This is a genomic window from Xylophilus rhododendri (assembly GCF_009906855.1).
Lineage (GTDB): Bacteria > Pseudomonadota > Gammaproteobacteria > Burkholderiales > Burkholderiaceae_C > Xylophilus > Xylophilus rhododendri.
On record NZ_CP047650.1, the window covers coordinates 4,551,531 to 4,776,571 of the forward strand.

The 225,041-nt window shown below is 69.0% G+C and carries 211 protein-coding genes and 6 pseudogenes (2 of these 217 cut by a window edge); 104 read left to right on the top strand and 113 right to left on the bottom strand.

Annotated elements, in window-relative coordinates; all coding sequences use genetic code 11:
* A pseudogene (xdhA, locus tag GT347_RS21065) lies at positions 1-1,466 on the bottom strand (xanthine dehydrogenase small subunit); it reaches 63 nt to the left of the window's first position.
* Between the two features lie 239 nt (positions 1,467-1,705).
* Between xdhA and GT347_RS21070 the strand changes: the two are divergent.
* The 8 genes from GT347_RS21070 (at position 1,706) to GT347_RS21105 (ending at position 9,198) form a co-directional block, all read left to right on the top strand.
* Positions 1,706-2,326, top strand: a complete 621-nt coding sequence (locus GT347_RS21070) for a flavin reductase family protein (RefSeq protein ID WP_160554062.1) — start codon at positions 1,706-1,708, stop codon at positions 2,324-2,326.
* A complete protein-coding gene (locus GT347_RS21075) occupies positions 2,323-2,787 on the top strand; it encodes a nucleoside deaminase (RefSeq protein ID WP_160554063.1) in 465 nt (154 codons plus the stop codon). Before GT347_RS21070 ends, GT347_RS21075 begins: the two co-directional genes overlap by 4 nt.
* Positions 2,788-2,888: 101 nt before the next feature.
* A complete protein-coding gene (locus GT347_RS21080) occupies positions 2,889-3,839 on the top strand; it encodes a LysR family transcriptional regulator (protein ID WP_160554064.1) in 951 nt (316 codons plus the stop codon).
* A gap of 30 nt (positions 3,840-3,869) precedes the next feature.
* On the top strand, positions 3,870-5,429 hold the full coding sequence (locus GT347_RS21085; RefSeq protein ID WP_160554065.1) for an ABC transporter ATP-binding protein: 1,560 nt from the start codon (positions 3,870-3,872) through the stop codon (positions 5,427-5,429).
* Positions 5,422-6,513, top strand: coding sequence for an ABC transporter permease (locus GT347_RS21090; RefSeq protein ID WP_160554066.1), 1,092 nt, complete (start codon positions 5,422-5,424; stop codon positions 6,511-6,513). Before GT347_RS21085 ends, GT347_RS21090 begins: the two co-directional genes overlap by 8 nt.
* 3 nt (positions 6,514-6,516) lie before the next feature.
* Entirely contained in the window at positions 6,517-7,437 is a 921-nt protein-coding gene (locus GT347_RS21095) for an ABC transporter permease (protein WP_160554067.1), read from the top strand.
* A gap of 52 nt (positions 7,438-7,489) precedes the next feature.
* On the top strand, positions 7,490-8,653 hold the full coding sequence (locus GT347_RS21100) for a BMP family ABC transporter substrate-binding protein (protein WP_160554068.1): 1,164 nt from the start codon (positions 7,490-7,492) through the stop codon (positions 8,651-8,653).
* Between the two features lie 212 nt (positions 8,654-8,865).
* A complete protein-coding gene (locus GT347_RS21105) occupies positions 8,866-9,198 on the top strand; it encodes a helix-turn-helix domain-containing protein (RefSeq protein WP_195812361.1) in 333 nt (110 codons plus the stop codon).
* Between the two features lie 15 nt (positions 9,199-9,213).
* On the opposite strand, the gene GT347_RS21110 is transcribed toward GT347_RS21105, so the two are convergent.
* Positions 9,214-10,116 (bottom strand): DMT family transporter, encoded by a 903-nt coding sequence (locus tag GT347_RS21110; protein ID WP_160554069.1) that lies wholly within the window; start codon positions 10,114-10,116, stop codon positions 9,214-9,216.
* A gap of 95 nt (positions 10,117-10,211) precedes the next feature.
* Here GT347_RS21110 and GT347_RS21115 point away from each other — a divergent pair, with 95 nt between their 5' ends.
* The gene (locus GT347_RS21115; RefSeq protein WP_160554070.1) at positions 10,212-11,192 is read left to right on the top strand and encodes a quinone oxidoreductase family protein; all 981 of its coding nucleotides are present in this window, start codon (positions 10,212-10,214) and stop codon (positions 11,190-11,192) included.
* Here the strand turns inward: GT347_RS21115 and GT347_RS21120 are convergent.
* Positions 11,189-12,115, bottom strand: a complete 927-nt coding sequence (locus tag GT347_RS21120; RefSeq protein WP_160555464.1) for a LysR family transcriptional regulator — start codon at positions 12,113-12,115, stop codon at positions 11,189-11,191. The two genes, GT347_RS21115 and GT347_RS21120, sit on opposite strands and share 4 nt — an antisense overlap.
* A gap of 73 nt (positions 12,116-12,188) precedes the next feature.
* Between GT347_RS21120 and GT347_RS21125 the strand changes: the two genes are divergently transcribed.
* Together GT347_RS21125 and GT347_RS21130 are read left to right on the top strand one after the other, a co-directional pair.
* The gene (locus tag GT347_RS21125) at positions 12,189-13,202 is read left to right on the top strand and encodes a bile acid:sodium symporter family protein (RefSeq protein ID WP_160554071.1); all 1,014 of its coding nucleotides are present in this window, start codon (positions 12,189-12,191) and stop codon (positions 13,200-13,202) included.
* Between the two features lie 116 nt (positions 13,203-13,318).
* Positions 13,319-13,708 carry a response regulator gene (locus GT347_RS21130; RefSeq protein ID WP_160554072.1) on the top strand — a complete coding sequence of 130 codons (390 nt, stop codon included), beginning with the start codon at positions 13,319-13,321 and terminating at the stop codon, positions 13,706-13,708.
* Positions 13,709-13,717: 9 nt separating this feature from the next.
* Here GT347_RS21130 and GT347_RS21135 read toward each other — a convergent pair whose 3' ends face one another.
* The 4 genes from GT347_RS21135 to GT347_RS21150 all read right to left on the bottom strand — a co-directional run bounded on the left by GT347_RS21135 (position 13,718) and on the right by GT347_RS21150 (position 20,035).
* Positions 13,718-15,388, bottom strand: coding sequence for a Na/Pi cotransporter family protein (locus GT347_RS21135; RefSeq protein ID WP_160554073.1), 1,671 nt, complete (start codon positions 15,386-15,388; stop codon positions 13,718-13,720).
* A 14-nt stretch (positions 15,389-15,402) separates the two neighbouring features.
* Complete coding sequence (lspA, locus tag GT347_RS21140; RefSeq protein ID WP_160554074.1) at positions 15,403-15,921, bottom strand: signal peptidase II; 519 nt, start codon at positions 15,919-15,921, stop codon at positions 15,403-15,405.
* A complete protein-coding gene (ileS, locus tag GT347_RS21145) occupies positions 15,921-18,830 on the bottom strand; it encodes an isoleucine--tRNA ligase (protein ID WP_160554075.1) in 2,910 nt (969 codons plus the stop codon). The genes lspA and ileS overlap by 1 nt, the downstream gene beginning before the upstream one ends.
* A 143-nt stretch (positions 18,831-18,973) precedes the next feature.
* Positions 18,974-20,035 (bottom strand): bifunctional riboflavin kinase/FAD synthetase, encoded by a 1,062-nt coding sequence (locus GT347_RS21150; protein ID WP_160554076.1) that lies wholly within the window; start codon positions 20,033-20,035, stop codon positions 18,974-18,976.
* A 197-nt stretch (positions 20,036-20,232) separates the two neighbouring features.
* On the opposite strand from GT347_RS21150, the gene GT347_RS21155 reads away from it, so the two are divergent.
* Positions 20,233-20,790: an HNH endonuclease gene (locus tag GT347_RS21155; RefSeq protein WP_160554077.1), complete on the top strand. Its 558-nt coding sequence runs from the start codon at positions 20,233-20,235 to the stop codon at positions 20,788-20,790.
* Here GT347_RS21155 and GT347_RS21160 read toward each other — a convergent pair.
* Complete coding sequence (locus tag GT347_RS21160; RefSeq protein ID WP_160554078.1) at positions 20,787-21,449, bottom strand: YceH family protein; 663 nt, start codon at positions 21,447-21,449, stop codon at positions 20,787-20,789. The genes GT347_RS21155 and GT347_RS21160 overlap by 4 nt on opposite strands.
* Before the next feature lie 50 nt (positions 21,450-21,499).
* Between GT347_RS21160 and purN the strand changes: the two genes are divergently transcribed.
* Entirely contained in the window at positions 21,500-22,087 is a 588-nt protein-coding gene (purN, locus tag GT347_RS21165) for a phosphoribosylglycinamide formyltransferase (RefSeq protein ID WP_160554079.1), read from the top strand.
* A 4-nt stretch (positions 22,088-22,091) separates the two neighbouring features.
* On the opposite strand, the gene GT347_RS21170 is transcribed toward purN, so the two are convergent.
* Complete coding sequence (locus GT347_RS21170; protein ID WP_160554080.1) at positions 22,092-22,754, bottom strand: hypothetical protein; 663 nt, start codon at positions 22,752-22,754, stop codon at positions 22,092-22,094.
* A 179-nt stretch (positions 22,755-22,933) separates the two neighbouring features.
* Between GT347_RS21170 and GT347_RS21175 the strand changes: the two genes are divergently transcribed.
* The 5 genes from GT347_RS21175 to infA all read left to right on the top strand — a co-directional run bounded on the left by GT347_RS21175 (position 22,934) and on the right by infA (position 28,007).
* The gene (locus GT347_RS21175; RefSeq protein ID WP_160554081.1) at positions 22,934-23,665 is read left to right on the top strand and encodes a response regulator; all 732 of its coding nucleotides are present in this window, start codon (positions 22,934-22,936) and stop codon (positions 23,663-23,665) included.
* 12 nt (positions 23,666-23,677) lie between these two features.
* Entirely contained in the window at positions 23,678-24,826 is a 1,149-nt protein-coding gene (locus tag GT347_RS21180) for an ATP-binding protein (protein ID WP_160554082.1), read from the top strand.
* A 30-nt stretch (positions 24,827-24,856) separates the two neighbouring features.
* Positions 24,857-26,134, top strand: a complete 1,278-nt coding sequence (locus tag GT347_RS21185) for an RsmB/NOP family class I SAM-dependent RNA methyltransferase (protein WP_160554083.1) — start codon at positions 24,857-24,859, stop codon at positions 26,132-26,134.
* A 152-nt stretch (positions 26,135-26,286) separates the two neighbouring features.
* On the top strand, positions 26,287-27,501 hold the full coding sequence (locus GT347_RS21190; protein ID WP_160554084.1) for a DesA family fatty acid desaturase: 1,215 nt from the start codon (positions 26,287-26,289) through the stop codon (positions 27,499-27,501).
* A gap of 260 nt (positions 27,502-27,761) precedes the next feature.
* Entirely contained in the window at positions 27,762-28,007 is a 246-nt protein-coding gene (gene infA / locus GT347_RS21195) for a translation initiation factor IF-1 (protein ID WP_160555465.1), read from the top strand.
* Positions 28,008-28,145: 138 nt separating this feature from the next.
* Here the strand turns inward: infA and rpmG are convergent, their stop codons facing one another.
* The 3 genes from rpmG to trxB all read right to left on the bottom strand — a co-directional run bounded on the left by rpmG (position 28,146) and on the right by trxB (position 29,703).
* Positions 28,146-28,316, bottom strand: a complete 171-nt coding sequence (rpmG, locus tag GT347_RS21200; protein ID WP_160554085.1) for a 50S ribosomal protein L33 — start codon at positions 28,314-28,316, stop codon at positions 28,146-28,148.
* A gap of 18 nt (positions 28,317-28,334) precedes the next feature.
* Entirely contained in the window at positions 28,335-28,568 is a 234-nt protein-coding gene (gene rpmB / locus GT347_RS21205; RefSeq protein WP_160554086.1) for a 50S ribosomal protein L28, read from the bottom strand.
* Positions 28,569-28,743: 175 nt separating this feature from the next.
* On the bottom strand, positions 28,744-29,703 hold the full coding sequence (gene trxB / locus GT347_RS21210; RefSeq protein ID WP_160554087.1) for a thioredoxin-disulfide reductase: 960 nt from the start codon (positions 29,701-29,703) through the stop codon (positions 28,744-28,746).
* 173 nt (positions 29,704-29,876) lie between these two features.
* Between trxB and GT347_RS21215 the strand changes: the two genes are divergently transcribed.
* The 4 genes from GT347_RS21215 (at position 29,877) to GT347_RS21230 (ending at position 35,541) form a co-directional block, all read left to right on the top strand.
* Positions 29,877-30,590, top strand: a complete 714-nt coding sequence (locus tag GT347_RS21215; protein WP_160554088.1) for a Crp/Fnr family transcriptional regulator — start codon at positions 29,877-29,879, stop codon at positions 30,588-30,590.
* A 31-nt stretch (positions 30,591-30,621) separates the two neighbouring features.
* The gene (locus GT347_RS21220; protein WP_160554089.1) at positions 30,622-32,976 is read left to right on the top strand and encodes a DNA translocase FtsK; all 2,355 of its coding nucleotides are present in this window, start codon (positions 30,622-30,624) and stop codon (positions 32,974-32,976) included.
* Between the two features lie 109 nt (positions 32,977-33,085).
* The gene (gene lolA, locus GT347_RS21225; protein WP_160554090.1) at positions 33,086-33,739 is read left to right on the top strand and encodes an outer membrane lipoprotein chaperone LolA; all 654 of its coding nucleotides are present in this window, start codon (positions 33,086-33,088) and stop codon (positions 33,737-33,739) included.
* Between the two features lie 71 nt (positions 33,740-33,810).
* Positions 33,811-35,541, top strand: coding sequence for a ClcB-like voltage-gated chloride channel protein (locus GT347_RS21230; protein ID WP_407704114.1), 1,731 nt, complete (start codon positions 33,811-33,813; stop codon positions 35,539-35,541).
* Here the strand turns inward: GT347_RS21230 and GT347_RS21235 are convergent.
* Entirely contained in the window at positions 35,520-36,293 is a 774-nt protein-coding gene (locus tag GT347_RS21235; RefSeq protein WP_160554091.1) for an alpha/beta fold hydrolase, read from the bottom strand. The genes GT347_RS21230 and GT347_RS21235 overlap by 22 nt on opposite strands.
* Positions 36,294-36,504: 211 nt before the next feature.
* Between GT347_RS21235 and GT347_RS21240 the strand changes: the two genes are divergently transcribed.
* From GT347_RS21240 to GT347_RS21260, 5 genes are all read left to right on the top strand, one after another.
* Positions 36,505-37,839, top strand: a complete 1,335-nt coding sequence (locus tag GT347_RS21240) for a replication-associated recombination protein A (RefSeq protein ID WP_160554092.1) — start codon at positions 36,505-36,507, stop codon at positions 37,837-37,839.
* A gap of 88 nt (positions 37,840-37,927) precedes the next feature.
* On the top strand, positions 37,928-38,857 hold the full coding sequence (locus GT347_RS21245) for a branched-chain amino acid ABC transporter permease (protein ID WP_160554093.1): 930 nt from the start codon (positions 37,928-37,930) through the stop codon (positions 38,855-38,857).
* A 13-nt stretch (positions 38,858-38,870) separates the two neighbouring features.
* Positions 38,871-39,980 carry an ABC transporter permease subunit gene (locus tag GT347_RS21250; protein ID WP_160554094.1) on the top strand — a complete coding sequence of 370 codons (1,110 nt, stop codon included), beginning with the start codon at positions 38,871-38,873 and terminating at the stop codon, positions 39,978-39,980.
* Entirely contained in the window at positions 39,977-40,753 is a 777-nt protein-coding gene (locus GT347_RS21255) for an ABC transporter ATP-binding protein (RefSeq protein WP_160554095.1), read from the top strand. Before GT347_RS21250 ends, GT347_RS21255 begins: the two co-directional genes overlap by 4 nt.
* Complete coding sequence (locus GT347_RS21260; protein ID WP_160554096.1) at positions 40,754-41,488, top strand: ABC transporter ATP-binding protein; 735 nt, start codon at positions 40,754-40,756, stop codon at positions 41,486-41,488.
* A 7-nt stretch (positions 41,489-41,495) separates the two neighbouring features.
* Here the strand turns inward: GT347_RS21260 and GT347_RS21265 are convergent, their stop codons facing one another.
* Entirely contained in the window at positions 41,496-42,119 is a 624-nt protein-coding gene (locus GT347_RS21265) for an outer membrane beta-barrel protein (RefSeq protein WP_195812362.1), read from the bottom strand.
* 231 nt (positions 42,120-42,350) lie between these two features.
* Here GT347_RS21265 and GT347_RS21270 point away from each other — a divergent pair, with 231 nt between their 5' ends.
* Together GT347_RS21270 and GT347_RS21275 are read left to right on the top strand one after the other, a co-directional pair.
* The gene (locus tag GT347_RS21270; RefSeq protein WP_160554097.1) at positions 42,351-42,998 is read left to right on the top strand and encodes a DUF47 domain-containing protein; all 648 of its coding nucleotides are present in this window, start codon (positions 42,351-42,353) and stop codon (positions 42,996-42,998) included.
* Between the two features lie 19 nt (positions 42,999-43,017).
* Positions 43,018-44,028: an inorganic phosphate transporter gene (locus tag GT347_RS21275; RefSeq protein ID WP_160554098.1), complete on the top strand. Its 1,011-nt coding sequence runs from the start codon at positions 43,018-43,020 to the stop codon at positions 44,026-44,028.
* A gap of 13 nt (positions 44,029-44,041) precedes the next feature.
* Here the strand turns inward: GT347_RS21275 and GT347_RS21280 are convergent, their stop codons facing one another.
* Positions 44,042-44,500: a hypothetical protein gene (locus tag GT347_RS21280; RefSeq protein ID WP_160554099.1), complete on the bottom strand. Its 459-nt coding sequence runs from the start codon at positions 44,498-44,500 to the stop codon at positions 44,042-44,044.
* Entirely contained in the window at positions 44,497-45,021 is a 525-nt protein-coding gene (locus GT347_RS21285) for a GNAT family N-acetyltransferase (RefSeq protein ID WP_160554100.1), read from the bottom strand. Before GT347_RS21285 ends, GT347_RS21280 begins: the two co-directional genes overlap by 4 nt.
* 145 nt (positions 45,022-45,166) lie before the next feature.
* Here GT347_RS21285 and rpsP point away from each other — a divergent pair, with 145 nt between their 5' ends.
* The 7 genes and pseudogenes from rpsP to hisC all read left to right on the top strand — a co-directional run bounded on the left by rpsP (position 45,167) and on the right by hisC (position 50,311).
* Positions 45,167-45,439 (top strand): 30S ribosomal protein S16, encoded by a 273-nt coding sequence (gene rpsP, locus GT347_RS21290; RefSeq protein WP_160554101.1) that lies wholly within the window; start codon positions 45,167-45,169, stop codon positions 45,437-45,439.
* A gap of 85 nt (positions 45,440-45,524) precedes the next feature.
* Positions 45,525-46,088 (top strand): ribosome maturation factor RimM, encoded by a 564-nt coding sequence (rimM, locus tag GT347_RS21295; RefSeq protein ID WP_160554102.1) that lies wholly within the window; start codon positions 45,525-45,527, stop codon positions 46,086-46,088.
* 12 nt (positions 46,089-46,100) lie between these two features.
* Complete coding sequence (trmD, locus tag GT347_RS21300) at positions 46,101-46,808, top strand: tRNA (guanosine(37)-N1)-methyltransferase TrmD (RefSeq protein ID WP_160554103.1); 708 nt, start codon at positions 46,101-46,103, stop codon at positions 46,806-46,808.
* A gap of 119 nt (positions 46,809-46,927) precedes the next feature.
* Complete coding sequence (rplS, locus tag GT347_RS21305) at positions 46,928-47,332, top strand: 50S ribosomal protein L19 (protein WP_160554104.1); 405 nt, start codon at positions 46,928-46,930, stop codon at positions 47,330-47,332.
* Positions 47,333-47,420: 88 nt separating this feature from the next.
* Positions 47,421-48,146: a CoA pyrophosphatase gene (locus tag GT347_RS21310; RefSeq protein ID WP_160554105.1), complete on the top strand. Its 726-nt coding sequence runs from the start codon at positions 47,421-47,423 to the stop codon at positions 48,144-48,146.
* A gap of 35 nt (positions 48,147-48,181) precedes the next feature.
* Positions 48,182-49,168: a CobD/CbiB family protein gene (locus tag GT347_RS21315; protein ID WP_160554106.1), complete on the top strand. Its 987-nt coding sequence runs from the start codon at positions 48,182-48,184 to the stop codon at positions 49,166-49,168.
* A gap of 58 nt (positions 49,169-49,226) precedes the next feature.
* Positions 49,227-50,311, top strand: a pseudogene (hisC, locus tag GT347_RS21320) (histidinol-phosphate transaminase).
* Here hisC and rsgA read toward each other — a convergent pair.
* Genes rsgA through GT347_RS21335 form a run of 3 tightly spaced genes read right to left on the bottom strand, consistent with a single transcriptional unit; the run spans position 50,308 to position 52,906 of the window.
* Positions 50,308-51,255: a ribosome small subunit-dependent GTPase A gene (rsgA, locus tag GT347_RS21325; RefSeq protein ID WP_195812363.1), complete on the bottom strand. Its 948-nt coding sequence runs from the start codon at positions 51,253-51,255 to the stop codon at positions 50,308-50,310. The pseudogene hisC and the gene rsgA sit on opposite strands and share 4 nt — an antisense overlap.
* Complete coding sequence (locus tag GT347_RS21330) at positions 51,252-51,596, bottom strand: 4a-hydroxytetrahydrobiopterin dehydratase (RefSeq protein ID WP_160554107.1); 345 nt, start codon at positions 51,594-51,596, stop codon at positions 51,252-51,254. The genes rsgA and GT347_RS21330 overlap by 4 nt, the downstream gene beginning before the upstream one ends.
* A gap of 2 nt (positions 51,597-51,598) precedes the next feature.
* Positions 51,599-52,906: a M48 family metallopeptidase gene (locus GT347_RS21335; protein WP_160554108.1), complete on the bottom strand. Its 1,308-nt coding sequence runs from the start codon at positions 52,904-52,906 to the stop codon at positions 51,599-51,601.
* A gap of 37 nt (positions 52,907-52,943) precedes the next feature.
* On the opposite strand from GT347_RS21335, the gene orn reads away from it, so the two are divergent.
* The 3 genes from orn (at position 52,944) to GT347_RS21350 (ending at position 57,263) form a co-directional block, all read left to right on the top strand.
* Positions 52,944-53,537 carry an oligoribonuclease gene (gene orn, locus GT347_RS21340; RefSeq protein WP_160554109.1) on the top strand — a complete coding sequence of 198 codons (594 nt, stop codon included), beginning with the start codon at positions 52,944-52,946 and terminating at the stop codon, positions 53,535-53,537.
* Positions 53,538-53,849: 312 nt separating this feature from the next.
* On the top strand, positions 53,850-55,661 hold the full coding sequence (locus GT347_RS21345; protein ID WP_160554110.1) for a DEAD/DEAH box helicase: 1,812 nt from the start codon (positions 53,850-53,852) through the stop codon (positions 55,659-55,661).
* 165 nt (positions 55,662-55,826) lie between these two features.
* Positions 55,827-57,263: a sensor domain-containing diguanylate cyclase gene (locus GT347_RS21350; RefSeq protein ID WP_160555469.1), complete on the top strand. Its 1,437-nt coding sequence runs from the start codon at positions 55,827-55,829 to the stop codon at positions 57,261-57,263.
* A 26-nt stretch (positions 57,264-57,289) separates the two neighbouring features.
* Here GT347_RS21350 and GT347_RS21355 read toward each other — a convergent pair whose 3' ends face one another.
* The 6 genes from GT347_RS21355 to GT347_RS21375 form a co-directional block, all read right to left on the bottom strand.
* Complete coding sequence (locus GT347_RS21355; RefSeq protein WP_160554111.1) at positions 57,290-58,522, bottom strand: multidrug effflux MFS transporter; 1,233 nt, start codon at positions 58,520-58,522, stop codon at positions 57,290-57,292.
* Positions 58,523-58,636: 114 nt separating this feature from the next.
* Positions 58,637-59,227 (bottom strand): chalcone isomerase family protein, encoded by a 591-nt coding sequence (locus GT347_RS21360; RefSeq protein ID WP_160554112.1) that lies wholly within the window; start codon positions 59,225-59,227, stop codon positions 58,637-58,639.
* Positions 59,228-59,258: 31 nt separating this feature from the next.
* Entirely contained in the window at positions 59,259-59,711 is a 453-nt protein-coding gene (locus tag GT347_RS21365; RefSeq protein WP_268236195.1) for a flagellar basal body L-ring protein FlgH, read from the bottom strand.
* Entirely contained in the window at positions 59,615-59,944 is a 330-nt protein-coding gene (locus tag GT347_RS27870) for a flagellar basal body L-ring protein FlgH (RefSeq protein WP_268236184.1), read from the bottom strand. Before GT347_RS27870 ends, GT347_RS21365 begins: the two co-directional genes overlap by 97 nt.
* Before the next feature lie 9 nt (positions 59,945-59,953).
* Positions 59,954-60,550, bottom strand: coding sequence for a cell division protein FtsI (locus tag GT347_RS21370; RefSeq protein ID WP_160554113.1), 597 nt, complete (start codon positions 60,548-60,550; stop codon positions 59,954-59,956).
* Between the two features lie 14 nt (positions 60,551-60,564).
* Entirely contained in the window at positions 60,565-60,993 is a 429-nt protein-coding gene (locus GT347_RS21375; RefSeq protein ID WP_160554114.1) for a phasin family protein, read from the bottom strand.
* A 555-nt stretch (positions 60,994-61,548) separates the two neighbouring features.
* On the opposite strand from GT347_RS21375, the gene GT347_RS21380 reads away from it, so the two are divergent.
* Entirely contained in the window at positions 61,549-63,294 is a 1,746-nt protein-coding gene (locus tag GT347_RS21380) for a methyl-accepting chemotaxis protein (RefSeq protein ID WP_160555470.1), read from the top strand.
* A gap of 1 nt (position 63,295) precedes the next feature.
* On the opposite strand, the gene GT347_RS21385 is transcribed toward GT347_RS21380, so the two are convergent.
* Positions 63,296-63,889, bottom strand: a complete 594-nt coding sequence (locus GT347_RS21385; protein ID WP_160554115.1) for a TetR/AcrR family transcriptional regulator — start codon at positions 63,887-63,889, stop codon at positions 63,296-63,298.
* 86 nt (positions 63,890-63,975) lie between these two features.
* On the opposite strand from GT347_RS21385, the gene GT347_RS21390 reads away from it, so the two are divergent.
* From GT347_RS21390 to GT347_RS21415, 6 genes are all read left to right on the top strand, one after another.
* Complete coding sequence (locus tag GT347_RS21390) at positions 63,976-65,163, top strand: MFS transporter (RefSeq protein ID WP_160554116.1); 1,188 nt, start codon at positions 63,976-63,978, stop codon at positions 65,161-65,163.
* A gap of 79 nt (positions 65,164-65,242) precedes the next feature.
* Positions 65,243-66,292 carry an alpha/beta hydrolase family protein gene (locus GT347_RS21395; RefSeq protein WP_160554117.1) on the top strand — a complete coding sequence of 350 codons (1,050 nt, stop codon included), beginning with the start codon at positions 65,243-65,245 and terminating at the stop codon, positions 66,290-66,292.
* Between the two features lie 62 nt (positions 66,293-66,354).
* Entirely contained in the window at positions 66,355-66,918 is a 564-nt protein-coding gene (locus tag GT347_RS21400; RefSeq protein WP_160554118.1) for an RNA polymerase sigma factor, read from the top strand.
* Positions 66,915-67,802 (top strand): FecR family protein, encoded by an 888-nt coding sequence (locus tag GT347_RS21405; protein ID WP_160554119.1) that lies wholly within the window; start codon positions 66,915-66,917, stop codon positions 67,800-67,802. The genes GT347_RS21400 and GT347_RS21405 overlap by 4 nt, the downstream gene beginning before the upstream one ends.
* Before the next feature lie 104 nt (positions 67,803-67,906).
* Complete coding sequence (locus GT347_RS21410) at positions 67,907-70,306, top strand: TonB-dependent siderophore receptor (RefSeq protein WP_160554120.1); 2,400 nt, start codon at positions 67,907-67,909, stop codon at positions 70,304-70,306.
* A 32-nt stretch (positions 70,307-70,338) separates the two neighbouring features.
* Positions 70,339-71,202: an ion transporter gene (locus GT347_RS21415; RefSeq protein ID WP_160554121.1), complete on the top strand. Its 864-nt coding sequence runs from the start codon at positions 70,339-70,341 to the stop codon at positions 71,200-71,202.
* Positions 71,203-71,241: 39 nt separating this feature from the next.
* On the opposite strand, the pseudogene GT347_RS21420 reads toward GT347_RS21415, so the two are convergent.
* Positions 71,242-71,735, bottom strand: a pseudogene (locus tag GT347_RS21420) (MarR family winged helix-turn-helix transcriptional regulator).
* A gap of 273 nt (positions 71,736-72,008) precedes the next feature.
* Here GT347_RS21420 and GT347_RS21425 point away from each other — a divergent pair.
* The gene (locus GT347_RS21425) at positions 72,009-73,448 is read left to right on the top strand and encodes a diguanylate cyclase domain-containing protein (RefSeq protein ID WP_160554122.1); all 1,440 of its coding nucleotides are present in this window, start codon (positions 72,009-72,011) and stop codon (positions 73,446-73,448) included.
* Positions 73,449-73,496: 48 nt separating this feature from the next.
* Positions 73,497-74,459, top strand: a complete 963-nt coding sequence (locus GT347_RS21430; RefSeq protein WP_160554123.1) for a tRNA dihydrouridine synthase — start codon at positions 73,497-73,499, stop codon at positions 74,457-74,459.
* A gap of 50 nt (positions 74,460-74,509) precedes the next feature.
* Here GT347_RS21430 and GT347_RS21435 read toward each other — a convergent pair whose 3' ends face one another.
* On the bottom strand, positions 74,510-76,039 hold the full coding sequence (locus GT347_RS21435; RefSeq protein ID WP_160554124.1) for a hypothetical protein: 1,530 nt from the start codon (positions 76,037-76,039) through the stop codon (positions 74,510-74,512).
* A gap of 320 nt (positions 76,040-76,359) precedes the next feature.
* Here GT347_RS21435 and ppk2 point away from each other — a divergent pair, with 320 nt between their 5' ends.
* The 4 genes from ppk2 (at position 76,360) to panS (ending at position 80,398) form a co-directional block, all read left to right on the top strand.
* Positions 76,360-77,154 (top strand): polyphosphate kinase 2, encoded by a 795-nt coding sequence (ppk2, locus tag GT347_RS21445; RefSeq protein WP_160554126.1) that lies wholly within the window; start codon positions 76,360-76,362, stop codon positions 77,152-77,154.
* A gap of 49 nt (positions 77,155-77,203) precedes the next feature.
* Positions 77,204-77,860 carry a hypothetical protein gene (locus GT347_RS21450; protein WP_160554127.1) on the top strand — a complete coding sequence of 219 codons (657 nt, stop codon included), beginning with the start codon at positions 77,204-77,206 and terminating at the stop codon, positions 77,858-77,860.
* Between the two features lie 86 nt (positions 77,861-77,946).
* Positions 77,947-79,296 carry an esterase-like activity of phytase family protein gene (locus GT347_RS21455; RefSeq protein WP_160554128.1) on the top strand — a complete coding sequence of 450 codons (1,350 nt, stop codon included), beginning with the start codon at positions 77,947-77,949 and terminating at the stop codon, positions 79,294-79,296.
* 193 nt (positions 79,297-79,489) lie between these two features.
* A complete protein-coding gene (gene panS / locus GT347_RS21460) occupies positions 79,490-80,398 on the top strand; it encodes a ketopantoate/pantoate/pantothenate transporter PanS (RefSeq protein WP_160554129.1) in 909 nt (302 codons plus the stop codon).
* A 6-nt stretch (positions 80,399-80,404) separates the two neighbouring features.
* Here the strand turns inward: panS and GT347_RS21465 are convergent, their stop codons facing one another.
* Positions 80,405-80,902 carry an Lrp/AsnC family transcriptional regulator gene (locus GT347_RS21465; protein ID WP_195812364.1) on the bottom strand — a complete coding sequence of 166 codons (498 nt, stop codon included), beginning with the start codon at positions 80,900-80,902 and terminating at the stop codon, positions 80,405-80,407.
* Positions 80,903-80,964: 62 nt separating this feature from the next.
* On the opposite strand from GT347_RS21465, the gene ilvB reads away from it, so the two are divergent.
* The gene (gene ilvB, locus GT347_RS21470; protein ID WP_160554130.1) at positions 80,965-82,734 is read left to right on the top strand and encodes a biosynthetic-type acetolactate synthase large subunit; all 1,770 of its coding nucleotides are present in this window, start codon (positions 80,965-80,967) and stop codon (positions 82,732-82,734) included.
* Here the strand turns inward: ilvB and GT347_RS21475 are convergent.
* The 8 genes from GT347_RS21475 to GT347_RS21510 form a co-directional block, all read right to left on the bottom strand.
* Positions 82,731-83,717: a nitrate- and nitrite sensing domain-containing protein gene (locus tag GT347_RS21475; protein ID WP_160554131.1), complete on the bottom strand. Its 987-nt coding sequence runs from the start codon at positions 83,715-83,717 to the stop codon at positions 82,731-82,733. The genes ilvB and GT347_RS21475 overlap by 4 nt on opposite strands.
* A gap of 40 nt (positions 83,718-83,757) precedes the next feature.
* Positions 83,758-84,099 carry a nitrite reductase small subunit NirD gene (gene nirD / locus GT347_RS21480; protein ID WP_160554132.1) on the bottom strand — a complete coding sequence of 114 codons (342 nt, stop codon included), beginning with the start codon at positions 84,097-84,099 and terminating at the stop codon, positions 83,758-83,760.
* Position 84,100: 1 nt separating this feature from the next.
* Positions 84,101-86,626 (bottom strand): nitrite reductase large subunit NirB, encoded by a 2,526-nt coding sequence (gene nirB / locus GT347_RS21485; protein ID WP_160554133.1) that lies wholly within the window; start codon positions 86,624-86,626, stop codon positions 84,101-84,103.
* Positions 86,627-86,945: 319 nt separating this feature from the next.
* A complete protein-coding gene (locus GT347_RS21490; protein WP_160554134.1) occupies positions 86,946-87,866 on the bottom strand; it encodes a LysR family transcriptional regulator in 921 nt (306 codons plus the stop codon).
* Positions 87,867-87,889: 23 nt separating this feature from the next.
* Entirely contained in the window at positions 87,890-88,717 is an 828-nt protein-coding gene (locus GT347_RS21495) for an SGNH/GDSL hydrolase family protein (protein WP_229722417.1), read from the bottom strand.
* Between the two features lie 52 nt (positions 88,718-88,769).
* On the bottom strand, positions 88,770-89,735 hold the full coding sequence (locus tag GT347_RS21500) for a Bug family tripartite tricarboxylate transporter substrate binding protein (RefSeq protein ID WP_160554135.1): 966 nt from the start codon (positions 89,733-89,735) through the stop codon (positions 88,770-88,772).
* A gap of 41 nt (positions 89,736-89,776) precedes the next feature.
* Positions 89,777-90,868: a tartrate dehydrogenase gene (locus tag GT347_RS21505; protein WP_160554136.1), complete on the bottom strand. Its 1,092-nt coding sequence runs from the start codon at positions 90,866-90,868 to the stop codon at positions 89,777-89,779.
* A gap of 102 nt (positions 90,869-90,970) precedes the next feature.
* Entirely contained in the window at positions 90,971-93,046 is a 2,076-nt protein-coding gene (locus GT347_RS21510; RefSeq protein ID WP_160554137.1) for a response regulator, read from the bottom strand.
* Between the two features lie 332 nt (positions 93,047-93,378).
* Between GT347_RS21510 and GT347_RS21515 the strand changes: the two genes are divergently transcribed.
* From GT347_RS21515 to GT347_RS21555, 9 genes are all read left to right on the top strand, one after another.
* Entirely contained in the window at positions 93,379-94,098 is a 720-nt protein-coding gene (locus tag GT347_RS21515; protein WP_229722418.1) for a phosphatase PAP2 family protein, read from the top strand.
* 1 nt (position 94,099) lies between these two features.
* Complete coding sequence (locus GT347_RS21520; RefSeq protein WP_160554139.1) at positions 94,100-94,660, top strand: phosphatase PAP2 family protein; 561 nt, start codon at positions 94,100-94,102, stop codon at positions 94,658-94,660.
* On the top strand, positions 94,660-96,300 hold the full coding sequence (locus tag GT347_RS21525) for a glycosyltransferase family 39 protein (RefSeq protein ID WP_160554140.1): 1,641 nt from the start codon (positions 94,660-94,662) through the stop codon (positions 96,298-96,300). The genes GT347_RS21520 and GT347_RS21525 overlap by 1 nt, the downstream gene beginning before the upstream one ends.
* Entirely contained in the window at positions 96,297-96,686 is a 390-nt protein-coding gene (locus GT347_RS21530) for a DMT family transporter (RefSeq protein ID WP_160554141.1), read from the top strand. Before GT347_RS21525 ends, GT347_RS21530 begins: the two co-directional genes overlap by 4 nt.
* A complete protein-coding gene (locus tag GT347_RS21535; protein ID WP_160554142.1) occupies positions 96,686-97,813 on the top strand; it encodes a DegT/DnrJ/EryC1/StrS family aminotransferase in 1,128 nt (375 codons plus the stop codon). The genes GT347_RS21530 and GT347_RS21535 overlap by 1 nt, the downstream gene beginning before the upstream one ends.
* Positions 97,814-97,878: 65 nt before the next feature.
* Positions 97,879-98,817: a glycosyltransferase gene (locus tag GT347_RS21540; RefSeq protein ID WP_160555473.1), complete on the top strand. Its 939-nt coding sequence runs from the start codon at positions 97,879-97,881 to the stop codon at positions 98,815-98,817.
* Positions 98,814-99,767, top strand: a complete 954-nt coding sequence (locus GT347_RS21545; protein ID WP_160554143.1) for a formyltransferase — start codon at positions 98,814-98,816, stop codon at positions 99,765-99,767. Before GT347_RS21540 ends, GT347_RS21545 begins: the two co-directional genes overlap by 4 nt.
* A gap of 9 nt (positions 99,768-99,776) precedes the next feature.
* Positions 99,777-100,820, top strand: coding sequence for a bifunctional UDP-4-keto-pentose/UDP-xylose synthase (locus GT347_RS21550; protein WP_160554144.1), 1,044 nt, complete (start codon positions 99,777-99,779; stop codon positions 100,818-100,820).
* 5 nt (positions 100,821-100,825) lie between these two features.
* Positions 100,826-101,734, top strand: coding sequence for a polysaccharide deacetylase family protein (locus GT347_RS21555; protein WP_160554145.1), 909 nt, complete (start codon positions 100,826-100,828; stop codon positions 101,732-101,734).
* Here the strand turns inward: GT347_RS21555 and GT347_RS21560 are convergent.
* From GT347_RS21560 to GT347_RS21625, 14 genes are all read right to left on the bottom strand, one after another.
* Entirely contained in the window at positions 101,696-102,520 is an 825-nt protein-coding gene (locus tag GT347_RS21560; protein ID WP_160554146.1) for a tetratricopeptide repeat protein, read from the bottom strand. The two genes, GT347_RS21555 and GT347_RS21560, sit on opposite strands and share 39 nt — an antisense overlap.
* Positions 102,521-102,582: 62 nt before the next feature.
* Positions 102,583-103,080 (bottom strand): ABC transporter ATP-binding protein, encoded by a 498-nt coding sequence (locus GT347_RS21565; protein WP_160554147.1) that lies wholly within the window; start codon positions 103,078-103,080, stop codon positions 102,583-102,585.
* A gap of 63 nt (positions 103,081-103,143) precedes the next feature.
* On the bottom strand, positions 103,144-104,166 hold the full coding sequence (locus GT347_RS21570) for a PstS family phosphate ABC transporter substrate-binding protein (protein WP_160554148.1): 1,023 nt from the start codon (positions 104,164-104,166) through the stop codon (positions 103,144-103,146).
* Complete coding sequence (locus GT347_RS21575) at positions 104,163-105,146, bottom strand: PstS family phosphate ABC transporter substrate-binding protein (protein WP_160554149.1); 984 nt, start codon at positions 105,144-105,146, stop codon at positions 104,163-104,165. Before GT347_RS21575 ends, GT347_RS21570 begins: the two co-directional genes overlap by 4 nt.
* Positions 105,147-105,160: 14 nt before the next feature.
* Positions 105,161-107,293: a TonB-dependent siderophore receptor gene (locus GT347_RS21580; protein WP_160554150.1), complete on the bottom strand. Its 2,133-nt coding sequence runs from the start codon at positions 107,291-107,293 to the stop codon at positions 105,161-105,163.
* An 82-nt stretch (positions 107,294-107,375) separates the two neighbouring features.
* On the bottom strand, positions 107,376-109,763 hold the full coding sequence (locus tag GT347_RS21585) for a TonB-dependent siderophore receptor (protein ID WP_160554151.1): 2,388 nt from the start codon (positions 109,761-109,763) through the stop codon (positions 107,376-107,378).
* Complete coding sequence (locus tag GT347_RS21590; RefSeq protein ID WP_160554152.1) at positions 109,739-110,710, bottom strand: FecR domain-containing protein; 972 nt, start codon at positions 110,708-110,710, stop codon at positions 109,739-109,741. The genes GT347_RS21585 and GT347_RS21590 overlap by 25 nt, the downstream gene beginning before the upstream one ends.
* Complete coding sequence (locus tag GT347_RS21595) at positions 110,707-111,213, bottom strand: sigma-70 family RNA polymerase sigma factor (protein WP_229722419.1); 507 nt, start codon at positions 111,211-111,213, stop codon at positions 110,707-110,709. The genes GT347_RS21590 and GT347_RS21595 overlap by 4 nt, the downstream gene beginning before the upstream one ends.
* A 123-nt stretch (positions 111,214-111,336) precedes the next feature.
* Positions 111,337-112,125: an ABC transporter permease gene (locus GT347_RS21600; RefSeq protein ID WP_160554154.1), complete on the bottom strand. Its 789-nt coding sequence runs from the start codon at positions 112,123-112,125 to the stop codon at positions 111,337-111,339.
* Positions 112,122-112,751: an ABC transporter ATP-binding protein gene (locus tag GT347_RS21605; protein WP_160554155.1), complete on the bottom strand. Its 630-nt coding sequence runs from the start codon at positions 112,749-112,751 to the stop codon at positions 112,122-112,124. The genes GT347_RS21600 and GT347_RS21605 overlap by 4 nt, the downstream gene beginning before the upstream one ends.
* The gene (locus GT347_RS21610; RefSeq protein ID WP_160554156.1) at positions 112,732-115,824 is read right to left on the bottom strand and encodes an efflux RND transporter permease subunit; all 3,093 of its coding nucleotides are present in this window, start codon (positions 115,822-115,824) and stop codon (positions 112,732-112,734) included. The genes GT347_RS21605 and GT347_RS21610 overlap by 20 nt, the downstream gene beginning before the upstream one ends.
* Complete coding sequence (locus tag GT347_RS21615) at positions 115,821-116,930, bottom strand: efflux RND transporter periplasmic adaptor subunit (RefSeq protein WP_160554157.1); 1,110 nt, start codon at positions 116,928-116,930, stop codon at positions 115,821-115,823. The genes GT347_RS21610 and GT347_RS21615 overlap by 4 nt, the downstream gene beginning before the upstream one ends.
* Entirely contained in the window at positions 116,927-118,309 is a 1,383-nt protein-coding gene (locus GT347_RS21620; RefSeq protein WP_160554158.1) for a TolC family protein, read from the bottom strand. The genes GT347_RS21615 and GT347_RS21620 overlap by 4 nt, the downstream gene beginning before the upstream one ends.
* 48 nt (positions 118,310-118,357) lie before the next feature.
* On the bottom strand, positions 118,358-119,014 hold the full coding sequence (locus tag GT347_RS21625; protein ID WP_160554159.1) for an MCP four helix bundle domain-containing protein: 657 nt from the start codon (positions 119,012-119,014) through the stop codon (positions 118,358-118,360).
* A 143-nt stretch (positions 119,015-119,157) separates the two neighbouring features.
* Between GT347_RS21625 and GT347_RS21630 the strand changes: the two genes are divergently transcribed.
* From GT347_RS21630 to GT347_RS21645, 4 genes are all read left to right on the top strand, one after another.
* Entirely contained in the window at positions 119,158-120,804 is a 1,647-nt protein-coding gene (locus GT347_RS21630; protein WP_160554160.1) for a histidine kinase famiy protein, read from the top strand.
* A 68-nt stretch (positions 120,805-120,872) separates the two neighbouring features.
* Positions 120,873-121,382 carry a hypothetical protein gene (locus tag GT347_RS21635; protein WP_160554161.1) on the top strand — a complete coding sequence of 170 codons (510 nt, stop codon included), beginning with the start codon at positions 120,873-120,875 and terminating at the stop codon, positions 121,380-121,382.
* Positions 121,383-121,387: 5 nt separating this feature from the next.
* Positions 121,388-122,044, top strand: coding sequence for a response regulator (locus GT347_RS21640; protein WP_160554162.1), 657 nt, complete (start codon positions 121,388-121,390; stop codon positions 122,042-122,044).
* A gap of 9 nt (positions 122,045-122,053) precedes the next feature.
* The gene (locus GT347_RS21645) at positions 122,054-123,400 is read left to right on the top strand and encodes a sensor histidine kinase (protein WP_160554163.1); all 1,347 of its coding nucleotides are present in this window, start codon (positions 122,054-122,056) and stop codon (positions 123,398-123,400) included.
* Here the strand turns inward: GT347_RS21645 and GT347_RS21650 are convergent.
* Positions 123,366-124,847, bottom strand: a complete 1,482-nt coding sequence (locus tag GT347_RS21650; protein WP_160554164.1) for a sensor histidine kinase — start codon at positions 124,845-124,847, stop codon at positions 123,366-123,368. The genes GT347_RS21645 and GT347_RS21650 overlap by 35 nt on opposite strands.
* Positions 124,844-125,560 carry a response regulator transcription factor gene (locus tag GT347_RS21655; protein ID WP_160554165.1) on the bottom strand — a complete coding sequence of 239 codons (717 nt, stop codon included), beginning with the start codon at positions 125,558-125,560 and terminating at the stop codon, positions 124,844-124,846. The genes GT347_RS21650 and GT347_RS21655 overlap by 4 nt, the downstream gene beginning before the upstream one ends.
* A 123-nt stretch (positions 125,561-125,683) precedes the next feature.
* On the opposite strand from GT347_RS21655, the gene msrB reads away from it, so the two are divergent.
* The 3 genes from msrB to msrA are packed head-to-tail and all read left to right on the top strand — an operon-like array spanning position 125,684 to position 128,790.
* Positions 125,684-126,184 carry a peptide-methionine (R)-S-oxide reductase MsrB gene (msrB, locus tag GT347_RS21660; RefSeq protein WP_160554166.1) on the top strand — a complete coding sequence of 167 codons (501 nt, stop codon included), beginning with the start codon at positions 125,684-125,686 and terminating at the stop codon, positions 126,182-126,184.
* A 22-nt stretch (positions 126,185-126,206) separates the two neighbouring features.
* Entirely contained in the window at positions 126,207-128,000 is a 1,794-nt protein-coding gene (locus tag GT347_RS21665; protein WP_160554167.1) for a cytochrome c biogenesis protein DipZ, read from the top strand.
* Between the two features lie 10 nt (positions 128,001-128,010).
* Positions 128,011-128,790 carry a peptide-methionine (S)-S-oxide reductase MsrA gene (gene msrA, locus GT347_RS21670; protein WP_229722420.1) on the top strand — a complete coding sequence of 260 codons (780 nt, stop codon included), beginning with the start codon at positions 128,011-128,013 and terminating at the stop codon, positions 128,788-128,790.
* Between the two features lie 7 nt (positions 128,791-128,797).
* On the opposite strand, the gene GT347_RS21675 is transcribed toward msrA, so the two are convergent.
* The 9 genes from GT347_RS21675 to GT347_RS27975 all read right to left on the bottom strand — a co-directional run bounded on the left by GT347_RS21675 (position 128,798) and on the right by GT347_RS27975 (position 133,925).
* The gene (locus tag GT347_RS21675; protein WP_160554168.1) at positions 128,798-129,175 is read right to left on the bottom strand and encodes a helix-turn-helix domain-containing protein; all 378 of its coding nucleotides are present in this window, start codon (positions 129,173-129,175) and stop codon (positions 128,798-128,800) included.
* 13 nt (positions 129,176-129,188) lie between these two features.
* Positions 129,189-129,281 (bottom strand): type II toxin-antitoxin system HigB family toxin, encoded by a 93-nt coding sequence (locus GT347_RS27965; RefSeq protein WP_326830363.1) that lies wholly within the window; start codon positions 129,279-129,281, stop codon positions 129,189-129,191.
* Complete coding sequence (locus GT347_RS27970; protein WP_326830364.1) at positions 129,278-129,487, bottom strand: hypothetical protein; 210 nt, start codon at positions 129,485-129,487, stop codon at positions 129,278-129,280. Before GT347_RS27970 ends, GT347_RS27965 begins: the two co-directional genes overlap by 4 nt.
* 45 nt (positions 129,488-129,532) lie before the next feature.
* Positions 129,533-130,846 (bottom strand): DUF2325 domain-containing protein, encoded by a 1,314-nt coding sequence (locus GT347_RS21685; protein WP_160554169.1) that lies wholly within the window; start codon positions 130,844-130,846, stop codon positions 129,533-129,535.
* Between the two features lie 83 nt (positions 130,847-130,929).
* Positions 130,930-131,277, bottom strand: a complete 348-nt coding sequence (locus GT347_RS21690; protein ID WP_160554170.1) for a winged helix-turn-helix domain-containing protein — start codon at positions 131,275-131,277, stop codon at positions 130,930-130,932.
* Between the two features lie 57 nt (positions 131,278-131,334).
* Positions 131,335-132,012 (bottom strand): RraA family protein, encoded by a 678-nt coding sequence (locus tag GT347_RS21695; RefSeq protein WP_160554171.1) that lies wholly within the window; start codon positions 132,010-132,012, stop codon positions 131,335-131,337.
* 33 nt (positions 132,013-132,045) lie between these two features.
* On the bottom strand, positions 132,046-133,023 hold the full coding sequence (locus GT347_RS21700) for a Bug family tripartite tricarboxylate transporter substrate binding protein (RefSeq protein WP_160554172.1): 978 nt from the start codon (positions 133,021-133,023) through the stop codon (positions 132,046-132,048).
* Positions 133,024-133,065: 42 nt separating this feature from the next.
* Positions 133,066-133,743: an NAD(P)-dependent oxidoreductase gene (locus GT347_RS21705; RefSeq protein ID WP_326830365.1), complete on the bottom strand. Its 678-nt coding sequence runs from the start codon at positions 133,741-133,743 to the stop codon at positions 133,066-133,068.
* Between the two features lie 14 nt (positions 133,744-133,757).
* Complete coding sequence (locus GT347_RS27975) at positions 133,758-133,925, bottom strand: hypothetical protein (protein WP_326830366.1); 168 nt, start codon at positions 133,923-133,925, stop codon at positions 133,758-133,760.
* A 182-nt stretch (positions 133,926-134,107) separates the two neighbouring features.
* On the opposite strand from GT347_RS27975, the gene GT347_RS21710 reads away from it, so the two are divergent.
* Together GT347_RS21710 and GT347_RS21715 are read left to right on the top strand one after the other, a co-directional pair.
* A complete protein-coding gene (locus GT347_RS21710) occupies positions 134,108-134,785 on the top strand; it encodes a GntR family transcriptional regulator (RefSeq protein WP_160554173.1) in 678 nt (225 codons plus the stop codon).
* Positions 134,786-134,794: 9 nt separating this feature from the next.
* Positions 134,795-135,733 (top strand): rhodanese-like domain-containing protein, encoded by a 939-nt coding sequence (locus GT347_RS21715; RefSeq protein ID WP_160554174.1) that lies wholly within the window; start codon positions 134,795-134,797, stop codon positions 135,731-135,733.
* 22 nt (positions 135,734-135,755) lie between these two features.
* Here the strand turns inward: GT347_RS21715 and GT347_RS21720 are convergent, their stop codons facing one another.
* Genes GT347_RS21720 through GT347_RS21730 form a run of 3 tightly spaced genes read right to left on the bottom strand, consistent with a single transcriptional unit; the run spans position 135,756 to position 137,553 of the window.
* Positions 135,756-136,328: a YceI family protein gene (locus GT347_RS21720; RefSeq protein WP_160554175.1), complete on the bottom strand. Its 573-nt coding sequence runs from the start codon at positions 136,326-136,328 to the stop codon at positions 135,756-135,758.
* Between the two features lie 55 nt (positions 136,329-136,383).
* Entirely contained in the window at positions 136,384-136,950 is a 567-nt protein-coding gene (locus tag GT347_RS21725) for a YceI family protein (protein WP_160554176.1), read from the bottom strand.
* A gap of 42 nt (positions 136,951-136,992) precedes the next feature.
* Entirely contained in the window at positions 136,993-137,553 is a 561-nt protein-coding gene (locus GT347_RS21730) for a cytochrome b (protein ID WP_160554177.1), read from the bottom strand.
* 247 nt (positions 137,554-137,800) lie between these two features.
* Here GT347_RS21730 and GT347_RS21735 point away from each other — a divergent pair, with 247 nt between their 5' ends.
* Positions 137,801-137,998: a hypothetical protein gene (locus GT347_RS21735; RefSeq protein ID WP_160554178.1), complete on the top strand. Its 198-nt coding sequence runs from the start codon at positions 137,801-137,803 to the stop codon at positions 137,996-137,998.
* Positions 137,999-138,021: 23 nt separating this feature from the next.
* Entirely contained in the window at positions 138,022-140,259 is a 2,238-nt protein-coding gene (locus GT347_RS21740; protein WP_160554179.1) for a phosphocholine-specific phospholipase C, read from the top strand.
* A gap of 1 nt (position 140,260) precedes the next feature.
* On the opposite strand, the gene GT347_RS21745 is transcribed toward GT347_RS21740, so the two are convergent.
* The 6 genes from GT347_RS21745 to GT347_RS21770 form a co-directional block, all read right to left on the bottom strand.
* Positions 140,261-140,539: a DUF3325 domain-containing protein gene (locus GT347_RS21745; RefSeq protein WP_160554180.1), complete on the bottom strand. Its 279-nt coding sequence runs from the start codon at positions 140,537-140,539 to the stop codon at positions 140,261-140,263.
* Positions 140,536-142,047 (bottom strand): PepSY-associated TM helix domain-containing protein, encoded by a 1,512-nt coding sequence (locus tag GT347_RS21750; protein WP_160554181.1) that lies wholly within the window; start codon positions 142,045-142,047, stop codon positions 140,536-140,538. The genes GT347_RS21745 and GT347_RS21750 overlap by 4 nt, the downstream gene beginning before the upstream one ends.
* Positions 142,047-142,313: a hypothetical protein gene (locus GT347_RS21755; protein ID WP_160554182.1), complete on the bottom strand. Its 267-nt coding sequence runs from the start codon at positions 142,311-142,313 to the stop codon at positions 142,047-142,049. Before GT347_RS21755 ends, GT347_RS21750 begins: the two co-directional genes overlap by 1 nt.
* An 8-nt stretch (positions 142,314-142,321) precedes the next feature.
* Positions 142,322-144,739, bottom strand: coding sequence for a TonB-dependent receptor domain-containing protein (locus GT347_RS21760; protein WP_229722421.1), 2,418 nt, complete (start codon positions 144,737-144,739; stop codon positions 142,322-142,324).
* A 76-nt stretch (positions 144,740-144,815) separates the two neighbouring features.
* Positions 144,816-145,841, bottom strand: a complete 1,026-nt coding sequence (locus GT347_RS21765) for a FecR family protein (RefSeq protein ID WP_229722422.1) — start codon at positions 145,839-145,841, stop codon at positions 144,816-144,818.
* Position 145,842: 1 nt separating this feature from the next.
* Positions 145,843-146,361: a sigma-70 family RNA polymerase sigma factor gene (locus GT347_RS21770; protein ID WP_160554184.1), complete on the bottom strand. Its 519-nt coding sequence runs from the start codon at positions 146,359-146,361 to the stop codon at positions 145,843-145,845.
* A 121-nt stretch (positions 146,362-146,482) separates the two neighbouring features.
* On the opposite strand from GT347_RS21770, the gene GT347_RS21775 reads away from it, so the two are divergent.
* The gene (locus GT347_RS21775; protein ID WP_160554185.1) at positions 146,483-147,592 is read left to right on the top strand and encodes an alcohol dehydrogenase; all 1,110 of its coding nucleotides are present in this window, start codon (positions 146,483-146,485) and stop codon (positions 147,590-147,592) included.
* Between the two features lie 122 nt (positions 147,593-147,714).
* On the top strand, positions 147,715-148,932 hold the full coding sequence (locus GT347_RS21780; RefSeq protein ID WP_160554186.1) for a YbfB/YjiJ family MFS transporter: 1,218 nt from the start codon (positions 147,715-147,717) through the stop codon (positions 148,930-148,932).
* Positions 148,933-148,934: 2 nt separating this feature from the next.
* Here the strand turns inward: GT347_RS21780 and GT347_RS21785 are convergent, their stop codons facing one another.
* Positions 148,935-149,699: an SDR family NAD(P)-dependent oxidoreductase gene (locus GT347_RS21785; protein WP_160554187.1), complete on the bottom strand. Its 765-nt coding sequence runs from the start codon at positions 149,697-149,699 to the stop codon at positions 148,935-148,937.
* Between the two features lie 108 nt (positions 149,700-149,807).
* Between GT347_RS21785 and GT347_RS21790 the strand changes: the two genes are divergently transcribed.
* Entirely contained in the window at positions 149,808-150,731 is a 924-nt protein-coding gene (locus GT347_RS21790; RefSeq protein ID WP_160554188.1) for a LysR substrate-binding domain-containing protein, read from the top strand.
* Here GT347_RS21790 and GT347_RS21795 read toward each other — a convergent pair.
* Complete coding sequence (locus GT347_RS21795) at positions 150,728-151,636, bottom strand: LysR family transcriptional regulator (RefSeq protein ID WP_160554189.1); 909 nt, start codon at positions 151,634-151,636, stop codon at positions 150,728-150,730. The genes GT347_RS21790 and GT347_RS21795 overlap by 4 nt on opposite strands.
* 111 nt (positions 151,637-151,747) lie before the next feature.
* On the opposite strand from GT347_RS21795, the gene GT347_RS21800 reads away from it, so the two are divergent.
* Entirely contained in the window at positions 151,748-152,917 is a 1,170-nt protein-coding gene (locus GT347_RS21800; RefSeq protein WP_160554190.1) for an MFS transporter, read from the top strand.
* A gap of 23 nt (positions 152,918-152,940) precedes the next feature.
* On the opposite strand, the gene GT347_RS21805 is transcribed toward GT347_RS21800, so the two are convergent.
* The 3 genes from GT347_RS21805 to GT347_RS21815 form a co-directional block, all read right to left on the bottom strand.
* Positions 152,941-154,668 carry an ATP-binding protein gene (locus GT347_RS21805; protein ID WP_160554191.1) on the bottom strand — a complete coding sequence of 576 codons (1,728 nt, stop codon included), beginning with the start codon at positions 154,666-154,668 and terminating at the stop codon, positions 152,941-152,943.
* A 3-nt stretch (positions 154,669-154,671) separates the two neighbouring features.
* Positions 154,672-156,177 carry an ATPase domain-containing protein gene (locus tag GT347_RS21810; RefSeq protein ID WP_160554192.1) on the bottom strand — a complete coding sequence of 502 codons (1,506 nt, stop codon included), beginning with the start codon at positions 156,175-156,177 and terminating at the stop codon, positions 154,672-154,674.
* A gap of 179 nt (positions 156,178-156,356) precedes the next feature.
* Positions 156,357-156,569 carry a hypothetical protein gene (locus tag GT347_RS21815; protein ID WP_160554193.1) on the bottom strand — a complete coding sequence of 71 codons (213 nt, stop codon included), beginning with the start codon at positions 156,567-156,569 and terminating at the stop codon, positions 156,357-156,359.
* 155 nt (positions 156,570-156,724) lie between these two features.
* On the opposite strand from GT347_RS21815, the gene GT347_RS21820 reads away from it, so the two are divergent.
* The gene (locus GT347_RS21820) at positions 156,725-160,585 is read left to right on the top strand and encodes a fatty acyl-AMP ligase (protein ID WP_160554194.1); all 3,861 of its coding nucleotides are present in this window, start codon (positions 156,725-156,727) and stop codon (positions 160,583-160,585) included.
* A 1-nt stretch (position 160,586) separates the two neighbouring features.
* Here the strand turns inward: GT347_RS21820 and GT347_RS21825 are convergent, their stop codons facing one another.
* The 7 genes from GT347_RS21825 to GT347_RS21855 all read right to left on the bottom strand — a co-directional run bounded on the left by GT347_RS21825 (position 160,587) and on the right by GT347_RS21855 (position 171,107).
* Entirely contained in the window at positions 160,587-161,525 is a 939-nt protein-coding gene (locus GT347_RS21825; protein WP_195812365.1) for a polysaccharide deacetylase family protein, read from the bottom strand.
* Positions 161,526-161,538: 13 nt separating this feature from the next.
* On the bottom strand, positions 161,539-162,618 hold the full coding sequence (locus GT347_RS21830) for a hypothetical protein (RefSeq protein WP_160554195.1): 1,080 nt from the start codon (positions 162,616-162,618) through the stop codon (positions 161,539-161,541).
* Positions 162,619-162,739: 121 nt separating this feature from the next.
* Positions 162,740-163,432 carry a CpXC domain-containing protein gene (locus tag GT347_RS21835; RefSeq protein WP_160554196.1) on the bottom strand — a complete coding sequence of 231 codons (693 nt, stop codon included), beginning with the start codon at positions 163,430-163,432 and terminating at the stop codon, positions 162,740-162,742.
* A 14-nt stretch (positions 163,433-163,446) separates the two neighbouring features.
* Entirely contained in the window at positions 163,447-166,572 is a 3,126-nt protein-coding gene (locus GT347_RS21840; protein WP_160554197.1) for a coiled-coil domain-containing protein, read from the bottom strand.
* Between the two features lie 16 nt (positions 166,573-166,588).
* Positions 166,589-168,178 carry a hypothetical protein gene (locus GT347_RS21845; RefSeq protein WP_160554198.1) on the bottom strand — a complete coding sequence of 530 codons (1,590 nt, stop codon included), beginning with the start codon at positions 168,176-168,178 and terminating at the stop codon, positions 166,589-166,591.
* A 145-nt stretch (positions 168,179-168,323) separates the two neighbouring features.
* Positions 168,324-170,444, bottom strand: coding sequence for a response regulator (locus GT347_RS21850; protein ID WP_160554199.1), 2,121 nt, complete (start codon positions 170,442-170,444; stop codon positions 168,324-168,326).
* A 72-nt stretch (positions 170,445-170,516) separates the two neighbouring features.
* Positions 170,517-171,107, bottom strand: a complete 591-nt coding sequence (locus tag GT347_RS21855) for a hypothetical protein (protein WP_160554200.1) — start codon at positions 171,105-171,107, stop codon at positions 170,517-170,519.
* A 195-nt stretch (positions 171,108-171,302) separates the two neighbouring features.
* Between GT347_RS21855 and GT347_RS21860 the strand changes: the two genes are divergently transcribed.
* The 8 genes from GT347_RS21860 (at position 171,303) to GT347_RS21895 (ending at position 176,581) form a co-directional block, all read left to right on the top strand.
* Complete coding sequence (locus GT347_RS21860) at positions 171,303-172,403, top strand: dienelactone hydrolase family protein (protein WP_229722423.1); 1,101 nt, start codon at positions 171,303-171,305, stop codon at positions 172,401-172,403.
* Positions 172,400-172,777 (top strand): DUF2845 domain-containing protein, encoded by a 378-nt coding sequence (locus GT347_RS21865; RefSeq protein WP_229722424.1) that lies wholly within the window; start codon positions 172,400-172,402, stop codon positions 172,775-172,777. The genes GT347_RS21860 and GT347_RS21865 overlap by 4 nt, the downstream gene beginning before the upstream one ends.
* A gap of 40 nt (positions 172,778-172,817) precedes the next feature.
* Positions 172,818-173,438, top strand: a complete 621-nt coding sequence (locus GT347_RS21870; RefSeq protein ID WP_160554202.1) for a LysE family translocator — start codon at positions 172,818-172,820, stop codon at positions 173,436-173,438.
* Between the two features lie 151 nt (positions 173,439-173,589).
* Positions 173,590-174,333 (top strand): class II aldolase and adducin N-terminal domain-containing protein, encoded by a 744-nt coding sequence (locus GT347_RS21875; RefSeq protein WP_160554203.1) that lies wholly within the window; start codon positions 173,590-173,592, stop codon positions 174,331-174,333.
* A 161-nt stretch (positions 174,334-174,494) separates the two neighbouring features.
* Complete coding sequence (locus GT347_RS21880; protein ID WP_160554204.1) at positions 174,495-174,926, top strand: energy transducer TonB; 432 nt, start codon at positions 174,495-174,497, stop codon at positions 174,924-174,926.
* 194 nt (positions 174,927-175,120) lie between these two features.
* Positions 175,121-175,741: a hypothetical protein gene (locus GT347_RS21885; RefSeq protein ID WP_160554205.1), complete on the top strand. Its 621-nt coding sequence runs from the start codon at positions 175,121-175,123 to the stop codon at positions 175,739-175,741.
* Between the two features lie 52 nt (positions 175,742-175,793).
* Complete coding sequence (locus GT347_RS21890) at positions 175,794-176,144, top strand: hypothetical protein (RefSeq protein ID WP_160554206.1); 351 nt, start codon at positions 175,794-175,796, stop codon at positions 176,142-176,144.
* A 101-nt stretch (positions 176,145-176,245) separates the two neighbouring features.
* A complete protein-coding gene (locus tag GT347_RS21895; RefSeq protein ID WP_160554207.1) occupies positions 176,246-176,581 on the top strand; it encodes a hypothetical protein in 336 nt (111 codons plus the stop codon).
* A 1,017-nt stretch (positions 176,582-177,598) separates the two neighbouring features.
* Here GT347_RS21895 and GT347_RS21900 read toward each other — a convergent pair.
* From GT347_RS21900 to GT347_RS21930, 7 genes and pseudogenes are all read right to left on the bottom strand, one after another.
* Positions 177,599-178,768, bottom strand: coding sequence for a hypothetical protein (locus tag GT347_RS21900; protein ID WP_160554208.1), 1,170 nt, complete (start codon positions 178,766-178,768; stop codon positions 177,599-177,601).
* Between the two features lie 254 nt (positions 178,769-179,022).
* Positions 179,023-179,589: a tyrosine-type recombinase/integrase gene (locus tag GT347_RS21905; RefSeq protein WP_407704116.1), complete on the bottom strand. Its 567-nt coding sequence runs from the start codon at positions 179,587-179,589 to the stop codon at positions 179,023-179,025.
* Between the two features lie 102 nt (positions 179,590-179,691).
* Positions 179,692-179,967, bottom strand: a complete 276-nt coding sequence (locus GT347_RS21910; protein WP_160554209.1) for a hypothetical protein — start codon at positions 179,965-179,967, stop codon at positions 179,692-179,694.
* Positions 179,968-180,262: 295 nt separating this feature from the next.
* Positions 180,263-181,192: a dihydrodipicolinate synthase family protein gene (locus GT347_RS21915; RefSeq protein WP_160554210.1), complete on the bottom strand. Its 930-nt coding sequence runs from the start codon at positions 181,190-181,192 to the stop codon at positions 180,263-180,265.
* A gap of 2 nt (positions 181,193-181,194) precedes the next feature.
* Positions 181,195-182,367, bottom strand: a complete 1,173-nt coding sequence (locus GT347_RS21920) for an L-rhamnonate dehydratase (RefSeq protein ID WP_160554211.1) — start codon at positions 182,365-182,367, stop codon at positions 181,195-181,197.
* 20 nt (positions 182,368-182,387) lie between these two features.
* Positions 182,388-183,436 (bottom strand): annotated as a pseudogene (locus GT347_RS21925) (4-hydroxythreonine-4-phosphate dehydrogenase PdxA).
* A 5-nt stretch (positions 183,437-183,441) separates the two neighbouring features.
* Positions 183,442-184,422, bottom strand: a complete 981-nt coding sequence (locus GT347_RS21930; RefSeq protein ID WP_160554212.1) for a Bug family tripartite tricarboxylate transporter substrate binding protein — start codon at positions 184,420-184,422, stop codon at positions 183,442-183,444.
* 112 nt (positions 184,423-184,534) lie between these two features.
* Between GT347_RS21930 and GT347_RS21935 the strand changes: the two genes are divergently transcribed.
* The 6 genes from GT347_RS21935 (at position 184,535) to GT347_RS21960 (ending at position 189,548) form a co-directional block, all read left to right on the top strand.
* Entirely contained in the window at positions 184,535-185,473 is a 939-nt protein-coding gene (locus GT347_RS21935) for a LysR family transcriptional regulator (RefSeq protein ID WP_160554213.1), read from the top strand.
* Between the two features lie 89 nt (positions 185,474-185,562).
* Entirely contained in the window at positions 185,563-186,855 is a 1,293-nt protein-coding gene (locus GT347_RS21940) for a DUF3696 domain-containing protein (RefSeq protein ID WP_160554214.1), read from the top strand.
* Positions 186,848-187,396, top strand: coding sequence for a hypothetical protein (locus GT347_RS21945; protein ID WP_160554215.1), 549 nt, complete (start codon positions 186,848-186,850; stop codon positions 187,394-187,396). The genes GT347_RS21940 and GT347_RS21945 overlap by 8 nt, the downstream gene beginning before the upstream one ends.
* Positions 187,389-188,078, top strand: coding sequence for an RNA ligase family protein (locus GT347_RS21950; protein ID WP_160554216.1), 690 nt, complete (start codon positions 187,389-187,391; stop codon positions 188,076-188,078). The genes GT347_RS21945 and GT347_RS21950 overlap by 8 nt, the downstream gene beginning before the upstream one ends.
* A 57-nt stretch (positions 188,079-188,135) precedes the next feature.
* Positions 188,136-188,741, top strand: coding sequence for a TetR/AcrR family transcriptional regulator (locus GT347_RS21955; RefSeq protein WP_160554217.1), 606 nt, complete (start codon positions 188,136-188,138; stop codon positions 188,739-188,741).
* Positions 188,742-188,858: 117 nt separating this feature from the next.
* On the top strand, positions 188,859-189,548 hold the full coding sequence (locus GT347_RS21960; RefSeq protein WP_160554218.1) for a type 1 glutamine amidotransferase domain-containing protein: 690 nt from the start codon (positions 188,859-188,861) through the stop codon (positions 189,546-189,548).
* 129 nt (positions 189,549-189,677) lie between these two features.
* Here GT347_RS21960 and GT347_RS21965 read toward each other — a convergent pair whose 3' ends face one another.
* The 8 genes and pseudogenes from GT347_RS21965 to GT347_RS22000 form a co-directional block, all read right to left on the bottom strand.
* Positions 189,678-190,244 carry a DUF1439 domain-containing protein gene (locus GT347_RS21965; protein ID WP_160554219.1) on the bottom strand — a complete coding sequence of 189 codons (567 nt, stop codon included), beginning with the start codon at positions 190,242-190,244 and terminating at the stop codon, positions 189,678-189,680.
* Between the two features lie 40 nt (positions 190,245-190,284).
* Positions 190,285-191,237: pseudogene (locus tag GT347_RS21970) on the bottom strand (tripartite tricarboxylate transporter substrate binding protein).
* 171 nt (positions 191,238-191,408) lie between these two features.
* Positions 191,409-192,971 (bottom strand): GMC family oxidoreductase, encoded by a 1,563-nt coding sequence (locus GT347_RS21975; protein ID WP_160554220.1) that lies wholly within the window; start codon positions 192,969-192,971, stop codon positions 191,409-191,411.
* A 32-nt stretch (positions 192,972-193,003) separates the two neighbouring features.
* On the bottom strand, positions 193,004-194,680 hold the full coding sequence (locus GT347_RS21980; protein WP_160554221.1) for an ABC transporter ATP-binding protein: 1,677 nt from the start codon (positions 194,678-194,680) through the stop codon (positions 193,004-193,006).
* Complete coding sequence (locus GT347_RS21985) at positions 194,677-195,507, bottom strand: ABC transporter permease (protein ID WP_160554222.1); 831 nt, start codon at positions 195,505-195,507, stop codon at positions 194,677-194,679. The genes GT347_RS21980 and GT347_RS21985 overlap by 4 nt, the downstream gene beginning before the upstream one ends.
* Before the next feature lie 9 nt (positions 195,508-195,516).
* Positions 195,517-196,503: an ABC transporter permease gene (locus GT347_RS21990; protein ID WP_160554223.1), complete on the bottom strand. Its 987-nt coding sequence runs from the start codon at positions 196,501-196,503 to the stop codon at positions 195,517-195,519.
* A 19-nt stretch (positions 196,504-196,522) separates the two neighbouring features.
* Entirely contained in the window at positions 196,523-198,130 is a 1,608-nt protein-coding gene (locus GT347_RS21995; protein WP_160554224.1) for an ABC transporter substrate-binding protein, read from the bottom strand.
* Between the two features lie 63 nt (positions 198,131-198,193).
* On the bottom strand, positions 198,194-199,384 hold the full coding sequence (locus GT347_RS22000; protein WP_229722425.1) for a M20 family metallopeptidase: 1,191 nt from the start codon (positions 199,382-199,384) through the stop codon (positions 198,194-198,196).
* A 157-nt stretch (positions 199,385-199,541) separates the two neighbouring features.
* On the opposite strand from GT347_RS22000, the gene GT347_RS22005 reads away from it, so the two are divergent.
* Positions 199,542-200,402 carry a MurR/RpiR family transcriptional regulator gene (locus tag GT347_RS22005; protein ID WP_160554225.1) on the top strand — a complete coding sequence of 287 codons (861 nt, stop codon included), beginning with the start codon at positions 199,542-199,544 and terminating at the stop codon, positions 200,400-200,402.
* Positions 200,403-200,415: 13 nt separating this feature from the next.
* Here GT347_RS22005 and GT347_RS22010 read toward each other — a convergent pair whose 3' ends face one another.
* From GT347_RS22010 to GT347_RS22025, 4 genes are all read right to left on the bottom strand, one after another.
* A complete protein-coding gene (locus tag GT347_RS22010; RefSeq protein WP_160554226.1) occupies positions 200,416-201,582 on the bottom strand; it encodes a mandelate racemase/muconate lactonizing enzyme family protein in 1,167 nt (388 codons plus the stop codon).
* Positions 201,583-201,614: 32 nt separating this feature from the next.
* Complete coding sequence (locus GT347_RS22015) at positions 201,615-202,313, bottom strand: SDR family NAD(P)-dependent oxidoreductase (RefSeq protein ID WP_160554227.1); 699 nt, start codon at positions 202,311-202,313, stop codon at positions 201,615-201,617.
* Positions 202,303-203,268 carry a Bug family tripartite tricarboxylate transporter substrate binding protein gene (locus GT347_RS22020; RefSeq protein ID WP_160554228.1) on the bottom strand — a complete coding sequence of 322 codons (966 nt, stop codon included), beginning with the start codon at positions 203,266-203,268 and terminating at the stop codon, positions 202,303-202,305. Before GT347_RS22020 ends, GT347_RS22015 begins: the two co-directional genes overlap by 11 nt.
* 66 nt (positions 203,269-203,334) lie before the next feature.
* Positions 203,335-204,273 (bottom strand): dihydrodipicolinate synthase family protein, encoded by a 939-nt coding sequence (locus GT347_RS22025; protein WP_160554229.1) that lies wholly within the window; start codon positions 204,271-204,273, stop codon positions 203,335-203,337.
* A gap of 102 nt (positions 204,274-204,375) precedes the next feature.
* Here GT347_RS22025 and GT347_RS22030 point away from each other — a divergent pair, with 102 nt between their 5' ends.
* A complete protein-coding gene (locus GT347_RS22030) occupies positions 204,376-205,314 on the top strand; it encodes a LysR family transcriptional regulator (RefSeq protein WP_160554230.1) in 939 nt (312 codons plus the stop codon).
* Here the strand turns inward: GT347_RS22030 and GT347_RS22035 are convergent.
* Together GT347_RS22035 and GT347_RS22040 are read right to left on the bottom strand one after the other, a co-directional pair.
* Entirely contained in the window at positions 205,298-205,585 is a 288-nt protein-coding gene (locus GT347_RS22035; RefSeq protein WP_160554231.1) for a sialidase family protein, read from the bottom strand. The two genes, GT347_RS22030 and GT347_RS22035, sit on opposite strands and share 17 nt — an antisense overlap.
* Before the next feature lie 12 nt (positions 205,586-205,597).
* On the bottom strand, positions 205,598-205,747 hold the full coding sequence (locus tag GT347_RS22040) for a hypothetical protein (protein WP_160554232.1): 150 nt from the start codon (positions 205,745-205,747) through the stop codon (positions 205,598-205,600).
* Between the two features lie 435 nt (positions 205,748-206,182).
* Here GT347_RS22040 and GT347_RS22045 point away from each other — a divergent pair, with 435 nt between their 5' ends.
* Together GT347_RS22045 and GT347_RS22050 are read left to right on the top strand one after the other, a co-directional pair.
* The gene (locus GT347_RS22045) at positions 206,183-206,461 is read left to right on the top strand and encodes a type II toxin-antitoxin system TacA family antitoxin (protein WP_160555480.1); all 279 of its coding nucleotides are present in this window, start codon (positions 206,183-206,185) and stop codon (positions 206,459-206,461) included.
* On the top strand, positions 206,458-206,958 hold the full coding sequence (locus GT347_RS22050; protein ID WP_160554233.1) for a GNAT family N-acetyltransferase: 501 nt from the start codon (positions 206,458-206,460) through the stop codon (positions 206,956-206,958). The genes GT347_RS22045 and GT347_RS22050 overlap by 4 nt, the downstream gene beginning before the upstream one ends.
* Here GT347_RS22050 and GT347_RS22055 read toward each other — a convergent pair.
* Positions 206,955-207,689, bottom strand: coding sequence for a ribonuclease activity regulator RraA (locus tag GT347_RS22055; RefSeq protein ID WP_160554234.1), 735 nt, complete (start codon positions 207,687-207,689; stop codon positions 206,955-206,957). The two genes, GT347_RS22050 and GT347_RS22055, sit on opposite strands and share 4 nt — an antisense overlap.
* 241 nt (positions 207,690-207,930) lie before the next feature.
* Between GT347_RS22055 and GT347_RS22060 the strand changes: the two genes are divergently transcribed.
* The 4 genes and pseudogenes from GT347_RS22060 (at position 207,931) to GT347_RS22075 (ending at position 211,762) form a co-directional block, all read left to right on the top strand.
* Positions 207,931-208,896 carry a Bug family tripartite tricarboxylate transporter substrate binding protein gene (locus tag GT347_RS22060; RefSeq protein WP_160555481.1) on the top strand — a complete coding sequence of 322 codons (966 nt, stop codon included), beginning with the start codon at positions 207,931-207,933 and terminating at the stop codon, positions 208,894-208,896.
* Between the two features lie 7 nt (positions 208,897-208,903).
* Positions 208,904-210,669, top strand: a pseudogene (locus GT347_RS22065) (IlvD/Edd family dehydratase).
* Between the two features lie 140 nt (positions 210,670-210,809).
* Positions 210,810-211,337 carry an ImmA/IrrE family metallo-endopeptidase gene (locus GT347_RS22070; RefSeq protein ID WP_160554235.1) on the top strand — a complete coding sequence of 176 codons (528 nt, stop codon included), beginning with the start codon at positions 210,810-210,812 and terminating at the stop codon, positions 211,335-211,337.
* The gene (locus tag GT347_RS22075; protein WP_160554236.1) at positions 211,334-211,762 is read left to right on the top strand and encodes a hypothetical protein; all 429 of its coding nucleotides are present in this window, start codon (positions 211,334-211,336) and stop codon (positions 211,760-211,762) included. The genes GT347_RS22070 and GT347_RS22075 overlap by 4 nt, the downstream gene beginning before the upstream one ends.
* Here the strand turns inward: GT347_RS22075 and GT347_RS22080 are convergent, their stop codons facing one another.
* The 3 genes from GT347_RS22080 to GT347_RS22090 are packed head-to-tail and all read right to left on the bottom strand — an operon-like array spanning position 211,763 to position 214,864.
* A complete protein-coding gene (locus tag GT347_RS22080) occupies positions 211,763-212,650 on the bottom strand; it encodes a LysR family transcriptional regulator (protein ID WP_160554237.1) in 888 nt (295 codons plus the stop codon).
* Between the two features lie 52 nt (positions 212,651-212,702).
* Positions 212,703-213,599: an amino acid ABC transporter substrate-binding protein gene (locus GT347_RS22085; RefSeq protein ID WP_160554238.1), complete on the bottom strand. Its 897-nt coding sequence runs from the start codon at positions 213,597-213,599 to the stop codon at positions 212,703-212,705.
* A 47-nt stretch (positions 213,600-213,646) separates the two neighbouring features.
* The gene (locus GT347_RS22090) at positions 213,647-214,864 is read right to left on the bottom strand and encodes a pyridoxal phosphate-dependent aminotransferase (RefSeq protein WP_160554239.1); all 1,218 of its coding nucleotides are present in this window, start codon (positions 214,862-214,864) and stop codon (positions 213,647-213,649) included.
* A gap of 111 nt (positions 214,865-214,975) precedes the next feature.
* Between GT347_RS22090 and GT347_RS22095 the strand changes: the two genes are divergently transcribed.
* From GT347_RS22095 to GT347_RS22110, 4 genes are all read left to right on the top strand, one after another.
* On the top strand, positions 214,976-215,920 hold the full coding sequence (locus tag GT347_RS22095) for a LysR family transcriptional regulator (protein ID WP_160554240.1): 945 nt from the start codon (positions 214,976-214,978) through the stop codon (positions 215,918-215,920).
* A 149-nt stretch (positions 215,921-216,069) separates the two neighbouring features.
* Positions 216,070-216,852 carry a COG4705 family protein gene (locus tag GT347_RS22100; protein WP_160554241.1) on the top strand — a complete coding sequence of 261 codons (783 nt, stop codon included), beginning with the start codon at positions 216,070-216,072 and terminating at the stop codon, positions 216,850-216,852.
* A gap of 60 nt (positions 216,853-216,912) precedes the next feature.
* Entirely contained in the window at positions 216,913-217,590 is a 678-nt protein-coding gene (locus GT347_RS22105) for a response regulator (protein WP_160554242.1), read from the top strand.
* A complete protein-coding gene (locus GT347_RS22110) occupies positions 217,587-218,918 on the top strand; it encodes a sensor histidine kinase (RefSeq protein WP_229722426.1) in 1,332 nt (443 codons plus the stop codon). The genes GT347_RS22105 and GT347_RS22110 overlap by 4 nt, the downstream gene beginning before the upstream one ends.
* 5 nt (positions 218,919-218,923) lie before the next feature.
* On the opposite strand, the gene GT347_RS22115 is transcribed toward GT347_RS22110, so the two are convergent.
* From GT347_RS22115 to GT347_RS22135, 5 genes are all read right to left on the bottom strand, one after another.
* Entirely contained in the window at positions 218,924-219,271 is a 348-nt protein-coding gene (locus GT347_RS22115; RefSeq protein WP_160554243.1) for a PepSY domain-containing protein, read from the bottom strand.
* Between the two features lie 93 nt (positions 219,272-219,364).
* Positions 219,365-221,002, bottom strand: a complete 1,638-nt coding sequence (locus tag GT347_RS22120) for a sulfatase-like hydrolase/transferase (protein WP_160554244.1) — start codon at positions 221,000-221,002, stop codon at positions 219,365-219,367.
* On the bottom strand, positions 220,999-222,234 hold the full coding sequence (locus tag GT347_RS22125) for a TolC family protein (protein WP_160554245.1): 1,236 nt from the start codon (positions 222,232-222,234) through the stop codon (positions 220,999-221,001). The genes GT347_RS22120 and GT347_RS22125 overlap by 4 nt, the downstream gene beginning before the upstream one ends.
* Complete coding sequence (locus tag GT347_RS22130) at positions 222,231-222,533, bottom strand: DUF3240 family protein (protein WP_160554246.1); 303 nt, start codon at positions 222,531-222,533, stop codon at positions 222,231-222,233. The genes GT347_RS22125 and GT347_RS22130 overlap by 4 nt, the downstream gene beginning before the upstream one ends.
* Positions 222,526-225,041: the 3' portion of an efflux RND transporter permease subunit gene (locus GT347_RS22135; RefSeq protein ID WP_160554247.1), read on the bottom strand. The gene runs 586 nt beyond the window's last position; only the last 2,516 of its 3,102 coding nucleotides appear in the window; its start codon lies off the right edge, out of view; the stop codon is at positions 222,526-222,528. The genes GT347_RS22130 and GT347_RS22135 overlap by 8 nt, the downstream gene beginning before the upstream one ends.

Here is a 225,041-nt window from a genome sequence, read left to right on the forward strand (position 1 = left end):
GCCCTGGCTGTCGCGCCAGAAGCGCTGCAACAGGTTGGCCAGCAGCACACGGCGGTAGGCGGCGCTGGCGCGCATGTCGGAGATGGGCTGGAACTCGGCCTGCAGGGCGGCGCCTGCGGCCGCGGCGGCCTCGGCGCTCCACGGGCGGCCGAGCAGCGTGGCCTCGGCATCGCGCGCGCGCACCGGCGTGGCGGCCACGCCGCCGACGCCGATGGAGGCATGGGCCACCAGGCCGTCCCGCAGCACCAGGCGGATCGCCAGGCAGACGGCGGAGATGTCGTCGTCCTGCCGCTTGCTGATCTTGTAGGCGCGCTGGAACTCGCCCTCGGCCACGGGGGCACGTCGATGAAGGCGACGATCTCGTCGGCCGCGATCACGTTCTGGCGGTAGCCGAGGTAGAGCGCCTCCAGCGGCAGGCTGCGCTGGCCGCGCACGCTGGCCAGCACCACGCTGGCATCGAGCGAGATCAGCAGCGGCATCGAGTCGCCGATCGGCGAGCCGTTGGCCACGTTGCCGCCCAGGGTGCCGGAGTTGCGCACCGGCAGGCCGGCGAAACGCGCGGCGAATTCCTTCAACTGCGGTCGGCCGGCGCAGAGGGCGGCGTAGGCGTCCTGCAATGTGACGGTGGCGCCTATGCGCAGGATGTCGCCCGGGAGGGTCTCGACGCGGCGCAGCTCGGCGGCGCGGGTCACGTCCAGCAGCTGGGCGAACTGGCGGTGCTGCTTGGTGATCCACAGGCCGACGTCGGTGCAGCCGGCGACCAGCTGGGCATGCGGCCGTTCGGCTCGGGCGCGCAGCAGGGCGGGCAGGGTGGTCGGGGCCTGGTAGCCCTCGGCGGGCTGCGGCGCGGGCGGCAGCTGCTGTAGCAGGGCCAGCAACGCCGGCTCGTCGACGGCCACGCGCGGCAGGCTCTCCATGCGCTGCGCGGCATCGAAGATCGGCCGGTAGCCGGTGCAGCGGCAGAGATTGCCCGAGAGGTCTTCCTGCGCCCGCGCCCGGTCGATGGAGCCGCCGGGCACCACCCGGTTCTGGTACATGCCGAACAGGCTCATCACGAAACCCGGCGTGCAGAAGCCGCACTGGGAGCCGTGGCAGGCGACCATGGCCTCCTGCGCCGGATGCAGGCAGGCGGCGGGCGGGGCGCTGTCTTCCTCGACGGGGGCGATCAGTGGATCGCGGGAGATGTCCTCCACCGTCCACAGGGCCAGGCCCTCGACCGAACGGGCCAGGCGGATGCAGCTGTTGATGGCGCGGTAGGCCACTGTCGGCCGGCCGTCGGCGCCGGGGCAGGCCTCGCCCAGCACCACGGTGCAGGCGCCGCAGTCGCCTTCGCCGCAGCCTTCCTTGGTGCCGGTGTGGTGCAGGTCCTCGCGCAGCAGGTCGAGCAGGGTGCGGTCGGGGGCGACGTCGTGCAGGGTCACCCGCTTGCCGCGGCGGATGAAGTTCAGCGGGGCGGTGGTGCTCATGCGTGGACTCGTGTCGGGTTCGAAAAAGCCATGCGGGAGGTTAAGCGGCTCCGGCCGTCCAGCCATAAGCCGGCCGGTATAGAGGTGATCCGCAAGGGCGATGCCAGGCCTGCGTGCCCCGCCGTGGTGCAGGATGCGCCCGGGCCGCGATCTGTATGCGCCATTGTGGACAATCCGCCGTCCGCCGCGAGTTGGCCGAAAGCTTGCTTGCCCGGGTGGGCCCACACTCAAGCATTTCCATGGACATCGACTTCTCCCAGCTCGACCCCTACCAGCGCTACAAGCTGATGGCCAGCCTGATCGTGCCCCGGCCGATCGCGCTGATCACCACCCTGGGCGAGGACGGCACCATCAACGCCGCGCCCTTCAGCATGTTCAACATGGTGGGCGAGGATCCGCCGGTGGTGATGTTCAGCGCCAACCGCATGGAGCCCGGCCCGCAGAAGGACACGGTGGCCAATGTGCTGCGCACCGGCGAGTTCGTGGTGCACCTGAGCGACGAGGCCATGACCGCCCGCATGGACGCCTGCGGCGACCGCCTGCCGGCGCACGAGAGCGAGCTGATCCACGCCGGCCTCACGCCCGTGCCCTCGCGCAGCGTGGCGCCGCCGCGCATCGCCGAGGCGCCGGTGGCCTTCGAATGCGTGGTGCACGAGACGCTGGAGACGGCCAGCCGCTATGTCTTCATCGGCCGGGTGCAGTTCCTGGCGGTGCGCGAGGGGCTGGTCGACACCGGCAGCTGGCGGGTCAGCCTGGAGGACTACCGGCCGGTCGGCCGCTTCGGCGCCAACCTCTACCTGAAGACCAACGAACGATTCACCGCCGCCGAGGCGGACGACGCGGAGCTGCTGAAGAAATGAGCGATTTCACCGACTTCGACCGCCAGGCCATGCGCCTGGCCATAGACGCCTCGCGTGCCGCGCTCACCGCCGGCAACAACCCCTTCGGCGCCACCCTGGTCTCGCCCAACGGCGAGATCCTGCTGGTCAGCGAGAACAACCAGAACACAGCGGCCGACTTCACCGGCCATGCCGAAATGGTGGTGGTGCGCGAGGCGGCGGCGCGCTTCGGCCCGGCGGCGCTGCGCGGCGCCACGGTCTACGCCAGCGGCGAGCCCTGCCCGATGTGCGCCGGCGCCATGTACTGGGCCGGCATCTCGCGGGTGGTGTATGGCGCCACCAGCGAGGACATCCGCGATGCGCGGGGCTCGGCCGGCCTGCCTTCGTCCTGCGCCTACCTGCTGCGCAAGGCCACGCCGCCGGTTCGGGTGGACCCGGAATTGCTGCGCGAGGAAGCGGCCGCCGCGCTGCGCGGGCAATAGACCGCGCGGGGCCGGTACATTTCCAGGCCCCGCGCACCGCCTATGCCGCGCCGCGCCGCCGCGCATACGTATCGGCATATGAGAGCAATGCAGACCCCGCTATGAGAGACCAGGCCCTTTTCGACAAGATCGACCTCCATCTGATCAGGGTCCTGCACACCGTGTTGATGGAACGAAGCGTATCGAGGGCGGCCGTACGGCTGGGCATGCACCAGCCGGCCGTTTCCGCTGCCTTGAAGCGCCTGCGCGACCTGGCCGACGATCCGCTGCTGGTGCGCTCCGGCACCGGCATGGCGCCCACCGACGCCGGCCTGCGCATGGTGGAGCCGGCCGCGCGCATCCTGCAGGCGGCCGAGATGCTGTTCAGCGACGCCCGCGGCTTCGATCCGCAGACGGCGGTGCTCACCTTCCGCATCGCCGCCAGCGACTACCTCGACCCCTTCTTCCTGCCGCTGCTGATGGCGCAGATCAAGCAGCAGGCGCCGCTGTGCAAGGTGGAGATCCATCCGCTGTCAGCCGACGCCCACTACCACGGCCACCTGGCCCAGGGCGATATCGACGTGGTGGTCGGCAACTGGCTGCGCCCGCCGGAAGACCTGCACATGGGCCGGCTCTTTGGCGACGACGTGGTCTGCCTGGTCGCCAAGGACCATCCGGCCGCGCGGCGCGGCTGGGACGAGGCGGCCTGGCTGCAGGCCGAGCACATCGCGCCCACGCCCACCCATCCGGGCGCGCGCGGCATCATCGACGAGCACCTGCAGGCGATCGGCCTGCAGCGCAACATCACCGCGCGCTGCGCGCATTTCAGCCTGGTGCCGGACATGGTGGCCCGGAGCTTGCTGGTGCTGACCACCGGGCGCCAGTTCTGCCAGCGCTACCTCGACCAGCTGCCGGTGGTGGTGCTGGAGCCGCCGGTGGCCTTTCCGCGGCTGCTGTACTACCAGCTCTGGCATGCCCGCACACACAGCTCGGCCTCGGCCGCCTGGCTGCGCGAGCGGGTGCGCACCGTGGCCGGGTCGCTGCGCAAGGGCAAGGCGTCCGGGGCTGCTTAAGATCGAACGACCAGAAAAAAAGACCAGCGCATGACACCACAAGCCCCTCCGCACGGCATACCGCCCGTGCCGCGCCTGCAGCTCGAAGGCATCACCAAGCGTTATCCGGCGGTGGTGGCCAACAGCGATGTCTCGCTCACCGTGCTGCCCGGCCAGACCCATGCGGTGCTGGGCGAGAACGGCGCCGGCAAGTCCACGCTGATGAAGATCATCTACGGCTCGGTCAAGCCTGACGAAGGCTCGGTGCGCTTCGACGGCAAGCCGGTGCTGGTGAAGAACCCGCAGGAGGCGCGGGCCCTGGGCATCGCCATGGTGTTCCAGCATTTCAGCCTGTTCGACACGATGACCGTGGCCGAGAACGTCTGGCTGGGGCTGGACCGCTCGGTGCCGCTGGCCACCGTCACCCAGCGCATCAGCGCCAAGGCCGCCGAATACGGGCTGGACATCGATCCGCTGCGGCCGGTGCACACGCTCTCGGTGGGCGAGATGCAGCGGGTGGAGATCATCCGCGCGCTGCTGACCGAGCCGCGCCTGCTGATCCTGGACGAGCCCACCTCGGTGCTGACGCCGCAGGCGGTGGAAAAACTCTTCGTGGTGCTGAAGAAGCTGGCCTCGGAAGGCTGCAGCATCCTCTACATCAGCCACAAGCTGCACGAGATCCGCGAGCTGTGCACGGCCTGCACGGTGCTGCGCGGCGGCAAGGTGACGGGGGTGTGCAACCCCACCGAGGAATCGAACGCCTCGCTCTCGCGCCTGATGATCGGCGCCGAGCCGCCGGCCCTGGAGCACCGGGCTTCCAAGGCCGGCGCGGCGGTGCTGACCGTGAAGGGACTGAACCTGCCCAAGGGCTCGGTCTTCGGCGTGGACCTGGAAGACGTGGCGCTGCATGTGCGCTCGGGCGAGGTGGTCGGCATCGCGGGTGTGTCGGGCAACGGCCAGCAGGAGCTGCTCTATGCGCTGTCGGGCGAGGACACCCGCGCCGCGCCGGCGGCGGTCGAGATATCGGGCACGCCGGTCGGCCGCCTGGGTCCGGTGCAGCGCCGCAAGCTCGGCCTGCAGTTCGTGCCGGAAGAACGCCTGGGCCGCGGCGCCGTGCCCACGCTGGGCCTGGCGCACAACCTGCTGCTGACACGCGGCGATGCGGTCGGGGCCGGCGGCTGGCTCAAGCTCGGCCCGCTGCAGGCGCAGGCGGCGGACATCATCCGCCGCTTCAACGTCAAGGCCGGCGGGCCGAACGCGCCGGCCAAGTCGCTGTCGGGCGGCAACCTGCAGAAATTCATCGTGGGCCGCGAGATCGATGCCAGGCCCAAACTGCTCATCGTCTCCCAGCCCACCTGGGGTGTGGACGTGGGCGCGGCCGCGCAGATCCGCGGCGAGATCCTGGCCCTGCGCGACGCCGGCTGCGCGGTGCTGGTGGTCAGCGAGGAACTGGACGAACTTTTCGAATTGAGCGATCGCATGCATGTCATAGCCAAGGGGCGGCTCTCGCCCTCGGTGCCGCGGGCCGAGGCCACGGTGGAGAAGATCGGGCAGTGGATGAGCGGGCTGTGGGAAGAAGCCCCCATCGGCGGAGGTGCGGTCCATGCTTAAGCTCGAAGCCCGTCCGCAGCCTTCGAAGGTGTGGACCTATGCCTCGCCGCTGCTGGCGCTGGCGGTCACGGTGCTGGTCGGGGTGATCCTGTTCTCGTCGCTGGGCAAGGACCCGGTGCGCGGGCTGCAGGTCTTCTTCTGGGAGCCGATCAAGACCCAGTACGCCATCGGCGAGTTGGTGGTGAAGGCCACGCCGCTGCTGCTGATCGCGCTCGGCCTGGCCGTGTGTTTCCGCTCCAACGTCTGGAACATCGGCGCCGAGGGCCAGTTCGTGATCGGCGCGGTGGCTGCGGGCGGCGTGGCGCTGCTGGCCGACAAGAGCACCGGCCCCTGGATCGTGCCGGTGATCCTGCTGGCCGGCGTGGCCGGCGGCATGCTGTGGGCGGCGCTGGTGGCGCTGCTGCGCGACAAGTTCAACGCCAGCGAGATCCTGGTCAGCCTGATGCTGGTCTATGTGGGGGTGCTGGTGCTGGGCTACCTGGTCTACGGTCCGTGGAAGGACCCGATGGGCTACAACTTCCCGCAGACCCGCAACTTCGATGTGGTCACCCAGATCCCCAAGCTGATGAAGGGCTCGCGCATGAACATCGGCGTGATCATCGCGCTGGTGGGCGTGGCCGCCTTGTGGATCTTCCTGTTCCGCACCCGGGCCGGTTTCTCGCTGCAGGTGGGCGGGCTGGCGCCGGCTGCCGCGCGGTACGCGGGCTTCTCTTCGCGCAAGGCGCTGTGGACGGCGCTGCTGGTCTCCGGCGGCGCGGCCGGCCTGGCGGGCGGGCTGGAAGTGGCCGGGCCTATCGGCCAGCTCACGCCCTATGTGCCGGCGGGCTACGGCTTCGCGGCCATCATCGTGGCCTATGTGGGGCGGCTGCATCCGGTGGGCATGGTGTTGTCGGCGGTGCTGATGAGCATGTTCTACATCGGCGGGGAGCTGGCGCAGTCGCGGCTGGGCCTGCCCAAGTCGCTCACCGGCGTGTTCCAGGGCCTGCTGCTGTTCGCGCTGCTGGCCTGCGACACGCTGGTCGCCTACCGCATCCGCCGGGTCAGACACCAGTCGGCGGTCGTGCATACCGTGGCGGGGGCGTAAGACATGGATTCCTACGCATTGCTCCTGGCCGCCACGCTCTCGGCGGGCACGGTGCTGGCCATCGCCGCGCTGGGCCTGCTGATCAACGAGAAGGCCGGCATCGTCAACCTGGGCGCCGAGGGCATGATGCTCTGCGCGGCCATCGCCGGCTTCGCTGCCACGGTGCACAGCGGCAGCCACCTGGTGGGCCTGCTCGCCGGCATGCTGGCCGGCGGCGCGCTGGCGGCGGTGTTCGGTGTGCTGGTGATCTGGCTCAACACCAACCAGTACGCCACCGGGCTGGCGCTGTCGCTCTTCGGCGGCGGCTTCTCGGCCTTCGTCGGCATCGGTTATGTGCAGGCCAAGCTGCCGGAGAGCACCGATTTCTCGATTCCCTTGCTGGGCGACATCCCCTTCATCGGCCCGGCGCTGTTCCGCCAGCATCCCATGGTGTACGTGGCGATGCTGCTGGCCGCCGGCCTGATCTGGTTTCTCTACCGCACCCGGGCCGGGCTGGTGCTGCGGTCGGTGGGCGAGTCGCCGGAGTCGGCCCATGCGCTGGGTTATCCGGTACGGCGCATCCGCCTGGCGGCGGTGGTGGCGGGCGGGGCGCTGTGCGGCTTGTCCGGCGCCTACATCTCCACCGTCTACACCCCGCTGTGGGTGGAGGGCATGGTGGCCGGCCGCGGCTGGATCGCCCTGGCGCTCACCACCTTCGCCACCTGGCGGCCGGCACGTGTGTTGCTTGGTGCCTACCTGTTCGGCGGGGTCACCATGCTGCAGTTCCACCTGCAGGCGATCGGCGTGGAAGTGCCCAGCCAGTTGCTGAGCATGCTGCCGTACGTGGCGACCATCGTGGTGCTGGCGCTGATCTCGCGCAACCCCGCGTGGATCAAGGCCAACATGCCCGCGTCCCTGGGCAAACCCTTCTATCCCGGCTCCTGACGCGCCCGGATATTGCTTCGTTTTTCAGATTCACAACCGAGAGAGAGAAGACATGACCGAGATCACCAAGCGATCGCTGCTGAACGTTGCCGCTGCCGCCGCCATGGCCGCCGCGCTGGTCGGCTGCAGCAAGACCGAAGCGCCCGCGCCGGCCGCACCGGCGCCGGCCCCCGCCGCCGAGGCTGCGGCGCCCGCACCGGCACCCGCCGCGCCGGCTCCGCTGAAGATCGCCTTCGCCTATGTCGGCCCGGTGGGCGACGGCGGCTGGTCGTACGCGCACGACAACGGCCGCAAGGCGCTGGAGAAGGAATACGGCGACAAGATCGTCACCAGCTTCGTCGAGAGCGTGCCCGAATCGGCCGACGCCGAACGCGTGCTGCGCGACATGGCCACTCAGGGCAACAAGATGGTCTTCGGCACCACCTTCGGCTACATGGAGCCGATGCTCAAGGTGGCGGCCGACTTCCCCGACGTGAAGTTCGAGCACGCCACCGGCTACAAGACCGCGCCCAATATGCGCACCTACGACAGCCGCACCTACGAAGGCGCCTACATGGCCGGCGTGATCGCCGGTGCCATGACCAAGACCAACACCCTGGGCATCGTAGGCTCGGTGCCCATCCCCGAGGTGATCCGCAACATCGACAGCTTCACCATGGGCGCGCAGAGCGTGAACCCCAAGGTCAAGACCAAGGTGGTGTGGGTCAACGAATGGTTCAGCCCACCCAAGGAAACCGAGGCCGCCACCTCGCTGATCAACGGCGGTGCCGACATCCTGTTCCAGAACACCGACTCGCCCGCCGTGCTGAAGACCGCGCAGGAAAAGGGCAAGCGCGCCTTCGGCTGGGATTCGGACATGACCGCCTACGGCCCCAAGGCCCACCTGGCGTCGTCGATCATCAACTGGGGCCCGTACTACATCAAGACGGTCAAGGACCAGCTCGACGGCACCTGGACCACCGGCAGCAGCTGGTGGGGCGTGAAGGAAGGCACGATCGACCTGGTGTCCATCGCCGACGACGTGCCCGCCGAGATCAAGACCAAGATCGACACGATCAAGGCCGGCCTGAAGGATGGCAGCTTCAGCATCTGGAAGGGTCCCATCGTGGACAACACCGGCAAGGAAGTGCTGGCCAAGGATGCGGTGGCGGATGACAAGTTCCTCAGCGGCGTGAAGTTCTACGTCAAGGGCGTGGAAGGAAAAGTCCCGAACTGATGGCTCCCCCCAGGCTGCGCTCACTGCGTGAGCTACGCCAACCCCCTGCCGGGGGCGGCGGGCGGCTCGGGAAACCCTCGCAGCCACGCCTGCTTGAGCAAGAAAACCGCCTTTGGGCGGTTTTCTTTTTTGCGAATGACTATAGTAACTGGTGCTACAGTTTGGAGCTGAAGGAGGCGAATCGATCGCATCCTATAAAAGGATGCTTCGCCATGCCAAGCCGGAAAACCAATGAAACCCGCATGCTCCGCGAGCTGCTGGAGACAGCCGAGGACCTGGGCGCCTACGGCGTGGTGTCGAAGGCATCGCTGTCCAAGGTCAAGGCGCTGTGTGTGCAGCCGCCGGTCTACACACCGGAGCGCGTGGTCGCCATCCGCACGACCATCGCGCGGATGAGTCAGGCGGTCTTCGCGTCCTTCCTGAACGTCAGTGTCTCGACGGTGCAGAAGTGGGAGTCTCCCGCCGCCGACAAGCATCCCAGCGGCGCAGCGGCCAAGCTGCTGCAGCTGGTGGAAGCCAGGGGCGTCGAAGCGCTCATCGCCTGACGAGGCCGCTGTCGCTCAGCGCCGCGACGACACCACGATCCCCGCCACGATCAGCACGAAGGCGGCCGCGTGGTACAGGTGCGGCGCCTCGCCCAGGAAGGCGGCCGACAGCAGCGCGGCGAACAGCGGCGTGAGGTTGGTGAAGAAGGAGGCGATGGTCGGTCCGACCCGGCGCACGCCCGCGCTGAAGGTGCCGTAGGCGACCACGGCCGGGAACACACCCACGAAGGCGATGGTGGCCGCCAGCGGCCAGCCCCAGTGGATGACGGGCGTGCCCAGGGTCCATTCGGTCGCGGTGAAGAGGCTCGACCACAGCAGCCCGTAGAAGATCTGCGCGGCCAGCAGGCGGGCCCAGTGGGCGCGGATCGATTCGGTGCCCTCGGCGGGGCGCACCATCATCCAGGAATAGAAGGCCCAGGAGATGCTGGCCAGCAGGATGAAGAAGTCGCCCGGCACCAGGCGCAAGGCGGCCAGGCTGGCGAAGTCGCCGCGTGCCAGCACGGTGAACACGCCGGCCATGGACAGCACCGCGCCCAGGATCTCGCGGCCTTGCACCGGGTGGTGGAAGAACAGCCGCCCCACGATCAGCATCCACACCGGCGCGGCCGAGCCCACCAGCGTCACGTTCAGCGGCTGCGAGGTGCGCAGCGCCAGGTACTGCAGCGAGTTGTAGGCGCCCACGCCCCACAGGCCCAGCAGCAGGTAGTAGCGCCATTGCGTCCACAGCGGCGAGCCGCGCCGGAAGATGCCGTGGGCCAGGGGAAGCAGAATCAGCAGGGCGACGGCCCAGCGCAGCAGGTTGAGTGTCATCGGCGGCACCAGCCCGTGGACCAGGCGGCCGACGACGGCATTCGCGGCCCACAGCAGGGGCGGCAGGGCGAGCAGGAAGACGGTGCTGGGACTCAGGCGGACAGGCATGGCGGTCAAATGTATCTGGCCGCCACGCGCCTTCGGGATCCATGGCAGGATGCGGCGCATTTCCCCGCCATCCAGAACAGAGCAGGAGTCAACGCATGGTTCGCGCAGTCCGTATCGATCGCCACGGCGGTCCCGAAGAGCTTCAGCTGGTCGATCTCGAGGTGGGCGATCCCGGCCCCGGCCAGATCCGCATCCGCCACCGTGCGATCGGCCTGAACTACATCGACGTTTACCAGCGCAGCGGTCTCTATCCCTTCCCCATGCCGCTGACGCTGGGCATGGAGGGCGCGGGTGTGGTCGAGGCGGTGGGCGAGGGCGTGACCCACCTGAAGGAGGGCGACCGCGCCGTGTACTGCGGCTCGCCTCCGGGCAGCTACAGCGAGGCCCGGCTGATCCCCGCCGCCCTGGTCTGCCAGCTGCCCGATGCCATCTCCTTCGAGACCGGCGCGGCCATGATGCTCAAGGGCCTGACGGCGCAGTACCTGCTGAAGAAGACGCTGCCGATGGAAGGCCTGCAGCAGGGCGATTTCGTGCTTTTCCATGCCGCCGCCGGCGGCGTGGGCCTGATCGCCTGCCAGTGGGCGCGGCTGCTCGGCCTGCGGCTGATCGCCACCGCCGGCTCGCCCGAGAAGTGCCAGATGGCGCTGGACCACGGCGCCTCCCATGCCATCGACTACCGCCAGGAGGACTTCGCCGCGCGGGTCGCCGAGATCACCGGCGGCCAGGGCGTGAAGGTGGTGTACGACTCGGTCGGCAAGGACACCTTCGACAAGTCGCTCGAATGCCTGCGCCCCTTCGGCCTGATGGCCAGCTTCGGCAATGCCTCCGGCCCGGTGCCGCCCTTCGCGCCGGCCTCGCTGGCCAAGAAGTCGCTCTACCTCACCCGCCAGACCCTGTTCAACCACTACAACACACGCGAGCGGGCCCAGGCCATGGCCGACGACCTGTTCTCGGTGGTGGCCTCGGGCGAGGTGAAGATCGACATCCACCAGCGCTACCCGCTGGCCGATGTGCAGCAGGCGCACCGCGAGCTGGAAGCGCGCAAGACGACCGGCTGCTCGATCCTGCTGCCTTAAGCGCCCTGGGAGAAGTCCCAGCGGTCGGCGTCCGAGGGTTGCATCCGCGAGGCGATATCGGCCACCAGCGCCCACACCTGCTGGGCCAGCGGCGACAGGCTGCGGTGCTCGCGGTGCACCAGCATGATCTCCCGGTCGATGCGCGGCAGCAGCCTTCGCGCGACCAGCCCGGGTGAATGCCAGGAGGCCAGCGCCAGCGCCGGCAGCACCGCCACGCCGATGCCCGATTCGACCATGCGGAACACGGTGGTTGGATGGCCCAGCTGCTGCACCACCTGCGGCGCCACGCCTTGCCGCGCCAGGGCCTCGTCGATCAGGCGGCGGCTGCCCGAGGCCTGGTCGAGCAGCACCAACGGATGTTCTGCCAGCCGGCTCCAGGCCACGTCGCCGCCCTGTGCCAGGGCATGGTCGGCGGGGCAGACCAGGCAGAAGGGCTCGCGCAGGATGGGCTCGCAGTGCAGGCCGGCGGGGTCGGCCGGGTCCACCACCACGCCGAAATCGACGGTGCCGGAACGCACGCTGTCCAGCGCGTCCTGCTGGATGCGGTCGAGCAGCACGATCTCGGTGCCGTCGGCGGCCGCGGCGGCGATGCAGGCCGGCATCAGCGCGGCGCTCAGCGTGGGGCTGCTGGCGACGCGTACCCGGCCGCGGCGCTGGCGGCCCAGGCCCTGCACATCGAGCAGGGCGGTGTCGAGTTCATCGAGCAGCCGCTCCAGGTGGGCGGCGAGCTGGCGGCCGGCGTCGGTGGGGGCGACTTCGCGGGTGGTGCGATCGAACAGCCGCAGGCCGAGCTGGTTCTCCAGCTCGGTCACGGCGCGGCTGACGGCCGGCTGCGTCAGGCCGATGCGGTCGCCGGCCCGGCTGAAATTGCGCTCGGCGGCCACCGCCTGGAACACGCGGAGTTGCTGCAGGCTGATATTCATCATGCCGAATCATAGATTCATCAGATAAATCCATTTCACACAGGCGGGCGAAAAAAGGATGATCGCCGCCACCATGAGCCGCCCCAAATACCTCCCCGACAACTTCACCTTCGCCCTGCTGGCGACGGTGCTGACCGCCTCGCTGCTGCCCGCCACCGGCGCCGGCACGCATTTCTTCGAGGTGCTGACCACCATCGCGATCGCGCTGCTGTTCTTCCTGCACGGCGCCAAGCTGTCGCGGGCGGCGGTGATCGCCGGCATCTCGCACTGGCGGCTGCACCTGCTGGTGGTGGCCTGCACCTTCGTGCTGTTCCCGCTGCTCGGCTTTGTGCTGAAGCCGGCGCTGAGCTGGCTGGTCACGCCGCAGCTCTATGTGGGCGTGATGTATCTCTGCGTGCTGCCGGCCACGGTGCAGTCGGCGATCGCATTCACCTCGATGGCGCGCGGCAACATCCCGGCGGCGGTGTGCAGCGCCTCGGCCTCCACGCTGCTGGGTGTGTTCATCACGCCGGTGCTGACCAATCTGCTGGTGGTGCCGCACAACAGCGGCTCCGGCTCGGCGCTGGACGGCATCGGCAAGATCGTGCTGCAGCTGGTCGTGCCCTTCATGGCCGGCCACCTGCTGCAGCCGCTGATCGGCGGCTTCGTCAAGCGCAATGCCAAGGTCATCAAGCCGGTGGACCAGGGCTCCATCCTGCTGGTGGTGTACACCGCCTTCAGCGCCGCGGTGGTCGAAGGCCTGTGGCGCCAGCTTCCGCTCAGCGCCTTCATCGGCCTGGTGGTGGTGTGCTGCGTGCTGCTGGCGGTGGTGCTGGTGTCCACGACGATGCTGGCGCGCAAGCTGGGTTTCTCGAAGGAGGACGAGATCACCATCGTCTTCTGCGGCTCCAAGAAGAGCCTGGCCAGCGGCGTGCCCATGGCCAAGGTGCTGTTCCCGGCGGCCATGGTCGGCCCGATGGTGCTGCCGGTGATGCTGTTCCACCAGATCCAGCTGATGACCTGCGCCATCCTGGCCCAGCGTTACGCCCGGCGCCCCGACACGCCGACCGCCATCGCCGCCGACGCGGCCGCGCGCAAGCTCGCCTGAGGGGTCTGTCCTACCCGGCCACGGCCGGGTGGCTTGCAGTAAGCCATGTAACGGCTCTTTAAAGTGGAACCTGGGAAGACTGCCCGGTGTGGGCGGTCTTCTCCTCAGGGATGGCCATGAAACTGCGCACCTACCTCATCGAAGACAACGCCGTCATCCGCGAAAACCTGTTGGCCACCTTGACCGAGCTGGCTGCCGTCGAAGCGATAGGCACCGCCGAAACCGAGCATGAAGCCGCTGCCTGGCTGCGCTCGCACAACGGCAATTGGGACCTGGCCATCGTCGATCTCTTCCTGCGCGAGGGCAACGGCCTGAACGTGCTGGCCGCGCTGGCGCAGCGGGCGCCACACCAGAAGATGGTGGTGCTGAGCAACCATGCCACGCTGGAGATGCGGCGCCGCTGCGAATCGCTGGGGGCGGATGCGGTGTTCGACAAATCCACCGAGATCGACGCGCTGCTCGACTACTGCGCGCTGCAGAAGGCCAGGGCCGAGCGCCCGCACTGAGCGCTGGGCTCAGCCCGGCGGCAGGATGTCGGCCTCGCTCACCACGCTGCGCAGGCGGTTGGGCGCCAGCACGCCGGCCGTCTCCAGGATGGGATAGGCGATCGAGCAGATGTGCGAGTTGATGCGTTTGAGGTCGCTGATCAGGTCGATGTGCAGCGAGCTGGTCTCGATGCTCTGCACCGTGTTCTCGGACAAGCGCTCCAGGTGCTTGCCCGCATAGGTGCGCTCCAGGTCGCGGAAGCGGGCCTTCTCCTCCAGCAGTTTCTGGGCATCGCGCACGCTGCCGTTGAGGAACACGCTCATGGACAGCCGGAGGTTGTCGATCAGCCGGGCATGCAGCTCGCTGATCTCGCCGATGCCGGCATCGGAGAAGTTGCGCGACTTGCGGATCTTGCGTTCCTCGATGTCGATCAGCACCCGCTCCACGATGTCGCCGATCTGCTCCATGTTGATGGTGAAGCTGATGATGTCAGTCCAGCGCCGGCTCTCTTCCTCGCCCAGCGCCTCGCGCGAGATCTTGGTGAGGTAGTACTTGATGGCCGAATACAGCTCGTCGACCGAATCGTCGAGCCGGCGCAGCTGGCCGGCCAGCTGCAGGTCGTTGTGACGGATCACCTTGAGCAGGCCGACCAGCATGGTCTCGACCAGGTCGGCCTGGTGCAGCGCCTCGCGGGCGGCGCAGGAGATGGCCAGCGAGGGGGTGGACAGGGCCGAGGGGTCCAGGTGCTGCACCCGGCCCGGCGTGGCCGGCTCCTGGCGGCGCGGCATCGCACGCTGCACCAGCCGGGCCACGGTGTCGGTCAGGCCGATGAAACCCACGCAGATGATGCCGTTGAAGGCCAGGTGGAAAAGCACCACGCCGTGCGAGGGAACCGCCATCACCGGCTGCACATAACGGATCCACAGCCCGACGAAGGGCGCCACCACCGCTACGCCCAGCAGCTTGAACGCCAGGTTGCCGACGGTCACCTGGCGCACTTCCACCGGCGACTTCGCGGTGGTCAGCACCGCCAGCACGCCGCTGCCGAGATTGGCGCCCAGCACCAGGCCGAGCGCCACGTCCATGGGCACGACGGTGGAGCTGGCCATGGCGGCGATCAGCAGCACGATGGCCAGGCTCGAATAGGCCACCACGGCGAGCGCGGCGCCCAGGGTGATTTCCAGCAGCAGGTCGCTGCCCAGCGAGCCGAGCAGGGCGCGCACGGCCGGCGCCGCCAGCAGCGGCTCGGTGGCCTCCACCACCAGGCGCAGGGCCAGCAGCATCAGGCCCAGGCCTATCATCACCCGGCCCACCCGCCCCGCGGTGCCGGCCTGGCGCGACACGAAAAGCACCACGCCGACGAAGATCAGCAGCGGCGACAGCCAGGAGAGATCGACCGAGAACAGCACCGACATCATGCTGGTGCCCACATCCGCCCCGCGCATCACGGCCAGCGCGGCCGGCAGGGTGATGAGGCCCTGGCCGACGAAGGACGAGGTCATCATCGAGGTGGCGGTGCTCGACTGCACCAGGGCGGTCACGCCGATGCCCGAGAGGGCGGCGCTGAAGCGGTTGCCCAGGCTGCGCGCCAGGATCTTGCGCAGCTTCTCGCCGAACACCCGCAGCACCCCCGTCCGCACCAGGTGCGTACCCCAGACGAGCAGCGCGATGGCCGCGAGCAGGTTCAGCAGGTGCTTCATCCGCCTTTTCTACTTCAGCGTCCGCGCCGCACGCGTATCAGTTCGTCCAGCACCAGGCAGATGGCGCCGACGGTGATGGCGCTGTCGGCCACGTTGAAGGCGGGGAAGTGGCGGCCGGCCAGGTGGAAGTCGAGGAAGTCGACCACGTAGCCGTGCATCAGCCGGTCGATGACATTGCCGATGGCGCCGCCCATGATCAGCGCCAGCGAGAAGGAGAACAGCTTCTGGCCCGCATGTGAGCGCAGCAGCCAGATGATGAAGCCGGCGGCCAGCACGCCGATGGCGGTGAACATCCAGCGCTGCCAGCCCGAGGAGTCGGCCAGGAAGGAGAAGGCCGCGCCGGTGTTGTGCGCCCGCACGATGTTGAAGAAGTTGGTGACGTGGTGCGCGTCGCCGAGCCGGTAGTAGCCCAGGATCAGGGTCTTGGTGAACTGGTCGGCGATGAGCACGATCAGCGCCAGGCCCAGCCAGGGCAGCAGGCCGGATGCGCCGCCGCTGCTGCGGCCGGCCGAAAGGGTCTTGCCGCGGGCCATTATGCGAACACCCGGTTTTCGCCGGCGCCGTAGAGGTTGCTGGTGCAGCGGCCGCAGATGGTGGGGTGGGCCGGGTCGATGCCCACGTCCTCGCGGTAATGCCAGCAGCGCTCGCACTTGGCGGCTTCGCTGGCTCGGGTCTCGATCTGCATCGTGTCGCCGGCGGCCAGTTCCACGGCCGAGGTGATGAAGACGAACTTCAGGTCCTCGCCCAGGCTGGCCAGGGCCTGCCAGAGTTCGCCGTGGGTGGCCATGGGCACGCTCAGGCGCACATTGGCCTGCAGCGAGGAGCCGACCTTGCCGTCGGCGCGCAGGACCTCGATGTCCTTGTTGACCATTTCGCGGGCCACGCGGATGCGCGCCCACTTGTCGAGCAGGGCGTTGCGCTCGGCGGCGTCGCCCTCGAACACGGCGTACTGCTCCAGGAAGATGGTCTCGCTGTTGCCGACGAACTTCCAGGCCTCCTCCGCGGTGAAGCTGAGGAAGGGCGCCATCCAGCGCAGCATGGCCTGGGCGATCTGCCAGAGCGCGGTCTGCGCGCTGCGGCGGGCCAGGGACTTCGGCGCGGTGGTGTAGAGCCGGTCCTTCAGCACGTCCAGGTAGAAGCCGCCCAGGTCTTCCGAGCAGTAGAGCTGCAGCTTGGCGACCACCGGATGGAATTCGTAGACCTCGTAGTGGGCCAGGATCTCTTCCTGGAACTGCGCGGCGCGGGCCAGGGCGTAGCGGTCGATCTCCAGCATCTCGGCCAGCGGCACGGCGTCGGTGGCGATGTCGAAGTCGCTGGTGTTGGCCAGCAGGAAACGCAGGGTGTTGCGGATGCGGCGGTAGGCATCCACCACGCGGGCCAGGATCTTGTCGTCGCCGGCGATGTCGCCGGAGTAGTCGCTGGCGGCCACCCACAGGCGGATGATCTCGGCGCCCAGCTTCTCGCTGGTCTTCTGCGGATCGACGCCGTTGCCCAGCGACTTGCTCATCTTGCGGCCCTGGCTGTCCACCGTGAAGCCATGGGTCAGCAGGCCCTTGTAGGGCGCGCGGTCGTTCATGGCGCAGGCGGTCAGCAGCGAGCTGTGGAACCAGCCGCGGTGCTGGTCGTGGCCTTCGAGGTACAGGTCGGCCTCGGGGCCGCTGGTGTGGTGGCCCTCGTCGCGCGCGCCGCCGCGGCTGATGCCGTCGTCGAAATGCGAGCCGCGCAGCACGTGGAAGTGGGTGGTGCCGGAGTCGAACCACACGTCCAGGATGTCGTTGCTCTTGGCGTAGTCGGCCGCTTCCGCGCCCAGGATGTCCTCGGCCGTGGCCTTGCTCCAGGCCTCGATGCCGCCCTTTGCGACCATGTCGGCCGCCTGGTCCATGATTTCCATGGTGCGCGGATGCAGCTCGCCGCTGGCCTTGTGCAGGAAGAAGGGCAGGGGCACGCCCCAGTTGCGCTGGCGCGAGATGCACCAGTCGGGCCGGCCCGAGATCATGTCGCGCAGGCGGGTCTTGCCGTTCTCGGGATAGAAGCCGGTCTGCTCGATGGCGTCCAGCGCCAGCTGGCGCAGGGTCTTGCCGGCCTTGTCCTTGGTGAAGACGCCTTCGCCCTCGTCCATGCGCACGAACCACTGGGCGGCGGCGCGGTAGATGACGGGCGTCTTGTGGCGCCAGCAGTGCGGATAGCTGTGGGTGATGGTGGCGGTGGCCATCAGGCGGTCGGCGGCGCGCAGGGCCTCGACGATCACCGGCGCGGCCTTCCAGATGAACTGGCCGCCGAACATGGGCAGTTCCTCGACATAGACGCCGGTGGCCTGCACCGGGTTCAGGATGTCGTCGTGCGAGAAGCCGTTGGCGATGCAGGAATTGAAGTCATCCACGCCGTAGGCCGGCGCCGAGTGCACGATGCCGGTGCCGTCGTCGGCCGTGGCGTAGTCGGCCAGGAAGACGGGCGAGAGGCGGCGGTAGCTGTATTCGCCGGTGCCGGGGTCGGCCACGTCGTGCAGCGGATGCTTGAACTGCAGGTTGGCCAGCTTCTCGCCGACGACGCTGGCCAGCACGGTGCCGCCCAGCTGATAACGTTCCAGGGCCTTCTCGACCAGGGCCGAGGCCAGGATCAGCAGGCCGCGTGAGGTGTCGACCAGCGAATACTCCAGCTCGGGATTGAGGTTGAGCGCCTGGTTGGCCGGGATGGTCCAGGCGGTGGTGGTCCAGATGACGGCGAAGGCGGGCTTGGCCAGCGACTCCAGGCCGAAGGCGGCGGCGAGCTTTTGCGGCTCGGCCGCTTCGAAGGCCACGTCGATGGTCTGCGACTGCTTGTCGGCGTATTCGATCTCGAACTCGGCGAGCGAGGAGCGGCAGTCGAAGCACCAGTAGACGGGCTTCAGGCCGCGGTAGACGAAGCCGCGTTCCATGATGCGCTTCAAGGCCCGGATCTCGTCGGCCTCGTTGCCGGGGTTCATGGTGAGGTAGGGGTCTTCCCAGTCGCCCAGCACGCCCAGGCGCTTGAAGTCCTTCTTCTGCAGCGCGACCTGCTCGGTGGCATAGGCGCGGCTCCTGGCCTGCACCTCGTCGCGGCTGAGGTTGCGGCCGTGCAGCTTCTCGATCTGGTTCTCGATCGGCAGGCCGTGGCAGTCCCAGCCCGGCACGTAGAGGGCGTCCATGCCCTTCAGCTGCCGGGCCTTGACGATCATGTCCTTGAGGATCTTGTTGACCGCATGGCCCATGTGGATCTGGCCGTTGGCATACGGCGGGCCGTCGTGCAGCACGAAGCGCGGCGCGCCGCAGCGGGCATCGCGCAGCTTCTTGTAGATGCCCTTCGTTTCCCACTCCTGCACCCAGCCCGGCTCGCGCTTGGGCAGGTCGCCGCGCATGGGGAAGGGGGTGTCGGGCAGGTTGAGCGTGGCGCGGTAGTCGGTCGGGGCGGCTTGGGATTCGGACATGTCGGGGGATCAGGTGATGCTGCAGGCGGGGCCTGCCAGGGCGCTCGGTTGCGCAGGGATTCGGCGAGAGGGATGGTCGGCGCGCACCCGGGGCCAGGACAGGGTGCGGGCGCGGTGCCGCAACCGGCACGGCTGGGCAGGCGTCAAATTCGGTCGCGCGTGGTCTGGCGGTGGGTCTGGCCATGGATGCGCTCGGCCGCGGCCTGGCGCTGGGCGGCGAAGAAGCCGCGCGCGTCTTCGCGGTCACGCGCGATACCGGCGGTCAGGGCGTCGAGGCTGGGGTAGCGCAGCTCGTCGTGCAGTTTGTGCAGCAGTTCCACCCGGATGATTTTACCGTAGGCCCCCTCGGAGCCCAGGGCGGCCGGCCAGTCCAGGCAATGGGTCTCCAGCAGCACCCGGCCGCCGTTGACGTCCGACGGGTCCAGCGAGGGCCGCACGCCCATGTTGGCCACGCCTTCGAGCGCCTGGTCGGCGAGGCCGAAGACCCGTACCGCGAAGATGCCCGCCGCGGCCGGCTTCCAGTGCGAGAAGCGCAGGTTGAGGGTGCGGAAGCCGTCGCCCGCGCCCAGGCTGCTGGCGCCCAGCTCGCGGCCGAGCTTGCGGCCGTGCACCACATGCCCGCTCAGGCTGTAGGGCCGGCCGAGCAGGCGCGCGGCCTGTTCCATCTGCCCGGCGGCCAGGGCCTCGCGCACGGCGGAACTGGACACCCGCAGGCCGCGCACCTCGTAGCTGTTCATGCGCGCCACCTCGAAGCCGGCCTCGGCCGAGGCGGCGTCCAGCAGGGCGTAGTCGCCCGCGCGTTCGGTGCCGAAGCGGAAATCGTCGCCCACCAGCACATAACGCGCGCCCAGGCCCTGCACCAGCACCTCGTCGATGAAGCGCTGGGGCGACTGCGCGGCCAGGGCCGCGTCGAAAGGCAGGACCACGGCCTGATCGATGCCGCAGCGCGACAGCTCGGTGAGCTTGTCGCGCAGGGTGGCGATGCGCGCCGGCGCCAGGCTGGCCTTGCCGGCGAGCTTGGCGAAGTAGTCGCGCGGATGGGGCTCGAACGTCAGCACGCAGCTGGGCACGCCGCGGTGTTCTGCCTCGCTGCGCAGCAGGGCGAGCATGGCCTGGTGGCCGCGGTGCACGCCGTCGAAATTGCCGATGGTCACCGCACTGGCGGGAGCAACCCCCGGGTGGTGGAAACCGCGAAAGACCTTCATGGCTGCCTGTTCTTCTTGTTGACATCAGGCCCGCACACCCGCAGGGGATGGGCCTGGCTAGGACGCGAATCCGTCACGATACCTGTATATTGTGAGCCAGCGTTTGCAGGTGCCTGGCAAGCCCCGCATCCATCCGATCATCCGAGTGATTTGCCGGCGTTCGACCTGCGGGGGCCGGCTTCGAAAGGAGCTGTGTCGTGAAGGTATTGAAGCTGTCGGCCCAGGGACTGCCCCAGTCCTGGATCAGCCTGCAACAGGCGGTGATCCACTATGCGGCCGGCGAGGTGCGCTGGGAGTCCGGTGCCGAGATCGCGGTCTTTCGCGGCGGCACCAACGCGATCACCGGCCTGCAGTCGACGATCGCCATCAACAGCATCATCGGCACCCGGGGCGTGCCGCGCATCAACCCCTTCCAGATGCGCCCGGGGCTGACCAACGCCAAGCTCTTCGCCCGCGACCGCAACATCTGCGCCTACTGCGGCGAGCTGTGCGAGGAGGCCGAACTCACCCGCGAACACATCGTGCCCTTCGCCCAGCGTGGTCCGGACACCTGGATGAACGTGGTCACCGCCTGCCGCGCCTGCAACCACCGAAAGAGCAGCCGCACGCCCGAGCAGGCCGGCATGCCGCTGCTGTACGCGCCCTACGTGCCCAGCCTCTGGGAGGACTTCATCCTGCGCAACCGGCGCATCCTGGCCGACCAGATGGAGTTCCTGATGGCGCATGTGCCGGCTTCTTCCCGATTGGCGATCTAGCCGCCGCCGTGTTCCCGGTTGGTGGGAGTCAGGGCGAAGACCTGGGCCTTGAGCAGCTCCACCGCCTCTTCCAGCGCGGCGACGCGGGCTGCGAGGGCGGCCGATGCGGGCGCGGCCTCGGCCGATTCGCCGGATGCGTAGTCGGCCGGATCGACCGGTCCGCACAGCAGATGCACCCAGCGCGATTCCCGTGAGCCGGGCTGGCGCGGCAGTTGCTGCACCAGCGGGCCGCCGCGTTCCTCGGAGCGTTCGGCCAGTTCGTCCAGGAAGGCCTCCACCGAGGAGATGTCCGCGAAGCGGTGCCAGCGCTCGGTGTGGATGCGCAGCTCGCCCGGGGTGAGCGGGCCGCGCAGCATCAAAACGCCCAGGATGGCAGCGGCCGCGCCCGGCACGCCGATACCGCGTTCGGCGTTGTGTTCCCAGCGGGTGGCGCGGCCGCCGGTGGTGGAAAAGGCCAGGGTGAGGCCGCGCAGCTCGTCCAGGGCTTCCTGGGCCAGACCGTCGGTGATCGGCGGCATGGGTTCGCGGCTGGATTTCTGGTTGCAGCCGGCGACCACGCTGTTGAGCGTCAGCGGATAGCTGTCGGGCACGGTGCGGGCTTTTTCCATCAGCGTGCCGAGCACGCGGGCTTCGATCGGGGTGAGCGGGCGCAGGGGCATGGTTCTCGGATCAAAAAGGCGAAGGGGCCGGACCGCGATAATGCCGCCCGATGAAAAGTGTGGTGATTCTGATCTCTGGCGCGGGCTCCAACATGCAGTCCATCGTGTCGGCTGCCTTGCGCGAGGACTGGGCGGGCCGGCATGGCGCCCGCATCGCGGCGGTGATCAGCAACCGGCCCGATGCCGCCGGCCTGGCCTGGGCGCGGGAACAGGGCATCGCGGCCGAGGCGGTGGACCACCGCGCCTTCGCTCGCCGGGAAGACTTCGACACCGCCCTGGCCGAGGCGATCGACCGGCATGCGCCGACGCTGCTGGTGCTGGCGGGTTTCATGCGCATCCTGGGCTCGGCCTTCGTGGCGCATTACGCGGGGCGCATGGTCAACATCCATCCCTCGCTGCTGCCGGCCTTCACCGGCCTGGATACGCACAAAAGGGCGCTGGAAGCCGGCTGCACCGTGCACGGCGTGACCGTTCATCGGGTCACCGCCGACCTCGATCTGGGGCCCATCCTGGGCCAGGCCGTGGTGCCGGTGTTGCCGGGAGACACGCCGGAGCTGCTCGCCGCGCGTGTGCTGGCGCAGGAGCACCGCCTCTATCCGCGGGTGCTGGCCGGACTGCTGTCCGGGGAAATAAGCTGAGCCTTCAGGCGACCGCGTCCACCGAGCCGCCGGTGCTGCTGCCGGTGGAGCCGCCGCTGCCCACCTGCTGGTACTGGCGCAGGATCTGCTGGGCCATCTGCGTGGAGTCGTAGCTCTGGCTGACGGCCTGCTGGGAGGTGGCCACCGGTGCTGCGGCGGAGCTGCCGCTGCTGCTGCTGCTGCCGGAGGAGAGGGAGGCCGTCGAGTTGTAGTCCTGGGCCATCGCCGGCACGGCATCCAGCGCCGCCTGGGCCATCTGCTGCAGCGCGGCGGTTTCGCTCTGGCCGACGCCATTGCCGTAGATGCCGATCTGGTCAACGCGTTTGGCCTGGGTGCTGGTGTCGCTGGTGTTGTCGCTGGCGTCGCGGGTGAACAGCGCGGGCGGCGGCGGCAGCCGGCTGGGGGCGGCGGTGGTCGAGGCGCTGCCGGTGTCGTACTGGCTCTGGTTGAGCTGCAGGTTGCTGTTGTTGTCCAGCCGCGCCAGGGTGCGGATCGTGTCGTCGCTGCTGTCGGTGGTGCCGGTGACGCTCTTCGAGCGGGACTCGGCCTTGTCCAGCACGGCCTGGAATTCGCTGCCGCCGCTGCTGCCGGTGCCGGCAGTGGACTTGGCGCCGCTCTTGTCGGCCCAGGCGCTGGTGCTGGAAGGAATCCCTTGGATGGTCGTCATGGCGTGTGTTCCTGCGGTCGCCGGATTCTGGGAACGGGCGGTAAGCTGAGTGTGTACGGCCCATGTGCGTTTTGATACAAAACCCCTCGCCGCGAGGGGATGTAGCCGGTATTGCATGGACTTATCCCCGGACCGCGGCCCTGGCGCACAAGTGCCTGGCCGGGGGAAAATACCGTGCTATGAACCAACGCCCCCACATCCTGGTGGTAGACGACGACCAGGAGATCACCACCCTGCTCAGCGACTACCTCGAACGCTTCGGTTTCACCGTACATACCGCTGTCGACGGCAAGACCATGCGCGAGCAGATCGCGCGCCAGGCGATGGACATGGTGGTGCTCGACGTCATGCTGCCCGGCAGCGACGGCCTGATGCTGGCCCGCGAGGTGCGCCAGCATTCGCGTGTGCCCATCATCATGCTGACCGCGCGCACCGGCACGCACGACCGGGTGGTCGGCCTGGAACTCGGCGCGGACGACTACATGGGCAAGCCCTTCGAGCCGCGCGAGCTGGTCGCCCGCATCAACACCGTGCTGCGCCGCATCCCGGCCGGCAGCGGCGTCCAGGGCAGCGACGACGGCGTGGTGCGTTTCGACGGCTGGGAGCTGCGCCGTGACGAGCGCCGGCTGACCTCGCCGGACGGGCTGGTGGTGCCGCTGTCGAATGCGGAATACCGGCTGCTCACCACCTTCCTGTCGATGCCGCGCCGCATCTTCAGCCGCGACCAGCTGATGGAGCGGGCCCGCGGCCGCACCATGGAGAACTTCGAGCGCAGCATCGACCTGCTGGTCTCGCGCCTGCGCCAGAAGCTGAGCGACGATCCGCGCGCGCCTTCCATGATCCGCACCGTGCGCGGGGCGGGTTATGTCTTCGACGTGCGTTCGGTCCAGCCGCAGGTCGGCATGCACTAGGGCCTAGCCGCCATGAAACTCCTGCGGGCCGCCAAGACACGCGTGGCGGCGCTGGCCATGCGTGCATTGCCCTCCAGCCTGTTCGGCCGGCTGGCGCTGCTGCTGTTCGTGGTGGTGCTGGCCAGCCATGCGCTGGTGCTGACGGTCATGGTGGAGTTCCACCCCTGGCCCGGTTTCGACGGACCGCCGCCGTCGTTCGAGGCAGGGCAGGGCGCGGCCTCCGGTACCCGCGCGGATCCCGGCACGCGGCCCCCGCAGCCGCCCGGCACCTTCGCGCACGGCCCGGGCGGCATGCCGATCGATGCCGGCATGCTCTTCGACATCGGCGTGCGCCTGACCGCCCTGCTGTTCGCCGCCTGGATCGGCGCGCGCTGGCTGTCCGAGCCAGTGCAGCGCCTGGCCGATGCGGCACGCGACTTGGGCGGCGACATCAACCGCCTGCCGCTGGCCGAAGCCGGCACCACCGAATGCCGCGAGGCCACACGGGTCTTCAACGGCATGCAGGCGCGCATCCAGCGCCAGATCGCCGACCGCGACCGTTTCGTCGCCGCCGTGTCGCACGACCTGCGCACGCCCCTGACCCGGCTGCGCCTGCGCGCTGAATCCCTGCCCGACGAAGAGGACCGCAGCAGCTTTCGCCGCGACATCGCCGAGATGGACGCCATGATCCGCGACACGCTCGACTACCTGCTGGGCGTGGCCCAGGCCGAGGCCAGCGTGCGCCTGGACGTCGAGGCGCTGGTCTGCAGCTTCGCCGACGACCATGCCGACGCAGGCCTGCCCGGCAGCATCGCCGTGAGCGGCTCGGCCGCGCCCATGTTCGGCCAGCCGGGCGCGCTGCGCCGCTGCATCGGCAACCTGATCGAGAACGCGCTGCGCTACGGCGGCGATGCTGAAATCATGCTCAAAGACACGCCGCAGGCGCTCAGCATCGCCATCGCCGATCGCGGCCCCGGCCTGGCGCCGGAAGAACTCGAGAACGTGACCAAGGCCTTCTACCGGGTGGAGTCCTCGCGCAACCGGCATTCGGGCGGCGTGGGGCTGGGCCTGTCGATCGCGCAGGAAATCGCCCAGCGCCACGGCGGCAAACTGCTGCTTTCCAACCGCGAAGGCGGCGGCCTGATCGCCGAATTGCAGTTCGCGCGTAACGCCGCGGCCTGATTTCCGGCCGGGGTGGGACAATCGGGGGCTATGCATCCCAACGCCCTACTGGACGCCTGCGCCGAACTCGTCGGCCGCGTCCTCGTCTTCGATCACCCGGCCGACGCGGTGGTCTCCAAATTCTTCCGGGAAAACCGTGCCCTGGGCCCGCGCGAGCGCGCCACCCTGGCCGAGACCACCTACAACGTGCTGCGGCGCAAGCTGCTCTTCGAATACCTGGCCCGTTCCGGCGCCGGGCCGAAGGGGCGGCGCCTGGCGATCCTGGGTTTCCATGGCCCGCGCGAATTCCTGCGCAGCGCCCTCAACGACAGCGAGCGCAACTGGCTGGACCAGTGCGATGCGGTCAAGCCCTCCGAGCTGATGGAGCCGCACCGCCACAATCTTCCCGAGTGGATGGCCGCGCCGCTCAAGGCGCAGATCGGCAACACGGCCTTCTGGGCCCTGGCCGAGAAGCTGCAGCAGCCGGCCCCGCTGGACCTGCGGGTGAACGTGCTGCAGGCCAAGCGCGCCGACGTCCAGGCAGAGCTGAAGAAGGCCGGGATCAAGGCCGAGGCCACGCCGTATTCGCCATGGGCGCTGCGCATCGACGGCAAGCCCGCGCTCACCAAGCTCGATGTCTTCACCCGCGGCGCGATCGAGGTGCAGGACGAAGGTTCGCAGCTGCTGGCCCTGCTGCTCGACGCGCACCGCGGCGAGATGGTGGTCGATTTCTGCGCCGGCGCCGGCGGCAAGACGCTGGCCATCGGCGCCACCATGCGCAACACCGGCCGGCTGTATGCCTTCGACGTCTCCGGCCACCGGCTGGACGCGCTCAAGCCGCGGCTGGCGCGCAGCGGCCTGTCGAATGTGCATCCGGCGGCGATCGCGCACGAGCGCGACGAGCGGGTCAAGCGCCTGTCCGGCAAGATCGACCGGGTGCTGGTCGACGCCCCCTGTTCCGGCCTGGGCACCACCCGCCGCAATCCCGACCTGAAATGGCGCCAGTCGGCCGAAGGCATCCAGGAACTGGCGCTCAAGCAGGCCGCCATCCTGGCCAGCGCGGCGCGTCTGGTGAAGCCGGGCGGCCGCCTGGTCTATGCCACCTGCAGCGTGCTGGCCGAGGAGAACGAGGCGATCGCCGAAGCTTTCAGCGCCGCGCACCCCGATTTCGTGCTGCAGCCGGCGGCCGACCTGCTGACCCAGCTCAAGGTCGCCGATGCCGAAAAACTCTGCGCCGGCCCCAACCAGGGCCGCGACTACCTGCGCATGTGGCCCCATCTGCACAACACGGACGGCTTCTTCGCGGCGGTCTGGATGCGCAAAGCTTGATCTCGATCAAGCAGTAAAGACCTGCAAACCCCGGGTCATGCCCCTTTAAACAGGCGGCCGAGCCCTAAAATCAGGGATGCCGAGAGAATCGGCGTACCCGGTCATCTTTTGACCCTCTACCCGACGGCGACCCCGTCCCAAGGCATCCACATATGGTTCTTTCCGACTCGGCTGTTCTCAGTGCCGCTATCGATTGGCTCGGCAACGGTTTGCTGAACTGGTCCTGGTGGGAGATCCTGCTGTACACGCTGGTGACCACCCATTTCACCATCGTCGGCGTCACGGTCTTCCTGCACCGGGCACAGGCGCACCGGGCGCTGGACCTGCACAAGATCCCCTCGCACATCTTCCGCTTCTGGCTGTGGATCGGCACCGGCATGGTGACGCGCGAATGGGTGGCGATCCACCGCAAGCACCACGCCAAGTGCGAGACGGAAGAAGACCCGCACAGCCCGCAGACCCGCGGCATCGACACCGTGATGTGGCGCGGCGCCGAGCTCTACCGTGCGGAAGCCAAGAACAAGGAAACCATCGCCAAGTTCAGCCACGGCGTTCCGAACGACTGGATCGAACGCAACCTCTACAGCCGTTTCGGCTGGCAGGGCGTGGGCCTGATGCTGATCCTGAACATCGCCATGTTCGGCGCCCTGGGCGCCACCGTCTGGGCGGTGCAGATGCTGTGGATCCCTTTCTGGGCCGCCGGCGTCGTCAACGGCCTGGGCCACTACTGGGGCTACCGTAACTTCGAAGCCACCGACGCCAGCACCAACCTGTCGCCCTGGGGCATCATCATCGGCGGCGAAGAGCTGCACAACAACCACCACACCTATCCGACCTCGGCCAAGTTCTCGGTCAAGCCCTACGAGTTCGACATCGGCTGGCTCTACATCTCGCTGCTGCAGAAGGTGGGCTGGGCGACCGTCAAGAAGACCGCTCCCAAGCTGCAGACCGGCGAAATCAAGCCCGTGGCCGATGAGAAAACCCTGGAGGCGCTGATCGCCAACCGCTACGAGGTGATGGCCCGTTACGCCCGCGGCGTGCGCCGTGCCACCCGCGACGAGCTGGCAGTGCTGAAGGCGAAGCAGGCCGACATGACCACGCTGACCACCGCCAAGCGCTGGCTGCACCGCGATGCGGAAAAAGTGCCCGCTACCGTGCTGCCCCACATGGAGCAGGCGCGTGCGGCTCACCCGGTGCTCGACAAGATGCTGACCATGCGCGAAGAGCTGCGCCAGATGTGGCTGAGCACCACCCAGTCGCGCGAGCAGCTGACCACCGAGCTGCAGGCCTGGTGCCGCCGCGCCGAGGAGAGCGGTATCGCCGCGCTGCGCGATTTCTCGATCAGGCTGCGCGCCGCCCACGCTTAAGCGCTGGCCATCCTCCCGAAAAGCCAGGGTCCTGCGGGCCCTGGCTTTTTTTTGCCCTGCGCGCGCGTGTCTGTTGTTTTGAGGTGCCCGGCATGATTCCCATGGCGTTCACGCTGGTGATCCGGCCGCTTATAATTCTGGGTTACTCGCTCCTTTTCCCGTGGGGGCGATATCTGCAAGATTTTCATTGTGCCCGTCGGGCGGAGTTGTCGGTTCGAGCGTCGACACGGGATGGCGCTCCACCCAATGCGAAAGACTACATGGCAAAAGAGGAACTGATCGAGATGCGCGGAAAGGTGGACGAAGTCCTGCCTGACTCCCGTTATCGGGTCACCCTGGAAAACGGCCACCAGCTGGTGGCCTATACCGGCGGCAAGATGCGTCGCCACAACATCCGCGTGATCGCCGGCGATGCGGTTTCGCTGGAGATGTCTCCCTACGACCTGAGCAAGGGCCGGATCGTGTTCCGCCACATTGCCGGCCGCCCGCCGATGGGTCCTCGCTGAGGCTGAGGTCTCCACCCGCCCCATGAAGAAGCTGCCCGAGGGCGGCTTTTTTGTTGGGCCATCCGCTGGCTGAAAACGGCGGGCAATAAAAAAGCCGCCTGCTGTGACGCGGCGGCTTTTTCGAGGAACCAGGCTGAATTACTTCAGCTTGATTTCCTTGTACTCGACATGCTTGCGAGCCTTGGGGTCGAACTTCGAGATCGACATCTTTTCAGGCATCGTTTTCTTGTTCTTGGTGGTGGTGTAGAAGTGGCCGGTTCCAGCAGTGGATTCCAGCTTGATCTTTTCGCGTCCGCCTTTGGTTGCCATGGTGCAGTGCTCCTAGGTTCAGGCTTGGCCGCGTGCGCGCAGGTCTGCGAGCACGGCGTCGATGCCGTTCTTGTCGATCAGGCGCAGTGCGGCGCCGGAAACGCGCAGGCGAACCCAGCGGTTTTCGCTCTCGACCCAGAAACGACGGTATTGCAGGTTCGGGAGGAACCGGCGCTTGGTCTTGTTGTTGGCGTGGGAAACATTGTTCCCCGTCATCGGGCCCTTGCCCGTTACTTCACATACGCGTGCCATTGAAGTCACTCCGATATCTAACGGTCGCCATGGATAAACACGACGACCTCACCTCGCCAGGTATGGGTGGCGGTAACCCCGGATTTACCGGAACGCTGCGGGGCAAAAAGCACCCGCTTGATTCAGCAAAGCCCGCGATTATAGCCTGCGCAGCGAAGCCGGCAAGCCGCAGCCCTCAGACCAGGCTTTCCTGCTCCAGGAAACGCTGGGCATCGAGGGCGGCCATGCAGCCGGTGCCGGCGCTGGTGATGGCCTGGCGGTAGACGCTGTCCTGCACATCGCCGGCGGCAAAAACGCCCGGCACGCTGGTCATGGTGGCGAAGCCCTGCAGGCCCGAGCGGGTGATGAGGTAGCCGTCCTTCATGTCGAGCTGGTTCTGGAACAGCTCGGTATTGGGATGGTGGCCGATGGCGATGAAGCAGCCCTGCAGCTTCAGCTCCTCGGTACTGCCGCTGACCATATGCTTCAGGCGCACGCCGTTGACGCCGGACGGGTCGCCCAGCACCTCGTCGAGCACCGAATGCACCTTCAGCTCGATCTTGCCGGCCGCGACCTTCTCGGCGAGCTTGTCGAGCATGATCGGCTCGGCGCGGAACTTGTCGCGGCGGTGCACCAGATAGACCTTGCTGGCGATGCCGCTGAGGTAGAGCGCCTCCTCGACCGCGGTATTGCCGCCGCCGACCACGCAGACCTCCTGGTCGCGGTAGAAGAAGCCGTCGCAGGTGGCGCAGCCGGAGACGCCGCGGCCCATGAAGGCGGTTTCCGAGGGCAGGCCCAGGTACTTGGCCGATGCGCCGGTGCAGATGATCAGCGTGTCGCAGGTGTATTCGCCGCCGTCGCCGGTGAGCTTGAAGGGCCGCTCGCTGACATCGACCTTGTTGATGTGGTCGAACACCACCTTGGTGTTGAAGCGCTCGGCATGCTCCAGGAAGCGCTGCATCAGCTCGGGGCCTTGCACGCCGTGCACGTCCGCCGGCCAGTTGTCGACCTCGGTGGTGGTCATCAGCTGGCCGCCCTGGGCCATGCCGGTGATCAGCAGGGGCTGCAGGTTGGCGCGGGCCGCGTACACGGCGGCGGTGTAGCCGGCAGGGCCGGAGCCGAGGATGAGGACTTTGGCGTGCTGGGGTGTGGACATAATCGGTGCTGTTGTAGGCCGGAACCCGTCGCGGGCTGAGTGCCGGACGGTACGCGAGGCGCGCAGTATGAACTTCCCAGATGCGCCGGGCGCAGTGAGAATTCAATCGGCCCAATTGTAAGAAACGATCCGAGACACGATCCGACCAAGAGCTGCTGGAGGCTCCACACCCCATGGCCATCGTCACCGAACTTGATTTGCTGCGCAGGGTGCCCTTGTTCGGGCTGCTGACCGCGGAGCAGGCGCAGTTTCTATCCACCTCCGTATCCAAGCGGCGCTTCCGGCGCGGCGAGGCGCTGGTCGAGCGCGGCCAGCGCTCGGATGCTTTTTTTGTGCTGATCTCCGGCCGCGCCCGGGTGATCGTGGCCGACGAGCGCGGCCGGGAAGTCATCTTCGCCAGCCTGCGTCCCGGCGACCCGGTCGGCGAGATGAGCCTGATCGACGGCGAGCCCCATTCGGCCACGGTGCAGGCCGAGACGCAGACCGATGTGCTGGCGCTGGACCGCGAGGCCTTCCTGCGCTGCCTGCCGCCGGAAGGCTCGGTGGGCCATGCGGTGCTGGTGGGGCTGGTCCGGCGTCTTCGCAAGGCCGACCGCTCCATCGAATCCCTGGCCTTGATGGATGTCTACGGCCGCGTCGCACGGGTGCTGATGGATGGCGCCGCGCCCTCGACGGAGGGCGAGGGCATGGTGGTCGAGAAGGTGACGCGCCAGGACATCGCCAAGATGGTCGGCGCCTCCCGCGAAATGGTCAGCCGGGTGATGAAGGACCTGGAGGAGCGCGGTTTCGTCGAGGTGCGCGACGACGGCTCCATGCTGCTGCACGAGGGCCGGCTTTCCAGCATGACGGACCTGTCGGGCCCGGCCCGGACCGAGGACGCGGCGTGAGGGCATGCGGTAAGCTTGCCCACGCTCACCTATGACCTATTCCCTCGATACCCTCAATGCCCGCGGCAGCAAGTCCCGGGCGCCCGAACGCAGCGCGGCGGGCGGCTTCGGCCACGAACTCGCCTTGCTGGTCGGCCTGATCGCCATGGCCTTCTGGCTGATCGCCATGCTGAGTTATTCCGCCCTGGACCCGGCCTGGTCCACCACCGGCGCCCCCGCGGCGAAGGCGGTGAACAACTGGGGCGGCCGCGTCGGCGCGGTGCTGGCCGATGCCAGCTACTTCCTGCTGGGCTTTTCCGTGTGGTGGTGTTTCGCCGCCGCGGTGCGCGCCTGGCTGGCATCGCTGGCCCGCTGGATGCGCGGCGGCGCCGCGCCTGATGTGGAGCGTTCCTGGACCCTGCACCGCGGCGTGTTCTGGGTCGGCCTGGTGCTGCTGATGTGTTCCAGCACCGCGCTGGAATGGACCCGCCTCTACCGTTTCGAAGGCCTGCTGCCCGGCCGGCATGCCGGCGGCGTGCTGGGCTTCGTGACCGGCCCGGCGGCGATGCGCTGGCTGGGCTTCACCGGTTCGGGCCTGCTGTGCATCGTGCTGGCGGTGGTGGGCTCCTCGCTGGTGTTCCGTTTCTCCTGGGGCCATTTCGCCGAGCGCCTGGGTGCGCGCCTGTACTCGGTCGTGCAGACACGGCGTGAACAGCGCGAGGTCGCCGAGGACAAGGCCGTCGGCAAACGCGCCGCCCGCGAGCGCGAGGAAGTCGTGATCGAGGAGCGGGCCGAGATCGATCACCACCCGGTGCGCACCCCGCCGGTGCTGACCGAGCCGGTGATGGCGGCCGAGCCCGTCATCAGCGAACGTGTCGCCAAGGAGCGCCAGAAGCCGCTCTTCACCGAGATGCCCGACAGCAGCCTGCCGCAGATCGACCTGCTCGACGCCGCGCTGCAGCGCCAGGAAACGGTGGCGCCCGAGACGCTGGAAATGACCAGCCGCATGATCGAGAAGAAGCTGAAGGACTTCGGCGTGCAGGTGCATGTGGTGGCCGCCTCGCCCGGCCCCGTCATCACCCGCTACGAGATCGAGCCGGCCACCGGCGTGAAGGGCTCGCAGGTGGTGAACCTGGCCAAGGACCTGGCGCGCTCGCTCTCACTGGTGTCGATCCGGGTGGTGGAGACCATCCCGGGCAAGAACTTCATGGCGCTGGAGCTGCCCAATGCCAAGCGTCAGACCATCCGCCTGTCCGAGATCCTGGGCTCGCAGGTCTACCACGACGCCAAGTCGCTGCTGACCATCGCGCTGGGCAAGGACATCATCGGCAACCCGGTGGTGGCTGACCTGGCCAAGATGCCGCACGTGCTGGTGGCCGGCACCACCGGCTCGGGCAAGTCGGTGGGTATCAACGCCATGATCCTCAGCCTGCTCTACAAGGCCGATGCGCGCGACGTGCGGCTGCTGATGATCGACCCCAAGATGCTGGAAATGTCGGTTTACGAAGGCATTCCGCACCTGCTGGCGCCGGTGGTCACCGACATGCGCCAGGCCGCGCACGGCCTGAACTGGTGCGTGGCCGAGATGGAGCGCCGCTACAAGCTGATGAGCAAGCTGGGCGTGCGCAACCTGGCCGGCTACAACGTCAAGATCGACGAGGCCAAGGCGCGCGAGGAGTTCATCTACAACCCCTTCAGCCTCACACCCGACAGCCCCGAGCCGCTGGAGCGCCTGCCGCACATCGTGGTGGTGATCGACGAACTGGCCGACCTGATGATGGTGGTCGGCAAGAAGATCGAGGAACTCATCGCCCGCCTGGCGCAGAAGGCGCGCGCCGCCGGCATCCACCTGGTGCTGGCCACCCAGCGGCCCAGCGTGGACGTGATCACCGGCCTGATCAAGGCCAACATCCCGACGCGGATCGCGTTCTCGGTCGGCTCCAAGATCGACAGCCGCACCATCCTCGACCAGATGGGCGCCGAGGCGCTGCTGGGCATGGGCGACATGCTCTACATGGCCAGCGGCACCGGCTTTCCGGTGCGGGTGCACGGCGCCTTCGTCAGCGACGAGGAAGTGCACCGCGTGGTGAAGTACCTCAAGGAGCAGGGCGAGCCCAACTACATCGAGGGTGTGCTCGAAGGCGGCACGGTCGACGGCGACAGCACCGACTATCCCGCCAGCGATGCCGACGCCGCCGCCGAGAAGGACCCGATGTACGACCAGGCCGTGGAGGTGGTGCTGAAGAACCGCAAGGCCAGCATCTCCCTGGTGCAGCGCCACCTGAAGATCGGCTACAACCGCGCCGCGCGCCTGGTGGAAGACATGGAGAAGGCCGGCATGGTCAGCCCTATGAACGGCGCCGGCCAGCGCGACATCCTGGTGCCGCAGCGGGCCGCCGAAGACTGAAGCCGGCGCTTCCCGGCCTCAGCGCTGTTACAAACCCTTTGCCCGACCTTCACGGCCGTCCGGCAACATGCCGTCATTGCCGATTTCGCCGGATGACACCGGATTTCCGATGAGCTCTCGTATTTCGTTCCTGTCGCGCCAGGGCCTGGTCCTGGCGGCCGCGCTGGCGCTGTCGCCGGCCTGGGCCGACGGCCTCTCCAGCCTCGAGAACTTCATGCGCACCGCCAAGAGCGGCCGTGCCGATTTCACCCAGGTCGTGAGCGCACCGGCGCGCGAAGGCGAGACGCCGCGCACCAAGAGGTCCGAAGGCACCTTCGAGTTCCAGCGGCCGGGGCGCTTCCGCTTCGTCTACACCAAGCCCTTCGCCCAGACCCTGGTGGCCGACGGCCGCTCGCTGTCGCTCTACGACGTGGACCTGCAGCAGGTGACGGTGCGCGACCAGGCCCAGGCGCTGGGCTCCACGCCGGCCGCCATCGTCGCGTCCAGCTCCGACATCAAGGCCCTGGAGAAGGATTTCACCCTGGCCGCGGAGCCCGACCGCGAAGGCCTGCAGTGGGTGCTGGCGACGCCGCGCAGCAAGGATGTGCAGCTGCAGTCGGTGCGTGTGGGCCTGCGCGGCGACCAGCTGGCCGAACTTGACATCCTCGACAGCTTCGGCCAGCGTTCGGTGCTCAAGTTCAGCAATGTGCAGGCCAATGCCAGCCTGCCGGCATCGACCTTCAACTTCACGCCGCCGGCCGGCGTGAGTGTCGTCAAGCAATAGGCCGCTGCCGCCCGATAATCGACGTTTGATCTTCCGGCGCGTCGGGCCTTGTACCTGACGCGCCTCGTGGCATGAAACGTCTGGTTGTGGTGCTGCTGGCCGTGCGGGCACGGCTGCAGCGGGTGTTCCGCATTTCCGAGTGGCAGATCCTGCTGCTCTGGTCCATCGTGGCCGGGGTGCTGGGCGCGCTGGCGACCGAGCTGTTCCGGCTGGCGCTGCATGCGGTCGATGTCGCGGTGCTGGGCAGCGGCGGCGGGCTGGTCGAGATCGCGCGCAGCCTGCCGGTATGGGCGCGTGTGCTGTCGCCCACCGTGGGCGGCCTCATCGCCGGCCTGTTGCTGGTGTGGGCGCGGCGTACCGCGGCTCAGAAGGCCACCTCCGACTACATGGAAGCCATCGTGCTCGGCGACGGCCGCATCCCCGTCGTGCAGACGCTGGCGCGCAGTGCCTCGTCCCTGGTCAGCATCGCCAGCGGCGGCTCGATCGGCCGCGAAGGCTCGATGGTGCAGCTGGCCGCCCTCTGCGCCTCGCTGCTGGGGCGCTGCTTCCGCTTTCCGGTGGCGCGGCTGCGGCTGATCGTGGCCTGCGGCGCGGCCTCCGGCCTGACCGCCGCCTACAACGCGCCGATCGCCGGCGCCTTCTTCGTCGCCGAGATCGTGCTGGGCTCCATCGCCATGGAAAGCGTCGGTCCGATCATGGTGGCCGCGGTGGTCGGCAATATCGTGATGCGCTGGCTGCCGGGTTATCAGCCGGTGTACGAGATGCCGGTGTTCCCCGAGATCCATGGCGTGGAGGTGCCACTCTTCGTGCTGCTGGGCGTGCTGGCCGGCGGCGGCGCGGCCCTGATGCTGCGTGGCCTGGCTGCCAGTCGCGCGGCGTTCGCGCGCCTGCCGGTGGCGCTGCCCTGGCGGCTGGCCATCGGCGGGCTGATCGTGGGCTGTATCTCGGTCTGGGTGCCCGAGGTCTGGGGCAACGGCTACAGCGTGGTCAACGCGGTGCTGCACTCGCCCTGGCCGTGGACGGCGCTGGTCGCGCTGCTGGTCGCCAAGGCGGCGGCGACGATGGCGACCACCGGCTCGGGCGCCGTCGGCGGCGTCTTCACGCCCGCGCTCTTCTTCGGTTGCCTGCTGGGCGCGCTGTTCGGCACCGGTGCGCACGCCCTGTGGCCGGGGCAGACCTCCGAGCCCTTTGTCTACGCCATCGTCGGCATGGCGGCGCTGCTGGCGGGAGCGGCGCAGGCGCCGATCATGGCGATCCTGATGGTTTTCGAGATGACGCTGAGTTACCAGGTCATGCTGCCCCTGATGGCAGGCAGCGTGGTGGCGTATTTCGTGGCGCGCTCGGCGCGGGTCGGCTCGATGTACGAGATCACGGTGCGAAGGCAGGCCCAGTTCGAAGAGCGGGAACGCCTGCGGGCCCAGCATGTGCGCGATCTTCTGGAGCCGGCGCAGACCGTGGTCGGGCCGGAAACCGGCGTGGAGGAGATGCGGCGGATGTTTCTGGAATATCCGGTGAAATACCTCTATCTGGTCGATGCGGCGGGACATTATCTGGGCGTGGTACCGCTCAAATCGTTGAATGCGGCGGATTTGAATCCTCAGCAGCCCGACATCGCCTTGTCTTTCGTGTCACAGGATATTGAGCCCTTGCACGCGGATATCGATCTGGAACAAGCGCTCGAGCGGCTTTTGCAGCACCGCGGTGAGCGCCTGCCGGTCATCGAAAGCCTGAAGAATCCGGTTTTGCTGGGTGTGGTGTCCAAATCGGCGGTATTGGCCACTTATGTCCGACTCAGCGCGTGAATGCGCTGGTGGTCAGCCGCGTCTTCCTGCTCGAATTTCAGCAACTCGCGGCTGAGTTCACGCGGCTGGTCGATCATGATGGCGTGGCCGCAGGAAAACCGGCGCACCCTCCATTGAGGCGCTCTTTCGAAGCGTTCGGCGAATGCGAGAAAAGGGCTGTCGGCCCAGCTGTCCGCCACGAAATAGGCGCGGCGCCGGGGCCGGGGCGGCCCGGCCAGCACCACCGGCATTTCGAAGGTCAACCAGGGCTGCGGGTGGCTGCGCCGATCCAGGGCGGCCTGGCGCGCGGGTGAAACACCGAAGATGCGGCAGGGCAGCGGCGCCAGCTCGCCCGCGCGCCGGCACGCCGTTCTGTCGCGGGCCATGCGCCTTGCATTGCCGTAGTCGCGCGCGCAGCTGCTGTTTTCGAGGATGCTGATGACCGAATCCCAATGCTGCGGCACGAATGCATCGATATACACCAGGGAGCGGATACGGCCCGGCATGCGGTCTTCCACCGCCGTGATCAGCATGCCGCCATATCCATGTCCGCAGAGAATGACATCTTCCAGTTCTTCGGCCTGCAGCACGCCGAGAATATCGAGTATGTGGGTTTCCAGGCTGATATCCGCCTGATTCAGGTGCGAGCGCTCGCCCAGGCCGGTGAGTGTGGGAGTAAATACTTCATGACCCGCGGCGCGCAGCACCCTGGCGGTATCCCTGAAAACCCAGGCACCCACCCAGGCGCCGTGAACGAGTACGAAGGTGGCCATGAATCACCGAATGTTGGGGAGGATAAATGCGCGGAAATCTGCGGCGAATCATGGCACGCGACGGAGAATTTTCAGCATTCGAATATGTTTCGTTAAACAGGCGATGTAATCAGATGTCCGACCGGCGCGGTTGCGGTCCCCATTCCGGCCGGGGGCGGGGCGGGGCACAAGCCGCAACTCCGCCAACCCCGGGGCACGCTATAACTGCCGGATGGCGAAACCCACCTCCGCCGCCGTTACGGCCGCTCCCAGTTCCACGCTCCATCAACCCCTGGCGGAACGCCTTCGGCCCCGAACGCTTTCCGACGTCATCGGCCAGCAGCACCTGCTGGGCGAGGGCCTGCCCCTGCGCATCGCCTTCGAGTCGGGCCGGCCGCATTCCTGCATCCTGTGGGGCCCGCCGGGCGTGGGCAAGACCACCATCGCCCGGCTCATGGCCGATGCCTTCGATGCGCAGTTCATCGCCATCAGCGCGGTGCTCGGCGGCGTCAAGGACATCCGCGAGGCGGTCGAACGCGCGCTGATCGCCCGCGACGGGCTGATGGCGCAGAGCACCATCGTCTTCGTCGACGAGGTGCACCGCTTCAACAAGAGCCAGCAGGATGCCTTCCTGCCGCATGTGGAGTCGGGCCTGTTCACCTTCATCGGGGCGACGACGGAGAACCCGTCCTTCGAGGTCAACTCCGCGCTGCTGTCGCGCGCCGCGGTCTATGTGCTGAAGCCGCTGACCGAGGACGACCTGCGCCAGATCGTCACCCGCGCCCAGGCCATCCAGGCCGTGCCCGCGATCGAGAAGGCTGCGGAAGACCGTCTGGTCGCCTACGCGGACGGCGATGCCCGCCGCCTGCTCAACACGCTGGAAACCCTGTCCGTCGCCGCCAGTACCGAGAAGCGCCACACCATCGACGACGAATGGCTGCTGCGTGTGCTGGGCGAACGCCTGCGGCGCTACGACAAGGGCGGCGAGCAGTTCTACGACACCATCAGCGCACTGCACAAGTCGGTGCGCGGATCGGATCCGGATGCGGCGCTCTACTGGTTCATGCGCATGCTCGACGGCGGTGCCGACCCGCGCTACATGGCGCGCCGCCTGATCCGCATGGCCAGCGAAGACATCGGCCTGGCCGATCCGCGCGCGCTGCGTATGGCGCTGGACGCGGCCGAGGTCTACGAGCGTCTGGGCTCGCCCGAGGGCGAACTCACCCTGGCGCAATGCGTGATCTACCTGGCCATGGCGCCCAAGTCCAACGCCGCCTACGCCGCCTTCAACGCGGCCAAGGCCTGGATCGCCAAGGATGGCACCCGCCCCGTGCCCATGCACCTGCGCAATGCACCGACCAGGCTGATGAAGGAACTTGATTACGGCAAGGGCTACCGCTACGCCCACGACGAGGCCGACGGCTTCGCGGCCGGCGAACGCTACCTGCCGGACGGCATGGCCGACCCCGGCTTCTACCAGCCGGTGCCGCGCGGGCTGGAGCTGCGCATCGGCGAAAAACTGCGCGAACTGCGCGAACGCAACCGGGCCGCGGAGGAGGGCGGCTAGGCCACAAAACGCCATCTGGCGGGGTTATTGCTTACCTGCAGCATGCATACATCTCTGCACACTCCCTGAACTCTGAAGGAAGCGGCTTATGGACATCCTGCTGCAGCAGGTCATCAACGGTCTGGTACTTGGAAGTGTGTATGCGCTGGTGGCGCTGGGCTACACCATGGTGTACGGCATCATCAACCTGATCAATTTCGCCCATGGCGAGGTGCTGATGGTCGGGGCGCTCACCAGCTGGAGCGTGATCGGGCTGATGCAGGAGGCCCTGCCCTGGGCGCCGGGCTGGCTGGTGCTGCTGCTGTCCATGCTGATCGCCTGCGTGGTGTCGGCGGCGCTCAATTTCGTGATCGAGAAGGTGGCCTACCGGCCTCTGCGCAATGCGCCCAAGCTGGCCACGCTGATCACCGCCATCGGGGTGTCGCTGCTGCTGCAGACGCTGGCCATGATCGTGTGGAAGCCCAACGTCAAGGTCTATCCCACGCTGCTGCCGAGCGAGCCCTATGCCATCGGCGGCGCGGTGATCACGCCGACGCAGCTGCTGATCCTGGCGCTGACGGCGGTCTCGCTCGCCGTGCTGATGTGGCTGGTGCATGCCACCAAGCTCGGCCGGGCGATGCGCGCCACGGCCGAGAACCCGCGGGTGGCGGCGCTGATGGGCGTGAAGCCCGACCTGGTGATCTCGGCCACCTTCGTGATCGGCGCGGTGCTCGCGGCCATCGCCGGTGTGATGTACGCGGCCAACTACGGCACGGCGCAGCACACCATGGGTTTCCTGCCGGGGCTCAAGGCCTTCACCGCGGCGGTGTTCGGCGGCATCGGCAACCTGGGCGGCGCGGTGCTGGGCGGCATCCTGCTGGGGCTGATCGAGTCGATCGGCTCGGGCTATATCGGAACGCTGACCGGCGGCGTGCTGGGCAGCAACTACGCCGACATCTTCGCCTTCGTGGTGCTGATCGTGATCCTCACCCTGCGGCCCTCGGGCCTGCTGGGCGAGCGTGTGGCCGACCGGGCGTGAAGGGGCGATGCGCATGAACAATCCCTTCGCTCCCGACGCGCCGCGCGGCACCCGCATCGCCGCCTGGCTGGTGGCGGCCCTGCTGCTGCTGGCCCTGCCGCACGGCCTGCAGTACTTCGGCAATGCCTGGGTGCGCATCGCCGACCTGGCGCTGCTCTACGTGATGCTGGCCCTGGGCCTGAACATCGTGGTGGGTTATGCCGGGCTGCTCGACCTGGGCTACGTGGCCTTCTACGCCGTGGGCGCCTATCTCTTCGCGCTGCTGGCCTCGCCGCACCTGAGCGAGAACTTCGCCTTCATCGCCGCGCATTTCCCCAATGGCGTGCACCTGTCGCTGTGGCTGGTGATTCCGATCGCCGCGGTGGTGGCGGCCTTCTTCGGTGCGCTGCTGGGCGCGCCCACCCTCAAGCTGCGCGGCGACTACCTGGCCATCGTCACCCTGGGTTTCGGCGAGATCGTGCGTATCTTCATGAACAACCTGGACCGGCCGATCAACCTCACCAACGGCCCCAAGGGCATCGGCGAGATCGACTCGGTGAAGTTCTTCGGGCTGAACCTGGGCAAGCGGCTGTCGATCACCGACGACTACGACATCCCCGCCGTCACCCTCTACTACTACCTGTTCCTGGCGCTGGTGATCGTCAGCATCGTGATCTGCTCGCGGCTGCAGGATTCACGCATCGGCCGGGCCTGGATGGCGATCCGCGAGGACGAGATCGCCGCCAAGGCCATGGGCCTCAACACCCGCAACCTGAAGCTCATGGCGTTTGCGATGGGGGCGAGTTTCGGCGGGGTGTCGGGCGCGATGTTCGGCGCCTTCCAGGGCTTCGTCTCGCCGGAATCGTTCAGCCTGATGGAGTCGGTGATGATCGTCGCCATGGTGGTGCTGGGCGGCATCGGCCACATCCCGGGCGTGGTGCTGGGGGCCGTGCTGCTGTCCTCGCTGCCCGAGGTGCTGCGCTATGTGGCGGGGCCCTTGCAGCAGATGACCGGCGGGCGGCTCGATGCCTCGATCCTGCGCCAGCTGCTGATCGCGCTGGCCATGATCGCGGTGATGCTGATCCGGCCGCGCGGCCTGTGGCCGGCGCCCGACCACGGTCGTGTGCTGGAGGCCAAGACATGAGCGGCGCCGACGCCATCCTGGAAGTGCGCGGCATCGGCAAGCGCTTCGGCGGCCTGCAGGCGCTGGCCGATGTGGACATGACCATCCACCGCGGCCAGGTCTACGGCCTGATCGGGCCCAACGGCGCGGGCAAGACCACCTTCTTCAACGTGATCACCGGGCTGTACATCCCCGACAGCGGCAGCTTCGCCCTGGCCGGCAAGCCCTACAAACCGAGCGCGGTGCACGAGGTGGCGCGGGCCGGCATCGCCCGCACCTTCCAGAACATCCGCCTCTTCGCGGACATGACGGCGCTGGAGAACGTGATGGTGGGTCGGCATATCCGCAGCCGCTCCGGCCTCTGGGGCGCGGTGCTGCGCACGCGGGGCTTCAGGACCGAGGAGGCCGCCATCCGCGAGCGGGCGCGCGAGCTGCTGGAATACGTGGGCATCGCCCGCTATGCCGACGTGCGGGCGCGCACCCTGTCCTATGGCGACCAGCGCCGGCTGGAGATCGCCCGGGCGCTGGCCACCGAGCCGCTGCTGGTGGCGCTGGACGAGCCCGCCGCCGGCATGAACGCCACCGAGAAGGTGCAGCTGCGCGCCCTCATCGACCGCATCCGCCAGGACGGCCGCACCGTGCTTCTCATCGAGCACGACGTGAAGCTGGTGATGGGCCTGTGCGACCGCGTCACCGTGCTCGACTACGGCCGGCTGATCGCCGAGGGCACGCCCGCGGAAGTCCAGCGCAACGACAAAGTGATCGAAGCCTATCTCGGCGCCGGAGCCCATTGAATGCAAGAGACAGCCAGCCATCCAGAAGCTTTGTTGGAAGTGCGTGGCCTGCGTGTCGCCTATGGCGGCATCCAGGCGGTGAAGGGCATCGATTTCACGGTGGGAAAGGGCGAGCTGGTCTCGCTGATCGGCTCCAACGGCGCCGGCAAGACGACGACCATGAAGGCCATCACCGCCATGCTGCCGGTCAGCGGCGGCGAGGTGCTCTACCGGGGCAAGAGCATCGGCGGCCTGGGCGCCTGGGACTTGGTGCGCGAAGGGCTGGCCATGGTGCCGGAAGGGCGGGGCGTGTTCGCCCGCATGACCATCGTGGAGAACCTGCAGATGGGCGCCTACATCCGCGACGACAAGGCCGGCATCGCGGCCGACATCGAACGCATCTTCGCCACCTTCCCGCGCCTGAAAGAGCGCCGCGCCCAGCTCGCCGGCACCATGAGCGGCGGCGAGCAGCAGATGCTGGCCATGGGCCGCGCCCTGATGAGCCAGCCCCAGCTGCTGCTGCTGGACGAACCCTCGATGGGCCTGTCGCCCATCATGGTCGACAAGATCTTCGAGGTGATCGCGCAGGTGGCGGCGCAGGGCACCACGGTTCTGCTGGTGGAGCAGAACGCCAGCCGCGCGCTGCAGATCGCCGACCGGGCCTACGTGATGGAGTCCGGGTTGATCAGCATGCAGGGCGCTGCCGCCGACATGCTGAGCGATCCCAAGGTGCGCGCCGCCTACCTGGGCGAGTGAAGCCCGATCAGTAGTTGTAGCGCAGGCCGACGGTGACCAGCTCGACGCGGTCCTTGCCGGTGCCCGCGAACTTCAGGTCGTGGCTCTCGTACTCCAGCGTGGCGGCGACCTGCGGCGTGAAGTAGTAGCTGGCACCGACGCCGTAGGACACGCCGAAGCCGTTCTCCTTGCCGCCGGGCACGCCGCTGGCCGCGTTCGACGAGGTCTTGGTCCAGCCGTAGGTGGTACCGACCTTGCCGAAGACATCGAAGCGATCGCCCAGCGGCGCCTTGGCCAGCAGGCTCAGGTTCAGGCCCTGTGCCTTGGTGTCGCCGCCGCCGCGGGTGATCTCGCCGAAGTTCACATAGCCCAGTTCCAGGCCGAGGTTCTGGTTGAACATGCCGCCGCCGTAGAGCTTGAAGGCGGTGTCCTTGTTGTCGTAGCCGAAGCTGTTGTTGCCGTTGCCGACCTTGTACTTCGACTGGCCGGCGGCGATGCCGACATAGCCGGCGCTGGTGTAGGGGATGTAGGAGGCGCGGTCGGTGGAGGCGGTGTTGTAGGCCGACTGGGCCATCGCGCTGCCGCAGGCGGCGGCCATCAGGGCGGCGCAGAGGGCGGACTTGCGGGCAAGGGAGAAGCGGTTGCGGGTCATGGGTTTTCCTTGGGATGACGATCGGGAGCGTTTTTTTGCGGCACCTGTCAGTAGGCGCCAACCCATCTTTTGATCGATGGCCGGCCCTGCCATGTCGGACGAGCCGGATGCCCGTGTAGGAGCCTGGCTACTTCACAAGACATGACGGTTTTGTGACCGTTTGTGCCCCGCAGCTACACTCGCGCCCTTCGCCCGGCGTCCGGCCGGCCCCCATTTCCGCTGGAGAAGCCAATGTTGTTTGGCAAGCTGCTGCCCCGTGAAGGCAGTTTTTTCGAGATGTTCAACCTGCATGCGCAAAGGACGGTCGATGCCGCGCATGCCTTCGCCCGCCTGGTCGCCAACTACAACGACCCGGCCCTGCGCGAGAAATACGCCCGCGAGGTCGACGAGGCCGAACGCGCCGCCGACCGGGTCACGCATGACGTCAACCGCGCCCTGCACAAGACCTTCATCACGCCGATCGACCGCGAGCAGATCCACTCGCTGATCAACACCATGGACGACGTGGCCGACCTGATCCAGGACTCGGCCGAGACCATGGCGCTGTACGACGTGCGGGTGATGACCGACGAGATCACCCGCCTGACCGAACTCGGTGTGAAGTGCTGCGAGCGCCTGCAGGAGGCGGTGAAGATGCTGGAGAAGATCGCCGATCCGCGCACGGCCGAGGCCGCGCTCAAGACCTGCGAGGAGATAGACCGGCTCGAATCCGATGCCGACCGCGTCATGCGATCGGCAATGAGCAAGCTCTTCCGCGAGGAGCCCGATGTGCGCGAGGTGATCAAGCTCAAGGCCATCTACGAGCTGCTCGAGACCATCACCGACCGCTGCGAGGACGTGGCCAACCTGATCGAGGGCGTCGTCCTCGAGAACTCCTGAAAAGCCGGAGATAGCAGGCATGGCAAGCGTGCAGGTAGCGCTCTGGGCGATCGTGTTGCTGGTCGCCCTGGCGCTGGTCTTCGACTTCATGAACGGCTTCCACGACGCGGCGAATTCCATCGCCACCGTGGTGTCCACCGGCGTGCTCAAGCCGGGTCAGGCGGTGGTCTTCGCCGCCTTCTTCAACCTGGTGGCGATCGCCGTGTTCCACCTGAGCGTGGCGGCCACCGTGGGCAAGGGCATCGCCCTGCCGGGCGTGGTGGACATCCATGTGGTGTTCGGCGCCCTGGTGGGTGCGATCACCTGGAACGTGATCACCTGGCATTACGGCATCCCGAGCAGTTCCTCGCATGCGCTGATCGGCGGCATCGTGGGCGCGGTGATGGCCAAGGCCGGCACCAGCGCGCTGGTGTTCGAGGGCATCTGGAAGACGGTGCTGTTCATCTTCGTCTCGCCGCTGCTGGGCTTCGTGCTGGGCTCGCTGATGATGGTGGTCGTGGCCTGGATCTTCCGGCGCTCCACGCCCTCGCGGGTGGACCGCTGGTTCCGCCGGCTGCAGCTGGTGTCGGCCGGCGCGTACAGCCTGGGCCATGGCGGCAACGATGCGCAGAAGACCATCGGCATCATCTGGATGCTGCTGATCGCCACCGGGCGCGCATCGGCCACCGATGCCAATCCGCCGGCCTGGACCATCGTCTGCTGCTACACCGCGATCGCGCTGGGCACCATGTTCGGCGGCTGGCGCATCGTCAAGACCATGGGGCAGAAGATCACCAAGCTGAAGCCCGTGGGCGGCTTCTGCGCGGAGACCGGCGGCGCGGTCACGCTGTTCCTGGCGACCCTGCTGGGCATTCCGGTATCGACCACCCACACCATCACCGGCGCCATCGTCGGCGTGGGCTCCACCCAGCGCGCCAGCGCGGTGCGTTGGGGCGTGGCGGGCAATATCGTCTGGGCCTGGGTGCTGACCATTCCGGCTTCCGCCGTGGTGGCCGCGCTGGCCTACGGGCTCAGCACCTGGCTGTTCTGAGGCTCTAGCGGTCTCAGCCGGCCTGGGCCCGGGCCCGGTCGAGCATGAAGGTGAAGTAGTGCTCGAAGCCGAAGGCGAGGCTGGCCATCAGCACGCCGGTGCCGATGAGCAGGGCGGCGCCGACACCCACGATGGTCAGCCAGTTGGTGGATCCTGGCACCGCCTCGGCCTCGCACTGCGGGTTGTGGCGGGCGTTCCATTTCTCGGTCAACGTCAGGCCGTAGACGATGGCGGTGAGCGAGCAGCCGGCGATCACGCAGCCCAGCAGCGGAATCAGCAGCCAGCTCGCCTTGTCGTCCAGCCCGAACTCCTGCGCCCGCCGCACGCCGTAGAGGCCGAGCGCGGTGGGGATCGGCAGCATCCAGGCGAAGGTGTCGCCCAGGCCGCGCAGGTAGAACAGGTGCAGGCCCAGCGGCCCGCCCAGGAAGGCCAGCCAGGTGGCGGTCGTCTTGTTGCGGGGCGCGGCCTTCATTCGGGTGCGCTGCCGTCGCCGTCGCCCAGCGCCTTCTGCATCAGCACCACATCGAGCCAGCGGCCGAACTTCCAGCCGCTGGACTTGAAGATGCCCGCGTCGGCGAAACCGGCGGCGCGGTGCAGACGGATCGAGGCGATGTTGTCCGCGCCGCCGATGACCGCGATCATCTGCCGCACGCCGGCCTCGGTAGCGGCGGTGCACAGCGCATCCAGCAGCGCGCGGCCACGGCCGCCACCCACGGCGGTGGGGGCCAGGTAGATCGAGTTCTCGGCCGAGAAACGGTAGGCCGGCCGTGGCTTGAACCAGTTGCAGTAGGCATAGCCCGCCACGCCGCCTTGTCCGTCTTCCATCATCAGATAGGGCATGTTGCGGGACAGTACCTCGGCGCGCCGGCCGGCCATTTCGGCGACGGTCGGGGCCACCGTCTCGAAAGTGGCCGTGCTGGCGTTCACGTAGTGGGCGTAGATGGCCGTGATGGCGGCGATGTCGCCGTCGTTGGCGGGTCTTATGGTGTGCATGGAATAAAAAGCTATAATCTGCGGCTTTGCAGCGTGTCGCTGGCCGGGTGGCCATGTCGCGTGTCTCAACGCAGCAAGAAACCGGCTGATCCCATTTTCAAGCGGATACCCGTCACGGGATCAGTTCACCACCCAAGGATAAATCATGGTCGTCATTCGACTCTCCCGCGGCGGCTCCAAGGGCCGTCCCTTCTTCAACATCGTCGTTGCCGACAAGCGCGTGCGCCGCGACGGCCGTTTCATCGAGCGCGTGGGTTTCTACAACCCCAGCGCCCGTGACGGCGAAGAAGGCCTGCGTGTCGCACAAGACCGCGTGAGCTACTGGACCGGTGTCGGCGCGCAAGTGTCGCCTACCGTCGAGCGCCTGCTGCGCACCTCGCAGAAGGCCCTGGCCGCCGCGCCTGCAGCTGCTGCCTGAGTCCGACTCGAAAGCCCCGCGGAATCACCTCCGCGGGGCTTTTTCTTTTTGTGCTCCCGAATTCTTCGCCTGAACCCTGAACGCCATGCTGCCTGGACTCGAATCCGCCGAATTGCCCGCCGACGCCATCGAAGTCGGCCGCATCGCCGATGCCTGGGGCATCAAGGGCTGGTTCCGCGTGCTGCCCTACAGCGCGAGTCCGGAGGCGCTGTTCTCATCCAAGCGCTGGTTCATCCAGTCGCCCGCCGTGGCCGGTCCCGGCGCGGGCGCGGTGTTCCGGCTGGTGGTGGTGCAGGCCAAGGACCATTCCGACTCGGTCGTCGCCACCGCCCAGGACGTGCCCGACCGCACCGCCGCCGAGGCGCTCAAGGGCGCGCGGGTGTTCATCGCCCGCTCCAGTTTTCCCTCCACCGCCGAGGACGAGTACTACTGGGTCGACCTGATCGGCCTGAACGTGGTCAATCGCGAAGGCGTGGCGCTGGGCGTGGTGCGCGAGCTGATGGCTACCGGCCCGCAGACCGTGCTGGTCATGGACTACGAGGCCGAAGGCAAGACGGAGGAACGCATGATTCCCTTCGTCTCGGCCTTCATCGACAAGGTCGACCTGCCCGGCAAGCTGATCTCGGTCGACTGGCAACCCGACTACTGAGCGCGCGCGCCCATGCGCTTCGACGTCGTCACCCTGTTCCCCGAACTCTTCGCGCCTTTCCTGGCCAGCGGTGTCACCCGCCGCGCCTACGAAGGGCCGGTGACGGTGCGCCTGTGGAATCCGCGTGACCACGCCGAAGGCAACTACCGCCGCGTGGACGACCGCCCCTTCGGCGGCGGCCCCGGCATGGTGATGATGGCCGAGCCGATGGCGCGTTGCCTGGATGCCATCCGCGCCGACCGGGCAGAGGCGGTGCCCGCACCGGTGGTGTTGTTCTCGCCGCTGGGCGGCAAGCTCGACCATGCCGCCGTCGAGGGCTGGTCGGCCAGTGCCGGCGCGGTGCTGGTCTGCGGCCGCTACGAGGGCCTGGACCAGCGTTTCATCGATGCCTACGTCGACCGCCAGATCAGCCTGGGCGACTTCGTGCTGTCCGGCGGCGAGATCCCGGCCATGGCCCTGATCGACGCGGTGGCCCGCCTGCAGCCGGGCGTGCTCAACGACGAGGGCAGCCATCAGCAGGACAGCTTCAATCCCGCGCTCGACGGCCTGCTCGACTGCCCGCACTACACCCGTCCGGAGACCTGGCGCGAGCAGTCCGTGCCGGCGGCATTGATGTCGGGCGACCATGCCCGCATCGAGCGCTGGCGCCGCGAGCAGCGCCTGGCCCTGACCGCCGCGCTGCGTCCGGACCTGTTGCCGGCGAAGAATTCCGGCATATAATCCGCGGTTCCCCGATCCTCTACCGGCCGCGCCACGCCACCTGCCTCTAGTAGCGCAGGGCTTGCCGAAGCGCCTTTTGTGCAGCCGCGCATGATCCGGGTCAATGTGAAAAGACCATCATGGCCAATCTCATCGAAATCCTCGAGCAGGAAGAAATCGCCCGCCTCAACAAGACGATCCCGGCATTCGCTCCTGGCGACACCGTCATCGTCAGCGTCAACGTCGTCGAAGGCACCCGCAAGCGCGTGCAGGCCTTCGAAGGCGTGGTGATCGCCAAGCGCAACCGGGGCCTCAACAGCGGCTTCATCGTGCGCAAGATCTCCAGCGGCGAAGGCGTGGAACGCAGCTTCCAGACCTACAGCCCGCTGATCGCCGGTATCGAAGTCAAGCGTCGCGGCGATGTCCGCCGCGCCAAGCTCTACTACCTGCGCGACCGCAGCGGCAAGTCGGCACGTATCAAGGAAAAGCTGCCTTCGCGCAGCGCCAAGTCGGCAGCAGCAGCTGCGGCAGCGGCCAAGGCGTAATCGCCCGTTTTCCTCGCCGGCTCCGTGCCGGCGTCCAAGGCCGCTGCCACTTCGTGTGCAGCGGCTTTTTTGTTTCCGCCGCCCGCCCATGATCCAGCCGCCGCCCAACGACCCCGAAGCCCAGATCCCGCTGACCAAGCTACCCGGTTTCGATGCGCGCCAGGTGCCGGTGGCCGGCGTCGACAGCCATCTGCCCGCGGTTCCTGCCGAGCGGCTCGCGCCGGATGCGCTGCGCGAACGCCTGCTGCGCCAGCCCGAGTGGATCCCCGACATGGCGCGCGACCCGATGCGCGCCGGCCGCGAGCCGCGCGCGGCGGCCGTGCTGGTGGGCATCGTGCTGCGGCCCGAAGGCCCGACGGTGCTGCTGACCGAACGCACCGCCCATCTCTCCAGCCATTCCGGCCAGGTCGCGTTTCCCGGCGGGCGTACTGATCCGGAAGACGACGGCCCCATCGGCACCGCCTTGCGCGAGGCGCACGAGGAGGTCGGCCTCGAAGCCCGCTTCGTCGAGGTGCTGGGTCTGTTGCCCACCTACGGAACCGTCTCGGCCTATGTGGTGACGCCGGTGGTCGCCCTGGTCGCACCGGATTTCACACTGACGCCCCATGACTTCGAGGTGGCCGATGTCTTCGAGGCGCCGCTTTCCTTCCTGATGGATCCGGCGAACCATCGCCGCCACCGCATGGACGCACCCGACGGCCGGCGCGAATGGCTGTCCATGCCCTGGACCGATCCGGCCACCGGCAAGCAGCATTTCATCTGGGGGGCGACGGCCGGCATGCTGCGCAATCTCTATCGCCTGCTGGTGACCTGAGCCGGACGGGGCCGGGCGGCCGATATGATCGGCGGATGAGTTTCTTTGCCATCCTGGTCGCGCTGCTGCTGGAGCAGGCTCGGCCCCTGTCCAGCGCCAACCCCATCCACGGCGGCCTGCGGGCCTGGGCGCTGTCGGCCAGCCGCAACTTCGACGCCGGCAAGCCGCACCACGGCTGGGTCGCCTGGACCGTGGCGGTGATCCTGCCCACGGCCCTGGTCTTCGGCGTGCATGCGCTGCTGCTGTGGGGCCTGGGCTGGCCCGTCGCGCTGCTGTGGAACATCGCGGTGCTGTACGTCACCCTGGGTTTTCGTCAGTTCAGCCACCACTTCACCGCGATCCGTGATGCGCTGCTCGACGGCGATGCGGTCAAGGCGCGCGAACTGCTGGCCCGCTGGCAGCAGGTCGATGCCAGCGAGCTGCCGCGCAGCGAGATCGTGCGCCATGTCATCGAATACTCCACCCTGGCCGCGCACCGCCATGTGTTCGGCGTGCTGGCCTGCTATTCCATCCTGGCCGCCTGCGGCCTGGGGCCGGCCGGTGCGGTGCTGTATCGCCTGGCCGAGTTCGCCTCGCGCTACTGGAGCGCGCAGTCGCGCCGCGTGGCCGCCACGCCGGTCAGCCCTTCGCTGCTGCGCGCCGCATCGCTCAGCTGGACGGTGATCGACTGGCTGCCCGCCCGCATGACGGCGCTGAGTTTCGCCGTCGTCGGCAACTTCGAGGAAGCCATCGAAGGCTGGCGCTACCACGCCCAGCGGTTCCCCAACGACAACGACGGCGTGATCCTGGCCGCCACCGCCGGCGCGATCGACGTGCGCCTGGGCGGCACCGCGCTGCGCGCCGCGCCCGACAGTGCCTTCGCCGAAACGCCGGACGAGGGTGCTGCCATCGACAGCTCCAGCACCCCCGGCCGGCCGCCCGAGAACGCCCATCTGGCCCAGGTGGTCGGCCTGGTGTGGCGCTCGGTGGTGGTCTGGGTGGGCCTGCTGGCGCTGCTGAGTTTCGCCCGGCTGCTCGGCTGAGCGCCCGGCCTGCGCGCCCTTGCCGGGCGCTTGTTCTTCCGTTTCAGGAGTCTTCAACGTGTCCCAAACCCCACCGCCGTGGTGGAGCCCGGTGGTCGCCGGGCTCGTGCCCTATGTGCCGGGCGAGCAGCCCAAGATCGAACGGCTGACCAAACTCAACACCAACGAGAACCCCTATCCGCCGTCGCCGGCCGCCGTGCAGGCGATCCGCGCCGCGGCGGGGAGGGCCTGCAGCTTTATCCCGATCCGGATGCGAGCGCGCTGCGCCGTGTCATCGCCTCGCGCCACGGGCTGGCGCTGGACGAGGTCTTCGTCGGCAACGGCTCCGACGAGGTGCTGGCCCATGCCTTCTTCGCCTTCTTCCAGCAGGGCGGCGCGCCGCTGCTGTTCCCGGACATCACCTACAGCTTCTACAAGGTGTACTGCGGCCTTTACGGCATCCCGTATGAAACCGTGGCGCTGGATGCGGCGCTGAAGGTGGATGTGGAGGGCTTCGCGCGTTCGACGCAGCAGCCGGTGGCCGGCGTGGTCATCGCCAGCCCCAATGCGCCGACCGGCGAGGGCATCGCCCTGGCCGCCATCGAACGCCTGCTGCAGCTGCATCCACAGCGCCTGGTGCTGGTCGATGAGGCCTACGTGGATTTCGGTGGCGAGAGCGCACTGCCGCTGGTGGGGCGCTATCCCAACCTGCTGGTGGTGCAGACCCTGTCCAAGTCGCGTTCGCTCGCCGGCTTGCGTGTGGGTTTCGCCTGCGGCCAGCGTCCGCTGGTCGAGGCGCTGGAACGGGTGAAGAACAGCTTCAACTCCTATCCGCTGGACCGTCTGGCGATCGCCGGCGCCACCGCCGCGATGCAGGACGAGGCCCATTTCGACCAGACCCGCAAGGCGGTGATCGACACCCGCGAAGGCCTGGCCCTGCAGCTGGAGGACATGGGTTTCCAGGTGCTGCCCTCGCAGGCCAATTTCGTCTTCGTGCGCCATCCCGGCCACGACGCCAGGGCGATCGCCGCCGGCCTGCGCAGCCGGGGCGTGCTGGTGCGGCATTTCTCGCTGCCGCGCATCGACCAGTACCTGCGCATCAGCATCGGCACGCCAGAGCAGTGCGGCATCCTGGTGGATGCGCTGCGCGAGGTGCTGGGCTAGTACCGCGGGGGTTGGCTGAGTTCGGCGTGCAGCTCGGTGTAGATCTTGTACCGGTGCGCGTCGATTTCCCCGGCGGCCAGCGCGGTCCGCACACCGCAGCCCGGCTCGTGCAGATGGCTGCAGTTGTAGAACTTGCATTCGCCCGCATGGGCGGCGATGTCGGGCATGCAGGCGGCCAGCTGCGGCGGCTGCAGGTGGTAGAGCCCGAATTCCTGGAAGCCCGGTGAATCGATGATGCCGGTCGTGCGCGGCGGCGCCGAGTCGTCGGGCATCCAGTAGAAGCTGGTGCTGGTGGTGGTGTGCTTGCCCGAGTTGAGCGCCTGCGAGATCTCGCCGGTCAGCGCCAGTGCGCCGGGCACCATCAGGTTGATCAGCGTGCTTTTCCCTGCGCCCGAGGGGCCCAGCACCAGCGTGGTCTTGCCGCGCAGCAGCTTGCTCAGCTCCTCGTGGTCGGCATCCGGCGAGGCGGTCAGCGACAGCGGCAGCACGCCGTATTTCATGCGCCGGTAGGGCAGCAGGCGCTCCCAGGCGCGGCCGAAGGGCTCGACCAGGTCGCTCTTGTTCAGGCCGATGATGGGCGTGATGCCGGCCGCCTCGGCCGCGATCAGCGCGCGCGAGAGCTGCATCGCAGAGAACTCCGGCTCGGCCGCGATCAGCATCAGGATCTGGTCCAGGTTGGCCGCGAAGGACTTGGTGCGCAGCTCGTCCTGGCGGTAGAACAGGTTGCGCCGCTCCACCACCTTCTCGACCGTGCCGGTGTCGCCCTGGCCGGGTGTGGGCGGCTGCCACAGCACCCGGTCGCCGACGACGGCCTGGCTCTTCTTGCCGCGCGGCGTGCAGATGCGGCGTTCGCCGTCCGGGCTCTCCACCACGCAATGCCGGCCGTGGGTGGCCACGACCAGGCCCTGGTCCACGTCGGCGGCTTGCTGCAGGCGTGTCGTCATGCGGCGAGCAGGGCGTCGGCGGCCGCGGCGCAGAGGAAATCGCTGGCCGACAGGCCCTTCACGTCATGCGTGTTGAAACGCACCGTGACGCTGCCGTAGCGCACGACCAGGTCGGGATGGTGGTCATGCCGGTGGGCGATCAGCGCCAGGGCGTTCACGAAGGCCAGGGTCTGGTAGTAGTCGCGGAAGGAATAAGTCTTTTCGATGGCGACGTCCGGGCCGTCGCCGGTAAGCGCCCAGCCGCTCAGCTGCGCCAGCTTCGATACCACTTCCACCGGGCCGAGCGCCTTGCGCGCCTCGGTGGCCCAGTCCTTCTGCTTGAGATCGGCGGCGTCTGCCATGTTCAGTGTCCTGCCATCCGCGCCAGTCGTTCGGCAGCGGGTGGATGCGAGTAATAGAAGCGCACGAACCAGGGGTCCGGCGTGAGGGTGGCGGCGTTGTCCTCGTAGAGCTTGAGCAGCGCCTGCGGAAGCGCGGCGTGGCCGGTCTGCGCCACGGCGAAGGCATCGGCCTGGAACTCGTCGCGGCGCGACATGCCGGCCGACAGCGGCGTGAGGAAGAAGGTGAAGGCCGGCAGCGCCAGCATGAAGAGCAGCAGAGCCAGCGCATCGTTCGGACCGACCATATTGGGCGCCACGCCCAGCCCCAGGTAGAACCAGGGCGCGCCCGACAGCCAGCCCAGCAGCGCGAAGCCCAGCAGGGCGATCACGGCCATGGTCAGCACGCGCTTGGGCACATGGCCGTGCTTGAAATGGCCGAGTTCGTGGGCCAGCACCGCATCGACCTCGTCGGGGTTCAGGCGGGCCAGCAGCGTGTCGAAGAACACCACCCGCTTGGCCGCGCCGAAGCCGGTGAAATAGGCGTTGGCATGGGCGCTGCGGCGGCTGCCGTCCATCACGAAGAAGCCCTTGGCGGCGAAGCCGCAGCGCTGCATCAGGGCGGTGGCGCGGGCCTTGAGGGTGTCGTCTTCCAGGGGCTTGAACTTGTTGAAGATCGGCGCGATCAGCGTGGGGTAGATCACCAGCAGCACCAGGTTCAGCACCATCCAGGCGCCCCAGGCCCATAGCCACCACAGGCCGCCGGCCGCGCCCATCAGCCACAGCACCAGCGCGGCGATCGGCAGGCCGAAGAGGGCGCCCAGCAGCGTGGCCTTGGCCAGGTCGGCCAGCCACAGCCCGGGTGTGGTGCGGTTGAAGCCGAAGCGCTGCTCCAGCACGAAGGTGCGGTAGATCGAGAAGGGCAGGTCGATCACGCCGCCGATGACCGCGAAGGCGGCCAGCAGCACCAGCTGCTGCACCATGCCCGGGCCGGTACGTTCGATGACCAGGCGGTTGAGCAGGTCCAGGCCGCCGAAGAGAGTCCAGCCCAGCAGCACCACCGTGCCGAGCGAGAGTTCGGCCAAGCCCAGGCGCAGCTTGGCGATGGTGTAGTCGGCCGCCTTCTGGTGCGCCTCGGCGGTGATGCTGGCAGCAAACGGCGCGGGCACCGCGGCCCGGTGGCGCGCCACATGGCTCATCTGGCGCGAGGCCAGCCAGAACTTCACGCCGAGCGACAGCACGAGCGCGATGCCAAAGACCAGCATCCAGGCCATGGCCGCCTGGATGCTGGCGGCGGAGGGCTGGGCGAGTTCGAGGGGGATGGCAGCAGGCATGGCGGCGCAGTTTAGGCCATGGGCGACAATCGCGGCCATGTCCGAAGCCAACATCCCCGCCTCTCCCGTGGTCCTCGCCAAGTCCGACCAGAACCTCGTCTGGCTCGATTGCGAAATGACCGGTCTCGAGCCCGATACCGACCGCATCATCGAGATCGCCGTCGTGGTCACCGGCCCCAGCCTCGAACCACGCATCGAAGGCCCGGTCTTCGCCATCCACCAGAGCGACGCCACGCTCGCCGGCATGGATGCCTGGAACCAGGGTACCCACGGCCGCAGCGGCCTGACCGAACGCGTCAAGGCCTCCACCGTCACCGAGGCCGATGCCGAACAGCAGCTGATCGACTTCCTGTCGAAGTACGTGCCCAAGCGCACGGCGCCCATGTGCGGCAACAGCATCGGCCAGGACCGGCGTTTCCTGGTGAAGTACATGCCCAGGCTCGAAGCCTTCTTCCACTACCGCAACGTGGACGTCAGCACCCTGAAGGAGCTGGCCAAGCGCTGGAAGCCCGAGGTCTGCAGCTCCTTCAAGAAGGCGCAGAAGCACACGGCCCTGGCCGATGTGCACGAGTCGATCGAGGAGCTGGTGCACTACCGCAAGCACTTCCTGCAGGTGCCGGTTGCGGAATAAAGCCATAAGGGGGCTTGCGGGAAAACCCCAGGCCATGTCATAATCCGCCTCTTGCGCAAAATGGCCTCTTTGGGTTTTGCGCAACATCCTCGCATCTCCCTTCATGCATCGGGTCGCGCAGGTCTTCCACCGGAAACAACCGGAATTAGCCAGGAAGCCCCGCAGCACGAGACCCCCTCGCCAAACCTTCTTCGAAGGTCACGCAGGCTTCGTTTGATGGTTGATGTTTTTTCGCCAACCATCGCGAAGTCGCTGCAGGCAGCCTTTTCATAGGCTTACCGCCCTGCAGCGCTTGCGCTTGAAAGCTCTGAAATGACTGACACGCTTGCCGTGCAGGACGCGTTCGCGCCTGCCGATTCCTTTTCTTCCGTGGACAACTCCATCGAATCCTCCGCCATCGAATCCTCGGCTCCTGAAGCAGCCGTCGAAGCCGAAGCCGAAGTCCGCGCCACCGGCGCCGGTTTCGTCAAGCTGGGCCTGGCCCCGCAACTCGTCCAGGCCGTCGCCGACCTGGGCTACAACGACCCGACCGCGGTGCAGGCCAAGGTCGTGCCCCTGGCCATGGACACCGGCAGCGAAGGCGCCAACCGCTTCGTCGACCTGATGGTCTCCAGCCAGACCGGCTCCGGCAAGACGGCAGCCTTCCTGCTGCCGGTGCTGCATACCCTGCTGATGGCCCAGGAAAAGGCCGAGGCCGACGAACGCGCCGAATACGAACGCGCCGTGGCCGAAGCCGCCGCCCGTGGCGAAGAGCCGCCCAAGCGCGCCCGCCGCAAGGACCCGACCAACCCGCGCAACTTCAAGGCCCCGACCCCCGGCGCCCTGATCCTGTGCCCCACCCGCGAGCTGGCCCAGCAAGTGGCCAACGACGCGATCGACCTGGTGCGCCATTGCCGCGGCCTGCGGATCGCCAACGTCGTCGGCGGCATCCCCTATCAAGTGCAGATCGCACGCCTGCAGAACGCCAATTTGGTGGTCGCCACCCCGGGCCGCCTGCTGGACCTGCAGCGCTCGCAGCAGCTCAAGCTCGACCAGGTCAAGTTCCTGGTCGTCGACGAAGCCGACCGCATGCTCGACCTGGGCTTCTCGGACGACCTCGCCGAAGTCAACCAGCTGACCATCGAACGCAGCCAGACCATGATGTTCAGCGCCACCTTCGCGCCGCGCATCCAGCAGCTGGCCCAGCGCGTGATGCGCGAGCCGCAGCGCATCACCATCGATTCGCCGCAGGAAAAGCACGCCAACATCGAGCAGAAGCTGTACTGGGCCGACAACGCCATGCACAAGCGCAAGATGCTCGACCACTGGCTGCGTGACACCACCATCAACCAGGCCATCGTCTTCGCCAGCACGCAAGTCGAATGCGACGGCCTGGCCAACGACCTGCAGCAAGAGGGCTTCTCGGCCGTCGCGCTGCACGGCGCCCTGAGCCAGGGCCTGCGCAACCGCCGCCTGATGGCCCTGCGCCAGGGCCAGGTGCAGATCCTGGTGGCCACCGACGTCGCCGCCCGCGGCATCGACGTGCCCACCATCACCCACGTCTTCAACTTCGGCCTGCCGATGAAGGCCGAGGACTACACCCACCGCATCGGCCGTACCGGCCGCGCCGGCCGCGACGGCATCGCCGTGACCTTCGCCGAGCACCGCGATCGCCGCAAGATCTTCGACATCGAAGGCTACAGCCGCCAGACCTTCAAGGCCGACGTCATCGTCGGCCTGGAACCCCAGGCGCGTTTCACGCCGGAGCGTCCTCCGCGTGACAACCGCGGCGGCCCGCGCGGCGGCCCGCGTTCGGGTGGCGGCGGCTTCGGCAGCAGCTATGCCCGCAAGCCCGCTTTCGGCGACCAGGGTGGCCGTGGCGGCAACGAAGGCTTCGGCGGCGGCCGTGGCGGCGAGGGCTTCGGTGCCCGTGCGCCCCAGCGTCCCCGTCCGGAAGGCGGCGGCTTCGGCGGCGGCCGTTCCGAAGGCGGCTTCGGCCGTCAGGAAGGCTTCGGCGGCGGTGCTCCGCGCCATGAAGGCTTCGGCGGCCGCGGTTCGGAAGGCCGTACCGCACGTCCGGCCGGCGGCCCTGGCGGCCGTCCGGCACCGGCCGGCCGTCCCTACCAGCCGCGCGGCAACCGCTGAGCGGTGGCGACGGCACTCTGATCCGCGCCCGTCGCGGATCGGCCTGAAGGGCGGCGCGAGCCGCCCTTTTTCATTGGGACGCGAGGACTGACGCACAATGCTCGGTTTTCCTCGTCAGGAGCCCTTGCCTTGAGCACCACGTCCGCCTCAGCCGATTTCGAAGCGATGTTCGATCTGGCGCCGGTATCCCTCTGGCTGGAGGATTTCAGCGGCCTGAAGAAGATCCTGGACGGCTGGCGTGCCGAAGGCGTGGTGGACCTGCGCACCTGGCTGGAAGCCGACCCCGCCCGGCGCCATGCCTGCATGGCCAGCCTGCGGGTGCTGCGGGTCAACCAGCGCACCCTGCAGCTGTTCGGCGCCGCCACCCAGGAGATGCTGCTGGCGCGCCTGGCCGATGTCTTCCGCGGCGACATGGCCGACAGCGTGATCAACGAGCTGTGCCAGCTCTGGCGCGGCGCCCTCGGCTTCGAGAACCAGACCGTCAACTACACCCTGGACGGCCGCCGCCTCGACGTGCTGGTGCGCGCCCGTGTGCTGCCCGGCCACGAATCCGACTGGGACCGGGTGCTGATCTCGCTGGAGGACACCACCTCGCGCCTGGAGGCCCAGCGTGTCATCGGCGACCGCGAGCGTTATGCCCGCAGCCTGTTCGAGCATTCGCCGGTGTCGCTGTGGGTGGAGGACTTCAGCAGCGTCAAACGCCTGATCGACGAAGCGCGCGACCAGGGCATCAGCGACTTCGCCACCTTCATCAAGGTGCATCCCGAGTTCGTCACCCGCTGCATGCAGGAGATCCGGGTGGTGGACGTCAACCACGAGACCCTGCGCATGTTCGGCGCCCGCAGCAAGGACGAGTTGCTGCGCAACACCGGCCGCATCTTCCGCGACGAGATGCACGAGTCCTTCTCCGAGCAGCTGCGCGAGCTGTGGGTGGGCAAGACGCTGCAGCAGCGCGAGGTGGTCAACTATTCGCTGACCGGCGAGCTGGTCAACATCCACATGCAGTTCGCCGTGATGGAGGGCCACCAGGACCGCTGGGACATGGTGCTGGTGTCGCTGGTCGACATCACCGCCCGCAAGAAGGCCGAGGCCTATCTGGAATACCTGGGCAAGCACGATGTGCTGACCCAGCTGCGCAACCGCACCTTCTACACCGAGGAGCTGGCGCGGCTGGCGCGCAAGGGCCCCTGGCCGCTGTCGGTGCTGGCCATCGACATGAACGGCCTGAAGCTGGCCAACGACGAATTCGGTCATGCCGCAGGCGATGGCCTGCTGCGCCGCATCGGCGAGGTGCTGACCAAGGCGGTGGACCTGCCCTCGGTGGCCGCGCGCATCGGCGGCGACGAGTTCGCGGTGATCATGCCCGGCATCGAAGACCGGGGCGCCGAGAACATGAAGGAGCGCATCGAGGCGCTGCTGGAGATGAACAACCAGTTCTACGGCGGCGAACGCGGGCTGCAGCTGAGCCTGTCCATCGGCATCGCCAGCTGCCATTCGGGCGACCAGATCGAATCCATGCTGCTGCGGGCCGACAAGGCCATGTACGTGGAGAAGGCGCGCCACTACAGCAAGCCGGGCGCCCCGGACCGCCGGCGCGGCTAAGGTTTTTTGGGCCAGCCCCCAAAACACTAATGCCGCTGCAACTCCCGCCCCACATCCGGCCAGCGCAGCCGCAACAGCACCCAGGCCACCAGACCCACACCCATCAGCCCGAGCGATCCGGCGGCCAGGCCCGCCGGGGTGTCCATCACCAGCGGCGCCAGCAGGCCAGCCACCAGCCCGTTGGCGACCGAGGTCGCGCTGGCCTGCAGCGACGAGGCCATGCCGCGCCGCAGCGGAAACAGGTCCAGCACCAGCAAGGTGGTGGCCGGCGACACCAGCGCCCAGCCCAGCGAGAACAGGCCGATCGGCGGCAGCGCCCACCAGGCCCGCGGCTCGAAGAAGACATTGGCCAGCAGGTTCAGCACCGCCACCGCCGCCATGATGGAAAAACCCAGCCCTATCTGCGCCGCCGGCGCCACCTTGCCAGCCAGCCAGCCGCTGATCCAGGCTCCGGACATGATGCCGCCGATGATCAGCAGGAACAGCCAGAAGAACTGCGTCGGCGCCAGCCCCAGGTGTCCGCCCAGCCAGGCCGGCGCCGACATCACGTAGAGGAACATGCCGTTGAAGGGCACGCCGCTGGCCAGCACCAGCAGCAGAAAACGCGGGCTGGCGCAGAGCTGCCGGTAGCCGTGCATCAGGTGGCGCACCTGGAAGGGCTGGCGAAAGGATGTGTGCAACGTCTCCGGCAGCAGCCGCCAGCTGGCCAGCCAGAGCAAGGCGCCGACCAGCGCCAGGAACCAGAACACGCTCTGCCAGCCCATCAGCACCAGCAGGCCGCCGCCGATGATGGGCGCGATGGTCGGCGCGATGCCGAAGTAGATGGTGATCTGGCTCATCACCTTCTGCGCCCGCGCCGGCGCGAACATGTCGCGCACCACCGCCCGGGAGACCACGATGCCGGCGCCCGCCGAGATGCCCTGCAGCGCCCGGAACAGCACCAGCTGCTCCACATGGCCGGACAGCGCGCAGCCGGCCGAGGCCAGGCCGAAGGCCGCCATGCCGCACAGCACCACCGGCCGCCGGCCGAAGCTGTCCGACAGCGCACCGTGGAACAGGCTCATGAAGGCGAAGCCGAAGAGATAGGCCGACAGCGTCTGCTGCATCTGCACCGGCGTGGCGTGCAGCGCGCTGGCGATGCCGGAGAAGGCCGGGATGTAGGTGTCGATGGAGAAAGGCCCCACCATCGTCAGCGCCGCCAGCAGCAGGGCGAGCGCCCATTGCGGGCCTTTCCAGAGGGTGGCGGCTTGGGGGTGCATGGCGGGGGGAGGACGGGAGCGCGGCGGCACGGCCATGGGCGGCCGTGCACCAGAAAGGGGAAACGGCGATGTTAGCCGCTCCCCGAAAGCCGTGACCCTAACTCTCCCCGCAGCTCAGGAACTGGCGCTGCCCAGCAGGCCCCGCTTGAGCCGCGAATCCGCCGGCTTCTCGCCCAGCCAGATGTTGAGCAGCGCCTGGTAGAAGGCCGCGTCGCCGATGGGCGCGGCCAGCGGGCGGCGGTTGAGTTCGATCACCGTGCCGGTGCCGGGCACCCAGTCCAGGGTCAGGATGTCGCCGCGCCGCAGGCCCTGCGGCTGGCGGGCGATGACCCGGCCGAGCTGGGTCATCTGCGCGCTGATGCGGGGATCGCAGTCCCGGTCGTCGGCGGCCGAGCTGGTGACGGCGTCATCGAAGTCCTCGCCGCTGACGTCGCGCAGCAGCACGATGCGCAGGCGCCTCGGGCCGTCGATGGACAGCGCGTCGCGCGCGTCGCGGGCGGGGTTCTGCAGGTACAAGCCCATGGCATAGACCTTGAACATGAGCCGCGTGCCGACGCCTGCTCCATTCAAGGTGAGCCTGGTGCCGCCGACCAGGGCCGACTCCTCGAGGATGACGCCCTCGACTTCCGTGCTGGCCGAGGCCGTGGCGCAGAAAGATGCGCAGACGGCGGCAAGCACCGTGGTGATCGCGAGATGGGTTTTCATGTGAATGCTCCCGAATCGACGAAGCCATGGATCACCAGACCGACAGCGAATTGGTCAGCACCCGCTGCAGCCAGTTGCGCGATCCCGCTTCCGACACATCGCCCTTGCCCGCCACTTCCAGCCGCGCGTTGGCCACGTCGGCCGAGGCCACCACATTGCCCTGGGTGAAGTCCTTGGGATCGACCACGCCCGAGAAGCGCAGGGTGTTGGTGCCGTTGCTCATGGCCACGGTGCGTTCGCCCGCCACCACCAGGTTGCCGTTGGGCAGCACGTTGATCACGGTGGCGGCGATGGTGCCGGTGAAGCTGGTGGCGTTGCTGGTGCTGCCGCTGCCGTCGTAGGCGTCGCTGCCCGAGGCGGTGGCGTCGAGGTTGATGATGTTGTTGATCAGCCCCTTGTTGTTGGCCGCCGTGCCCGGCCCTTGGCCGCCAGCGAGTTCTTGCGGCTGGTGGCGGTCTTGACGGTGTTGCTGCCGCTGGAGGATTCGGAGATGTCCACCTTCAGGCTGTCGCCCACGAAGCGCGGTTTCCTGCGCCCGTTGTAGAGCGCGGCCATGTTCATGCTGGCCTGGTAGATCGAGCCGTTGTTCACCCGCTCCATATAGGCCGGCTGGGCGTTGGGCATGGCGGCCAGCGGGCCGTTCATGATGCTGGCGGGGGGCGAGGAGCAGCCGGCCAGCGCGCTGGCGGCGGCCATCAGGCAGAGGGTGCGTTTCATGGCGGATTCCTAGGGTCGGATGGAGGCGGGCTGCTGCGTGAGGCCGCCGGACTCGGTGCCGGTGAGCAGGGCGGTCACCACCGGCGAGATCTTTTCGCGGGTGGTGTTCCATTTGCCGTCGGCCAGGCCTTCGCCGAGCTGGTAGTGGCTGCTGGAGAGCAGCTGGCCGTCGGCCGCGCGCAGCGTCAGGGCCGCGTGGCGCACGAAGGGTTTGTAGGCGCTGCCGAAGGGCGGCGTGTCCCAGTCGATCTGGGCGGCGTATTTCAGCCAGACGGCGCAGGTCTCGGCCGGCATGGGGCTGTCGTAGACCCGGCTGTCCACCTGGTGCCTGCGCAGCTCGGCCTGCAGGGCGGGCACGATGTCGGAGACCTGGGTGTCGGGGTTGTAGCGGATGCAGACGCTGGCCAGGTCGCCCTTGAAGTGGCGGATGGTGTCGCTCGACTTGCTGGGCGCCGCCGACAGCGCCATGCGCGCCACGCCGGCCGTGGCCTTGGTCAGCTCCCACACCGGCTCCGGGCTCACCACCGAGCAGCCGCCGAGCGCCAGCGCGGCCGCGGCGCCCAGGCAGCTGCCGAGCGTGGGAAGGTGCTTGCGATGAAAGGCCATGGCGGTCGGCGCGCTCAGGCGACTTCGCTCAGCATCTGCTTGCCGGCGGCCACGCCCAGCGCGGCGTACTGGCCGACGGTGCTGGCCGCGTCGCTGATGGTGTCGCCCACGCTGCCCACGGCGTCGGCCACGTGGTCGTAGGCGCTTTCGATGGTGTCCACCGTGCCGGTGGCCAGGTCGGAGATGCCGGTGGCCACGCTGTTGACGCCGCTCTTGACCGTGTCGTAGCCCGACTCGATCGCGTCGCCGAGCTTCTGCAGGGCTTCCGAACTGAAGCTCACCACCGAGCTGGCGGCGGAGCCCGCGGCGTCCGCCGCGCCGATGGCGCTGGCCACCACCGGGCCGAAGGCCTTGGAATTGGTTTCGTACGGGCTTTCCACCGCCGTGGTCTGGCGGCTGTATTGGGCGGGATTAATTCCGGATATCGAACTGATGCTGCTCATGATCGCTTCCTTTGCGTCGGGGGTTAATCGATGGATGAATCGTAGGTGGCGTGCCTGAAAACTCAGCAGGTGATTAATCGGCGAAATATCGGCTTATTCGACGCTTATCCTTTCATGTGTCCGAACGGGTACGGAAAACCGTGCTTGCAGGTACATAAACGTCTCGCGACAGATACTTGGCGGTGTTCTTGTACCGCCTGGAGCGTCATTTATTAATAATGCTGGTACGCACGATACAAATCTGAAGCAATGCTGAAGTTTCCTGAAAAATATCGGTGACAAAAGCCGCTGCGCAGGCGCAACATCGCCCCCCGGAAAAACTGCCGGGGATATCCGGGAAAGATCGCCACCTTCATAGGAAAAATAGCCGGCTGGAGGTTTTCCTGCGGCGCCGCGGCGGTATCCGGAATTGATTTACGAACGGCTACAGAAGCGAGACATGATCCGCCGGGGCGGTTAGCATGAACACGCGTTCGTCCAGCGGGCGTGGCTTGGCCGCCATGAAAGCCAGCTTTTCAGTCCGACGGGAGAGAGACAGTGAATGCCTTGCGAAACATGAAGATCGGCCTGCGCCTGGGCCTTGCGCTGGGAACCATCCTGCTGGTTCTCATGCTGAGTTCGGCCGCCGGCGTGTGGCGGCTCAGCGAGCTGGCCGGGCGCATGCACATCCTGGCCACCAGCGACAACGAAAAACAGATCGTCGCGGCCGAGTGGCTGAGCACCATCAGCCTGAACCTGGTGCGCACCCGTGCCGCCTTGCTCGGTCCGCGGGAGCTGGTGCCGGAACTGCAGCGCGAGATGGACACCACCTCCACCGCCACCACCGCCTTGCGCGAGCGGCTGAACCGGCTGGTGACCACACCCGAGGGCAAGGCCATGCTGGTCGACATCGACAAGGCGCGCGACGCCTACCGCACGCCGCGCGCCGATCTGCTCAAGCGGCACACCGCGGGCGAAGACGTGCGGGCGGCGGTGGAGCAGCAGATACGGCCCCTCTCCGAGGCCTACGTCGCGACCATCAAGGTGTTCCAGGCGCGCCAGATCCAGCGCTACCAGGACGCATTGGCCGCCGCCGAGGCCGATGCGGCCGAGGCCCAGCGTTTCCTGATCGGCTGCGGCGTGGTCGCGGTGCTGCTGGGCGCCTTCCTGGCGGTGGTTCTGTCGCGCTCCATCGTCGAGCCGCTGCGCCGGGTCGCGGCCAGCACCCGGCGGCTGGCCGAGGGCGACCTGACCGAGGAGATCGCCGCCCAGGGCCGCGACGAGGCCACCGAAGTGCAGACCGGGCTGCAGGCCTTGCAGGCCAGTCTGACGCGGGTGGTGTCCGGCGTGCGCTCCAACGCCGAGAGCGTGGCCACGGCCAGCGCCGAGATCGCCCAAGGCAACAACGACCTGTCGGGCCGCACCGAGCAGCAGGCCTCGGCCCTGGAGGAAACGGCAGCCTCGATGGAGGAACTCAGCTCCACCGTACGCCAGAACTCCGACAACGCCCAGCAGGCCAACCAGCTGGCGCAGGGCGCCACCGACGTGGCGGTGCAGGGCGGCGAGGTGGTGGCCCGGGTGGTGGACACCATGAAGGGCATCAACGAGAGCTCGCGCAAGATCGAGGACATCATCAGCGTGATCGACGGCATCGCCTTCCAGACTAACATCCTGGCGCTCAATGCCGCGGTGGAGGCGGCGCGCGCCGGCGAGCAGGGCCGCGGCTTCGCGGTGGTGGCCAGCGAGGTGCGCAGCCTGGCCCAGCGCAGCGCCGATGCGGCCAAGCAGATCAAGGGCCTGATCGGCACCAGCGTGGAGCGGGTCGAGCAGGGCAGCAGCCTGGTCGACCAGGCCGGCACCACCATGCAGGAGGTGGTGTCGGCGATCCGGCGGGTCACCGACCTGATGGGCGAGATCAGCTCGGCCAGCATGGAGCAGAGTTCGGGCGTGGCCCAGGTCGGCCAGGCCGTCACCCAGATGGACCAGGTCACGCAGCAGAACGCCGCGCTGGTGGAGCAGAGCGCGGCGGCGGCGGCCAGCCTGAAGACGCAGGCCGAGCAGCTGGTGAGCGCGGTGGCGGTGTTCAAGCTGCCCGGGCAGGCCGGCGGCGGCTTCGCCCGAGCGGCCGGCGTGCCGGTGGCGGCGCCCGTCGTGGTCACGCCGCCCCGGCCGGCGGCGGCGCCGGCAACGGCGCTGAAGCGTCCCCTGCCTTCCGCGCCGGCACCCGCACGGCCGCCTGCCGCACCGGCCAGGCAGATCGCCGCGGCCAAGCCGGCGCCGGCCACGGCCAAGGTTTCCGAGGACGACTGGGAAAGCTTCTAAGTTAGTCCCGGCCGGCCGGGCGGTGCCCGTCCAGGCAGCCGGTCGCCAGCCGCCGGGCATAGGCGGCGTCCACGCCGTCGGACACCCCCATCAGCAGGCGGTAGACCACCGGCGCGGCCACCCGGTCCACCACCTCCTCCACCGGCGGCACGTCTTCCCCACGTGCGCGGGCGCGCTCCACCATCTGCGTGATCTGGCCGGCGGTGAACACCAGGCAGGAGCAGGCGCCGTCGATGCGGTGGCCGCCGCAGATCACGTCGCGCACCAGGGCCAGGCCGGGCTCGGACGCCATCTCCTCGACGAAGAGCTCGGCCCAGGCCAGCAGGTCGTCGCGGAAGGTGCCGGTGTCCGGCGGTTCGTGCTCGGGGCGCAGGCGGGCGGCGGCCACGTCGGCCAGCAGCGCGGACAGGTCGCCCCAGCGGCGGTAGATGGTGGACGGCGTCACCCCGGCACGGGCCGCCACCAGGGGCACGGTCAGCTCGGTGCGGTCCACTTCTTGCGACAGGGCTTGCACCGCCTCGTGCACGGCGGCCTGCACACGGGCACTGCGGCCGCCGGATCGGGTCGCGGGTCGGGACAAGGTGTTGGCGGGCATGCCACGATTTTAAAGCTAAGTATTTGCGTTAGTGATGGTTTTGGCCGCACAATCGCAAAAGCTCATTTTTTGCGTTAAGGCCTCTCATGTCCCGAGCCCCGCTCTCCGCCAACGCCGGCACCGCCTTGCGTGCCGGCCTGCTCTTCACCTTCATGGCGGCGTCCAGCGTGCCGACGCCGCTGTATGCGCTCTACCGGGAGTTGTGGCATTTCTCGCCGGCCACGCTGACCCTGGTGTTCGCGGTGTATGCGGCCAGCCTGCTGGCTTCGCTGCTGACGCTGGGCTCGCTGTCGGACTACCTCGGCCGCCGGCCGGTGATCCTGGGCGCGGTCTTTTTCGAGCTGCTGTCGCTGTTGCTGTTCCTCTTCGCCGGTTCGGTGCCGATGCTGGTCGCCGCCCGGCTGCTGCAGGGCGCGGCCACCGGCGTGGCGCTGAGCGCACTGGGCGCCGCCATCGGCGACTCCGACCGGCAGCATGCGCCCATCATCAACAGCGTGGCGCCGCTGGCGGGCCTGGGCATAGGCGCGTTGTCGAGCAGCGTGCTGGCCGCCGCCGGCCCCTGGCCGACCCACACGGTCTACGCGCTGGTTTTCGTGGCCCTGGCCTGGCAGGGCTGGGCGGCCCGGCAACTGCCGGAGACGGCACGGCCGCGACCCGGCGCGCTGGCCTCGATGCGGCCCCGCGTCGCCGTGCCCGCATCGGTGCGGCGCGCCTTCCTGCTGGCCGCGCCCATCGACGTGGCGGCTTGGGCCCTGGGCGGCTTCCTGCTCTCGCTGGGCCCGACGCTGGCACGCCAGGTGACGGGTGTGCAGAGCCCGGTGATCGGCGGGCTGATGCTGGCCACGCTGACCAGTGCAGGCGCCGTCGCCTCGCTGCTGCTGCGCGAGCGGCCGGCGTCCCTGCTGATGCGCACCGGCGGCATCGGTCTGGTGGCCGGTGTGGCGCTGGTGCTGGAGGCCACCGCCCTGGCTTCCACGCCGCTCTTCTTCATCGGCACGGCGGTGGCGGGCGTGGGTTTCGGCGTGGGTTTCCTGGCGGCCTTGCGAAGCGTGCTGGGCGCGGCCGCGCCCGAGCAGCGGGCCACGGTGATGGCCGCCTTCTTCGTGCTGAGCTACTGCGCCTTCAGCCTGCCGGCGCTGGGCGCGGGTTATGCCGCCGGGCTGATCGGGCTGAAGGCAGCGGCGCAGCTGCTGGGCAGCGCCGTCATGGCGCTGGGCGTGGTCGCGCTGTTGGGCACGCTGCTGCCCGCCACGGCAGCCCGGGCCCCCGGGTAATCACCATGCGCAGGCGGGCCGGAGCGCCCGCCGTGTCGTGCACCATGGGGTTCCAGACGAACATCCAAGGAGACACCGCATGAACAGATTCCTGGCCCTCGCGGGGCCATGGCTCATGGCCTTCATCCTCGCCGGCTGCGCGGCCGGCGCTGTCCGCGCCCCCGACGCCACAGCCGACAACGGCCCGCTGACCATCGCCCGCCAGGGCAGCTTCTTCGTCGGCGGGCGCGACGTGAAGTCGGACGACCTCTCGCTGCTGCCCGCCTATGCGCCCGGCGGCACCATCAGCGTCGAGCAGATGTATGTGCACTACCAGGTGCCGGTGGATGCCAGGCGTGCGCCGCTGGTCTTCATCCACGGCTGCTGCCTCACCGGCAAGACCTGGGAGACCACGCCCGACGGCCGCATGGGCTGGGACGAATTCTTCGTGCGCCGCGGCTTTCCCACCTATGTGATCGACCAGGCCTCGCGCGGCCGCTCGGCGGCCGATCCCTCGGGCATCGTCGCCGTCAAGGGCGGCCGGGCGCCAGCGGACAAGCTGCCGCAGGTCTTCGGCGCGGCGCAGGAGGGCGCCTGGGCCATCTTCCGTTTCGGTCCGCAGTACCCCGAGGTCTTCCCCGGCATGCAGTTCCCGCTGGAGGCGCAGGCCGAGTTCTGGAAGCAGATGGTGCCCGACTGGCTCAATGCCCTGCCCACGCCCAACCCCACCGTGCCGGCGCTCTCGCAGCTGGCGCAGAAGCTGGGGGGCGCGGTGCTGGTCAGCCATTCGCAGTCCGGCATCTATCCCTTCCAGACCGCCAGCCTGGACCGCCGCGGCATCGCCGGCATCGTGGCGGTGGAGCCCGGCGCCTGCCCGGCCGCCGACAGCGACATGAAGCCCTTCGCCGGCCTGCCCATCCTGGTGCTGTGGGGCGACTTCGTGCCGCTGTCGCCGCGCTGGGCGCCGCGCCTGAAGATGTGCTCGGACTTCGTCGCCGCCGCCAACCGGGCTGGCGCCAAGGCCGAGATGGTGATGCTGGCCGATGTCGGCCTGCCCGGCGCCTCGCACATGCTGATGCAGGACAAACACAGCCTGAAGATCGCCGCCTGGCTGGCCGGCTGGATCGACGGGCACGTCGCACGACAATAAGAACCATTCTCACCGCGCGATACACTTGGGGACATCGCAGCTCTTGCCTCGCCCCTGTTCCCGTGACCGCGCGTTTTTCCCCGCTGCCCCTGGTGGCCGCCCTCGTCGGGCATTACGACGAGCTGGTGGACGATGTGCGCCGCTTCATCGGCCTGCGCCGCCATGAGGCCTGCAGCGCGCGCGAGGTGGTGCACGAGGTCTGCCTGCAGCTGATCGAGCAGCCGGCGCAGGGCGAGATCCGTTCGCCGCTGGCCTTCCTGCGCACCATGGCGCGGCGCCGCGCCATCGACCGGCACCGGGTGGAGGCCGGCCGGCGCGCCTGGGTCGAGACCTGGGCCGAGCTGCCCGAGGATGCGCAGGCCGAGGGCTCGGCCCATGCCGATCCGGCCCGCATCGCCAGCGGCCGGCAGCAGCTCGAACTGCTGGTGTCGGCCATCCATGCGATGCCGCTGCGCTGCCGCGAGGTCTTCGTGATGCACAAGATCCACGGCATCGCGCAGCAGGAGGTCGCCGCCCGGCTGGGCATCGGCATCAAGACGGTGGAAAAGCATCTGCGCCTGGGCATGGAGGCCTGCTGGCGCGCCCTGGGCCAGGAACTGGCCGGGCGCCCCGGGCCTTTGCCATGAGCCGCAAGGCCGAGGCCGCCCGCCAGCCGCAGCCCGCGCTGGCCCGTGCGCAGCGCGCCGCGCAGCGCCATGCGCTCGATGCCGCGCTGGCCGAGGAGCGCGAGACCCTGCAGGCGCTGTTCCCGCTCGAATCCCTGCAGCGCCCCGCCCGCAAGCCGCGCCGCGTGGCGCCGGTGCTGGGCCTGCTGCTGGCGGCTGCGGCGGCGGCCGCCGCCTGGTGGGCCGATCCGGCCTACCGCAGCGAGCATCTGGCCAGCGCCATCGGCGCACGCGAGCGTTATCTGCTGGGCGACGGCAGCGAGATCACGCTCGACAGCGACACCGTGGCCGACGTCAGCTGGCACCTTCGCTCCCGCCGCGTGGCCCTGCTGCAGGGCAGGGCGCGCTTCGCGGTGACACCGGCCGTGGTGCGCCCCTTCGAGGTGGATGCCGGGCTGGCGCAGGTGCGGGTGGTCGGCACCCGCTTCGATGTCAGCCGCACGGACAGCGAAGTGCAGGTGCAGGTGCTGGAAGGCCGGGTGCAGCTGCGTGGCTCGGCCGGGCAGCCCTGGAATGCCGCGCCGCCGCTGGCACCGGGCCAGGCCCGGCGGATCCGCGCGGGCGAGGCGCCCGGACCGGTGCGCCAGGTGGATATCGCGCGCGCCGGCGCCTGGGCCGAGGGCCGGCTGGTCTTCGAATCCACGCCCCTGTCCGAAGCCCTGGCCGAGGTGCAGCGCTACCGCCGCGGCGCCATCCGGCTGCAGGGCGACAAGGCCGGGCAGCTGCGCCTGTCGGGCGTGTTCGACACCGCCCGGCCCGACGACATGCTGCGGGCCCTGCCCCACATCCTGCCGGTGGAGCTGCGCTGGGCGGCCGACGGCGGCGCCGAGCTGCGGGCGCGCTGAGAAAAATATTTCGGCTCGCGGGTAGGGTTGGACGGGGGGCAGTTCGACATCCAGGGTAGGCCGCACCGGCTTTCCACCCTCATCTGTCGCCAAGGACCCCCGTGTTGTTCACTTTCCGTCGCCCGCCCCTGCCGCTCTTCGCACTCAGCCCCCTGGTGCTGGCCTGCGCCGTGCATGCGCAGGCCCCCGCCGCCCGCCTGCACCTGGACCTGCCCGCCGCGTCGCTGGACCGCAGCCTGAGCGCCGTCGCCCGCCAGGCCGGCGTGCAGGTGCTCTTCGCCTCGTCCCTCACCGAAGGCCACCGCGCCCCCGCGCTGCGCGGCGAATTCACCGCCCGGGAGGCGCTCGACAAGGTGCTCGCCGGCAGCGGCCTGGTGCTGCGCAGCCGCGGCGCCGGCACCTGGACGGTGGAGCGCGACACCACGATCAAAGGCGCGCTGAGCGAAGTGCGCGTCACCGCCGATGCCGACCGCGAATCCGCCTTCGGCCCGGCCGGCGGCATCGTCGCCCGGCGCGGCTCCAGCGCCACCCGCACCGATAGCGCGCTGCTGGAGACGCCGCAATCCGTCTCGGTCATCACCCGCGAGCAGATCGAGGCGCAGCAGCCCGGCAACCTGGAGGCCGCGCTGCGCTACACGCCCGGCATCACCTCCTTCACCGACGGCGCGCAGTCCAGCTCCGACGTCTACGCCATGCGCGGCTTCGCCCAGACCGTGGGCAGCCTGCTGCGCGACGGCATGCGCATGCAGATGTCCGACTACTACGGCTGGGAGGCCGCCGAGATCTACGGCCTGGAGCGGGTGGAAGTGATCCGCGGCGCCGCCTCGGTGCTCTACGGCCAGACCCAGCCCGGCGGCATGGTCAACCTGGTCACCAAACGCCCCACCGCCACGCCGCACCACGAGGTGGAGCTGCAGGCCGGCAGCTTCGGCCGCAAGCAGATCGCCTTCGACATCGGCGGCCCGCTCGGCGGCAGCGGCGACTGGAGTTATCGCCTGGTGGGCCTGGACCGCGACGCCGAGACCCAGGTCGACTACACCGTGGACCGCCGCCGCTACCTCGCCCCCTCGCTGAGCTGGAAGCCCGATGGCGTCACCAGCCTCACCCTGCTGGCCGAATACCAGCGGCAGACAGGCGACTACACCCGACCGGTGCCCACGGCCGGCACGGTGCTGCCGGCGGCGCAGACGATTCCCGTGTCGCGTTTCGTCGGCGAGCCCGGCTTCGACCGGATGAGCAACGAACGCTACGGCGCCGGCTGGATGTTCGAGCACGCCTTCTCCGGGCAGCTCAAGCTGCGCCAGAACGCGCGCTACACCCACTTCGAACACGAGGGCCAGCGCCTGACCGTGTCCTCCTTCAACGCCGCCACCGGCCTGGCCACCCGCAGCGCCCAGGCCCGGCGCGGCTCGGGCAAGCTCTTCACCGCCGACAGCTCGCTCGAAGCCCGCTTCGACACCGGCGCCTTCTCCCACGTCGCGCTGGCCGGCATCGACTGGTTCCGCGGCGAATACGACCAGAGCATCCTGAACGGCACGGCGCCCTCGCTCAACCTCTATAACCCGGTCTATGGCGCCGCCGTCGCCACCCCCACCGCCGGCAGCCGCTACACCCAGCAGCAGACCCAGGTCGGCGCCTACCTGCAGGACCAGATCCGACACGGCCAGTGGGCCGCCGTGCTCGGCCTGCGCCACGACTGGGTGCGCACCGAGAACGCCACCAACGCCGTGGCCGACCCCATCCAGAAACCCACCGCCACCACCGGCCGCGCCGGCCTGGTCTACCTGGCCGACAACGGCCTGGCGCCCTACATCAGCTATTCGGAGTCCTTCCTGCCGGTGGCCGGCACCGACATCGCCGGCCAGCAGTTCGCTCCGGAAACCGGCAAGCAGTGGGAGGCCGGCGTGAAGTACCAGCCCGCCGGCTTCGACAGCTTCATCACCGCCGCGCTCTTCGACCTGCGCCGCCAGAACGTCACCACGCCCAACCCGAACGACACCAACTACAGCGTGCAGGAAGGCGAGGTGCGCTCGCGCGGCCTGGAGCTCGAAGCCAAGGCCCAGCTCGACCGCGGCCTGGCCCTGCTGGCCAGCTACACCCGCACCGATATCGAGGTGACCCGCGCCAACCCCGCCTCCAACGGCTCCACCCAGCAGGGCAAGGTGCCGGCCCGCGCCGCCAGGGACTCGGCCGCGGCCTGGGCCGACTACACCGTGCAGCAGGGCGCGCTGGCGGGCCTGGGCATGTCGCTCGGCCTGCGCCACGTCGGCCCGAGCTGGGGCGATGCGCTCAACACCTTCCAGGTGCCCGGCTACACCACCACCGACCTCGCGTTGCGCTACGACCTGGGCCGGCTCGACGGCCGCCTGAGCGGCACCACCATTGCGTTGAACGTCTACAACCTGACCGACAAGCAGTACGTGGCCAGCTGTTTCAACAACACCGTCGGCTGCCAGTTCGGCGGTCGGCGCAATGCCGTCGCCACCCTGCGTTACCGCTGGTAGGCCCGCGGGCGCGATTCGCCTAGGATCGCGCCATGCAGATCACCGAGACGCCGCCCCCGCCCAACCAGGACGCCGAACGCTACGGCCGGCCCTCGGGCGGCTGGCGGCTGCGGCTCTACAGCGTCATCTTCGAGTCCGACACGCCCGCGGGCCGGGCCTTCGACCTGCTGCTGATCGGCCTGATCGTGGCCAGCGTGGTGGCGGTGGCGCTCGACAGCGTGGCCTCCATCCACGCCGAACACCGGCCGCTGCTGCGTGGCTGCGAATGGTTCTTCACCCTGGCCTTCACGGTCGAATACTTCTGCCGCCTGGTCTGCGTGGACCGGCCGGCGCGCTACATGCGCAGCGTGTTCGGCGTGATCGACCTGCTGGCCCTGCTGCCCACCTATGTGGCGGTGCTGGTGCCGGGGGTGTATGCGCTGGTCGATGTGCGGGTGCTGCGGCTGCTGCGCATCTTCCGGATCCTCAAGCTCAGCCAGTACGTGGCGGAGTACAGCGCGCTGGGCGAGGCCCTGGCTGCCTCGCGCCGCAAGATCGCGGTGTTCATGTCCTTCGTGCTGCTGGTGGTGGTGGTGATGGGCACGCTGATGTATGTGGTGGAAGGGCCTGCGCATGGCTTCACCAGCATTCCCGTGGGGGTCTACTGGGCCATCACCACCATGACCACCGTGGGCTTCGGCGACATCGCGCCCAAGACGGCCATCGGGCGGGGGATCGCCTCGGCCATGATGCTGCTGGGATGGGGCACTCTGGCCGTGCCGACCGGGATCGTGAGTTCGGAGTTCACTGCACGGCATGCCCGGTGGGCCGTGGGGGCGCGGCGGTGTCCTGCTTGCGGGAGTGAGGAGCACCTGGTTTCGGCGCGGTTTTGTGGGGATTGCGGGGCTTTGCTTTAGTTCTTCTCCTTGGCGAAGGAGATAAAGCCCCTTCATCCCTCACCCCTCCCCACTCATCCGCTGCAACAAAAACAACACAGCCACCCGCTCAGCCGCATTCAACCCCCCGAACGTGGCCTCACTGATCTCCCGAGCAAACGGCACGGTTTTAGAAACCAGTTCCTCCCGGAAGCAGTAGCCCGAATCATCACCTTGCGTTTATCCGCAGGATCATGGGAAACCTCGATCAACCCCCGCGACTTCAGCCGCTCCACCACCCCCCTGGCCGTCCCCTGGTCGATGGCAGTCGCCCGCACCACATCGTTGAGCGAGCAGGCCCCCCGCTCCTGCACCGCGCACAGCACCACGAACTGCGCCGCCGTGAGCTGCGAATCCGGAATCCCCTGCTGGAAGATCGCCACATGCCGCTGATAGGCACGCCGCAGCAGGTGCCCCACCTGCTGCGAGAAGTCGTAGCCCCCCAGCACGGCCGCGCCAGAGTTCGGCGCAGGGCTTTCGGAAGTGGCGGCAATGGATCGTTTTCTCTGGCTCATGAATGGCACATCAGCAGGCCGGCAGCAAGCGCAAAAGACCTCTTGCCTGGATATCCCGCTGCACGTTTTGTGGTTTTATACTGAGCTTTGGCAGGAACACGCGTCCATAACCGCGTGTGCTGACTCGATAAAGCCCTCTATTTTGTCCTCGGAGACACACTTGCTGCTTGAGACACGGGACAACAGGGTAAGCGACAAGCGTCATCCGCGGCCCGCGCAGCACGCATCCGGATCGGCCAGGCACGCATCGCTTGCCGGATGCAGGAGATGGGCATGGATGGCCGGGTAAAGCCGCTGTCTTCCGAACGGCGCCTGATCTATTTCCTGGTGCCCTTTCTGATCGCCTTTCAGATCGGTGCTTTTGTCCTGCTCTGGTTCGCCAACCGGCGCATCGCCACCGACCAGCTCGAAGACGAATTGCGCTCCAGCGCCCAGGTCTTCAAATACGCGGTGGCGCAGCGCAGCGAATACCTGCGCCAGGCCACCGACCTGGTGGCCAAGGACTACGGTTTTCGCGAGGCGGTTTCCAGCAATTCGCGCCTGACCATCGAATCGGCCCTGAAGAACCAGAACGTGCGTATGGGTTCGAGCCTGACCGTGCTGTCCACGCTGGACGACACCGTCACCGGCAAGTCCATGTCGCAGACCAGCGGCTTCCTGGCCGACTATCCCGGCCTCTCGGATTCGGCGCTGGCCGCCCAGGTGCGCGACATCAAGTCCGGCGACAGCAGCCTGAAGGCACTGGCGCTCGACCCGGACACCCATGTGCTCTACCAATGGGTCAAGACCGTGGTGCGCACGCCGGCGCCCACCGCCCACCTGTCCTTCGCCTTCCAGATCGACGACCAGATCGCCGCCCAGTTCCGCAAGATCACCAATTCGGACTTCGTCTTCCTGTCGCGCGACGGCAAGGGCCCCTGGACCATCCAGGCGTCTTCCTACGATCCCGAACTGCAGGGCGCCATGGTCTCCAAGTTCGAGAACCTGCAGGACGGTTTCTGGTCGCTGACCGCCGGCACCAACCACTACCGCATGCTCACGGTGGACCTGGGCGAGAACGGTGCCTCGCGGGTGGTGGCGGTGGTGGGCCAGTCGCTCGAAGAGGCCATGGAGACCTTCGTCAAGCTCGAACGCATCTTCAGCCTGTTGATCGTGTTCAACGTGGTGCTGTCGGTGACCGCTGTCTACCGCGCCACCCACAAGTTCGTGGCGCCGCTGGACAAGGTGGCCTATCAGGACAGCCTGACCCGCCTGGCCAACCGCCGCCTGTTCGAGATGAACCTGCAGCTGGCCGCCGAGAACTACAAGGCCCTGGGCCGCGGCTACAGCCTGATGGTGATGGACCTGAACAAATTCAAGGCGATCAACGACACCCTGGGCCACGCCGCGGGCGACCAGGTGCTGCAGGAGGCGGCACGCCGCATCCAGGGCATCCTGCGCCATTCCGACACCGTGGCCCGCCTGGGCGGCGACGAGTTCGCGGTGCTGCTGATCACCAACGACCGGCACAAGGCAGCCGAGATCGCCGGCATGATCTGCGAGCGGGTCAAGCAGCCGATCACCCTGGCCGACGGCAAGCTGGTGGACGTGGGGGTGAGCATCGGCGTGGCGCGTGTGCCCGAGAACGGCGTGGCCACCGACCAGCTGCTGCACCTGGCCGACGAGGCCATGTACGCGGCCAAGGTGAGGGCCTGCGGTTTCACCTTCGCCTGAACCGCAGGGCGGCGTGATGCCGAGGGGACCGACAATCGCCGGTTGCCCATGCCAAGCCCATCCCCCATCCTGCTCGCCCCCATGGAGGGCCTTCTCGACTTCGTGCTGCGCGATGTGCTGACCCGCATCGGCGGGGTGGACCGCTGCGTGTCGGAATTCATCCGCATCACCGGCACGGTGCTGCCCGACCGGGTCTTCCTGCGCTACGTGCCCGAGCTGCTCAACGGCAGCCGCACGCCCGCCGGCACGCCGGTGCGGCCGCAGCTGCTGGGCTCGGACGCCGCCTGCCTGGCCGACAACGCGGCGGCGCTGGCGCGGCTGCAGCCCGAAGGTGTCGATCTCAACTTCGGCTGCCCGGCCAATATCGTCAACCGCCACGGCGGCGGCGCGGCGCTGCTCGACACGCCCGAGGCCCTGTTCGACATCGTGCGCGCAGTGCGCGCCGCCGTGCCGGCGCATCTGCCGGTGTCGGCCAAGATGCGCCTGGGTGTGCGCGATGCCAGCCTGGCGCTGGAGAACGCCCGGGCGCTGGCCGAGGCCGGTGCCTGCGAGCTGGTGGTGCATGCCCGCACCAAGACCGATGGCTACCGCCCGCCGGCCTATTGGGAGCTGATCGCCGCGATCCGCGAGGCGGTGGCGATCCCGGTGGTGGCCAATGGCGAGATCTGGACGGTGGCCGATGCACAGCGCTGCCGCGAGCTGTCGGGCTGCCAGGCGCTGATGCTGGGCCGCGGCGCCGTGGCCGATCCGGGCCTGGCCTGGGCGATACGCGCGGCCGACGGGCAGGCCGTCTCCGGCGCCGTGGGCTGGACCGAACTGCTGCCGCAGCTCGATGCCTTCTGGCGCATCATCAGCCACCACTTCCCCGGCCGGCAGCGGGTGGGCCGGCTCAAGCAGTGGCTCAACCTGCTGCGGCGGCGCCATCCCGAGGCTGAAGCCGCCTTCATGGAGATCCGCACGCTGACCGATCCGGCGGCGGTGGATGCCTGGATGGCACGGCAGCGGGCATGAAAAAAAAGCGGCCCGTCCGGGGCCGCTCTCGCCAGCGAAAAAAACGCCGTTCAGCGGTCGTCCACGCTCACCCCGAAATAGACCGCGCCGGAGGCACCGGCGTATACCGTCAGGCCGCTGCCCGCCGGCACGAGCTGGACCAGCGAGTTGTAGCTGCGTCCACCAGTCGTCTGTACCGGCCGCACACGCATGCCGTCACGCGGCTTGTTGTAGAGGCGGTACTGGGTGGAGGCGTCCAGCAGGTCGATACGGTCGACCCTGCCGGTCGCGGCATCGACCGAGGTGATGCGGTTGCCGCCGTAGCTGAAGCTGGAGCCTGTCGTCTGCACCTCGGCCGTCCAGTACCGGCCCACGCGGCCCACGTCCGGCAAGGGCAGGGCACTCTGCCTGGACGCCACCATCAGGCCCTGGCCCGGATAGGCGGCCACCAGGAACATGCCACCCGTCGGCGAACGATAGGCATGCAGCGCGACCAATGCCGCGCCATTGGCCGGATTGGTGATGGCGAAGGTCCTGGGCAATGCCGCGCCGGTGGTCGGATTGGGCCGGACGGCGGGGGCGATGCCGGTGGTGGTCACCTCACCCGTGCAGGCATCGGCATTGGCGGCGCACTCACGCACGTCGAGGCGGCCGGCCGCGCTGATCGTCAGGGTGCTGAAGCCGGTCTCGCCCGGACCGTACTCCACCGTGTTCCAGTTGCCGGCCAGGTCGGCCAGCGCGAGGCTCTGCATCGGGAAGGCGAAGCCGACCGGTCCGCTGGAATCGCGCAGGGCGAAGATGCCCTGCTGCGAGGCAGCGGCCTCGTAGGTCTTGCCCTGCAGGCCGGCGAAGCTGAACTGGCAGGCCTGCACGGCCGACATGCGGATCGGTCCGCCCAGACTCGTAAATCCCCCGCTGGTCGTCACCCACTGGCTCGCGCTGGGAACCGGCCCGCTGAACTGGAGGCTCAACACGCCGCTGCTGCCGTCGCTGTAGACCGCCTGGTACTTGCCATCGCGCAACTGCGGGCAGGCCGGCACCGGCGGCGCGGTGAGCTGTCCGGCGGCCAGATCGGCTGCGCCTTCGCGCAGCGCATAGGCCAGGTCGGCCAGGCTGCTGCCGCCGCTGCGCAGGCTGGCGGCCAGCGCATCGAGCTTGGCATCGAGCGCATCGCCGATGCGGAAGCTGTCGCTCAGCGGCGAGTCGCCGCCGATCTGGATGCCCGCGGCCGCCAGCGCCGCGGCCACCGCCGTCCGGGCCTGGGCCAGTTGCGCATCGCCGAAACTGGCGGCATTGAAGGCGGCGAACACGGCGGCCGGATCGGCATGCGCGGCGGTGCCCAGGATGAGATGGGTCAACGGCGTGATGTTGGCCGTGGCGCTGCCCTGGCCCGAACCTGTGGCCAGGCCGTAGAGCACGGTGCTGCCGCTGGTGAGCTGCAGCATGCAGGGCAGGCTGGCGCCCGTCACGGTGACCGAATAGGCGCCGCTGGTGCCGGTGCTTGCGCTGCCGTTGCCGCCATGGCAGCGCACCGCCACACTGGCATTGGCCAGGGCCGCGCCCACCGCGGCCGTGCCGCTGACGGTGACGCCGGCCAGCACCGAAGGCGCTGCTGGCGTGCCACCGCCACCGCCACCGCCGCCGCCGCCGCCGCCGCCTCCGCCTCCGCCTCCGCCTCCGCCTCCGCCTCCGCCTCCGCCTCCGCAAGCCGCCAAGAACAAAGACAGGGCAAGACCTGCCACGATCCGAATATCTCTCATTGCAATGCCGTGTTGAAACGTTGTGAGTCCCGCGGCCGATGCTCGCGTCACCAGATCGTATCAAACATGTGTACATCGGTAACAGGCGCCGGAAGCCCCTGGATACGCGCGAGTCCGGCGGGCTCGACAGAATGGGTCCCGCCGCCACCAACCCGGACGCCATGAAAGAACTCTCGCGCAAGGATTACGACGAACAGCTCGAACCGCTGCAGATCGAACTCGCCCGCATCGCCCGCTGGGTGGCGGCGCGCGAACAGCGCATCCTGATCCTCTTCGAGGGCCGCGACACCGCCGGCAAGGGCGGCGTCATCGCCACCATCAGCGACTACCTCAACCCGCGGCAATGCCGGATCACCGCCCTGCCCAAGCCCACCGAGCGCGAGGCCGCGCAATGGTATTTCCAGCGCCATGTGGCGCACCTGCCGGCCGCCGGCGAAATCGCCCTGTTCGACCGCAGCTGGTACAACCGCGCCGGCGTCGAGAAGGTGATGGGCTACGCCAGCGACAAGCAGGTGGCCAGCTTCCTGAAGCAGGCACCGGTGTTCGAACGCATGCTGGTCGACGACGGCATCCTGCTCTTCAAGTACTGGCTGTGCACCGACCAGGCCGAGCAGGAAAAGCGCTTCGCCGAGCGCCATGCCGATCCGCTCAAGCGCTGGAAACTCTCGCCGGTCGACATCGAGGCCCGCAAGCTCTACGACGACTACACCCAGGCCCGCGAGAAGATGCTCAAGGCCACGCACAAGCGCCATGCACCCTGGACGCTGGTGGACTTCAACGACCAGCGCCTGGGCCGGCTCACCTTGATCCGCGACCTGATCCAGCGCCTGCCCAAGAGCCGCATCGAGGACGTCGCGCCCGCGCTCGAAGCCTTGAAGCGCAAGCCGCACAAGGAGCACTATGGCGTGATCGAGCCGCTCAAGGTGCCCAAGGACCTGCGGCCGACAGCCGGCTGAAGCGTCCTGCCTTCTCCCTTTTCCTCCCTCAGCCAACAACAAAGGCCGTATGCGCTACTTCACCCGATCCACCCTCGTCCTGGCGGCCAGCCTGGCCGCCTTCGCCGCCACCGGCCTCGTCTCGGTCCAGGCACAGTCCGCCGCCGCCCAGGCTGCGGACGAAAAACCGGTGCGCCTGCGCGGCACGCTGGAAAAGGCCGATGCGAACACCATCACTGTCAAGGACCGCGGCGGCGAGACGGTGGTGCTGCAGCGGCCGCCCGGCATGCCGATCGCCGAGGTCTTCCCGGTCTCGCTCTCGGACATCCGCCCCAACAGCTACATCGGCACCGCCGCGCTACCCCAGCCCGACGGCACCCAGCGGGCGCTGGAAGTGGTCATCTTCCCCGAGGCCGCGCGCGGCACCGGCGAAGGCCACCACGCCTGGGATCTGATGCCCGAAAGCACCATGACCAACGCGACCGTCGAAGGCGTCAGCGCCGCGCCTTCGGACGTGCCCGGCGGCCAGAAGCTGGTGCTGAAGTACAAGGGCGGCGAGAAGACCGTCATCGTGCCGCGCGACGTGCCGGTGGTGAGCTTCAAGCCCGGCACGCCGGACCTGCTGGTGCCCGGCGCCAAGGTGCTGGTGAATGCCCAGATGAAGGACGGCAAGCCCACCGCCGTGCGGGTGATGACCGGCCGCGACGGCTTCGCGCCGCCGATGTGATCGCGCGGCGGCAGGCCGCGTCATGAGGCGGTCACGCCGCGCTGGGATGTTCTGCGTCTTTACACGACCGGGACATTCCTTCTCTCATGAAGCGCCTCGCCATCACCCTCGCCGCCGCTCTCGCCTGCGGCGCCGTCTCCGCCCAGCCCACGCAGACCGTCTTCCCCGCCACCCTGGCCGGCCATGCCCTGCTGCCCGCGCAGTCGTACATGCCGGCTCCGAAGGATGCGCCGGCCGACCTGCAGTCCAGCGGCAAGTTCAGCGACGGCAAACGCACCGAGGCCGTCGGCACGGTCGAGGGCCTGTCCGGCGGCCGCGGCACCGGTGTCTTCCTGCCCTTCAAGGGCCAGCCGCTGCAGGGCCATTCGGGCATCAAGCGCATGGAAGACGGCAGCTTCTGGATCCTCACCGACAACGGTGCCGGCGCCAAGGCCAACTCGCCGGACTTCATGCTCTACCTCAACCACTACAAGGTCGATTTCGGGAGCGGCAAGTTCAGGCACCTGGGTGCTGTCTTCCTGCACGACCCGGACAAGAAGGTGCCGTTTCGCATCGTCCATGAAGGCAGCAAGCAGCGTTACCTGACCGGCTCCGATTTCGATCCCGAGAGCTTCCAGTTCGCCGGCGGCGCCCTGTGGATCGGCGAGGAGTTCGGGCCCTACCTGATCAAGGCCGACCTCAAGGGCAAGGTGCTCGCCGTGTACGACGCGCTGGTCGACGGCAAGCCGGTGCGCTCGCCCGACCATCCCTCGGTGACCACGCCCGGCGTGCCCGGCGGCGCGGTGGATTTCCAGGTGAAGCGCTCCAAGGGCTTCGAGGGCATGGCATCGTCCAAAGACGGCAGCAAGCTCTACGCCCTGCTCGAAGGGCCGGTCTGGAAGGCCGATGCCAAGGACTTCGAACGGGTCGACGGCAAGGAGGCGCTGCGGGTGCTGGAGTTCGACGTGGCCGCCGGCAAGTGGACCGGGCGGCACTGGTTCTATCCGCTGGAAGCCAACGGCAATGCGATCGGCGACTTCAACATGATCGACGGCGACACCGGCCTGATCATCGAACGCGACAACGGCGAAGGCACGGCCGACAAGGCTTGCCCCGAAGGGCAGAAGCGCTCGGACTGCTTCCATGACATCGCCAAGTTCAAGCGGGTCTACAAGATCGAGTTCGGCGATGCCAACGTGGGGCAGGCGGTGCGCAAGATCGGGTATGTGGATCTGCTCAACATCGCGGATCCTCAGCGGCTTTCGCGCAAGCCCTTGAACGACGGGGTGCTGAAGTTTCCCTTCTTCACCATCGAGAACGTGGAGGTCGTGGATGCGACCCACATCGTGGTTGGCAATGACAACAACCTGCCGTTTTCCAGCAGCCGGGAGCCTGACAAGGCTGATGACAACGAGTTGATCCTGCTGGATGTCGGGGATTTTCTTCGGGTGAAGTGAGGGGGTTTTGTCTCCTTGGCGGAGGGCGGGGCTGGGGCGCGCAAGCCATCGGCTCCACCGTCCGAAGAAGTGGAAGAAGAGACAGGCCGAAGGCCGCCAAAGAATCCTCGCGACAAGCGACAATCGAAGGCTTTGCCCCGCGCGCAGCGCGCCTTCCCTCCCCGCAGCTGAGCCATAGCGGCCCGCTAAAAACATGTCCCTCTTCACCCGCCTGTTCCCCCTGTGGGCCGCGCTCGCCGCAGCCGCCGCCTATGTCCTGCCCGGCACCTTCGTGCACCTGCTGCCCTGGGTCACCTGGCTGCTGATGCTGGTGATGTTCGGCATGGGCGCCACGCTCTCCTTCGCCGATTTCCGCCGGGTGCTGGTGCAGCCCGGCCCGGTGATCGCCGGCGTGCTCATCCATTACCTGGTGATGCCGCTGGCGGCCTTCCTGCTGGCGCGGGTGTTCGACATGCCGCCGGAACTGGTCGCCGGCATGATCCTGGTGGGCAGCGTGGCCAGCGGCACGGCTTCCACGCTGATGGTCTACATCTCGCGCGGCGACGTGGCCCTGTCGGTGACGATCGGCGCGGTCTCCACCCTGGTGGGCGTGATCGCCACGCCGCTGCTCACCCGGCTCTACATCAACGCCAACGTGGCGGTGGACGTGCTGGGCCTGCTGCTGAGCATCCTGCAGATCGTGGTGGTGCCGGTGCTGCTGGGCCTGCTGCTCAACCATTTCGCCCGCAATGCGGTGCGCGCGGCGGAGAAGGCGCTGCCCTATGTCTCGGTGTTCTCCATCCTGGCCATCATCGCCGCCGTGGTCGCGGCCAGCCACGGCAAGATCGCCACCGTCGGCCCGACGCTGTTCATCGCCGTGATCCTGCACAACGCCCTGGGCCTGCTCGGCGGCTACTGGGGCGGACGCCTGCTGAAGTTCGACGAGTCGGTCTGCCGCACGCTGGCGCTGGAGGTGGGCATGCAGAACTCCGGCCTGGCCGCCGCCCTGGGCAACCTGTACTTCTCGCCGCTGGCCGCGCTGCCGGGGGCGGTGTTCTCGGTGTGGCACAACATCTCGGGCTCACTGCTGGCGGGGCACTGGGCGCGCAAGTCGACGAAGTAATCCGGCTCACACCGGCGCCAGGCTCGCCTCCTTCATCGTGCGCAGCACGAAATGCGACTTGCTGTGCCGGATGCCCGGGATCTTGTAGAGCCGCTCGCGCAGCAGCCGTTCGTAGTCGCGGGTGTCGCGTACCGCCAGGCGGATGTAGTAGTCGTAGTCGCCGGAGACCAGGTAGGCCTCCATCACCTCGGGGATCGTCGCCAGGATGCGGCCGAACTCGTAGAGGGTCTCGTCGGTGTGGCTCTCCAGGGTGAGCTGCACGATGACCGAGTCGCGGTAGCCCAGGCGGGCGGGGTTCACGTCCACCGTGTAGCGGCGGATCACGCCCTCGGACTCCAGGCGCTTGATGCGGGTCCAGCAGGCGGTGGAGGACAGGCCCACTTCCGCGCCGATCTCGTTCAAGGTCTTGCGGCTGTCCTGCATCAGCAGGCGCAGGATGGCCATGTCGAGTTTGTCGAAAGATTTTTCGGTCTGATCGACTGAATCCGGTTTGATCTTCGGCATGAGAGGGTTTGGCGATGGAAATTCCAAAGCCTATTCTGGTGGTTCCACGGAAAAATCACCAGATGGAACAAGCCCTCGCCGAACCCCTTCATGACCTGGCGTCGACGCCGACCCCGATCAACGGCGCCCAGGCGCTGCTGCAGGCGCTGATCGACAGCGGCATCGACACCCTCTTCGGCTACCCCGGCGGCGCCGCCCTGCCGCTGTACGACGCGCTGCATGGCGAGCCCCGGCTGCGCCATGTGCTGGTGCGCCACGAACAGGCGGCGGTGCATGCGGCCGAGGGTTATGCACGCAGCACCGGCAAGGTCGGCGTGGTGCTGGTGACCTCCGGGCCGGGCGTGGCCAACACGATTTCCGGACTGCTGGATGCGATCAGCGATTCGATCCCGCTGCTGTGCATCAGCGGCCAGGTGGCGACCGGGGTGATCGGCACCCAGGCCTTCCAGGAGAGCGATGCGCTGGGCATGTCGCGGCCGGTGACCAAGTGGAACCGGCAACTGCGCTGCGCCGACGACATCCCCGCCACCGTCGCCAAGGCGCTGGCCGTGGCGGCCGGCGGCCGGCCGGGGCCGGTGCTGCTGGACCTGCCCAAGGATGTGCAGCTGGCGACGCTGCGCCGCACGCCGGCCGTTTCAGCGCAGGCGCCGAAGCCGGCGAGCGTGAAGCCTTCGCCCGGCGCCATCCAGCGCGCGGCCGACCTGATCTCCACCGCGCAGCGCCCGGTGTTCTACGGCGGCGGCGGGCTGGTCAATGCCGGGCCGCAGGCCTGCGCGGATTTCACCGAACTGGTCCGGCGCATGGGCGCGCCCTGCACGCTGACGCTGATGGGCCTGGGCGCGTTTCCAGCTTCCGATCCCGCCTTCCTCGGCATGTTGGGCATGCACGGCACGGTGGAGGCCAACCTGGCGATGCACGAGGCCGATCTGGTGGTGTGCATAGGCGCGCGTTTCGACGACCGGGTCACCGGCAAGCTCGGCGAGTTCTGCCCCAAGGCCCGCAAGATCCATGTGGACATAGACCCCGCCAGCATCCACCGCACGGTGAAGGTCGATGTGCCGGTGGTGGCCGATTGCGGCAGCGCCTTGCAGGCCCTGCTGGCCGAGCCGGCGCTGGCCGAGGCCGATCCGCAGCGCCTGGCAGGCTGGTGGCGCCGCATCGAAGGCTGGCGTGCGCGCGACTGCCTGGCCTTCGAGCCCCGGGCCGATTCGATCCTGCCGCAGCAGCTCATGGCCACGTTGCAGCAAAAGCTGCAAGGCCGCGAGGCCATCGTCTCCACCGACGTCGGCCAGCACCAGATGTGGGCCGCCCAGTACCTGCGCTTCGACGCGCCGCGCCGCTGGCTCACCTCGGGCGGCGCCGGCACCATGGGCTACGGTCTGCCGGCGGCCATCGGCGCGCAGATCGCCCATCCGGACAGCACGGTGGTCTGCGTGAGCGGCGACGCCTCCATCCTGATGAACATCCAGGAACTGTCCACCGCGGTGCAGCACGGCGCGCCGGTGAAGGTGGTGCTGTCGAACAACGGCTACATGGGCATGGTGCGGCAGTGGCAGGAGATGAACCACGGCAATCGCCTGAGCCACAGCTGGAACGCCGCGCTGCCCGATTTCGTGGCTCTGGCGCGCGCCTTCGGCTGGGGTGCGCGGCGGGTGGCCGATCCGGCGGAGCTGGCGCAGGCGCTCGATGAATGCCTGGCCTGGGACGGGCCCTTCTTCCTGGACGTGCAGGTGGCGCCGCAGGAGAACTGCTACCCGATGATCCCGGCCGGCCGGGGCCATCACGAGATCCTGCTGTCGGCCGGTGCGTGGATGCCGCGCGAGGCGGCTTAGGCTTTCGGGTCGCCGCAGGCGAAGAAGCGGTCCACCGCCTGCGCCCGCGCCGGCGGGTTCTCGCGCAGATGGCGCAGCAGGCCGCGGGTGTCGCGCAGCTCCACCCGGGCCTGGCGGATGCTGGCGGCGCAGTCGCCGCGCAGCTGCTGCAGCAGGGCGGTCTGCAAAGCCCACAGCCCGTCGATGCGGCCGGAACAGGCATCGAACCAGGGTTTGCTCAGGCCGGTGTCCAGCACGCTGCCGGGCCGTGCGCCCAGCAGGATGCTGCGCAGCGCCTGAAGTTCGGCCAGGCCGGCGCGCACCTGCTCGCGCCACAAACCCAGCAGTTCCGCATCGGCCGCTTCGGCGAAGGCCGCCAGGCAGGCCTGCTGCGTGTCGATCAGCCGGGCCACCCGGCGCTGCTGGGTTTCGTTGTTCCAGCCGGAGGCAAAGAGCAGGGCGCCGAGCGCCCGCTCCTGTCCGGCCGCCTCCTTGGCCTGCACCAGGTGGACCAGGGCGCGCAGCAGGCCTTGCAGGCCGGGCACGGCGGCGGTCTCGGCGATCTGCACCATCAGCTCGATCAGGCCGGCGATCAGGTGGCTGTAGCCGGCCACCATGGCGTGCGCGTCCATGCCCTGGCGTTCGATCTGGCCGCGCATGCCTTCCAGGGCATCGAGGCCGAGCAGCACCCAGGCCATCAGCGACAGCGCGCCCGCCGTAGCACCGCGCTCCGGCTCGGCATGGCGGGAGAAAGCCGAGGCCAGTGCCTTCTGGGCGGCGCGGCTGTCCTCCTCCATGGCCAGCCGCTCCTGCGAGAAACGCAGGCCGCGCGATGCCAGGTAGATGCTGGATGCGCCGCGTTCGCGCTGCAGGCAGCGGATCGCCCGGCCGATCACTTCGAGCAGGTCGGCGCGGCTGGCCAGGCCATGCATCGCATCGACTTCCAGTTGGCGGGCACGGTGCACCAGGGCGGATGCAGACAGCTGCACGACCGGATCGATCATTGGAGGGACTCCCGCGGTTTTACACGCGCGGGCGCGGCCCTCAACCGCCGAGCGCCACCAGCACCCGCTGCCCCTCGATTCTCACGCCATGCGTGGCCACCGACAGTTCCGGCATCTCCAGGCATTCCCCGGTGCGCAGGTCGAAGTGGTTCTTGTAGAGGGGCGAGGCCACGACCAGCCGATCGCCCAGGTTGCCCACCAGCCCGCGCGAGAGCACGCTGGCGCCGGACTTGGGGTCGACGTTGTCGATGGCGTGGAAGTCGCTCTGGCCGACGCGGAAGACGGCCACATGCCGGCCCTCCACCAGGGCGCAGACGCCGGTGCCGGGCAGGATGTCGTCGATCTCGCAGACGGCGGTGTAGTTCGCGGTGGCGGTGTTCATCTCAGATCCCCTCGGCCATGGCGGGCACACGTTCTTCCGGGCGCGCCGGGCGGATCTGGCCGCGCTCCTCCACGAACACCACATGTTCGTCGGCCTTGTCGCTGTTGACGAAGGAGCGGAAGCGGCGCCGCACGGCGGGGTCGGTGACGGCGGTCTTCCACTCGCACTGGTAGGTGTCGGCCACATGCTGCATCTGGGCTTCGAGTTCGGCGTTCAGGCCCAGCGAGTCGTGCAGCAGCACGTCCTTCAGGTAATCGAGCCCGCCTTCGAGGTTCTCGCGCCAGGTGCTGGTGCGCTGCAGCCGGTCGGCGGTGCGCACGTAGAACATCAGCACCCGGTCGATCAGCTGGATCAGCTGCGCCTTGTCGAGGTCGGTGGCGAAGAGTTCCGCATGGCGCGGCTTCATGCCGCCGTTGCCGCAGATGTAGAGGTTCCAGCCCTTGTCGGTGGCGATGATGCCGATGTCCTTGCCCTGCGCCTCGGCGCATTCGCGGGTGCAGCCGGACACGCCGAACTTGATCTTGTGCGGCGAACGCAGGCCCTTGTAGCGGTTCTCCAGCTCGACGGCCAGGCCCACGCTGTCGCCCACGCCGTAGCGGCACCAGGTGGAGCCGACGCAGCTCTTCACCGTGCGCAGCGACTTGCCGTAGGCATGGCCGGATTCGAAGCCGGCGGCGATCAGCTCCTCCCAGATCAGCGGCAGCTGCTCCACCCGCGCGCCGAACAGGTCCACCCGCTGGCCGCCGGTGACCTTGGTGTAGAGGCCGTATTTCTTGGCCACCTGGCCGACGGCGATCAGGCCGTCGGGCGTGACCTCGCCGCCGGGCATGCGCGGCACCACCGAATAGCTGCCGTCCTTCTGGATGTTGCCCAGGTAGTAGTCGTTGCTGTCCTGCAGCGCGGCCAGGTCCTTCTTCAGCACGAACTCGTTCCAGCAGGAGGCGAACACGCTGGCGGCCACCGGCTTGCAGATGTCGCAGCCCAGGCCCTGGCCATGGCGGGCCAGCAGTTCGTCGAAGCTGCGGATGTCGCCGACGCGGACCAGGTGGTAGATCTCCTGGCGCGAGTAGGGGAAGTGCTCGCAGACATGGTTGTTGACCGCCATGCCGCGTTTGGCCATCTCCAGCTTCATGATCTGCGTGACCAGCGGCACGCAGCCGCCGCAGGTGGCGCCGGCCTTGGTGCAGGCCTTCATCTCGGCGATGGTGCAGGCGCCTTCGCCCACGGCGGCGTTGATGCGGCCCTTGCTCACGTCGTTGCAGGAGCAGATCTGGGCGCTGTCGGGCAGGGCGTCCACGCCCAGGCCGGGTTGGGCCTTGCCGTCGGAGGAGGGCAGGATCAGGAACTCGGGCTCGGCCGGCAGCTTGATGCCGTTCAGGGCCATCTGCAGCAGGGTGCCGTATTCGGCCGCGTCGCCGATCAGCACCGCGCCCAGCAGCTGCTGGCCGTCCGGGCTCACCACGATCTTCTTGTAGACCTGGCGGCGCTCGTCCAGGTACTGGTAGCTGCGGCTGCCGGCGGTGCGGCCGTGGGCATCGCCGATGCTGGCCACGTCCACGCCCATCAGCTTGAGCTTGGTGCTCATGTCGGCGCCGACGAAGGAGGCGTCGGCGTCGTCGGCGATGTGGCGGGCGGCCACACGCGCCATGTCGTAGCCGGGGGCGACCAGGCCGAAGGTCTGTTCGTTCCAGGCGGCGCATTCGCCGATGGCGTAGATGTCGGGGTCGCTGGTGCGGCAGGTGCTGTCGATGGCGATGCCGCCGCGCGGGCCCACGGCCAGCTGGCTCTGGCGGGCGAGTTCGTCGCGCGGGCGGATGCCGGCGGAGAACACGATCATGTCGGCCTCCAGGTGCGAGCCGTCGGCGAACACCATGCGGTGGCGGCCGCGCGCGCCGTCGGTGATCTCCAGGGTGTTGCGGCCGGTGTGCACCTGCACGCCCAGCTCTTCGATCTTGGCCTGCAGCACCCGGCCGCCGGCCTCGTCCACCTGCACCGCCATCAGGCGCGGGGCGAACTCCACCACATGGGTCTGCAGGCCCATGTCGCGCAAGGCCTTGGCGCATTCGAGGCCGAGCAGGCCGCCGCCCACCACCACGCCGGTCTGCGACTTGGAGCCGGAGAGCTGCATGCCCTCCAGATCCTCGATGGTGCGGTAGACATGGCAGTGCGCCCGGTCACGGCCCGGCACCTGGGGCACGAAGGGGTTGGAGCCGGCGGCGATCACCAGCTTGTCGTAGGGCAGGACTTGGCCGTCCACCGTGGTGACGGTGTTGCCGCGCCGGTCGATGGAAGCGGCCCGGGTGGCCAGGCGCAGGGAAAAGCCGGTGCGCTCGAAGAAGCCGGCCTCCACCAAGGACAGGGCCTCGGCCGAACGTCCGCTGAAGAATTCCGACAGATGCACCCGGTCGTAGGCCGCGCGCGGTTCTTCGCAGAGCACGGTGACCTGGGCATGCTCGATGCCGGTCGCAGCCAGGCTTTCGAGAAACTTGTGGCCCACCATGCCGTGGCCGATGAGGATGATTTTCATGGGGTATCCTGCGTGGGGACCCGGTGCTTCGCGTGCCAGCCGTGGGGCCGGCGCCGTCCGTGGAAGGCGACCGAAACCACGCACCGCCGTGGAGCCACGGGTGGGTTTGGAGAGGACGCCTTCATTAGCGGGAGCGATCCGGCGGCTGCGTTGTCGCGCGGATCGCAGGACATGAAGCAGGTTCTGTGCCGGGCCTGCATGGCCCCTGGGAGGCCGGCCCGCGCCGCCGGTGCACTGAGTTCGGCCATGCCGCCGCCCGGCGAGGCCCGGCGCGGCCCGCAATGGTGCGTCGGCACGCACCGTCCTGCGCCGCCCTGGCTCAGCCTTCGTTCTGCTTCTGGAAGGACTCGGCCAGGAAGTCCACGAAGGTCCGCACCCGCGCCGTCAGCTGGTGGCGCTGCGGATAGACGGCGTAGATGTCCGCATCCGGCGTGGCGTACTGCGCCAGCACCTCCACCAGCCGGCCCTCGCGCAGGTAGCGTTCCACATCCCATTGGGCGCGCAGCAGGATGCCGTGGCCGGCCAGGGCCCAGCTGACGGCGATGCCGCCGTCGTTGGTGGTGAGGTTGCCGCGGATCTTCACCACCCGGGTCACCGCCTGCCGGCCCTGCAGGGCGGTCAGGCGCCAGACGCCGTAGGCCTCCTCGCCCTGGCGTATGCCTATGCATTTGTGCCGGGCCAGGTCGGCCGGGGCTTTCGGCACGCCGTGCTGCTGGAGGTAGGCCGGCGAGGCGCAGAGCAGGCGCCGGTTGGCCGCCAGGCGGCGGGCGATGACACGGGTGTCCGGCGGGGCGCCGAAGCGGATGCAGACATCGAAGCTGTCCTCGGTCAGCGGCGGCGGGCTCACCGACAGCTGCAGCTGCACGTCCACCTGCGGGTACTGGCCGACGAAGGCGGAGATCAGCGGCGCCACATGGCTGCGGCCGAAACCCAGGGTGGCGTTCACCCGCAGCAGGCCCTGGGGCACGGCCTTGGCCACGCCCAGCAGTTCCTCCAGCTCGTCGATGCCGCCGAGGATGCGGCGGGCGTGTTCCAGGTAGACCTCGCCTTCGGGCGTCAGGCCCATGCGGCGGGTGGTGCGGGTGACCAGGGCGACGCCGGCGCGCGCCTCCATCTGCGCCAGGCGTTTGCTGACGGCCGGTGTGCTCACGCCCAGTTCGCGCGCCGCCGCGCTCAGGCTGCCGCAGGCGGCCAGGGTGGAGAAGAAGGCGAGGTCGGCGGGCTGGATGGTGGCGGGCATGGTCCGTCCTGCGCACCGGCCCTTCAGTTCCTGGCTCCGAAATAGTCCTGCACCGTGGCCCAGGCGGCGGTCTGCAGCGCCAGGGCGACATCGGCGGGCAGGCCGGCGGTCTCCTTCAGGCCGACCGGCGACCGGCGCCAGATCGTTGCATAGGTGGTGGCGGCGGCGAGGTAGCCGCCGGCCAGGGTGGGATGGCGCTTGTCGGCCACGTAGAGCGGGATCTCGGGATGGTCCCGGAGCGAACGCGCGAAGGCCAGGCCCGCGGGAATGACCAGGGCGTCGTTGTCGTTGCCGATCTGCGTGTAGGCCTCGGCCAGGCCCTGCGTCATCTCGGGATGGTCCTGGTAGGCCCAGGACATGAAGAACACCGGCCGCGCGCCGTGCTTGCGCACGATCTCTGCATCCTTCTTGGCATAGGCGTGGAAGTTGGCCTTCAGATCGGGATGCAAGGCGCACTGGCTGCAGTCCATCATGATCGCCACGTCGAACAGCGGCGAGCGCGAGTTGAAATGCAGCTCGTTGTTGCGGTCTATGGTGTAGCGGGCCACGGCGTCCGGTCGGAAGTAGGAGTCGACGTCGTGCCAGTCGAAACCCGCGCCGCTGATGGTGATCATGGTGCTGGCCGGGCGTGCGGGCGGATCGCCCGCCCGGGCCAGGTTGCCCACGATGTTGTTGATGCCGTTGTTGTAGTAGAAAAAACTGCTGCCGATGTAGAGCACCGAGGCGGGTGCCGGGCTGCCGATGTCCAGGCGCATCGGGCGAATCTGGGCGATGGCGCCGGCGCCGGCCAGCAGGGTCAGGGCCGCGAGCAGGGCGCCGCGCAGCAGTCTCGGGGTGCGATGGGTTTTCAAGTGTTGTCTCCTTCTGCGTCGTGATGGCGCCCGGCAAGAAGGAGACGAGGGCTTATTCGATGGCCACGTTCGCATCCTTCACCAGCCGGGCGTAGCGGGCAGTATCGCTTTTGATCTGCGCGCTCATCTGCTCCGGCGTGTCGCCCATCGGCTCGGCGCCTATGTCTTCCATGCGTTTTTGGAAGTCGGGCGAATGGATGATCCTGACCATCTCGCTGTTCAGCCTGGCGACGATGTCGCGCGGCGTGCCGGCCGGCGCCAGGATGCCGAACCAGGTGCCCTGGTCGAAGCCCTTCAGGCCCGCTTCCTCCAGCGTGGGCACATCGGGCAGGGTGCCGGAGCGCTTGGCGGTGGTGACGGCCAGGGCCCGCAGCTTGCCGGCCTTGATGAAGGGCACCACCGGCGTGATGGTGTCGAAGGACATATTGACCTGGCCGCCCAGCAGGTCGGTGGTCAGCGGCGCGCTGCCCTTGTAGGGCACATGCAGCAGTTCGATGCCGGTGCTGGCGGCGAACTGGGTGCCGATCAGATGCTGCAGCGTGCCGTTGCCGTTGGAGCCGAAGGAGAGTTTCTCCGGCGCGGCCTTGGCCTGGGCGACCAGGCCTTTGACGTCGGTCACCGGCGACTTGGCGCTGATCACCAGCACATTGGGCACCAGGGCCACGGTGGTGATGGGGGCGAAGCTCTTGTCGAAGTCGTAGGGCAGCTTGCGGTAGACGCTGGTGGCGATGGCATGGTGCACCGCGCCCATCAGCAGGGTGTAGCCGTCTGGCTTGGCGGAGGCCACGTAAGCCGCGCCCAGCGTGGCGCCAGCGCCGGGCCGACTTTCCACCACGACCGGCTGGCCGAGGCTCTGCGAGAGTTTGTCGGTGAGCGCCCGGGCCAGCACGTCGGAGCTGCCGCCGGGCGGGAAGGGCACGACCAGGGTGATCGGCTTGTTCGGGAAGGCCTGGGCCTGCGCGCCCAGGGCGGCCAGGCCCAGTGCGGCGGCGGCCAGGGTGGATCGGATGGCGTTCATGGTGCTTGTCTCTTTTGTTTTTTGGGGTCGGAGCCGTCGCCTCAGGCCGCCTGGCGCTGCTGCGCGCTGGCGGCGACGAAGCCGCACACCGCCCGGGTGACCTGGGCGGTGGTGGCGTTGCCGCCGAGGTCCCGGGTGTGCAGGGACTTGTCGGCGGTGGCCGCTTCCACCGCGGCCATCACCCGCGCCGCGGCCTCGTATTCTCCGAGGTGTTCCAGCAGCATCACCACCGACCAAAAGGTGCCGATCGGATTGGCCAGGCCCTTGCCCATGATGTCGAAGGCCGATCCGTGGATAGGCTCGAACATGCTGGGGTAGCGGCGTTCCGGATCGATGTTGGCGGTGGGCGCGATGCCCAGGCTGCCGGCCAGCGCCGCGGCCAGGTCGCTCAGGATGTCGGCATGCAGATTGGTGGCGACAATGGTGTCCAGCGTGGCCGGGCGGTTGACCATACGCGCGGTGGCGGCGTCGACCAGCTCCTTGTCCCACTTCACGTCCGGGAACTCGCGGGCCACCTGGGCGGCGATCTCGTCCCACATCACCATCGCATGGCGCTGGGCATTGCTCTTGGTGACCACCGTCAGCTGCCGGCGCGGCCGCGACTCGGCCAGGGCGAAGGCGAAACGCATGATGCGTTCCACGCCGGAGCGGGTCATCATCGAGACATCGGTCGCCGCCTCGTTGGGATGGCCCTGGTGCACCCGGCCGCCCACGCCGGCGTATTCGCCCTCGGAGTTCTCGCGCACGATCACCCAGTCCAGGTCGTTCGGGCCGCAGCGCTTCAAGGGGCCGTCGATGCCCGGCAGGATGCGGGTGGGCCGCACATTGGCGTATTGGTCGAAGCCCTGGCAGATCTTCAGGCGCAGGCCCCAGAGGGTGACGTGGTCGGGGATGTGCGGATCGCCGGCCGAGCCGAAGAGGATGGCGTCCTTGCCGCGCAGGGCTTCCAGGCCGTCGGCCGGCATCATCTCGCCGTGGGCGCGGAACCAGTCGCCGCCCCAGCGGAAGTCCTCGAATTCGAATTGCAGGCCGGTGCTGGAAGCGGCCAGCGCCTCCAGCAGCTGGCGGCCGGCCGGCACCACTTCCTTGCCGATGCCGTCTCCGGGAATGGTGGCGATCCTGTACGTCTTCATGGGCGATATCTCCGCATTGCCTGGACAAAAGGCAATGGTGCCGGCCGCGGGCCCGCCGCCGGCTCCGCCCGGGTTAAACCGTGCTTAACCTGGAGTCAACAATCAGTGCAGGGCTTGGGCCACCCGCTGCTGCAGTTCCTCGACCCGGAAGGGCTTGCGCAGCACCACCGCGCCGGCCACGCCGTCGAGCGCCAGGGTGTCCGAATAGCCGCTGACGAAGACGATGGGCAGGGCCGGCCACTGCTGCTGCGCCCGGCGGGCGACCTCGGCGCCGTTCATGCCGGGCATCAGGAAGTCGATGACGGCGGCATCGGGCCGCCAGTGGTCCAGCCGGGCCAGGGCATCGGCGCCGTTGCTGGCTTCGGTGACCTCGATGCCGGCTTCGCGCAGGCAATCGACGATCACGGCGCGCACGCCGTCGTCGTCGTCCACCACCAGCACCTGGCGGTTGCGGTGGCTGCTCTGCGCGGGCGCCTGCACGGGCCGGTCGACGGCCGCCGCCGGCGCCACTTCCGGCAGCAGGATCTCGACCGTGGTGCCGCGCCCCGGCGCGCTGAGGATGCGCGCGCTGCCGCCGGACTGCTGGGCGAAGCCATACACCTGCGACAGGCCCAGCCCCGTGCCCTTGCCCTGTTCCTTGGTGGTGAAGAAGGGGTCGAAGGCACGTGCGGCGACCTCGGCCGTCATGCCGGTGCCGCCGTCGGCCACGCGGATCATCACGTAGGGCCGGGGCGGGCCGCCGTCCAGCGCTTCCTCGTGCCGCAGCGCCTGCACCGTCACGCTGCCGCCCAGGGGCATGGCGTCGCGGGCATTGAGCAGCAGGTTGAGGATGGCCAGTTCCACCTGGCCGGCATCGGTCTGGGCCCAGGCGCCGGCCGCCTGGTCGTCGAAGCGCAGCTGCAGCCCGGTGCCCAGGGCCGGGCCGACCAGCTCGCGTGCGCTGGCCAGCACCGGTGCGATGGCGACCGGCTTCAGGTCCAGGCGCTGGCTGCGCGAGAAGGTCAGCAACTGGTGCGTCAGGCGCGCGCCCTTGTCGACGGCGGCCGCGGCGCTCTCCACATGGCGGAGCAGGGGATGCTCGGCGCCGAGCTTGCGTTTGAGCAGCTGCAGGTTGCCGCTGACGGTCATCAGCAGGTTGTTGAAGTCGTGGGCGATGCCGCCGGTGAGCTGGCCCACGGTTTCGAGCTTCTGGCTGCGGAACAGCGCGGCCTGGGCATGGGCCGCTTCTTCGGCCTGCAGGGCGATGCGGGCGGCCTGCTCGGCCAGCTGGCCTTCCATGCGCCAGGCCGCGTGGGCTTCGGCCTCGGCCCGGGCGGCGCGTTCGTGTTCCAGCGATTCGAGGTGGCTGCCGTCGCGCACCACCAGCACCGCCATCGGCACCACGGTCAGGATGACCATCAGGGCCATGGCCACGCCGACACCCAGTCCGGCCGAACTGCTCATGTGCAGCAGCAGCCAGCCGGCCAGGGGGGCGGTCAGCACCAGCAGCAGCTGGCGCCGGGTGGAGCGGCCGGCCTCGGTCGCCGAGACCAGCACGCCGCGCCACAAGGCGCCGGGCGCGGCCAGGATGGAAGCCAGCGCCAGCAGGAAGAGCGAGATCGCGGTGTGCAGCGCCAGGGTGTCGAAGCCGGCCAGGGCGTAGAGGTCGTGCACGCCATAGCCATAACTCAGCAGGGCGGTGCTGGCGACCAGCAGGCACAGGCTGCTGCCGGTCACCGCCAGATGCGGGCGGCTGCGGGCCAGCAGCACGGCCAGGGCCAGCAGCAGCACGCAGGCGGCGGTGGCCACCGCCATGCGGGCCCCGGCCTGGACGGCGCTGAAGGACAGCTGCGCCTCGACGATGCCGCTCAGGCGGTCGGCACCGAAAAAGAGATGGCTGGCCAGCACCAGCAGGGCGATGGCCATGGCGACGAAGGCGGCCGCGTGGCTGTGCCGGCTGCGCTCCACCGGCTGCCACCAGACCGCCTCGCACAAGGCGATCAGCGCGGCGGCGGTCAGCGCCGACATGCCCTCCAGCCCCGGCAACACCGTGACCAGCCGGGGAAAGCCCAGCACATGCCCGCCCAGGGCCAGCAGGGGGAAGCTGCCCGCCAGGGCGATCAGCGGCCGGGACCAGCCCGAAGCCGGCGCCGCCGGGCGCTGATCCATCGAAGGGTAGAGGACGGACTGAACACTCATGGCTCGTTCGACTGCGACGTCGCGAAGGCGGTGGAAATGGTTGAAAGCTTGGACCGGCAAGGCATGGTCGAGTTGCCCGGCTGCCGAATTTCGGCGCGCAAAACGTGAAGCATTGCGCAGTTGGCTTTCTGCGGGGGCGATGGCCCCGTCTGCATCCCGGCGATAGGGCGGCCGCCGAATCGCCCGCGAGCATATGAAAGAAATATTCAGACTCGGTTCACGCTGCTTTCATAAAAGCTTCATCAAGCTGAACGGTTTCTGATCGAGGCATTAATTTTGAGGTAAGGGGTGGATTACTAGAATCCGCTCGGCCAGATATTTCAGAAAATCCCGTGAACCCCATCCTCCAACCTGCCAGCCCTGTTTCGCTGTCCGTCCGTTCGTCGGCCGGCCTGCGCTTTGCCGGCATCACCATCGCCGGTTTCCTGGCGCTGTTCGCCTGGGACATGAGCGGGCTCGACCTGGCGGTGGCCCGGCTGACGGGCGGCGCCCAGGGTTTTCCGCTGCGGGCCTTTCCGCTGCTGGAAACCACCCTGCACATCGGCACGCGCAATATCGGCTGGCTGATGCTCGCGCTGTTTTGCGTCGGCATATTCCGGCCTTTCGGTTTCCTGCGCCGGCTCGATTCGCGCGAACGCCTGCAATTACCCCTGTCGATTTCCTTGGGCCTGCTCGTGGTTGCGGTGATGAAATACACCAGCCATACCAGCTGCCCCTGGGACCTGCGGGAGTTCGGCGGCGTGCTGCCCCATGTGTCGCACTGGAACCTGGGTTCCATCGACGGCGGCCCCGGCCATTGTTTTCCGGCCGGCCATGCGGCCACCGGCTTTGCCTTCATCGGCGGCTATTTCGCGCTGCGCCGCCGCATGCCGTTGCTGGCGCGGCGCTGGCTTATGGCGGCGCTGGCGGTCGGCCTGGCGCTGGGGCTGTGCCAGCAGTGGCGCGGCGCGCACTTCACCAGCCATACCCTATGGACCGCATGGCTCTGCTGGACCATTGGCGGTCTCGTCGATATGGTGTCCCATCGCCGCATGGCACGTTCCGGAGAATGAGATGCAGACTTCGCCGGAAATCGTCTTTTTCCTCTGGCTCAACGCCAACGCCCAGACACCCGCCTGGGTGGTGGAAGCGGCCCGTTTCAGCACCAGCGGATTGCCCTGGCTGCTGCCGGTGCTGGCCCTGGGCGACGGCCTGCGTTCGCCCGCCGGCCGCAAGGCCTGCCTGCGCATCGCCGCCGGCATGGCGCTGGCCTGGCTGTGCGCCCACACCATGCGCAACCATCTGGACCTGCCGCGGCCGGCCGCGCTGCAGCTCGGCATGCAGTGGATGCAGCACGGCCAGGGCAAGGGCTTTCCCAGCCTGCATGCGGCCGGCGCGCTGGCCTTCGCCTATGGCGTGGCGCTGGCCGGACGGCCCTGGTTCTGGCGCGCGCTGGCCTGGGCCGGCGCGGCGGCGATCTGCTGGAGCCGGATCTGCCTGGGCCTGCATTTCCCGATGGACGTCATCTGCGGGGGCCTGATCGGCGCGGTCGGCGCCCGGCTGGCCTTCGGTTTCCCCTGGCGGCGGCAGATGGCGGCGGCGCGGTCCTCCGGCATCGCCGGTTCGGAGGCCTGATGCGACGTGGACCGCTGCTGGCCCTGGTCGCTCTGTTTGCGCTGCTGTGGTTCGTGCCGCTCGGCGGCCGGACCCTGATCCATTCCGACGAGGGCCGCTACGCCACGCTCTCCCTGGGCATGCTGCAGAGCGGCGACTGGGTGACGCCGCGCCTGAACGGCCTGCTGTATTTCGAGAAGCCGGCGCTGCAGTACTGGCTGGGCGCGCTGTCGATGCAGCTCTTCGGCGTCGACGAATTCGCGGCCCGGCTGTGGCCGGCGCTGGCGGGTTTCCTGGCGGTGCTGGCGGTGGGCTATACCGCCGCCCGGCTGTGGGGCCGCGACACCGGCGTGCGGGCCCTGGCGATCGCCGCGGGCATGAGCTGGATCATCGGCAACAGCCATTTCCTCACGCTGGACGCGGGCCTGTGCCTGTTCCTGACACTGGTGCTCTGCGCCATGCTGCTGGCGCTGCGCGAAGGCGCCACGCCGGGCCAGCGGCGCGGCTGGACCTGGCTGGCCTGGGCGGCGATGGCCGGCGCGGTGCTCAGCAAGGGCCTGGTCGGCATCCTGATACCGGGCTGCGTGCTGCTGCTGCTCTGCCTGTGGGAGCGCGACACGCGGCTGCTGCGCGGCATGCGCTGGTTCTCGGGCGCCCTGATCCTGCTGCTGCTGGCGGCGCCCTGGTTCGTGGCGGTGTCGGCGCGCAATCCGGGCTTCGCGGAGTTCTTCTTCATCCATGAACACTTCGCCCGCTACCTGACCGATGTGCACCACCGCGAGGGCGCCTGGTGGTACTACCTGCCGCTGCTGCTGGCCGGCGCATTGCCCTGGACCGGCGGCCTGGCCTGGCTGCGCGCGCCCGGCGCGGACGTGGCGCCGGCCGAGCGCACCGCGCGCCGCATGCTGCTGCTGTGGTCGGGCTTCGTGCTGCTGTTCTTCAGCGTCTCGCATTCGAAGCTGCCGTCTTACATCCTGCCGATGTTCCCGGCGCTGGCGCTGCTGCTGGCCGAGCGGCTGCGGGGTGTGTCGGCCGGTGCGCTCAAGCGCCAGCTGATGCTGCCGGTGGCCGCCTGGGCGGTGGTGGGCATCGCCTCCTTCTTCGTGGCACGCCTGGCTTCGGCGCGCACGCCGCCGCAGGCCGCCCATGAACTCGGCCTGGGCCTGGCGGCAGGCGCCGTGCTGTTCCTGGCCGGCGCGGCCCTGGCCTGGCGGCTGCTGGGTCGGCAGCGGGTGACGGCGGCGATCGTCGCCGTGGCCCTGGCCCATCTGGCCGGCACGCTGGCGCTGATGCAGTCGCACGATACATACGGCCAGACCAAGAGCAGCCGCCAGATCGCCGGACTGCTGCTGCCGCGCATCGCGCCGGACACGCCGGTCTTCGCGGTTCGCAGCTACGACCAGACCCTGCCCTTCTACCTGCGCCGCCATGTGACCCTGGTCGATTACGTGGACGAGTTCGACTATGGCGAGCGCCACGAGCCCGGCCGCTGGATCCCGGAGCTGGACGCCTTCCTCTCCACCTGGCAGTCGCTGCCCCAGGCCGCGGCCTACATGTCACCCACCACCTGGGCCGAGCTGCCCGAGGCCACGCGCCGCAGCATGCAGCCGGTCTACCAGGACGCCTTCCGGGTGGCCGTGGTGAAGGCGGTGGCGCCATGAGGCTGGCCGATTTCTCCTGGGTGCTGGCCGGCGTGCTGCTCAACGCCCTGGCCCAGCTGCTGCTGAAGGCCGGCGCCAATGCGCTGGGCCGGATCTCGCTGGACGTGGGTCCGGCCGGCGCCCTGGCCCTGGCCTGGGCGGCGGCCCGCCAGCCGGCCATCCTCGGCGGCCTGGCCTGCTACGGCGTCAGTGTGGTGCTGTGGGTGGTGGCCCTGTCGCGGCTGCCGGTCAGCCAGGCCTATCCCATGTTGTCCATCGGCTATGTGCTCAATGCGCTGCTGGCCTGGTGGTTGTTCGGTGAACAGCCGGATGCGCAGCGCTGGCTGGGCATCGGCGTGATCGTGATCGGCGTCGTCCTGGTGGCGCGCAGCGGAGCCTCTACCTGATGAACGAACAGGACTTTCTTCCCTTCACCCGCCCGTCCATCGACGAGTTGACCATCGCCGAAGTGGGCGAGGTGCTGCGCTCCGGCTGGATCACCACCGGCCCGCGCTGCGCCGCGCTGGAGGCGGCCCTGTCCGAGCGCTTCGGGGGCCGGCCGGTGCGCCTGGTCAACTCGGCCACGGCGGCGCTGGAACTGGCGCTGCGCCTGTGCGGCATCGGGCCGGGCGACGAGGTCATCACCACGCCGCTGTCCTGGGTGGCCACGGCCAATGTGATCCTGGCGGTGGGTGCCACGCCGATCTTCGTGGATGTCGATCCGCTCACCCGCAACATCGACCTGGATGCGGCCGAGGCGGCGGTGACGCCGCGCACGGCCGCCATCATCCCGGTGGACCTGGCCGGCTTGCCTGTGGACCGCGACCGGCTGCAGGCCCTGGCCGCGCGCCACGGCCTGCGGGTGATCGAGGATGCGGCCCAGTCCTTCGGCGCCAGCTGGCGGGGCCGCGAGATCGGCAGCACCGGCGACCTGGTCGCCTTCAGTTTCCATGCCAACAAGAACCTCACCAGCGGCGAGGGCGGCTGCCTGGTGCTGCGCAACCAGGCCGAGGCAACGGCCTTCGAGCGCCTGCGGCTGCAGGGGGTGGAGCGTTTTCCCGACGGCACGTTGGAGGTGAAGGCCTGGGGCGGCAAGGCCAATATGACCGACATCGCCGCGGCCATCGCGCTGGGCCAGCTGCGCTCCATCGACGGTTTCACCGCACGGCGGCGCGCACTGGCGCGGCAGTACTTCGAGCGCTGGAACCGCGGCGCCGGCTTCGAGCTGCCGCCGGACGATTTCGACAACAGCAACTGGCACATGTTCCAGCCCCTGCTGCCGCGTGCCACGGCGGCGCGGCGCGGCGAATTCATCGGCGCAATGCGTGCCCAGGGCATAGGCGTGGGGGTGCATTACCCGGCCATGCATCTCTTTGGCCTGTTCCGCGGCCTGGGCTGGCAGGCCGGCCAGTTCCCGGTGGCCGAGGACATCGGCGCGCGCACCGTCACCCTGCCGCTGTTCCCGGCCATGGCGGACGCCGATGTGGCGCGTGTCTGCACCGCGGCCGCCCGCGCCGTCGGATGCCTGCGATGAAGGAGTCCACGATGACCACCGTCTTTCCCGCCGAGTCGGCGCTGCACCGCTGGATCGCCGACGAGATCGACCAGCCCGCGCTGAGTGTGGTGATCCCCGTCTACAACGAGGCCGACGGCCTGCCGGCGCTGTTCGAGCGGCTCTACGCCGCGCTCGACGCGCTGGGCCAGCCCTACGAAGTCATCTTCGTGGACGACGGCAGCCAGGACCGCTCGGCCGCCGTGCTGGGCCGCCAGTTCGAGGCCCGGCCGGAGGTGACCCGGGTGGTGCTGCTCGAAGGCAACTTCGGCCAGCACCGCGCCATCCTCGCCGGCTTCGAGCGATGCCGCGGCCAGCGCATCGTGACGCTGGACGCCGACCTGCAGAACCCGCCGGAAGACATCCCGCTGCTGCTGGCCGCCATGGATGCGGGCCACGACTGCGTGGGCTCCATCCGCCGCGACCGCCAGGACAAGAGCTGGCGCCGCTGGGCCTCGGCCGCCATGAACCGCATGCGCCGCCGGCTCACCGGCATCGTCATGACCGACCAGGGCTGCATGCTGCGCGCCTACAGCCGCCGGGTGGTGGACCTGATCAACCTCTGCCAGGAATCGAACACCTTCATCCCGGCCCTGGCCTGGCAGTTCGCCCAGAACCCGACCGAAGTCGTGGTGAGCCACGAGGCGCGCCATGCCGGCGAATCCAAGTACTCGCTCTACAGCCTGATCCGGCTGAACTTCGACCTGGTGACCGGCTTCTCGGTGGTGCCGCTGCAGATGTTCTCGGTGCTGGGCATGGCGGTGTCCATGCTGTCGGGCCTGCTCTTCGTGCTGCTGGCGGCGCGGCGCATCTTCCTGGGGCCGGAGGAGGGCGGCACCTTCACCCTGTTCGCCCTGCTGTTCTTCTTCGTCGGGCTGGCGCTGCTGGGCATCGGCCTGCTGGGCGAGTACGTGGGCCGCATCTACCAGGAGGTGCGCGGCCGGCCGCGCTACGTGGTGCGGGCGGTGCTGGAGAAGAAGCCATGAAGAGGGCCATCGTCTTCGCCTACCACCAGGTGGGTGTGCGCTGCCTGAAGGTGCTGCTCGATGCCGGGGTGCGGGTCGACCTGGTGGTGACCCACCGCGACCAGCCGGGCGAGAACATCTGGTTCGACAGCGTGGCCGCGCTGGCGCAGGAGCACGGCATCGACTGCATCGCGCCCGATGACGCCAATGCGCCCGAGGTGCTGGCGCGCGGCGCCGCGCTGCAGCCGGACTTCGTCTTCTCCTTTTATTTCCGCCAGATGCTCAAGGAACCCTGGCTGCTGCTGCCGCGCCTGGGCGCCTGGAACATGCACGGCTCGCTGCTGCCGCAGTTCCGCGGCCGGGTGCCGGTCAACTGGGCGGTGATCGAGGGCGCGCGCGCCACCGGCGCCACCCTGCATGCGATGGAGATCAAGCCCGATGCCGGCGCCATCGCCGGCCAGTTCGCCGTGCCCATCCTGGGCGACGACACGGCCGCCGAGGTGTTCGCCAAGGTGGTGGTGGCGTCCGAACTGGTGCTGGTGCGGGCCCTGCCGGGGCTGCTGGGCGGCACGGCGGTGCTGTCGCCGCAGCGCCTGTCGGACGGCCGCTACTACGGCGGCCGCAAGCCGGAGGACGGGCGCATTCCCGCCGACGGCAGCGCCCAGCGCATCCACGACCTGGTGCGTGCCCTGGCGCCGCCGTATCCGCCGGCCTTTCTCGACATCGCCGGCCGGCGTGTGTTCATCGAACGCAGCCTGCGTGCGGCAGGGCTGCCGCAGCTGCCTGGCCAGGGCCTGCGCCTGGCCTGCCACGAAGGCCGGCTCTGGCTGCTGGCCGGCGACGGCAGCCTGCTGCGCATCCTGCGGGCGACGGTGGACGGCCAACTGCTCGACCCCGCTCTTTTCCTCTCCCTCTTCGGCAGCGCCATCGTCGCGGCCGACACCTCGGCGGCACCAAGCCCCATCTGCTGAAAGCGTCCCATGCTCAAAATCCTCATCGTCGGCGTCAACGGTTTCATCGGCCACCACCTGACCCGTGCCATTCTGGAGACCACCGACTGGGAGGTCTACGGCATGGACATGCAGACCGACCGCGTCGCGCCCTGGCTGAAGCATCCGCGTTTCCATTTCGCCGAGGGCGACATCACCATCAACAAGGAGTGGATCGAATACCACGTGCGCAAGTGCGACGTGGTGCTGCCCCTGGTGGCCATCGCCACGCCGGCCACCTATGTGAGCGATCCGCTGCGGGTGTTCGAACTCGACTTCGAGGCCAACCTGCCCATCGTGCGCCACTGCGTGCGCTACGGAAAACGCGTGATCTTCCCCTCGACCAGCGAGGTCTACGGCATGTGCGAGGACGAACAGTTCGACGCCGAGGCCTCCAACATGGTCTACGGCCCGATCAACAAGCCGCGCTGGATCTACGCCTGCTCCAAGCAGCTGATGGACCGGGTGATCCACGCCTACGGCATGCAGGAAGGGCTGCGCTACACCCTGTTCCGCCCCTTCAACTGGATCGGCCCGGGCCTGGACAGCCTGCACACGCCCAAGGAGGGCTCCAGCCGCGTCATCACCCAGTTCCTGGGCCATATCGTGCGCGGCGAGCCGATCCGGCTGGTGGACGGCGGCAGCCAGCAGCGCGCCTTCACCTATGTGGACGACGGCATCTCGGCGCTGATGAAGATCATCGCCAACGAGGGCGGCGTGGCCGACGGCCGCATCTACAACATCGGCAATCCGAACAACATCCTGTCGGTGCGCGAACTCGCCACCCTGCTGCTGGCGCTGGCCCGGCAGATGCCCGAGTACGCCGAATCGGCGGCGCGGGTGAGCCTGCAGGACATCAGCTCGGCCGACTACTACGGCCGCGGCTACCAGGACGTGCAGCACCGCGTGCCCGACATCCGCAACACCTGCGCCGACCTGGACTGGGCGCCGCGCTGGGCCATGCAGGATGCGCTGGCCGCGCTGCTCGACTACTACCGCGCGCCGGCCGAAGCCGCGGCGGACCTGGTGGCCTGAGCCGCATGGCCCGCATCGCACTCAAGGTCGATGTCGATACCTGGCGCGGCACCCGGCTGGGCGTGCCGGCGCTGGTCGACCTGTTCAGGGCCGAGGGGGCAGACGCCACTTTCCTCTTCAGCCTGGGGCCGGACCACACCGGCCGCGCCGTGCTGCGCGCGCTGCGGCCGGGTTTCCTGAAGAAGGTGGCCCGCACCTCGGTGCTGGAGCACTACGGCCTGCGCACCCTGCTCTACGGCATGCTGCTGCCCGGGCCCGACATCGGCCTGCGCGAGGCGCCGCTGCTGCGCTCGGTGCGCGATGCCGGCTTCGAGGTGGGCGTGCATTGCTGGGACCATGTGCGCTGGCAGGACCACCTGCTGCGCGAGGACGATGCCTGGGCCGCGCGGGAGATGGCGCGCGCGGTCAAGCGCTTCACCGAGATCTTCGGCTGCCCGCCCCGGGTGCATGGCGCCGCCGGCTGGCAGTTCCACGATGGCGCGGCGCGCGCCGAGGCGGCGCAGGAGATCCGCAGCGCCTCCGACGTGCGCGGCACCCATCCCTTCGTGCCGGTGAACGCGGCGGGCGAGACCCTGGGTCCGACGCAGTTCCCGACCACCCTGCCCACGCTGGACGAACTCATCGGCCTGGACGGCGCGGACGCCGGCAATGTGCACACCCGGCTGCTGGAGCGCACCGCCGGGCAGTCGCAGGACCAGGTCTTCACCCTGCATGCCGAGCTGGAAGGCCAGCGCCTGATGCCGGTGCTCTCGCGCCTGATGGCCGGCTGGGTGCGCCAGGGCCACACCCTGGTGGCCTTGCGCACCCTGGAATGGGCGGCGCACGGCATGACCCTGCCGCGCCACACCATCGTGCAGCAGGAGGTGCCGGGGCGCTCAGGCCGGCTCGCCGTCCAGGGGCCCTGTATCGGCTGAGCTGTCGGCCGAGGCGGCGGCGGCGCGGGCCAGCATCTCGTCGCTGACGGCGCGCACCCGCGCATCGGGCGAGGCGGCCAGCAGCCGGCCGGCCTCTTCGAGAAAACGCGGCGTGGCCGTGGCGGGCACCCGCCGCAGCCAGGGCAGGGCCTCTTCCATGCGGCCGCGTTCGGCCAGCATGCGGGCGTAGTGGTACTGGCCGCGGAAGTCGCCGCCTTCGGCACCGCGCCGGTAATGTTCCAAAGCTTGCTCGGCATCGCGCGGCGTGGCCAGGCCTTCCTCGTGGTGGCGGCCGGCCTTGGTCCAGGACTTGGCATGGCCCATGGCCGCGGCGCGTTGGTACAGCACCAGGGCCTGGGCATCGCTGCGCAGCACCCCGGTGCCGGCGGCGAACTGGTTGGCAAGGTTGTAGAGGCCGGCGTCCAGGCCGCGGTCCGCCGCCTGGCGGAACCAGCGCACGGCGGCCTGCGGGTCGGCTGGCGTGCCCCAGCCGTTCTCGTAGCAGCGGCCGGCCATGTTCATGCCCATGGCGTGGCCCTGTCCGGCGGCCTTCAGGAAGCTGGCCAGGGCGGCGGGCGCATCGGCTGTCGTGCCATGGCCGTCCAGCAGCCACTGGCCCAGCACGGCCTGGGCGCCGGCATGGCCGAGCGCGGCGGCGGCCTGCATCCAGGGCAGGGCGAGGGTGGCGGGGGCTTCGAGCAGGGCCTGCCATTGACCGGCCGTGAGGCGCTCGACCTCCTGCGGTTGCTGGGGCGGGAGCGGTAGCGGCAGGGTGGCTGGGTTCACTTCGGCTTTTCGGTTCGGCGAGGACGGGCCGTGTTTTTAGCAGACCCCGCCGGCCTGCCGCCTCAGAAGCTGCGGTTGTAGGTGAATATCAGCGCCGCGCTGCCCAGGATGCCGACCTCCGCCGCGTCCTCGGGCGTGAACTGCCAGCCCACGGCCGGTATCACGGCCAGGCCGAAACCGTGGTGGTTGAAGGGCACCTTGTCCTGGTACTGGCCCTTGTAGCCGTAGATCACGCCGCCGCTGAGCTTGGCGAAGAGCGGCGCCTGGCCCAGCACATGGTCCCACTGGTGGCCGTAGTAGACATAGGCCGAGGGCTGGCCGAAGGAGTTGCGGAACAGGGCGGCGCCGATCAGGCTGTCGTCCTGGCGCTTTTGCTCCAGGCCCAGCAGATAGACGTGTTTGTGTTCCTCGGCATCGCTCCAGTGGTAGGCGTAGGGGCCGAGCATGAGGCTGAGCCGGCCGCCCTCGTCCGCATGCGCGGCAGGGCTGAGGGAGGCGGCGATACAGCCCAGGGCCAGGAGCCTGGCGGGGAGGGGGAAGGCGGGTCTGAAAAACGGCATCGCGGGAAGCTAGCCGTGCAAGCTGAAGGGTCCCTGTCGGCCGTCTTCAGATAGCGTTCAAATTCAGCCGTCTTGCCGATGCAATTTTTCCAACTTGTGACGTTCGGCTGAAAGATCGGCGGGGCTCAGCGGCACATAGCCCTCTTCGGAGTCCTTCTGGCGCTCGACCAGCGCCTGCCCCGCATCGGACAGCGCCAGCCGCAGGTACTCCAGCACGAAGGCCGGCAGCGGTTCGCCCGGGCGGCGGTTCACCACCAGCTGCAGCGGCGCGGAAAGCGGATAGAGCCCGGCGTGGACCTCCTCATAGGACGGTCCGTGGAAGGCCTGGCCCGGCGCGGCCGCCAGGGGCAGCACCCGCACGTCCTTCGAAGTGGCCGAGGCATCGATCCAGCCCAGCAGCCCGATGCCGAAGGGGTCGGCCGCCACCGCGCGGATCACCGCCTCGCGCGAGTCCAGTGCCTCGTAGCGCGGGCTGAACGGCAGTCCGCCGAAACGCTGCAGCCGCAGCGAGGTGGCGAAGCCGCCGTCGTCGCGCAGGCCGTAGACGTGGATGCGGCGCTGCGCCCATTCGCCTTGCATGCCCAGCTGCGACCAGCGGCTGACATCGCCCCCGTCCTGCCCCGCCGTGAAGACCCGGGCGAGCTGCTGCAGGGTGAGGCCGGGCAGCGGGTTGGCCTGGTTGACGTAGACCGCCGGCGGCGTCTTTTCCGGCGCACGCGGGCCGTGGCCGTTGTAGCCGATGCGGATCGCCACCGGCGCGTAGCCGAAGGTCTGCACGAAGGCCGACCGGTCGATCGGCCAGATGTCGCGCGACATCGGCGCGAAGGGCGTGGCGCCGGCCGTCAGCGCCGGCATGCCGGTGGAGGAGCCGTTCATGTTCACGCGGAAACGCACGCCGGGATGGGTGTCGGCGTAGAGCCGGTTCAGGTCCTGCACCAGGGTCTCCATGCCGTCGTTGCCGACGATGGAGACCGAGCCGTCGGGCAGCACCCACGAGGCGTCGGCGGGCGGCTGGAACAGGGTCTGGGCGTGGAGGCCGCTGGCCAGGCCCAGGCCGGCCAGGCAGAGTGCGCGCAAGGTCTTCATGCGAGTTTCCCTTGTTGCGCCAGCGCCTGCTCGGGTGTGAGCGGGAGGTAGCCGCCGGGTCCCCGGGCCAGCGCGGACTGGCCTTGCGGCGACAGGGCCAGGCGCACGTAGGCGACGGCCAGCGGATCGAGCGGCTCGTCCTGCCGGCGGCGCAGCGCCAGGGTCAGTGGGCAGGCCAGGGGATAGGCGCCGGAGCGGATGTCCTGCACCGTGCCCTGCCACGTCCGGCTGCCGTCGTCGCTGGCGAGCGCGATGCGTTTGGCGCCGCGCGGCGGCGGCACCGAAGGCGCCACGCCGATGGCCCAGGGGTCGGCCGCGACACGGGCCAGCAGGGCTTCGGGCGTATCGACGAATTCGCTGGCGGCCGCGAAGTCGAGTTTCTTCAGGATGTGCTGCTGCACCAGGCCGCCGGTGGCGCTGGTGCCGGGCAGTGCGATCACCCGCGCGGCATGCGCCGCCGCGGACGCCACGCCGAGCTGGCTCCAGGTGCCGAGGTCGCCGTCCGGCGCACCCTGGCCCAGCAGTCCGGCGAGCTGGCGCATCGTCAGCCGGTCCAGCGGATTGGCCCGGTTCACATAGATCGCCAGCGAGCAGGCGGTGTGCCCGTCGCCCTGCGCGCGGCCGTAGCCGACCAGGATCTCCAACGGCCTGGCGCCATTGATCTTGGCGTAGGCCGCGGCCTCCAGCGGATGGATGGGCCGGTCCATGGCCGCGACGAGCGTGACGCCGTGGGTCAGCAGCGGCACGGCGCTGTCCGAGCCGGTGCCCAGGGCACGCAGGCGGGTGGCGGGATTGGCCTGGGTGAAGAGGCGGTTCCAGCGCCGCAGCGTGTCCACCAACAGCGGCGAGCCTTCGATGCGCACGGCGCCGTCGGCCTCGCGGTAGCCGTTCGGGGTTGCCAGCGCACCGCCCGCGAAGGGCAGGGCGCAGAGGGCGGCCAGCGCCTGTCGGCGCGATGGCAGGAATAGGGAGGAGTTCATGCTGGTGGGCTTCCTCAGTACTTGGCCCGCAGCGTCAGCATCGCCATGCGGGGATTGCCCAGGAAGTTGTGGTCCGCCGGCGTCTGGATCGACTGGTAGTAGTAGCGGTCGCCCAGGTTGGTGATGTTGAGCGCCAGCGAGAGCTTGGGTGTGAACTGGTAGGTGGCGCCCACATCCACCGTGGCGAAGCCGCCCTGGCGCACCGTCACGCCCGAGGTGTTGGTGCTGAACTCGCTGGTGGCGTAGACGCTGCCGTTGAGGCTCAGCCCGCTGAACACGCCGCCCAGCCGGTACTGCGACCAGAGCTTGACCAGGTGTTTGGGCGTGAAGGCCGAGAAGGCGGCGCGGCCGGTGTCGGCGCTGCTGTCGAAGTAGCGGGTGTTGGTGCGCACATAGCCGGCCGAGACATCCCAGCGCGGATCGATGCGGCCGGAGACCTGCGCCTCGAAACCCTCGCTGCGCGACTTGCCCTGCGCCAGGTAGTAGGTGTTGACGGTGTCGCTGGGGTCGCGCACCGAGCGGTTGCTCTGCGTCAGCTGGAACAGGGCCAGGCTGGCGTCGGCCCGGCCGTCGAGCAGGGCGGCCTTCACGCCGGCCTCGTACTGGCGGCCCTGCAGGGGCTTGATCAGCGCGCCGGAGGAGTCGCGCACCGACTGCGGCGAGAAGATCTGCGTGACGCTACCGTAGAGCGAATACGTGTCGTTGAGGTCGTAGACCAGGCCGGCATAGGGCGTGAGCTTGCCGTCGATCGCGTCCTTGGTGAATCGGGTGGCGTTGGCGTTGTAGACGCTGTCCGGGCTGACTTCCGAACGCCACCAGGTGGCGCGCGCCCCCACGATCAGGCTCAGCGGATCGGTCAGGCTGAAGCGGGCATTGCCGTAGAGGCTGGCCTGGCGGGTGTCGGTGGTGGAGACCGACTTGGCCGACTCCAGGAAGGTGATCGGCGCGATGTTGGACACCGGGTTCGTCAGGTTGACGTTGATGGTGCGCGGCGTGCCCGGCGCGCCGAAGGCCCGGTTGTGTTCGTAGAGGTAGCCGGTGCCCACCGTGAGCTGGTGGCGGCGGCCCAGCAGGAAGAAGGGGCCGCTGGCATAGGCATCCAGCACCGTCTGGCGGTCGTGGCTGGTGCCCACGCTGGTCTGGTACTGGGTGGTGTTGAGGGCGGGATTGACCGCGTTGCGCAGGCCGCCGAAGAGCGAATAACGCTCCTGCAGGGCATTGGTCAGCGAGACCTTGCCCTTCCAGCCGCCGTCGAAGCGGTGCTCCAGCTCGGCGAAGCTGGTCAGCAGCTGGAAGGTCTCGTGGTTCCAGTCGGGGCCGTAGTACTTCTCGCGGTCGATGTTGAGGAAGCTGCCGTTGGTGTAGGTGGGGTAGCCGTACTGCATCGACTTGGAGCTCAGCGTCTGGCGGCTGAAGCCCAGGCTGGCGGTGGTGGCCGGGGCGATGTCGGCTTCGAGCACGCCGTAGAGCTGGTCGGTGCGGCGGTGGGCGCCGCGGGTTTCGTAGTCCTGCTCCAGGGCCTCGCCCACGATGCGGCCGCGCAGGGTGCCGGCGGCGTTGAGGGCACCGCCCACGTCGGCACGCAGGATGCGGGTGTTGAGGCTGCCCAGCGTGACTTCGGCCGAGGCCTGCAGCTCGCGGGTGGGGCGCTTTCGCACCAGGTTGATGGTGCCGCCGGCGCTGCCGAAGCCGTTGACCAGGCCGGCCGGGCCGCGCAGCACTTCCACCCGGTCGTACATCACCAGGCTGGGCGGGGTGAGGTAGTTGAGCAGGGTGGGCACACCATCGACCTGCAGGGTGTCGATCTCGTAGCCGCGGGCATAGAAGCGGTAGCGCGAGCTGTCGACATTGGTGGTGACGATGCCGTTGGCCGCGCGCAGGGCCTGCTGCAGGTCGAGCAGGTTCTGCGATTCGATCTGCTCGTGCGAGACCACGCTGACCGACTGGGGGATCTCGCGCTGGGTCAGCGCGATCTTGCTGCCGATGGAGGTGGCGGGGTTGATCGCCTTGTGGGTCTCGTCGGTGGGCGTGACGGTGACTTCCTTCAGCTGGCCGGTCGTGGCCTGGGCATGGAGGGCGAGGGGCGCGCAGGCGGCCGAGGCGGCGAGGCAGAGGGCACGGAGCGGGAAGCGCGGGGAGGCAGTCACGGCGGGCATGCAGAAGGAGTGGTTGATCTCTCCTATGCCGGACGAGCCGTGGAAAAGGGGAACCGCCTGGGCGGAAATATTTTCAGTAGCGCGCCTGCAGGGTCAGCATCAGCAGGCGCGGATTGCCCAGGAAGTTGTGGTCGGCCGTGCTGCTCAGGCTCTGGTAGTAGAGGCGGTCGAAGGCGTTCTCCAGGTGCGCGCGCAGTTCCAGGCCGGGGCGCAGGTTCAGGCCGATCCAGGTGTCGAGCGTGGCGAAACCGCGCTGGCGGATGGTGGCGCTGCCGTCCACCACCTGGTAGGCGCTGCTGGCCTTGAGGGCGCCGCCCACATGCCAGCGCTGGCCGGCGGGCCGCCAGTCGGTCCAGGCCTTGAGCAGGTGGCCGGGGGTGTAGGCCATGAAGGCCGCACGGCCGGTGTCGGCGCTGCTGTCGAGGTAGCGGGTGAGGGTGCGGGTATAGCCCAGCGACAGCTCCCAGCCGGGCTGGAGGTGGCCGCTGAGCTGGGCGTCCAGCCCCTGGGTGCGGGCCTTGCCCTGGGCCTGGAAGACGGTGCCGGTGGTGTCGCCCGGTGTGTTCATCGCGCGGTTGGCCTGCACCAGGCGGAACAGGGCGAGCTGGAGCTGCAGGCGGCCCTCGGCCAATTGCTGGCGCAGGCCGGCTTCTTCCTGGCGGCCCTGCAGGGGCTTGAGCAAGGTGCCGGAGGCGTCGCGCTGGGTTTGCGGCGTGTAGATGGCGCTGGTGCTGGCGTAGAGCTGGCGGGCCGCATCCAGCCGCCACACCAGGCCGGCCGAGGGCGTGAGGCGCGGGCCGAAGCCGTCGTGGTGGTCCTGCATGCCGGAGGCGTTGGCCAGGGGGTCGATGGCGACACGGCTGGTCCAGCGGCTGGCGCGCAGGCCGGCGGCCAGGTCCAGGCGGTCGGCCAGGGCGAAGCGGCCGTGGGCGTAGGCGCCGAGCTGGTCGGTCTGGGTGACCTGCCGCGAGACATTGGTGGAGAAATCGGCCTGCGGCGGCGAATACGGATCGGCCAGCGACACGTCGAAATAACGCGGCACGCCGGGCGCGCTGCTTTGCGGATCGCGCTGGTGGCTGGCGTTCAGGCCCAGGGTGAGGTCGTGGCTGCGGCCCCAGGCCTGCAGCGGGCCGGCGGCCTTCAGGTCGAGCACGGTCTGGCGGTCTTCGGTCTGGATGGTGCTGGTCTGGTAGCGGCTGAGGTCCTGGCCGGCCACCACCGCGCCGCGCAGGCCTGCGAAGGCGCTGTCGCGCTGGCTGTGCAGCTGGTTGAGCGAGGCCTTGAGCGACCAGCCGGCATCCAGCCGGTGCAGCAGTTCGGCGAAGGCGGTGTCCAGGCGGTAGGTCTCGCGGTTCCAGTCGGCGCCGTAGTAGGTGGCGTAGGGAATCCTGAGGAAGCTGCCGTCGGTGTAGGTGGGGTAGCCGTACTGCATGGAGCGTGAATCCAGCCATTGCCGGCTGGCGCCGATGCGCAGTTCGGTGGACGGGCCCAGGTCGGTCTCCAGCACGCCGTAGAGCTGGTCGTCGTGGCGCCAGGTGCCTTGTTGGCGCAGGGCCTGGCGGTCGGTGCTGGCGACGATGCGGCCGCGCAGCTGGCCGGCTGCGTCCAGCGGGCCGCCGATGTCGATCTGGCCGGTGCGCGCCTGGTAGCTGCCCGCGCCGACCCTGGCCGTGGCCTCGAAAGCGCGCTGCGGGCGCTTGCGCACCAGGTTCATGGTGCCGCCTGCGCTGCCCACGCCGGCCATCACGCCGTCCGGGCCGCGCAGCACCTCCACGCTTTCGTACATCGACAGATTGGGCGGGGTGAGGTAGCCGACGGCGGTGGAGACGCCGTCGAACTGCAGGGTGTCGATCTGGAAGCCGCGCGAGTGGATGCGGTAGCGGGAGTTGTCGACGTTGGAGCTGGTGATGCCGGGGACGTGGCTCAGGGCTTGCTGCAGGTCGTTGGCCTGGAGCAGGTCGAGGGCATGGCGGTCCAGCGTGAAGCCGGTCTGCGGCTGGGCTTGCGCGCCGGGCGCGATGCGCTGGCCGGAGGCGAGGCGGGCGGCGGCGTCCGGCTCGGCGCTGGCCTGTACTTGCACGGTCGGCAGGCTCCATCCGGCGGTGACGAGCGGGGTGGCGGCGGCAGCGGGCGGAGCGGGCCGCAGCACATAGCTGCCGTCGGCCGCGCGAAGCGCCTGCAGGCCTGTGCCGGCGAGCAGGCGTTCGAAGCCGCGGGCCACGTCGGTTTCTCCTTCGACCCCGGGGCTGGCCTTGCCGGCCGTCAGCGCCCCATCCGCCGAGACCAGCGCGCCCGACTGGGCGGCGAAACTGCCGATGGCCGTGTTAAGCGGGCCGGGCGGTACATGGAAGGAGGGGCGATCCTGCGCGTGCAAGCCGCCCGCCGCCACGGCAAGGAACAGGGCCGGCAGGACGACAGCGGCGCGGAACACGTCGCTCAGCGCGGCAGCACCGTCACCCACCAGGGGGTGATCGTCTCGATGCGCAGCGGCAGTGCCTGCGCCAGCATGGCCAGGGCCCGGTCGCTGTCCTGCAGGGGGAAGGCGCCGGTGATCTTCCAGCCGGCCAGGGCGGGATCGCTGCCCAGGTGGCCGCGCCGCCAGCGGCCGAGTTCGGCGAGGAAGTCGGGCAGGGGCATGTCGTCGGCCAGCAGCAGGCCGCCGCGCCAGGCTTCGCGGGCGGGCGAGGCGGCGTTCTCGGGGCCGAGGCCCTCGGCGCCCAGGCCGATCTGCCGGCCGGCGGGCACCACATGCGGCGGGCCGCTGGCGGCGCGGGCTTCCACCGCGCCTTCGAACACGGCCAGGGTGGTGCTGTCGTCCGCCACCTGCCGGACCGAAAAACGGGTGCCCAGCGCCCGCATCCGGCCATGCAGGCTGCAGACGACGAAGGGCCGCGCGGGCAGGGCGCTGTCGTGCGCGGTCTCGATCAGCACCTCGCCCTGCTGCAGCACCAGCTCGCGTTGCTGCGGCCCGTAGGCCAGGCGCACGGCGCTGTCGGGCGAGAGCCAGATGCGGCCGCCGTCCGGCAGGGTGAAGTCGCGGGTCTCGCCGGTGGCGGTCTGCAGGTCGGCCCGCCAGAAGGCTTCACGCAGGCCGGCCCAGGCGGCCAGCGCACTCACACCCAGCACACCCAGCGTGCGCAGGCTGCCGCGCCGCGAGCGGCCACGCGCGGCCGCATCCAGGGCGAGGCGGGAGGCCCGTGCCTGCGGCGCGCTGGTGTTGATCGCGGCGAAGCCCTGCTGCACCGCCAGCACCCGGCGCCAGGCCAGGCGGTGCTGCTCGGAAGCATCCAGCCAGGCCTGCCAGCGCGCCTGCCGCTGGCCGTCGTCCGGGCCGGACTCCAGCTCGGCGAACCATTTCGCGGCCTGCTGCAGGGTGGCGAAATCGGGCTGGCTGCTGCCCGCGCTCATGCGGCGGCGGGGTCCAGGTCGAGGGCGATGCAGTGCAGCATCGCATCGGCCATGTAGCGCTTGACCATGCGCTCGGACACGCCCAGCTCCAACGCGATCTCCGCATACGGCAGCCCGTGCACCCGCGACAGGATGAAGGCCTGGCGCGGCCGGGGCGCCATGTCCTGCAGCATGGCGTCGATGCGGCACAGCGCCTGGATGGCCATGGCCTGCTGCTCGGGCGAGGGCGCGAAGGCCTCGGGCTGGGCGGCCAGGGCATCGAGCCAGGCGCGTTCGATCTCGCGGCGGCGCCAGAAGTCGATCACCAGGCCGCGGGCGATGCGCGAGAGGAAGGCGCGCGGTTCGCGCAGCTCGGCGATGTCGGCCTGCTGGCGCTGCAGCAGGCGCAGGAAGGTGTCCTGCGCCAGGTCTGCGGCCTGGTGGGCATCGCCGTCGAGCTGGCGGCCCAGCCAGCGGCGCAGCCAGCCCTGGTGGTCCTCGTACAGGGTCGAGACGCTGGGCACGGGGGCTTCCCCGGGACCGGTGCGTGGCGACAGACGAAAGGACATGGGCGAAGGCGGCTAGATAAGAATGAGTTCCATTTTAGTTTGGAGAAATGAACGGCACCTGAGAAACCCCGCAGCGCCTCAGCGCAGCCGGTCCAGCCGCAGCCGCTGCCGCGCATCGGTGAGCGAGCGCGCGGCCAGCGCCACCACGCCGAAGGCCGCGATGCCGCCCGCGCCGGTCAGCATGAAGAGCAGCAGGATCTGGTACTTCACCGCCTCCATCGGATCGACGCCGGCCAGCAGCTGGCCGGTCATGATGCCGGGCAGGGTGATCAGGCCGGCGGCCGACATCTGGTTGATCACCGGGATCATGCCGCGCCGCACCGCCGCGCGCACATGGGCGGCCAGGGCCTCGCGCATGGTGGCGCCCAGGGCGAGCCGGGCCTCGATGGCGCCGCGCTGCAGGGTCACCGATTCGAGGAAACTGTCCATCGCCAGGCTGCCGGCATTGAGCACGCTGCCCAGGATGATGCCCAGCAGCGAGATGGCGTAGCGCGGGTCGTACCAGGGCTCCGGCCGGATGGCGGTCAGCAGCGCCAGCAGCACCGTGGCCGTGGCCGACAGCCCGACCACCAGCGCGCTGATGCGGTAGTTGCCGCCGCGTTTGAAGCGCTGGGCCGGCCGCACCGCCACCTCGCGCGCCGCCGCCGCGGCCATCACCAGGCCGATGGCGACCGTGGCCGCCGGCGAGGCGGCATGGAACACCGCCTTCAGCAGCAGCCCGACGATGCAGAGCTGCACCACCATGCGCAGCGAGGCCCACAGCACCTGCCGGTGCACGCCCAGGCGCAGGGCCAGCGACAGGGCCACGTTCACCAGCACCAGCAGGGCCGACAGGGCCACGTCGCGCAGGCCGAGATGGATGATCATGGTGCGGACAGCTTTCCGGAAACGAGGGTGAGGACACGGTCGCCCATGCGGGCCGCCTGTTCGGCCGAATGGGTGACCCAGACGACGCCGCAGCCGGCGGCGCAGCGCTCCTTGAGCAGGGCTTCTACGCGGGCGGTGGAGTCGGCGTCCAGCGAGGCGGTGGGCTCGTCCAGCAGCAGCACCCGCGGCGCGGGGGCCAGCGAACGCACCAGGGCCAGGCGCTGGCGCTGGCCGGTGGAGAGCTGGGCCAGGGGCTGGTCGAGCAGTTCGGGCGCCAGGTCGAGGCGGGCCATGTGGGCGCTGGCCTGCGCCACGTCGTCGCCGTGCAGGTGCTCGCGGAAGCTCGGCATCCACCAGGTCGCCTCGGCCGCCTGGTAGAGCACCTGGCGGCGCCAGGCGGGCGCGTCCATGGCCATGCGGTCCACGCCTTCGAGCGTCAAGCCTCCTTCGCCCGGATCCAGATCGGCCAGCAGGCGCAGGAACACACTCTTGCCGGCGCCGGAGCGGCCGACGATGCAGACGGTCTCGCCCGGGTGCAGGCTGAAGTCGATGGGGCCTGCGCGTTCGGAGCGCAGCTGCCGCGCCTGCAGCAGCGGCGCTCGGGAGTCAGGTGGTTCTGTGTGCATCGTGGGGAGCGGAATCGGGATCGGAGCGGCCGGCCATGGCGTGGAACAGCACCGGCATGAAGAACAGTACCAAAGGCAGCTGCACCAGCAGGCCCGAGATGATGGCGATGGCCAGCGGCTGCTGCATCTCCGAGCCGGTGCCGATGGCCAGAGCCAGCGGCAGCAGGGTGAGCATGGCGGCCAGCGTGGTCATGGCGATCGGCCGGGCGCGCAGCCGGCCGGCCTGCACCAGGCTGGCCCGCAGCGTGGCGCCGGCCTGCTGCCGCTCCTGCTGTTCGCTGAAGTAGAAGATGGCCACCTCGGTCACGATGCCGATCACCATGGTCATGCCCATCATGGCCGAGATGTTCAGCTCGGTGCCGGTCAGCCAAAGGCCGATGAACACGGCGCTGACCGAGACCAGCGAGGTGAGCAGGATGGCGATGGCCAGCCGAAAGCTCTCGTACAGGAAGAGCAGCAGCAGGAAGACCAGCAGCGCGGCGGCGGCGAACACGGCGATCAGGCCGCTGAAGGCGCTCTGCTGCTGGGCATAGGTACCGCCCAGCTCGTAGTACACGCCGCCAGCCAGCACACCGGGTGCGTCGATGGCGGCCTTGACGTCGGCGATCACCGAGCCCAGGTCGCGGCCCTCGATGCGGCCGGTGACGGCGATCACCGGCTTCAGGTTCTCGCGGGTGATCTGCGGCTGGCCGAGCTGGCGCGAGAAGCTCGCCACCCGGCCCAGCGGCACCAGGTGGCCGTCGGCGGTGCGCACCGTGAGTGCGGCGAGCTGGGTGTCGGTGGCGCGCTGGCCGGGCGGCGTCCACAGGCGCACGTCGACCATCTTGTTGCCCTGGGCGTAGGAGGTGGCGACCGAGCCGGCCAGGTAGGTCTGCAGCGCGCGGCCGACCACATCCGGGTCCAGCCCCTCGGCGGCGGCCTTGACCCGGTCCACCGTCACGCTCAGCGCATCGCCCGCCGGATTGATGCCGTTGCGCACGCCGACCACGCCGTCGATCCTGCCCAGCAGTCCGGCCACCTTGCGCGCGGCGGCGGGCAGCACCGTGGGGTCGGGCGCGAAGAGCTTGACTTCCACCGGCTGGGGCACGGCGGTCAGGTCGCCGATCAGGTCCTCCATCAGCTGGGCCAGCTCGATGCTCACGCCCGGCACCTGCGATTCGACCTGGGCGCGCACCTCCTGCATCACGTCCTGTACCGGGCGGCGCTGGCCGGATTTCAGGCGGATGAAGAAGTCGCCCTGGTTGGCTTCGCTCAGGCCCCCGCCCAGGCCGGTGGCGGTGCGGCGCGAGAAGGTGTCGACCTCGGGCGTGGCCATGACGATGGCCTCCACCTGGCGCAGCAGCCGGTCGGTCTCGGTCAGCGAGGTGCCGGGCGGGGTGCGGAAGTCGAGGATGAAACCGCCTTCGTCCATCGCCGGCATGAAGCCCGAGCCCACCTGTTTCCAGGCGAAGCCGCCCACGCCCACCAGCAGCGCGGCGCACAGCAGCACCGGCCAGGGGCGGGCCAGGCAGGTCGGCAGCCAGCGGCGGTAGGCGATGCGGAAACGCCGGGTCAGGCCGTCCTGTTTGGCGTGTTGGGGCCGGCGCAGGAGGAACTGCGCCAGCAGCGGCACCGCCAGCCAGCTGATCAAAAAGGAGATCAGCAGGCTCGCCGCCATGGTCAGCGACAGGGCCTTGAAGAAGGCACCGGTCACGCCCGAGAGAAAGGCCAGCGGCGCGAACACCACCAGCGTGGCGGCGCTGGAGCCGGCCAGCGGGCGCAGGAATTCGGCCGCGGCGCGGGCGATGCGCTCGGTGACGCTTTCCGCGCCGCCATCCTGCTCAGGCGCATCGGCCAGGCGCCGCTCGATGTGTTCGATCATCACGATCGCATCGTCGATCACCAGGCCCACCGCCGCCGCCATGCCGCCCAGGGTCATGATGTTGAAGCTCATGCCCAGCAGGCCCAGCAGCACCACCGTGATCGCCAGCACCGTGGGCACCACCAGCACCGCGATCAGTGTCACCCGCAGATTGCGCAGGAAGACCAGCAGCACCACGGCGGCCAGGGCCACGCCGATCAGGATGGCGTCGCGCACACTGCCGGCGGCGGCGGTGACCAGCACGCTCTGGTCGTACCAGTTGGCGATCTTCACGCCGGCCGGCAGCTTCGCAGCTCCGCTGTTCAGGGCCTGCTGCACGTCGGCGGCGATCTGCACGCTGTTGCTGCCGGGCTGCTGGCGGATGGACAGCAGCACCGCGTCCTTGCCGTCGGCCGTCACCCGCAGCCATTCGGGGCGCACCGAGCGCTCCACCCGGGCCACGTCGTCCAGTCGCACGATGCCGTTGGGGCCGCTGGCCAGCACGGTCTGGCGCACGTCCTCCAGTCCAGCGAAGCGGGTGTCCGACAGCACCAGGTAGAGCTTGTAGTGGTCCTCCAGCCGGCCGGCGGCGTTCAGCACATTGGCGCTGGCCAGCGCCTTGGCGACATCGTCCATGGCCAGGCCGTGGCCCTGCAGCCGCTGCGGATCGGCGGTGACACGCACCTCCTCGATGGCCCCGCCCTGCACCTGCGCCGCGGCCACGCCGGGAATGCCCGACAGCAGCGGCGCCAGCTGGAAGCTGGCCAGGTCGCGCAGGGCGGTGGGGCTGACCGTGTCCGAGGTCAGGCTGTAGGCGATGATCGGAAAGATGGTCGGATCCATGCGCCGCGCCGTGATGCGGGTGGCCGGCGGCAGCTGGGCCTGGATCTGCGCCACGGCGGCATTCACCTGCAGCGTGGCCGAGACCATGTCGGTGCCCCAGCCGAAGTTGATCGACACATCGGCCGTGCCCCGGCTGGTGGACGAACGCAGGTTCAGCACGCCCGGCACGCCGCGCACCGCGGCCTCGATCGGCCGGGTGACCTGCAGCTCCATCTGGCCGGCCGGCCGGTCGCCCGCATCCACCGAGAGCTGTACGCGCGGAAACTGCACCGTGGGAAAGAGCGAGACCGGCAGTTTCCAGCCGGTGATGCCGCCGGCCACCGCCAGCATGGCCAGCAGGAACAGCAGGGAGCGGCGGTGGCGGTGGAACCAGTTGCTGTCGTGCTTCATGGCCGGGCCTTGCGTACCGCCATGCCGTCGGTGAGTTCGTAGTTGCCCTGGCTCACCACCGGGCGGTCGGCGGCCAGGGGGCCGTCCACCACCACGTCGGCGCCGGTCTCCAGCAGGCTCTGCACCGCCAGGCGCCGGGCCTTGCCCTGCTGCACCTGGAAGACGTAGCCGCCCTTTTCATCGCTCAGCACCGCGCTGCGCGGCAGCTTCCAGCCCTGCTGCTGGCCGACCTGGATGGCGCCGCGCAGGCGCATGCCGGGCACCAGCGCAGCGTCCGCCTGCGGGCTCACTTCGACCGTCACGTTGAGCAGCTGGGTGCGGGCATCGACCATGTCCTGGATGCTGGCGACCCGGCCCTGGGCCGGTGGCGCCGCCGCATCCGGCGAGGCGGCCAGGCTGCCGGAGCCGGCCAGCGACTGCAGCGGCGCCAGCGCCACCGGCTGGCCTTGCCGGATGCGCTGGCGTTGCGCCGGCTCCACGCCCAGGTTGAGCTTGAGCCGGTCGGTGCGGCCGATCTGCAGCACCGGCGCGCCGGCGGCCAGCCGGTCGCCCTGCGCGGCGTTCAGCGCCAGCACCACGCCGTCGAAGGGCGCCCGGCCCTCGCTGGCGGGCATGGCGCCGCCGAGCTTTTCCTGCGCATCGAGATTGGACCGGGCATCGGCCGCCGCCTTCTCCGCCGTCTGCACCTGCGAGGCGGTGGCCAGCTGCAGCGCGAACAGCGAACGCATGCGCTGCAGCTCGCCCTCGGCCAGGGTCAGCGCCGAGCGGGCCTGGCGGTAGCTGGCCTCGGCGGCGGGGTCGGCGCTGAGCTGGGCCACCGCATCGCCCTGGCGCACATGCTGGCCGGCCACCACCCGCAGCGCGGCCAGGATGCCGGGCCGGGCGAAGTTCACCGATTCGACCTTGGCCGGCAACAGGTCGCCATAGCCTTCCACGGTGATCGGCGCCTGCGCCTGCTGCGGCAGCACGGTGGAGACGGCGGCGCTGGGCGGCGTGGCGGGCGCGGCGGCCGGCGCTGCCGACACTTGCTGCCAGCGGTGCCAGCCGTAGCCGGCACCGGCGGCGAGCACGACGATCGCCAGGACGATGCGGGTGTTTCTGTTCATGGCGGGGGCAGGTCGGTCTCGGTGGGGAGCAGGGGGCTGAAACGCGGGCCGCCGGTGAGCGCCAGCAGGCCCACGCGCTGTTCCTGCAGGGCCTGGCGGGCATCGAGCAGCTCGATCTCCTTGGCCAGCGTGGCGGTCTCCAGCGAGGCCAGGGCGGCCGCGTCGATGTAGCGCGCCGCATAGGCGCTGCGCATGCGCTCGCGTGTGGCGCGCAGGGTGGCCAGGGCAGGCTCCAGTTCTGCGATCTGGCGCTGGGTGAGGGCCTGGTCGGCGAGCAGGCGTTCGATGTCGAAGCTGCCGGTGTTCAGCCGCTGCTGGTATTCGGCGCGCAGCTTGTCGCGGGTGGCGTCCTGCACGCGGACCTCGCCGCGGTTGCCGTTGAGCAGCGGCAGCGCCAGGTTGATGCCGAAGCCGCTGGTGTAGGTGTTGCTGGTGTCGCGGGCGCGCTGCACGCCCAGCGTCAGGGCCGGGAACTGGTTGAGCAGGGCGATGCGATAGCGCGCGTCCTGGGCGGCGTAGCCGGCGCGCAGGGCCTGGATGTCGGGCCGGCCCGCGACCAGGCGGGGCAGGGCGGCGCGGATCGCGGTCGGGTCGATGGCGGCAAAGTCCGCGCTGCCCTGCAGCGGCAGCGCGGTGCCGGGCGCCAGGCCCAGCAGGGCGTCGAGGTCCAGCCGGCCCTGGCTGGACAGGCGCCGCAGGTCGGCCAGCTGCCGGGTCAGGTCCTGCAGCGCGGCCAGGTCGGGCGTGAGCACGTCCAGCGTCAGCAGGCCCTGATCCAGCGCCTGGCGGGCGCGGCCGTAGCGCGCCTCCAGGGTGGCGCGCTGGGTTTCGAGCAGGGCCCGCTTGGCCTCGGCCGCCTGCAGCCGCACGTAGAGCAGCCGGGCCTGGGCGATGGTCTGCCACTCCTGCCAGAGCAGGGCCAGCCGGGCCTGCTGCAGGTCCTGCCGGCCGGCTTCCAGCGTGGCCGGCCGGGTGAGCAGGGCGTTGACCGAATAGCCGATGCCCAGCAGGAAGGCGCTGGAGATGCCGGGGCCGGTCGCATCGGGAAAGTCGCGGCTGAAGTTGAACGCGGGATCGGGCAGCAGGCCGGCCGCGAACGACTGGGCCTGGGTCAGCCGCCGGGCATTGCGGGCCAGGCGCAGGTCGGGGTTCTGCGCGAGCGCCAGCACGGCGACCTCCTGCACGTCGAGCCCGTCGGAGGCGTTGAATACGAAGCTGTCCGTGGCAGGCACGGCGGGCAGGGCGGCGGGAAAGGCCGGCGCCTCGGCCAGCGGCTTGGCCGAATAACTGCTGCACCCGGCCAGCACCGCCGCCAGGGCCAGGGCCGCGACATGGCGCAGGCGACGGGGCGAGGGCTGGGAATCGGATCGGCAGGGCATCGGCCGGGAGCATCGCCCGGCATGCCTTAGCTGCGACTTAAGGCGTCTCTAGCGCCGCCGCGTGCTGAGCCTGACCAGGTGGAACAGCAGCAATCCCCCGCAGGCCAGCAGCAGCGCCGTCAGCGCATTCAGGGCCAGCATGGTCCGCTCGTGCTGCTCCTCCACCTGCGCCTTCGACTTGGCGCCTTCGCGCACATTCAGGTCGGAGAGCCTCGACAGCGTCTCGATCATCTCGTCGAAGGCGAACTGCGAGTGGGTCAGGAAACGCACGGCGGTCGGCTGGCGGGTGGCGGCGAACTGGGTGACCTGGTCCTGCGAGCGGAAGTAGTCCTGCTTCTGGTGCAGATAGCTCTGGTAGAGCAGGTGCTCGTCGGGCTCGCTGACCAGGGGTTCGTAGGTGGACTCGGCGCGGGACATGGCCTGGCGCGCCTTCATCAGCGGCGCGTCGCAGGAGATGCCGTCGCAGCCGCGCTCGGCCAGCACCACCCGGGCCTCCACCCGCCGCAGTTCGTAGGCCGCATCGCGGATCTGGCCGATCGCCCGCACGCTGGGAAACCAGTTGGTGGCGATCTGGCTCGCGGCGCGGTTGGAGTTGCTGGAGAACACATTGGCCGAGATGCCCAGGCCCAGGCACAGGGCCACGCAGATGAGCGAACTGGTCAGGGCGATGGCGGGACCTTCGGTCAGGCGGCGCAGTGGGTTCATGGCGTAATGGTTTTGGCGTGGGAGCATGCACGGCCCGGACATGTCTTGCCACGTCAAATGACATGCATCCAGATACTACGATCTGGAATGCCGATGTGTGTGCGTCCCGACCGCCGGGAGCCGTCGGCAGGAGCCGTTTGCCCATGTCCGTTGACGAGAAGCCGCCGATCCGCGGTGCCCATGCCCCTGAGCTGTCGGTGGCCGAGTCCGGTGCCGATGCGGTGCTGCACCACCGCGACGACATCTTCTTCGCCGCCATCGAGACCACCCGCATGCCGATGCTGGTGACCGATCCGCGCCAGCCCGACAACCCCATCGTGTTCACCAACCGCGCCTTCATCTCGATGAGCGGTTATGCCGAGGAGGAGATCGTGGGCCGCAACTGCCGCTTCCTGCAGGGGCCGGAGACCGACCGCGCCACCGTGGCGGCGATCCGCGAGGCGGTCAGGAACCGGCGCGAGATCACGGTCGAGATCCTCAACTACCGCAAGGACGGCTCCAGCTTCTGGAATGCGCTCTTCGTCTCCCCGGTCTACAACCAGAAGAAGGAACTGGTCTTCTTCTTCGCCTCGCAGCTCGACGTGAGCCGGCGCCGCGATGCCGAGGAGAGCCTGGCCCAGGCCCAGAAGATGGAGGCCCTGGGCCAGCTGACCGGCGGCATCTCGCACGACTTCAACAACCTGCTGCAGGTGATGTCGGGCCATGTGGACCTGCTCATGGTCAGCGTCAAGCGCGGCGTGGCCACCGGCGAGAAGGTCGAGCGCATCGCCGGCAACATCCGCAGCGCGATCAACAAGGCTTCCACGCTCACCCAGCAGCTGCTGGCCTTCTCGCGCAAGCAGCGGCTGGAGGGGCGGGTGATCAACCTCAACACCGTGGTGCGCAACCTGGGGGCGCTGGTGGAGCGCACCTTCTCCGATGCGGTGACCCTCAACCGCGTGCTCTCGCCCGAGGTCGCCAACTGCCGGCTGGACCCGGTGCAGTTGGAGCTGGCGCTGCTCAACCTGCTGGTCAACGCACGCGACGCCATGCCCGACGGCGGCATGGTCACCATCAAGACCTTCAACCAGGTGGTGGACGAGAGCGACGCCCGGCATTTCCCCGACCTGCCGCCCGGCGACTACGTCGGCATCTCGATCACCGACAGCGGCGTGGGCATCCCGGCCGCCGCGCTGGTGCATGTGATGAACCCCTTCTTCACCACCAAGGAGGAGGGCAAGGGCACGGGGCTGGGCCTGTCGATGGTGTATGGCTTCGCCAAGCAGTCGGGCGGCGCGACGCACATCTATTCGGAAGTGGGCATAGGCACCACGGTGCGCATGTACTTTCCCGCCTCCGAGGAGATGGCCCAGCCCGAAGGCACGGTGCGCCAGCGCGATCCCGACGTGGGCGGCAGCGAGACGGTGCTGGTGGTGGACGACCGGCACGAGGTGGCCGAACTCTCGCGCGACATGCTGGAAGGCCTGGGCTACAACGTGCATGTGGCCAACAGCGGACGCCAGGCGCTGGAGATGGTGGACGGCGGCCTGCTGCCCAAGCCGCCGGAGCTGCTCTTCTCCGACATCATCATGCCGGGCGGCATCAACGGCTTCGTGCTGGCGCAGGAGCTGACACGGCGCCTACCGGGGCTGAAGGTGATCCTGACCACCGGCTATGCCGCCACCGGCGAGACCGGCGAGGCCGGCGCCGATGCGGCCGGGCAGTTCGAGATCCTGAAGAAGCCCTACCGGCTGTCGGAGCTGGCGCGCACCGTGCGCCGGGTGCTGGATGCGGGCCGGCCCCAGCGCTAGACGCTTTCAAGGGCGTTAAGTGCGGCATAAGCCGCGGGGCCGGAGCATGGCGGTTTTGTCCTGCGTCCATGACCGCCCTCAACGCGCTGCTGTTCGAACTGATGCGAGCCAGCCCGCGCCATGCCACGCCGGCCGTCGTCGCGGCGCAGCTGCTGGTGGTGCTGGCCGCGCCGCTGACCCTGGCGGTCGCCGCCGTGGCCTGGCTGCGCGCGGGCCCGCGCACCCGGGCCGAACTGGCGCTGGCCTTGGGCTCGGCCCTGCTGGCCGCGCTGCCGCTGCTGCCGGCCGGCAGCGCGCTCGATGGCGATGTGCTGCTGCTGTGGGCGCTGTCCCTGGGCCTGCTGCCGGGCCGGCGCCTGGCCTGGCTGGCTTTTCCCGGCCTGGCGCTGGGCCTGGCCACCGGCTGGGCCAAGGTCTATCTGGGCCTGGCCCTGCCGCTGGCGGTGGCCGCCGCGCTGCCGGTGGCGGTGCTGGCCAGCTGGCTGGCCTGGCGCCTGTGCCTGCGGCTGGCGCCGGGCCGCTACCATGGGCTGCGCCGGGCCATGGTCCGGCTGTCATGGCGCTCGCGCCGGAGGTGAAATCCATGCGTCTACTGCTCGTCGAGGACGACCCCATGATCGGCAAGGCCCTGCAGCAGGGCCTGCGCAACGAAGGCTTCGCCATCGACTGGGTGCAGGACGGCATCGCCGCCGGCCATGCGCTGGACAACGGCGTGTACGACCTGGCCGTGCTCGACCTGGGCCTGCCCGGGCGCGACGGCATGGAGCTGCTGCGCAGCCTGCGCGCGCGCCGCGACCACCTGCCGGTGCTGATCGCCACCGCCCGCGACGCGGTGCGCCAGCGCATCGACGGGCTGAACGCCGGCGCCGACGACTACCTGGTCAAGCCCTTCGACCTGGACGAACTCATCGCCCGCATCCGCGCCTTGCTGCGCCGCCATGCCGGCAGCGGCAGCAGCCTGCTGGAGGCGGGCGACATCCGGCTCGACCCGCTGCGCAAGACGGTGGACCAGGCCGGCCGCCCGGTGCTGCTGTCGGCACGCGAATTCGCGCTGCTGGAAGTGCTGATGCAGCGGCCGGGCGCGGTGCTCTCGCGCGAGAAGCTCGAAGAGTCGGTCTATGCCTGGAACGAGGAGCTGGGCTCCAACGCGGTGGAGGTGCACCTGCACCACCTGCGCCGCAAGCTGGGCGCGGCGGCCATCGTCAATGTGCGCGGCGTCGGCTACCGCGTCGCCACCTGAGGGCCGGCCATGCGATCGATACGAGGCGAACTGCTGAAGTGGGTGCTGGGCGCCCTCTGCCTGGGCTCCATCGTGCTGGTGCTGGTGGCCTACCTGGTGTCGCTGGCCGAGATGAACGAGGTGCTCGACGAGAACCTGCGCGACGTGGCCTCGTCCCTGGCCGAGTACCGCGAACGTGCGCCCGCCGTGGCGGTGGCGCCGTCCGCCGAAGGCCATCCGATGGACGACGCCCACGACTACGGCGACCTGGTCACCCAGATCTCGCGCCCCGACGGCAGCCTGCTGTTCTCCTCCAACGCCCAGGTGGCGCTGCCGCTGCACCGGGAGGCGGGCGAGCGCACCGAATCCATCGCCGGCACCGAATGGCGCACCTACACCTTGCCCGGCCCGCAGGCCATCGTGCAGGTGGCGCAGCGCACCGTGGCCCGCAAGGAGATGGCCGGCGAGGCGGCACTGCGCCTGGTGGTGCCGCTGGCCCTGCTCACCCTGCTGATCGGCGGCCTGCTGGTGTTCGGCCTGCGGCGCGGACTGGAGCCGCTGGACGATGCCGCCGCGCAGATGTCCGAGCGCACCGCCACCAGCCTGGCGCCGCTGGCCGAACGCGAGCTGCCGCGCGAGATGCGCCCGCTGGTGGCGGCCTTCAACGGCCTGATGGGCCGGCTCGAAGCCTCCTTCACCCTGCAGCGCAATTTCGTGGCCGACGCCGCCCACGAGCTGCGCACGCCGGTGGCGGCACTCGGCCTGCAGCTGCAATTGCTGGAGCGGGCCCGCGACGAGGCCGGCCGCGCCGAGGCGATCCGCGAACTGCGCGGCGGCATGGACCGCACCGCACGCCTGGTCGAGCAGCTGCTGCAGCTCTCGCGCGCGCAGCCGGACGTGGAAGTGTTCGAACCGGTGCCGGTGGCGCTGGACGAGCTGGCCCGCTCGGTGGTGGGCGATTTCAGCCGGCTGGCCGAGCGCGTCGGGGTGGACCTGGGTGTCAGCTCCGCCACGGCGGTGACCGCCCATGCCGACCCCGACCAGCTGCGGGTGCTGCTGAACAACCTGGTGCGCAACGCCGTGCAGTTCGCGCCGGCCGGCAGCCGCGTGGACGTATCGGCCGGCCTGGAAGACGGCCGGCCCTGGCTGGCCGTGGCCGACCAAGGCCCGGGCATACCGGCAGCGGAACGCGGGCGTGTCTTCGACCGTTTCTACCGCTCGGCCGACACGGCGGCCAGCGCGGGCGGCAGCGGCCTGGGGCTGGCCATCGTCAAGGCGATCGCCGACCGGCACGGCGCGCGCGTCAGCCTGGGCGATGGCCTGGACGGAGGGGGCCTGCAGGTCAGGGTCGTGCTGGCGCCGCCGCCGGCAGCCTGAAGCGGAAGACCGCGCCCCAGCCCGGCTCGTCCAGCAGCGCGATGCCGCTGCCGTGCAGGGCCAGGATGCGGTGCACGATACGCAGCCCCAGCCCGCCGCCGCGCCGCGCGCCGCCGCCGTTGAAGGGCTGCAGGAAGAGGCTGGGTCGCAGGTCGGGCGGGATGCCGGGGCCGGTGTCGGCGACCGTCACGCTCACGCCCGCCGCATCCGGCTGGGCAGCGAGGCTGATCCGCACCTTTCCACCGGCCGGCACATGGCGCAGCGCGTTGTCCAGCAGATTGCTCAGCACCCGCTCGACCAGGCCCAGGTCGGCATCGACGGCGGGCAGGGCGGGGGCGATGTCGGCCTCCAGCGCCACGCCCAGCGAGGCGGCGGCCAGCTCGAATTTCTCGAACACGTCCTGCAGCAGGTCGGGCAGCAGGAAGGGTTCGCGCTCGGGCTCGACGAAGCCGTATTCCAGCCGCGCCAGCTCGAACAGCGACTGCGCCAGCCGGCCCACGTTGCGGCTCTGCTCCAGGGCGATGCCGAGGTAGCGGCGGCGCTCGGCGGCGTCCAGCGAGGCGTCCTTGTGCGACAGGGTCTCCAGGTAGCCGTGCAGCGAGGACAGCGGCGTGCGCAGGTCGTGCGACACATTGGCGATCAGCTCGCGGCGCTCCAGGTCCTGCTGCTTGAGCGCCAGCCACTGCTCGCCCATGCGGGCGGCCATCAGGCCGAAGGCGGCGTCGAGGCGGGCGATCTCGTCGCGGCTGTCCGAAGGGGCGGGCGGCGCGGCGGGCAGGGCGGCGGGGGCGCCGTCCATGTCGAAATCCTGCACCTTGCGGGTCAGCCGCCGCAGCGGCCGGGTGATCAGCGAGAAGGCCGCCAGCCCCGCCGCCAGGCAGGCGAGGGCCACCAGCGCGATCGACAGCAGGGCGGTGCGCAGCACGGCGCCGGTGTTGCCCATGGCGGCCTCGCGGTCGTGTGCCTCGCCCAGCAGCACCACGTAGAGAAAACCGTCGGGCGCACCCGGCATGCTCACTGGCGCCGCGCTGAACACCTTGCGGCCCGTGTCGCTGCGCGGGTCGTCACCCAGGATGGGCAGCATGCCGCCGGCCAGCAGCCGGCGCACCGGCGCCAGGTCCACCGACGAGCGCCTGAGTTTGCCGGCCGGCGCGGCATGGCCGGTGATGCGGCCGTGGGCGTCGAGCAGGTAGACCTCCACGCTGGGGTTGACCACCATCAGCTGGTCGAACAGGGCCCGCACCCGGTCCGGCGAGGGGTCGTCGGCCAGCGTCATGCGGGCGCTGAGCGCGATGTTGGCCGCCAGGTCGCGCGACAGCCCCTGCACCACCTCCAGCTCGTGCATGCGGTTGGAGCGCACCTGCAGCCAGGCCGAGGCGCCGCAGCACACCAGCAGCAGCAGGGCGAAGACCAGCGACAGCCGCTGGGTGAGCGTAAGCCGCCTCATGCCGCGCCTTCGGCACTGGCGAAACGGTAGCCCTTGCCCCAGACGGTGAGGATGCGGGCCGGCGCCGCCGGGTTGGCCTCGATCTTGGCGCGCAGCCGGTTGATGTGGGTGTTGACCGTGTGTTCGTAGCCCTCGTGCTGGTAACCCCAGACGGCGTTGAGCAGGTCCAGGCGCGAGAACACCTTGCCCGGCTGGCGGGCGAAGAAGTAGAGCAGGTCGAATTCGCGCGGCGTGAGTTCCAGCGCCGCTCCGTCGAGCCGCGCCTGGCGCGCCACCGGGTCCATGCTCAGGCCGCCGGCGGCGATGCTGCCGGCCTCCTGGCGCGCGTTCTGCGCCAGCGCTTCCACCCGGCGCAGCAGGGCCTTGGCGCGGGCCACCAGCTCCAGCACCGAGAAGGGCTTGGGCAGGTAGTCGTCGGCGCCGATCTCCAGGCCCAGGATGCGGTGCACCTCGCTGGAGCGGGCGCTGACGATGATGATGGGCACGTAGTGCGGCTGGGCGCGGGCGCGGCGGCAGATCTCCAGGCCGTCCACGCCGGGCAGCATCAGGTCGAGGATCAGCAGGCTCCAGCCGCCGGCCTCCAGCTGGCGCAGGCCGTCGTCGCCGCGCGCGCAGTGGGTGACCTCCCAGTGCTCGTCGCGCAGGTGCAGCAGCAGCAGGTCGGCGATGTGGCGGTCGTCCTCGACCAGCAGGATGCGGGGGGCTTGTGTCATGAGGGCTCCGATTCTGCGGCGCGGCCGGGGCCGCAGGCATCACGATTTGTTGAAGATTGCGTGAGGACTTGGCGACCGCTGCGGCCGTAGCCTCGCGGCATCCGCTGACCACAGGAGCCTTCCATGAACACCCGACGCCACTTCTTCCATCTGGTTTCCGCCGGCGGCGCGCTGCTGGGCGGCGGCCTGGCCTGGCGCGCGGCGACGGCAGCCGCGCCCGCCGCCGAGACCTGGCGCGTGAGCTACAGCGACGCCGAATGGCGCAAGCGCCTGACATCCGCCCAGTACGCCGTGCTGCGCCAGGACGGCACCGAACGCCCCTACAGCAGCCCGCTCAACAAGGAGCACCGCGCCGGCACCTTCGCCTGCGCCGGCTGCGCGCAGCCGCTGTTCTCCTCCACCACCAAGTTCGACAGCGGCACCGGCTGGCCCAGCTTCTGGCAGCCGCTGGACAAGGCCGTCTCCAACCAGATGGACACCGGCTTCGGCATGGTGCGCACGGCGGTGCGCTGCAGCCAGTGCGGCGGCCACCTGGGCCATGTGTTCGACGACGGCCCCAAGCCCACCGGCCTGCGCTATTGCATGAACGGCGTGGCCATGAGCTTCGCGCCCGCCGCTTCCTGAGCCATTCGACCGAAAGTCCATCGTGCTGATCATCGTCCTGGCCTATCTCGGCGGCGTGCTGACCATCCTCAGCCCCTGCATCCTGCCGGTGCTGCCCTTTGTCTTCTCGCGTGCCCAGCAGCCCTTCGTACGCAGCGGCTTGCCGCTGCTGGCCGGCATGGCGCTGACCTTCGCCCTGGTCGCCTCGCTGGCGGCGGTGGGCGGCGGCTGGGTGGTGGCGGCCAACCAGTACGGGCGCTGGGTGGCGCTGGCGCTGGTGGCGCTGTTCGGGCTGACGCTGCTGTTCCCGCAGCTGGCCGAGCGCTTGACCCGGCCGCTGGTGGCTCTGGGTGGCCGGCTGTCAAACTCGGTGCAGCATGAAAGTGGGCCGCGGCCGGCATCGTCCTTCGTGCTGGGCGTGGCCACCGGCCTGCTGTGGGCGCCCTGCGCGGGGCCCATCCTGGGGCTGATCCTGACCGGCGCCGCCTTGCAGGGCGCCAGTGCCGCATCGACCCTGCTGCTGCTGGCCTACGCGGCCGGCGCGGCCACCTCGCTGGCGGCGGCGCTGCTGCTGGGCAACCGCATCTTCGCGGCGATGAAACGTTCGCTGGGCGTGGGCGAATGGGTGCGGCGCGCCCTGGGCGCCGCCATGCTGGCCGGCGTGGCGGCCATCGCCCTGGGGCTGGACACCGGCGTGCTGGCCCAGGTCTCGACGGCATCGACCGGCGGCCTGGAGCAGAAGCTGCTCGACCGCCTGGGCGCGTCTGCCGCCGGCGGCGCCATGCAGGCCTCCAACACCATGATGCGCGGCGCCGATGCCGCCCCCGGCCCGGCCATGATGGCCGCCGCGCCCGGCGCGAACGGCCCGGGCCTGCCCGACGAAGGCGCCGCGCCCGCGCTGGACGGCGCGGTGCAGTGGCTCAACTCGCCGCCGCTCACCTCGGCCGACCTGCGCGGCAAGGTGGTGCTGGTCGATTTCTGGACCTACTCCTGCATCAACTGCCTGCGCACGCTGCCCTATGTGAAGGCCTGGGCGGCCAAGTACCGCGACCAGGGCCTTGTGGTGGTCGGCGTGCATGCGCCCGAATTCGCCTTCGAACGCGACGTGGGCAATGTCACGGAGGCGATGAAGAAACTCGGCATCGATTACCCGGTGGCCATCGACAACCACTACGCCATCTGGCGCGCCTTCCAGAACCAGTACTGGCCGGCGCACTATTTCATCGACGCCAAGGGGCGCATCCGCCACCACCATTTCGGCGAGGGCAACTACGCCGAGTCCGAAAAGGTGATCCAGCAGCTGCTGCGCGAGGCCGGCGCGCCGGAAGTCAGCACGGACATCGCCCGCGTCGATGCCCAGGGCGTGCAGCAGGCCCCCGACATGGCCGGCGTGAAATCCTTCGAGACCTACCTGGGCTGGCAGCGCGCCGAGCATTTCGGCTCCGGCCCGGTCACCCGCGATGCCGCCGCTGTCTACGACGCCCCGGCCGACCCGGCGCTCAACACCTGGGGCCTGCAGGGCCGGTGGCTGGTGGGACAGGAAAAGGCCACACTGGCCAGCGGGCAAGGCCGCATCGTCTACCGTTTCCATGCCCGCGACCTGCACCTGGTGCTGGGCCCGGGCGCCAGCGGCAAGCCGGTGCGCTTCAGGGTGAGCATCGATGGCCGGCCGCCCGGCGCCGCCCACGGCATGGACGTGGCGGCCGACGGCAGCGGCACGGTGACCGAGCAGCGCCTCTACCAGCTGGTGCGCCAGCCGGACGGCGGGCAGGACCGCAGTTTCAGCATCGAATTCCTGGACCCGGACGTGTCGGCCTATGCCTTCACCTTCGGCTGATATCGACCTCATGAAGAAAGCGACCGACCCCATGGACAAGACATCCACCGTTTCCCGCACCGCCTCCGCCAGCCGCCGCCGTTTCGGCGGCCTGGCGCTGGGCGCCGCCGTCGTCTGCGCGCTGGCCTGGCAGGGCAGTTCCTTCGCGCTCGGCGGCGCGGAGGAAGCCGTGCGCATCCCCGCGCCGGCCCAGGACATCCAGGCCGCCGCCGCACCCGGCAAGCTGCAGAAGGCGGTCTTCGCCGGTGGCTGCTTCTGGGGCGTGCAGGGTGTGTTTCAGCATGTCCAAGGCGTGCGCCAGGCCGTCTCGGGTTATGCCGGCGGCGCGGCCAACACCGCCAATTACGACACCGTGAGCGGCGGCCGCACCGGCCATGCCGAGGCGGTGGAAGTGACCTACGACCCGTCCCAGGTCAGCTACGGCGCGCTGCTGCAGGTCTTCTTCTCGGTGGCCCACAACCCCACCCAGCTCAACCGCCAGGGCCCGGACACCGGCACCCAGTACCGCTCGGCCCTGTTCCCCGTGGACGAGGCCCAGCAGCGCGTGGCCCAGGCCTACATCGCCCAGCTGGATGCGGCCCATGTCTACCAGGCGCCCATCGTCACGAAGATCGAGCCCCGCATGGCCTTCTATCCGGCCGAGACCTACCACCAGGACTTCCTGACCGAGCATCCCAACCACGGCTACATCGTCATCAACGACCTGCCCAAGATCGCGGAACTGCAGAAGGTGTTCCCGGCGCGCTACCGGGCCGAGCCGGTGCTGGTGAAGGCGGCGCGGGCTTCCTGAGCCCCGGTCAGGCAGCCTTGGCTTCGGCGCCGTAAGGGCCGATCAGCACATCGGCCGGGATGTGCAGGCCGGCGGCCAGGCGCCGGATCATGTTCAGGGTCAGCGGCCGCTTGCGATTGAGCACTTCGTAGACCCGGTGGGGCGGCCCGATGTAGGGCGTCATGTCGGCCACGGTGAGCCCGCCCTGTTCCATGCGAAAGCGGATCGCATCGATCGGGTCCGGCGGATCGATCGGATGGTGCCGGGCCTCGTAGGCCTGCACCAGTGTCACCAGCACATCGAGACGGTCGCCCTCCGGCGTGTCGAGCCTGGCCGTCATGAGCCCGTCGATCTCGGCCAGCGCTGCGCGGTAGCTGGCTTCGTCCTTCACTGCTTGAATTTCCATGGCCGGGCTCCTTTCAGATGGTTTGCGCGTCGATCGCGTCGTATTGGGCATGCGTGCCGATGAAGCGGGTGTAGGCCGTGCGGTAGTCGTAGTTGATCCAGGTCACCAGCCGGTACTTGTTGCCGCCGAGTTGAAGACGGCGCGGCCGTCCCTGAGGATGCTGACTTTCGGCACCTCTGCCACCAGATCGGCCGGCTGCGCCCATTGCGCAGCAGAAGCCATGGCGAACCAGGCTCTGGCCGGGCCCTCGCAATCCCGATGGGCGGCCTGTTGATAGAAGTCCGACAGCTTTTTGAGGGCAATCACACGCATGCGGGATTCTAGTCCCAAGATGGGACTGGGCCGCAAGCGTTGTGCTCAGCCGTGCTTGGGACAGGGGCGGTGGGCGGTGTCGTCCGGCCGGGGCGACTCGGCTGAGGGAGCGGCCGCCAGCGCCGCCGCGAAGCTGCCGATGCCCGCGCTGCGCAGCGGCCAGAAGGCGATGCCGTGGCGGGCGCACAGGCGCTTCAGGCTGCCGACCGAATCGTGGTCCACGCAATCGACCGGGAACACTACCAACTCGGCCCAGCCGACCTGGGCCACCAGCAGGCCCTTGCGGTCTTCCAGGCCGCCGTCGTGGTGGCGGAATTCGCCGCCATGGCGTTCGACCAGCGCGCGGATGGAGGGGGTGGAACTCGGGCGGCCGCCCACGTAGAGGATGCGGCGGCCGGCCAGGCGGTCGTCGGCACGGGTGGCCGGATTCGCTTCGGCGCCGCCACAGGCCAGCTCCCGCAGCTGGGCTTCGGTGGCGGCCAGTTCGGCGCTCAGCGTGGCGGCATGGCGGCGCAGGTAGGCGGCCTCCTCGCGCAGCTGCGTGGCCGAGTTCAGGGCACGCGCGAGGCCCTGCTCCGCCGCTTCGCGCCGCTGCGTCTGCAGGGCGACCTGCGCGGAGGCGGCCTCGGCCCGGGCGATCCAGTCGGCCGGTGCCGGGGCAGGCGCGGGCGCGGCCTGCGCGGCGGCCAGGCGCTGGCGGGTGTGGTCGAGTTCGCGCTGCAGTTCCTGCAGCCGCATGTCCTGGGCGAGCTGGCGTTCCTGCTGCCGCTCGGCCAACTCACGCAGCCCGGCATTGGCCTGTTCCAGCGCCACCAGGCGGCGGATGTCGGCGCGGTTGGCCGCGCCGACCAGGTGCGAGAGCATGTGCACGTCGCCGAAGACCTTTCTGCGCAGCGGGCTGTCGGCATGGCGGTGGGTGAGCAGGGCCCAGTAGGCGCCGGGGATGTCGCCGTTGCGCCGGGCTTCGTCCCAGAGCGCCAGCAGGGCCTGCGGCTCGTTCACCCGCGAGAAGCGCAGCAGGGTGGCGGCATGCTCGTGGTCCAGCGCCTTGTGCAGGGCTTTCGATGCGGCGCCGGGATGGCTGGCCAGCAGCACCGCCTCGTGGTGGATGTCCAGGTCGCTGGCATCCTGCACATCGATGAAGCGGGCCATCAGCTTGCGCAGGGCGGCGGTCGTCAGGCAGGTGCCGATGACGGAGCACTGGAAGTTGGTGTCCAGCTCCGCCAGCCGCAGGCGGCTGCCGGACGGCGCCGCGGCGGTCTCGTCCGACGCCGGTTCGCAGCAGCCGTCGTGCGCTTGCGGGCCGATGCCGCCGAACGTCGCAGTGCCGGCGAGCTTGAATGGAGGAGGGGTGAGCATGGCTTTGCCGGGTTCGCTATATCTTGCGGACTATAGCGAAACCTTGCATGCCGCGGTGCCGCGAGCGCCGCGGCGAAAGCCTTCTAGGGTGCCAGCAGCCGGTGGATCGCCGAGATATGCGCCGCGCCGGCCAGCCGCGCCGCGTCTTCTAGGGCCCGGTACTGCTTGACCAGTTCCTCGCCCAGCGGCGTCAGCGAGGCGCCGCCGCCGTTGGAGCCCCCGGCCGACTTGGCCACCGCCGGGCTCTTGAAAGCCTGGTTGATCTCCTCGATCAGCGTCCAGGCGCGTTTGTAGGACATGCCCATCTGCCGCGCCGCCGCGCTGATCGAGCCGGTCAACGCGACGGCCTGCAGCATGTCGACCTTGCCCGGGCCGAGCGCGATGCTGTCATCGCGGAGAAAGCGGACGCGTAACTGGACCTTGGCTTGCATGTCGCTGGAGGGGTGGGGCAGGGCCCGCCATCGTAGCGACTGCGGGCGCCTGCGGCCTCAGGGCTCGATATAGCAGTTCAGGCGGGCCAGGGTGGCGTCGACCCAGGAGCGGTCGTAGCTGCCGTCCTTGATGCCGGCCACCATGACGGTTTCGGCGTCCTGCTTCTTGCGGGCGGCGTCGAGCAGGCGTTCCACGTCGTCGAAGGGCACGCAGAGCAGGCCGTCCTCGTCGCCGATCACCAGGTCGCCGGGCTCGATCACCATGCCGTCGATGGCGATGGGCACGTTGATCTCGCCCGGGCCGTCCTTGTAGGGGCCGCGGTGGGTGATGCCGGCGGCGAAGACCGGGAAGCTGCCCGCACGGATCGCGCCCGCATCGCGCACGGCGCCGTTCATCACGAAGCCGCCCAGGCCCTGGTTGACGGCGTCGCCCACCATGATCTCGCCGACCAGGGCGTTGGTCAGGTCGCCGCCGCCGTCCACCACGATGATGTCGCCGGGCTTTGCCAGCTGCAGGGCCTTGTGGATCATCAGGTTGTCGCCCGGCCGGGTCTTCACCGTCAGCGCCGGGCCGGCCATGCGGCCGCCGGAGTGGTAGGGCTGCAGGCGCGGGCCGCCGGCGGTCATGCGGGCCATGCAGTCGCTGACGTTGGCGACCGGCACGTCGAGGAACTGGCGGGCCAGGGCGAGGTCTACGGCGCGGCGGCGCTTGAGGATGCGGAGTCCGTTGTTCATGGTTCTGTCGAGGTTGGTGAAAGAGGGATGGAATCAGTCGAGCTTGATGTCGGCTTCGCGGACCACCGGCGCCAGGCGGGCCCGGTCGGCGGCGTTGACTTCGGCCAGCGCCTGCGGCGGGCCGCCCAGCAGTTCGGCGCCGGTGGCCAGGATCTTGTCACGGACGTCGGCCTGCTGCAGCAGGGCGTTGATCTCGGCGTTCCACTTGTCCACGACGGGCCTGGGTGTGCCGTGCGGCGCCATCAGGCCCCAGAGGCTGGCGAGTTCGGCGCCCTTCACGCCCGATTCCGCGAAGGTCGGCACATGGGGCAGCACCGGCGAGCGTTTGGCGGCCGTCACGCCTATTGCGCGCACCTTGCCGCCCTCGATCTGCGCCAGCAGCGTGGGGATGGAGCCCATGTACATGTCGACCTGGCCGCCGACCAGGTCGGGCAGGGCCTGGGCCATGCCGCGATAAGGCACATGGGTGAACTTCACGCCCGAGGCGTTCTGCCAGAGCTGGGTGACCAGGTGCGAGATGGTGCCGGTGCCGGGCGTGGCCATGGTGAGCCGGCCGGGCTGGGCCTTGGCGGCGGCGACCACGTCGGCCAGGGTCTTGTAGGGCGAGTCGGCACGCACCACCACGACCGCCGCGCCGCTGGCGACGGGCACCAGCGGGTCCAGGTCCTTCACCGGGTCGTAGCTCAGCTTCGAATAGAGCAGGGGGTTGAGGACGACGTTGTCGGTCTGGGCCATGACCAGGGTGTAGCCGTCCGGTTTGGACTTGGCGACGGTGTCCAGCGCCAGGTTGCCGCCGGCGCCGGGCTTGTTCTCCACCGTCACCACCCAGTGCAGCTTGGTGGTGAGGGCGGTGGCCAGCAGCCGGGTCAGGCTGTCGGTGCCGCCGCCGGCGGGGAAGGGCACGATGATCTTGATCGGCCGGTCGGGGTAGCTCTGGCCGCCCTGGGCATGGGCGGCCAGGCCGGTGAGGCAGGCCAGGACGGCGGCCGAAATCGAGATGAGCTTGCGCATGTGGTTTGTCTCCTGTCTTGTCGGTTTTTTTGCGATGCGGGTTCAGGCGGCGTGGGCCTGCAGCCAGCCGAGCGCCTCTTCGATGCTGGGCTCGGGCAGCCCCAGCGGCGCGGCGGCCAGCGCCCGGGCCGTGCGCTGGAAACGCTGCTCCACCCCCGGCAGCACCTGCGAAGGCGCGCCCTGGGCGATGAGTTCCTGCTGCGCGTCGTGCACCTCGTGGGCGCGGCGGCCGGCGTGTACCACATGGGTGCGCACCAGCATGTCGATGAAGTCGCGCAGGGGCGTCTGGTCGATGTCCTGCAGCTGCTCGTAGAGCTTCTGGCGCACGCCCAGGCGCTCGGCGCTCAGCAGCAGTTCCACGCTCAGCGACTCCATGCCCTTGGTGAACACGCTGCGCAGGATCTTCAGCGCCATGGCATCGCCGACAGCGCCGCCGTCTATGGTCTTGACCCGGCCGCCGCAGGGCGCGAGCAGGCGCTGGAATGCTTCCGCCCCATCGCCCGAGGCCAGCAGCGGCGTGCGTTCGCGGCCGCTCAGGATGCCGCCCATGATGGCCACGTCCAGGTAGCGCGCGCCCTGCTGCGCGGTGAGGGCGGCCGCCTCGCGTTTGGTGGCGGGGCTGGCGGTGGTCATGTCGGCCAGCGTGGCGCCGGCCTTCAGATGCGGCGCGATCTGCCGGCTGGCTTCCAGCGCCACCGCGCCGGTCACGCAGCACAGCACCCAGTCGGCCTGCTTCAGCCATTCACCGGGGCGGGATGGATCTCCAGCCCGAGCGAGCCCGCCAGTTCCAGCGCGGCCGGCGAAGGCCGGGCCTCGCACAGGCCGAGCTGGTAGCCGGCCTGGGCCAGCGGCTGCGCGAAACAGCGGCCCACCTCCCCCAGTCCTATCAATGCGACGTCCATGCTGTCTCCTTCTTTATGGCCGAAAGAGTACAAAGAAAAAACATTGAACGCCAGATGCTCGCGGGTATTCACCGAGCGAGGCTATGTTTGTGAGGATTCGCTGGCCGATAAAAGAACATTCCAGGTCGACGAGTCCCCGGCCACGATCCTTAGAATGCAGCCCACCAATCAAAGAGAGCGAGATGGCCGGCGGATCCAGAAAGACCTACGAGGAACTCAAGCTGCGCCTGGTGGCCGGCCACTACAAGCCGGGCACGCAGCTGAAGGAAGAGCCGATCGCCGAGGAGTTCGGTGTCAGCCGCTCCCCCGTGCGCGCGGCCCTGCGCCGGCTGGTGGAAGACGGCCTGGCCACTTCGGACGCCGGCCGCGGCGTGCAGGTGGCGGCCTGGACCGACTGGGACATCGAGGAGGTCTTCCAGCTGCGCCTGCTGCTGGAGCCCTATGCCGCCCAGCTCGCCGCCGAGCGGGCGGATGCCGCGGCGGTGGAGCAGCTCGACGCCAGCAACCGCGCCATGGCCCGGGCCATCGCCGATGCCGGTGAACACACGGTGGTGCAGGTGCAGGAGGCCAACCGCCTGTTCCACCAGACGCTGCTGCATGCCAGCGGCTCGCACCGGTTGATCTCCATGCTGGAGACCATGATCGACATGCCCATCATCACCCGCTCCTTCGAGCTCTACAGCCGCTCCGACATGGAGCAGAGCCTGAGCCACCACCGCGACCTCACCATCGCCGTGCAGGCGCACGACGGCCAGCTGGCCCGGCAGGTGATGCAGCTGCACCTGCAGATGTCGCGCCACCGCTTCATGCGGGCGCGGGGATCGGGCGGGGCCGGCACGGGCGCGCCGTCCTTGGCATAGAGTCGGCCGATGACCTACCTCATCGAACTCCTCGGCCAATACGGCGCCTGGCTCGTCTTCGCCTGGGTGCTGCTGGAGCAGGCGGGGGTTCCGCTGCCGGCCTATCCGGTGCTGATGGTGGCCGGCTCGCTGGCCGCGGTGGGGCAGCTGTCCCTGCCGCTGCTGCTGGCGGTGACGGTGCTGGCCTGCCTGATCTCGGATTTCGGCTGGTACCTGGCCGGCGGGCGCTACGGAGGCCGGGTGCTGCGCACCATCTGCCGGCTCTCGCTCACGCCGGACAGCTGCGTCAGCCAGACCGAATCGGTGTTCGACCGCTGGGGCGCGCGTTCGCTCATCGTGGCCAAGTTCGTGCCCGGCTTCGCCTCGGTGGCCACCGCCATGGCCGGCGCCACCCGGGTGCGGCGCGGCGCCTTCCTGGCCTACGACTTCGTCGGCTCCACGCTCTGGGCGGGCCTGGGACTGGCGCTGGGCTGGCTGTTCGCGCCGGCGGTCGAGACATTGCTCAACACCCTGCAGAGCCTGGGCCACTGGGGCCTGCTGCTGCTGGCCGGAGCGATCGCCATCTATGTGGCGCGCAAGGCCTGGAACCGTGTGAGTTTCCGGCGGCAGCAGCGCATGCAGCGGCTGTCGATCGCGGAGCTGTCGCAGCTGCGCGAGGGCTCGGCCGAGCTGGTGCTGGTCGATGTACGCAAGCGCCCGCTGTGGGAGCGCGAGCGTATTCCCGGATCGGTGTTCTTCGATGCGAGCGAGTGGGAGAGCGCCAGCACCAGTGCGCGGCGCGACGCCACCATCGTCGTCTATTGCGACTGCCCGGCCGAGGCTTCCGCGGTGGTGGTGGCGCGGGCCCTGCGCGAGAAGGGCTTCCGGCAGGTGCATCCGCTGGGCGGCGGGCTCGAAGGCTGGCGCCAGGCCGGCTTCGCCCTGCAGGAGGGGGCCGAAGCCCCCTGAGAAGGTGACCAGCTCTTGCGAATTACTGCTTGACCGATTCGATCTGCGCCACGATGCGCACGTTCTTCGGGAAGCCGTACTGCACGCCGTAGTCCACGCCGAAGGCGGTGCGGTCGATGGTGGTCTCGAAGTCGCCGCCGCAGACTTCGCGCTTGACCACCGGGCTCTGGTAGCAGGCGAACTGGTTGGCCTTGAAGACGGCCGGCAGGGTCTTGCCCTTGATGGTCAGCTCGCCGCCGACCGACACCAGCTTGTCGCCGTCGAAGGTGAACTTGTCGCCGACGAACCTGGCGGTGGGGTACTTGGCGGCGTCGAAGATCTCGGCGCTCTGCAGGTGCTTCTCGAAGGGGGCGAAGCCGGTGTTGATCGAGGTCATGTCCAGGGTCAGCTCGACCTTGCCGGTCTTGGCGGCCTTGTCGAACCGCACGGTGCCTTCCTTCTTGTCGAAGCGGCCGCGGTTCACGCTGGCGCCGAAGTGGCTGATCTCGAAGGTGGCGTAGGTGTGGCTGGGGTCCACCGCATAGGCGGCGGGTTCGGCCTGGGCGACGCCGGCGAAGAGGGTGGCGGCGGCGAGGGCGAAGAGGGATTTACGCATCTGGATTTCTCGGGGTTGGGAAAGGGGAAACGGGAAACGGAAAAAGAAAAGCGGCTCAGATCTTGGGGATGCCGGTCAGGGCCAGCTTGAACTTCACCTGCACGTCGTCGGCCACCATGGAGGTGTCGGCCCACTCGTTCTCGCCGATCTTGAAGGCCAGGCGTTTGATGGCGAAGGCGCCGGTGGCGGTGGTGGTGGCGCCGCTCTGGGTCATGGCGACGGGCACGGTGACATCCTGCGTATTGCCCTTGATGCTGAGCTTGCCGGCCACTTCGTACTTGCCGCCGCCCAGCGACTTGATGGCGCTGGAAACGAAGGTCGCCTGCGGGAACTTGGCCACGTTGAACCAGATCGGCTTGGGCATCTCGGCATCGGACTCCTTCACGCCCAGCGTGGCGCTGCCGGTGTCGATGGTGAAGCTGATCTTGCTGGCGGCGAGCTTGGCGGGGTCGAACACCACCTGGGCATCGAACTTCTTGAACTGGCCTTCCACCGGCACGCCCATCTGCTTGCTGACGAAGGTGATCTGGCTCTGCGCCGGCACCAGGGCCTGCTGCGCGAAGGCCGGTGCGAAGGCGCTGCTGGCCAGGGCCAGGGCGGCCAGGGTCGTCGAATACTTCATGGGATCGCTCCGAAGGGGGAAAGGGAAAAGGGGAAAGGGGGTTCAGCCGCGGCCGGGCAACATGCGCCACAGCAGGCCGTCGCGGTCTATCAGCTGGTGCTTGACCACGGCGGCCACATGCAGCACGACCAGGCCGGCCAGCGCATAGGCGCTGATCTGGTGCCAGGGCTTGATCAGCGCGGCCAGTTCGGGATCGGGCGCCAGCCCCGGCAGCGGCAGCACGCCGAAGAGCACGATGGGAAAACCCGCCGCCGAGCTGTAGGCCCAGCCCACCAGCGGCACGATGAAGAAGAGGGCGTACATCAGGTGGTGCGTGCCGTGGTGCGCCACGTGCTGCCAGCGCGGCATGGCGGCGGACACGGCTTCGGGCAGCTCCGGCGGGCGTCTGGCCAGGCGCCAGAGCAGTCGCAGCACCGACAGCGTGAGGATGGCCACGCCCGCCCACTTGTGCCAGTTGTAGAGCTTGAGCCGCAGCGGCGAGAAGGAAAGGCTGGTCATGTACAGCCCCACCAGGAAGATGCCCGTGATGGCGGCCGCCAGGATCCAGTGCAGGGCGATGGCCACGGCGCTGTAGCGGACGGGGCGGGTGGGGGATGTCGTCATCGGTGGGGCGTGGATTTCCGGGTGAGTCGGCGCTTGCGGGCAGCGTCGCGCCGTCGCAGTCTAGGTGGGCAGGTGTGCAGCATGTTTCAATCAAATTGACGCGACGGTTCAATTTATTTGAATGAAGCCTGCACTGGTTTGTCTCGGGAATGTAATGACCAGGTAAACGGCGCGTCACGGCGGGCGGCCATGCTCATGGTCACTCCCGCTACTGCAAGCCAGCCTGTCGAGCCGGCTCTTATCCAAGATGACTGTCCATTCCCGCACGCCGTCCCCACGGCGCATGCCTGTCGGCGCCACGGCGCTCCTGTCCCTGGTCCTGTGCGGCGCCCTGCAGGCCTGCGGCGGCGGCAACACCCCGGTGGTGCAGACGCCCACACCCGCGCCGACCACCGACGAGCCCAAGCCGGTGGCCGACCAGCCCGTGATCCGCTGCGCCCCCTGAACAGAACCGACCCCGCCCCGACCATGACCACACGCCGCAACCTCCTGCGCAACGCGGGCCTCTCCGCCGCCACGCTCGCCGCCTTCCCGCCCGCCATCCGCCGCGCCCTCGCCATCCCCGCCAACAACGTCACCGGCACCATCCGCGACGTGGAGCATGTGGTGATCCTGATGCAGGAAAACCGCGCCTTCGACCACTACTTCGGCACCCTCAACGGTGTGCGCGGCTTCGGCGACCGCTTCACCGTGCCGCTGCCCAAGGGCCTGAACGTGTGGCAGCAGATCGATGCGGCCGGCAAGGTCATCCTGCCTTTCCACCTCGACGGCAGCAAGGGCAACGCCCAGCGCGCCAACGGCACGCCGCACACCTGGGTGGACAGCCAGAACGCCTGGGACTCGGGCCGCATGTACCAGTGGCCGCGCTACAAGAACGCCATCTCCATGGGCTTCTTCAAGGAGGCCGAGATCCCCTTCCAGTTCGCCCTGGCCAATGCTTTCACCGTGTGCGACGCCTACCACTGCGCCATGCACACCGGCACCGATGCCAACCGCTCCTTCCACATGACGGGCACCAACGGCGCGGTGCCCACCGGCGCCTCCTTCGTCAACAACGAATGGGACTACATCGACGGCCTGCCGTCCTCGGTCAACACCGGCTACACCTGGAAGACCTATGCCGAGCGCCTGGAAGAGGCCGGCGTCAGCTGGATCAGCTACCAGAACATGCCCGACGAATGGGGCGACAACATGCTGGGCGCCTTCCGCACCTTCCGCCGCGCCAACCTGGCCTCGGGCTATCCGGTGGCCAGCGGCGGCTCGCCCGGCTCGGCCTATGCCAACACTGGCCAGGCCCTGCCCTACAAGGCCTACGACGCGGCCACCGACAACGCCGCCAACCCGCTCTACAAGGGCGTGGCCAACACCCTGCCGGGCAGCACGCCCGAGACCTATCTCGACACCTTCCGCCGCGACATCCGCGAGGGCAGGCTGCCCCAGGTCTCCTGGATGAACGCGCCCTCCATCTACTGCGAGCACCCCGGCCCGTCCAGCCCGGTGCAGGGCGCCTGGTTCCTGCAGGAAGTGCTCGATGCGCTGACCGCCAACCCGGAGGTCTGGAGCAAGACCGTGCTGCTGGTCAACTTCGACGAGAACGACGGCTACTTCGACCATGTGCCCTCGCCCTCGGCCCCGGCGCGCAACACCGACGGCAGCCTGGCCGGCAAGACGACGCTGGCCGCCGATGCGATGGCGCCCGAGTACTTCACCCACCCCGCCCCGGCGGGCAGCACTTCGCAGCCGGCGCCGGACGGCCGGGTCTACGGCCCCGGCCCGCGGGTGCCCATGTTCGTGGTCTCGCCCTGGAGCCGCGGCGGCTGGGTCAATTCGCAGGTCTTCGACCACACCTCGGTGCTGCGTTTCCTCGAAGCCCGTTTCGGGGTGAAGGAGCCCAACATCAGCGCCTTCCGCCGCGCGGTGTGCGGCGATCTGACCAGCGCCTTCAACTTCGCCACGCCCAACAGCGAGACCCTGCCCACCCTGTCCGGCCGCAAGAGCCGCACCGAGGCCGACGCCCTGCGCGCCTCCCAGCAGCTGCTGGCCCAGATCGCGCCGCCCGCCACCCAGCTGTTGCCCACGCAGGGCACGGCCACCCGGCCCTCGCGCGCGCTGCCCTACGAGCTGCACTGCAGCGCCCGCAGCGACAGCACCGCCGGCACCCTGCGCCTGCTGTTCTCCAACACCGGCAGCGCCGCCGCCGTCTTCCATGTGTACGACCGCCTGCACCTGGACCGCCTGCCGCGCCGCTACATGCTGGAGGCCGGCAAGACGCTGGACGACAGTTGGGCCGCCATGGCCGACGATGCCGGCCGCTACGACCTGTGGGTGCTGGGCCCCAACGGCTTTCACCGCGGCTTCCGCGGCGACCTGAGCGCCGTGCGCGCGGCGGGCACGGCGGATCCGGAAGTGCGGGTCTGCTACGACATCACCAACGGCAATGTCTACCTGAGCATGCTCAACCGCGGCCAGCGCGCGGCCAAGTTCACCGTGCGGCCCAAGGCCTACCGTGCCGACGGCCCGTGGACCGCCACGGTGGCCGCGGCCGGCTCGGCCGACCAGCACTGGGCGCTGGCCGACAGCAGCCAGTGGTACGACTTCGCCGTGACCTGCGACAGCGATCCGGCCTGGTACCGGCGTTTCGCCGGCCGGGTGGAGAACGGCAAACACACGCTGAGCGATCCGGCGCTGGGGCTGGGCGAGATCTGAGTCAGGGGCGCCGGTCCCGCCATGCCAGTGTCAGCACCACCATCCAGACGCTGACACACAGCAGGCCGGACCAGAGCAGCAGGCCGAAGGCGGCGCCGTCGCGCCACAGGCACAGGCCCGCAGCCAGGGCAGCCAGCGCGGCGGCGAGCCAGCGCAGGCGGCGCACCGGGTGGCGAGCGGCAGAGCCCACAAGGGCTTTCCAATGCCTGTCCATGGCCAGCGCCGCGCAGCCCCAGGCCAGGTACAAGGCGATGGCCGCCGCCAGGAGCGGCCAGCTCATCGCCGCCCCATCCGGCGGGCCAGCACCGCCGCGAGCAAAGCCAGCAGCAGCAGGGCGAGATCGACGCCCCACACCGCGGCCAGCGCCGGCGCGGGGCCGGCTCGATAGGCATCGGTCGTGAGCGCGTTCAGCGCCACGCAGGACAGCGCCAGCACCGCCACCACCCACAGCTGATCCCGCCAGGCCGCGGCGCCCCGCCAGCCCGCATGGCCGAAGCAGGAGATCCATGCCAGGAAGAAGCACCACACCTCCAGCTCCGCACGGCCCCAGCCGGCGAGCCCGGCATCGGCCGGCAGCAGCCGGTTGCCGGCCAGGAAGGCGAGCGTGGCCACCACGATGCCGGCCACGCTGCCGATACAGACCGCCTGCACCACCCGCCGCCCGGCATGGTCGTGCACCGGCTGCCGCGCGGGCCGCGACTCCAGCCAGAAGACCATGCCCGCACCGATCATCACGCAGCCCCCCAGCCCCAGCAGGAAGTAGAGCCAGCGCAGCGGCCAGTGGCGGAACTGCACGAAATGCAGGCCCGACAGGAAGCGCTGCACCCGCATCACCGGCGCCGCCTCGAAGCGCCGTAGCAGCCGGCCGGTGGCGGCGTCGAAATAGAGCTGGTCGAGGTTCATGGTGACTTCGCCCGCATAGGAGCGGCGCAGCTCCACATAGCTGTTGGCATCGCCCGGCAGCCAGACCCGCACGAAGTAGGGCGCGCCGCCGCCCCACAGACGATCGGCCTCGGCCGCCATGGCATCGAGCGAGGCGGCCGGCGGCGCGGGCGTGCCCGCGCGCGGCCGGCTGTAGCGGCCATAGGCCTCGGCCTGGAACTGCGCCTTGCCCCGCGCGCCGGCCTCGAAGGCCGACTGGTAGGCGCCCGGGAAATACATGCCGAAGAAGATCGCCAGGCCCGACAGCGCGATCATGAAGAAGAAGGGCAGGCCGACCACGCCGCTGACGTTGTGCAGGTCCAGGCTGCTGCGCGCCAGGCGTTTACCGGGACGGAAGGTGAAGAACTCGGCGAAGAGCTTGCGGTGCACGACGACGCCCGACACCAGCAGCAGCAAAAGCGCCATGGCCGCCGCGCCGACCAGCCACTTGCCCAGGTCCAGCCAGGCGATCTGCAGGCCGTAGTGGAAGGGGTAGAAGAAACCGCTGGCGCCCAGCGTCCCGGGTTCCGGCAGGGGCGCGAGGCTGGCGGGATCGAGCCGCCGCGAGACGGCGGCGCATTTGGCCGGCTGGGCGGAGAAACGCAGCACCGGCGTGCGATCGGTCGCCAGGTCGATGCGCCACTGGCGCGCGCCGGGCGGCACCAGCGGCGCGACAGCCTGGGCGATTCGGTCCAGCGCGGGCTCTGCTGTCGGCGCGGCCAGCCGGGTCGCCGGCATCATCCAGCGGTCGATCTCGCGGTCGAAAACACTCAGCGTGCCCATCCAGAAGACGGCATAGAGCAGGCCCGCGAAGACCACGCCGGCCCAGCGGTGTACGCCGTTCAGGCGCTGGCGCAGCGGCTGCATCAGATCGCCCAGCGCAGCAGCGCGGCCAGGCCGGCGGCCGAGATGCCGAGCCCCGCGCACAGCCGCACGAAGCTCGGATGCGCCAGTCCCCAGAGCAGCAGGCCCAGGTAGAGCAGAAAGCCCGCCAGGCAGGCCGCGGTGACGGCCTCCGCGCCCGCCATGCCGGCGCGCGCCAGCAGCCCGGCCAGCAGCAGCACCGCCAGCGTGGTCACGCCGAAGCCGCCGCCCACGGCGGCGAGCAGGCGCAGCAGCAAGGACAGCCGCATCGCGTGCTTCAGAAGTCGAGCGAGTAGCCCAGCGTCAGCGTGCGGCCCCGGCCGGCGAAGTAGCGCAGCGGCTCCACCAGCGCGCTCTGCGAGTAGTACGTGATGTAGTCCTTGTTGAACAGATTGGCCACCGCCAGGCGCACGGTGCCCTTGGGCAGCTTGTAGGCCATGCTGGCGTCCACCAGGGAATAGCCGCGGAAGTTCTTCTCGGGCTCGTCGAAGCTGCGGCTGAAGGCGTGCTGCACCTGCACGAAGGAGCTGAGTTTGTCGCTCCATTGCGAAGTCCAGCTGCCGATCAGGCGGTCGGGCGCGATGTTCAGGCCGTCCAGCCGGGTGTCGAGTGTGCCGTCGTCGTTGCTGTCGTAGCGGCCGGTGGTGCGCGAGTAGGAGAGCTTGCCCTGGTGCGCCCGGCTGAAGCGGTAGCCGACGCTGGCGTCCAGCCCCTCGATGCGGTTCTTCTCGCGCGCCGCCAGGAAGGCGTCGCCCACCCGCACCACCCGCGAGCCGTAGTCGGAATCCGAGCGGAAATAGCTGGCGTCGAAATCCCAGTCGCCGCGTTTGTAGCGGCCGCCGAACTCCACGCTTTTGGTGACGATGGGCGCCAGGCTGCTCAGGTTGGCGATGCTCTGGTTGGGAATGTTGATGGCGCGCAGCACCCGGCCCACGTCCGGCATGCCGAAGCCTTCGGAGTAGCTGGTGTAGAGATTGAGGTTCTGCACCGGCTCGAAGACCAGGCCGATGTTGTAGAGGGTCTTGTCGAAATTGAGCTTGCCGCCGCCCACGTTCACCCGGTTGTAGCGGGCCAGAGACTGGTAGCTGTCCACCTCCAGGTCGGCCGATTCCTTGCGGATGCCGCCGTGCAGCGTGAGTTTGTCCAGCAGCTTGTATTCGGCCTGGGTGAAGAGCGAGAAGTTGCGGTACTCGGAATTGGGCACATAGGTGCGGCCGGTGGTGTAGAGGTCCTGCTTGCCCTTGTCGAACAGGGTGTCGAAACCGGCGGTGAGCTTCAGGCGCTTGTCGAGCAGGTCGGCCTTGCTCAGGGTGAGCTTGCTGCCGGTCTTGGACGAGGTGGCGCGCGACTGGTCGTACAGCGTGCCGTTGGGCGCGATGCGGGTGTCCTGGAAGGTGGCGGAATTGTCGGCGCCGAACAGGGCCTCGAATTCCTGGTGGAACACCATGGCCTGCAGCTCCATGCCGGCCAGGTCGTAGTGGCTGTAGGTGGCGCTGGTGGTCCACACATCGTTCCAGGGCGGGGTGCCCGGCGGCGTGCGTTCGATGGAGGTGGTGGGGATGCCGCGCGCCCGGTCGCCGGCCACTGCGGTGTAGCTGGCTTCGGACTTGATGCGGTAGCGGTTGAGCGAGAAGCCCAGGCGCTGGTTGTCGTCGATCCAGTAGCCGACCTTGCCCAGGAAGTCGTAGGTGCGCGAATCCATCAGGTCGCCCTGGGTGTTGTCCACGCCGATGGAGCGGCCCCTGGCGTCGCGCCACAGGCCCTGGTCCTCGAAGCTGAAGCCGATGAGGTAGTCGAGCTGGTCGAGGCGGCCGTCGGCGCGGTAGCTGGTCTTGGTGCTGAGGGTTTCGCCGTCCAGCTTGCGGGTGGGCATGGTGGTCTGCACATCCACATGCTGGTTGAAGCTGCCCTTCTCGGGCCGGCGGGTGATCAGGTTGATGGTGCCGCCGGTGGCGCCCAGGCCGTTGATGGCGTTGGCGCCCTGGATCACCTCGATGCGGTCGAGCATCGAGAAGTCGATGGTGTGCGCCTCGCGGCCGGTGGGCCGGATCGGGTTGGACTGCGGCACGCCGTCGATCAGGATCAGCGGCGTGCGGCCGCGCAGGGTCTCGCCGCTGCCGTTCATCTTGCCGCGGCTGGGGGTGTAGGAAGGGATGAGGTTGCTGAGCGCATCCGATGAGTTGGTCGACAGCGCGAGCTGCCCGGCGATGGCCGCCTGGTCGATCACCTGCACCGTCTGCGGCGCCTTGGCGGCCTCGATGTTGGAGCGCGAGGCGGAGATGGTCACTTCCTGCAGCGGGTCGTTGCGGCTGCCGGCGACGGCGGCGGGCGCTGCAGCTTCGGCGCCGGGCGTTGCGGCGGCGGGCACCAGGCGGTAGCCGGCGGGGGTCTTGTCCACGGCCAGGCCGCTGCCCTTGAGCAGCTCGGCGAAACCTTCGTCCACCCCGTGCGGGCCGCTCAGGCCGGGCGACTGCAGGTTCGCGGTGCGGCGCGAATCGACGGCGATGGAGACACCCGCCTCCTGCGCGAAACGGGTCAGCGCCGCCGCCAGCGGGCCGGCGGGAATGGCGTAGCTGCGCGCCTGGGCGAAGGCGGCGTCCGGCGCGGCCAGGGCGGCGGCCGCCACGCTCAGGTGCAGGGCCAGGCCCAGGGGCAGCAGGCGGCGGCGGGGGGCCAGGGTCTTCTTGCGGGTCACGGGTTCAGGCTTTCCGGTTGTGTTGCTTCATCCCTCATGACGGATGAGCGCGGAAAACCGGAACCGGTCGCAGAAATTATTTTTGGGCCTGCGCCTCGGCCAGTTCCACCCAGGCCCAGCGGCCGGCCAGGGTGCGCAGGCGCAGTTCGGGGAAACTGGCCAGCAGCAGCTGCAGGGCCTCGTCGGGCCGGTCCAGCGGCAGCACGGCGGACACGCGCAGGCCCTGCAGCGCGGCGGCGTCGTAGCGGATGCCGCCGGGCCGGTGGCGCGAAAGCTGCGCCAGCACCTCGGGCAGCGGCCGGTCGTTGAGCACCAGCTGGTGGCGCTGCCAGCCTTGCTCGATGCGCGCGGCATCCAGGTGCTCGATGGCGGAGAGGCCCTGGCGGGTGAGCAGCAGGCGTTCGCCGGCATGGACCACGGTGGCGGCCTCGGGGCTGGCCAGGGCCTGCACCGAAACCTTGGATTCGAACATCTCGACGCGGGTGCGGTCCTGCTCGTGGCTCACCGCGAAGCGGGTGCCCAGGGCGCGGATGCGGGCCAGCGGTGTCTCCACATAGAAGGGGCGGGCGGCGTCGTGCGCTACCTCGATGCGGATGTCTCCGTGGCGCAGCCGGATGGTGCGGCTGGCCGCGTCGAAGTGCAGGTCGATGGCGGCGCGCCCGCTCAGGGTGATGCGGCTGCCGTCGGGCAGGGTGCGGCCGACCCAGTCGGTCTCGCCGCTGCGCAGGTCGGCCAGCAGGTCGCCGGGCGAGCCGCCGGTCAGCGCCAGGCTGGCCGTGAAGGCCATGGCCAGCACCACCAGCAGCGCGCCGACCCGCTGCCGGCGCGCGCGTTGCCGGCTCCGGCTGCCCAGGGCGGCATCCAGCGCGGCACGGGCCGGGCGTGTGTTGCCGTCGCTCGCCTGGCCCACGCCCTGCACCCGCTCGATGAAGGATTCGATCCGCTCTGCGGCCTGGGCATGGCGCGGGTCGGCCGCCTTCCAGCGGGCGAAGCCCTGCCGGCAGCGCGCCCGCTCGGCCGGGTCGTCGCCGCCCAGGCGCACCAGCCAGTCGGCGGCCTGCTCGGCCAGGCGGTCGGCTTCGCTGCGTGCCTGCTGCGCCACCTCAGTCCTCCAGCCGGCGGTGGCAGTGCAGCAGGGCCTGCACCAGGTATTTCTGCACCATGCGGGTGGAGACGCCCAGTTCCGCCGCGATGCGGGCATGGGGCTCGCCGTCCAGGTAATGCAGCAGGAAGGCCTGGCGGGCCCTGGCGGACAGGCCATCGAGCGCCGCCTCGATCTGGCTCAAGGCCTGCAGCGTCTCCAGCAGCTGCTCGGGGGAGGGCGCGCCTTCGAGCGGGTCGGCCAGCAGGCTCAGTTCGCGCAGGTAGGCGTCTTCCAGGGCCTTGCGCCGGGCTTGGTCGATGATCAGCCGCTGCGCGGTGGTGACCAGCCAGGCCCGCGGCTCGCGCACGCCCAGCAGGGCATCGCGCGAGGCGAGGATGCGCACGAAGGTGTCCTGCGCCAGGTCGGCCGCGTTGTCGGCGCTGCCCAGCTTGCGGCGCAGCCAGCCGAACAGCCAGCCGTGGTGGTCGGCATACAGCGTGTGCAGGTGATCTTGCGACGTGCTCCCTCCTGCAGACATGCTGGTTTGCGCTCCCTGGCTCAACGCCGGTTTTATTTACGAATAGTTCTCATTAGTTTACATGGCGTCGGAAAAGAGGCCCCGCAACCCATAATCGCGCCCATTCCAAAAGAGGGCCGGGATGCTGAGAGACGACATGGAAGCCGGCGAAACCGCCGAACCGACGCTGCGTTACGCCCACTCCTGGCGCATCGAGGCCTTCGGCGCGCCGCTGGCGCCGCACCGCATGCCGGCGCCCGAGCCGCAGGGCAGGGAACTGCTGCTGCGCACCCGGCGCTGCGGTGTCTGCCATTCCGACCTGCATCTGTCGGACGGCTATTTCGACCTCGGCGGCGGCAAGCGCCTGACCATGGCCGAACGCGACATCGTGCCGCCGCTCACGCCCGGCCACGAGATCGTGGGGGAACTCATCGCCGCCGGTCCGTGCGCCGATTTGGAGGGCCTGGCCCTGGGCAAGAGCTACCTGGTCTGCCCCTGGATCGGCTGCGGCCGCTGCGGCCCCTGCCGCAAGGGGCGCGGCCATCTCTGCCTGGTGCCGCGCGCCATCGGCATCCAGCGCATCGGAGGCTACAGCGACCGGGTGATCGTGCCCGAGGGCCGCTACCTGATCGACATCGAGGGCCTGGACCCGAGCGAAGCCGCCACCCTGGCCTGCGCCGGCCTCACCGCCTACTCGGCCATCTCCAAGGGCCAGGGCGAGAAGGACGACTGGCTGGCCCTGATCGGCCTGGGCGGCGTGGGCAGCGCCGGCCTGCAGATCGCCCGCGGCCTGGGCTTCGAACGCATCGCCGTGGTGGACATGGATGCCGCCAAACTCGACCGGGCCATGGCCCATGGCGCGCACTGGGCGGTGAACACACGCGAGACCGATGCGTCCGCCCGGCTGCGTTCGGGCACCGGCGGCATCGAGACGGTGGTCGATTTCGTCGGCTCCAGCCAGACCGCGCAGCTAGGCCTGGACGTCCTGCTGCGCGGCGGCAGCTATATCGCCGTCGGCATGCTGGGCGGCAAGCTCCAGCTGCCCTTGCCGCTGCTGGCGACCCGTGCGATCACCGTGCGCGGCAGCTATACCGGCAGCCTGGCGGAGCTGCGCGAACTGGTGGCGCTGGCCCAGGTCGGGCGCATCGAGGCGGCGCCGGTGGAGACCATGGCGCATGCGCGGGTCAACGAAGCGCTCGACAAGCTGCGCAAGGGTTTGGCCAGCGCACGGCAGGTGCTGGATTACGACTAGCCGCTGCCGCTTGGCCGCCCGCGCACAAGGCTTTTGAGGGCTGCCTACACTCGCTTCGAAAGCTGGCGCGGGCCGCAGCCGGGCGTTTGCGGCCCGGCCGCCGCGCCCGAAAGTCCGGTTCCATGTCTTCAGCCTTGCCTTCTTCCCGCCGGCCCGATGCGCCTTCGGTGGGCCTCCACATCTTCGCCGGCTTGTGCGCCAGCCTGGTCGGCATCGGCCTGGCGCGTTTCGCCTACACCCCGCTGATTCCGCCGCTGATCGAGGCGCACTGGTTCGCCGCCGCCGATGTGGTCACCCTGGGCGCGGCCAACCTGGGCGGCTACCTGCTCGGCGCGCTGCTGGGGCGGCCGCTGGCGGCCCGGGTGGGCGCCGTCGCCTGCCTGCGCTGGATGATGGTGCTGGTGACGCTGGCCTTCGTCGGCTGCGCCTTCCCGCTGTCGCTGGCCTGGTTCTTCGGCTGGCGCCTGGTGTCGGGCGTGGCGGGCGGCGCGATGATGGTGCTGGTCGCCGCTACCGTGCTGCCGCATGTGCCGCCGGCCCGCAAGGGGGTGGCCAGCGGGGCGATCTTCCTGGGCGTAGGTCTCGGCGTGGCGGCCTCGGGCACGGTGGTGCCGCTGCTGCTGAACTTCGGACTGCGCAATACCTGGCTGGGGCTGGCCATGCTGTCCGCCGTGCTGACGGCCGCCAGCTGGTTCGCCTGGCCTGCGTCCACCCCGGTCGCCAAGCCTGCCTCGGCGGCACCCGCGACGGCAGGCGCACCGGCGGCGGGCCTGGCGGTGCTGTATGTGCAATACGCCCTGATGGCCATCGGGCTGGTGCCGCCCATGGTCTTCCTGGTGGACTTCATCGCCCGCGGCCTGGGCGCCGGTGCCCATCTCGGTTCGCTGTTCTGGGTGGTCTACGGCCTGGGTTCCATCGCCGGCCCGCCGCTGTACGGCCTGCTGGCCGACCGCCTGGGGCCGCGGCCCACGGTGCGGCTGGCCCTGGCCGTGCAGGTGCTGGTGCTGGCCGGCGCCTGGGGCACGGGCAGCCTGGCCTTGCTGGCGCTGCTCACCTTGGTCATCGGCAGCTTTCCCTCCGGCATCGTGCCGCTGGTGCTGGCCCATGTGCATGAATCGGTGCCGCACGACGCGGCGCGCCAGAACCAGGTGTGGAGCCGCGCCACCACCGTCTTCGCCGCGGCCCAGGCGGCCGCGGGTTATGGCTTCTCGGCGCTGTTCAATGCCAGCGGCGGCAACTACCGGCTGCTGTTCATCTGCGCCGCCGCCGCGCTGCTGGTGGCGCTGCTGGCCGAGCTGGGCAGGCGTCCCGCGGTGCAGCCTCTGCGCGGTCGCGCCTAGCTTCAGACCTGCGCCTGGCCGCCATCGGCGAACAGCTCGGCGCCGTTGACGAAGGAGGCATCGTCCGAAGCCAGGAACAGCGCCACCCGGGCGATCTCCTCCGGCCGGCCGACACGGCCCAGCGGCACCTGGCTGCCCAGGTAGTCGAGCAGGCCCTGCTGCTGCGCCGCGTCCGGGCCGGCCAGTTCGACCAGGCCCGGCGTGTGGATCGGGCCGGGCGACAGGGTGTTGACGCGGATCGCCTTGCCCTTCAAGTCCAGCGCCCAGCTGCGCGCCAGGTTGCGCACCGCCGCCTTGGTGGCGCTGTAGATGCTGAAGCTGGCGGTGCCCATCACGCTGGTGGTGGAGCCGGCCAGGATCACCGAGGCGCCGCTGACGGCCTTCTCCAGCAGCGGCAAGGCTTTTTGCACGGTGAACACCACGGCCTTGACGTTGCGGTCGAAGGTGTCGTCGAAGTGCTGTTCGGTGATGGCGCCCAGGGGCAGCATCGATCCGCCGCCCGCATTGGCATACAGCACGTCGATGCGGCCTTGCCGGGCTGCGACGGTGGAGAAGACCCGGTCCAGGTCGTCCATCCGGGTGGAGTCGGCCTGGATGCCGATGGCGGAAGAACCGATCTCGGCCAGCGCCGCATCCAGCTCGGCCTGGCGGCGGCCGGTGATGTAGACGGTCGCGCCTTCCGCCGCGAAAGCCTTGGCGGCCGCCAGGCCAATGCCCGAGCTTGCACCGGTCACCACGGCCACCTTGCCTGCGAGTTTCTGAGCCATTTCTTTCTCCATGAGTGATTGATGTGTTCAGCTTAATTGGGCGAATCCCATGAATAAATGGTGAATTCGGTAGAACATAATTCACCATCGTGAATACTGAAAGCCGGCATGGACCAGCTCCTGGCCTTGAGGGTCTTCGTCCGCATCGCCGAAACCGGCGGCTTCTCGCGCGCGGCCGATTCGATGAACATCCCGCGCCCCACGGTCACCAAACTCGTGCAGGACCTGGAGCGGCACCTGGGCACCCGGCTGCTCAGCCGCACCACCCGCCAGGTGCAGGTGACGGCCGAGGGCTCGGCCTATTACGAACGCGCCCGGCAGGTGCTGGCCGATGTGGACGACATGGATCTGCTGGCCGGCGGCTCCCGCCGGCAACTCAGCGGCCGGCTGCGGGTGGATATCGGCTCGGTGCTGGCCCAGCGCATCCTGATACCGGCGCTGCCAGCGTTCCGTGAGCGTTATCCGGGCCTGCGGCTGGAGCTGGGCGTGAGCGACCGGCCGATCGACCTGATCGGCGACGGTGTCGATTGCGCGATCCGCGGCGGCGAGCTGCCCGACAGCCGCATGGTGGCGCGCCACCTGGCTGCGCTGGAGTGGGTGAGCTGCGCCAGCGCCGACTACCTGGCCCGGCACGGCGAGCCCCGGCATCCCGACGAGCTGCTGGCCGCCGGTCCGGATGGCACACGGCATGCCCTGGCCGGCTATTTTTCATCCTTGTCCGGTCGGGCCTTCGCGCTGGAGTTCCATCGGGCCGGGGAGACGGTGCTCGTCAGGCCCGAGGAGGGCGTCCATTGCAACGAAAGCACGGCGCATCTGCAGGCCCTGGTCTGCGGCCTGGGCGTGGGCCAGACCTTCCGTTTCGCCGTCGCACCGCACCTGGCCGATGGCTCGATGCGTGCCGTGCTGGGCGACTGGACGCGGCCGGCCCACAGGCTCAGTTTGGTCTATCCCGGCGGGCGGGAACTCAATGCCCGGGTGCGTGCCTTCTCCGACTGGGCCGCGGAGGTCTTCGCGCCCTTCGATGGCCGCTAGCGCACGCCGAGCCGATCGCTCAGGTAGGCCACCAGCCCGCTCACCTTGGGCAGCAGCCGTTTGCTCCGCGGCCAGACCAGGTTGAGCGGCAGGCCATCGACCGACCAGTCCGGCAGGATCTGCACCAGCCGGCCCTCGCGCAGCGCATCCCCGGCCAGCCAGGTCGCCAGCTGGGCGATGCCGCAGCCGGCCAGCACCGCGTCGAGCTGTGCCTGGCCGTTGCCCACGACGATGCGTGCATCGAACATCCGGCGTTCCACCGCCGCTTCGCCGCGGGCGATGCGCCAGGGGCTGGGCGAGCCCTCGGCGCGGCCGTACATCACCAGCTCGTGGCCGGGCAGCTCGTCGGCTGACACAGGTGTGCCGCAGCGCTGCAGATAGGCCGGCGCGGCGCAGAAGACCAGCCGCTCCGCGCCCAGGCAGGCATGGCCCAGGTCGGCCGGCCAGACATCCGGGCCGCCGATGCGCACGGCCAGGTCGATGCCCTCGTCGATCACGTCCACGAAGCGGTCGGTGAAGGAGACCTGCGGCAGCACCGCCGGATGCAGCTGCGTGTAGGCCAGCAGCAGGGGCATGACCTGGCGCAGGCCGAAGGTCACCGGCAGGTCCAGGCGCAGGCGGCCGGAGGGCTCCACGCTCTGCGCGGCCAGCACCTTCTCGGCGGATGCCAGTTCGTCGAGCACCCGCACGCAGACCTGCAGGAAGGCGGTGCCGGCATCGGTCAGCGCCAGGCGGCGGGTGCTGCGCTCGAACAGGCGCTGGCCCAGCCGGGCTTCGAGCCGGGCCACGGCCTTGCCGACGGCGGAACTGCTGAGGTGCAGGCGCTCGGCGGCGGCGGTGAAGCTGCCGGCTTCGGCGGTGGCGACGAAGACGTCTATGCCCTTGATGCGTTCGGCGCTGTGCATGGAGAGGGGGGCTTTACGGAAATGAGATCCGCAATTCTCGGAAAAATCGTCCAGGACAGGAATCCATGGCTGCAATACCCTGGCCGATTCTTTTTTCCAAGCTCCTCCTGCATGTCTCCGCTTCCCGCCGTGCGCCCTCCGGGCCAGTCCTCCATCGTGGTCCTGGCGATCGCCGCCTTCGTCATCGTCACCACCGAATTCCTGATGGTGGGCCTGCTGCCCGCCCTGTCACGCGACCTGGGCATTTCGGTGGTCACCGCCGGGCAGCTGGTGACCTTGTTCGCGGTCGTGGTCATGGTGTTCGGCCCGGTGCTGACCGCATCGCTGTCGCACTTCGGGCGCAAGCGGCTGTTCGTCGCTGTGCTGCTGCTCTTCGCGGTGTCGAACGCGGTGGCCGCGCTGGCGCCCAATCTCTGGGTGCTGGCCTTCGCCCGCATCGTGCCGGCGCTGGCGCTGCCCGTCTTCTGGGGCACGGCCAGCGACACGGCGGCGCGCATCGCCGGGCCGGAGCGGGCGGGCAGGGCCGTCTCCCGCGTCTATCTCGGCATCTCCGGCGCCATGCTCTTCGGCATACCGCTGGGCACCCTGGCCGGCGACCTGATCGGCTGGCGCGGCGCCTTCTGGCTGCTGGCGGCCCTGTCGCTGCTGGTGGCTGCCCTGCTGCACCAGACCATGCCCGCCATGGCCTCGGGCGAACGGGTGAGCCTGGCGGAGCAGGCGCGCATCCTGCGTTGCCCGCGTTTCGTCGCCGACGTGCTGCTGTCGGTGCTGGTGTTCACCGCCATGTTCAGCGGCTACACCTATCTGGCCGAAACCCTGGAGCGTCTCGCCCAGGTGCCGGCGGCGCAGGTGGGCTGGTGGCTGATGGGCTTCGGCGCCGTGGGACTGGCCGGCAACTGGCTGGGAGGGCGCTGGGTGGACCGGTCGCCGCTGGCCACCACGGCCGGTTTCTGCCTGCTGCTGGCCGTTGGCATGGGTGCGACGGTGCTGCTGGCCGCATCGCATGCCGGGCTGGCGCTGGCCCTGGCGGTGTGGGGCGTGGCGAACACGGCGCTGTACCCGGTCTGCCAAATCCGGGTGATGAAGTCCGCGGCGCGGGCCCAGGCGCTGGCCGGCACCATCAATGTGTCGGCGGCCAATGCGGGCATCGCGCTCGGCGCGATCGTGGGCGGCCTCAGCATCTCCTCCTGGGGCATCGCCAGCGTGGGGCTGGTGGGCGCGGCCATCGCCTTGCTGGCGGCGCTGGGGGCGGCCTGGGTGGGCCGCATCCGCCCGGCCTAGGCTCCTGGCGGACGTACCAGGCTTCAGCCGGCGCGCTTTTCCATGCGCAGCAGGTCGTTCACCGCCAGCGGCGGCACATCCGGTTCGGCCGGCTCGGAGCGCTGGATGGCCGCCGCCACGGTGGTGGCCAGGGTTTCCACATCGAAGGGTTTGCGCAGCACGGCCTGGCGCCCCAGCACCTGCTGGACCTGCGCCATGTCGGCATAGCCGGTGGCCAGCAGGATGGGCAGGTCCGGATGCAGCACCCGGGCGGCGGCGATCAGCTCGGCCCCGTTCATGCCGGGCATGAGGTAGTCGGCCAGCAGCAGGGTGGGACGGCATTTTTCCAGTGCCCGCAGGCCGGCCAGGCCATCCGTGGCTTCATGCACGGTGTAGCGCAGCATGCGCAGGCATTCGACCATGGTCTGGCGCACGCCGGCATCGTCTTCCACCACCAGGATCTCCATGCCGGGCCGGCCCTCGGGCATGCCGGCCGGCTTGCCGCCATTGCCGTCGCCCGCGAAGTCGGCGCCTTCGGCCAGGGGAAAACGCAGCTCCACCGTGGTGCCCTGGCCCACCGCGCTTTTCAGCTCGGCGCGGCCGCCGGACTGCTGGGCGAAACCATAGACCTGGCTCAGGCCGAGCCCGGTGCCTTCGCCCACCGGCTTGGTGGTGAAGAAGGGGTCGAACACCTTTTCCAGCAAGGCGGGCGGTATGCCGCTGCCGGTGTCGCGCACGCTCAGGATCGCCTCGCGCTGCCCGTCTGGCTGGTTCCTCACTTCGGTACGAATCACCAGCCGGCCGCCGCCGGCCATGGCGTCGCGCGAGTTCACGGCCATGTTGAGCACCGCCATCTCCAGCTGCGCGCTGTCGAGCACGGCGGAGACCCGGCCGGGCCACAGGTCCAGCACCACCTCGATGCGGGAGCCGACCGATACGCCGATCAGCTCGCTCAGATTGGTCAGCAGCTGGTTCACATCCTGCAGCTTGGGCACCAGGCTCTGCGCGCGGGCGAAGGACAGCAGCTGCGCGGTCAGCCGAGAGCCGCGGGTGACCGCCTCGCGGGCGCGGCGGGCATGGTCGGCCGAGGCCGGATCCTTGGCGGTGCGGGCGATCATCTGCAGGTTGATGTTGACCACATGCAGCAGGTTGTTGAAGTCGTGCGCCATGCCGCCGGTGAGCCGGCCGATGGCTTCCATCTTCTGGCCCTGCACCACGCTGGCCTGGGCTCGTTCGCGCTCGGCAATCTCGCGCATCAGCCGGTTGTTGGCCTGCGACAGGTCGGCCGTGCGTTCGCCGATGCGGTTCTCCAGCTCGGTGTTGAGCCGCTCCACCGTGGCGCGGGATTCCTCCAGCGCGGCCAGGTGGCGCCGGGTGGCGTACTGGCGCAGCCGGGCACGCAGGGCGCTGCGGGCAGCGCTGGCCAGGGTCTCGGGGTTCACCGGCCGCTCCAGCAGCACGATGTTGCCCAGCTCCTGCAGCGAATGCAGGGCCGACTGCGAGCGGCGCCCGGTCTGCCGGGTGGCCAGCACCACGAAGGGAAAGTCCGACCAGGCGGGCTGCGCGCCCAGGTAGTCGCCCAGCGCCTGCATCGAATCGCCGGCGAGCGCCTCCTCGGTGACGATGACCGCGGCCGCCTCGCGCGATATCTCCTGCAGCAGCTCGGCGAAGTCGCGGCAGCCATGGCAGACGATGCCCTGGGCGCGCAGCACGCCCTCGATCACTTCGGCGTCGCGGCCACGCGGTGCGAGGATGAGAACCCGGTCTTCCATCGATCAGCCAGGTACGGCGAGGGTGGGCTGGCCGAGCAGCGGCACATTGCCGGTGTAGCGCGGGATGCCGGAGAGCACACCCTGGAAGTCGGTCAGTGCCTCGCCGATCTCCACGCCGCGCTTGCCCAGGCGGAATTCGCGGATGGTGGTCTCATGGGCGCTGGTGCGGCTCTTGATCGTCGAAATGGCCTTGAGCAGGCTGCCGTTCGCCTCGAAATAGCGGAACTGCACCAGCGCATCGCTGAGGTAGCTCAGGTCCACATCCGAGCGCACATCGCCCACCACGCCGTGCTGCGACAGGATGGAGACGGTGATCACGCCGCGCATGTTCAGATAGGACAGCAGCTCGTGCATCTGCAGCAGCAGGAACTTGCCGCCGGTCATGGCCTGCAGGTAGGCGTTGAGGCTGTCGATCACCACCATCGCGCAGCCGTCCTGCTCGACCGCATGGCGCACCGAATGGGCGAACTGGCCCGGCGACACCTCGGCCGGGTCCAGCGCCCGCATCTGCAGCTGGCCGGACGCCAGGTAGGCGTCCAGGTCCAGCCCCAGCGACTTGCAGCGCAGGCCCAGGGTGCCCAGGCCCTCGTCGAACAGGTAGTAGGCGACCTTGCGGCCCTGCTTCATGGCCTGGATCGCGCAGCTCACCGCCGTGGTGGTCTTGCCGGTGCCCGCCGGACCGGAGAAGAGCGCATTGCTGCCCGGCACCAGGCCGCCGCCCAGCAGCTCGTCGAGCTGGCGGGTGCCGGTGCTCTGCGGCAGGCTGGAGAAGTCGTGCGGGTGTTCGTGGGCGACCAGGCGGGGAAACACCTGCAGGCCGCCGCGGTCCAGGTGGAAGTCGTGTTCGCCCTCGCGGAATTTCACGCCGCGCAGCTTCATCACCCGCAGGCGGCGTTTGTCCGGCCCATAGTCGCTGGCGCTCTGCTCCAGGTGGATGACGCCGTGGGCGATGCTGTGCAGATGGGTGTCGCCGCCGGCCGTCTTGTCGTCCAGCATCAGCACCGTGCAGCCGCGCACCGCGAAGAAGCGCTTGAGGGCCAGGATCTGCCGCCGGTAGCGCAGCGGGCTCTGGGCCAGCAGGCGCATCTCGGAGAGGCTGTCGAAGACGATGCGCCGCGGTTTCTCGCTCTCCACCAGCGCCATCACGCTGCGGGTGGTCTCGCCGAGTTCGAATTCGGAAGGGTGCAGGATGCTCTGCTCGGCGTCTTCGCTCAGCCCTTCATCGCTCACCAGGTCGCGCACCCGGATGCCCTGCAGGTTCCAGCCGTGCGATGCGGCCACCTGGTGCAGCTCGGTGCTGGTCTCGGAGAGCGTCACGTACACGCCGGATTCGCCGGCATCGCGCCCGCGCAGCAGGAACTGCAGGCCCAGCGTGGTCTTGCCGGAGCCGGGCGTGCCCTCCACCAGATAGAGATGGCCGTTCGGCAAGCCGCCCGCCAGCACGTTGTCGAGGCCGGCAATACCGGTGGAGGCATGGCCTTCTTGCGGGCTGTTTTCGAACGCAGGCATGGAGAAATCGGGGGGCTGGGTGGAGGAAATGCCTGGCGCTCTCGCACTGACCAGCGCATGGGATGGATGTCCAGCCCTATCTTGCTTGCCCCGGTGCCTCCGGCGATTGCCGCAATACTGATAAGCGCGTCAGCCATCGCCGACGGTCCGGGCCGCCGGGGAGACGGGGCGCCGCAGCCTCAGCTGAAGTGGCGCAGCGAGGTGGCCAGGCTCAGGGCCTCCGAGCGGGCATCCATCAGCGCCGCGAATTCGGTGGCGCGCGGCAGCACGCAGCGGTGGCGCACCAGGTCCTTGTCCGCTTCCAGGATGTGCAGAACGCCTTGCCAGCGCCCGTCGAAGCGGCCGGCTTTGGGGAAGAAAGTGAAACCTCGGGCGTGAATGGGTGTGCGCATGGTTGGGCTCCGTAGGCGCGCTGCTCAGCAAAAAACGCGCCCGGCAGGATATTCCCAAAACCATGGCAGAAGTCGCGTGCTTCCGCGCTGCCCGCAAAACGTAAATCGTTGTAACCTCGCCGCCAAATTCAGTCGATCCACTTCGAAAGACGGCCATGTCCGAAAAACTCCACGCGACCTGGACCGCAGCTGTCCGCAAGCATTGCCCGGCGGACCTCGACGACAAGGCGCTGGAAAAGCTCCTGGAAGCCAAGGACATGGCCCGGGCGCTGGAGGGCCTGAAATCCGCCGCCGCCCGGCCGGACGGCTACCTCGATGCCCTGGCCAGCGCGCTCACGCTGATCGAGAAGGTGCGCGGCAACGCCCGCAAGCACAAGAAGACCCTGGGCGACCCGGCCTTCAAGGCTTTCGACAAGACCCTCGACGACCTGCACACCGAAGCCGAGGCCTCGCAGAAGAAGGCCGCGGCCGCCGCCAAGGCCGAAGCCGCCAAGGCGGGCGACGAGGAGCCCGACTCCCCCGTGCTGCTGACCAGCAAGATGCTTCCCCTGGTGCGCGAGCTGCGCAAGGGCGAGCTGGAGATGTCGGCCCTGGTCTGCACCGCCGGCAACCAGTGCGCGGTGCTGATCATGCGGCGCGCCATCGCGCCGGGCCGGCGCAAGCTGCTCAGCGATGCGCTGAACGTGTCGGGCGGCGCCAAGTTCTTCGCCGGCACGGTGCAGTGGCAGGACAAGGCGCTGACCTTCCAGTTCGCCACGCCGGTCGCCAGCCTGGCCAAGAAGGTGCGCCAGGCGATGCTGGCGCAGACCGACCTGCGGCTGAAGGTGAAGATCGCGGGTCCCGACGGCGTGGGCGAGACGGACGGCGAGAACGAGGCCGAGGAAGACAAGCCCGCGGCCGGCACTGCGCCGGTCACTCCGCCCGCGAACGTCGCTGCGAATGCCGCCGCCACCACCGCGCCCGATGCCGGCAGCCAGGCCGAACCGGAGCCGGTGCGCCCCAGCGCCAACGACGAGAAGCGTTTCCGCGATCTGGCCGCCGAACTGGAAATCCCGCTCCAGCAGGCCCTGCGCGGCCGCCATCCCGATGCGGACAAGCTGCGCATGATCATGTCCGTGGCGCAGGAGAAAGCCCAGTCCGCCGCCACCATCGGCGGCGCCATCGCCGCCCTCGGCAAGATCCGGGAAATGCTCAAGCCCCAGGCCCATGCGGAGCAACCGGCCGCCAACGCGGCGGCATCGCCGGTGGACGACCCGGTGACCCGAGGCAAGGTGCAGGACGCCCTGGTCGCCAGCGGCAAGCGCTTCGAAGCCACCCTGAACGCCGTGATGGGCCCGCTGACCGGCGCCATGGCCTTCCCCGAGGTCGGCGGCGATGCGGTGGCCAGCGCCATGGCCGAAGCCCGCGCGCTGGCCGCCAGGGGCGACCATGCGGCGGCCGAGGCCCGCATCAAGGATGCGGCCCGCGACGCCGTGAAGGTGATGGAGCGCGCGCCCTATGCGCGTGCGATCCGCCTGCACCAGGGCAACATCAAGGCCGCCTTCGGCATCGCCCACCAGGGCAAGGGCGCGGCCTTCAAGAAGGCGTGGGAGGTGGCGGTCAAGCAGGCCGCCGCGGGCGACTACGCGGCCGCCGCGCCCGCCGTGCTGGCGCTGGCCCGGGAGGTCGGCGAGGTGCGCGAGGACAAGGCCCTGATCGAGATCCGCGACAAGGTGCGCGGCCAGCGCGACACCAACGACCAGGCCATCGCCGCCGGCCTGAAGGACCCCGACTTCGGCATCGACCAGCTGCGCGCGCTGGTGATCAACGAGATCGGCGGCCCGGGCGTGAAATCCCTGGCCGCGCAGGCCGCGGAGGCGGGCGACGACGCCGGCGCCAAGTCGCGCGAGGCGATGAAGAAGCCGGCCACGGCCGAGGCCAACTTCAAGACGCACGACTGGTTCAAGCTCAAGGAGATGCTGCACGCCGGCGAGATCGACAAGGAAGACATGTGGGACTGCTGGCGCTTTCGCCAGCAGTACGTCACCGCCGAGATCGACAAGCTGCGCAAGACCTATCCCACGCTGATCGCCAAGACCTCCGGCAGCTCGGACCTGGAATCCGACATCGACATCACCTTCGCCTCCACCAAGCCCGGCGACGACGTGCTGGCCGCCCGGGATTTCAATGCCCTGGTCCTGCAGGCCTTCAAGAAGCCGCCGGGCCGCGTCTTCGACGTGAACATCTATCCGCGCGACTACAACGCGATCAAGGAATCGATCAACGCCGAATACAACGCCGAGGCCGTGCCCGACCGCAACATCGACCAGCCCACCGGCGAGATGCAGAAACTCAGCCGCGTCGACCAGGACGTGGCCACGCTGCTCAAGCAACGCCGCTTCCTCGACGCCGCCGCCTACGACGCCCTGATGCAGCAGGTGATAGACGGCTCGCCGGCCGAGGTGAAGGCGCAGGTGCAGAAGCAGTTCGAGGAGGGCGAGGACATCTACCTGCTGACCGCGCAGGAGAAGGTGCAGAAGATCCTCGCGAAGCTGCCGGCCGACCGGCGCCAGGGCCTGCCCAAGGTGCAGGAATACCTGGCCACCCTGGACACCGGCGGCAGCTTCGACCTGGAAAAGGCCAAGGCGGCGCAGCGCCTGCTGCCGCTGGCGCTGGACGAACTCGAAGCCAGGCTGCCCAACGAGGTCATGCTCGCCACCGACGAGATGTACCTCGACAAGATGGCCACGATGCGCGAGGACCAGACCCGCATCCAGGCCCTGCAGAACCCGGCCGGCGCCGTGGCCGCGCAACACCCGGGCGGCGACTGCGAGACCATCCATCCCGGCCAGTCGCACGAGGAATGGCGCGCGGCGGAATCCGAACGCCTGAAGGCGCGGGTGAAGAAGGACCAGTTCACCAACATCATCTTCGCCAACGAGGCCTACATGAGCCAGGGCGCGATCGAGCACATCGTCGCCGGCCTGCAGGCGGCCGACGAGGCGACCAAGCAGAAGATGCTGGCCCAGCTCACCCCGGCCACGCTGATGCAGTCCTGCAACGAGCAGCTGGCCGACTTCTTCAAGGACATGAAGGCGGTGGAGGGCGGCATCGCCACCGAGACCGACGAGACGAAGAAGCGCCGCGAGACCGGCGAGGCCTTCGTGCATGCCTCCAAATACCTGGTGCGCCTGCTCGACGCGGCCCAGCTGCTCTACGACAAGTTCGACCGCTTCGTGCCCAAGGTGCCGCTCAGGCTGAACCTGCTGACCGTCACCGGCTTCGCCAGGCCGATCGAGCTGCAGAAGAAGGTGGAGAGCGTGCTGCTGGCCCTGCGCAAATCCTCGGCGGTGCCGGCCGATGCCAAGGGCGAGGTCGGTTTCGACGAAGCCAGCCAGCTGTTCAAGGTCAGGACCATCGGCGAGTTCCGCAAGCTCATCACCGACTTCGGCACCGAACTCAATCTGCAGGTGCGCGGCTCGCCGCAGTTCCAGGCCGAACTGGCGGTGGACGAGGACACCGAGCGGCGCTTCTTCGGCGTGCCCGACATGCCCGCCGCGCTGCAGCAGGAGGTGGATGCCGCACGCCGCCTGGTGGCCGCGAAGCTGCAGACCCTGCCGCGCCACGGCGAACTCGCCGCCATCCTGGGCGAGTCCGAAGGCGAGGTGCTGGCGGCCCGCGAGCTGGTGCAGGCCGCAGGGCGCGCACCGGCGCCGCACGACCTGCCCGAGCAAGTGCGGCAGACGACCGACCGCGCCCAGGCCGTGCTGGAGCGCCTGCGTGCGCCGGCCAGCCGCGCGGTGCTGGAGCTGGTCGACCGCATGGTGCTGGAGGCGGGCAAGCTCTCCACGAAGCTGCAGGCACCGGCCGCGGCCGATCTGCACGAGGCCCATCGCCAGGTACGGCAGAAACTGGTCACCGACCTGGCCCGGCAGATCGGCACCCTGAAGGCCGGCCGCGACAGCCTGCAGCAGGACTACGACCGGACCGAGGCCGAACTGGCGCAGGCCCTCGCCGACCTGCGCGCCCTGGCCTGATTCAGGCGGCGGCGCGCTGGTGCGCCGCCCGCGCATGGGCGCAGACCGCGCCCGGCGTGGCCAGCCAGATCTCGCCCCGGTCGCGTGCCTGCGCGAAGCGCTCCAGCACCCGGCGCAGGTGCTTGAGGCGATAGGGCTGGCCGACGATGTAGGGATGCAGGGCCAGGCCCATCACCAGGGGCTGGGCGGCGGACTGCAGCAGCATCTCGTCGAGGTTGTCCAGCGTCATCTGCGCGAAGGCGGCGGCGTCCATGCGGCGGCCGACGATCATCGGGATGTCGTTGAGTTCCTGCGGATAGGGCACCGACCACAGCTCGGTGCCGGCGCGGGTGCGCATGGGCAGGGGCTGGTCGTCGTGGCACCAGTTGAGGGTGTAGGCGTAGCCGGTCTCGGCCAGCAGGTCGGGGGTGCGGGCGCTCTCCGATATCCAGGGCGATAGCCAGCCGGCCGGAGCCTGGCCGCTCTCGCGTGTGATGCGTTCGCGGCAGTCGGCCAGCAGGCGGCGTTCGGCGGCTTCGGACCAGACGCCCTGGCGCTCGGCGTTGGTATGGCCGTGGCCCACCAGCTCGTCGCCGCGCGCCACGCAGGCCGCCACCAGCTCGGGGCAGTGGTCGTACAAGGCGGTGTTGAGGATGGTGGCCGCGGGCATGCCCAGCGCATCGAACATCTCCAGGCAGCGCCAGGCGCCCACCCGGTTGCCGTACTCGCGCCAGGAGTAGTTCAGCACGTCCGGCTCCGGCGAGGCCGGGCCTATGCAGGCGCCCATGCCTTCGCCGAAGGCGAAATGCTCCAGGTTGAAGCCCAGGTACACCGCCAGCCGCGCGCCGTTGGGCCAGGCGTAGTCCGGGCGGGCGTGGATGGGCGAGTAGTCGAAACGGTCGTGGGCCGGCAGCACGCCGCCGTAGGTGGCCGCTGTCGCGGCATTCGAAGGTTCGGTCAAGGAGAGGTCCGGGTCAGTAGGGTTGCAGCTCGAACAGGCGTTGGGGCCAGGGGTTGGGCAGCACCTGGCGCGCGGCCTGGGTGGGGTAGATGGCGGCCAGCTGCCATTGCTGCTGCGCGTCCAGGCGCCACCACAGGTCGCACAGGAAACGCAGGGGATGCGGCGCGCCGCGGTTGCCGTCGGAATAGTTGCTGACGAACTGGATGGCCGGGTCGCCGCCGCGGTCGGCCAGCCGGGCCAGGCGGCCGTCGGCGAAGCGTTCCATGGACAGGCCGTCGAAGCTGGCCAGCGTGCGCAGCGACAGGCGGGGCGGCAGCGTGCCGTCGGCCCGCCGGGCCACCGGCGGGTGGGGGGAGGGCGCGTCGTCCTGGGGACCCTTGCGCCGGGCAGCTTCGAAGGCGTCGTCGCGGGCCTTCAGGAAAAGCTCGGGCGGCTGGTCGCCCGCCAGCTGCAGCGTGGCGGCGATGCCGATCAGTTCCTCCACCAGGGTGAAGGGCCGGCCGCGCGATTCGCTGGCCTCGATGAATTCGTGGATGGCCGCGCGGCTCTCGGCGGCCAGGCGGCTGGCGGGCTCGGCATCGGGCGGCAGGCCGGCGAGGGCGTCCAGCGCGGACCAGAAGCGCTGCACGGCCGCCTGCAGGCTTTCGCGCCGGGCGGGGGTGTCGGCGATCGGCGGTGCGCCGTCCCAGCTCCGGCCGGCCGCATGGTCCCAGGCGAAGCCGCCGCTGGCCGTGTGGCCGGATGCGCTGGCGGGGTCGGCGGCGGTGCTCTGCAGGCGCAGCAGTTCCTGCTCCGGAAAGACCGTGCCCAGGTCCTGCCCGGCCTCGTAGTCGATGGACGCGACGCGGTAGTCCAGCGCGCCCTCCGGAGCGCCCCGGTACTCGATGCGCAGCTCGTTGCGGCCGGCGCGCAGGAACCAGGGATGGATGGCCGCATAGCCCTCCATCGGCGTCTCCAGCCCGGCCGCGCGGCCGCCTGAGCCCGCACGGGCCGAAGGCAGCCAGTCGGCCGGAAAACCGTTGATCCAGGCGCGGTGCCGGCTGCCGTCGTCCCGCAGGGTCTGCAGCAGCGCGATGGGGTGTGGGGTGTTCATCTGGTCGGTCGCTTGGGCGTTCGCGGAGCCCGCGAGGGCGGCAAGGCACAGCATCGCGCACGGCCAGGCCCGCGCGCGGCGGGCTTTGCGGGGCGCGAAGGGCATGCCGGGGGATGGTCCATCAGGACTGCAGCTCGGGCGTCGGCAGGAAGAGGCGCAACACGTCCACGAACATCTCCGAGGACAGGCGCTGGCGCAGCTCGGCCCATTCGCCCTCGGCCTCGATTTCCGCGAGCAGCTGGGCATCGACCTCGATCAGCTCGGTGGCGGATTCGTCCTGCAGGTCCTGCCAGCCGAAGACCAGGCGGGCGTCCTGGATGGCCAGCAGGCGCAGCGCGGCGCTGCCCAGCGGCGGCTGGCGGCTGTCGCGGATCAGCGCCATCTTGGCGAGTTCGACCGTCACGTCGTCCAGGCCCGCGCCGGCGATGAACACCTTCTCGCGCAGCGCCGCCCAGCCGAAGGTGAGGCGGCAGCGCAGGCCTTTGCCGAGTTCACGCGCGCTGGCAGGTGCGCCGCCGCCGAAAGCCTGCTCGAAGGCCTGGCGCGCGCGCTCGGCGACGGCCGACCAGTCGCCCATGCGGTCGGCCGGCCAGGCCGCGATCCACTGCCGCCGGCCCAGGTCCAGGTAATTGAATTCGGGCGCCACCCGGAATTCGGTGCCGCAGTTCGGGCAGGCCTGGCGCTGGAACACGGTGGAGAGGATGTCCTCGCGCAGGTCCGGCCGCCGGTCGGCGTTGACGCTGTGCACGAGGGGGAAGTCCACCGCGCCGCCGCAGGCGGGGCAGGGAATGGGGGTGGTGCGGATGATGGACATGCTGGGTTTTCCGCTTAAAGGGCCTTGAGCCAGCCCGCGAAGGGATGGTTGTCCTTGAGTTTGCCGCCGTGCCAGCTCATGTAGAGCTCGGCGAACCATTCGCCGGGCGCGCGCCACTGGTAGCCGGTGATGCCCTTCCTGCGTTCGTCCAGCAGGTAGCTCACCCAGTTGTTGTCGTAGGCTTCCTGGTAGACCACGCCCGCGACGGCGGCGCGTTTGGACTTGGCGTAGTCGTACCAGATGTCGCCGTTCTTGGCGAGCTCGTACCAGTTGTCCACTTCCTGTCGGGCACTGTCCCACTTGGCCTGGCCGCCCGGATGGCCGTCGGGCATCGCGACGGCATCGGGTGTCGCGCCATTGAGCCGTTGCAGCACGTAGCCGCGGTCGTATTTCTTGGCCGCGGCGACGGCATCGGCGATGAGGCCCAGGTCGGTGTATTCGACCCAGCCGCCGAAATCGGCCTGGCCGGCCCGGCCGGCCATGAAGGCCAGCCGGTCGTCCACCGCATGGCCGATCTCGTGCAGCATCGTCATGTTGAAGAGTTCGGCAGGCCTGGGGTCCTTGGGCGCGTAGGGGTCCTGAGAGGTGTCGTAGTCCAGCGGCAGGCCGAGGGCCTTCTGGCGGGCACTGGCGTCGTAGTCCTCGGTGCCGGTGTCGGGCCTGCCCTCCATGGTCGCCTGCTTGCGGGTCCAGCCGTAGGCACCGCTGACGCCCTTGTCGGGATTGGAGTGCACCACCGACTTCAGGCTCGGACTGCGGGTGCCGTGCGAGGCCGGCACCGAAGCCAGCGCGGCCCAGATGGCCTTGGCGGACAGGGTCTGCTTGCCGTCGTTCGAGGAAAGCAGGATGCCGAAGCGTTTTTCCGCCAGCTTCACGATCAGGTCGAAGCTGGCCCGGCCGGTGAGCGTCGAGACGAAGTCGTCCAGCATCTTCTCGCCGCCGTCGAGCTGGAGCAGTGACTCGGCTGAGCGGGCGATGTCGCCATCGGCCGGGTTGGCCTTGGCCAGGCGGGCGATCTTGAGAGCCTCCAGCTTCGCCTCCGCCTGGTCCAGGGCCTTGCGGGCATCGGCGAAGCGCAGTTCGGCCAGCGCGGTCTTGGCCGTGGCCAGCAGTTTCTCCGCGTCCTGGACCTTGTCGCCGGCCGATTTCTGGGTGGCGCTGCGCTGGCCCAGCGGCGTCGCGCGCAGGTCGTAGGCCGCGATCGCCTCGGCCGCCTGCTCGGCTGCGCGGACCGCTTCGTCGGCCTGGGCCACGGCCGAAAGCGCGGTGGCGTAGGCGCGTGTGCCGGCCGATTCGACGGCGCCGTCCAGCAAGGGCTGCAGCTTCGCCGCCTGGGACGCGAGGGCCTGGAAGCTGCCCGTCTTCGCGCGTTCGACAAGAACCTTCTGGCGCTGGCGGGACTGGGCGAGCGCCGCATCGAAATCCAGCTGCCGCGCCCGGATGCCCTGGCCCGCCGCCGCCAGCCCGGCCGCCTGGGCCAGTGCCTTGCGTGCATGCTCCAGATCGGCGCCCTTTCCGTCGGTGCCGGGGGCGGCTTTGGCCAGGGCCTGTTCGCAGGCCAGGCGGATCGTCTTGACCTCTTCGGCGAGCAGGGCCTTGCAGGGTTCGGCTTCGAGCTTGAGCGCCTCGGCCCGCAGCGATTCGACGGCCTTGGCGACGTCCCCGGGCGTGGCGGCCGACTGCGCCGCCTGCCGGGCCGCCATGGCGTCTTTCAGGTCGGCGGCCAGGGTGCGGGCCGCGGTCAGGCCGGAGTCCAGCCGGGCCAGCCATTCCTGTCCGGCGGGCCAGTCGGGCGTTTCGCCGGCGGCGCGTTTGCCCGCCTCCGACAGCAGGCCGTCGAGCGCGCCCAGCACCTCGCCCATCTGCGCGGCGGCCGGCAGCTTGCGCAGGGCGGACAGGCCTTCTGTGAGCCGCTTGCGGTCGTCGAGGAATTTCTGGGACACGGCAGCAGCGCCCACCAGCGCCTCGCAGTCCTTCTGCACTTTCTCGCACAGGGCGATGGCTTCCTCGAAGCGCTTGCGTTGGGCGGTGGCCAGCGGGGCGGCCTGGTCCTTCAGCACGGTGTCGAAGGCCTTGACCTGACCGGCCATGGCCGTGTTGGGCCTGAGCCGCGCCACGGCATCCACGGCGCTCTGGCGCTTGCCGTCGTAGGCCAGCCGGCGTGTGGCCATATCGACCGCCCGGGTGGAGACCACCAGCGCCATGTCCTTCAGGGCCGGTATCGCGGCGAAGTCATGGGCGGCCACGCGCTGGGCGACGGCGCCGTGCATGCGCAGGAGTTCCTGGTGCTCGGCATCCACGAACGCGGCCAGGGGCAGCGCCTCGACCTTGTCGATCTCGATCTGGATCTCGTCCTGTGTCCACTCTTCCAGGTACTCGCTCATTTCCTCCAGGACCGCCTTCACGGCGGCGGTCGCCTGCGCGTACTTGCGTGTGTCCACGTCCGCGTCCTGTTCGGCCTGGTCGAGGCTGGCCTTGAAGGCATTCCAGTCCGCGTCGGAGAAATCGTCCTCCATCGCCAGCAGGATGACCTGAGCCGGCGTGCGCGCCACCCGGTAGGTGTTGAACTGGCCGGCCCAGTCCAGTGCTTCGGCGCAGGCCTTCTTCGCGGAGTCGATCTGGCTCAGGGCCTGCGGATAGCGCTTGTTCTCGTTTTCCGCGACGGCGGTGCGCAGCAGGCCGCGGGCCTCTTCGGTGCGGGTCTCGACATGCTCGCGCTGCGGGTGCGCGGCGATCTTCTGCAGGGCAAGCTCCACTTCCTGGCGCAGCGCCGGGAAGCGCGGATTGGCGGCGCCGATCTCGGCGGCCCTGGCGGCGCGCAGCTTCACATCCTCGAGATCCTTGTAGGCCTGCTTGAAGACGGCTGGCGCATCCTCATAACCGGCTTTCCTGGCCCGGGCCTGGATCTCCGAGACTTCGTGCTCCAGCGCCGCCACCTGCTTTTCGGTGCCGGCGATCCGCTCTAGCGCCGTCAGCGACAGCAGCACCTTGGCCTCGCGCCGGAGGTAGTCCTCGAACACCTCGCTGATGGCGTCGTCCTTCTTCTCGGAACTGCTGCGGATGTGCAGCGTCTTCTTGGGCCGCGCCTTCACCCCGAGCTGGTCGACGAGGAACGTGCGCTGGATGGCGGTCAGTTTCATGGCGGGTCCGGATCGTTCAGAGCTGCTTTTCGAGCTCGCCCAGCGCGCGGTCCATGCTGGCACGGATCTCGGTGGGGGCGAAGCCGTTGTCGTCGATGAAGGCCAGCATCGGGTCGCTGGCGGCGAAGCCGCGGAACTGCCGGATCAGCAGTTCGGCCTCGGCATAGCGCGCGTCGCGCTGCGCGCCCTCGACGCCCAGGGCCTGGTCGAGCTTGTCGATCAGGCCGCGGTCCATGCGGTCCAGCGAGACGAAGAGCGCCTGCAGCTGGGCCTGGACCTCGGTCTCGTCGAATTCGTCTTCCTGCTCCGGGTCGGCGTTGTGGGCGCGCACGCCCGCCAGCACCGCGCTCTGGATGGTGCCGAACTGGCTCTGCACGCTCTTGCGCATGCCGTCCCAGACCAGCCGGGCGCCCTGCAGCACGACCAGCGAGGGGGCCGGCTTGTGGCTGCCCGCGGGCGCGGGCGCTGGCGCCGCCGCGTCGGCTTCGAGGGCCTGGCGCAGCCGGCGCAGCGCGCCGGAATCGGCGACCTTCTTCAGGATCAGCAAGGCCCGCTCGTGCAGGCCCTTGTCGGTGGAGTCCTGCGCCATCGCCCAGGCATTGGCGAAGGGCTGGAAACTCTCGCGCAGGGCGGGTGTCAGGGGGCCGCGCTGCAGGCGTTCGAAATCGGGCTGCAGGGCCTTGCGCAGGGCCTGGACCTGGGCGGCGCGGGGATCCTCGGCCGCGGCGGTGCCGGCGGCCGCAGGCGCGGCGGGCGGCTGCGCGGCGGGGGCGGCATCGGCCGGGGTGTCCTCGGGCGACTCGTCCTGCTCGAAGACGCTGCCGTCCTCGTTCCACAGCACCACCTTGGCGATGCGGAAGCCACAGGCCTTGACCGGCACCCGCACCTTCTTCACCACGCCCGACTGCGGCTTGTCCAGCTGCAGCATCAGCGCGCTGCCCTCCACCCATGCGGTGCCGTAGGTGCCGGTCTTCACGCCGGCGGCGGCCTGCAGCTTGTTGAACAGGCCGCGCGCCCGCATGCGGGGATGCACGGCCATCAGGGCGGGCTGCTTGTCCTTGCCGTCGACGTAGGCGAACTTCACGCTGCGCTCGGGGTCCTTGCGGCACAGGGTCAGCTGCTTGAGCAGTGCGCGGGGATCGAGCAGCGCGCTGGGGGCGGAGTCCTCGTCGTCCTCGTCGCCCAGGGCTTCCTCGGCGTTTTCGATGGCCTGCTTGAGCGCCTCGCCGCAATGGTCGATGGCGGCGGAATAGGCATCGGCCGCCTTGCCGATGGTCTTGAGGGTGGCGAGCAGTTCCTTGTCGGCCTTCTTCTCCGCCGCCCGGGCTGCGGCGACGGCGGCCGCGGCGTCCTTCTTGAGCGCCAGCACGCCGGAGCCGAAGAGCTTGCTGCGCTTGCCGGCCTCGGCCTGCAGCTCGGCCACGGTCTTGATGGACCTTGTCCAGCCCTCGGCGAACAGTTTCCAGTCGATGGCGTCGCTGCGTTTGTGCAGGGCCTTGAGTTTGTCCGCCAGGTCGGACTTGGCCTCCCAGCCGCTCTTCGATTTCTTCTCCCAGAACGTGCTGCTCAGCTCGTCGGGATACTCCGGATAGGCACTCGCACTCATGGCGGCTCCGCTGGTTAGCGACAGAGGGGCGGGCAGCCAGGCCCGGCTGCTCGACTGGAGAAGGTGCCATCCGCAAACGGCAGCGGATGATAAATTAAGTTACAAATCCGCGGCAAGCGATCGCAGGCCGTGGGCGCTGCCTGGCTTAGGGGCTCAGCGCCTGCCGCACCTTGTCCACCAGCGCATCGGCGTCGAAGGGCTTGACCAGCAGCTCCATGCCGGAGTCGATGAAGACGTTGCGGTGCGCCGCTTCCTCGGCATAGCCGGTCATGAGCACGATGCGGATGCCGGGAATGCGCTCGCGCGCCAGCTCCGCCACCTGCCGGCCGTTGGGGCCGGGCAGGCCGACATCGCTCAGCAGCAGGTCGAAGTCGCGCTGCACCTCGAGCAGGCGCATGGCCTGGTGGCCGCTGACCGCCTCGCTCACCACGAAGCCGTCCGTCTGGAGCAGTTCGACGGCGTAGCGGCGCACGGTCTCGTCGTCTTCCACCACCAGCACGCGTTTGCCGGCCGGCGCGCGTTCGGTGGCCATGGTGTCGGCGGCGGGCAGGGCCTGGGTCTCGGAAGCGCGAGGGAAGTACAGCGCGATGCGCGTGCCCTGGCCGATGCTGCTGCCGATCACCGCGATGCCGCCCGACTGGCGTGCATAGCCGTAGACCATCGAAAGCCCCAGCCCGGTGCCCTGGCCGATCGGCTTGGTGGTGAAGAAGGGATCGAAGGCGCGTTCGATCACGCTGGCCGGCATGCCGGTGCCGGTGTCGGCCACCGTCACCCGCACATAGTCGCCCGGCGTCAGCTCGGCCAGCGGGCCCTTGGCGTCGGCCGGCTGCAGCCACAGGTTCTCGGCGGTGATGCGCAGCGTGCCGCCGGCGGGCATGGCGTCTCGGGCATTGATCGTCAGGTTGAGGATGGCGCTTTCGAACTGGTGCTGGTCGGTGACGACCGGACCGAGTCCGTCGGCCATCTCCACCTCCAGCGCGATGTTCACGCCGCAGGTGTTGCGCAGCATCGGCTCCAGCCCGGCCAGCGAGGCATCCAGCGCCACGGTGCGCGAATCCAGCGGCTGGCGGCGGGCGAAGGCCAGCAGGCGCTGGGTGAGGCCGGCGGCGCGCCGGGCGGCGGCCATGCTGGCCTCGATGTGCTTGCCGATGCTCTCGTACTGCTGCTGCGCCAGCCGTTTCTGCGCGATCTGCAGCGGCAGCACCACGCCCTGCAGCAGGTTGTTGAAATCGTGGGCGATGCCGCCGGTCAGCTGGCCCAGCGATTCCATCTTCTGCGCCTGCCGCAGCTGCTCCTCCAGCTGGCGCTGGCGGGTGGTCTCCACACCGACGCCGGTGCGCCGCACCGGCCGGTTGTCGGCATCGAAATAGGTGTGGCCGCGCGAGAGCACCCAGCGCACCTTGCCGTCGGGATGCACCAGGCGGTATTCCAGCTCCAGGTCGCCGCTGCGCTCCAGCCCGCCGGACATGGTGGCGCGCAGCTTCGGAACATCGTCCGGATGCACATTGGCCAGGAAACGGGTGCGCAGGATGCCGGCCGCGCCTTCTTCCGCATCGATGCCGTAGAGGTCGGACACCGAGGCATCGCAGAAGAAGCGGTCGCTCGCCACCTCGTAGGTCCAGACACCGACGCCGCCGGTGGCGGTGAGCGCCAGGCGGGTGAAGTCCTGCGAATCGCGCAGGGCCTCGGTGCGCTCGGCCACTCGCTGCTCCAGTGTCCAGGCCAGCTCGTGCAGCTTCTGCTCCGATTGGCGGCGCTCGATCGCCCGGGCCACCCGCTCCACCGCCAGGCGGGCGAAGCAGGTCTCTTCGACCGTCCACTGCCGGGGCTCTGGCGCATGCACGAAGAAGATGGGGCCGGCGCGCTCGCCATCCGTCACCGGCAGGCCGAGCCGGGCGCGGATGCCCACGGCTTCCATGGCCTGCGATTCGGCGGGGGCGAGACCGTCCTCCCGCACATCGTCGACCACCGCCGCCCGGCCCCGGTGCTGCAGGCGTGCCAGCCCGGTGTGGCCGGCGATGCGATGCGGTCCGGCCAGGCTGGGCCAGCCCGGCGCGGTCCAGTCGTCCAGCACGGTGAAGCCCTGGCCGTCCGCCGAGAGTTCGCCCCAGCCCGCCCGCGAGGGGTTCAGCGCCTGCGCCAGGGCATCGATGCCGACTCGGGCCAGTTCCGCGGGATCGCAGCCTTGCCGCAGGCCGGCATCGAGCGATGCCAGTGCGTCTTCCCAGCGGTGCGTATCGGTTTCAGGTGGGGGCAGAGCGTCCAAGCGGTTGCGCCGGTTCGTGAACAACCCGCCATTCTGTCAGGCCCTGCGCAAGGCCGCAGGGGGCCGCGCCGCTCAGCCCGGGCAGCTGCTGCCCTGCCGGTCCAGTCCCTGGTGATCGAGCTGGAAGCTGGCCGTGCCGTCGCTGCGCAGGGTCAGCACATGGATGCTGTCGAAATCCTCGCTCTGCCACTTGGGCACCTGTGCAGGATCGCTGCCGCGCCGGGTGAGGATCTGGCGTGTCATGGCTTCGAGCAGATGGTGTTCCCAGGCCACGTACAGCGTCTGGCCTTCGTGGGAGGGCAGCAGCAGTTCCTCCTGCAGGCCGGCGATGTCGTTCCAGGCCCAGCGGGTGTTCACCGGCAGTTCGGCGCGGATGGCGGTCGGCTCGATAGTGGCCAGCGGGCGGATGTAGTGGTAGGGCTTGCCGTTGTCGTTCTTGATGACACCGGGGTTGGGCGCATACAGCGCGGCCGGCTTGCCATAGGCCGCGAACAGCACACGCGGCAGGGCCAGCGCGCGGTTCAGGCCCTGGCAGCTCAGCTGCCCCAGCCCGGCGGCCGGCTTCTCGCCGTGGCGGAACATCACCAGCCGCACATCCGCGCTGGCCGGAGCGGCCGACAGCAGCCAGGCAAATCCCAGGGTGAAAGCCGCCAGTGTTTTCATGAGCCTGTCTTGATCGAGTGATAAGGGAAGGCGCCGATGGTAGTGGCTCACGCAGCCCGGTTCGCAGGAATCACCCGGTTTGCGGCAGGCCGATCCGGCGTACGATCCCTGCCCACGCAGCAAAGGGTGAGGGTCATGGCGTTCGGTGATGCAAGCTTTCTTTCCAGGGTCCGGGGCTTCCTGATCCCCATCGGCTTGGCGCTGCTGCCCTGCGCCATCGCGCCGGCCTTCGGCGCCGCCGCCTTGCCGGAAGAGGTCACCGTGGTCGCCAAGGGCTCCGGCCTGTTCAACATCGAGCTGGAGACCACCGTCTACCGGCCGGAGGGCCCCGGCCCCTTTCCCATCGTCGTCATCAACCACGGCAAGGCGCCCGGCAACCCGAGGTTCCAGGGCCGCTACCGGCCGGCGATCGCCGCACGGTTCTTCCTGGCGCGCGGCTATGCGGTGGTGGTGCCGATGCGCCAGGGTTTCTCCAAATCGAGCGGCAGCTACATCGTCGGCGGCTGCAATGTGGAGGGCAACGGCCGCGAGCAGGCCAACGACGTGGTGGCCGCGCTCGACTGGGCCACCGCCCAGCCCTGGGCGGACAAGAGCCGCATCCTGGTCGTCGGCCAGTCGCACGGCGGCTGGACCACGCTGGCCTTCGGCACCCGCGGTTATCCGGGCGTGAAGGGCCTGGTCGACTTCGCCGGCGGCCTGCGGCAGGAGAACTGCACCAGCTGGCAGCAGGGCCTGATCAGCGGCGCCGGCAACTACGGCGCGCAGACGACGGTGCCCTCGCTCTGGTTCTACGGCGACAACGACAGCTACTGGCCCACGCCCACCTGGAAGAGCATGTTCGAGCAGTACGTGGCCGGCGGCGCCAAGGCGCGCATGGTCGCTTTCGGCAGCTTCGCCAGCGATTCGCACACCATGTTCGGCTCGCCCGCCGGCGCGCCGATCTGGCAGCCGCAGGTGCAGGCCTTCCTGCAGGAGATCGGCCTGCCCTACGAGCCACAGCCCGCGTTCGCCCAGTACGCCGCGGACCCGGCCCCGGTCGCCAGCGGCTTCGCCGCCATCGACGAGACCGACCGCCTGCCCGACGCCAGCCCCGCCGCGCTCGAAGGCTACCGGGTGTTCCTGAGCCACCAGAACCCGCGCGCCTTCGCCTTCAGCGCCAAGGGCGGCTGGGGTTCGGGCTGGGGCAGGGGGGACACGCGCGCCCGGGCACTGGAGAACTGCACGAAGAAGGCGCCCGAGGGTGCTTGCCAGCTCTACGCGGTGGATGACGAAGTGGTCTGGGCGGTCAAACCGTGAGCCAGCGGGCAGCACATCGTGCGTGGCGGCTGCTCGGCCTGGGCTGCCTGGCGGCCATGTCCTGCGCACCGGCTTTTGCTGCCGAGCAATCGCTGAGCTGCAACGGCTTTCTGGTGGGCAAGGGCGAGCCCGCCGAGTCCTTGATCCGCAAGTGCGGCGAGCCGATCGACTTCCAGGCGGTCTGCGTGTCACTGCTGCAGATCAATGCCAACGAACGGCCGATCCGCTCGGAAGCCGAGCGCATGCTGCTGGCCTCGCACTGCGTGCGCATGGACGAATGGCTGTACGACCGCGGCCCGGGCACCTTCTACGGCATCGTGCGCATCCGCGACGGCGTGGTCGAATCGGTGCGCGACGGCGCACGCGGGCGCTGAGCGGCGCCGGAACCTTCAACAGGAATACCGAGGAAGTCAGATGGATCCCTTGCTTTTCGTACCGGTGGCCATCCTGCTGTCGCTGACGCCCGGCCCCAACAACATCTGCGCGCTGAACAACGGCATCCGCCAGGGCCCGGCCGTGGCGGTGCTGGCCACCTTCGGCCGCGTGGCGGCCTTCGCCATCTTCCTGACCGTCTCCGCCCTGGGCCTGGGCGCGATGCTGCTGGCCTCGGAAAAGGCCTTCGTCGTCATCAAATGGGTGGGCGCCGCCTACCTGTTCTGGCTGGGCGTGCGCACCTGGCGCAGCGCGCCCCATATCGCCGCCGACGCAGCCGCATCGCCGGCGGCCGCCGCCCGGCCGCTGCGCAGCCTGGTGCTGCAGGAGTTCCTGGTGGCCATCAGCAACCCCAAGGCGGTCCTGCTGTTCGCAGCGGTCTTCCCGCAGTTCATCAAGCCGGACCAGCCGGCCGCGCATCAGTTCCTGGTGCTGGGCAGCATCTACCTGCTGGCGGAGTTCGTCTCGTCCCTGGTCTACGGCCTGGGTGGGCAGCAGCTCAGCCGCATCATCAGCAGCCGGCGCGGCGCGAAGAACATGAACCGGGTGACCGGGGGATTCTTCGTCGGGGCGGGGGGCTTGCTGCTGTCGGTGCATCGCTAGGAGCCCGGTGCGACCCGCGGCGATGGATAGAAGAAATCTTGCCCCTGCATGCAAAAACACTTCTTTTTCAAAGCCCGGTGACTGACTAGATTCGAAGCCCATGCCCTGACCCGGCCAGGCTCCCTTGCAGCACCCACCACCGGAACCCCTCATGGCATCCCAACCCACGGCCGACGAAGGCCAGACCCGCATCGACCTCGCGGCCGCCTTCCGCCTCTTCGCCCGGCTGGGCATGCACGAGGCCGTGGCCAACCACATGAGCGCGGCGGTCGGTCCCACCGGCAACACCTTCCTGATCAACCCGAAGTGGAAGCACTTCTCCACCATCCGCGCCAGCGACCTGATGCTGCTGGACGCCGACATGGACCCGGCCGGCCTGGACGGTTCCAGGGTGGATGTGACCGCCTGGGCGATCCACGGCCAGCTGCACAAACGCCTGCCCGCGGTGCGGGTGGCGATGCACCTGCACCCGGTGCATGTGACGGCCATCTCCTGCCTGCAGCGGGCCGAGATCATCCCCATCGACCAGAACACCGCCCGCTATTTCCGGCGCGTGGCGCTGGACACCGCCTACGGCGGCATGGCGGACTCCGAAGCCGAAGGCGCCCGCCTGGTGGCCCTGCTCGGCGACAAGTCGCGCCTGCTGATGGGCAACCACGGCGTGCTGGTCACCGCCGACAACATCGGCGAGGCCTTCGACGACCTCTACACCATGGAGCGCGCCTGCCAGGTGCTGGTGGCCGCCTATGCCACCGGCCAGCCCCTGCGGGTGCTGCCGGACGAGGTGGCTGAAGCCACCGCGCGGGATTGGGAAGGCATACGGGATTTCTCGGTCGCGCATTTCGAGGAAATGAAGCGGCTGCTGGATGGGGAGGATCCTTCCTACGCGGATTGAGTAGGGCGAACGCCGGCGTCGGTGCTGCATATAAAGCAGATACATTTCGGGCGGAATGGCAATTCACGGAGTCGCGAAGAACTCCGCTTGCTGATCGAGCCCACCGACTCCGACGGCAGTCGCCCCACGGCCCGCCACCGCATTCCAAGTCGCAGCTGCCCATGTCACTGAATATCCCGAACCATCGACGGCCCGGCCGCCGAATCGCCGCCGCCTGCTCCATCGTGCTGCTTGCGCTGGCCGCAAGCGGCTGCAGCACTGCGCCGCCTGCTGGCGCCAAGCTGGTGAATGCCGATGCGTTGCGCCCCATGGGCCGCATTCGCACGCAGTTGAATACCCGCGATTTCCAGAAATCGTTCGCCGGCGGCACCACCGTATTGCGTCTGGCCATCGGAGCCGATGGCAAGGTCGATGACATCAGGATCGCGGAGTCCAGCGGCAATGCGTCGGTCGATGCCGCCGCAGCGCGTTCGTTGGTCGGCGCGGCCTTTGTGCCTTATCGGGAGAACGGGGTGGCCATTCCCGTCACCACGCTGATGCCCATGCGTTTTTCGCCTTCGGGTTGCATCATGGCCAAGCCGCTGGATTGCTAGTCCATTCCGACAATGACTGGCAATAGTGTGCAATGAAGGATGCAAAAACTCTCTGGATTGCGGGCTCGACGTCGAACCATAGTATCGAACACAATATAAAGCGAACGCTAGCAATGAATTGGATCAAGAGTGCTGTTATAGGCGTAGGTGTCGTATTAATAGCCGGGTGCGCGACGCCCCCACAGCCACCAAGGATGGTTGAGCAAAAGGTCGTTGCGCCCGCATCGCATCGTTCGCCTGCCCGTATGGTTTCCCTGTCCATTGTGAAAACCAATATTCCTTTGGGCAAGGCTTTTGCGGTGTTCGAGTATGGATGGTTTTGCAAGTATGCCTCGACGACGCAGTACAGAGGTACAGAACTGAACATCACGGGTGCTGAATATCTGCAATCGTTCAGCGGGGTTTTGAAAGCTGCGCAGTACCCCCAACCCATAGTGCCAGTTGGAGCCTTTGACGAACCCAAGATGGAGGACGTCGACCTATTGGCTGGCGCAACCATCGAAGATGTTGATCTAAATGTTTGTGTTCCTTTTTCTGGAGACCCTAACCTTCGGCTCGGCTTCCTTGGGACGCTGAAGGGAAGTGTTTACATGAAAGTTCGCTGGCAATTGTTCAGCCTCGTGGCAAAAAAAGTTGTCTATGAGGCAGTCACTGAAGGCTCATACAAGTCTGAGGGAGCCATTAGCTCTTCTACGACGGAATTTCTTCGTAAAGCGTTTGAGTCCAGCCTTCAGAACCTGCTGACCGAACCTGGTTTCATGGATGTGATGCACGAGCCCAAAGAAGGCGGAAAATCGGGCCGTGATCCTAACTGACGTCGTTCCGGCGCCTTTCGGCCAGAAGCGGACATAAGCCTATAAAGGCCATATGATGAACTACAGAATAATTTTCTATTTCGCCGTACGCCTCATGTGGAGCTCTTTGTTTTGCGCGCTATTGGCGTTCGCCTGGGTTCAGCGTGAAATTCATGATATGCCAGTTGCGGCCACACTTTTTGCAGCGGTCTTATCTCTGCCTGCAGGACCTCTAGCCATCATGGTCGTCGGAGTTTTTTACGGTGAAACTATACAGCGTTTTGCAATTCCTTATGAATCATTTCGCGATTTTCTTCCGCTATGGGCCGCGAGTGCTGCGGTCGCGTATTTTCAATGGTTTGTGATATTCCCGGGCTTTTTACGTTGGCTTCGTGGCCGCCTTAAAGCACGAGCAAACGGTTAAAGCCTGCATTCGGCCAGAAGCGCACACACATGAATGCAACGGGCTGTCTCTTGCTGAGCCTTCTATCCGCGTATTACAGTCGTATTTAACCAAGCCACCGCATGCCATTTCTCGCTTCACTCATACTCCCTTTTATTGTCTGTTTTTTGTTAGTAGGCGGAACAGCAATGTTGTGGTGGACACGATTATCTACACCTTGGGCGTACGTCGCATTCGGATTTCTTGGTGTCCTAGGTTTGCACAGATGCTTGCTGGCAATTGCCGAATTGGTGAAACTATTCTCTGGAGGCGGCTATTTCCTCGAATATCAAAAAAGGGCTGATGTCGCGAAGCTGATGGAAAAATCTCTTACTGGCGAAGCATTCGCCGTTTCGGTAGCTCTAGCAATCATCGGCTGGTTCTTGCTTATTTGGCTGAAGACCATCATGGTTCGGTAGGGGCGAGATTGATTCGGTGCTGCTGCACCTTCGACTGTGAGCTCTTCCCGGAAAACGCGCCAACGGCTAATATTGGCCAGAAGCGGACTCTGAAATGGAGGCGGTATGGCGCTAGATGGACTGGCGGAACTGATTTTGCGCCCCGTCGTAGAACTTGCTTTGCACGTCGCAGGCTATTTGACGGGATATGTCGTCGTACCCGTGTTCACGCTAGGGTATGTGGTTGTTGAGCCCGACCGGAAAGGGACAAATTTCAGCTCAGGCGGGCGCATTAAGCGGCGCCGTGATGGGAAATTCGTTATGGAAGCTGAGAGGGCGTCGGTGTGCGGCCTTGTGTTTTGGGCAGGCCTTGCCCTTGTTTTCTATTTTTTCGTCATCACGCATGAAGGCCGACTTCGGCCAGAAGCGGACTTGGTGACCATTCAGTAAAGATGCCAAGAATATTGCTTGCATTCGCGATATGTGCACTCGGGTTGCCCGTGACATTGGCGGCCTGTGGTCGATGGTCGATTGGAGCACCGGCTTTGGCCGTTACGGTGATTGGGCCGTTAGTTTTGGGCTTCCCAGCGTTCCGTTATTTTCAGCGACGTGGCTACAGCAGGTTGTGGCAGTTCGCAGTGGGCGGAGGTATGTTGGGCCTATTGATTGCTTCGCCTATACTATTTTCCAGCTTAAAGGATGCGCTGGGTGGTGCGGTTATATTTGCTCCACTCGGGGCCATGCATGGCGCGTTGTTTTGGCTAATCGGCATTTACCGCAATCAATATTTCTTGCGCCAGTTGTAATGTCCGCTTTGGGCCCAAAGCGGACGTCGGAGCTGATTCTTGCGATATTCAGCATTCGGCGGCTAACTTTTGGGCGAATTAGTCAACGGGCAGTTTGAGGCCTCCACTTCGAACGACCGCGCTTCTGCGTGCTGCAGTCGTACAACGTTAAATATCAATTAAACTGCCTGATTTTTCACCAGTCCGAAATTAATCGATGGCAATGATGCTGTTCGAGGAAGTCCAGATGCGACTACTTATAGAAATCCGGGTAGAACACGCTCACCGGGTTGCCAACGCTTTCAGGATCTTCAATTGCTTTGCGAGCTTGGTTCGCTATCTCTGCTCTGTAAGTCTGAATTTTTGGAATCAGGCTGTAGATATCTGTTGTATCGAAGACAAGCGTTCGAGATTGGTTGACGTCGAATGGAAGCCGGTCGGCCTTGCGAATAAGCTGAACTACCGGCAAACGCAGTGCATGCCGGAGCGCGACTTCATAGAAGACATTCGGGTTTAGGTAAGAAAGATCGGCGATAGCCAGTTTTGACTTCTTGAGGTATTCCAGCACTTGGGTGGTGATCATCCCTGGCTCACCGATGTGATCCGCCCTGACGACGATTAGGCCAAGCTCTTCAAGTGCGGGCTGCACGAGTGAAGACATGAAGAGATCTGCGTGTTTGCGTGCTTCACTGTCCTCCGTGCCTATCGGTGTAATGTAGAAGCACACCTTCTCCCAATCCGATGAAATGGCCGAGTCGTTCGCAACCTTCTTCACGATCGCCGGCGTTGCTTGCGCCAGGGCAGCGTGCACCGTGTGAGCTACGCCGTCCGCCCTAGGAGTCTCTTCCAATAGCTGTTCGATGGAAATGAGCGTTTCTGCTCCACCAATTGTACGAAGTAGGCCTAGGTCCTTTACGTTAACTGTGAACGTATCGACGCATTCGTCTAAGTCCGGTACATCGATGCCGGAGTCTCGCACGACATCTTTGATGATCTCGCGTTCCGGTAGTCGCTTGCTCTTGTAATGCTCGTACAGGAGCTTGAATGGGGCCACGCCATTGATAGCCAAGTCAAAAGCAGCCTTGCGCCGCTCGGCGTCCGATCGTGAAGTATTGACCACCACAGCACCGACGGGCGTCAATTCGAGAAAATCGGCAGCGTACGATCCAGTGGTAATGCCGTATTTGCCGGAATTCGTGATCGCCATCTTGGTCGCGCTACTAGTAGCGGACTTGCCCATCTTCTCCAGCAGCGTAAGACGACGCACGCGTTCTCCGGCAGCGTGCGTCATGATCGCGTTGCCGAGGCCTAATGCATCCTGAAACGACGACGCTGGGTAAGGGCGGGCTGTGCGCGTGCGCCCTACATCTGCGCTCGGATTGTCTGCCTTCTTCGCGGGTGCCTTTTTCTTCGCAGTTGCCATGCCTGAGTCCTATTTGGTTGTCGCCGTCGAACAAGACGCTTTGACTCAGTGCTACAGGTCTGGAAGTCAACCGCGTCCCTCCCGTCATGCGCACTAATTGGCGTCTATTCAGTGTAACAGTGAGTCAAGTATGCGTGCGGCGGCTCCCTCGCTAGGGGCTAATCCACTGTTCGATAATTGCTGGCACCGCAATGGCCATAATTTCCAAATAGTAGTGCAGCTGGGTGTCTGCTTCTGGCCGTTAGCGGCAGGAATTACCGACCCGGCCGATGTCTTAAAGCTTCCGTCAGCTCAGAAATTTCCAGAGCATCATCGACCTCGACGCCAAGGTAGCGCACGGTGCTCTCGAGCTTAGTGTGCCCCAGCAATAGTTGTACCGCGCGCAGGTTTTTGGTTCGCCTGTAAATCAGCGACGCCTTGGTGCGTCTCATCGTGTGCGTACGGTACGCCGCCGGGTCGAGGCCGATTTCCTCTACCCAGGAGTCCACGATTCGGGCGTATTGCCTGGTGCTGAGATGGTGGGCATAGGCATTGCGCGACGGAAAAACATAGTCGCGGGCTTGAAGCTGCGCTTCTTCCAGCCAAGCCGCTACCGATACGCGGGTGAGTTCGGTGATCTCGAACTGGGTGGGCAAGCGCGTCTTCTGTTGAACGATGGATGCGCGCGCCGCCACTCGGCCAGCGCACGCGATGTCTTGGACACGCAATTGCAGCAGATCACAGCCTCGCAGCTTGCTGTCTATGCCTAAATTAGACAGGGCTAAGTCGCGGGTTCGATGGCGCAGTTGAAGGTGTATGCGGATCGCCCAGATGTCTTTCAATTTGAGCGGTGCTTTCTGGCATGGTGAACTTCGGCAGTTGGAAGGGACGTACTGTGCGCCGCATCGATCCGATGCAGGCCCATGCCGGTTCCCGCCATCGATTCACACGTGGGCCAGCATCCAGTCCTCGGCGCTTTCGAAGGCGCCGGGCTCGCCCAGCCGGCGCAGCGCGACGTCGGCGATCCAGCCGACACGCTCCATCGCCTGTCGCAACAGCAGGATGCGTTGGTCCTTGTCTTCTTCTTCCCCGGTGCCTTGAAGCGCCAGCTGGATCGCGTTGCTGGCGAGCACGTTGATCTCGCGTAGCAGTGCCTGTACCTGATCTGGTGTCTGCGATGGGGTGGGTTCCGGTGTGACGGATGTCGTCTGTTTCTTCATGCCTGCCTCCTGATCGTTGGCTCCACAAAGGGATGCCGCCGTCAATTCGTCGGGTAGAAGAAGTGGCGGCGGTTCGAACAGGTTGGCGTACCGTGACCTCCTGCGAAGAACGGCAGGGCGTGAGCCCTCCCATCCGAACCGCCATAAACGAGTCGAATGAAAAGGCCGCAGTCCCTGCGGAAATGCGGTGTCCTGCGGCCTAGGCCACAGAAGGTCGTCAGGACGCCAATCCTGGTCGCGTTTTTTGCGCGACAGCGAACTCTATCTCAAGCACCCGCCCATCGGGAACGGCCGCTCACCGCCCCCAGCGCAGCACCATCGGATCCAGCCGCCGCGCCGTCTCCAGCAGCCCCTCGCGCACCTCCGGATGCATCGAAGGCCAGGGGTGCCGCGGCTCCTCGCAGTCGATCACCCCGCCGGCCTTCATCAGCGCCTTGCAGGCCAGGAAACCCGCCTGCCGGTTCTCGTAGTTGATCAGCGGCAGCCACTGCTGGTAGCGGGCGAAGGCCAGGTCCCTGTCGCCTGCGCGATGGGCTTCGATGATGGGGCGGATGCCGTCCGCGAAACCCCCGCCGGTCATGGCGCCGGTGGCGCCTGCGTCCAGGTCGGCCAGCAGGGTGATGGCCTCCTCGCCGTCCCAGGGGCCTTCGATGGCTTCGCCGCCCAGGCGGATCAGCTCGCGCAGCTTGCTGGCGGCGCCGGGTGTTTCGATCTTGAAGTAGCTCAAGTTTTCGATCTCGCGCGCCATGCGGGCGAGCAGGGCGGCCGACAGCACCGTGCCGCTGGCAGGCGCGTCCTGCACCATGATCGGGATGGAGACGGCGTCGGACACCCGTGCGTAGAAGTCGAAGATTTGCCGCTCCGGCACCCGGAAGGTGGCGCCGTGGTAGGGCGGCATCAGCATCAGCATGGCGGCGCCCATCTCCTGCGCGCGGCGGCTGCGTTCGGCGCAGACCTTGGTGCTGAAGTGGGTGGTGGTGACGATCACCGGCACCCGGCCGGCCACATGGTCGAGCACGGTGCGGGTGAGGATCTCGCGCTCCTCGTCGGAGATCAGGAACTGCTCCGAGAAGTTGGCCAGGATGCAGATGCCGTCCACGCCGGAGTCGATCATGAAATCGATGCAGCGTTTCTGGCTCGGCAGGTCGAGTGCGCCGTCCTCGGTGAAGGTGGTGGGCGCGACGGGGAAGATGCCGCGAAAGCGGGGGTTGCTCAGGCCGGGCATCTTCACTCCACGATGTCGAACTGGTCGAGGAACTCGGTCTTGAGTGTCAGGCCCAGCCCGGGCACGTCGTCCCTGAGTTGCACGAAGCCGTTCTCGGCCACCGGCTCGCCGTCGAAGATGTAGTAGAAAAGTTCGTTGCCCACTTCCACGTCGAACATGGGGAAGTATTCGCTCATCGGCGAGGCCAGCGAACTCATGGTGAGGTGGTAGTTGTGCATCTGCCCGGCATGGGGCACCACCGGCACGCTGTAGGCCTCGCACAGGGCGTTGATCTTGTGGGCGGCGGTGATGCCGCCGACGCGGTTGGTGTCGTACTGCACCACGCTCACCGCCTTCTTCTCCAGCAGCTGCTTGAAGCCGTAGAGGCTGAACTCGTGCTCGCCGCCGGAGATCGGGATGCTGGTCAGGGCATTGAGTTCGGCATAGCCGTCGATGTCGTCGGCGATCACCGGTTCCTCCACCCAGCGGGGCGCGAACTTCTCCAGCTTGGGCAGCAGGCGTTTGCCGTATTCCAGGTTCCAGCCCATGTAGCACTCCAGCATCAGGTCGCTGTCGTAGCCGATGACTTCACGCAGGGCCTCGACCATTTTCAGGTTCTCGGCCACGCCTTTGGTGCCGTGTGCCGGGCCGTAGCCGAAGCGGGACTTGAACATGGTGAAGCCCTGGTCCAGGAATTTCTCGGCCTCGTCCTGCATGTCCTTCAGGTCGGTGCGGTAGAGCTTGCTGTAGTAGCAGGGGATCTTCTCCTTGGTGCGGCCGCCCAGCAGCTTGAAGACGGGTTTGTTCACCGACTTGCCCAGGATGTCCCAGATGGCCAGGTCCACCGCCGAGATCGCCGCCATGGTCACGCCCTTGCGGCCCCAGGCATGGGTGCTGCGGTACATGCGCTGCCAGAGGTATTCGTAGTCCCAGGGATCCTGGCCGATGACCAGCGGGGCGAGGTACTGGTCGATGATGGCCTTGGCGATGGCCGGGGCCAGGGCCACGTTGCCCAGGCCGACGATGCCGTCGTCGGTCTCGATCTCCACCACGGTCCAGGAATGGAAGCGGAAGGTGCTCATGGTCTCGGCGGGCGAGTAGAGCAGGTCCATGGCGTTGGAGCAGAAGTTGCCCTGGGGCGGAACGGTCTTGCCCTTCCACTGGAACACGCGGGCGCGGACGGATTTGATCTTCATGGTTCGGCTGTCTCTCTGTCTTATGCGGTGGGAAGGCTGTGCTTGCGGCGCTGGGCGATGCCCATGCGGCAGGCGATCAGGAAGGCCTGCCAGGTGGCATCGACGTTGGCGCGGCCCTGGCCGGCGATGTCGTAGGCGGTGCCGTGGGCCGGCGTGGTGATGGGGATGGGCAGGCCGCCCTGCACCGTCACCCCGCGCGAGAAGCCCAGCAGCTTGATGGCGATCTGGCCCTGGTCGTGGTACATGGTGACGATGGCCTGGTACTCGCCGGCCTGGGCCTTGAGGAAGATGGTGTCGGCGGGGAAAGGGCCGTGGAAGGGCGCCTCGGTGGGCCATGCGCGGGCCTGCAGGGCGCGCACGGCGGGCTCGATGGTGTCCACCTCCTCGCGGCCGCAGACGCCGCCGTCGCCGCCATGCGGGTTGAAGGCGGCGATGGCCACTTTGGGCGCTTCTATGCCGCTGGCCAGCAGGGAGCGGTAGAGCAGCTCGGCCGCCTGCTCGATGCGTTCGCGGGTGATGTATTGGGCCACGTCCTTCATCGGCACATGGGAGGAGATGCGGGAGGTCCACAGCTCGCCCAGGGTGTTGAACTCGCAGAAATAGCCGCTCACGCCCAGGTATTCGGCGAAGTGGTGCAGCTCGTCTTCATGGCGCAGGCCGCCGATCTTCATGGCCTGCTTGTTGAGCGGGGCGAAGCAGATGGCGTCGATGTCGCCTGCCAGGGCGGCGTCCATGCAGCGGTCCAGCACCTGCAGCACGGAGCGGCCGCCGGGGCGTCGGCCCTGGACCGCTGTACTTCGGTTTGCGACACGGTGTGCACTTCCAGGAAGGCGGGCCGCTCGCTGCCGCTGCGGCCGCGCACCTCGGCCAGGCTGGCCACCTCGGCGGTCGGCACCCGCAGGCCGGTGATGCGCTGGCCTTCCTCCCACAGCCAGCGGTCGCCCACCAGCACGATGTTGGCGCGCTCTGTCGCCTCGGGTTTGGCGAGCAGGCGGGCGATGAGTTCGGCGCCTATGCCGGCGGGGTCGCCCAGGGTGAGGGCGACGACGGGTTTTTCTTGCTGTGTCATGGCTGTCAGTCCACCTTGATGTTGGCCTTGCGGATCAGGTCGCCGTAGCGCTTGAACTCGGCCGCGTTGAAGGCCATGAACTCGGCCTGGGTCATGGGGGTGATCTCGGCGCCCACGGCTTCGAGGCGGGTGCGTGTCTCGGGCATGGCGAGCACCCGGTTGACCTCGTCGTGCACCCGCGCCTGCACCGCCTTGGGCGTGGCCGCCGGCATGTAGAGGCCGTACCAGGCGGTGACTTCGACGTAGGGCAGGCCGGCCTCGGCCATGGTCGGCACGTTGGGCAGCTGGGGGTTGCGCTTGGCGGTGGTCACGGCCAGCGGGCGCATCTTGCCGGCCTTGATCTGGCCGATCACCGAGGGCATGGTGTCGAAGCTCATCTGCACCTGGCCGCCCACCAGGTCCATCAGGGCCGGGCCGCTGCCCTTGTAGGGCACGTGCACGATGTCCACGCCCGCCGCCTCGCGGAACATCTCGGCGGCAATGTGCTGGGTGCTGCCGGCGCCGCTGCTGGCGAAGTTGATCTTGCCGGGCTCCTTCTTGGCCAGCGCCACCAGCTCCTGCACGTTCTTCGCCGGCAGCTCGTTGGTGACGACCAGCACGTTGGGCACGCCGCCCACGTAGGCGACCGGCACCAGGTCGCGGTTGGTGTCGTAGCCGAGCTTGAGCAGATGCGGCGCGATGGCATGGGCGGTGACCACGCCCATCACCAGGGTGTGGCCGTCGGTGGACTTGGCGGTGAAGTCGGCGGCGATGGTGTTGGAGACGCCCGGGCGGTTCTCCACCACGATGGGCTGCTTGAGCAGGGGCCCGAGCCGGTCGGCCACCGCACGCGCCATGGCGTCGGTGCCGCCGCCGGGGGCCGAGCCGACCTCGATGCGCAGGGGGCGGTTGGGCCAGTCCGCGCCGGGCTGGGCCTGCGTGATCGAGGGGACGAGGGCCGACCCGGCCAGCGCCAGGCAGGCGGCGGTCCGCAGCAGTGTCTTCATGTTGTCTCCGGTGTTTTTTAGGGGAACGCCGGGCCATCTTAGGAAGGCGATTGATGCCCGTAAACTGAAAGTATTTGATAGGCTGATCGCCTCAGGTTATCGGTCGACGCCCATGGACACCACCCCCCAATTGCTCAACCGGCTGCGCATGCGCCAGGTGGCGCTGCTGCTGGCCATCGAGGAGCGCGGCACCCTGCGCGCCGCCGCCGCGCACCTGGGCCTGAGCCAGCCCGCGGCCACCAAGATGCTGCACGAGCTGGAGCTGACGCTGGGCCAGCCGCTGTTCGAACGGGTGGGGCGCGGCCTGCGCACCAGCCCGGCGGGCGATATCGCCCTGGCGTATTTCCGCGGGGTGCGCGGCACGATGGAGACGCTCAACCGCGAGCTGCAGGAGTTGAAGCGCGGCGGCAGCGGCCGGCTGCGGGTGGGCAGCATCATGGCGGCCTCGCCGGCCGACCTCACCGAGGCGCTGATCCGCATCAAGGCCGAATACCCGCTGCTGGCGGTGAAGATCGATGTGGGCACCAGCGACCGGCTGATGGAGGGCCTGGACGAAGGCTCGCTCGACCTGGTGATCGGCCGGGTGCCGGCCCAGGCGGGGGACGACTACCTGTTCCGCGCGCTGTCGGAAGAGGCGCTGTCGGTGGTGGTCGCCACCGGCCATCCGCTGGCCGGCAAGGGCCAGGTGGATTTCGCGGCGCTGCAGGCCTTCCACTGGATCCTGCAGCCGCACGGCAGCCCCATGCGCGACGTGATCGAGCAGGAGTTCCGCAGCCGGCACACGCCGCTGCCGCGCGGGCTGATCGAGACGGCCTCCATCCTCACGACGACCAACCTGATCGCCCGCACCGACATGGTGGCCGTGATCCCCGAGGCGGTGGCCAGCCGGTACGAGAAGCACGGGCTGCTGGCGATCCTGCCCTGCCGCTTCCGGGCGGAGCTGGCGTCTTACGGCACCATCGTGCGGCGGGACCGGCCGGCGGGGATGGCGGCAGGCCGGTTCATGGAGATACTTCACCGGTCCTCGTCTGCCGAGCCGGCTGGTGCATAGCTCATCCGTTCTCGCCACGCACGCTCCGCCCATGCAGCTTGGGGCTCCAAGCCAGGATCGATAATTCGACTCCGGACCCAGGAAACACGATGCTTACCGAGATTCAGCTGAAAAACTTCAAGGCCTGGCGCGACACCAAGGCGGTGCGGTTCGCTCCCGTGACGATGCTGCTGGGGACCAACTCATCGGGCAAGTCCACCTTGATCCAGAGTCTGCTCCTGCTCAAGCAGACCGCCTTGTCGCCGGATCGCTCCATCCATCTCAACATGGGCGGTGACGAGGTCAACGATCTGTTCAATTTCGGGGACTTCGACAATGTGCTCAGCGCTGGCGTAGAAGGTGAAGCGCGCCGGTTCGAGCTGGCCTTCAAATTCAGCCGGCCCGACTCCGAGCGGGTGACGCAGGGCGAGTTCAGTTGCAGCTACGGCAAGACCTCCAGCGGTGCGGTGGTCGTGCAGGAACTCAAGCTGGGAACCGAGGGTTTTCAGCTTCGTGTGCTTCGCCGCGACAAGGGCGCTTTCTCGCTGGTGGTCAACGATGAGGTGCAGCCGCGCGGCAAGGGGCGTGACTACGCACCGGAACGCTCCATCGCATTGCCGCCCCCAGCCATCGTGGCCTTGGGTGCTGAAGGCCCTTTGGTGCAAGACCTGAGCCTTGCCATCAGACGCGAACTGGAGGAGCTGCGCTACCTGGGGCCGTTGCGACGCAAGCCGGAGCGGGACTATGTCTGGAACAAGTCCAGCCCGGGGGACATCGGCAGCGATGGGGCTAAAACCATGGACGCACTCCTGGCCAGTGCCTTGCTGCGAGACGGCAACCAGGCCAAGGTGCTGGACGGGGTGTCCACATGGCTGAAGCGGATGAAGCTGGCCGACCGCATCCAGGCCCGGCAGGTCGGACGATCCACGCGGTATGAGCTGGTGGTGTCCCGCGACGGCGTCGATGCCAACATCCGGGACGTTGGCATCGGCGTCTCGCAAGTCCTGCCGGTCCTGACGCTTGCGCACTTCGCGGCGCCAGGCAGCACCATCGTCCTGGAGGAGCCGGAGATCCATCTGCACCCGCTAGCCCAGGCGGTGCTCGCCGAGCTGTTCGTGGAGACCAGCCGCAAGCGCAAGGTGCAGTTCATCGTGGAGACGCATTCGGAACACCTGTTCCGCCGGATGCAGACGCTCATCGCGCAAGACAAGACCAGGCCCGACGAATGCGCCATGTACTTCGTCGAGCGCGCCCAGAAACAGGCTCGGCTTCGACCCTTGCAGATCGACGAGTTCGGTGCGGTCAACAATTGGCCGGAACACTTCTTCGGCGACAGCGTTGGCGAGGCGCGCGCCCAGGCGCTGGCACGCGCCAGCCGCATGCGGAGCGACCGGCATGGCTGATGGCTCGGTGGTGGATACTAATGTCCTGATCGTCGCCAGCGCGGCAGACTACGGTTCGCCGTTCCGCCCGGATGCGACCCCCGTGCAGGACGATATTCTGCGCATGGAGGTGCTGGACTGGGTGCAAGCCTTCGATTGCGACGCCGGCCGCAGTGTCGTCTTGGACTGGGATTGGCACATCTGCAGCGAATACCAGAACAAGCTTAACGTCGATCAGGACTATGGTTGGCTGGCCATGATGGCAAAAAAGGACCGCAACGAGGTGGTCTGGATTGGCCTGGAGATGGATTCGGATGGTCATGCGATCTTGCCTGCTGACTTGGGCAGCGCAGTCACGGATCTGGCGGATAGAAAAATGGTGGCCGCCGTTCTATCGGCCCAGTCGGACGGTCACGATTGCCGCCTGGTCAACGCCTGCGACACGGATTGGCTGGACTGCGAGCCAGCCTTGAAGAACGCTGGTGTCCACGTGCACCAGCTGCTCGGCGACTGGCTCAAGCACAAGCACAGCCAAAAGAGCAAGAAGCAACGCGGTGAGTGATTCGGGCTTCTTCCGTTTTCCCCATACGCCGCACCTGGCGTGGCTCGGTCAGGATGCGCCTCGCGACGACAAGGTGCTCTCCCGCAAGGAGGCCGACGAATTCCTGGCCTGCGAGCTGACGGTGGAGGAGAAGCTCGACGGCGCCAATCTGGGCGTTTCGGTCGATGCGGCCGGCGAGCTGCTGTTCCAGAACCGCGGCCAGTACTTGCGGCAGCCCTATCCAGGCCAGTTTGCCCGGCTGTCGCATTGGCTGGCGAGCAGGGCCGACACGCTGTTCGATGCCCTGCATCCAGACCTGCTGGTCTTTGGCGAGTGGTGCGCGGCGCGGCACTCATTGGACTACGGCGGGCTGCCGGACTGGTGGATGGTTTTTGACGTGTACGACCGGTCGGCAGGGCGCTTCTGGAGCGCTGGTCGGCGGGATGCCTGGGCGGCCGCGCACGGCCTGTACACCGTGCCCACTCTGGCGCGCGGGCGCTTCACGTTGCCGGGTCTGGTGCGGATGGTGGATGAACGGCCGAGCGGCTTTCGCAATGGGCCGCTGGAAGGCATCGTGGCCAGGGCGAACGGGGTGGAGTGGACCGCTGCGCGGGCCAAGCTGGTTCGCCCCGACTTCGTGCAGACCATGGGCGAACACTGGCGCAATCGACCCCTGCAATGGAACCGGTTAGCCGGACAGTGACGGTAGTTTGGTTAAATCGCTAGACGACTGGTCTAGTTCAACGTTAGACTCCGCCCCATGCCTTCCGCCATCACCAAAGACTCCACCGACACCCGCGCCAGCATCCTGGCCTCGGGCCAGCGCCTGATGGCGGGCAAGGGCTTCTCGGCGGTGGGCCTCAACGAATTGCTAGGCGCCACCGGCGTGCCCAAGGGCTCCTTCTATCACTACTTCGCCTCGAAGGAGGCCTTCGGCGAAGCCATGCTCGACAGCTACTTCGATGCCTACCTGGCCGAGATGGACGAGATCCTGCGCAAGCCCGGCCTGAGCATGGCGCAGCGCCTGATGCACTACTGGGACAGCTGGCAGGAGAACCAGTCCTTCCTCGACTGCCAGGGCAAGTGCCTGGCGGTGAAGCTGGGCGCCGAGGTGGCCGATTTGTCCGAGGCGATGCGGCTGGCGCTCAAGCAGGGCACGGCGGGAATCACCGCCCGGCTGGCGCGGGCCATCGAGGCGGGCGCGGCCGAGGGCTCGCTCTCGATCCAGGGCGAGCCGGCGCAGGTGGCCGAAGGCCTCTACCAGCTGTGGCTGGGCGCGAGTGTGATGGCCAAGATCGTGCGGGGCCGGCAGCCCTTCGAGGCGGCCATGGCGAGCACCCGGCTGATCCTGAAATTGCCTCCCTGATCCGGCCGGCGGCTGGCCTCCCGGAACACGCTTCGATGGAAGCGTTTTTTTTGGGATAGATCACTAGCCGACTGGTCTAATATTTTCCAACCCCAGCAAGCAAACGAAAGAAGCAACATGAAAATCCTGATGGTCCTCACCTCCCACGACGAACTCGGCGACACCGGCCGCAAGACCGGTTTCTGGCTCGAAGAGCTGGCCGCTCCCTACTACGCCTTCAAGGACGCCGGTGTCGAGGTCGTGCTCGCCTCTCCCAAGGGCGGCCAGCCGCCGCTGGATCCCAAGAGCAACGAACCGTCCTTCCAGACCGAACTCACCCGCCGCTTCGAGGCGGATGCGGCGGCCAAGGCGCAGCTGGCTTCCACCGTGCGGCTGGACAGCGTCTCCCAGGCCGACTTCGACACGGTGTTCTACCCGGGCGGCCACGGCCCGCTGTGGGACCTGGCGGAAGACCGCCACTCCATCGCACTGATCGAATCCTTCATCGCGGCGGGCAAGCCGGTGGCGCTGGTCTGCCATGCGCCGGGCGTGCTGCGCCATGTGAAGGGCACGGACGGCCGGCCGCTGGTGGCGGGGCGCAAGGTGACGGGTTTCACCAATACCGAGGAAGAGGCGGTCGGCCTCACCAAGGTCGTGCCCTTCCTGGTGGAGGACATGCTGGTTGACAAGGGCGGGCTTTATTCCAAGGGGGCCGACTGGGGCTCGTATGTGGTGACCGACGGGCAGCTGATCACCGGCCAGAACCCGGCCTCGTCCGCCGAGGCAGCCCGGGTGCTGCTGGCCCGGGTCGGCCAGTCCGCCGCCTGAAACGCCCAAAAAAGAGCCCCTGGGCCGTGAGGCACAGGGGCGAGTCTTGGAGAACCTGAGTGGATTATCGGCGGGCCTGCTTAAAAGTTAAGCACAAAAAGCAGGGCATTTCTGGCCCGGCTCGGCGCTTCAATCCAGCTTGACCACGATCGCCCCATCCACCACGGTGATCTCGCCGGGCACGAAGACCCGGCTGCCGACGCTCAGTTCCTCGGGCTTGAAGGTGTGCACCGGCAAGTCCTGCAAGGCCTCCTGCGCCACCACCTGGCCGATGGCCTGCAGCTGCTGCGCGTCCTGCGGCGCCAGGCCGGCGAAGTCGATACGGTCGGCCTGCGGCGAGACCAGGCGGATGGAGCTTGTGGGGGCGTCGAAGCGCAGCCGGCTGCTGATGGTGAGCACGCCGGTCAGCGCCTTGGACGCGAGGGGGCTGCGCACCAGCAGGTCCACCGTGATGGCGGCGCGTGCGGTGCCGGCGCTCAGGGCCAGCCGTGGGTGGGACACATCCACCTGGAAGAGCTGGGCGTAGCTCAGGCGCAGCGGAAAGCGTGTGTCGATGCGGGCCTGCAGCTCGGCCTGGGCGACGGTGTATTCGCCGGTGAAGATGTTGTAGCCGGCTTGGGCCGGCAGGGGGAGGAGGGCGGCCAGGGCCGCGCCGGTGAGGGACTGCAGCAGGGCACGACGGTGGGAATAAGCCATCCCCCATTGTCCCGCGCCTGCCGCGCCCGCCGGGGTGCTGTCAGCTGTCGGCCTTGATGTCGGCCGCGCGGATCACCTTGGCCCATTTGGCCGTCTCCGATGCGATGTAGGCATCGAACTCGGCCGGCGTGCCGCCGGCGGGCAGGGTGCCCATGGCGTCGAGCCGGGCGCGGGCATCGGCGCCGCGCACCACGGCGGTCACTTCCTCGGCCATGCGCTGCACGATGGCGGTGGGCGTGCCCGCCGGGGCCAGCACGCCGGCCCAGGTGCTGCCGTTGAAGCCGGCGAAACCCTGCTCGATGAAGGTGGGCACCTCCGGAATGCTGGGCAGGCGCTGGTCGCCGGCCAGGCCGACCAGGCGGATCTTGCCGTCCTTGCCGGTGGGCGCCAGGCTGCTGGGGGTGTCGAACAGCAGCTGGATCTGGCCGCCCAGCAGGTCGGCCAGGGCCGGCGCGGTGCCGCGGTAGGGCACATGGACCATGTCGATGCCGGTCTGCAGCTTGAGCAGCTCGGTCGTCAGGTGCGCCGCCGAGCCGTTGCCCGAGGAGCCGAAGCTGACCTTGCCCGGATGGGCTCGGGCGTAGTCCACCAGCTCGCGCGCGGTCTTGAAGGGCGCTTGCGGCGCCACCGCCGCCACCAGGGGCGACACACCGATCAGCGATACGCCGCGCAAATCCCTGGCCGGGTCGTAGGGCAGCTTGGGGTAGAGCGTGGTGTTGGCCGAGTAGGCGGCGATCACCACACCGAAGGTGTAGCCGTCGGCCGGCGCCTTGGCCACGGCATCCACGCCGATGATGCTGTTGGCGCCGGGCTTGTTGTCCACCACCACCGGCTGGCCGAGCCGGGCCTGCAGGCCGACCTGCACCAGGCGGGCCATCTGGTCGGTGAAACCGCCGGGGTGTAGGGCACGACGATGCGGATCGGGCGGGCCGGCCATGCGGCCTGGGCCCGGGCCGGCAGGGCCAGCGATGCGGCGGCTGCGGCGGCGGCCATGGTGGCCAGGGAGAAGGACCGGCGGTCGATACCGCGGTGGCGAGGGTCGTCTGGGAACATCGGGCTTTCCGGTTGCTGGATCGCCCCATGTTCCGGTGCCGGCCCGGCTGGCGCAGCATCGATAACCCTATCGGGTCTTCCCCTTGGTCTTCTTCCTGGTTCCCCTCGGCCTCAGGCCATGCGCCGCGCCAGCGCCTCGCCGATCGCCACGCAGGTGAAGTGCAGGTTGGCGCGGCAGTCGGTGGGCATGATGGAGGCGTCGGCCACCCGCAGGCCGTGGATGCCGTGCACCTTCAGGTCGGCGTCGGCGACGGCCATGGGGTCGCTGGACGGGCCCATGCGGCAGGTGCCGGCGGCATGCTGGATGTCGCCGCACTGGGCCAGCATCAGCGCGTCGAGTTCGTCGTCGGGCAGGGCGGCGGCCTGCTGGAAGTCCAGGCCCGAGGCCTCGAAGGTGATGGATTGCGCGATGCCGGCCAGCGCCGGCTGGGCCACGATGCGCGCCAGCCGGCGCACGCCGTCGCGCATGCGGTGGCGGTCGCGCGGGTCGGCCAGCATGTTCTCGTCGACTTCCGGATTGGCCTCGGGATCGGCCGACACCAGCCGCACCTGGCCGCGCGACAGGGCGTTGTAGATCGACAGGCCGATGGCGCCGGTGGTGTTGGGCATGTCCCCCTCGCCCAGGCCGCGGTGGTTGAAGGCGATCATGATCATGTCCCGGTCGCCGCCCTGCTCCAGGCCGGAGCTGTAGGTCAGGCAGCAGTTGGTGTGGCGGGCGTCGCGATGCTTCGCGACGTGCTCCGGCTTCAGGGCGATGGTGGCGCGCAGCATGGGATGGTCCATGAAGTTCTGGCCGACGCCGGGCAGGTCCCGGACCACCGCGATGCCCAGTCCGGCCAGGTGCGCGGCGGGGCCTATGCCCGAGCGCATCAGGATGGCCGGGCTGTGGATGGCACCGGCCGAGAGCACGACTTCATCGGCCGGGATGTCCTCCAGGCCCGATGCGGTGAGGATGCGCACGCCGGTGGCGCGGCCCCGGTCCAGCAGCACCCGATCCACCGTGGCGCCGCCGCGGATGGTGAGGTTGGCGCGGCCGCGGGCGGGCTCCAGGTAGGCGTCGTTGGTGGTGACGCGCCGGCCGTCGCGCACGTTGTAGGGATAGCAGGACACGCCTTCGCCCTCGGGCGCGTTGAGGTCGGCCTTCCAGGGATAGCCCAGCGCCAGCGCGGCCTCGCGCACGCCGCGGTCGATGGCGCCCCATTCGGCGAGCGGCGCGCGGTACAGCGGCAGCGGGCCGGGCCGGGTGATGCCGCGGGCGGCGGCGGTCTGCGGGTCGTCCTCGATGCGGTTGAAGAGGGGCATGATGTCCCGCGCGGCCCAGCCGGGGTTGCCCAGGGCCTCCCATTCGTCGAAGGCGGCGGGCGTGCCGCGGATCGCGATCTGGGCGTTGACGGTGGAGCAGCCGCCCATGGTCTTGCCGCGCCAGTAGAAACGCGGCTGCTGCACCCGGGTGCGGCGGGTGAGCAGGCCGGGCCACTGCCATTCGGCCTGGTGCGCCGGGTCCTGCATGAAGGGGTAGATATTGCTGCTGCGCAATACCTGCGGCGCGTCGGCGGTGCGCCAGTCCTTGCCGGCTTCGAGCAGCAGGACCTGGCGGGCCGGATCTTCCGACAGGCGGGCGGCCAGGGCCGCGCCGGCCGAGCCGGCGCCGACCACGATGACATCGAATTTCATGGCTGGAGGGAGAGCGGAAGGTTCGGGGGAATTCATGCGGCGGCGGCCACCGCCTCGGCGGGGGTCTCGGGCCGATCGGCGTTCAGGCTCCAGCTGCGGCCGGGCACGGCGCCCAGCAGGCTTTTGGTGTAGGCATGCTGGGGCGCGGCGAACAGCGCGGCAGTGCGGCCCTGTTCCACGATGCGGCCCTGGTGCATCACCGCCAGGCTGTCGCAGAGCTGGGCGGCCACCCGCAGGTCATGGGTGACGAAGAGCATGGCCACCCCGCGGCTCTCGCGGATCTCGGCCAGCAGCTCCAGGATCTTCTTCTGCACCGACACGTCCAGCGCCGAGACCGGCTCGTCGGCCACGATCACCGCGGGTTTCATCGCCAGCGCGCGGGCGATGCCGATGCGCTGGCGCTGGCCGCCGGAGAACTCGTGCGGGAAACGCCCGGCGGCCGAGGGGTCGAGCTGCACCACGGCCAGCAGCTCGGCCGCCTCGCGCAGCGCCTGCTGGCGCGGCACGCCGTTGGCGATCGGCCCCTGCGCGATCAGCTCGGCCACCGGCAGGCGGGGGTTGAGCGAGGCATAGGGGTCCTGGAAGATCATCTGGATGCGGCTGCGCAGCGGCCGCAGCTGGCGCCGGCCGAGCTGCGCGAGTTCGCGGCCTTCGAGCACGATGCTGCCGCTGTCGGCATCCACCAGGCGGGTGATGCAGCGCGCCAGCGTCGATTTGCCGGAGCCGGATTCGCCGACCAGGCCGAGGATCTCGCCCTTCTTCAGCTGCAGGTCCACCGAGGCCAGCGCGGGTTTGATGGCCCTGGCCTTGCCCAGTCCGAACCAGCTGCCGCTCTTTCCGTAGGTCTTGTCCAGGCCCTTGACTTCCAGCACCACCGCCTGCGTGTTGTCGGGCCGGGGCACGGCCTTGTGCATGCTGGGCACGGCGGCGATCAGCGCGCGGGTGTAGGGGTGTTGGGGATCGCGCAGCACCTGCTCGGCGGTGCCGATCTCGACCAGCCTGCCGGACTGCATCACGGCGACCCGGTCGGCGATCTCGGCCACCACGCCGAAGTCGTGGGTGATGAAGAGCACGCCGGTCTGGCGCTTCTTCTGCAGGGCCTTGATCAGCACCAGGATCTGCGCCTGGGTGGTCACGTCCAGCGCGGTGGTGGGCTCGTCGGCGATCAGGATGCGCGGCTCCAGGATCAGCGCCATCACGATCATGGCGCGCTGGCGCTGGCCGCCGGAGAGCTGGTGCGGATAGGAGCCGAGGATGCGCGCGGCGTCGGGCAGGCCCACTTCCAGCATCAGGGCACTCATCTTCTCCAGGCTCTGCTGCTTCGTCAGCTGCACATGGGTGGCGAGGGTCTCCTCGATCTGCTGGCCGATGGTCATCAGCGGATTGAGCGCGGTCATAGGCTCCTGGAACACCATGCCGATGCCGTTGCCGCGGATGGCGCGCAGGCGTTCGGGCGAAACGCGCACCAGGTCCTCGCCCTCGAAACGGATGCTGCCGGCGGCGATGCGTACATGCGGCGCGGCCAGCAGGCCCATGACGGACTTGGCCATCATCGACTTGCCCGAGCCCGATTCGCCGACCACGCACAGCACCTCGTCGGCCTGCAGCTGCAGGCTGAGGTCCTCCACGGCGGTGCGCCGGTCGGCCCAGGCGGGCAGGGCCACGCTCAGGCCCTCGATGGACAGCAGGGGAGTGGCGTCTGTGTTCATAGGGTCCTCAGCCGCGGGTTCAGCGCATCGTTGATGCCCTCGCCCACCAGGTTGATGCTCAGCACGGTCAGCAGGATGGCGATGCCCGGGATGGCGCACAGCCACCAGGCGTCCTGCAGGAAGCTGCGGCCGGCGCCGATCATGAAGCCCCAGCTGATCGCATTGGGGTCGCCCAGGCCCAGGAAGGAGAGCGCGGCCTCGGTCAGGATGGCGGTGGCGATCATCAGCGAGCCGGCCACGATCACCGGCGAGAAGGTGTTGGGCAGGATCTGGCGGAAGATGATCTGCGAGTCGCTCATGCCCAGGCAGATGCAGGCCTGCACGAAATCGCGCTCGCGCAGGGCGATCACCTCGGCCCGCACCAGGCGCACGATGGGCGGCCAGCTGATCACCGCGATCGAGATGACGATGCTGCGCAGCGAGGGCGAGAGCACGGCCACCAGCACGATGGCGAAGAGGAAGGTGGGAATCGTCTGGAAGAACTCGGTCAGGCGCATCAGCAGGTTGTCCACCCGGCCGCCGTAGAAGCCGGCGATGGCGCCTATGGTCACGCCCACCGCCATGGCGACGGCGGTGGCGACGAGGCCCACCATCAGCGAGGTGCGCCCGCCGTGCGCCAGGCCGGCGGCGATGTCGCGGCCCAGCGAGTCGGTGCCCAGCAGCCGTTCGCCGAAGGGGCTCATGAAGGGCTTGCCGACGATCTGCATCGGGTCGCCCGGAAACAGCAGCGGCGCGGCGAGCACCAGCACGCACACCAGCAGCAGGAAGACCAGGCCCCACAGGGCCATGCGGTTGCGCACGAAGCGGCCGAGGAAGGTACTGTTCATCGATGGACCTCAGCCCAGTTTCATGCGGGGATCGATCGCCGAATACAGCAGATCGACCACCAGGTTGACGACCACCACCAGGCAGGCCGACAGGAAGAAGATGCCCAGCAGCAGGTTGTAGTCCCGCGCGAACAGCGACTGGAAGGCCAGCTGCCCCAGGCCCGGCCAGGCGAAGACCGATTCGATGACCACCGAGCCGCCCAGCAGCGCGCCCACCTGCACGCCGGCCATGGTGAGCACCGGCAGCAGGGCGTTGCGCAGGATGTGGCGTCGCGTGATGACAGCTTCGGCCAGGCCCTTGGCGCGGGCGGTCAGCACATAGTCCTGGCCGCGCTGGTCGAGCATGGAGGAGCGCATCATGCGGGTGTAGACCGCCATGTTGAACAACGACAGCGTGAGCACCGGCAGCACCAGGTGCCAGGCGATGTCCAGCACCCGGGCCCAGCCGGTGTTGAAGGCCACCACGTCCTCCATGCCGGAGGTGGGCAGCCAGCCCAGCTTCACCGAGAAGACCAGGATCAGCATGATGCCCATCCAGAACAGCGGCGTGGCGTAGGTGACCACGGCCAGCACCGAGATCAGCCGGTCGCGCCAGCCGTTGAGCGCGGTGGCCGCGGCGATGCCCAGCAGCACGCCGCCGCAGATCGAGAAGACGAAGGCCAGGCCCATCAGCAGGAGCGTCGGGCCCATGCGGTCGAGGATCAGCGCCAGCACCGTCTCGCCGTGGCGGTAGGAGTAGCCCAGGTCCAGGGTGAGCATGTTGCGCAGGTAGCGCAGCAGCTGCAGGTACATGGGCTGGTCCAGGCCGAACTGGGCGCGCAGCTGGGCCAGGTACTCCGGCGGCGCGCCGCCCGATTCGCCGGCCAGCACCGTGGCCGCGTCGCCCGGCGCCAGGTGCACCAGCAGGAAGTTCAGCACCGCGATGCCGATCAGGATGGGCAGGGCCTGCAGCAGGCGCCGCAGCACGAAACGCAGGCCGGAGTGGTTGAGTTGCATGGGCGCCGTCCTGCCTGGCTTACTGGTCGAGCCAGGTGGAGTAGAAGCTGCCCTGCAGGCCCTGCGGCGAGGTGATCATGTTCTTGAACTTCTTGCTGTAGGCGGTGGGGAACTGGGTCTCCACGTACCAGGCGGCGGGCGCGGCCTCGGCGGTGAGCTGCTGCAGCTCCTTGTAGAGCGCGCCGCGCTTGGCGGGGTCGAGCTCGCGGGCGGCGGCGTCCATCAGCTCGTCGGTGCGAGGGGTGCTCCACTGCGAGTTGTTGGTGAACACCGCGCCCTGCTTGATGTAGACCGAATGCAGCGCGCGGTAGGCGCCCAGCACCGGGTCGGCCAGGTTGGCCAGGCCCACCTCGGTCATGTCGAAGTCGTACTGGGTGAACACCCGGTTGAGCCAGGTGGCCACGTCTTCCGAGCGGATGTTGACCTTGATGCCGATGCGCGCCAGGTTCTGCTGCACCACCTCGGCCGAGCGCTGGTAGTACTCGCCGTAGGCGGCGGTGGTGTCCAGCGTGGTCTCGAAGCGGATGCCGTTGTCCTTCTTCGGCAGGCCGGCCTCGTCGAGCAGCTTGTTGGCGATGGCCAGGTTGTCCGGCACCGCGTAGTTCTTCACCTGGTTGGTGTAGAAGCCGGCCGGCGCGAAGTTGGAACTGATCTGGCCGGTGGCCGCCTTGGCATAGCCGAAGTAGACGTTGTCGACGATGAACTGGCGGTCGATGGCGTAGGAGATGGCCTGGCGCACCTTCACGTTGTCGAAGGGCTTGCGTTTGGTGTTGAAGGTGATGGACTCGATGATGGAGAACATCTCGTAGCCCTTGGTCGTCACCTCGATGTTGGGGTTGCCGGCCAGGCGCTTGGCCTGGGCGAAGGGCACGGTGCCGTAGCCGGCCAGGTGGGCCTCGCCCTTTTCCAGCAGGGCGGTGCGGGTGGAGGCGTCGGGGATGAAACGCACCACCACGCGGTCGAGGTAGGGCATGCCGGGGCGCCAGTAGTCGGGGTTGCGGTCCAGGCGGATGAATTCGCCCTTGCGCCATTCCACCAGCTTGAAGGGGCCGGTGCCGATCGGCTTGTTGGCGTTGGGATGGTTGCGGATGTCGCCGGTGCCGAAGACGTGCTTGGGGATGATGGGCGCATCGGCGCCGGCCAGGGCCATCACGATGTAGGGAGCCGGGTTGCTCAGCTTGAAGACGGCGGTGTAGTCGTCGGGTGTCTCCACCGCCTCCAGTTCGCGCAGCGCGCCGATGCCGCGCGGGTGCACCTTCTTGAGCACATCCATGAAGGTGAACTGCACGTCGGCGCTGGTGAAGGGCGAGCCGTCGTGGAACTTCACGCCGTGGCGCAGCTTGAAGGTGATGGACTTGCCGTCCGGCGCCACGGTGAAGGACTCGGCCAGCGAGGGCTGGGGCTTGAGGCTGAAGTCGTATTCGAGCAGCCCGTCGTAGATCTTGCCGGTGACCTGCGGCACGGCGAAGGAGGTGTTCATGTAGGAGGCCAGGGTCGGCGGCTCGGGCGAGGTCAGCTGGACCAGGGTCCCGCCTCTTTTCTGGGCATACGCAGCGCCCGTCAGACCCAGGGAGGCGATGACCGCCGTGCCGATGACGGCTCGAAAGGTGGCAAGGATTCGGGGCATGGTTTCTCTATCTGTCGGTGGACTTGGGAAAGCGGATGGAAAGAGGCGGGAGGGAGCTTGGGCTCAGGGCTGCACGGCGAGCCCTCCGTCCCGGGTGGCGCTGGCGAGCGCGGGGTGCAGCGCCAGCACCGACAGCGCCACCGCCTGGGCGCGCGGCACCAGGGTGCTGATGTCGCAATACTCCTTGACCGTGTGCGGATGCGCGCCCACCGGGCCGGTGCCGCACAGCGTGGGCACGCCGCGGCTGGCGGTCAGGCCGCTGTCGGCGCAGCCGCCGGAGAACTCGCCCTTGACGTCGAAGCCCAGCTGCCGGGCGCTGCTGCGGTAGATGTCCAGCATCTTCTGGCTGGCGCCGGAATCGGCCATGGCCAGGAAACGCCCCACGTGCGAGATGTGGCCGCAGGTGTAGCGCACCGACTCTTCCTTCACGATGGAATCGATGGTGCGGTAGAGCGCATCGGCATCGGTGTCGGCGGTGAACCGCACATCGACCTGGGCGAAGGCGCTGTCGGCCACGGTGTTGACCGTGCTGCCGCCGCGCACCGTGCCGACGTTGGTGGTGATGCCGCTGTCGTAGTCGGTGAGGGCGTGCAGGGCCAGCGTCTTGGCGGCCAGCGCGCCGATGGCGCTGGCGCCGGCCGCATGGTTGCCGCCGGCATGCGCGGCCACGCCGGAGACCTCGAAGTCGATGAAGAAGGCGCCCTTGCGGCCGGTGACCACATTGCCGTTGGGCCGTCCGGGCTCGGCGTTGAAGACGGCGGCCGCGCCCTCGGACGCGGCCAGGATCCATTCGCGCGAGGCGGGCGAGGCGATCTCCTCGTCGCAGCTGTAGAACAGGCGCAGCGGCACCCGGCCCACGCCGATCACCTCGGCGAAGGCCTTGGCGATGAAGGTGTTCATCACCAGGCCGGACTTCATGTCGGCCACGCCCGGGCCGTAGGCCAGGTTGCCCTCCACCCGGTAGGGGCGGGCGGCGGCGGTGCCGGCGGGAAACACCGTGTCCATATGGCCCATCAGCAGCACCGGCGCCGGGCCGCCGGGCGCCAGCTCGGCGCGCAGGCAGCTGCCGTAGCCGGGGCAGGGGATGGTCTGCACCTCGATGCCGGAGGCTTCGAGGCTCTGGCGGATCAGCCCGGCCACCCGGTCGATGCCGGCCACGTGGCGGCTGCCGCTGTCGGTATCGACCAGCTGCTGCAGCAGCTGGCGCATCGCGCCATCGTGCCGGCTCAGCCAATCCAGGATCTCTGCTTGCATGGGGTTCCTCTGTCTGCTGGTGCGGGCCAGTGAATCAAATATCGGGCTGCAATGCAATGGGGCTTGCATGTGCATTTTTGTGGTGCAATGAGCTTTGCATGAATGGTGTCAAAGCACAATCCGTTCCAGCGCCGCCCAACACCTTCCACCAGATGCCATGAACCTTTTGGACAAGATCGCCAGCGCCGGCCTGCGCCTCACGCCGGGCGAGAGCGCGCTGGTCGACTACCTCGCCAGCCACTATCCGCAGGGCGTGCTGGAATCGGCCACGGCGATCGCCGCGCACACCGGCATCAGCGCCTCGACGGTGGTGCGTTTCTTCAGCAAGCTGGGCTATCCGAGTTTTCCGGAGGTGCAGCGCGAGATCCGCGAGGAGGTGTCGGCGCGGCTGGCATCGCCCGCCAACCGGGCCGAGGCGGTGATGTCCACCGGCCAGCCGATGAAGGCCGCGCTGGAGGGCGCCTACAGCCACGACCGCAACAACCTGGCCGCCACCTACGAGCAGCTGGACGTGCGGGCCTTCGAGGCCGCGGTGCAGATGCTGACCCGGCGTGGTGCGCGGGTCTCGCTGCTGGCCTCCAAGAACAGCGCCGCGGTGGCGCTGTACCTGGCGACGCATCTCAATATGTGCCTGCCGCACGTGCGCCTGCTGGACGGCGGTCCGATGGTGCTGGCCGACCAGCTGATCTGGGCCGGGCCGGACGATGTGCTGCTGGCGATCTCGATCCGGCGTTATTCGCGCTCCATCCTCACCGCGGCGAAACACGTGAAGGCCCGGGGCGGCAAGGTGGTGGCGCTGACCGACAGCCCGCTCGCCCCGGTGGCCGCGCTGGCCGACGAGTACCTGACCTTCCGCACCGCCAACGCCTCGCCCTTCGACAGCTACACGGCGGCGATCTTCCTGGGCAACGCCCTGGTGTCGGCGGTGGCCGCCCGGCGCGGCAAGGAGGTGCGCCAGGCGCTGGACCGCGGGGAGGGGCTCTGGACGGAGTTCGGGGTGTTCACCGCCAAGAGCTGAGGATCCCTGGCGCTCAGTTCGCCAGCGCGCGCATCTCGGCGATCAGGTCCGACTTGCCCTCGAAGCCGATGCCCGGCAGCGGCGGCAGGGTGACGTAGCCGTCCTGCACCCGCACCCCATCCGGGAAGCCGCCGTAGGGCTGGAACAGGTCCGGATAACTCTCGTTGCCGCCCAGCCCCAGGCCGGCCGCGATGGCCAGCGACATCTGGTGGCCGCCGTGCGGTATGCAGCGGCTGGGCGACCAGCCGTGTTCCTTCAGCATCTCCAGCGTGCGCAGGTATTCGACCAGGCCGTAGCTGAGCGCGCAGTCGAACTGCAGCCAGTCGCGGTCCGGCCGCATGCCGCCGTGGCGGATCAGGTTGCGGGCGTCCTGCATGGAGAACAGGTTCTCGCCGGTGGCCAGCGCGCCCTGGTAGGCCTCGCCGAGCCGGGCCTGCAGTTCGTAGTCCAGCGGATCGCCGGCCTCCTCGTACCAGAAGAGCGGGTATTGCGACAGGGCGCGGCCGTAATCGAGGGCGGTCTTCAGGTCGAAGCGGCCGTTGGCGTCCACCGCCAGCTGCTGGCCGGGGCCGAGGATCTTCAGCACCGATTCGATGCGCTCGCAGTCCTCGGCCAGCGAGGCGCCGCCGATCTTCATCTTGACGACCGAGTAGCCGCGGGCGAGGTAGCTCTCCATCTCCTTCCTCAGGCCGTCCAGGCCCTTGCCGGGGTAGTAGTAGCCGCCGGCCGCGTAGACGAACACCCGCGGGTCGGGCGTGCCGCTGCCGTAGCGTTCGGCCAGCAACTGGTGGAGGGGCTTTTCGGCGATCTTGGCGACGGCGTCCCAGACCGCCATGTCGATGGTGCCGACGGCGACAGAACGCTCGCCGTGGCCGCCGGGCTTCTCGTTGATCATCAGGCGTGACCAGATCTTGTGCGGGTCGAGGTTCTCGCCGCTGTCGTCCACCATCGAGGGGGTGTCGGCCTCCAGCAGGCGCGGCAGGAAACGGTCGCGTATCAGCCCGCCCTGGCCGTAGCGGCCGTTGGAGTTGAAGCCGTAGCCGATCACCGGCCTGCCTTCGCGGATCACGTCGGTGACGACGGCGACCAGGCTCAGGGTCATCTTGGAGAAATCGATATAGGCGTTGCGGATGTCCGACTTGATCGGGCGGGTGGATTCGCGGATGTCAACGATCTTCATGGCATGGGGTTCCGAGGGGGAAAGCAGGCGTTCTAGGAGGCGAGCGAGGAGCCGCCGCAGATGGCGATGTCCTGCCCGGTGATGGCGGCTGCCGCGGGCGACAGCAGGAAGGCGGTGAGCGCGGCGATCTCGGCGGGCTCGATCAGCCGGCCGATGGGCGGCAGGCGCGGAGCGCTGGCGGCGCGCGCCGGGTCCTGCAGCATGGCGGTGGCCGTGGCGGCGGGGGAGACGACGTTGATCGTCACGCCGCGTGCCGCCACCTCCACCGCCCAGCTGCGCGCCAGGGCGATGACGGCGGCCTTGGTGGCGGCGTACTGGCCGCGGCCGGGCATGCCCTGCGCGACCCGGCTGCCGATGAAGACCACCCGGCCGCCGCCGCGCGCCGCCATGGCCGGCACCAGCGCATCGGCCAAGCGGGCGGCGGCATCCACATGCAGGCGCCACATCAGCTCGCCGCCGCCGTGGTCCAGCGTGCCCAGCGGGCCGACCCGCAGCACACCGGCCGCATGCACCAGGGCATCGACCGGGCCGAGGCTGGCGCAGGCGCTGGCGATCTGCTCGCCCCGCGACAGGTCGACCGGGATCGCCGTGAAGGCCGCATGCGTGATGGCCGGCGCGGCCAGGTCCAGCCCGCTGACGCGCCAGCCCTGGGCCAGCAGGTGTTCGGCGATGGCCCGGCCTATGCCCGAGCTGCTGCCGCTGACGGCCGCATGGCGCGCCTCATTCGACACGGATGTTCCCCTCGGTGATGATCTTCTGCGAGCGTTCCATGTCGCTGGCCTGGAACTTCGTGAAGTCCTCCACGCTGCCGGGCGTGAGCAGCAGGCCCAGCTCGCGCAGCTTGTCCTTGATGTCGGTGGCCAGGGCCTTGTTGACCTCGGCGTTCAGGCGCGCGGTGACCTCGGCTGGCAGCTTCGCCGGCCCCCAGAGGCCGTACCAGCTGTAGAACTCGTAGCCGGGAATCGTCTCGCCCACGGTGGGCACGTCCGGCAGGCTGGGCGCGCGGGCGGCGGAGGTGACGGCGACCACCCGCAGCATGCCGGCCTTGTGGTACTGCAGCGAGCCCAGGATGGGGTCGATGAAACCGTCGATCTGGCCGCCCACCAGGTCCTGGAAGGCGGGCGCCGTGCCCTTGTAGGGCACGATCAGGAAGTCCATCTTGCCGGCGCGCTTGAGCAGCTCGGTCGAGAGGTGGCCGGCCGAGCCGATGGAGCCGACCGCGAAGGTCATCTTGCCGGCATGGGCCTGGCCGTAGGCGATCAGCGACTTGATGTCGGTGATCGGCAGGTTCTTGTTGATGGCCACCGACAGCGGCGCCTTGCCGACCAGGGCGACCGGGGTGAAATCCCGGGTGACCGCGTAGGGCACCGACTTCATCGTCATCGGCGCCGTGACGAAGGTGGAGGCGTTGAAGAGCAGGGTGTAGCCGTCGGCCGGCGAACGGGCAACGGCCTCGGCGCCGATGGTGCCGTTGCCGCCGGGGCGGTTCTCCACGATGAAACTCTGGCCGGTCTGCTCGCCGAGTTTCTGGGCGAGCTGGCGGCCCACGGTGTCCAGCGTGCCGCCGGGCGGGAAGGGGATGATCACCCGCACCGGCTTGCTCGGATAGGGCTGGGCCAGGCAGGCGCCGGCCGCGGCCAGCGCCGCCGCCGTGAGCACCGAGCGCAGGAAGGATTTGCGTTGCATGTCTTGTCTCCGTCTTTCTTGGGGAACCCCGGGCGGCCGCTTCTGGCGAGCGGCCTTTGCCGCGTTCTATCGCTTGAGCAAGCCTGCCTGCTGCACGGCGGCGCGCAGGGCCTCGGTTTCCCTGGCATTGGGCGCCTCGGTGGGCGGGCGCACCGTAGCGTCGGCTATCACGCCGGCCAGGTACATGCCGCCCTTCATGCGGGCATGGGCCTCGCCGGTGGGCTCGCCGCCGCCGTAGACCGCGTCCTTCAGCGGGGTGATGACGGCCTGGATCGCCATGGCCTTCTTCAGGTCGCCGGCCTTCACCGCGTTCCACAGGTCGATGATGAGCTGCGGTATGAAGGTGGCGAAGCCCACCAGCGCGCCGTCCACGCCCTGCACCATGGAGGCCAGCAGGTATTCGTCGTGGCAGGTGAGGATGGCCTTGGAGGCGTCGGCCTCGCGGATCGCCTGGATGTCGCGGGCGTACTTGTTCATGTCGCGCTGGCCCACCTTGAAGGCCTGCAGATAGGGCAGGCGGGCCAGCTCGGCCAGCAGCTGCGAGGAGTAGGAGGCGCGTGTCCAGGCCGGATAGACGTGGCAGACCAGGTCCAGCCCCGGCGCGGCCTGGTGGATCGCCTCGAAGTACTGCAGCGCATGGCCGGGCGTGAAGCCGAAGCGCAGCCAGTGGTGGGGCGGCATCACGTCGAGCGCCACGGCGCCCGCGGCCTGGGCCATGCGGGCATGCTCGGCGGCCTCGGCCAGGCCTTCGCAGACGATGGAGGAGATGACCGGCGTGCGGCCCTTCAGCTCGTCGGCCACGATGCGGGTGACTTCGGCGCGTTCGGTGGGGGTGAGGGAGAACACCTCGCCGGTATGGCCGTTGGTCATGATGGCGACCACGCCTTCGTGGCCGGCCAGCCAGGAGGCCAGCTGGCGCAGGGCCGGTTCGTCGATGCGGTGGTCGGGGGTAAACGGGCAGGAAATGGCGGGGATGATCCCGCGATAATTCGCGATGGTCGGCATGTCTCTTTGTCTCCGTGTATCGGTAGGGGGCAGGCCGATGATCGGCGCGGGGCTCCTGGCGGGTCCAATACTCGAAACGAATACATCTATCCGCAGCGACCCATGGGCCCTGGCAACCGACCGCTCGACCTGGAATGGCTCGAGGACTTCCTGGCCCTGGCCGAGACCGGCAATTTCTCCCGCGCGGCCGAGGCCCGCAACATCGCCCAGCCGGCCTTCAGCCGCCATATCCGTTCGCTGGAGGAATGGACCGGCGCGGAGCTGTTCGACCGCAGCGCCCATCCCGCCGCGCTGACGGCGGCGGGCAAGCGTTTCCATCCCCTGCTGGCGGACGTGCTCGCCGCGCTGGAAGCCGCCCGCATCAAGGCCCGCGCCGCGCAGGACCAGGCCGCCGCCGGCCTGCGTTTCGCGGCCACGCACCTGCTGTCGCTGTCCTTCTTCCCGGCCTGGCTGTCGGGCCTGGAGGCGGGCTCGGCGCGCTGGCCGATCCAGATGTTTTCCGACAGCGCCCATGCCTGCGAGGACCTGATGCTGCAGCGGCGGGTGCAGTTCCTGATGTGCCACGGCCATGACGCCGTGCCGGGGCGCATGGAGGAGGCGCATTGCCCCATGCTGCGTTTGCGGACGGACGAGCTGTTGCCGGTGTCCGTCCCCGGTCCCGACGGCGCCGTTCCGCTGCACGCCCTGGACGGCTCCGGCCCGTTGCCTCTGCTGAGCTACAGCGATGTCTCGGCCCTGGGCCGCATCCTGGCCGCCCGCCTGGGCAGCCGCATGACCCGCGGCGCCGCGCCGCTGCACACCGTGTTCACCGCGCACCATGCCAGCCTGCTGCGCACCATGGCCCTGGAAGGCCGCGGCATCGCCTGGCTGCCGCGCAGCCTGGTGGCGGAAGACCTGGCCGCCGGCCGGCTGGTGCCCGCGGCGGGCGCTGACTGGGAGGTGCCGCTGGAGATCCGGCTCTACCGGCAGCGCAGCGAGATGTCGGCTGCGGCCGAGTCGCTGTGGGAGCGGGCCGGGCCGGGCCTCAGCGCAGGTCCTTGACGATGCGCCAGGTGGCGCCTTCGTCCGGGCTGCGCATGATGGCGTTGTCGGGCAGGAAGGCGAGCAGGGCGCCGTCGCGGCGGTCCACCGCCATCGCATCGACGGCGCGCGGGCCGGTCAGCCCGGGGGATTCGCCGGTGTGCTTCCAGGTCTTGCCGCCGTCGTGCGACACGATGGTGCTGGGCCCCACGATGGCCATACGGGCGTACAGGGCGCCATCGGGCTCGGCGACCAGGCCGAAGGTCGACTGGCCGGTGGTCAGGCGCTGCATTTGCTGTCCGTCCTAGAGGCGGATCTCGTCGTTGGGCAGCACCACGCCGGCGCGGTCGGGCAGGGCGATGGCGCTGGGCCGCTTCCAGCCGATGTTGAGCGAGTCCCTGTCCTCGAAACTCTCGATCTTCTGCCATGCGAGGGTGTCGGTGCCGCTGCCCACTCAGACCGTCCAAAGCCGGTCCGCCGGGCAAAGGCCAGGATGCGGTCATCGGCCAGCGGTTGGGTCACGGCGATGAAGGCGGCATCGGGCGGGTTGAGCATCTTCCAGTTCCGGCCTTCGGCATGGGAAAGGGCGAGCAGGCCTTCCTCGCCGGCCGCCAGCAGGCCGCCGCGGCAGGGGCGCACGAAGCTGACCTCACGCAGGGTACCGATGTCCAGTTCCTGCTAGCGGGCGGTGCCGGTCCGGCGCCACGTAGCCGGTGGTGTAGCGGTTGCCGAGGGTGGCGGCGAGAAAGGTGCGTTTTTTCATGCGAGGAGAGACGGGGCGGAGGTCGCTTGCAAACGGCGATGCTACAAGGCCTGCATGGAGTTCACCGGCAAGTTAGAAGCCTGGATCCGGCAAGTTGCCGTACAATTCCGGCAGGAGGCCATCGCCATGCCAGCCACTTCTTCCGCGCGGCTCGAAGCCCGCATCAGCCCGGAACTGCAGCAAACCATCAAACGAGCTGCCGACATCGAGGGACGCTCCCTTACTGACTTCGTGGTGGGCGCCGCCCTGGATGCGGCTTACCGAACCATCGAGCAGGCCGAGGTGATCCGCCTGTCTCGCGATGACCAGCAGCGTTTTGCCGAGGCCTTGCTATCGCCTCCCGCGCCGTCCCCTGGGCTCAAGCGCGCGATGAAGCGCCACGACAAGCTGCTGCGCAGCGAATGAGCCGGGCACCGTTCCGGATCGCCGCGCTCGATGCCGGCGAACGTGATCGAAGCCGTTTCGACAGCGGCACACCAGCGCTGGACCGTTATCTGAAGGAACAGGTTTCGCAGGACATCCGGCGCCGCGTGGCGGCCTGTTTTGTCGCCCTCACCGATGAGGGGCGAATCGCCGGCTACTACACGCTGGCCGCCGCCAGCGTACCGCTTCCCGACCTGCCGGAAGCGCTGCGCCGCAAACTGCCCCGTTACCCGTCCGTACCGGCCATCCGCATGGGCCGGCTGGCCGTGGACGTGGCCTTCAAGGGACAGGGCCTCGGTGGGGCCTTGCTGGTGAACGCGCTGCACCGCGCCGCGGGCATCGAGGTGGGGGCGGTCGTCCTGATCGTGGATGCAAAGGATGAGCAGGCGGCCGCGTTCTACCTGCACCACGGTTTCATCGCCATCACGGCGTCTCCTCTGACTCTCTTCCTGCCCCTCGCATCGGTGTCTCGGCCTTAAGGCTTGCCCTCCCGCCGCGCCACCCAGGCCCGATACCTCGCCTGGTTCTCCGCATTCGGCGGATACAGCCCCGGCAGCGGCAGGTCCGCCTCCACCTGCGACATGATCCAGCCTTCGAGCCGCTCCTGCTCGACCGAGGTGGCCACCACCTCCTGCAGCATCGCGGCGGGGATCAGCACCGCGCCGTCCTGATCGACAACGATCACGTCGTTGGGAAACACCGCCACGCCGCCGCAGTCGATGGCCTCCTGCCAGCCGACGAAGGTCAGCCCGGCCACCGAGGGCGGGGCGGCCGTGCCCTGGCACCACACCGGCAGGCCGGTGCCCAGCACGCCGGCCACGTCGCGCACCACGCCGTCGGTCACCAGGGCCTGCACGCCGCGGCGCTGCATGCGGGCGCAGAGGATGTCGCCGAAGATGCCCGCGTCGGTGGTGCCCAGCGCGCCCACCACGGCGATGCAGCCGGCCGGCATGGCCTCGATGGCGGCGCGGGTGGAGATGGGCGAGGCCCAGGAGGCCGGCGTGGCCAGGTCCTCGCGGGCCGGCACGAAACGCAGGGTGAAGGCCCGGCCCACCAGGCGCGGCAGGCCGGGCGAGAGCGGGCGCGTGCCGCGCAGCCAGACATTACGCAGCCCGTGCTTGAGCAGCACGGTGGTCAGCGTGGCGGTCGAGACGCCGGACAGTGCTTGAACGACGGCGGGATCCAGAGGCAGGGGACTCACGGCTTCCATGAAGGCCTTTCTTCCTTGAGAGGCCGGAACCTTACGCCGGCTGACAACAAAATTTTTATGGTCTGACCGTGTCCGGACCGCATCCTCGCCGCCCCGCGATTGGCAACACTGCGGGCAGCGACGACACGCCTGCCACGCCAGGGGTTCCAGGCCGGAGCACAGCGGTCAGATCGCGGCCAGCCAACGGAGACACACCATCAAAACCACCCCCGCTACCCCCCACGGGCCGCGACGCGGCTTCCTGCAGGTCTGCCTGGCCTGCGCCCTGGCGCTCGGCGCCTCGGCGCCGGCGTACGCGGCCTATCCCGACAAGCCGATCAAACTCATCATTCCCTATCCGCCCGGCGGCGCGACCGATGTCATCGGCCGCATCGTGGCACTCAAGCTCGGCGAAGAGTTGAACCAGCAGATCGTGGTGGACAACCGCGGCGGCGCGGGCGGCAACATCGGCGCCGAGGCCGCGGCCCGGTCGGCGCCCGATGGCTATACCCTGCTGATGGGCGCGCTCACCAGCCACGCCACCATCGTCACCCTGGAGAAGGGAAAGCTGCGCTACAACCTGGTGAAGGACTTCGCGCCGGTGATGGTGGTGGGTTCGGTGCCGCTGGTGGTGGTGGTCAATCCTCAGCTGCCGGTGAAGACGCTCAAGGAGCTGATCGCCTACGGCCAGGCCAACCCCGACAAGCTCAACTTCGCCTCTTCCGGCCCCGGCGCGCCGCAGCGCCTGGGCGGCGAGATCATCCGCAAGGACGCCAACATCCGCATGCAGCACGTGGCCTACAAGGGCAGCGGCCCGGCCATGACCGACCTGGTCGGCGGCCAGGTCAACATGATGGTGGAGACGGTGCCCGCCGCCCTGCAGTTCATCCAGGCCGGCAAGCTGCGCGCCCTGGCCGTCACCATGCCGCAGCGCATCTCCATGCTGCCCGACGTGCCCTCGGCGCCCGAGGCCGGCATGCCCAGCCTGGACGTGGCTTCCACTTTCGGCGTGCTGGCGCCGGCCGGCACGCCCGAGCCCATCGTGACCCGGCTCAACGAAGCCCTGGCCAAGCTGGTGCAGTCGCCCGAGGTGAAGGAACTGCTGCTCAAGCAGGGCGTGTATGCCGCACCGCCCACCACGCCGGCGCAGTCGGCCGAACGCATCAGCGCGGAAGTGGCGCGCTGGGAGAAACTCATCCACGAGGCCAACATCAAGGCCGAGGAATAAAACCCCGATGACCGACAAGAAGCAATCCCCGTTCGAGCCCGACACCGATTCACAAGCCGCCGCCGACACCGGCATGCGCAAGGGCCTGACCAGCTACGGCGACCAGGGCTTCTCGCTCTTCCTGCGCAAGGCCTTCATCAAGGGGCGGGTTTCACCGACACCGCGCTCGACCGCCCGGTGATCGGCATCACCAACACCGGCAGCGCCTACAACCCCTGCCATGGCAATGCGCCGCAGCTGATCGAGGCGGTCAAGCGCGGCGTGATGCTGGCCGGCGGCCTGCCGATGGACTTCCCGACGATCTCGGTGCACGAGAGTTTCTCCTCGCCCACCAGCATGTACCTGCGCAACCTCATGTCCATGGACACCGAGGAGCTGGTGCGCGCCCAGCCCATGGACGCGGTGGTGCTGATCGGCGGCTGCGACAAGACCGTGCCCGCGCAGCTGATGGGCGCGGCGTCGGCCGGCATCCCTTCGATCCAGCTGATCACCGGCTCCATGCTCACCGGCAGCCACCGCGGCGAGCGGGTGGGCGCCTGCACCGACTGCCGGCGCTACTGGGGCAGGTTCCGCGCGGGCGAGATCGATGTCGAGGAGACGGTGGACGTGAACAACCAGCTCGTCGCCAGCGTGGGCACCTGCTCGGTGATGGGCACGGCCAGCACCATGGCCTGCATCGCCGAGGCCCTGGGCATGACGGTGCCGGGCGGCGCCTCGCCGCCGGCCGTCACCGCCGACCGCATCCGCATCGCCGAGATGACCGGCGCGCAGGCGGTGGAGATGGCGCGCACCGGCCTCACCATCGACAAGATCCTCACGGCAGATGCCTTCGAGAACGCCATGCGGGTGCTGCTGGCCATCGGCGGATCGACCAACGCCGTCGTGCACCTGACCGCCATCGCCGGCCGCATGGGCCTGGAGATCGACCTGGCCGCCCTCGACCGCATGGGCCGCGACACGCCGGTGCTGGTCGACCTGAAGCCTTCCGGCCAGCACTACATGGAGGACTTCCACCACGCGGGCGGCATGGCCACGCTGCTGCGCGAGCTGAAACCCCTGCTCAAGCTGGATGCGCTGACCGTCACCGGCCGCACGCTGGGCGAGGAGATCGAACGCGCCGGCCCCGGCTTCCCGCAGGACGTGGTGCGGCCGGCCAGCAACCCCATCTATCCCCAAGGCGGCATCGCCGTGCTGCGCGGCAACCTGGCGCCGGGCGGCGCCATCGTCAAGCAGTCGGCGGCCGACCCCAGGCTGATGGAGCACGAGGGCCGGGCGGTGGTCTTCGAGAACCTGGAAGACCTGGTCACCCGCATCGACCGCGACGACCTCGACGTGAGGGCCGAGGACATGCTGGTGCTCAAGAACATCGGCCCCAAGGGCGCGCCCGGCATGCCGGAAGCCGGCTACATCCCCATCCCGCGCAAGCTGGCCCGGGCGGGGGTGAAGGACATCGTGCGCATCTCCGACGGCCGCATGAGCGGCACCGCCTTCGGCACCATCGTGCTGCATGTGACGCCCGAGTCGGCCGTGGGCGGTCCGCTGGCGCATGTGCACAACGGCGACCGCATCCGGCTGAGCGTGAAGAACCGGGAGATCGCGCTGCTGGTGTCCGACGAGGAACTGGCGCGGCGCGCCGCCGCCAACCCGGTGGTGGAGCCGACCGCCGAGCGGGGCTACCGCAAGCTCTTCCTGCAGTCGGTCACCCAGGCCGACCAGGGGGTGGATTTCGATTTCCTGCGCGCCGCGAAGATGGTGGGCAAGGCGCCGAGGTAGGGAGCGCGGCCGGTGATCGGGTTGGTAAGAATGTGACGATTTCTCGCGAAAGCAAGAGATTGATCGGGCGGCCTCCTGGCGTGTGAAAGGCCCGACCGTCACACTAGAATCGTTAATCCTTTCACCTGTCGGAGCGATCCATGGAACTGCAATCGGCGTACCGCCAGGCGTCGCCTCCATGTGCCATATCCCATTCGCCTGCGCAGGCGGCACAGATTCTGCTGACAAGACACTGGGATAAAAGATTCCCAGTGAATGTGGCCGCCATCATCGCGGCTGAGGGCCTGAATCTCGTCTGCCGCGGCATCCTGAATGACGAGGGCTATGGATTCAGCGGTTATTACAACCGCGCCGCCCGTACGGTCGAATACAACGGCAACGAAGCCCATGTTCGCCAGCGGTTCACCATGGCGCATGAACTCGGCCACTACGCCCTGGGCCATTCGGATGCGCCGCGGGACACGGCCAGCTCATTCGTCAGCGACAGCACCAAACCGCAGGAGCGCGCAGCCAACCAGTTCGCCGCCGCCTTGCTGATGCCGGCGGCCGCCGTCAAGGTGGTCATCCAGGCTGGCACCGTCAAGACCTCGGACGAATTGGCCCGGATATTCGGCGTATCCAAGGTGGCCATGGCGTACAGGGTGCAGAACCTGGGTATTGCGGTGTGACGAAATCGCCTGAGAGATTCGACCTGGCGGGCGGGGAATATTCGCCGCCGAGCCCTTTCCAGACCCTGGATGAAATCATCGCAGAGAGTCGTTCCCGGAAATATCACCGCACCGCCTCTGCGGTGCTGGTTTATCTGGTCGTGGCGGGCCTGCTCGTTTTTCTGGCAGCGCTATTGCTGGCGCTGAAAATGGATCTGGCCCATGCCAGCACGCCGGTCGTCGCCATCGCAGCGTCCACCATCGTGTCGATCACCGTGCTGACCATCGCCTTGGCCAAGTATTCGTTCGGCATGGGCGACAGGCCGGACGACAGCGGCAAGAAGGAAAAAGGCGAGGCATTCACGGCGCCCACCATCGAAATGGTGAAGGTGCTGGGCGATGTCGTCGGCAAGGCGGGTGAGGCCCTCAAGGGGCTGAAGCCCTAATCAGCTTTCGATGGCGCGGGCGCTGCCGCACACGGCGCGGGCTTCTTCCAGCAGCGCATCGGCCAGTGCCGCCCGCGGCCCGTGGGTGGCCCACACCAGGCCCACACGCCGCACCGGCGCGCGTTCGGGCAGGGGGATCTTCACGATCTCCAGCCCGCCCTGCCACATCGGCACCCAGTCCGGCAGCAGGGCCACGCCCAGGCCCTGGCCGACCAGCGCGGCCACGGCCATCAGGCTGTTGATCTCCAGGCGCTGGCGTACACGGATGCCGTGGTCGCGCAGATAGCGGTCCGCCAGCTGGCCGCCGAGTACCGAGCGGTCGTAGCGGATGAAGGGCAGGCTGGCCAGCAGCTCGTGCGCATCGCGGCCGGCCTGGGCGGCCGGGGCCACCACCACCATCTGCTCCTCCAGCAGCACCGACCAGGAACTGGCCTTGCCGATGGAGAACTGCGGCTCCACCACGATGGCCGCATCCAGGCTGCCGGCCGCGACCTGGCGGCACAGCTCCACCGAGGCGCCTGGTTCGACATAGACGGACAGTTCCGGATACCGCCGGTAGAGCCGCTGCAGCACCGGCGGCAGCACGCCGGTGAGCGCCGAGCCGAAGACACCCAGGCGCAGTTCGCCGAGCGAGCCGCCGCCGGTCACCGACCGCAGGTCGCGCACCTCGCGCAGCACGCTGCGGGCGCGGTCCAGCATGGCCAGCCCCACCTCGGTCGGCCGCACCGAGCGGCCCACGCGCTGCACCAGGGCCGAGCCGATATCGTCCTCCAGCGCCTTCACCCGTGCGGCGATGGCGGCGGGTGTCAGGTCGAGCCGGCGCGCGGCCTCGGCCATGGAGCCGAGTTCGACCACGGCGACGAAGCTCTGCAGGTAGCGGGTGTCCATGGCGGGCAAATGTACGTGCGGTCCATCGCGCCGGCCATGGGCATAGTCCCGGTCAGACCCCGTTGCTGTTCGGATTGCGATAGATATCCTTGATCGCATCCGTCATCGGGAAATTCAGGTTCGCGTTGGTCGGCGGGATGGGCTTCAGGAACCACTTGGCGTAGATCTGCTCGATCGCGCCGGATTTCATCAGCTCGGTCACCGTGCCGTCGACCACGTCCTTGAAGGCCGGATCGTCCTTGCGGTACATGATCCCGTAGGGCTCCTGGCGCAGGGATTCGCCGGTGAGGATCTTGAACTCGCCCGGGTTGGGCGCGGTGGCGATGAAGCCGGCCAGCTGCACGTCGTCCAGCACATAGGCCACGGCGCGGTCGGAGGCCATCATCAGGAAGCCGTCGGCCGTGTCCTTGGCGTAGATCTCCTTGACCTCCAGCGTCTTGCGCTGGGCGCGCAGCAGCGCGATGGAGGTGCTGCCCGACACGGCCGACACCGTCTTGCCGTTCATGTCGGCGAAGCTGTTGATGCCCGAGCTCTTCTTCACCGCCGCCGTGATCGAGGTCACGAAATGGCTGGGCGCGAAGGCCACCTGCTTCTGCCGGTCCACCGTGTTGGTGGTGGTGGCGCAGTCCAGGTCCACCGTGCCGTTGGTCAGCAGCGGGATGCGGTTGGTGGAGGTGAGCATGGTGTAGCGCACCTCCAGGTTGGGCATGGCCAGCTTGGCCTTGATGGCGTCCACGATCTTCAGGCAAATGTCGGTGGTGAAGCCGACCGGGTCGCCGCCGCCGTTGGGCTTGTACGAGAAGGGGATCTGGCTCTCGCGGCCGCCGATCTGGATCACGCCGCTGGACTTGATCTTGGCGAGCGTGTCGTTGCTCTGCGCCATGGCGGTGGAACACAGGAGCGCGGCGGTGGCGGCGACGGCGAGCATGGCGGGCAAACGGAGCTTCATGGTCTTCTCTTTCGGGGTGGATCGGGTCAGGGTTCGGTTCGACGGATTCAGCGCAGCGCGGCGACGGCCTGGGCGATGGCCGCGCAGCCGCGGTCGATCTCCGCGGCCGAGGTGGCGAACGACAGGCGCAGGTAGCCCGGCATGCCGTAGGAGCTGCCGTCCACGCTGGCCACGCCGACCGCGTCGAGCAGGTAGGCGGCCACGTCGGGGTCGCCGGCCAGCAGCCGGCCCTGGGGCGTGGTCTTGCCGAGCAGGCCTTGCACGCTGGGGAACAGGTAGAACGCGCCGTCGGGGCTGCTGCACGACACGCCGGGGATGGTGGCCAGGCCGCTCACCATGCGGTCGCGGCGTTGTTCGAACAGATCGCGGGCCTGTGCCACGCACTCCTGCGGGCCTTCGAGGGCGGTCACCGCGGCGGCCTGGCCCACGGCGCTGGCGCAGGTGGTGGTCTGCGAGGCCAGCAGGGTCATGGCGCGGATCAGGTCCAGCGGCCCGGCCGCGTAGCCCACGCGCCAGCCGGTCATGGCATAGGCCTTGGAGACGCCGTTGACCACCAGCGTGCGATCGGCCAGATCGGGCGCCACGTTCAGCGGCGACAGGTGGCGGGCGCCGCCGTAGGCGAAGTGTTCGTAGATCTCGTCGGTCATCACCCGCACGGCGGGAAACCCGCGCAGCACCTCGCACAGCGCGCCCAGCTCGGACTCGGTGTAGATGGCGCCGCTGGGGTTGTTGGGCGTGTTCAACACCAGCCAGCGGCTGCGCGGTGTCAGGGCCTGGCGCAGCGCCTCGGGCGTGAGCTTGAAACCGGTGGCGGCGCTGCTGGGCGCGATCACCGGCGTGCCGCCGTTGAGCAGCACCATGTCCGGATAGGACACCCAGTAGGGCGCCGGGATGACCACCTCGTCGTCCTCGTTCAGGGTGGCGGCGAAGGCATTGAAGATCAGCTGCTTGGCGCCGGTGCCCACGATCACCTGCCCGGGCTGGAAGTCCAGCCGGTTCTCGCGCTGGAGTTTGGCGCAGATGGCGCGGCGCAGCGCGGGTGTGCCGGCCGAGCCGGTGTAGCGGGTGGCGCCTTCGGCCAGGGCGCGTGCGCCGGCCTGCACGATGTGTTCGGGCGTGGGGAAGTCGGGCTCGCCGATGGTGAAGTCGATGATGTCGCGGCCGGCCGCGCGCAGGGCGTCGACCCGGGCCTTGGCCGCCACGCTGGGCGAGGGCTTGACCTGGGCCAGGCGCGAGGAAAAGGAGGCAGTGGAAGCAGTGCTCATGCCGCGCATTCTTCGAGCGCCGGGAAATTTAAAAAAGCGATTTAAATCTATCTGTATGCATTCCAAAAGTGGATATAAACCCGATAGCACCCCAGTTTCAGCACCAAAACGATGACTTTCAAACAGCTAGAGGCCTTGTTCTGGATCGCCCAGCTCGGCGGCTTCTCGCAGGCCGCGCAGAAGCTGCACACCAGCCAGTCGGCGGTTTCCAAGCGGGTGCAGGAGCTGGAGGAGTTCTTCGAAACCCCGCTCTTCGACCGCAGCCAGCGCGCCGCCCGCCTCACCGAAAAGGGCGAGGAGATGTTCGTGCTGGCCAAAAAGCTCCTGGCCCAGCGCGACTCCGCCATCGAGCAGTTCAGCCGCCCCGAGGTGCTGGAGCGCCGGCTGCGCCTGGGCATCACCGAGCTGACCGCCATGACCTGGCTGCCGCGGCTGATCGAGACCATCCGCGATCTCTATCCCAAGGTGGTGATCGAACCCACGGTGGACAGCAGCCCGCACCTGCGCGACCAGCTGCTGGCCGGCGAACTCGACCTGGTGGTGGTGCCCGACGCCTTTGGCGACAGCCGCATGACGAGCACCCGCATCGGCCAGGTCGCCCACGCCTGGCTGTGCCGCCCGGGGCTGATCGCCACCGACCGCGCCTGGCGCCTGCACGAGCTGGCCCAGTACCGCATGCTGGTGCAGGGGCCGCAGTCGGGCACCGGCAGGGTCTACGACGCCTGGCTGAAGGAGCAGGGCGCCGAGCCGCGCGACCCGATCCAGGTGAGCAACCTGGTGGCGATGCTGGGCCTGGTGATGTCCGGCCTGGGCGTGACCTACCTGCCGCACCAGTGCCTGGCGCCGCTGATCGCGGCCGGCATGCTCAGCGCCATCGAGGTCACGCCGCAGCTGCCGCCGATGCACTACGTGGCCATGCACAAGGTGGAGCAGCGCAGCACCCTGGTCACGGCGGTGGTGATGCTGGCGCAGGAGTGCTGCGATTTCGGGGCGATGTTCCAGGGGCTGGGGCAGACCATGGCGCATCGGGGGAAAGTCGCGGGCCTGGAGCGATGAGAGTGATGCTTGCGAGCCTGGTCGGCGCGCCGCGCAGCTTCGTGATGTCGGCGAGCGTGGATTTCTGAACGCGGCCCTATGCCGGAGCTAAGTCTGGGCGGGCAGGATGGTTTTCCTCCTCCACTCACGCGCCCCGGCGCCCGCCGCCCATGAAGACCCGCCAGCCGCCCGTCACGCCCGGCCTGCTCAACAAGGTGCCCGAGGTGGCCCTGTCGTTCTGGGTCATCAAGATCATGTCGACCACCGTGGGCGAAACCGCGGCCGACTATCTGGCCGCCGATGCCGGCCTGGGCCTGGGGCCCACCACCGTCGTCATGGGCCTGCTGCTGGCCGGCGCGCTGGCGCTGCAGCTGCGCAGCCGGCGCTGCGTGCCGGCCCTCTACTGGCTGACGGTGGTGCTGGTGAGCATCGTCGGCACGCAGATCACCGACCTGCTGACCGACCAGGCGGGCGTCAGCCTCTACCTCAGCAGCTCGGCCTTCGCCCTGGCGCTGGCGGCCATCTTCGCCGTCTGGTTCGCCAGCGAACGCACGCTGTCGATCCACGCCATCGTCACGCCGCGGCGCGAGGGCTTCTACTGGGCCGCCATCCTCTGCACCTTCGCGCTGGGCACCGCCGCGGGCGACCTGGCCACCGAGGCGCTCGGCCTGGGCTTCCTGCCAGGGGCGGCATGCTTCGGCGCGCTGATCGCCGCGACCATCGTGTTCTGGCGCCTGGGCGGGCATCCGGTGCTGTGCTTCTGGATCGCCTATATCCTCACGCGTCCCTTCGGCGCGGCGTTGGGCGACTGGCTCACCCAGCCGCGCGCCGACGGCGGGCTGGAGCTGGGCACGATGCTGGTCAGCGCGGCCTTCCTGGCCACCATCGTGGTGCTGGTGGCCGTGGCGCAGCTGCGGCCGGCAAGCCCGGAACTGAAACAGGACAAGGCATGAACATCCGCGCACAGAGGATCACCGAGACACCGGCCATGCAGGCGCCACGGGCGCGCTGACATGCGCGTGCTGCTGGTCGAGGACGACGGCATGATCGGCGAGGCCGTCCATGCCGCCCTGGCCGATGCCGGCGACGCCGCCGACTGGGTGCGCGACGGCAGCGCCGCCCTGGCCGCGCTGGCCTGCCAGCACTACGACCTGGTGCTGCTCGACCTGGGCCTGCCCGGCGCCGACGGCCTGGAGGTGCTGGCCCGCCTGCGTGCCGCGCAGAACCCGGTGCCGGTGCTGGTGGTCACCGCGCGCGACGCGCTCGACGACCGCCTGCGCGGCCTGGACGGCGGCGCCGACGACTATGTGCTCAAGCCCTTCGAGATGGCCGAACTGCTGGCCCGCATGCGCGCGGTGCTGCGCCGCAAGTCGGGCAGCGGCGCGCCGCTGCTGGGCAACGGGGTGGTGTCGCTCGATCCCGCCACCCGCGAGGCGGTGGTGCAGGGCGCCGGGGGGGCCGCGCCGCCGGTGCAGCTGTCGCGGCGCGAGTTCGCCCTGCTGCAGGCGCTGCTGCTGCGGCCGGGCGCCATCCTGTCGCGCGCCGACCTGGAGGACCGCATCTACGGCTGGGGCCAGGAGGTGGAGAGCAATGCGGTGGAATTCCTGATCCACGCCCTGCGCCGCAAGCTGGGCACCGACATCATCAAGAACGTGCGGGGGGCCGGATGGCGGGTATCCAGGGGCGCATGAAGCGCATCGGCGCATCGCTGCAGCTGCGGCTGTCGGTCTCGCTGGCGCTGGCCATCCTGCTGGTCGGCGCGCTGGCGGGCGGCCTGGCCTTCCGTGCCGCCCTGGAGGAGGCCCACGAACTGCAGGACGACACCCTGCGCCAGGTGGCCCTGCTGTTCGACCGGCAGCCGCTGCCGCCCTCCGCCGCGCAGGCGGACGCCCCGCAGGATTCGGACGAGGACTCCCGTGTGCTGGTGCAGCTGCTGGGCGAGCCGCATCCCGCCGCCCGCGCGCTGCCGCTGCCGCCCGGCCTGGCCGACGGGCTGCATACCCTGGAGATCCAGGGCGAGACCTACCGCGCCCTGGTCCGCGGCAGTGCCGCCGGCCAGCGCATCGCCGTGCTGCAGCCCACCGAACTGCGCGACGAGATCGCCCGCGAAGGCGCCTTGCGCGCCCTGGTGCCGCTGCTGGTGCTGGTGCCGGTGCTGCTGCTGGTCGTGGCGCACCTGGTGCGCAAGATGTTCCGGCCGATCGCCGTGCTCTCGCGCGAGATCGACCGGCGTGCCGACGACGCGCTGCATCCGGTGGACGAGGCGCCGCTGCCGCTGGAAGTGCGCCCCTTCGCGGTGGCCATCAACCGCATGCTGGGCCGGGTGGAGCAGTCCATGCAGGTCCAGCGCCGCTTCGTGGCCGATGCGGCGCACGAGCTGCGCTCGCCGCTGACCGCCTTGTCGCTGCAGGCCGAAAGGCTGGCCGAGGCCGACATGTCCGCGCCCGCGCGCGATCGCCTGGCCGCCCTGCGCCAGGGCATCGCGCGCGGCCGCCGCCTGCTCGACCAGCTGCTGGGCCTGGCGCGCGCTCAGGCCCCGGCGCAGTCCGTCCCGCGCGAGGGCGCGCGGCCGGCCTCGGTGCAGCAGGTGTTCCGCGAGGTACTGGAGGACCTGATGCCGCTGGCGGAAGCCCGCGGCATCGACATCGGCGTGGAGGGCGAGCAGGACGCCCTGGTCCGCCTCGACGCCTTCGAACTGGCCGCCGTCATCCGCAACCTGGTCGACAACGCCGTGCGCTACACCCCCGAAGGCGGCCAGGTCGACCTGTCGGTGCGCCTGGCCTCGGGCCGCGCCGTGCTCTGCGTGGAGGACTCCGGCCCCGGCATCGCGCCCGGGGAGCGCGAACGGGTGTTCGATCCCTTCTACCGGGTGCCGGGCAGCAGCCAGTCCGGCGCGGGGCTGGGCCTGTCCATCGTGCGCACCTTGCTGGCGCGGATCGGCGGCGACATCGATCTGGCCTACCGCGACGAGGCGGCGGCCACCGGCCTGCGGGTCAGGCTGGTGCTGCCGCTGGCCTGAGGATTTCAGTCCTTCTCGCCGTGTTCGTCGTCGTGGTCCATCCGGTCCTCGGCCGAGGAGATCACGGTGCCCTTGTCGGCATCGATGCGCACATCGAACACCTTGGCGCCGCTGACCACCTCCACCTCGTAGATGCCGCCCTGCCGCGAGTGCTCGTATTCGGCGCGGGAGGCCTTGCCGTTGGCGGCCTGCTCGGCGGCGGCCACGGCCTGGACCAGGCTGAACCTGGCGCTGGCGATGGCCATCGCGTCGTTCTCCGCCTTGCCGAGGTCCGCATGGGCCAGGGTGCCGGCCGCGCCGGCCACCGCGGCCACGAGGGTGCAGGCGAGGGCTGTCTTGTGATGCTTTTGCATGGATGTCTTCCTGAGGGCACGCAGGGATTTGCGTAACCCGCAGGCTAGGCCCCGTCACTTAGCCCACACTGAGCGGGCCTGCATGCGTGCTGCCTAGCGTTCGAAGGACTCCACCGCCATCGGCAGCACCGGCGGCTGCCAGCGGTAGTTCGGCCGCAGCGCGTCGCGCTCGGTGGCATCGCCCGGCCAGCGCAGGTGCAGCAGCTCGGCGAGCGTCCAGCTGGCCCAGTCGGTGCGCAAGGGCCGGGCCTCGATGGCGGCCGTGTCCCGGGGCTCGATCGGCCGGTTGCGCCAGACGATGGCCGGGATGCGGTAGCCCGACGCGGTCTGCGGGCTGTGGCCCGCATGGTCGCCGCCGTGGCCGACCTCCTGGCCGTGGTCGGACAGGAACATCCAGGCGCGGTAGCCGTCCTGCCGGCCGACGCCGCGGGCCAGCCGCAGGGTCTCGGCCACCACGAAGTCGCTGTAGAGGATGGCCGAGTCGTACTCCTGGCGGAAACGCCGCACCCAGGCGGAGCGGCCGCGTTCGGAGAGCTGTTCCTCCACCCTGTCGATGCTGTCGTCGAAGGGGTTGGCGCCATCGGGAAAACGCAGCGCGTAATGCGGATGCGCGCCCAGGAAATGCACCACGATCAGCTTGCGTTCGGCCGGGTCCTCCAGGGCTTCCTGCAGGCAGTCGAGCAGCTCGCCGTCCAGCGAGGCGCCGGCCCGGCCGGGCACCCGGTTGACGATCTCCACCACATCGGCCAGCCGGGCATGCTGCTGCTCGATGCCGATGTCGTCGTGGTTGCTCATCCACCAGGTCTTGTAGCCGGCGGCGCGCGCCAGGGCCAGCACATGCTGCGGGTCCTGCGACTCGGGCTGGCCGAAGTTGAGGATGTTGTGCACCGAGGGCAGGGTGCTGGCGTCCACCGACCAGGCGTTGCGCATCACCAGCATCTGGTCCTGCAGCTGGGCCTTGTGGGCCAGCAGGCGCGGCGTGGTGGCGCGGCCGTAGCCGTAGAGCGCCATGTTGTCGCGGTTGATGCTGTCGGTGATGACCAGCACCAGGGTGGACGGCCCGGTCTCGGCGATCACCGGCGCGGCAGCGCGTGCCCGCGCCAGCACGGCTTCGCGCTGCTGCTGGCGGTCGGCCCAGCCGGCGCGCAGGGTCTGCACCGTGCCGCCCCATTGCGACCAGAAGACGGCCGGATGCAGCCGCCGCCAGGGCTTGCTGGCATAGGCCAGGGCCGAGGCCAGCACGGCCAGGCAGAGCAGGCCGGCCAGCCAGCGCGATCCAGCCGCCGGCCCGCGCGCGCCGCGCGGCGCGAAGCGGCCGAACACCAGGGCGGCGGCCAGCAGCACGGCCGACCAGGCGGCCAGGCTGCGCCAGTGCATGGCCAGGTATTCGCCCGACTCACGGGCATTGGTGTTGGCCGCCGCGCCCAGCACCAGGGCGCTGTCGGGCGCTGCCTGGTAGGCCTCCAGCAGATAGGCGCGGGCCACCGCATCGAAGGCGAAGGCCATGGCCCAGAGCCAGACCACCGCGCCGCGCAGCCGGTGCACGGCCGGGCTGCGCACCGGCCAGGCCGGCCAGGCCAGCACCGGGAGCGCCAGCACCAGCAACTGGGCCACGCGCCGGCCTTCGTGGCCCAGCACCACCAGCAGGACCATGGCCGCGAACACGGCGAGGCCGGCCAGCGGCGCACGGCGTGCGGGCGGGCCGGAAGGCGTGGTGACGGCGCCGTTCATGGCTCCAGCGCCCACAGCTGATGCGCCTCCAGCCGCAGCCGGTAGCCCGCGCGCAGGGCGGCGCTGCGCGCCTGCAGCTCGCCCAGCGCGGCGTCGCCCGACAGGCGCCGGCTCAGCAGCAGGGTCTGCAGGTCGGCCTCGCCCAGGCTGAAGGCGCGCTGGGTCAGCCGCGCGTTGTCGCGGGTGATGGCCATCGAGCGGCTGGCGTACTGCCAGCGCGCATAACTGCCGCCGGCATCGGCCAGGCGTTCGGCGACCAGGGCTTCCAGCTCCAGCCACCGGGCGTCCAGGGCCGATTGCGCCGCATCCTGCATCCGCAGCGCCTCCTGCACCCGCGCGTCGCGATAGGTGCCGCCGAGCGGAATCGACAGGGTCAGGCCGATCAGCCGCTCGGCGCCGGCCCGGCCTTCCGAGACGGTGTTCACGCCCAGGGTGGGGTCGGGCGTGCGGTCGGCCTCGGCGCGGCTGGCGGCGAGCGCGGCCTCGCGGCTCTGCTCCTGCAGCACCGCCAGGGCGGCGTTGCCGTCGAGGATGGCGCTGCGCAGGCTGCCCGCCTCGCCGTCCAGCGGCAGCGGATCGCGCAGCGGCGGCGCGGCCAGCCGCAGCTGGGGGAAACGCGCCTGCAGCCGGGCGCGGGCGATGGCGCCCAGGCTGTCGGCATCGGCGCGCTGGCGCTGCACCTCCACCAGGTCGGCGGCGGCGTTGTTCTCGTCCAGGCGCGAGGCATCGCCGGCCTTCTGGCGCCGGCCCACCGCGTCGGCATTGGCCTGGGCGAAATCCTGCTGCGCGGCCCAGGCGGCGCGCAGGCGTTCGGCGCCGGCCCAGTCCATCCACATCTCCAGCAGGGACTGGGCCACCTCCAGCCGGGCCAGCGCGAACTGCGCGCTGGCCACCCGCACCTGGGCATCGCCCAGGCGGCTGTCCAGGCCGGCCTTGCCGGGGGCGCGGAAGGTGCGCTCCAGGCCGGCCGACCATTCACGCGCATCGGGCTCGCCGGTGCGGTAGCGCCGCCGCTGGGCGCTGGTGCTGATCGTCCATTCGTAGGGGCCGGCGGCGATGGCCGTGCCGCGGTGGCGGGCGGCTTCCAGGGCGAAGCGGGCGCGGGCCACGGCCGGGTCGGCATCGATCACGGCCAGGGCCATGGCGGTGTCGGGCAGGTCGGGGCGGTCGGTGGCCTGCGCCTGGGCGGCCAGGCAGGCGGCCAGGGCCAGCAGGGGACAGAGCCGCTTCATGCCAGGCTCCCCGCGGCGATCGCCGGTGTCAGCCAGTACTGCACTTCAAGCCCTTTGAGGGCGCTGGACAGCCCTTGCAGCAGTTCCTCGGGCGTGCGCTCGCGCACCACCATGTCGAATCGCACCATGTGGCACATGCCGATCACTTCTTCTTCCTTGGTCAACGATGCATGGAAAGCGCCTTGCGAATAGACGGGCGCGCGGATGAAGCCCAGCGGGCCGGCGATGGACAGCAGGTGGTCGGCCGCCGCGTCGGCGGCCGAATCCCGGCAGAGCAGGTGCAGCACGAAATCAGCCATGGAGCACCTCCCGCTTCGTGGCCGCGCCGGCCCTGGGAAAGGCGAAGCGCTGGAACAGCAGCGGCAGCAGGATCAGCGTCAGCGCCGTGGCCGACACCAGCCCGCCGATCACCACGATGGCCAGCGGCCGCTGGATCTCCGATCCCGGCCCGCTGGCGAACAGCAGCGGCACCAGGCCGAAGGCGGTGATGGAGGCGGTCATCATCACCGGCCGCAAGCGCCGCTGCGCGCCCAGCACCACGCTGTCGCGCAGGCTGGCGCCGGCCGCGTGCAGCTGGTTGAAGTAGCTCACCAGCACCACGCCGTTGAGCACCGCGATGCCCAGCAGCGCGATGAAACCCACCGAGGCCGGCACCGACAGGTATTCCCCCGTCAGCCACAGCGCCACGATGCCGCCCACCATGGCGAAGGGCACGTTGCTCAGCACCAGCAGGGCCTGGCGCATCGAGCCGAACAGGGTGAAGAGGATGACGAAGATCACCCCCAGCGCGGCCGGAATCACCAGCGTGAGCCGGGCCGCGGCCCGCTGCTGGTTCTCGAACTGCCCGCCCCAGCTCAGCCGGTAGCCGGGCGGCAGCTTCACCTCGGCGGCGATGCGCGCCTGCGCCTCCTGCACGAAGCCGACCAGGTCGCGCCCGGCCACGTTGGCCACCACCACGTTGTAGCGGCTGCCCATCTCGCGGTCGATCTTCACCGGGCCGTCCTCGCGCTTCAGGGTGGCGATCTCGCGCAGCGGCACGCTGCGGCCGTCGGCGGCGGTGATGTGCAGGCTGGCGAAGTCCGAGGGCGACACCAGGACGTTGTCCGCCCCGCGCAGCAGGATGGGGATGCGCTGATTGCCGTCGATCACGATGCCGGCGCGCCGTCCTTCGAGCTGGGCGCGCAGCGTGTCCTGGATGTCCTCCACGCTGAAGCCGTAGCGGCCGGCGGCCAGGCGGTCGATGTGCACCGCCAGGTACTGCACGCCGTCGTTGGCCACGGTGAACACGTCCTGGCTGCCCTGGATGGACTTGGTGACATCGACGATGCGCCCGGCCAGCTCGTTCAACTGGCGGATGTCGGGGCCGAAGATCTTGATGGCGATGTCGCCGCGCACGCCGATCACCATCTCGGAGATGCGCATCTCGATCGGCTGGGTGAAGTTGAAGCGCAGGCCGGGCATGTCGTCCAGCACGGCGCGCATTTTCTCCATCAGGGCGGCCTTGCTCGGCATCACCCAGTCCTTCTCGGGCTTGAAGACAAGGAAGGTGTCGGTCTGGTTGAAGCCCATGGGGTCCAGCCCGATCTCGTCGGAGCCGGTGCGGGCGACGATGCGTTCGATGTCGGGCAGCTCCTGCATCAGGCGCTGCTGGATGCGCAGGTCCATGGCCGCCGTCTCCTCCAGGCTGATCGAGGGCAGCTTCTCCAGGCCGACGATGACGTTGCCCTCGTCCATGCTGGGCATGAAGGTCTTGCCGACCTGGGTGTAGACGGCGGCGGCGGCCAGCAGCATCGCGGCGGCGGCTACATACACCGTGCGGGGATGGGCCAGGGCCTTGTCCAGCAGCGGGCTGTAGAGCGCCAGCATCTTGCGCGGCAGCCAGGGCTCGTGGTGGCCGCCCTGCTTGAGCAGGAAGGAGGACAGCACCGGGATCACGGTGAGCGACAGCACCAGCGAGCCGGCCAGGGCGAAGACGATGGTCATGGCCACCGGCACGAAGTACTTGCCCTCCAGGCCCTGGAGCGTGAGCAGCGGCAGGAACACCACCACGATGATCAGCACCCCGGCGGCCACCGGCATGGCGACTTCCTTCACCGCGCGAAAGACCACGTGGAGCAGCGGCGTGCGGTCGCCGGGCGGCTTGCGGCCCAGGTGCTCGACCACGTTCTCCACCACCACCACCGCGCCGTCCACCAGCATGCCCAGGGCGATGGCGAGCCCGCCCAGGCTCATCAGGTTGGCCGACATGCCGTAGAGGTCCATCAGCAGGAAGGTGATCAGCGCCGACAGCGGCAGCACCACCGCCACCACGATGGCCGCGCGCAGGTTGCCGAGGAAGGCGCCCAGCAGCACCAGCACCAGCAGCGTGGCTTCGAGCAGGGCGCGCATGACCGTGCCCACGGCGCGCTCCACCAGCGCGGCGCGGTTGTAGAAGGGCCGGATCGACACGCCCTCGGGCAGGCTGGGCTGGATCTCCGCCAGCTTGGCCTCCACGCCCTCGACCACCGCCTTGGCGTTGGCGCCGCGCAGCGAGAGCACCAGGCCCTGCACCGCCTCGCCCTTGCCGTCCTGCGTGACCACCCCGTAGCGGGTGACGCTGCCCTGGCGCACGGTGGCGATGTCGCCCACGCGGATCGGCTGGCCGCCCGCCTGGCGGACCACGATGGCGCGCAGGTCGTCCAGGCTGCGCACCCGGCCTTCTCCGCGCACCAGCAGCACTTCCTCGCCCTCGCGCACCCGGCCGGCGCCGTCGTTGCGGTTGTTGCCCTCGATGGCCGCCTGTAGTTGCGCCATGGTGATGCCGACGG

Coding starts and splice junctions, on each gene's coding strand:
- GT347_RS21070 (WP_160554062.1), top strand. CDS start 1,706: ATGGACATCGACTTCTCCCAGCTCGACCCCTACCAGCGCTACAAGCTG.
- GT347_RS21075 (WP_160554063.1), top strand. CDS start 2,323: ATGAGCGATTTCACCGACTTCGACCGCCAGGCCATGCGCCTGGCCATA.
- GT347_RS21080 (WP_160554064.1), top strand. CDS start 2,889: ATGAGAGACCAGGCCCTTTTCGACAAGATCGACCTCCATCTGATCAGG.
- GT347_RS21085 (WP_160554065.1), top strand. CDS start 3,870: ATGACACCACAAGCCCCTCCGCACGGCATACCGCCCGTGCCGCGCCTG.
- GT347_RS21090 (WP_160554066.1), top strand. CDS start 5,422: ATGCTTAAGCTCGAAGCCCGTCCGCAGCCTTCGAAGGTGTGGACCTAT.
- GT347_RS21095 (WP_160554067.1), top strand. CDS start 6,517: ATGGATTCCTACGCATTGCTCCTGGCCGCCACGCTCTCGGCGGGCACG.
- GT347_RS21100 (WP_160554068.1), top strand. CDS start 7,490: ATGACCGAGATCACCAAGCGATCGCTGCTGAACGTTGCCGCTGCCGCC.
- GT347_RS21105 (WP_195812361.1), top strand. CDS start 8,866: ATGCCAAGCCGGAAAACCAATGAAACCCGCATGCTCCGCGAGCTGCTG.
- GT347_RS21110 (WP_160554069.1), bottom strand. CDS start 10,116: ATGCCTGTCCGCCTGAGTCCCAGCACCGTCTTCCTGCTCGCCCTGCCG.
- GT347_RS21115 (WP_160554070.1), top strand. CDS start 10,212: ATGGTTCGCGCAGTCCGTATCGATCGCCACGGCGGTCCCGAAGAGCTT.
- GT347_RS21120 (WP_160555464.1), bottom strand. CDS start 12,115: ATGAATATCAGCCTGCAGCAACTCCGCGTGTTCCAGGCGGTGGCCGCC.
- GT347_RS21125 (WP_160554071.1), top strand. CDS start 12,189: ATGAGCCGCCCCAAATACCTCCCCGACAACTTCACCTTCGCCCTGCTG.
- GT347_RS21130 (WP_160554072.1), top strand. CDS start 13,319: ATGAAACTGCGCACCTACCTCATCGAAGACAACGCCGTCATCCGCGAA.
- GT347_RS21135 (WP_160554073.1), bottom strand. CDS start 15,388: ATGAAGCACCTGCTGAACCTGCTCGCGGCCATCGCGCTGCTCGTCTGG.
- lspA (WP_160554074.1), bottom strand. CDS start 15,921: ATGGCCCGCGGCAAGACCCTTTCGGCCGGCCGCAGCAGCGGCGGCGCA.
- ileS (WP_160554075.1), bottom strand. CDS start 18,830: ATGTCCGAATCCCAAGCCGCCCCGACCGACTACCGCGCCACGCTCAAC.
- GT347_RS21150 (WP_160554076.1), bottom strand. CDS start 20,035: ATGAAGGTCTTTCGCGGTTTCCACCACCCGGGGGTTGCTCCCGCCAGT.
- GT347_RS21160 (WP_160554078.1), bottom strand. CDS start 21,449: ATGCCCCTGCGCCCGCTCACCCCGATCGAAGCCCGCGTGCTCGGCACG.
- purN (WP_160554079.1), top strand. CDS start 21,500: ATGAAAAGTGTGGTGATTCTGATCTCTGGCGCGGGCTCCAACATGCAG.
- GT347_RS21170 (WP_160554080.1), bottom strand. CDS start 22,754: ATGACGACCATCCAAGGGATTCCTTCCAGCACCAGCGCCTGGGCCGAC.
- GT347_RS21175 (WP_160554081.1), top strand. CDS start 22,934: ATGAACCAACGCCCCCACATCCTGGTGGTAGACGACGACCAGGAGATC.
- GT347_RS21180 (WP_160554082.1), top strand. CDS start 23,678: ATGAAACTCCTGCGGGCCGCCAAGACACGCGTGGCGGCGCTGGCCATG.
- GT347_RS21185 (WP_160554083.1), top strand. CDS start 24,857: ATGCATCCCAACGCCCTACTGGACGCCTGCGCCGAACTCGTCGGCCGC.
- GT347_RS21190 (WP_160554084.1), top strand. CDS start 26,287: ATGGTTCTTTCCGACTCGGCTGTTCTCAGTGCCGCTATCGATTGGCTC.
- infA (WP_160555465.1), top strand. CDS start 27,762: ATGGCAAAAGAGGAACTGATCGAGATGCGCGGAAAGGTGGACGAAGTC.
- rpmG (WP_160554085.1), bottom strand. CDS start 28,316: ATGGCAACCAAAGGCGGACGCGAAAAGATCAAGCTGGAATCCACTGCT.
- rpmB (WP_160554086.1), bottom strand. CDS start 28,568: ATGGCACGCGTATGTGAAGTAACGGGCAAGGGCCCGATGACGGGGAAC.
- trxB (WP_160554087.1), bottom strand. CDS start 29,703: ATGTCCACACCCCAGCACGCCAAAGTCCTCATCCTCGGCTCCGGCCCT.
- GT347_RS21215 (WP_160554088.1), top strand. CDS start 29,877: ATGGCCATCGTCACCGAACTTGATTTGCTGCGCAGGGTGCCCTTGTTC.
- GT347_RS21220 (WP_160554089.1), top strand. CDS start 30,622: ATGACCTATTCCCTCGATACCCTCAATGCCCGCGGCAGCAAGTCCCGG.
- lolA (WP_160554090.1), top strand. CDS start 33,086: ATGAGCTCTCGTATTTCGTTCCTGTCGCGCCAGGGCCTGGTCCTGGCG.
- GT347_RS21230 (WP_407704114.1), top strand. CDS start 33,811: ATGAAACGTCTGGTTGTGGTGCTGCTGGCCGTGCGGGCACGGCTGCAG.
- GT347_RS21235 (WP_160554091.1), bottom strand. CDS start 36,293: ATGGCCACCTTCGTACTCGTTCACGGCGCCTGGGTGGGTGCCTGGGTT.
- GT347_RS21240 (WP_160554092.1), top strand. CDS start 36,505: ATGGCGAAACCCACCTCCGCCGCCGTTACGGCCGCTCCCAGTTCCACG.
- GT347_RS21245 (WP_160554093.1), top strand. CDS start 37,928: ATGGACATCCTGCTGCAGCAGGTCATCAACGGTCTGGTACTTGGAAGT.
- GT347_RS21250 (WP_160554094.1), top strand. CDS start 38,871: ATGAACAATCCCTTCGCTCCCGACGCGCCGCGCGGCACCCGCATCGCC.
- GT347_RS21255 (WP_160554095.1), top strand. CDS start 39,977: ATGAGCGGCGCCGACGCCATCCTGGAAGTGCGCGGCATCGGCAAGCGC.
- GT347_RS21260 (WP_160554096.1), top strand. CDS start 40,754: ATGCAAGAGACAGCCAGCCATCCAGAAGCTTTGTTGGAAGTGCGTGGC.
- GT347_RS21265 (WP_195812362.1), bottom strand. CDS start 42,119: ATGACCCGCAACCGCTTCTCCCTTGCCCGCAAGTCCGCCCTCTGCGCC.
- GT347_RS21270 (WP_160554097.1), top strand. CDS start 42,351: ATGTTGTTTGGCAAGCTGCTGCCCCGTGAAGGCAGTTTTTTCGAGATG.
- GT347_RS21275 (WP_160554098.1), top strand. CDS start 43,018: ATGGCAAGCGTGCAGGTAGCGCTCTGGGCGATCGTGTTGCTGGTCGCC.
- GT347_RS21280 (WP_160554099.1), bottom strand. CDS start 44,500: ATGAAGGCCGCGCCCCGCAACAAGACGACCGCCACCTGGCTGGCCTTC.
- GT347_RS21285 (WP_160554100.1), bottom strand. CDS start 45,021: ATGCACACCATAAGACCCGCCAACGACGGCGACATCGCCGCCATCACG.
- rpsP (WP_160554101.1), top strand. CDS start 45,167: ATGGTCGTCATTCGACTCTCCCGCGGCGGCTCCAAGGGCCGTCCCTTC.
- rimM (WP_160554102.1), top strand. CDS start 45,525: ATGCTGCCTGGACTCGAATCCGCCGAATTGCCCGCCGACGCCATCGAA.
- trmD (WP_160554103.1), top strand. CDS start 46,101: ATGCGCTTCGACGTCGTCACCCTGTTCCCCGAACTCTTCGCGCCTTTC.
- rplS (WP_160554104.1), top strand. CDS start 46,928: ATGGCCAATCTCATCGAAATCCTCGAGCAGGAAGAAATCGCCCGCCTC.
- GT347_RS21310 (WP_160554105.1), top strand. CDS start 47,421: ATGATCCAGCCGCCGCCCAACGACCCCGAAGCCCAGATCCCGCTGACC.
- GT347_RS21315 (WP_160554106.1), top strand. CDS start 48,182: ATGAGTTTCTTTGCCATCCTGGTCGCGCTGCTGCTGGAGCAGGCTCGG.
- rsgA (WP_195812363.1), bottom strand. CDS start 51,255: ATGACGACACGCCTGCAGCAAGCCGCCGACGTGGACCAGGGCCTGGTC.
- GT347_RS21330 (WP_160554107.1), bottom strand. CDS start 51,596: ATGGCAGACGCCGCCGATCTCAAGCAGAAGGACTGGGCCACCGAGGCG.
- GT347_RS21335 (WP_160554108.1), bottom strand. CDS start 52,906: ATGCCTGCTGCCATCCCCCTCGAACTCGCCCAGCCCTCCGCCGCCAGC.
- orn (WP_160554109.1), top strand. CDS start 52,944: ATGTCCGAAGCCAACATCCCCGCCTCTCCCGTGGTCCTCGCCAAGTCC.
- GT347_RS21345 (WP_160554110.1), top strand. CDS start 53,850: ATGACTGACACGCTTGCCGTGCAGGACGCGTTCGCGCCTGCCGATTCC.
- GT347_RS21350 (WP_160555469.1), top strand. CDS start 55,827: ATGTTCGATCTGGCGCCGGTATCCCTCTGGCTGGAGGATTTCAGCGGC.
- GT347_RS21355 (WP_160554111.1), bottom strand. CDS start 58,522: ATGCACCCCCAAGCCGCCACCCTCTGGAAAGGCCCGCAATGGGCGCTC.
- GT347_RS21360 (WP_160554112.1), bottom strand. CDS start 59,227: ATGAAAACCCATCTCGCGATCACCACGGTGCTTGCCGCCGTCTGCGCA.
- GT347_RS27870 (WP_268236184.1), bottom strand. CDS start 59,944: ATGAAACGCACCCTCTGCCTGATGGCCGCCGCCAGCGCGCTGGCCGGC.
- GT347_RS21370 (WP_160554113.1), bottom strand. CDS start 60,550: ATGGCCTTTCATCGCAAGCACCTTCCCACGCTCGGCAGCTGCCTGGGC.
- GT347_RS21375 (WP_160554114.1), bottom strand. CDS start 60,993: ATGAGCAGCATCAGTTCGATATCCGGAATTAATCCCGCCCAATACAGC.
- GT347_RS21380 (WP_160555470.1), top strand. CDS start 61,549: ATGAAGATCGGCCTGCGCCTGGGCCTTGCGCTGGGAACCATCCTGCTG.
- GT347_RS21385 (WP_160554115.1), bottom strand. CDS start 63,889: ATGCCCGCCAACACCTTGTCCCGACCCGCGACCCGATCCGGCGGCCGC.
- GT347_RS21390 (WP_160554116.1), top strand. CDS start 63,976: ATGTCCCGAGCCCCGCTCTCCGCCAACGCCGGCACCGCCTTGCGTGCC.
- GT347_RS21395 (WP_160554117.1), top strand. CDS start 65,243: ATGAACAGATTCCTGGCCCTCGCGGGGCCATGGCTCATGGCCTTCATC.
- GT347_RS21405 (WP_160554119.1), top strand. CDS start 66,915: ATGAGCCGCAAGGCCGAGGCCGCCCGCCAGCCGCAGCCCGCGCTGGCC.
- GT347_RS21415 (WP_160554121.1), top strand. CDS start 70,339: ATGCAGATCACCGAGACGCCGCCCCCGCCCAACCAGGACGCCGAACGC.
- GT347_RS21425 (WP_160554122.1), top strand. CDS start 72,009: ATGGATGGCCGGGTAAAGCCGCTGTCTTCCGAACGGCGCCTGATCTAT.
- GT347_RS21430 (WP_160554123.1), top strand. CDS start 73,497: ATGCCAAGCCCATCCCCCATCCTGCTCGCCCCCATGGAGGGCCTTCTC.
- ppk2 (WP_160554126.1), top strand. CDS start 76,360: ATGAAAGAACTCTCGCGCAAGGATTACGACGAACAGCTCGAACCGCTG.
- GT347_RS21450 (WP_160554127.1), top strand. CDS start 77,204: ATGCGCTACTTCACCCGATCCACCCTCGTCCTGGCGGCCAGCCTGGCC.
- GT347_RS21455 (WP_160554128.1), top strand. CDS start 77,947: ATGAAGCGCCTCGCCATCACCCTCGCCGCCGCTCTCGCCTGCGGCGCC.
- panS (WP_160554129.1), top strand. CDS start 79,490: ATGTCCCTCTTCACCCGCCTGTTCCCCCTGTGGGCCGCGCTCGCCGCA.
- GT347_RS21465 (WP_195812364.1), bottom strand. CDS start 80,902: ATGCCGAAGATCAAACCGGATTCAGTCGATCAGACCGAAAAATCTTTC.
- ilvB (WP_160554130.1), top strand. CDS start 80,965: ATGGAACAAGCCCTCGCCGAACCCCTTCATGACCTGGCGTCGACGCCG.
- GT347_RS21475 (WP_160554131.1), bottom strand. CDS start 83,717: ATGATCGATCCGGTCGTGCAGCTGTCTGCATCCGCCCTGGTGCACCGT.
- nirD (WP_160554132.1), bottom strand. CDS start 84,099: ATGAACACCGCCACCGCGAACTACACCGCCGTCTGCGAGATCGACGAC.
- nirB (WP_160554133.1), bottom strand. CDS start 86,626: ATGAAAATCATCCTCATCGGCCACGGCATGGTGGGCCACAAGTTTCTC.
- GT347_RS21490 (WP_160554134.1), bottom strand. CDS start 87,866: ATGCCCGCCACCATCCAGCCCGCCGACCTCGCCTTCTTCTCCACCCTG.
- GT347_RS21500 (WP_160554135.1), bottom strand. CDS start 89,735: ATGAACGCCATCCGATCCACCCTGGCCGCCGCCGCACTGGGCCTGGCC.
- GT347_RS21505 (WP_160554136.1), bottom strand. CDS start 90,868: ATGAAGACGTACAGGATCGCCACCATTCCCGGAGACGGCATCGGCAAG.
- GT347_RS21510 (WP_160554137.1), bottom strand. CDS start 93,046: ATGAGTGTTCAGTCCGTCCTCTACCCTTCGATGGATCAGCGCCCGGCG.
- GT347_RS21520 (WP_160554139.1), top strand. CDS start 94,100: ATGCAGACTTCGCCGGAAATCGTCTTTTTCCTCTGGCTCAACGCCAAC.
- GT347_RS21525 (WP_160554140.1), top strand. CDS start 94,660: ATGCGACGTGGACCGCTGCTGGCCCTGGTCGCTCTGTTTGCGCTGCTG.
- GT347_RS21530 (WP_160554141.1), top strand. CDS start 96,297: ATGAGGCTGGCCGATTTCTCCTGGGTGCTGGCCGGCGTGCTGCTCAAC.
- GT347_RS21535 (WP_160554142.1), top strand. CDS start 96,686: ATGAACGAACAGGACTTTCTTCCCTTCACCCGCCCGTCCATCGACGAG.
- GT347_RS21545 (WP_160554143.1), top strand. CDS start 98,814: ATGAAGAGGGCCATCGTCTTCGCCTACCACCAGGTGGGTGTGCGCTGC.
- GT347_RS21550 (WP_160554144.1), top strand. CDS start 99,777: ATGCTCAAAATCCTCATCGTCGGCGTCAACGGTTTCATCGGCCACCAC.
- GT347_RS21555 (WP_160554145.1), top strand. CDS start 100,826: ATGGCCCGCATCGCACTCAAGGTCGATGTCGATACCTGGCGCGGCACC.
- GT347_RS21565 (WP_160554147.1), bottom strand. CDS start 103,080: ATGCCGTTTTTCAGACCCGCCTTCCCCCTCCCCGCCAGGCTCCTGGCC.
- GT347_RS21570 (WP_160554148.1), bottom strand. CDS start 104,166: ATGAAGACCTTGCGCGCACTCTGCCTGGCCGGCCTGGGCCTGGCCAGC.
- GT347_RS21575 (WP_160554149.1), bottom strand. CDS start 105,146: ATGAACTCCTCCCTATTCCTGCCATCGCGCCGACAGGCGCTGGCCGCC.
- GT347_RS21590 (WP_160554152.1), bottom strand. CDS start 110,710: ATGAGCGCGGGCAGCAGCCAGCCCGATTTCGCCACCCTGCAGCAGGCC.
- GT347_RS21600 (WP_160554154.1), bottom strand. CDS start 112,125: ATGATCATCCATCTCGGCCTGCGCGACGTGGCCCTGTCGGCCCTGCTG.
- GT347_RS21605 (WP_160554155.1), bottom strand. CDS start 112,751: ATGCACACAGAACCACCTGACTCCCGAGCGCCGCTGCTGCAGGCGCGG.
- GT347_RS21610 (WP_160554156.1), bottom strand. CDS start 115,824: ATGAAGCACGACAGCAACTGGTTCCACCGCCACCGCCGCTCCCTGCTG.
- GT347_RS21615 (WP_160554157.1), bottom strand. CDS start 116,930: ATGAACAGAAACACCCGCATCGTCCTGGCGATCGTCGTGCTCGCCGCC.
- GT347_RS21620 (WP_160554158.1), bottom strand. CDS start 118,309: ATGCCCTGCCGATCCGATTCCCAGCCCTCGCCCCGTCGCCTGCGCCAT.
- GT347_RS21625 (WP_160554159.1), bottom strand. CDS start 119,014: ATGAACCCACTGCGCCGCCTGACCGAAGGTCCCGCCATCGCCCTGACC.
- GT347_RS21630 (WP_160554160.1), top strand. CDS start 119,158: ATGTCCGTTGACGAGAAGCCGCCGATCCGCGGTGCCCATGCCCCTGAG.
- GT347_RS21635 (WP_160554161.1), top strand. CDS start 120,873: ATGACCGCCCTCAACGCGCTGCTGTTCGAACTGATGCGAGCCAGCCCG.
- GT347_RS21640 (WP_160554162.1), top strand. CDS start 121,388: ATGCGTCTACTGCTCGTCGAGGACGACCCCATGATCGGCAAGGCCCTG.
- GT347_RS21645 (WP_160554163.1), top strand. CDS start 122,054: ATGCGATCGATACGAGGCGAACTGCTGAAGTGGGTGCTGGGCGCCCTC.
- GT347_RS21650 (WP_160554164.1), bottom strand. CDS start 124,847: ATGAGGCGGCTTACGCTCACCCAGCGGCTGTCGCTGGTCTTCGCCCTG.
- GT347_RS21655 (WP_160554165.1), bottom strand. CDS start 125,560: ATGACACAAGCCCCCCGCATCCTGCTGGTCGAGGACGACCGCCACATC.
- msrB (WP_160554166.1), top strand. CDS start 125,684: ATGAACACCCGACGCCACTTCTTCCATCTGGTTTCCGCCGGCGGCGCG.
- msrA (WP_229722420.1), top strand. CDS start 128,011: ATGAAGAAAGCGACCGACCCCATGGACAAGACATCCACCGTTTCCCGC.
- GT347_RS21675 (WP_160554168.1), bottom strand. CDS start 129,175: ATGGAAATTCAAGCAGTGAAGGACGAAGCCAGCTACCGCGCAGCGCTG.
- GT347_RS27970 (WP_326830364.1), bottom strand. CDS start 129,487: ATGCGTGTGATTGCCCTCAAAAAGCTGTCGGACTTCTATCAACAGGCC.
- GT347_RS21685 (WP_160554169.1), bottom strand. CDS start 130,846: ATGCTCACCCCTCCTCCATTCAAGCTCGCCGGCACTGCGACGTTCGGC.
- GT347_RS21690 (WP_160554170.1), bottom strand. CDS start 131,277: ATGCAAGCCAAGGTCCAGTTACGCGTCCGCTTTCTCCGCGATGACAGC.
- GT347_RS21695 (WP_160554171.1), bottom strand. CDS start 132,012: ATGAACAACGGACTCCGCATCCTCAAGCGCCGCCGCGCCGTAGACCTC.
- GT347_RS21700 (WP_160554172.1), bottom strand. CDS start 133,023: ATGCGCAAGCTCATCTCGATTTCGGCCGCCGTCCTGGCCTGCCTCACC.
- GT347_RS27975 (WP_326830366.1), bottom strand. CDS start 133,925: ATGGACGTCGCATTGATAGGACTGGGGGAGGTGGGCCGCTGTTTCGCG.
- GT347_RS21710 (WP_160554173.1), top strand. CDS start 134,108: ATGGCCGGCGGATCCAGAAAGACCTACGAGGAACTCAAGCTGCGCCTG.
- GT347_RS21715 (WP_160554174.1), top strand. CDS start 134,795: ATGACCTACCTCATCGAACTCCTCGGCCAATACGGCGCCTGGCTCGTC.
- GT347_RS21720 (WP_160554175.1), bottom strand. CDS start 136,328: ATGCGTAAATCCCTCTTCGCCCTCGCCGCCGCCACCCTCTTCGCCGGC.
- GT347_RS21725 (WP_160554176.1), bottom strand. CDS start 136,950: ATGAAGTATTCGACGACCCTGGCCGCCCTGGCCCTGGCCAGCAGCGCC.
- GT347_RS21730 (WP_160554177.1), bottom strand. CDS start 137,553: ATGACGACATCCCCCACCCGCCCCGTCCGCTACAGCGCCGTGGCCATC.
- GT347_RS21735 (WP_160554178.1), top strand. CDS start 137,801: ATGACTGTCCATTCCCGCACGCCGTCCCCACGGCGCATGCCTGTCGGC.
- GT347_RS21740 (WP_160554179.1), top strand. CDS start 138,022: ATGACCACACGCCGCAACCTCCTGCGCAACGCGGGCCTCTCCGCCGCC.
- GT347_RS21745 (WP_160554180.1), bottom strand. CDS start 140,539: ATGAGCTGGCCGCTCCTGGCGGCGGCCATCGCCTTGTACCTGGCCTGG.
- GT347_RS21750 (WP_160554181.1), bottom strand. CDS start 142,047: ATGCAGCCGCTGCGCCAGCGCCTGAACGGCGTACACCGCTGGGCCGGC.
- GT347_RS21755 (WP_160554182.1), bottom strand. CDS start 142,313: ATGCGGCTGTCCTTGCTGCTGCGCCTGCTCGCCGCCGTGGGCGGCGGC.
- GT347_RS21770 (WP_160554184.1), bottom strand. CDS start 146,361: ATGTCTGCAGGAGGGAGCACGTCGCAAGATCACCTGCACACGCTGTAT.
- GT347_RS21775 (WP_160554185.1), top strand. CDS start 146,483: ATGCTGAGAGACGACATGGAAGCCGGCGAAACCGCCGAACCGACGCTG.
- GT347_RS21780 (WP_160554186.1), top strand. CDS start 147,715: ATGTCTTCAGCCTTGCCTTCTTCCCGCCGGCCCGATGCGCCTTCGGTG.
- GT347_RS21785 (WP_160554187.1), bottom strand. CDS start 149,699: ATGGCTCAGAAACTCGCAGGCAAGGTGGCCGTGGTGACCGGTGCAAGC.
- GT347_RS21790 (WP_160554188.1), top strand. CDS start 149,808: ATGGACCAGCTCCTGGCCTTGAGGGTCTTCGTCCGCATCGCCGAAACC.
- GT347_RS21795 (WP_160554189.1), bottom strand. CDS start 151,636: ATGCACAGCGCCGAACGCATCAAGGGCATAGACGTCTTCGTCGCCACC.
- GT347_RS21800 (WP_160554190.1), top strand. CDS start 151,748: ATGTCTCCGCTTCCCGCCGTGCGCCCTCCGGGCCAGTCCTCCATCGTG.
- GT347_RS21805 (WP_160554191.1), bottom strand. CDS start 154,668: ATGGAAGACCGGGTTCTCATCCTCGCACCGCGTGGCCGCGACGCCGAA.
- GT347_RS21810 (WP_160554192.1), bottom strand. CDS start 156,177: ATGCCTGCGTTCGAAAACAGCCCGCAAGAAGGCCATGCCTCCACCGGT.
- GT347_RS21815 (WP_160554193.1), bottom strand. CDS start 156,569: ATGCGCACACCCATTCACGCCCGAGGTTTCACTTTCTTCCCCAAAGCC.
- GT347_RS21820 (WP_160554194.1), top strand. CDS start 156,725: ATGTCCGAAAAACTCCACGCGACCTGGACCGCAGCTGTCCGCAAGCAT.
- GT347_RS21830 (WP_160554195.1), bottom strand. CDS start 162,618: ATGAACACCCCACACCCCATCGCGCTGCTGCAGACCCTGCGGGACGAC.
- GT347_RS21835 (WP_160554196.1), bottom strand. CDS start 163,432: ATGTCCATCATCCGCACCACCCCCATTCCCTGCCCCGCCTGCGGCGGC.
- GT347_RS21840 (WP_160554197.1), bottom strand. CDS start 166,572: ATGAAACTGACCGCCATCCAGCGCACGTTCCTCGTCGACCAGCTCGGG.
- GT347_RS21845 (WP_160554198.1), bottom strand. CDS start 168,178: ATGAGTGCGAGTGCCTATCCGGAGTATCCCGACGAGCTGAGCAGCACG.
- GT347_RS21855 (WP_160554200.1), bottom strand. CDS start 171,107: ATGAAAACACTGGCGGCTTTCACCCTGGGATTTGCCTGGCTGCTGTCG.
- GT347_RS21870 (WP_160554202.1), top strand. CDS start 172,818: ATGGATCCCTTGCTTTTCGTACCGGTGGCCATCCTGCTGTCGCTGACG.
- GT347_RS21875 (WP_160554203.1), top strand. CDS start 173,590: ATGGCATCCCAACCCACGGCCGACGAAGGCCAGACCCGCATCGACCTC.
- GT347_RS21880 (WP_160554204.1), top strand. CDS start 174,495: ATGTCACTGAATATCCCGAACCATCGACGGCCCGGCCGCCGAATCGCC.
- GT347_RS21885 (WP_160554205.1), top strand. CDS start 175,121: ATGGTTGAGCAAAAGGTCGTTGCGCCCGCATCGCATCGTTCGCCTGCC.
- GT347_RS21890 (WP_160554206.1), top strand. CDS start 175,794: ATGATGAACTACAGAATAATTTTCTATTTCGCCGTACGCCTCATGTGG.
- GT347_RS21895 (WP_160554207.1), top strand. CDS start 176,246: ATGCCATTTCTCGCTTCACTCATACTCCCTTTTATTGTCTGTTTTTTG.
- GT347_RS21900 (WP_160554208.1), bottom strand. CDS start 178,768: ATGGCAACTGCGAAGAAAAAGGCACCCGCGAAGAAGGCAGACAATCCG.
- GT347_RS21910 (WP_160554209.1), bottom strand. CDS start 179,967: ATGAAGAAACAGACGACATCCGTCACACCGGAACCCACCCCATCGCAG.
- GT347_RS21915 (WP_160554210.1), bottom strand. CDS start 181,192: ATGCCCGGCCTGAGCAACCCCCGCTTTCGCGGCATCTTCCCCGTCGCG.
- GT347_RS21920 (WP_160554211.1), bottom strand. CDS start 182,367: ATGAAGATCAAATCCGTCCGCGCCCGCGTGTTCCAGTGGAAGGGCAAG.
- GT347_RS21930 (WP_160554212.1), bottom strand. CDS start 184,422: ATGAAGACACTGCTGCGGACCGCCGCCTGCCTGGCGCTGGCCGGGTCG.
- GT347_RS21935 (WP_160554213.1), top strand. CDS start 184,535: ATGGACACCACCCCCCAATTGCTCAACCGGCTGCGCATGCGCCAGGTG.
- GT347_RS21940 (WP_160554214.1), top strand. CDS start 185,563: ATGCTTACCGAGATTCAGCTGAAAAACTTCAAGGCCTGGCGCGACACC.
- GT347_RS21945 (WP_160554215.1), top strand. CDS start 186,848: ATGGCTGATGGCTCGGTGGTGGATACTAATGTCCTGATCGTCGCCAGC.
- GT347_RS21955 (WP_160554217.1), top strand. CDS start 188,136: ATGCCTTCCGCCATCACCAAAGACTCCACCGACACCCGCGCCAGCATC.
- GT347_RS21960 (WP_160554218.1), top strand. CDS start 188,859: ATGAAAATCCTGATGGTCCTCACCTCCCACGACGAACTCGGCGACACC.
- GT347_RS21965 (WP_160554219.1), bottom strand. CDS start 190,244: ATGGCTTATTCCCACCGTCGTGCCCTGCTGCAGTCCCTCACCGGCGCG.
- GT347_RS21975 (WP_160554220.1), bottom strand. CDS start 192,971: ATGAAATTCGATGTCATCGTGGTCGGCGCCGGCTCGGCCGGCGCGGCC.
- GT347_RS21980 (WP_160554221.1), bottom strand. CDS start 194,680: ATGAACACAGACGCCACTCCCCTGCTGTCCATCGAGGGCCTGAGCGTG.
- GT347_RS21985 (WP_160554222.1), bottom strand. CDS start 195,507: ATGAACAGTACCTTCCTCGGCCGCTTCGTGCGCAACCGCATGGCCCTG.
- GT347_RS21990 (WP_160554223.1), bottom strand. CDS start 196,503: ATGCAACTCAACCACTCCGGCCTGCGTTTCGTGCTGCGGCGCCTGCTG.
- GT347_RS21995 (WP_160554224.1), bottom strand. CDS start 198,130: ATGCCCCGAATCCTTGCCACCTTTCGAGCCGTCATCGGCACGGCGGTC.
- GT347_RS22000 (WP_229722425.1), bottom strand. CDS start 199,384: ATGCAAGCAGAGATCCTGGATTGGCTGAGCCGGCACGATGGCGCGATG.
- GT347_RS22005 (WP_160554225.1), top strand. CDS start 199,542: ATGAACCTTTTGGACAAGATCGCCAGCGCCGGCCTGCGCCTCACGCCG.
- GT347_RS22010 (WP_160554226.1), bottom strand. CDS start 201,582: ATGAAGATCGTTGACATCCGCGAATCCACCCGCCCGATCAAGTCGGAC.
- GT347_RS22020 (WP_160554228.1), bottom strand. CDS start 203,268: ATGCAACGCAAATCCTTCCTGCGCTCGGTGCTCACGGCGGCGGCGCTG.
- GT347_RS22025 (WP_160554229.1), bottom strand. CDS start 204,273: ATGCCGACCATCGCGAATTATCGCGGGATCATCCCCGCCATTTCCTGC.
- GT347_RS22030 (WP_160554230.1), top strand. CDS start 204,376: ATGGGCCCTGGCAACCGACCGCTCGACCTGGAATGGCTCGAGGACTTC.
- GT347_RS22035 (WP_160554231.1), bottom strand. CDS start 205,585: ATGCAGCGCCTGACCACCGGCCAGTCGACCTTCGGCCTGGTCGCCGAG.
- GT347_RS22045 (WP_160555480.1), top strand. CDS start 206,183: ATGCCAGCCACTTCTTCCGCGCGGCTCGAAGCCCGCATCAGCCCGGAA.
- GT347_RS22050 (WP_160554233.1), top strand. CDS start 206,458: ATGAGCCGGGCACCGTTCCGGATCGCCGCGCTCGATGCCGGCGAACGT.
- GT347_RS22055 (WP_160554234.1), bottom strand. CDS start 207,689: ATGGAAGCCGTGAGTCCCCTGCCTCTGGATCCCGCCGTCGTTCAAGCA.
- GT347_RS22070 (WP_160554235.1), top strand. CDS start 210,810: ATGGAACTGCAATCGGCGTACCGCCAGGCGTCGCCTCCATGTGCCATA.
- GT347_RS22080 (WP_160554237.1), bottom strand. CDS start 212,650: ATGGACACCCGCTACCTGCAGAGCTTCGTCGCCGTGGTCGAACTCGGC.
- GT347_RS22085 (WP_160554238.1), bottom strand. CDS start 213,599: ATGAAGCTCCGTTTGCCCGCCATGCTCGCCGTCGCCGCCACCGCCGCG.
- GT347_RS22090 (WP_160554239.1), bottom strand. CDS start 214,864: ATGAGCACTGCTTCCACTGCCTCCTTTTCCTCGCGCCTGGCCCAGGTC.
- GT347_RS22095 (WP_160554240.1), top strand. CDS start 214,976: ATGACTTTCAAACAGCTAGAGGCCTTGTTCTGGATCGCCCAGCTCGGC.
- GT347_RS22100 (WP_160554241.1), top strand. CDS start 216,070: ATGAAGACCCGCCAGCCGCCCGTCACGCCCGGCCTGCTCAACAAGGTG.
- GT347_RS22105 (WP_160554242.1), top strand. CDS start 216,913: ATGCGCGTGCTGCTGGTCGAGGACGACGGCATGATCGGCGAGGCCGTC.
- GT347_RS22110 (WP_229722426.1), top strand. CDS start 217,587: ATGAAGCGCATCGGCGCATCGCTGCAGCTGCGGCTGTCGGTCTCGCTG.
- GT347_RS22115 (WP_160554243.1), bottom strand. CDS start 219,271: ATGCAAAAGCATCACAAGACAGCCCTCGCCTGCACCCTCGTGGCCGCG.
- GT347_RS22120 (WP_160554244.1), bottom strand. CDS start 221,002: ATGAACGGCGCCGTCACCACGCCTTCCGGCCCGCCCGCACGCCGTGCG.
- GT347_RS22125 (WP_160554245.1), bottom strand. CDS start 222,234: ATGAAGCGGCTCTGTCCCCTGCTGGCCCTGGCCGCCTGCCTGGCCGCC.
- GT347_RS22130 (WP_160554246.1), bottom strand. CDS start 222,533: ATGGCTGATTTCGTGCTGCACCTGCTCTGCCGGGATTCGGCCGCCGAC.